182 protein-coding genes, 4 tRNA genes, 1 pseudogene and 1 riboswitch (1 of these 188 only partly in view) are annotated in these 221,798 nt (G+C 39.0%); of the genes and pseudogenes, 128 read left to right on the top strand and 59 right to left on the bottom strand.

The window, feature by feature from the left end; all coding sequences use genetic code 11:
- From Q4489_RS00515 to Q4489_RS00565, 11 genes and pseudogenes are all read right to left on the bottom strand, one after another.
- Nucleotides 1–421 carry the 5' portion of an HD domain-containing protein gene (locus Q4489_RS00515; RefSeq protein WP_303475652.1) on the bottom strand. It extends 203 nt beyond the left edge of the window, so only the first 421 of its 624 coding nucleotides appear in the window; its start codon is at nucleotides 419–421; its stop codon lies beyond the left edge, outside the window.
- A 6-nt stretch (nucleotides 422–427) separates the two neighbouring features.
- Nucleotides 428–1,828 (bottom strand): FAD-dependent oxidoreductase, encoded by a 1,401-nt coding sequence (locus Q4489_RS00520; protein WP_303475654.1) that lies wholly within the window; start codon nucleotides 1,826–1,828, stop codon nucleotides 428–430.
- 26 nt (nucleotides 1,829–1,854) lie between these two features.
- Nucleotides 1,855–2,664, bottom strand: coding sequence for a phosphonoacetaldehyde hydrolase (gene phnX / locus Q4489_RS00525; RefSeq protein ID WP_303475657.1), 810 nt, complete (start codon nucleotides 2,662–2,664; stop codon nucleotides 1,855–1,857).
- 27 nt (nucleotides 2,665–2,691) lie between these two features.
- A complete protein-coding gene (locus Q4489_RS00530; RefSeq protein WP_303475660.1) occupies nucleotides 2,692–4,035 on the bottom strand; it encodes a DUF5690 family protein in 1,344 nt (447 codons plus the stop codon).
- A 91-nt stretch (nucleotides 4,036–4,126) separates the two neighbouring features.
- Nucleotides 4,127–6,964 (bottom strand): TonB-dependent receptor, encoded by a 2,838-nt coding sequence (locus Q4489_RS00535; RefSeq protein WP_303475662.1) that lies wholly within the window; start codon nucleotides 6,962–6,964, stop codon nucleotides 4,127–4,129.
- A gap of 397 nt (nucleotides 6,965–7,361) precedes the next feature.
- Nucleotides 7,362–9,280, bottom strand: a pseudogene (locus tag Q4489_RS00540) (acyltransferase family protein).
- Between the two features lie 78 nt (nucleotides 9,281–9,358).
- Complete coding sequence (locus Q4489_RS00545) at nucleotides 9,359–10,393, bottom strand: XrtA/PEP-CTERM system-associated ATPase (protein WP_303475666.1); 1,035 nt, start codon at nucleotides 10,391–10,393, stop codon at nucleotides 9,359–9,361.
- Nucleotides 10,394–10,398: 5 nt separating this feature from the next.
- The gene (locus tag Q4489_RS00550) at nucleotides 10,399–11,991 is read right to left on the bottom strand and encodes a TIGR03016 family PEP-CTERM system-associated outer membrane protein (RefSeq protein WP_303475668.1); all 1,593 of its coding nucleotides are present in this window, start codon (nucleotides 11,989–11,991) and stop codon (nucleotides 10,399–10,401) included.
- Nucleotides 11,954–12,826, bottom strand: coding sequence for an XrtA-associated tyrosine autokinase (locus tag Q4489_RS00555; RefSeq protein WP_303475670.1), 873 nt, complete (start codon nucleotides 12,824–12,826; stop codon nucleotides 11,954–11,956). Before Q4489_RS00555 ends, Q4489_RS00550 begins: the two co-directional genes overlap by 38 nt.
- A gap of 1 nt (nucleotide 12,827) precedes the next feature.
- Nucleotides 12,828–14,408, bottom strand: coding sequence for an XrtA system polysaccharide chain length determinant (locus Q4489_RS00560; protein WP_303475672.1), 1,581 nt, complete (start codon nucleotides 14,406–14,408; stop codon nucleotides 12,828–12,830).
- Nucleotides 14,409–14,454: 46 nt separating this feature from the next.
- Nucleotides 14,455–15,090 carry an XrtA/PEP-CTERM system exopolysaccharide export protein gene (locus tag Q4489_RS00565; protein WP_303475674.1) on the bottom strand — a complete coding sequence of 212 codons (636 nt, stop codon included), beginning with the start codon at nucleotides 15,088–15,090 and terminating at the stop codon, nucleotides 14,455–14,457.
- Nucleotides 15,091–15,334: 244 nt separating this feature from the next.
- Between Q4489_RS00565 and Q4489_RS00570 the strand changes: the two genes are divergently transcribed.
- From Q4489_RS00570 to Q4489_RS00670, 21 genes are read left to right on the top strand one after another with little or no spacing between them, the layout of a single operon-like run.
- Entirely contained in the window at nucleotides 15,335–16,741 is a 1,407-nt protein-coding gene (locus Q4489_RS00570) for a TIGR03013 family XrtA/PEP-CTERM system glycosyltransferase (RefSeq protein WP_303475677.1), read from the top strand.
- A 2-nt stretch (nucleotides 16,742–16,743) separates the two neighbouring features.
- Nucleotides 16,744–17,595, top strand: a complete 852-nt coding sequence (locus Q4489_RS00575; protein ID WP_303475679.1) for an XrtA system polysaccharide deacetylase — start codon at nucleotides 16,744–16,746, stop codon at nucleotides 17,593–17,595.
- 13 nt (nucleotides 17,596–17,608) lie between these two features.
- Entirely contained in the window at nucleotides 17,609–18,643 is a 1,035-nt protein-coding gene (locus tag Q4489_RS00580; protein ID WP_303475682.1) for a FemAB family XrtA/PEP-CTERM system-associated protein, read from the top strand.
- Nucleotides 18,644–18,649: 6 nt separating this feature from the next.
- Nucleotides 18,650–19,849, top strand: a complete 1,200-nt coding sequence (locus tag Q4489_RS00585) for a TIGR03087 family PEP-CTERM/XrtA system glycosyltransferase (RefSeq protein WP_303475685.1) — start codon at nucleotides 18,650–18,652, stop codon at nucleotides 19,847–19,849.
- A 14-nt stretch (nucleotides 19,850–19,863) separates the two neighbouring features.
- A complete protein-coding gene (gene xrtA, locus Q4489_RS00590) occupies nucleotides 19,864–21,291 on the top strand; it encodes an exosortase A (RefSeq protein WP_303475689.1) in 1,428 nt (475 codons plus the stop codon).
- Nucleotides 21,288–22,385 (top strand): glycosyltransferase, encoded by a 1,098-nt coding sequence (locus Q4489_RS00595; protein ID WP_303475693.1) that lies wholly within the window; start codon nucleotides 21,288–21,290, stop codon nucleotides 22,383–22,385. The genes xrtA and Q4489_RS00595 overlap by 4 nt, the downstream gene beginning before the upstream one ends.
- Before the next feature lie 16 nt (nucleotides 22,386–22,401).
- Nucleotides 22,402–24,291: an XrtA/PEP-CTERM system amidotransferase gene (locus Q4489_RS00600; RefSeq protein WP_303475696.1), complete on the top strand. Its 1,890-nt coding sequence runs from the start codon at nucleotides 22,402–22,404 to the stop codon at nucleotides 24,289–24,291.
- Nucleotides 24,292–24,295: 4 nt separating this feature from the next.
- On the top strand, nucleotides 24,296–25,510 hold the full coding sequence (locus Q4489_RS00605; RefSeq protein WP_303475699.1) for a TIGR04063 family PEP-CTERM/XrtA system glycosyltransferase: 1,215 nt from the start codon (nucleotides 24,296–24,298) through the stop codon (nucleotides 25,508–25,510).
- Entirely contained in the window at nucleotides 25,507–26,592 is a 1,086-nt protein-coding gene (locus Q4489_RS00610; protein ID WP_303475701.1) for a glycosyltransferase family 4 protein, read from the top strand. The genes Q4489_RS00605 and Q4489_RS00610 overlap by 4 nt, the downstream gene beginning before the upstream one ends.
- 10 nt (nucleotides 26,593–26,602) lie before the next feature.
- Nucleotides 26,603–27,949 carry a phenylacetate--CoA ligase family protein gene (locus Q4489_RS00615; RefSeq protein WP_303475703.1) on the top strand — a complete coding sequence of 449 codons (1,347 nt, stop codon included), beginning with the start codon at nucleotides 26,603–26,605 and terminating at the stop codon, nucleotides 27,947–27,949.
- Between the two features lies 1 nt (nucleotide 27,950).
- Nucleotides 27,951–28,073, top strand: a complete 123-nt coding sequence (locus tag Q4489_RS00620) for a hypothetical protein (protein ID WP_303475711.1) — start codon at nucleotides 27,951–27,953, stop codon at nucleotides 28,071–28,073.
- Complete coding sequence (locus tag Q4489_RS00625) at nucleotides 28,070–29,389, top strand: putative O-glycosylation ligase, exosortase A system-associated (protein WP_303475714.1); 1,320 nt, start codon at nucleotides 28,070–28,072, stop codon at nucleotides 29,387–29,389. The genes Q4489_RS00620 and Q4489_RS00625 overlap by 4 nt, the downstream gene beginning before the upstream one ends.
- Nucleotides 29,390–30,343, top strand: coding sequence for a polysaccharide deacetylase family protein (locus tag Q4489_RS00630; RefSeq protein WP_303475716.1), 954 nt, complete (start codon nucleotides 29,390–29,392; stop codon nucleotides 30,341–30,343). It begins immediately after the preceding gene.
- A gap of 7 nt (nucleotides 30,344–30,350) precedes the next feature.
- The gene (locus Q4489_RS00635) at nucleotides 30,351–32,606 is read left to right on the top strand and encodes a heparinase II/III family protein (protein ID WP_303475718.1); all 2,256 of its coding nucleotides are present in this window, start codon (nucleotides 30,351–30,353) and stop codon (nucleotides 32,604–32,606) included.
- Nucleotides 32,599–34,095 carry a chondroitinase-B domain-containing protein gene (locus tag Q4489_RS00640; protein WP_303475720.1) on the top strand — a complete coding sequence of 499 codons (1,497 nt, stop codon included), beginning with the start codon at nucleotides 32,599–32,601 and terminating at the stop codon, nucleotides 34,093–34,095. The genes Q4489_RS00635 and Q4489_RS00640 overlap by 8 nt, the downstream gene beginning before the upstream one ends.
- Nucleotides 34,096–34,099: 4 nt before the next feature.
- On the top strand, nucleotides 34,100–35,305 hold the full coding sequence (locus Q4489_RS00645; RefSeq protein WP_303475722.1) for a glycosyltransferase: 1,206 nt from the start codon (nucleotides 34,100–34,102) through the stop codon (nucleotides 35,303–35,305).
- A complete protein-coding gene (locus Q4489_RS00650; RefSeq protein ID WP_303475725.1) occupies nucleotides 35,305–36,807 on the top strand; it encodes a lipopolysaccharide biosynthesis protein in 1,503 nt (500 codons plus the stop codon). The genes Q4489_RS00645 and Q4489_RS00650 overlap by 1 nt, the downstream gene beginning before the upstream one ends.
- 25 nt (nucleotides 36,808–36,832) lie before the next feature.
- On the top strand, nucleotides 36,833–37,969 hold the full coding sequence (locus tag Q4489_RS00655; protein ID WP_303475728.1) for a hypothetical protein: 1,137 nt from the start codon (nucleotides 36,833–36,835) through the stop codon (nucleotides 37,967–37,969).
- On the top strand, nucleotides 37,969–39,156 hold the full coding sequence (locus Q4489_RS00660; RefSeq protein ID WP_303475730.1) for an aminotransferase class V-fold PLP-dependent enzyme: 1,188 nt from the start codon (nucleotides 37,969–37,971) through the stop codon (nucleotides 39,154–39,156). The genes Q4489_RS00655 and Q4489_RS00660 overlap by 1 nt, the downstream gene beginning before the upstream one ends.
- Nucleotides 39,143–40,615, top strand: a complete 1,473-nt coding sequence (locus tag Q4489_RS00665; RefSeq protein ID WP_303475733.1) for a lipopolysaccharide biosynthesis protein — start codon at nucleotides 39,143–39,145, stop codon at nucleotides 40,613–40,615. The genes Q4489_RS00660 and Q4489_RS00665 overlap by 14 nt, the downstream gene beginning before the upstream one ends.
- An 11-nt stretch (nucleotides 40,616–40,626) precedes the next feature.
- A complete protein-coding gene (locus tag Q4489_RS00670) occupies nucleotides 40,627–41,526 on the top strand; it encodes a glycosyltransferase family A protein (RefSeq protein ID WP_303475738.1) in 900 nt (299 codons plus the stop codon).
- A 111-nt stretch (nucleotides 41,527–41,637) separates the two neighbouring features.
- Here the strand turns inward: Q4489_RS00670 and Q4489_RS00675 are convergent, their stop codons facing one another.
- The 5 genes from Q4489_RS00675 to Q4489_RS00695 are packed head-to-tail and all read right to left on the bottom strand — an operon-like array spanning nucleotide 41,638 to nucleotide 49,296.
- On the bottom strand, nucleotides 41,638–42,711 hold the full coding sequence (locus tag Q4489_RS00675) for a hypothetical protein (protein WP_303475740.1): 1,074 nt from the start codon (nucleotides 42,709–42,711) through the stop codon (nucleotides 41,638–41,640).
- A gap of 22 nt (nucleotides 42,712–42,733) precedes the next feature.
- Complete coding sequence (locus tag Q4489_RS00680; protein WP_303475743.1) at nucleotides 42,734–43,507, bottom strand: sulfotransferase family 2 domain-containing protein; 774 nt, start codon at nucleotides 43,505–43,507, stop codon at nucleotides 42,734–42,736.
- 32 nt (nucleotides 43,508–43,539) lie between these two features.
- Entirely contained in the window at nucleotides 43,540–46,491 is a 2,952-nt protein-coding gene (locus Q4489_RS00685) for a hypothetical protein (RefSeq protein WP_303475746.1), read from the bottom strand.
- Nucleotides 46,492–46,543: 52 nt separating this feature from the next.
- Nucleotides 46,544–47,725, bottom strand: coding sequence for a hypothetical protein (locus Q4489_RS00690; protein ID WP_303475749.1), 1,182 nt, complete (start codon nucleotides 47,723–47,725; stop codon nucleotides 46,544–46,546).
- A gap of 2 nt (nucleotides 47,726–47,727) precedes the next feature.
- A complete protein-coding gene (locus tag Q4489_RS00695; protein ID WP_303475752.1) occupies nucleotides 47,728–49,296 on the bottom strand; it encodes an MBOAT family protein in 1,569 nt (522 codons plus the stop codon).
- Nucleotides 49,297–49,445: 149 nt separating this feature from the next.
- Between Q4489_RS00695 and Q4489_RS00700 the strand changes: the two genes are divergently transcribed.
- The 15 genes from Q4489_RS00700 to Q4489_RS00770 all read left to right on the top strand — a co-directional run bounded on the left by Q4489_RS00700 (nucleotide 49,446) and on the right by Q4489_RS00770 (nucleotide 69,995).
- Nucleotides 49,446–50,861: a mannose-1-phosphate guanylyltransferase/mannose-6-phosphate isomerase gene (locus Q4489_RS00700; protein WP_303475755.1), complete on the top strand. Its 1,416-nt coding sequence runs from the start codon at nucleotides 49,446–49,448 to the stop codon at nucleotides 50,859–50,861.
- A 16-nt stretch (nucleotides 50,862–50,877) separates the two neighbouring features.
- The gene (locus tag Q4489_RS00705) at nucleotides 50,878–52,251 is read left to right on the top strand and encodes a phosphomannomutase CpsG (RefSeq protein WP_303475758.1); all 1,374 of its coding nucleotides are present in this window, start codon (nucleotides 50,878–50,880) and stop codon (nucleotides 52,249–52,251) included.
- Between the two features lie 5 nt (nucleotides 52,252–52,256).
- Entirely contained in the window at nucleotides 52,257–53,291 is a 1,035-nt protein-coding gene (locus Q4489_RS00710; protein ID WP_303475761.1) for a GNAT family N-acetyltransferase, read from the top strand.
- Nucleotides 53,278–53,529 (top strand): phosphopantetheine-binding protein, encoded by a 252-nt coding sequence (locus Q4489_RS00715; protein WP_303475764.1) that lies wholly within the window; start codon nucleotides 53,278–53,280, stop codon nucleotides 53,527–53,529. Before Q4489_RS00710 ends, Q4489_RS00715 begins: the two co-directional genes overlap by 14 nt.
- The gene (locus Q4489_RS00720) at nucleotides 53,529–54,290 is read left to right on the top strand and encodes a hypothetical protein (RefSeq protein ID WP_303475767.1); all 762 of its coding nucleotides are present in this window, start codon (nucleotides 53,529–53,531) and stop codon (nucleotides 54,288–54,290) included. The genes Q4489_RS00715 and Q4489_RS00720 overlap by 1 nt, the downstream gene beginning before the upstream one ends.
- Entirely contained in the window at nucleotides 54,280–55,098 is an 819-nt protein-coding gene (locus Q4489_RS00725) for a hydrolase 1, exosortase A system-associated (RefSeq protein WP_303475770.1), read from the top strand. Before Q4489_RS00720 ends, Q4489_RS00725 begins: the two co-directional genes overlap by 11 nt.
- 127 nt (nucleotides 55,099–55,225) lie before the next feature.
- Nucleotides 55,226–56,503: a Vi polysaccharide biosynthesis UDP-N-acetylglucosamine C-6 dehydrogenase TviB gene (gene tviB / locus Q4489_RS00730; RefSeq protein WP_303475773.1), complete on the top strand. Its 1,278-nt coding sequence runs from the start codon at nucleotides 55,226–55,228 to the stop codon at nucleotides 56,501–56,503.
- A 19-nt stretch (nucleotides 56,504–56,522) separates the two neighbouring features.
- Nucleotides 56,523–57,545, top strand: a complete 1,023-nt coding sequence (locus Q4489_RS00735; RefSeq protein ID WP_303475777.1) for an NAD-dependent epimerase/dehydratase family protein — start codon at nucleotides 56,523–56,525, stop codon at nucleotides 57,543–57,545.
- Between the two features lie 42 nt (nucleotides 57,546–57,587).
- Entirely contained in the window at nucleotides 57,588–59,852 is a 2,265-nt protein-coding gene (wecB, locus tag Q4489_RS00740; RefSeq protein ID WP_303475778.1) for a non-hydrolyzing UDP-N-acetylglucosamine 2-epimerase, read from the top strand.
- A gap of 192 nt (nucleotides 59,853–60,044) precedes the next feature.
- Nucleotides 60,045–62,792, top strand: coding sequence for an XrtA/PEP-CTERM system TPR-repeat protein PrsT (gene prsT, locus Q4489_RS00745; RefSeq protein ID WP_303475780.1), 2,748 nt, complete (start codon nucleotides 60,045–60,047; stop codon nucleotides 62,790–62,792).
- A 16-nt stretch (nucleotides 62,793–62,808) separates the two neighbouring features.
- Nucleotides 62,809–65,559, top strand: a complete 2,751-nt coding sequence (gene prsT / locus Q4489_RS00750; RefSeq protein WP_303475783.1) for an XrtA/PEP-CTERM system TPR-repeat protein PrsT — start codon at nucleotides 62,809–62,811, stop codon at nucleotides 65,557–65,559.
- Nucleotides 65,560–65,878: 319 nt separating this feature from the next.
- Nucleotides 65,879–65,983, top strand: a riboswitch (TPP riboswitch).
- Nucleotides 65,984–66,047: 64 nt separating this feature from the next.
- Nucleotides 66,048–68,144, top strand: a complete 2,097-nt coding sequence (locus tag Q4489_RS00755) for a TonB-dependent receptor (protein WP_303475785.1) — start codon at nucleotides 66,048–66,050, stop codon at nucleotides 68,142–68,144.
- 26 nt (nucleotides 68,145–68,170) lie between these two features.
- A complete protein-coding gene (locus Q4489_RS00760) occupies nucleotides 68,171–68,437 on the top strand; it encodes a hypothetical protein (protein ID WP_303475787.1) in 267 nt (88 codons plus the stop codon).
- Nucleotides 68,437–69,069, top strand: coding sequence for a nicotinamide riboside transporter PnuC (pnuC, locus tag Q4489_RS00765; RefSeq protein WP_303475790.1), 633 nt, complete (start codon nucleotides 68,437–68,439; stop codon nucleotides 69,067–69,069). Before Q4489_RS00760 ends, pnuC begins: the two co-directional genes overlap by 1 nt.
- Nucleotides 69,069–69,995, top strand: coding sequence for a phosphotransferase (locus tag Q4489_RS00770; RefSeq protein ID WP_303475792.1), 927 nt, complete (start codon nucleotides 69,069–69,071; stop codon nucleotides 69,993–69,995). Before pnuC ends, Q4489_RS00770 begins: the two co-directional genes overlap by 1 nt.
- On the opposite strand, the gene Q4489_RS00775 is transcribed toward Q4489_RS00770, so the two are convergent.
- From Q4489_RS00775 to Q4489_RS00785, 3 genes are all read right to left on the bottom strand, one after another.
- Nucleotides 69,975–73,049 carry an efflux RND transporter permease subunit gene (locus Q4489_RS00775; RefSeq protein WP_303475795.1) on the bottom strand — a complete coding sequence of 1,025 codons (3,075 nt, stop codon included), beginning with the start codon at nucleotides 73,047–73,049 and terminating at the stop codon, nucleotides 69,975–69,977. The genes Q4489_RS00770 and Q4489_RS00775 overlap by 21 nt on opposite strands.
- A gap of 2 nt (nucleotides 73,050–73,051) precedes the next feature.
- Nucleotides 73,052–74,149 (bottom strand): efflux RND transporter periplasmic adaptor subunit, encoded by a 1,098-nt coding sequence (locus tag Q4489_RS00780; RefSeq protein WP_303475798.1) that lies wholly within the window; start codon nucleotides 74,147–74,149, stop codon nucleotides 73,052–73,054.
- A gap of 202 nt (nucleotides 74,150–74,351) precedes the next feature.
- Nucleotides 74,352–75,422 carry a M28 family metallopeptidase gene (locus Q4489_RS00785; protein WP_303475801.1) on the bottom strand — a complete coding sequence of 357 codons (1,071 nt, stop codon included), beginning with the start codon at nucleotides 75,420–75,422 and terminating at the stop codon, nucleotides 74,352–74,354.
- Nucleotides 75,423–75,584: 162 nt separating this feature from the next.
- On the opposite strand from Q4489_RS00785, the gene Q4489_RS00790 reads away from it, so the two are divergent.
- Nucleotides 75,585–76,145 carry a glutathione peroxidase gene (locus Q4489_RS00790; RefSeq protein ID WP_303475804.1) on the top strand — a complete coding sequence of 187 codons (561 nt, stop codon included), beginning with the start codon at nucleotides 75,585–75,587 and terminating at the stop codon, nucleotides 76,143–76,145.
- 117 nt (nucleotides 76,146–76,262) lie between these two features.
- The gene (locus tag Q4489_RS00795) at nucleotides 76,263–77,312 is read left to right on the top strand and encodes an MltA domain-containing protein (RefSeq protein ID WP_303475807.1); all 1,050 of its coding nucleotides are present in this window, start codon (nucleotides 76,263–76,265) and stop codon (nucleotides 77,310–77,312) included.
- Nucleotides 77,313–77,401: 89 nt separating this feature from the next.
- Here Q4489_RS00795 and Q4489_RS00800 read toward each other — a convergent pair whose 3' ends face one another.
- The 4 genes from Q4489_RS00800 to Q4489_RS00815 all read right to left on the bottom strand — a co-directional run bounded on the left by Q4489_RS00800 (nucleotide 77,402) and on the right by Q4489_RS00815 (nucleotide 81,880).
- Nucleotides 77,402–79,363, bottom strand: a complete 1,962-nt coding sequence (locus Q4489_RS00800; protein ID WP_303475810.1) for a nucleoside-diphosphate sugar epimerase/dehydratase — start codon at nucleotides 79,361–79,363, stop codon at nucleotides 77,402–77,404.
- 107 nt (nucleotides 79,364–79,470) lie between these two features.
- Nucleotides 79,471–80,649 carry a DegT/DnrJ/EryC1/StrS aminotransferase family protein gene (locus Q4489_RS00805; RefSeq protein ID WP_303475813.1) on the bottom strand — a complete coding sequence of 393 codons (1,179 nt, stop codon included), beginning with the start codon at nucleotides 80,647–80,649 and terminating at the stop codon, nucleotides 79,471–79,473.
- A gap of 9 nt (nucleotides 80,650–80,658) precedes the next feature.
- Nucleotides 80,659–81,288: an acetyltransferase gene (locus Q4489_RS00810; protein WP_303475816.1), complete on the bottom strand. Its 630-nt coding sequence runs from the start codon at nucleotides 81,286–81,288 to the stop codon at nucleotides 80,659–80,661.
- Entirely contained in the window at nucleotides 81,281–81,880 is a 600-nt protein-coding gene (locus Q4489_RS00815; protein WP_303475821.1) for a sugar transferase, read from the bottom strand. The genes Q4489_RS00810 and Q4489_RS00815 overlap by 8 nt, the downstream gene beginning before the upstream one ends.
- 213 nt (nucleotides 81,881–82,093) lie before the next feature.
- Here Q4489_RS00815 and Q4489_RS00820 point away from each other — a divergent pair, with 213 nt between their 5' ends.
- The 6 genes from Q4489_RS00820 to Q4489_RS00845 are packed head-to-tail and all read left to right on the top strand — an operon-like array spanning nucleotide 82,094 to nucleotide 88,570.
- Nucleotides 82,094–82,420 (top strand): serine O-acetyltransferase, encoded by a 327-nt coding sequence (locus Q4489_RS00820; protein WP_303475824.1) that lies wholly within the window; start codon nucleotides 82,094–82,096, stop codon nucleotides 82,418–82,420.
- Nucleotides 82,413–83,528 carry a glycosyltransferase gene (locus tag Q4489_RS00825; RefSeq protein WP_303475827.1) on the top strand — a complete coding sequence of 372 codons (1,116 nt, stop codon included), beginning with the start codon at nucleotides 82,413–82,415 and terminating at the stop codon, nucleotides 83,526–83,528. The genes Q4489_RS00820 and Q4489_RS00825 overlap by 8 nt, the downstream gene beginning before the upstream one ends.
- The gene (locus Q4489_RS00830; protein WP_303475830.1) at nucleotides 83,525–84,601 is read left to right on the top strand and encodes a glycosyltransferase; all 1,077 of its coding nucleotides are present in this window, start codon (nucleotides 83,525–83,527) and stop codon (nucleotides 84,599–84,601) included. Before Q4489_RS00825 ends, Q4489_RS00830 begins: the two co-directional genes overlap by 4 nt.
- Nucleotides 84,602–84,608: 7 nt before the next feature.
- A complete protein-coding gene (locus Q4489_RS00835) occupies nucleotides 84,609–85,928 on the top strand; it encodes an O-antigen ligase family protein (RefSeq protein ID WP_303475832.1) in 1,320 nt (439 codons plus the stop codon).
- A gap of 2 nt (nucleotides 85,929–85,930) precedes the next feature.
- Complete coding sequence (locus tag Q4489_RS00840) at nucleotides 85,931–87,451, top strand: oligosaccharide flippase family protein (RefSeq protein ID WP_303475835.1); 1,521 nt, start codon at nucleotides 85,931–85,933, stop codon at nucleotides 87,449–87,451.
- Between the two features lie 6 nt (nucleotides 87,452–87,457).
- Nucleotides 87,458–88,570: a glycosyltransferase family 4 protein gene (locus tag Q4489_RS00845; RefSeq protein WP_303475837.1), complete on the top strand. Its 1,113-nt coding sequence runs from the start codon at nucleotides 87,458–87,460 to the stop codon at nucleotides 88,568–88,570.
- 67 nt (nucleotides 88,571–88,637) lie between these two features.
- Here the strand turns inward: Q4489_RS00845 and Q4489_RS00850 are convergent, their stop codons facing one another.
- Nucleotides 88,638–89,513 (bottom strand): AraC family transcriptional regulator, encoded by an 876-nt coding sequence (locus tag Q4489_RS00850; protein WP_303475839.1) that lies wholly within the window; start codon nucleotides 89,511–89,513, stop codon nucleotides 88,638–88,640.
- A gap of 332 nt (nucleotides 89,514–89,845) precedes the next feature.
- Here Q4489_RS00850 and Q4489_RS00855 point away from each other — a divergent pair, with 332 nt between their 5' ends.
- The 4 genes from Q4489_RS00855 (at nucleotide 89,846) to Q4489_RS00870 (ending at nucleotide 96,080) form a co-directional block, all read left to right on the top strand.
- Nucleotides 89,846–90,922, top strand: a complete 1,077-nt coding sequence (locus Q4489_RS00855; protein ID WP_303475841.1) for an acyltransferase family protein — start codon at nucleotides 89,846–89,848, stop codon at nucleotides 90,920–90,922.
- Between the two features lie 233 nt (nucleotides 90,923–91,155).
- Complete coding sequence (locus Q4489_RS00860) at nucleotides 91,156–92,424, top strand: MFS transporter (RefSeq protein ID WP_303475843.1); 1,269 nt, start codon at nucleotides 91,156–91,158, stop codon at nucleotides 92,422–92,424.
- A 74-nt stretch (nucleotides 92,425–92,498) separates the two neighbouring features.
- A complete protein-coding gene (locus tag Q4489_RS00865; RefSeq protein ID WP_303475846.1) occupies nucleotides 92,499–95,159 on the top strand; it encodes a family 20 glycosylhydrolase in 2,661 nt (886 codons plus the stop codon).
- Between the two features lie 69 nt (nucleotides 95,160–95,228).
- On the top strand, nucleotides 95,229–96,080 hold the full coding sequence (locus Q4489_RS00870; RefSeq protein ID WP_303475848.1) for an ROK family protein: 852 nt from the start codon (nucleotides 95,229–95,231) through the stop codon (nucleotides 96,078–96,080).
- Here the strand turns inward: Q4489_RS00870 and Q4489_RS00875 are convergent.
- Entirely contained in the window at nucleotides 96,060–96,410 is a 351-nt protein-coding gene (locus tag Q4489_RS00875) for an STAS domain-containing protein (RefSeq protein WP_303475849.1), read from the bottom strand. The genes Q4489_RS00870 and Q4489_RS00875 overlap by 21 nt on opposite strands.
- A 265-nt stretch (nucleotides 96,411–96,675) precedes the next feature.
- Between Q4489_RS00875 and Q4489_RS00880 the strand changes: the two genes are divergently transcribed.
- The 15 genes from Q4489_RS00880 (at nucleotide 96,676) to Q4489_RS00950 (ending at nucleotide 113,560) form a co-directional block, all read left to right on the top strand.
- Complete coding sequence (locus Q4489_RS00880) at nucleotides 96,676–98,151, top strand: 2-hydroxymuconic semialdehyde dehydrogenase (RefSeq protein WP_303475852.1); 1,476 nt, start codon at nucleotides 96,676–96,678, stop codon at nucleotides 98,149–98,151.
- Nucleotides 98,148–98,579, top strand: coding sequence for a RidA family protein (locus Q4489_RS00885; RefSeq protein ID WP_303475854.1), 432 nt, complete (start codon nucleotides 98,148–98,150; stop codon nucleotides 98,577–98,579). The genes Q4489_RS00880 and Q4489_RS00885 overlap by 4 nt, the downstream gene beginning before the upstream one ends.
- 2 nt (nucleotides 98,580–98,581) lie before the next feature.
- Nucleotides 98,582–99,139 carry a 3-hydroxyanthranilate 3,4-dioxygenase gene (locus tag Q4489_RS00890; RefSeq protein WP_303475856.1) on the top strand — a complete coding sequence of 186 codons (558 nt, stop codon included), beginning with the start codon at nucleotides 98,582–98,584 and terminating at the stop codon, nucleotides 99,137–99,139.
- Nucleotides 99,139–100,161, top strand: a complete 1,023-nt coding sequence (locus Q4489_RS00895) for an amidohydrolase family protein (RefSeq protein ID WP_303475858.1) — start codon at nucleotides 99,139–99,141, stop codon at nucleotides 100,159–100,161. The genes Q4489_RS00890 and Q4489_RS00895 overlap by 1 nt, the downstream gene beginning before the upstream one ends.
- Before the next feature lie 11 nt (nucleotides 100,162–100,172).
- Nucleotides 100,173–101,465 carry a kynureninase gene (kynU, locus tag Q4489_RS00900; RefSeq protein WP_303475860.1) on the top strand — a complete coding sequence of 431 codons (1,293 nt, stop codon included), beginning with the start codon at nucleotides 100,173–100,175 and terminating at the stop codon, nucleotides 101,463–101,465.
- Nucleotides 101,455–102,837, top strand: a complete 1,383-nt coding sequence (locus tag Q4489_RS00905; RefSeq protein WP_303475862.1) for an NAD(P)/FAD-dependent oxidoreductase — start codon at nucleotides 101,455–101,457, stop codon at nucleotides 102,835–102,837. The genes kynU and Q4489_RS00905 overlap by 11 nt, the downstream gene beginning before the upstream one ends.
- Before the next feature lies 1 nt (nucleotide 102,838).
- Nucleotides 102,839–103,711, top strand: coding sequence for a tryptophan 2,3-dioxygenase (gene kynA / locus Q4489_RS00910; protein ID WP_303475864.1), 873 nt, complete (start codon nucleotides 102,839–102,841; stop codon nucleotides 103,709–103,711).
- Nucleotides 103,712–103,773: 62 nt separating this feature from the next.
- A complete protein-coding gene (locus Q4489_RS00915; protein ID WP_303475866.1) occupies nucleotides 103,774–104,694 on the top strand; it encodes a LysR family transcriptional regulator in 921 nt (306 codons plus the stop codon).
- A gap of 109 nt (nucleotides 104,695–104,803) precedes the next feature.
- Nucleotides 104,804–106,045 carry an amino acid deaminase gene (locus Q4489_RS00920; RefSeq protein ID WP_303475868.1) on the top strand — a complete coding sequence of 414 codons (1,242 nt, stop codon included), beginning with the start codon at nucleotides 104,804–104,806 and terminating at the stop codon, nucleotides 106,043–106,045.
- Nucleotides 106,046–106,897: a MurR/RpiR family transcriptional regulator gene (locus tag Q4489_RS00925; RefSeq protein WP_303475870.1), complete on the top strand. Its 852-nt coding sequence runs from the start codon at nucleotides 106,046–106,048 to the stop codon at nucleotides 106,895–106,897. It abuts the gene before it with no gap.
- Nucleotides 106,898–106,910: 13 nt separating this feature from the next.
- Complete coding sequence (locus Q4489_RS00930; protein WP_303475873.1) at nucleotides 106,911–108,374, top strand: amidohydrolase family protein; 1,464 nt, start codon at nucleotides 106,911–106,913, stop codon at nucleotides 108,372–108,374.
- Nucleotides 108,371–108,757 carry a RidA family protein gene (locus Q4489_RS00935; RefSeq protein WP_303475876.1) on the top strand — a complete coding sequence of 129 codons (387 nt, stop codon included), beginning with the start codon at nucleotides 108,371–108,373 and terminating at the stop codon, nucleotides 108,755–108,757. The genes Q4489_RS00930 and Q4489_RS00935 overlap by 4 nt, the downstream gene beginning before the upstream one ends.
- 19 nt (nucleotides 108,758–108,776) lie before the next feature.
- Nucleotides 108,777–110,219: a sodium:solute symporter family protein gene (locus tag Q4489_RS00940; protein ID WP_303475879.1), complete on the top strand. Its 1,443-nt coding sequence runs from the start codon at nucleotides 108,777–108,779 to the stop codon at nucleotides 110,217–110,219.
- A 33-nt stretch (nucleotides 110,220–110,252) separates the two neighbouring features.
- Nucleotides 110,253–111,158 carry a sugar kinase gene (locus Q4489_RS00945; RefSeq protein WP_303475881.1) on the top strand — a complete coding sequence of 302 codons (906 nt, stop codon included), beginning with the start codon at nucleotides 110,253–110,255 and terminating at the stop codon, nucleotides 111,156–111,158.
- Nucleotides 111,158–113,560: a beta-N-acetylhexosaminidase gene (locus Q4489_RS00950; RefSeq protein ID WP_303475883.1), complete on the top strand. Its 2,403-nt coding sequence runs from the start codon at nucleotides 111,158–111,160 to the stop codon at nucleotides 113,558–113,560. The genes Q4489_RS00945 and Q4489_RS00950 overlap by 1 nt, the downstream gene beginning before the upstream one ends.
- 2 nt (nucleotides 113,561–113,562) lie before the next feature.
- Here Q4489_RS00950 and Q4489_RS00955 read toward each other — a convergent pair whose 3' ends face one another.
- A complete protein-coding gene (locus Q4489_RS00955; RefSeq protein ID WP_303475885.1) occupies nucleotides 113,563–114,477 on the bottom strand; it encodes an alpha/beta hydrolase in 915 nt (304 codons plus the stop codon).
- 303 nt (nucleotides 114,478–114,780) lie between these two features.
- Here Q4489_RS00955 and pepN point away from each other — a divergent pair, with 303 nt between their 5' ends.
- Nucleotides 114,781–117,462: an aminopeptidase N gene (pepN, locus tag Q4489_RS00960; RefSeq protein WP_303475887.1), complete on the top strand. Its 2,682-nt coding sequence runs from the start codon at nucleotides 114,781–114,783 to the stop codon at nucleotides 117,460–117,462.
- Between the two features lie 222 nt (nucleotides 117,463–117,684).
- On the top strand, nucleotides 117,685–118,572 hold the full coding sequence (locus tag Q4489_RS00965; RefSeq protein WP_303475889.1) for a transporter substrate-binding domain-containing protein: 888 nt from the start codon (nucleotides 117,685–117,687) through the stop codon (nucleotides 118,570–118,572).
- Nucleotides 118,573–118,576: 4 nt separating this feature from the next.
- On the opposite strand, the gene Q4489_RS00970 is transcribed toward Q4489_RS00965, so the two are convergent.
- The gene (locus tag Q4489_RS00970) at nucleotides 118,577–119,044 is read right to left on the bottom strand and encodes a TlpA disulfide reductase family protein (protein ID WP_303475891.1); all 468 of its coding nucleotides are present in this window, start codon (nucleotides 119,042–119,044) and stop codon (nucleotides 118,577–118,579) included.
- Nucleotides 119,045–119,400: 356 nt separating this feature from the next.
- Here Q4489_RS00970 and Q4489_RS00975 point away from each other — a divergent pair, with 356 nt between their 5' ends.
- Both Q4489_RS00975 and Q4489_RS00980 read left to right on the top strand, forming a co-directional pair.
- Nucleotides 119,401–119,862: a (2Fe-2S)-binding protein gene (locus Q4489_RS00975; protein ID WP_303475894.1), complete on the top strand. Its 462-nt coding sequence runs from the start codon at nucleotides 119,401–119,403 to the stop codon at nucleotides 119,860–119,862.
- Nucleotides 119,862–122,042 carry a molybdopterin cofactor-binding domain-containing protein gene (locus Q4489_RS00980; RefSeq protein WP_303475897.1) on the top strand — a complete coding sequence of 727 codons (2,181 nt, stop codon included), beginning with the start codon at nucleotides 119,862–119,864 and terminating at the stop codon, nucleotides 122,040–122,042. The genes Q4489_RS00975 and Q4489_RS00980 overlap by 1 nt, the downstream gene beginning before the upstream one ends.
- 75 nt (nucleotides 122,043–122,117) lie before the next feature.
- Here Q4489_RS00980 and Q4489_RS00985 read toward each other — a convergent pair whose 3' ends face one another.
- The 3 genes from Q4489_RS00985 to Q4489_RS00995 form a co-directional block, all read right to left on the bottom strand.
- Nucleotides 122,118–122,588, bottom strand: coding sequence for a Dps family protein (locus Q4489_RS00985; RefSeq protein WP_303475900.1), 471 nt, complete (start codon nucleotides 122,586–122,588; stop codon nucleotides 122,118–122,120).
- 240 nt (nucleotides 122,589–122,828) lie between these two features.
- On the bottom strand, nucleotides 122,829–124,196 hold the full coding sequence (gene nhaA, locus Q4489_RS00990) for a Na+/H+ antiporter NhaA (RefSeq protein ID WP_303475903.1): 1,368 nt from the start codon (nucleotides 124,194–124,196) through the stop codon (nucleotides 122,829–122,831).
- 99 nt (nucleotides 124,197–124,295) lie between these two features.
- Nucleotides 124,296–124,778 carry a hypothetical protein gene (locus Q4489_RS00995; RefSeq protein ID WP_303475906.1) on the bottom strand — a complete coding sequence of 161 codons (483 nt, stop codon included), beginning with the start codon at nucleotides 124,776–124,778 and terminating at the stop codon, nucleotides 124,296–124,298.
- A 177-nt stretch (nucleotides 124,779–124,955) separates the two neighbouring features.
- On the opposite strand from Q4489_RS00995, the gene Q4489_RS01000 reads away from it, so the two are divergent.
- On the top strand, nucleotides 124,956–126,284 hold the full coding sequence (locus Q4489_RS01000; RefSeq protein WP_303475908.1) for a sigma-54-dependent Fis family transcriptional regulator: 1,329 nt from the start codon (nucleotides 124,956–124,958) through the stop codon (nucleotides 126,282–126,284).
- Nucleotides 126,285–126,297: 13 nt separating this feature from the next.
- On the opposite strand, the gene Q4489_RS01005 is transcribed toward Q4489_RS01000, so the two are convergent.
- Together Q4489_RS01005 and Q4489_RS01010 are read right to left on the bottom strand one after the other, a co-directional pair.
- The gene (locus Q4489_RS01005) at nucleotides 126,298–127,896 is read right to left on the bottom strand and encodes a diacylglycerol kinase family protein (protein WP_303475911.1); all 1,599 of its coding nucleotides are present in this window, start codon (nucleotides 127,894–127,896) and stop codon (nucleotides 126,298–126,300) included.
- A 191-nt stretch (nucleotides 127,897–128,087) separates the two neighbouring features.
- On the bottom strand, nucleotides 128,088–128,660 hold the full coding sequence (locus tag Q4489_RS01010; RefSeq protein ID WP_303475914.1) for a BON domain-containing protein: 573 nt from the start codon (nucleotides 128,658–128,660) through the stop codon (nucleotides 128,088–128,090).
- 384 nt (nucleotides 128,661–129,044) lie between these two features.
- Between Q4489_RS01010 and Q4489_RS01015 the strand changes: the two genes are divergently transcribed.
- On the top strand, nucleotides 129,045–129,515 hold the full coding sequence (locus tag Q4489_RS01015; protein WP_303475918.1) for a hypothetical protein: 471 nt from the start codon (nucleotides 129,045–129,047) through the stop codon (nucleotides 129,513–129,515).
- Here the strand turns inward: Q4489_RS01015 and Q4489_RS01020 are convergent.
- Nucleotides 129,484–129,867 (bottom strand): hypothetical protein, encoded by a 384-nt coding sequence (locus Q4489_RS01020; protein ID WP_303475921.1) that lies wholly within the window; start codon nucleotides 129,865–129,867, stop codon nucleotides 129,484–129,486. The two genes, Q4489_RS01015 and Q4489_RS01020, sit on opposite strands and share 32 nt — an antisense overlap.
- A gap of 510 nt (nucleotides 129,868–130,377) precedes the next feature.
- On the opposite strand from Q4489_RS01020, the gene ompR reads away from it, so the two are divergent.
- Both ompR and envZ read left to right on the top strand, forming a co-directional pair.
- A complete protein-coding gene (ompR, locus tag Q4489_RS01025) occupies nucleotides 130,378–131,103 on the top strand; it encodes a two-component system response regulator OmpR (protein ID WP_286271055.1) in 726 nt (241 codons plus the stop codon).
- 6 nt (nucleotides 131,104–131,109) lie between these two features.
- On the top strand, nucleotides 131,110–132,408 hold the full coding sequence (gene envZ / locus Q4489_RS01030) for a two-component system sensor histidine kinase EnvZ (RefSeq protein ID WP_303475927.1): 1,299 nt from the start codon (nucleotides 131,110–131,112) through the stop codon (nucleotides 132,406–132,408).
- A 39-nt stretch (nucleotides 132,409–132,447) separates the two neighbouring features.
- Here the strand turns inward: envZ and pckA are convergent, their stop codons facing one another.
- Nucleotides 132,448–134,058, bottom strand: a complete 1,611-nt coding sequence (gene pckA / locus Q4489_RS01035) for a phosphoenolpyruvate carboxykinase (ATP) (protein ID WP_303475930.1) — start codon at nucleotides 134,056–134,058, stop codon at nucleotides 132,448–132,450.
- Between the two features lie 341 nt (nucleotides 134,059–134,399).
- On the bottom strand, nucleotides 134,400–136,973 hold the full coding sequence (locus Q4489_RS01040) for a penicillin-binding protein 1A (protein WP_303475932.1): 2,574 nt from the start codon (nucleotides 136,971–136,973) through the stop codon (nucleotides 134,400–134,402).
- A gap of 131 nt (nucleotides 136,974–137,104) precedes the next feature.
- Between Q4489_RS01040 and Q4489_RS01045 the strand changes: the two genes are divergently transcribed.
- From Q4489_RS01045 to Q4489_RS01085, 9 genes are all read left to right on the top strand, one after another.
- On the top strand, nucleotides 137,105–138,184 hold the full coding sequence (locus Q4489_RS01045; RefSeq protein ID WP_303475934.1) for a pilus assembly protein PilM: 1,080 nt from the start codon (nucleotides 137,105–137,107) through the stop codon (nucleotides 138,182–138,184).
- Entirely contained in the window at nucleotides 138,172–138,753 is a 582-nt protein-coding gene (locus tag Q4489_RS01050) for a PilN domain-containing protein (protein WP_303475939.1), read from the top strand. Before Q4489_RS01045 ends, Q4489_RS01050 begins: the two co-directional genes overlap by 13 nt.
- Entirely contained in the window at nucleotides 138,753–139,346 is a 594-nt protein-coding gene (locus Q4489_RS01055; protein WP_303475941.1) for a type 4a pilus biogenesis protein PilO, read from the top strand. Before Q4489_RS01050 ends, Q4489_RS01055 begins: the two co-directional genes overlap by 1 nt.
- Nucleotides 139,343–139,882 (top strand): pilus assembly protein PilP, encoded by a 540-nt coding sequence (locus tag Q4489_RS01060; protein WP_303475944.1) that lies wholly within the window; start codon nucleotides 139,343–139,345, stop codon nucleotides 139,880–139,882. The genes Q4489_RS01055 and Q4489_RS01060 overlap by 4 nt, the downstream gene beginning before the upstream one ends.
- 2 nt (nucleotides 139,883–139,884) lie before the next feature.
- Nucleotides 139,885–141,933, top strand: a complete 2,049-nt coding sequence (locus Q4489_RS01065) for a type IV pilus secretin PilQ (RefSeq protein WP_303476133.1) — start codon at nucleotides 139,885–139,887, stop codon at nucleotides 141,931–141,933.
- 148 nt (nucleotides 141,934–142,081) lie between these two features.
- Complete coding sequence (gene aroK / locus Q4489_RS01070) at nucleotides 142,082–142,600, top strand: shikimate kinase AroK (protein WP_074497838.1); 519 nt, start codon at nucleotides 142,082–142,084, stop codon at nucleotides 142,598–142,600.
- A 1-nt stretch (nucleotide 142,601) separates the two neighbouring features.
- Nucleotides 142,602–143,666, top strand: a complete 1,065-nt coding sequence (gene aroB / locus Q4489_RS01075) for a 3-dehydroquinate synthase (RefSeq protein WP_303475950.1) — start codon at nucleotides 142,602–142,604, stop codon at nucleotides 143,664–143,666.
- Nucleotides 143,667–143,686: 20 nt separating this feature from the next.
- Nucleotides 143,687–145,069, top strand: a complete 1,383-nt coding sequence (locus tag Q4489_RS01080; protein ID WP_303475953.1) for a hypothetical protein — start codon at nucleotides 143,687–143,689, stop codon at nucleotides 145,067–145,069.
- 72 nt (nucleotides 145,070–145,141) lie between these two features.
- Nucleotides 145,142–145,960, top strand: coding sequence for a Dam family site-specific DNA-(adenine-N6)-methyltransferase (locus Q4489_RS01085; RefSeq protein WP_303475954.1), 819 nt, complete (start codon nucleotides 145,142–145,144; stop codon nucleotides 145,958–145,960).
- A gap of 15 nt (nucleotides 145,961–145,975) precedes the next feature.
- On the opposite strand, the gene Q4489_RS01090 is transcribed toward Q4489_RS01085, so the two are convergent.
- Nucleotides 145,976–146,167, bottom strand: coding sequence for a DUF2970 domain-containing protein (locus Q4489_RS01090; RefSeq protein ID WP_074497846.1), 192 nt, complete (start codon nucleotides 146,165–146,167; stop codon nucleotides 145,976–145,978).
- A 449-nt stretch (nucleotides 146,168–146,616) separates the two neighbouring features.
- Nucleotides 146,617–147,285, bottom strand: coding sequence for a TorF family putative porin (locus tag Q4489_RS01095; RefSeq protein WP_303475956.1), 669 nt, complete (start codon nucleotides 147,283–147,285; stop codon nucleotides 146,617–146,619).
- 277 nt (nucleotides 147,286–147,562) lie between these two features.
- Between Q4489_RS01095 and rpe the strand changes: the two genes are divergently transcribed.
- Both rpe and trpS read left to right on the top strand, forming a co-directional pair.
- Nucleotides 147,563–148,231 (top strand): ribulose-phosphate 3-epimerase, encoded by a 669-nt coding sequence (gene rpe, locus Q4489_RS01100; RefSeq protein ID WP_303475959.1) that lies wholly within the window; start codon nucleotides 147,563–147,565, stop codon nucleotides 148,229–148,231.
- Nucleotides 148,232–148,251: 20 nt separating this feature from the next.
- Entirely contained in the window at nucleotides 148,252–149,256 is a 1,005-nt protein-coding gene (gene trpS / locus Q4489_RS01105) for a tryptophan--tRNA ligase (RefSeq protein ID WP_303475962.1), read from the top strand.
- Between the two features lie 88 nt (nucleotides 149,257–149,344).
- Here the strand turns inward: trpS and Q4489_RS01110 are convergent, their stop codons facing one another.
- From Q4489_RS01110 to Q4489_RS01135, 6 genes are all read right to left on the bottom strand, one after another.
- Nucleotides 149,345–150,394 carry a hypothetical protein gene (locus Q4489_RS01110; protein ID WP_303475965.1) on the bottom strand — a complete coding sequence of 350 codons (1,050 nt, stop codon included), beginning with the start codon at nucleotides 150,392–150,394 and terminating at the stop codon, nucleotides 149,345–149,347.
- Nucleotides 150,395–150,431: 37 nt separating this feature from the next.
- Complete coding sequence (locus Q4489_RS01115; RefSeq protein ID WP_303475968.1) at nucleotides 150,432–151,292, bottom strand: ThiF family adenylyltransferase; 861 nt, start codon at nucleotides 151,290–151,292, stop codon at nucleotides 150,432–150,434.
- Between the two features lie 9 nt (nucleotides 151,293–151,301).
- Entirely contained in the window at nucleotides 151,302–152,105 is an 804-nt protein-coding gene (locus Q4489_RS01120; protein ID WP_303475971.1) for a PEP-CTERM/exosortase system-associated acyltransferase, read from the bottom strand.
- An 88-nt stretch (nucleotides 152,106–152,193) separates the two neighbouring features.
- Nucleotides 152,194–153,423 carry a pyridoxal-dependent decarboxylase, exosortase A system-associated gene (locus Q4489_RS01125; protein ID WP_303475974.1) on the bottom strand — a complete coding sequence of 410 codons (1,230 nt, stop codon included), beginning with the start codon at nucleotides 153,421–153,423 and terminating at the stop codon, nucleotides 152,194–152,196.
- Complete coding sequence (locus tag Q4489_RS01130) at nucleotides 153,420–155,015, bottom strand: acyl-CoA ligase (AMP-forming), exosortase A system-associated (protein WP_303475977.1); 1,596 nt, start codon at nucleotides 155,013–155,015, stop codon at nucleotides 153,420–153,422. Before Q4489_RS01130 ends, Q4489_RS01125 begins: the two co-directional genes overlap by 4 nt.
- Nucleotides 155,016–155,125: 110 nt before the next feature.
- Nucleotides 155,126–155,980 carry a patatin-like phospholipase family protein gene (locus Q4489_RS01135; RefSeq protein WP_303475980.1) on the bottom strand — a complete coding sequence of 285 codons (855 nt, stop codon included), beginning with the start codon at nucleotides 155,978–155,980 and terminating at the stop codon, nucleotides 155,126–155,128.
- Nucleotides 155,981–156,145: 165 nt separating this feature from the next.
- Here Q4489_RS01135 and Q4489_RS01140 point away from each other — a divergent pair, with 165 nt between their 5' ends.
- Nucleotides 156,146–156,907, top strand: coding sequence for a serine protease (locus Q4489_RS01140; protein ID WP_303475982.1), 762 nt, complete (start codon nucleotides 156,146–156,148; stop codon nucleotides 156,905–156,907).
- A 40-nt stretch (nucleotides 156,908–156,947) separates the two neighbouring features.
- Here Q4489_RS01140 and Q4489_RS01145 read toward each other — a convergent pair whose 3' ends face one another.
- The 3 genes from Q4489_RS01145 to gpmM form a co-directional block, all read right to left on the bottom strand.
- Entirely contained in the window at nucleotides 156,948–157,700 is a 753-nt protein-coding gene (locus tag Q4489_RS01145; protein ID WP_303475984.1) for a divergent polysaccharide deacetylase family protein, read from the bottom strand.
- A 75-nt stretch (nucleotides 157,701–157,775) separates the two neighbouring features.
- A complete protein-coding gene (locus tag Q4489_RS01150) occupies nucleotides 157,776–158,936 on the bottom strand; it encodes a murein hydrolase activator EnvC (RefSeq protein WP_303475986.1) in 1,161 nt (386 codons plus the stop codon).
- Nucleotides 158,937–158,974: 38 nt separating this feature from the next.
- The gene (gene gpmM / locus Q4489_RS01155) at nucleotides 158,975–160,519 is read right to left on the bottom strand and encodes a 2,3-bisphosphoglycerate-independent phosphoglycerate mutase (RefSeq protein ID WP_303475989.1); all 1,545 of its coding nucleotides are present in this window, start codon (nucleotides 160,517–160,519) and stop codon (nucleotides 158,975–158,977) included.
- Nucleotides 160,520–160,808: 289 nt separating this feature from the next.
- Between gpmM and Q4489_RS01160 the strand changes: the two genes are divergently transcribed.
- The 4 genes from Q4489_RS01160 to gpsA all read left to right on the top strand — a co-directional run bounded on the left by Q4489_RS01160 (nucleotide 160,809) and on the right by gpsA (nucleotide 163,104).
- Nucleotides 160,809–161,234, top strand: coding sequence for a rhodanese-like domain-containing protein (locus Q4489_RS01160; protein ID WP_303475992.1), 426 nt, complete (start codon nucleotides 160,809–160,811; stop codon nucleotides 161,232–161,234).
- A 22-nt stretch (nucleotides 161,235–161,256) separates the two neighbouring features.
- A complete protein-coding gene (gene grxC, locus Q4489_RS01165; protein WP_303475996.1) occupies nucleotides 161,257–161,505 on the top strand; it encodes a glutaredoxin 3 in 249 nt (82 codons plus the stop codon).
- An 88-nt stretch (nucleotides 161,506–161,593) separates the two neighbouring features.
- Entirely contained in the window at nucleotides 161,594–162,094 is a 501-nt protein-coding gene (gene secB / locus Q4489_RS01170) for a protein-export chaperone SecB (protein ID WP_074497874.1), read from the top strand.
- Nucleotides 162,094–163,104 carry an NAD(P)H-dependent glycerol-3-phosphate dehydrogenase gene (gpsA, locus tag Q4489_RS01175; RefSeq protein ID WP_303476000.1) on the top strand — a complete coding sequence of 337 codons (1,011 nt, stop codon included), beginning with the start codon at nucleotides 162,094–162,096 and terminating at the stop codon, nucleotides 163,102–163,104. Before secB ends, gpsA begins: the two co-directional genes overlap by 1 nt.
- Nucleotides 163,105–163,107: 3 nt before the next feature.
- Here gpsA and trmL read toward each other — a convergent pair whose 3' ends face one another.
- The gene (gene trmL / locus Q4489_RS01180) at nucleotides 163,108–163,572 is read right to left on the bottom strand and encodes a tRNA (uridine(34)/cytosine(34)/5-carboxymethylaminomethyluridine(34)-2'-O)-methyltransferase TrmL (protein WP_303476002.1); all 465 of its coding nucleotides are present in this window, start codon (nucleotides 163,570–163,572) and stop codon (nucleotides 163,108–163,110) included.
- A gap of 133 nt (nucleotides 163,573–163,705) precedes the next feature.
- Between trmL and Q4489_RS01185 the strand changes: the two genes are divergently transcribed.
- Entirely contained in the window at nucleotides 163,706–164,596 is an 891-nt protein-coding gene (locus Q4489_RS01185) for a cation diffusion facilitator family transporter (protein ID WP_303476004.1), read from the top strand.
- On the opposite strand, the gene Q4489_RS01190 is transcribed toward Q4489_RS01185, so the two are convergent.
- The 3 genes from Q4489_RS01190 to Q4489_RS01200 are packed head-to-tail and all read right to left on the bottom strand — an operon-like array spanning nucleotide 164,563 to nucleotide 167,686.
- The gene (locus Q4489_RS01190; RefSeq protein ID WP_303476009.1) at nucleotides 164,563–165,546 is read right to left on the bottom strand and encodes an alpha/beta fold hydrolase; all 984 of its coding nucleotides are present in this window, start codon (nucleotides 165,544–165,546) and stop codon (nucleotides 164,563–164,565) included. The genes Q4489_RS01185 and Q4489_RS01190 overlap by 34 nt on opposite strands.
- Before the next feature lie 49 nt (nucleotides 165,547–165,595).
- Complete coding sequence (locus Q4489_RS01195) at nucleotides 165,596–166,978, bottom strand: ATP-binding protein (protein WP_303476013.1); 1,383 nt, start codon at nucleotides 166,976–166,978, stop codon at nucleotides 165,596–165,598.
- Nucleotides 166,979–166,984: 6 nt separating this feature from the next.
- Nucleotides 166,985–167,686, bottom strand: coding sequence for a response regulator (locus Q4489_RS01200; RefSeq protein ID WP_303476016.1), 702 nt, complete (start codon nucleotides 167,684–167,686; stop codon nucleotides 166,985–166,987).
- Between the two features lie 148 nt (nucleotides 167,687–167,834).
- Here Q4489_RS01200 and Q4489_RS01205 point away from each other — a divergent pair, with 148 nt between their 5' ends.
- Nucleotides 167,835–168,344 (top strand): Spy/CpxP family protein refolding chaperone, encoded by a 510-nt coding sequence (locus Q4489_RS01205; protein WP_303476019.1) that lies wholly within the window; start codon nucleotides 167,835–167,837, stop codon nucleotides 168,342–168,344.
- Nucleotides 168,345–168,483: 139 nt separating this feature from the next.
- Here the strand turns inward: Q4489_RS01205 and Q4489_RS01210 are convergent, their stop codons facing one another.
- The 6 genes from Q4489_RS01210 to rsgA form a co-directional block, all read right to left on the bottom strand.
- Nucleotides 168,484–169,878 carry a diguanylate cyclase gene (locus tag Q4489_RS01210; RefSeq protein ID WP_303476022.1) on the bottom strand — a complete coding sequence of 465 codons (1,395 nt, stop codon included), beginning with the start codon at nucleotides 169,876–169,878 and terminating at the stop codon, nucleotides 168,484–168,486.
- A gap of 251 nt (nucleotides 169,879–170,129) precedes the next feature.
- Nucleotides 170,130–172,034, bottom strand: coding sequence for a M56 family metallopeptidase (locus Q4489_RS01215; protein ID WP_303476026.1), 1,905 nt, complete (start codon nucleotides 172,032–172,034; stop codon nucleotides 170,130–170,132).
- A 26-nt stretch (nucleotides 172,035–172,060) separates the two neighbouring features.
- Complete coding sequence (locus Q4489_RS01220) at nucleotides 172,061–172,447, bottom strand: BlaI/MecI/CopY family transcriptional regulator (RefSeq protein ID WP_074497895.1); 387 nt, start codon at nucleotides 172,445–172,447, stop codon at nucleotides 172,061–172,063.
- Between the two features lie 151 nt (nucleotides 172,448–172,598).
- Complete coding sequence (locus Q4489_RS01225) at nucleotides 172,599–173,345, bottom strand: glycerophosphodiester phosphodiesterase (RefSeq protein ID WP_303476031.1); 747 nt, start codon at nucleotides 173,343–173,345, stop codon at nucleotides 172,599–172,601.
- Nucleotides 173,345–174,229: an archaetidylserine decarboxylase gene (gene asd / locus Q4489_RS01230; RefSeq protein WP_303476034.1), complete on the bottom strand. Its 885-nt coding sequence runs from the start codon at nucleotides 174,227–174,229 to the stop codon at nucleotides 173,345–173,347. Before asd ends, Q4489_RS01225 begins: the two co-directional genes overlap by 1 nt.
- A 25-nt stretch (nucleotides 174,230–174,254) precedes the next feature.
- Nucleotides 174,255–175,292: a small ribosomal subunit biogenesis GTPase RsgA gene (gene rsgA, locus Q4489_RS01235; RefSeq protein WP_303476038.1), complete on the bottom strand. Its 1,038-nt coding sequence runs from the start codon at nucleotides 175,290–175,292 to the stop codon at nucleotides 174,255–174,257.
- A 158-nt stretch (nucleotides 175,293–175,450) separates the two neighbouring features.
- Here rsgA and orn point away from each other — a divergent pair, with 158 nt between their 5' ends.
- From orn to Q4489_RS01260, 5 genes are all read left to right on the top strand, one after another.
- Nucleotides 175,451–175,996, top strand: coding sequence for an oligoribonuclease (gene orn, locus Q4489_RS01240; RefSeq protein ID WP_303476040.1), 546 nt, complete (start codon nucleotides 175,451–175,453; stop codon nucleotides 175,994–175,996).
- Nucleotides 175,997–176,075: 79 nt separating this feature from the next.
- Nucleotides 176,076–176,585 (top strand): DUF4442 domain-containing protein, encoded by a 510-nt coding sequence (locus Q4489_RS01245; protein WP_303476042.1) that lies wholly within the window; start codon nucleotides 176,076–176,078, stop codon nucleotides 176,583–176,585.
- Between the two features lie 158 nt (nucleotides 176,586–176,743).
- Nucleotides 176,744–180,256, top strand: a complete 3,513-nt coding sequence (locus Q4489_RS01250; RefSeq protein WP_303476044.1) for a hypothetical protein — start codon at nucleotides 176,744–176,746, stop codon at nucleotides 180,254–180,256.
- A 5-nt stretch (nucleotides 180,257–180,261) separates the two neighbouring features.
- Entirely contained in the window at nucleotides 180,262–180,459 is a 198-nt protein-coding gene (locus Q4489_RS01255; protein WP_303476136.1) for a DUF1289 domain-containing protein, read from the top strand.
- A gap of 8 nt (nucleotides 180,460–180,467) precedes the next feature.
- On the top strand, nucleotides 180,468–182,153 hold the full coding sequence (locus Q4489_RS01260; RefSeq protein ID WP_303476047.1) for a response regulator: 1,686 nt from the start codon (nucleotides 180,468–180,470) through the stop codon (nucleotides 182,151–182,153).
- Nucleotides 182,154–182,160: 7 nt separating this feature from the next.
- On the opposite strand, the gene queG is transcribed toward Q4489_RS01260, so the two are convergent.
- Nucleotides 182,161–183,318, bottom strand: coding sequence for a tRNA epoxyqueuosine(34) reductase QueG (queG, locus tag Q4489_RS01265; RefSeq protein WP_303476049.1), 1,158 nt, complete (start codon nucleotides 183,316–183,318; stop codon nucleotides 182,161–182,163).
- Nucleotides 183,319–183,335: 17 nt separating this feature from the next.
- Here queG and Q4489_RS01270 point away from each other — a divergent pair, with 17 nt between their 5' ends.
- The 13 genes from Q4489_RS01270 (at nucleotide 183,336) to Q4489_RS01330 (ending at nucleotide 197,470) form a co-directional block, all read left to right on the top strand.
- Nucleotides 183,336–184,853, top strand: a complete 1,518-nt coding sequence (locus Q4489_RS01270; RefSeq protein WP_303476052.1) for an NAD(P)H-hydrate dehydratase — start codon at nucleotides 183,336–183,338, stop codon at nucleotides 184,851–184,853.
- A gap of 7 nt (nucleotides 184,854–184,860) precedes the next feature.
- Nucleotides 184,861–185,343, top strand: a complete 483-nt coding sequence (tsaE, locus tag Q4489_RS01275; RefSeq protein ID WP_303476055.1) for a tRNA (adenosine(37)-N6)-threonylcarbamoyltransferase complex ATPase subunit type 1 TsaE — start codon at nucleotides 184,861–184,863, stop codon at nucleotides 185,341–185,343.
- A gap of 16 nt (nucleotides 185,344–185,359) precedes the next feature.
- The gene (locus Q4489_RS01280) at nucleotides 185,360–186,679 is read left to right on the top strand and encodes an N-acetylmuramoyl-L-alanine amidase (protein WP_303476057.1); all 1,320 of its coding nucleotides are present in this window, start codon (nucleotides 185,360–185,362) and stop codon (nucleotides 186,677–186,679) included.
- Between the two features lie 3 nt (nucleotides 186,680–186,682).
- A complete protein-coding gene (gene mutL, locus Q4489_RS01285) occupies nucleotides 186,683–188,485 on the top strand; it encodes a DNA mismatch repair endonuclease MutL (protein WP_303476059.1) in 1,803 nt (600 codons plus the stop codon).
- Between the two features lie 7 nt (nucleotides 188,486–188,492).
- Complete coding sequence (miaA, locus tag Q4489_RS01290; RefSeq protein ID WP_303476061.1) at nucleotides 188,493–189,431, top strand: tRNA (adenosine(37)-N6)-dimethylallyltransferase MiaA; 939 nt, start codon at nucleotides 188,493–188,495, stop codon at nucleotides 189,429–189,431.
- A 128-nt stretch (nucleotides 189,432–189,559) separates the two neighbouring features.
- Nucleotides 189,560–189,823: an RNA chaperone Hfq gene (gene hfq, locus Q4489_RS01295; RefSeq protein ID WP_074497932.1), complete on the top strand. Its 264-nt coding sequence runs from the start codon at nucleotides 189,560–189,562 to the stop codon at nucleotides 189,821–189,823.
- 33 nt (nucleotides 189,824–189,856) lie between these two features.
- Nucleotides 189,857–191,143 carry a ribosome rescue GTPase HflX gene (hflX, locus tag Q4489_RS01300; protein ID WP_303476063.1) on the top strand — a complete coding sequence of 429 codons (1,287 nt, stop codon included), beginning with the start codon at nucleotides 189,857–189,859 and terminating at the stop codon, nucleotides 191,141–191,143.
- A gap of 75 nt (nucleotides 191,144–191,218) precedes the next feature.
- Entirely contained in the window at nucleotides 191,219–192,364 is a 1,146-nt protein-coding gene (hflK, locus tag Q4489_RS01305; protein ID WP_303476067.1) for an FtsH protease activity modulator HflK, read from the top strand.
- A gap of 3 nt (nucleotides 192,365–192,367) precedes the next feature.
- Nucleotides 192,368–193,249: a protease modulator HflC gene (gene hflC / locus Q4489_RS01310; RefSeq protein ID WP_303476069.1), complete on the top strand. Its 882-nt coding sequence runs from the start codon at nucleotides 192,368–192,370 to the stop codon at nucleotides 193,247–193,249.
- A 70-nt stretch (nucleotides 193,250–193,319) separates the two neighbouring features.
- Nucleotides 193,320–193,508, top strand: a complete 189-nt coding sequence (locus tag Q4489_RS01315) for a DUF2065 domain-containing protein (RefSeq protein WP_303476072.1) — start codon at nucleotides 193,320–193,322, stop codon at nucleotides 193,506–193,508.
- 137 nt (nucleotides 193,509–193,645) lie between these two features.
- Nucleotides 193,646–194,941, top strand: coding sequence for an adenylosuccinate synthase (locus Q4489_RS01320; RefSeq protein ID WP_303476076.1), 1,296 nt, complete (start codon nucleotides 193,646–193,648; stop codon nucleotides 194,939–194,941).
- A 144-nt stretch (nucleotides 194,942–195,085) separates the two neighbouring features.
- Complete coding sequence (locus tag Q4489_RS01325; RefSeq protein ID WP_303476078.1) at nucleotides 195,086–195,835, top strand: hypothetical protein; 750 nt, start codon at nucleotides 195,086–195,088, stop codon at nucleotides 195,833–195,835.
- A 393-nt stretch (nucleotides 195,836–196,228) separates the two neighbouring features.
- Nucleotides 196,229–197,470 (top strand): malic enzyme-like NAD(P)-binding protein, encoded by a 1,242-nt coding sequence (locus tag Q4489_RS01330; protein ID WP_303476080.1) that lies wholly within the window; start codon nucleotides 196,229–196,231, stop codon nucleotides 197,468–197,470.
- 90 nt (nucleotides 197,471–197,560) lie between these two features.
- Here Q4489_RS01330 and metJ read toward each other — a convergent pair whose 3' ends face one another.
- Nucleotides 197,561–197,890, bottom strand: a complete 330-nt coding sequence (gene metJ / locus Q4489_RS01335) for a met regulon transcriptional regulator MetJ (protein WP_286271125.1) — start codon at nucleotides 197,888–197,890, stop codon at nucleotides 197,561–197,563.
- 184 nt (nucleotides 197,891–198,074) lie between these two features.
- Between metJ and metB the strand changes: the two genes are divergently transcribed.
- The 4 genes from metB (at nucleotide 198,075) to Q4489_RS01355 (ending at nucleotide 204,611) form a co-directional block, all read left to right on the top strand.
- Nucleotides 198,075–199,235: a cystathionine gamma-synthase gene (metB, locus tag Q4489_RS01340; RefSeq protein ID WP_303476085.1), complete on the top strand. Its 1,161-nt coding sequence runs from the start codon at nucleotides 198,075–198,077 to the stop codon at nucleotides 199,233–199,235.
- 24 nt (nucleotides 199,236–199,259) lie between these two features.
- On the top strand, nucleotides 199,260–201,725 hold the full coding sequence (gene metL, locus Q4489_RS01345; protein WP_303476088.1) for a bifunctional aspartate kinase/homoserine dehydrogenase II: 2,466 nt from the start codon (nucleotides 199,260–199,262) through the stop codon (nucleotides 201,723–201,725).
- Between the two features lie 236 nt (nucleotides 201,726–201,961).
- A complete protein-coding gene (locus tag Q4489_RS01350) occupies nucleotides 201,962–203,419 on the top strand; it encodes a hypothetical protein (protein ID WP_303476090.1) in 1,458 nt (485 codons plus the stop codon).
- 61 nt (nucleotides 203,420–203,480) lie between these two features.
- The gene (locus tag Q4489_RS01355) at nucleotides 203,481–204,611 is read left to right on the top strand and encodes a GGDEF domain-containing protein (protein ID WP_303476091.1); all 1,131 of its coding nucleotides are present in this window, start codon (nucleotides 203,481–203,483) and stop codon (nucleotides 204,609–204,611) included.
- Here Q4489_RS01355 and argE read toward each other — a convergent pair.
- Nucleotides 204,608–205,756 (bottom strand): acetylornithine deacetylase, encoded by a 1,149-nt coding sequence (argE, locus tag Q4489_RS01360; RefSeq protein ID WP_303476094.1) that lies wholly within the window; start codon nucleotides 205,754–205,756, stop codon nucleotides 204,608–204,610. The two genes, Q4489_RS01355 and argE, sit on opposite strands and share 4 nt — an antisense overlap.
- A 281-nt stretch (nucleotides 205,757–206,037) precedes the next feature.
- Here argE and argC point away from each other — a divergent pair, with 281 nt between their 5' ends.
- The 17 genes from argC to Q4489_RS01445 all read left to right on the top strand — a co-directional run.
- Nucleotides 206,038–207,063 (top strand): N-acetyl-gamma-glutamyl-phosphate reductase, encoded by a 1,026-nt coding sequence (argC, locus tag Q4489_RS01365; protein ID WP_303476095.1) that lies wholly within the window; start codon nucleotides 206,038–206,040, stop codon nucleotides 207,061–207,063.
- Complete coding sequence (argB, locus tag Q4489_RS01370; RefSeq protein WP_303476097.1) at nucleotides 207,063–207,842, top strand: acetylglutamate kinase; 780 nt, start codon at nucleotides 207,063–207,065, stop codon at nucleotides 207,840–207,842. Before argC ends, argB begins: the two co-directional genes overlap by 1 nt.
- 39 nt (nucleotides 207,843–207,881) lie before the next feature.
- Nucleotides 207,882–208,802, top strand: a complete 921-nt coding sequence (locus Q4489_RS01375; protein ID WP_303476139.1) for an ornithine carbamoyltransferase — start codon at nucleotides 207,882–207,884, stop codon at nucleotides 208,800–208,802.
- A 34-nt stretch (nucleotides 208,803–208,836) separates the two neighbouring features.
- Nucleotides 208,837–210,066 (top strand): argininosuccinate synthase, encoded by a 1,230-nt coding sequence (locus Q4489_RS01380; RefSeq protein ID WP_303476098.1) that lies wholly within the window; start codon nucleotides 208,837–208,839, stop codon nucleotides 210,064–210,066.
- Between the two features lie 18 nt (nucleotides 210,067–210,084).
- Nucleotides 210,085–212,022: an argininosuccinate lyase gene (gene argH, locus Q4489_RS01385; protein ID WP_303476100.1), complete on the top strand. Its 1,938-nt coding sequence runs from the start codon at nucleotides 210,085–210,087 to the stop codon at nucleotides 212,020–212,022.
- A gap of 38 nt (nucleotides 212,023–212,060) precedes the next feature.
- Entirely contained in the window at nucleotides 212,061–213,371 is a 1,311-nt protein-coding gene (gene argA / locus Q4489_RS01390) for an amino-acid N-acetyltransferase (protein WP_303476102.1), read from the top strand.
- A gap of 438 nt (nucleotides 213,372–213,809) precedes the next feature.
- Complete coding sequence (locus Q4489_RS01395; protein WP_303476105.1) at nucleotides 213,810–214,991, top strand: outer membrane beta-barrel protein; 1,182 nt, start codon at nucleotides 213,810–213,812, stop codon at nucleotides 214,989–214,991.
- A gap of 14 nt (nucleotides 214,992–215,005) precedes the next feature.
- A complete protein-coding gene (locus tag Q4489_RS01400; protein WP_303476107.1) occupies nucleotides 215,006–215,515 on the top strand; it encodes a polysaccharide biosynthesis/export family protein in 510 nt (169 codons plus the stop codon).
- Nucleotides 215,515–217,671 (top strand): polysaccharide biosynthesis tyrosine autokinase, encoded by a 2,157-nt coding sequence (locus Q4489_RS01405; protein WP_303476109.1) that lies wholly within the window; start codon nucleotides 215,515–215,517, stop codon nucleotides 217,669–217,671. Before Q4489_RS01400 ends, Q4489_RS01405 begins: the two co-directional genes overlap by 1 nt.
- Before the next feature lie 88 nt (nucleotides 217,672–217,759).
- Complete coding sequence (murB, locus tag Q4489_RS01410; protein WP_303476111.1) at nucleotides 217,760–218,788, top strand: UDP-N-acetylmuramate dehydrogenase; 1,029 nt, start codon at nucleotides 217,760–217,762, stop codon at nucleotides 218,786–218,788.
- Complete coding sequence (gene birA, locus Q4489_RS01415) at nucleotides 218,788–219,765, top strand: bifunctional biotin--[acetyl-CoA-carboxylase] ligase/biotin operon repressor BirA (RefSeq protein WP_303476114.1); 978 nt, start codon at nucleotides 218,788–218,790, stop codon at nucleotides 219,763–219,765. Before murB ends, birA begins: the two co-directional genes overlap by 1 nt.
- Nucleotides 219,762–220,481 carry a type III pantothenate kinase gene (locus Q4489_RS01420; RefSeq protein ID WP_303476116.1) on the top strand — a complete coding sequence of 240 codons (720 nt, stop codon included), beginning with the start codon at nucleotides 219,762–219,764 and terminating at the stop codon, nucleotides 220,479–220,481. Before birA ends, Q4489_RS01420 begins: the two co-directional genes overlap by 4 nt.
- Nucleotides 220,482–220,608: 127 nt before the next feature.
- Nucleotides 220,609–220,684: transfer RNA gene (locus Q4489_RS01425), tRNA-Thr, on the top strand.
- Nucleotides 220,685–220,712: 28 nt separating this feature from the next.
- Nucleotides 220,713–220,797 (top strand) — tRNA-Tyr (locus tag Q4489_RS01430).
- 234 nt (nucleotides 220,798–221,031) lie between these two features.
- A tRNA-Gly gene (locus Q4489_RS01435) sits at nucleotides 221,032–221,106 on the top strand.
- Nucleotides 221,107–221,124: 18 nt separating this feature from the next.
- Nucleotides 221,125–221,200, top strand: a tRNA-Thr gene (locus Q4489_RS01440).
- Between the two features lie 73 nt (nucleotides 221,201–221,273).
- Nucleotides 221,274–221,798, top strand: a 525-nt coding sequence (locus tag Q4489_RS01445; protein WP_303476119.1) for a GTP-binding protein, incomplete at its 3' end; no start/stop codon positions are given.

A 221,798-nucleotide genomic window follows, 5' to 3' on the forward strand; every position in this document is an offset into this window, starting at 1 on the left:
TTTTACCACCTTGTTGCTGCAATGTGTGTTGACTTGCTAAAGACAAGTGAGCGTTTTTTTCGTTTTGGTCAAATAACGTCACTAAATAGCGTTTCGCTTGAACATGATAACGAATTGGTTGATAAACGCTAGCAGGAAAACCGCGATCTTTAAGCCAGTTTGCCCCGATGCTGGCATGTTCTTTATGACCGAAGTCATCAACACCCTTAAATTGCTGCTTATCTGCGATAAAATGACCAATGTCATGCAGTAGTGCTGCGATGATTAAAGTGATACTGGCATTATCTTGCTGTGCATGCCATGCACAACTTATCGCATGGATAAGTTGACTACATTGTTCCCCATAATGTAAATGCCCATATTCAATGAATAATTGTTCAATGTCGCGAATAGTCGACATTATTTTAAGCTCGTTCATCATTTGCCCCTATTTATCAGCTTTGCCTGCAGCTGCAGCGAACTTAGCTAATTGAATATCAAACCACTTAGGCTGATGTTCTTGCGCTTCTGCTTGCTCTTTACGCATGATCGAGCGCTTGACTAATTGTGCTCCAAGGTAACGGATGGGTTCTGGTGGAAATTTAGAAATAGGACCTTTAGCCATCGGTGAGCGGGTCCATTCATTATCGATGCCCAATACCATAGAAGATAAAATATTGCCGCCAAGGTAACTTTGCACAACGCCATTACCTGAATACCCTAAACCATAATAAACATTTTCTTGACCAGCCAGTCTGCCAAAAAAAGGTAACCCTGTGGTTGATCGATCAGATGCGCCAGCCCAACTTGTGGTGAAATCACAAGGCAAGCTAGGGAAAAACTGTTTAAATGCATTCGTTAATTGTTGTTGGTAACAGCTTGGTTGATCAAACGCCGGCAACATTCGGTTGTTAAATGCAAAGAGGTTCCCTCCTTTACCTAACATTAAACGGCCATCTGGCGTGCTTCGGTAATAATGAACAAAAATACGTGAATCTGCGATCGCTTTACCATGGTCTAGTCCCACGTTTGCTAATAATTTAGGCATGGGTTTGGTGATCACCATATCAGAAGATACTAAGGTGTAGTAACGATTAAAGTCTTTAAATAATTGTCCCATCCAAGCATTAACAGCAAACACTAATTTTTCAGATTTTATTTCCCCTTGAGCCGTTTCCACGTGAATGTTCTGATCTATTGCTTTATGCGATAGATAAGGGCTTTGTTGATATATGGTAATACCCATCGATAAGGCATGTTTAACAAGCCCTAATACAAGTTTCCCCGGATGAAGGCTACCTGCAGCAGGCGATTCAATGCCACTAATGGCATGTTTTGATCCTGTTACTTGGGATAAGTAGTCTTTTGTTTTCTGTTGCCATCGGTTTATATTATGGGCTTTTAGTAGAGGAATTGGTTGTGTCACTATTGATTGTTGTGCTGAATTTGTTGCAGTATAAATGGCACCATCAGTTCGTATATCTGCATAAATATGGTGCTGTTTACAAAAATCTGCAATATCAAACACTGCTTGTTCTGAAGCTTGAACCAAGCGCTTTGCTTCATTAATACCAAATAATTGTATTAATGAAGCAAATTTAGTTGAAAAAGTCAGCATACAACCACCATTTCGGCCAGATGCACCTTGTCCGCATATCCCTTTTTCAACAATAACAACCTTTAGAGTAGGGTTTTGCTGTTTGATTTTTATAGCTGTCCACAACCCCGTATAGCCACCACCTATAATACATACATTAGCTGTAATTTTTCCTTGTAAAATAGGTATATTAGGTATTTTACATGATGATAATGCATCATTAAACCAAAATGCTTGGTGTTGATTGCTCACGCTTTCCGCCTATTAATTTTGCTATGTTAAGGGCGTAAATGCCTAACTCTTGCTGCAGTAATTTTTTGAATAACTGGAATGGCGTCAGCTAAAGAATCGACCACATAATGTGCGCCAGCTTGATACAACGTATCATAAGCTTTTTGCTTTAAAGCAGCTTGTTCTGAAATTGATAATGTTTGCCACTCTGATTCTGTAAGACCTACGGCATTGCCTGTTAACGCAAGTCCTACAGTCCACATACCTGCGGTTAGTCCTTCTGTAATACCTGGCGCAGAATCATCGAACTTAATACAGTTTGCTACATCTGTTACGCCTAGCTCAATAACATTCTGTAATGCCATCCATGGGCCAGGTCGAGAGCCTGCGGGTAGATCGTCACTTGCTACCCATGCATCAGGTTGATAGCCATAATCGGCTGCTACGGGTACTAATATTTCCATTACTTCACGTGGGTAACCAGAGCAAGAACCCACTTTGATATCGTGCGCTTTTAACCATTCAATTGTGCGTAAAGCGCCAGCGATAGGTTGTGCATGATCAGCTACTTTTGCTTTTTGTAGGGGCATAAATGTTTGATAAATGTCATCAACAACGGTATCTGTCATTGATTGACCGAATTGCTTTTTCCATCGCGCATCTACACTGGAAAGTTGGCCTAAGGCTTTAATATGATCCCATTTCCCCATGCCCATCGGCACACGAGCTTCGTCAAGTGACACCTCAAAATTAAACGCTTGTTTAAAGGCTTCAACAAATATGGTTGTTGGTGCAACTGAACCATAATCAACTACGGTGCCAGCCCAATCTAATACTACGGCTTCTATCTTAGACATTTTTTGTTCCTCTTTTTAAATGTGTATTTACGCATTTGAGTTGACTGAGTAATGGTTTGCATTGCTCTGTATGACAACATCCACTGTTTTTTTGGCGTTGTGTTTGCGTAAACGAAATGAAAAATAGATTAATGAAGTGATAACTAACAATGCACCTGCACAGGCAACGAAGTAACACAAAAAAATAAAAAATTGTAACCAACTTATTTCTGGCGTTGCAAAGGTGCGGTAAAGCAACATGCCAACACTGCCAACGTATCCGGCAGAGTCTGCTAAATAAATCAGAAACCCTGCATTGGCAGTAGAACCCACTGCAGAAATCATGCGGTCGAATAGAAAACAATTATAGGGAATATAGGCAATATATAAGCCTGCGCCTAACCATACCATCCAACTTTTTCCATCGATCCACTGCTGTTGAAAAGCAAAAGTAGTGGCGCCTAGTAACAAGCAACCAAAGCAAATAAAGCCATGATTGGTGAGAAAAGCCTTGCGATTGTCTTTCACTAATACCATGGTAGCTAACACCACTAAGACTACTCCTGCAATTCGTATACCTGCGTAAGTAAATATGGCAGGCTCTTCTCCATACCCAAGCGCATACCAAATTTCAGCAGAAAAATTATCGCGAAAATCTCGTAGTCCAGTGAATAATAAAAAGCTGAAAATTAGTAGTAAAATACCAGGGGCGTATTGTGTAAAAAACTGCCAACGCTGTTTTCCTGTCATTGGCTGCCTGGCTTGACGAGCGAGTTTATCACTTGCCGAAGGTGCCGGTGTTTGTGCAAGAAAATACACTGAGATAAATAAAGGAATTATAAATAACGCACCTGTAGCTGCTGGCATCCAGTATTCAGTTACTTGTAAATCCGTTAATAACCATTGTCCAACCGTTCGAACTAAACCCGATGCAACAATGAAGGTAACACTGAGAAAGGCGCCGAGTATTTCAGAGGTTTTTCGTCCTTCTAAAAAGCTAAAAACAATCCCCCAAATCATGCCCAGTGGTATACCATTTGCAAACATCATTAAGGGCTTCCAAGGTTCTGGTACCACCGCAAATAAAATGAGCGCACATTGTGCTAGCATCACTAAGCTCAATAACATATAGGCACGTCGCGCGGCTGGCAGTTCGGATATCACTTTTATGCCAATGAATTTAGATAACATATACCCTAGTACTTGCGCTAGAACGATCGCGACTTTGAAATCTAATTCGCCAAAAATATCGCCGCTTTCTTGGTAGGTAGCAACTGAAAAAGGCTTACGAAAGGCATACATGCAAAAGTAAGTCATGAATGCTGCTGAAGAAGCATAAATTACGAATAACAGAGTATGGCAGCGTTGAAGATAATTATGTACAGCAGACATTGATCACTTACCTGTAATATTGAATAGAACCACCTGAGGTGTTCAGGTGGCACATTAATGTGGAGAGTACTCTCCACAGGTGACAATCACATTAAAAGAAGTCGTACTTAATGCCGATTTGGCCACGAATACCGTAGTACTCAATTTGATTTGGTCGCTGCTCTGAACCGGTAAAATATTGTAACGGTTCATCGGTTAAGTTATTGAGTTCTAGATAAATCATGGCATTGTCTGAAATGTTGTATGAGGCAGTAGCATCAACACTGGTGTAATCACCGTAGTATGTGTCTAAGCTGGTATTACTGCCATGGTCTTCTATGTATTCGCCTTTATGGTTCACTGCTACACGTGCGGCAAAATCTCCATTATCGTAATAAACTGCAAGGTTATACAGCATATCTGCTTGTCGTGATATTTTAACGTTATCTTCACGACCGGGGATCTCCATTTCAGAATCCATCAGGGTAAAGTTGAATGAAAGGCCAAAATTATCAAGTGAATCATCAATGAAACCTAAGCTTGAATTTGTGGCAAATTCAATACCATGTAACCATGCATCATCACCATTTAGTGGACTTTTAACGGTCACTGATTGACCACGATATGTTCCTTGATAACTTTGTGAAAACACAGGGTCAATAATTTGTTTATAGAAATAACCCAAGGTAATCACACCAGCATCATCAAAATAATATTCATACATTAAATCTAAGTTGTTCGCATAGGTTGGATCTAAGTCAGGGTTACCAGACTTGAGCTGATTTTCCATTTCCAGATAGGTTGCTCCTGGCGAAAGTTGGCCAAAATCAGGACGTGAAAAACTACGTGTTAATGCTAATCGAATATTGCTTAAGTCACTTTGATGATAAGTAATGTGTAGAGATGGCAATACCGACCAATAATCTTTCCCCCCTTTTTCTTGCTCGACTGAAGTGCCGTCATCATTTTGAACCGCAACATAACCGTTAACATCGGTTTTAGTTTGCGTTGCTCTTATCCCACCTAAGACTGTCCATTGATTTGAAGGCTTATATGTAGCCATACCATAGAAAGAAGTGTGGGTTTCTTCCAGATCAAAATTTCGGCTTAAACCACCACCATTTTCAACAATTTCAGAATCGCCTGATAAAAATGTAAGTTTGTGCTTGTTATCAACCCACCAACGTTTAAGGTCTTTTACAGGAATCACCTGCGAAAAGTGCTGTTGATAATCAATGTTAAAATTATTTAAATAATCAGAGCGACCAGGCTGGTTAGTAAGGCTTACCCCTAGTTCATCGGCGACTTCTGCTAGTGTTGGCGTTGCACCATATTCTGCTTCATTCCAACCATAAAACTTGTCATAAAAGTTCGCGTTACGTTCTTTACTTCGGTATTTCGCCCCAGCTTTGATTTCGAGTTGTTCACTGGCCTGATGATAAATATCAAATTGAGCAACAATTTTATCTCGTTCTTTGATGTCAATGCCGTAAAGCTCTACATCTGCCAACACGGCTTGTGTTGGATCCATTACCCAATCACTAGGTAAATGCATACCAATGTCTAAAGCAGGATCAGTACCGCCATCTATCTCGTTATAAATTAATCCGCTGCCTGTATCAACACCATTCCTGACGCCTACATCACCATCAAAATCTACGTTTTGTTTAAATTTAACAACGTAGTAAGCGTTATCTTCGGCGTTTGGTATATCACCGTATTCAAATTTATTTTCGTAGGTGCTTAATTTCCATTCGAGACGTGTGTCGATATTAAAATCATGCTCACCACCTACTTCAAATCCTCGCATTTCGGTAATAAGTTCATCGTAAATATGTTGAAGTTCAACACGATTTTTGTTGTAACGGACACGGTGTTTATAGTGGGTTTCTTCATCAGATAAAGTGCCGTACATTGCTTTAGCATAAACAAGGCCGCTATCTAACAGGTATTCGCCGGCTAAATTCAAACCGTACGTTGCACGAGTACCGGTATAATCTCTAAGCTCTAATCGGTGAATACCGGCCACACCATCTTCATCTATTTCACGTCTAGGTTCGTAATTGTCTGTCGCCCAATCTCGTTCCCAGGCCGTAGCATTGACTAAAAAGCCAAATTTTCCGTCATCTGAACGATCACCATAAAGTACATTGAACGAGTGGCTACCACCTTCGGCTTTTTCTGAATCACCAACCCCAATGTTTACTGAAAGTAGCTGTTCATCAGGAGCACGACGCGTAGTGAAATTAATATTGCCGCCTATAGCATCGCCTTCCATATCCGGTGTTATGGCTTTTGATACTTCTACCAGTTCAATCATGTCAGTGGGGAAAAAATCAAATGCTACTGCACGACTTGTTGTTTCCTCTTCTGCTGTCGGCAAGCGATCACCGTTAATAGATGTTGAGTTCCATTGAGCAGGAAGGCCACGAACGGCAACAAAACGCCCTTCACCTTGGTCACGTTCAATCGATACGCCGGGCATACGCTGTACCGCTTCAGCTGCATTTCGGTCAGGTAATTTTCCAATACCATCAGCAGACATTACGTTTTTAATGTTGTCTGACTCTTTTTGCATGTTCATTGCTTTCATTTGGCCACGGCGCATGTAGCCAACGGCAACTACTTCTTCGAGTGTGTTTTTATCGACATTTAAAGTCAAGTTACCTAATTGAGTTAACTTATCATCAATCACATGGATACCGAATTCAGCAGAAGGGTAACCTAAGTAGTCAACACGAATTTTATGCTCACCAGCGGGTAAACGGTTTAAGGTAAATTGCCCCTGATTGTTAGTTGCTGCTTTGCCATCCCCGCCAATTAATGTAATTTTAGCACCTGATAAAGTACCTGTTTTATCCATGACAGTTCCAGAAACAGAACCATCGGCAAAAGCACTTAAACTAAAGCAGGCAAGTAAACTAGCTGCAATTGGTGTAAGTTTTGTCATGTTAATCCCTAAAGTTTTTATGATATGTATTCACTAAACCTATTCTGGTCTAGACCAATTATTTGATGCACATTTTATTAGGAGTTTGTGACAGTAATATTTCAGTTAATTGAAACAATCGTGACGGTAATATATTGATAAGTTGGGTAGAGTTTATAAAGAAACGTGTTTAGCTATTAAAAGGCTTAATTAGATAAAGCAAAGGTCTTTAGAGCGCTGAATGTTATTACTTTTGGTGGAAATGAGAAATTTTTATTAAAAACAAACTTTAATCATGAGTTGGATCAGAGTGGTTCAAATGAGCCGCTGCAATGATTTAAATTTTTGAATTTATTAAAGCTATAAGTATCTAGGTAAATATATACAGATTCCCTGAGTCTAGATGGAACTTTAACATTTATTGGTAGGTACTAATGTCTATATTCTTTAATAAGAGGATTGAACCATCTACCGATAGGTGGCCAGCGTCACGATATAAAAATGTTCCGTTGTTATCTACGCGACATGTTTTACCTTCACATAAATAATCTTTTAGCCAAATAACGGTAGATTGACTTTCAATAGTCTGGAGTACTTCATTAACTAGTTTTTGATGGGATGAATATTCATTAAAGTCGATTTCGCATGAATCTCGTAATAAAAGAGCTCCACCATACTTTCTTTCTAAACATTCACCAATATCAAACCCTGATTTGGGGGGGGGGAGATAATTACAGTTGTTTTTCCATGAGCCTGTAATGTACGAAGGGTAGTATTGAAGCTTTTAAGAAAAAGTGTTAAATCAGCTGTAATAGCGCCATCAATGGTTTGATAATGGCCGTTCTCAAAATCTAAATAAGTAATCAAAGTTGAGCTAAGCACAACATGCGAAATATCCTTATTATTAAGTATGTTGTTAAGCGCTTGCTCATTAAAATAAAGACATTCTTTTGCCCAAATAGAATCATAGTTACCTTTAATTGGCGCTATTCCTGATATTGGACCGCACATGCTTTTTGTTAGCTGTACAAAGTTTTTATTATTTACAGCAAGTCCAGGCACCAGATGCATAGCGTAACTGTCACCCCAAATAGCCATGGTTGGTTTACCTGATATACATGTGTCTTTTAAGGTACCATCTTGTTCAAAAGAACCATTGCATGATTGAGATAGACCGTAATTATTGCGCTTTATATGTGCGTATTCGTCAATCGTTGTAGAGCTAACTACGCCAGCGAGTAAAGGAATAGTTAACAAAAATGCCGTTGTTATTGACGTCATTTTCCAAGTAGTAAAATTATTTTTAAAGCGACCTAATCGAAATGGTGTTTCTATGAATAAAAACTGAGCATAACCTAGGATTAACGATATAAAAATAAGTAATATTTTCGTCGATAATGGAACATGACCAACATAACTTAGGTACGCAAATGCAAATAACGGCCAATGAACGAGATAGATTGAGTATGACCAATCCCCAATTTTTTCAATAGATTTAAAAACCTTAAGGTTTGGCAACCATTCTTTATCACCGAGTAAAATCAATGACGTTGCTATGACAATAATGAATGATTCTAGACTTGGGTGTTCATTGTTTATATTGATTGTGCAAATGATAAAAATTATAAGCAAGCATGCAAACTTCACTATAGCGTGCGGGCGTATAGTTGATTTATTGAGTACAAACCATGCACATAAAGAACCTGCTAATAATTCCCAGGCTCTAGTAAAAAGGAGATAAAACGCCCATTCAGATTTAGACGTGTCGGCTAACCGCCATAGTATAGGAGTTGCTCCATCCCCTTTATAAACCCAAGTTAGACACCAATAAAGGCTACCGATAAAGAGTGCAAACAAGCCGAATAACCGCAATTTTTTGGGTATTAGAAATAGAGTTATGGGTAGTAGGAAGTAATATTGTTCCTCTAAAGATAATGACCAAATATGTAATAAAGGTTTACCTTCTGAGGTACTTTCAAAATATCCTGTTTGGGTCGGTAAAACCATATTTGCACTGAAAGTTAGAGCGCCAACTAACTGCTGAAGGAAATCGAGCCACTGTTGATGTGTTAATATGGCTAACGCTAATAAAGACGTGAAAAGTAGCGTGCTATATAGTGCAGGTAATAGTCTTTTTGCCCGCCTTAAATAGAATGTTGAAAATGAAAATTCTTCTTTCTCTAACTGTTTTAAAATTAATGACGTGATTAAAAAGCCAGAAAGTACGAAAAATATATCAACACCAAGGTAACCTTGACTTAAAATACCAATATTGCTGTGATAAAGGACCACGAAAAGAACAGCAATGCCCCGTAAAAACTGTATATCTCTTCTCAATGTAGTTTTGCCTTAATGTGGATTAAAAAAAGCAGTATTAAAATAGTTAAAAATCTACAACTGCTTATTTTATATTAATTACTTCTCTTCAGAGGTATTTGTTTCAGCATATTGTTTGCTTTTATGCTTTAACAGTTTATCGACATAACGGGCCATTTTTACTTTTTGCTTGATTGAAGACTCTAAAATTTCTTCAACATCTCTAAGCACTTCTTTTATGTTTTCAACATTTTCTGTTGAATTTACTACAACCTGTTTATTTGGCTCTTGGCTGGTAAGGGTTTTATTGTTTAGTGAACCTGTGAGCTCTACGTCCATTTCTTCTGCGACCGCTAAAATAGCTGCAGAGTTGATAATCTCAAGTTCTTCTAGGAAGCCAAATAATAATAACCGATCAACAAAAATGTTTATTTTACGGGGAACACCAAGGGTTTTTTCATGGATAAGTTCAAAGGCATCATCAGAGAAAACATCATCTCGTTCACAGCCTGCTTGGTGAATACGATGGTTAATATATTCTTTAACTTCTTCTACGGATAATGGTCTTAAATGTGCAGAAGCGATGATGCGTTGCCTAAATTGCTCCATATTAGGCGCTTGAATAATAGGTTTTAATTCCTCTTGGCCCAATAAAAAACTTTGAATTAGGGGTTTATTATCTAATTGAAAATTAGATAACATTCGTAGTTCTTCAACAGTTTCTGAGGGCAAATTTTGTGCTTCATCAACTATTAGTAGTGCGCGTTTACCTTGTTTATTCAATGAAATAAGAAATTCTTCAATTGCTTGTATTAAATCTGCTTTAGTATCGCCTTTTGCTTTAATCTGAAATTCAGATACCACAAGGGCAAGTAATTCGTGAGGATCTAATTTTGTCGTCACTAACTGCGCAGCAACAATACTTTCATCACCAAGCTGATTTAATAAGTTTCGAGCAATAGTCGTTTTTCCAGTGCCAATGGGACCAGTGATCACAATAAAGCCCTCACCTTGATCTAAGCCATATTGTAAATATGACAATGCGCGCTGATGATGATTTGAAGCAAAGAAAAAACGCGGATCAGGGCTTAACTGAAAGGGCTTTTCCGTAAACCCATAATGACTTTCGTACATGGTTGTTAAAAATCCTTGGTGATTTTTAAGGTCACTCGACCTTCTTCATAATTAAACTGGGATGTAGAGCTACGATTTAAATGTCGTAAGTCCACCGATAAATTTAACGTTTTATTGAGTGACTTATTATACCCTAGGGTGATTGTTCTGTATCTATCTTCACGCTCGTTATCAGTATTTACTTGGAATTTACGCTCAGTATAAGAAGCCACAAACTTTACTGTAGAACGTCCACCAATTTTTCTAGATACTTCAAAAGATGTCGACAACATTTCGTCAATGTCGCTTGTTTCTAAATTTTCTCTCTCATTTGCACGTAATGAAAAATTAAAAGTGGTTCGCGGCAATGCTAATGTTGACTGCCAACTTCCACCTTTATTTAAGGAAAAAACGTTATCTTCAATTAATTCGTAATCAGATACATTAACGAGTTGATAGTCATCGAAAGAAATATCACCACTTCCTGGTAAGTAACAATTAGCTATCTCGGTGTTATCGCCTTCTGGGCACCAAAAAAAGCCTAAGTTAATAAGATTATAGTTATCACGAGTGAAACTTTGTAATTGTTCTTGGTAACTTATTGTGTTGGTTAATCGACGGTTGCTATGGGTTAAATTAAGCCCGTAACTATCACCATAAAAGCGTTGTGAATAATTGGCTGATAATTGTGTTCTAATGCTCGGCTGCCAATTAATGTTAGCATCTACATATTCTTCTTGTTCGTTACCATCAATATCGAGGTCATCACCAATGGGGGTATTATATGAAAGGTCGATGTTTAATCTTGGGGTCGCTTCCCAACGAAAACCTGCACCAATTGAATTTGATTCGTTAGTTCTACCTTGGTTTAAACTTCCTTTATTATCTTCGTCGTAATAGCGAATAAAAGGGTTGAACTTCCAGCCGGTAATATAACCAATCTTTATCTCGGTTTGGTAAATACGGCTAGTAAGGTCATTATTTTCTTGCTCTTGATAGCTGCCATTAGCATTCCAAAAAATATGACGTGCAGAAGAACCATTCGACGTAATGATATTGCCAGAAAAACCATCCCTTTCACCTATGCGATCTTCTGTTTCGCTCGTATTAGCTGCAAGAGAGCTACTTAATGAAAAGTCGCTATTATTGACGTCGTAATTAATACCTGCACTATAGCGCTCAACTTGAACAACATCACCAGAAACAATGTCTGCTAAGGAGTTTCTCGCGCCATTTTGTGCTTGATTTTTGATGCTTGCACTACCAAAAACGCTAAAACCACTTGCTCCCAATCTTAGGTTTACATTTGAACTAAGTGAATGAAAGTCGTCATCTAAGTCATGATCATGGCTATACCAAACATTTGTACTAGTTGATTGAAAATCAAAATTCAATAATCGCGTTTTATACGTTGAATTTAGAGACACCGCAGCTTGGCTAACTAAACTCGATATTTCATTTGTTTGGTTAAGCTCTACATTGTCTGAGTATGTTTCATCAAGCGATAATGTTGGCGTAAACTGCCAATCACCTGCAACACTAGGAAGTGCAGCAAGGCAAAGGGTTATCGCAACGGCGAGCTTATTCTTTTTCACCGTATCCGTAGCCATAATAGCCATACAAATCCTTATGAGATCTTATTGCTTTATTGAGTACTAGACCTACCGCTAAATCTTCATTAAGCGATTCAGTTGCTTCTTTAATGTTAGCAATGCTAGTTTTAGATTCTTCTACAACAATTAATGCTTGCCCCATGAGATTAGCAAGTACTAAGGTTTCAGTAACACCAACAAGTGGTGGGCAATCAAAAATAACGACTCGATCAGGGTAGCGATTTGCTAATTCATTCGCTAATGCTGCCATTTTTTCACTGGCAAGTAATTCATTTGATAAATGATGTGGATTACCTGCAGGAATGATTTTTAGCTTGTCGATATTAGTATTAAAAATTACTTCACTAACGTCTTTATCAGGGTCTAATAAAAACTCTATTAGTCCTTCTGTTTGTTCTACACCTAACTCTCTATTGATACTTGGGCGTAGTACGTCTGCATCTACAAGTAATACAGTTTTATCTTGTTCTAATGCTATGCTTAACGCTAAATTAATGGCGACAAAAGTTTTACCTTCATTCGGTTTAGCACTACTAATCATAACCAGATTAGGGTGATTCAGCATTTTAGAAGCTACACCAAAAGCATTGTTTAATAGCTTACGTTTTATCTGACGAAACTCATCTTTAATACTTTTACGTGCGCCAGTATCAATTAAATAACCTTTGGTCGTAAGACCGCTTTTATCTATATTTAATATGTTGGTCGTTGATAAGTTCTTCGGTGCTGCTTTATCAACTGGTTTTTTTTCAGCTTCAACCTGCTCATTGGCAATATCTTGAGTGTTATTATCAAGTGCTTTGTCTTTTTTCTTCGCAAGTGCTTTTTCTATGGTACTCATGTTATAGCATTCCTTTTAACGGAGCCTGAATTTGCTCAGGAAACATCGCATATAAGATGAAAAGTATTAATAAACAAACCAATACTGAGTTAGAAGCAATAAAAATTAATGTTTTCTTCTTATTCCATTTTTGTAAGCCTAAGTTTTCTGTTGCAGAAACAATACCGAAAACAGGAATGCCTGTTTCACGGGTTACTTGATTACGTGAAGTGACTACAGGGTTTATTTGACTGACTAATAAAGATAGTCCTAAACCAACACCAAAGGCTAAAATTGTACTACCAATTAAAAACAGAATGCGAGGTGGCCCACTAGGATCTTTTGGAGCTCTTGGCTGGTCAATCACACGAAAGTTTATTTTACTGGTGGTTTCATCAGCTTGTTTAGCTAACTGTGCCGTTTCTTTCCGTTTTAATAACTCTTCGTACTTAGTTTTAGTGATTTCATAGCCACGATTTAAACCCGTTAGTTGAGCTTCAATCTCAGGAAGAATATGTATTTTATTTTCTAAATCTTTTACTTCTTGTGCGTAATTATCACGGCGCACTTTAATTGAAGCAATTTGATTTTCTAACTGATTAATCTGTATTTGCAGATTTTGAATAACGGGGTTTTGCGATAATGACAGCGAAGAAGAGTCACTACGTGCCGTTAAATATTCATCTATTTCTTTTTTGCGTTGCTTGTTTAAATGAGCTAGACGATTTTGCACTTCTTTAACGTCTGGATGTTGCTCAGTATATTTGAGTAACAATGAATCTAACATAGACTCAAGTTCAACTATACGGTCATCATAGCTTGTGTTTACGGTATTCGAATCAACAACTGCGTTAGAACGATCAGTAGAGTCAGCCTTATTACTACCTAGCTGAGCTACTGCGTTTTTAAGCTGAGATTGAGTTTCAGAAAGAATGAGCTCAATCGATTTAAGGCTTTCCTTAGCGTTATTCAATTTACTGTAATACCCGCCAAATTGGTTGGGTAACACTTCACTATATTTTTGTTTGAACTCTGTCAGTTTAGCTTCATCGGCTAACAATCGATTTTCATATTCTTTTATTTGGGTATCTAAGAACTTTTGTGCGGTATCAGATTCGCTTCGATTCTCACCTAGGGTATTTTCAATAAAAACCGTTAACGCTGATTGCACAACACTTTTTGCCATCTCTGGGTCTTTATCTTGATACGAGATAGTAAAATAGTTTTCACGTCCGGCTTTTCTGATTTCTATACCATTTTTTAATGTGTTTATAAGTGCTTCATATTCATCAGAAGTTTGTACTTGCACATCTAAATCAGTCATACGTGTGATACGCTCGAGGTTTTCTCGAGAAAGCAAGGTTCTTACCATGTAAGATATTTGCTTATCTGGATCAGTTTGTACGGTTAATCCACGTAAAAGTGGTCCTAAAATAGATTGTGTATCTGCATAGACTTTTGCCTCAGATTCGTAAACATCATCCATTTGAGAGATAACTACCCATGCGACAGGGCATATCATCCAAGTCGCTACAATAATATAACGACGCTTTAGCCAAATTCCTTTTAAGTAATCTAAGGCTTGTTCTATAATTTCTTGCATTCCTGACCTCTGTACAACAGGTAACTAATTATCAAAAACGGTTCAGTTAAAACCAGGTTTCAGGGATGACAATAATATCGCCGGGCAATACATCAACATTCGCTGATATTTCACCATTCTTAATTAAGTCTTCAATTTGAATTCGATACTGTTTTTGTTGACCGCTTTCAATGCGTACTAGTTTTGCATCGTTTCCGTCTGCAAACTCAGTTAAACCGCCCACTTGAATCATGACATCAAGTAAGGTCATATTCTTTTTATAGTTAACCGATTGCGGCTGCGTTGCTTCACCAATGACACGAATTTGTTCGCTAAATGGTCCAACAAAATTGTTTACAGTGACAGTAACAACGGGATCTCTCAAATAAGTTGAAAGAATTTCTTCGATAGAACGGGCCAGTTCAGTTGGCGTTTTACCCGATACTGGAATGTCTTCCACTAACGATGTCGTGATCATACCGTCTGGTCTTACTACAAATGATCCTGAAACTTCAGGGTTACGCCAAACAAAAATGTTTAGAACATCACCTGAACCTATAAGATATTTATAAGAGGCTACATCTCTTGTTTCAGATTGATGTAATGTTGCAGGAGGGAGCGAAGTAGAGCTACATCCATTTAAAATATACATCGCACTTAATACTAATATTGCTTTTATTTTCACGAAGGTTTTGTTTTCCATGGCTTCAACCTTGAGTTAGGGTTAGTCGTTACTTAAGTTAATTGATAAGCTAACAGATTTTTTACACTTTTTACAGACTGTAAATTTAATTTTAACATCTGTCATAAAATAATGAATTTTGGTATATTCTCGTCTTCTATTGTATTTGTTGATTTTAATGCAAAAGAAATTACATTGTGAATAACAAAAAACACAGATATTTTTAGCTATTTAAAGCGCTTTTTTCAGGGATTGTTTTTACTTTATGTCTAATAGTAATTTTCGTAATTTATCAACGGGAAGTAAATCATTAGTTATTATTGAACTAATACTTTTTGCTGGTGCTTTTCTCAGTGCTTATACGCTAAACCAGTATTTTTCTATCGTTAGTCACTATACGTTAGAAAGTAATGTCATGTTTATTTATGCCATTGTGTATGCATTAGTTATCCAACTTTCCTTTCTCGCATTAGGGCTTTATAACACCAAATTACGGGAAAGCTTTCGTGGTTTAGTTAGACGCATATTAATGTCAGTCGCCATTGGCTTTTTTGTTGTTACCTTGCTTAACCCTTTTTATCCTAATGGCGGTATAGCCACTGAACTATTAGCAATAGCTTCTATTATTAGTTTTATTTTTAGCTGTATTTTCCGTTATTACACTTTAAAGATAGACTTTTTTGGTCTAAATAAGCGCAAAGTGTTAGTACTTGGTGCAGGTGAAAGAGCCTCTATTATTGAAAAGCGTATGCGCCGTGATGTAGACAGGCAAGGTTTTTCTATGCATGGCTTTTTGGTCATGAATGGTGATGCTGATGTAAACGGTATCGTGAATGAAAATCGTATCGAACTCGATGGTGCGTTAGTCACCTATGCTATAGAGCATGAAATTGATGAAATAGTGGTTGCTAGTGATGAGCGCCGCGATAACCTGCCCGTTGATGAACTTTTTGCCTGTAAAATTCGCGGTATTGAAGTCACAGAAATTTTAGATTTTATTGAACGTGAAACTGGGCAAATAGCGGTAAATTTAATTTATCCAAGTTGGGTGATATATTCCAATGGCTTTGCTAGCAGCAACCATTTACGGAATACGTTAGATTGGGTGTTTAATGCCAGTATCGCATTTGTTCTCTTTTTGATCACTTGGCCCGTTATGTTGATCACAACATTGTTAATCAAACTTGATGAAGGGTTCAAAGCACCTGTATTTTATTTTCAAGAGCGAGTCGGTTTAGATGGGCAAGCATTCAAAATTTACAAATTTAGAAGCATGCGTATAGATGCTGAAAAAAATGGTGCCCAAATGGCATCAGAAAATGACGATAGAACCACACGAATAGGTAAGTTTATACGCAAATATCGTATTGATGAATTACCACAAATATATAATGTAATGCGTGGTGATATGGGTTTTGTTGGTCCTCGTCCTGAGCGTCCAGAGTTTGTACAGCAGCTGATTAAAACCATTCCTTACTATAACGAGCGTCATAACGTAAAGCCAGGGTTAACGGGTTGGGCACAATTAAAGTACCCTTATGGCTCTACCGAAGAAGATTCGTTAGAAAAGCTGAAATACGATCTTTACTACATCAAGCACCGTAGCTTCATGTTAGATTTATTAATTTTGATCCGCACTGTTGAAATAGTGTTGTTTGGAAAAGGCCGTTAATTTTGATTCAATATAACAAAGTAAATGCCATGACGGTTGATGTAGAAGACTATTTTCATGTCTCTGCTTTTGAAAACATCATTACAAAAGATAACTGGTCGCAATATGAAATGCGGGTTGAAGAAAACACCTTTAAATTGCTTGAATTATTTGCCAAGTACGATGCGAAATCTACCTTTTTTACCTTAGGTTGGGTGGCAGAACAGTGCCCCAACCTTATTAAAGAAATTGTTGCACAAGGCCACGAACTAGCAAGTCACGGATATGCGCATAAACGTGCATTAGAAATGACAAAAGAAGAATTCTTTCAAGACGTTGATCGTTCAAAAAAAGCCTTAGAAGATATCTCAGGTACTGCCATTAAAGGCTATCGTGCGCCAAGCTTTTCTGTGAAAGACCAAAACACCTGGGTTTACGATATATTAGTAGAACTTGGCTTTGAATATAGTTCAAGCACTTATCCAATAGAACATGATTTGTATGGGGTACCTGATTGGCCAAGGTTTATCTATCAGCGACCGGAAGGTATAACTGAAATTCCTATTCCGACTATTCGACATAATGGTACCAATACAGGTATTGGTGGCGGTGGTTATTTTAGGCTCTATCCATATTGGATGTCGAAAAAACGCATTGAAAAGTATTTATCGATAGAACAACAACCTTATAGTTTTTATTTTCACCCTTGGGAAATAGATGCACAGCAGCCTAAAGTGGCAGGAGCATCGTTAAAGTCGAAAATAAGGCATTACATCAATTTGTCACGTATGGCAGGTAAAGTTGAGCGCCTTTTACAAGACTACCAGTGGGACACCATGGAAAATGTTTATTTAAAAGGAAATCGCACTCAATAACGAGGATTGAAAATTGGTTGCACGCGTAATAACAATAACAGAACAAGATTTTACCCGTTGGGATAACTACGTAAGAACTCATAAACAAGGCTCTTTTTTTCATTTGTCTGGCTGGATGTCGGTCATTTCAAAAAGTTTTGGTCATTCGTGCTATTACATAATGGCAGAAGATGGTGATCAAGTTTTAGGGGTATTACCATTAGTAGAGGTGAAAAGTGCGTTGTTTGGTCATGCGCTTATTTCAACGCCATTCTGTGTTTATGGCGGTGCTATAGCTGATAACGATGATGTAGTTCGAGAATTAGAATCACACGCTAAAACGTTAAGTGAATCGCTCGAGGTTGATTACCTCGAATTACGTTACCGACATGCTCAAAATAATGGTTTACTGCTTAAACAAGTGCACAGCACTTTTGGTTGTGAATTAGCAGAAGATAGCGAACAAATACTTGCTAAAGTAAAGAAAAAGCAACGTGCTGTTATTAGACACTCGTTAAAAAATGAGCTAAAGCATCAAGTTACGCATGATGTTGAACAATTTTATCAATTACTCTCAGAAAGCTATCGTAATTTAGGTACGCCGATTTTCAGTAAACAGTATTTTGAAAATTTAATGAATGAATTTTCTCAAAATGCCGACATACTTGTGGTGAATGATGCTGAAGGTAATCCTTCAAACGCTGTCATGAACTTTTACTTTAACGATCAAGTGCTGCCTTACTACGGTGGTGGCAATAGTGCTTCCCGTGCAATAAAAAGCGCTGATTACATGTATTATCAGGTAATGTGTCATGCTAAAGAAGAAAAGGGGAGTCAATGGTATGACTTTGGCCGTAGCAAACATGACAGTGGCCCATATAAATATAAGAAAAACTGGGGTATGGAGCCAGAGCCACTTCATTATTATTACCACTTAGTTAATGCCAAAGAATTACCTAATTTAAGCCCTAATAATCCTAAATATAAATTGTTTATTAACCTTTGGCAGAAGTTGCCGTTAAAGGTCAGCCAATTTTTAGGACCATTTCTTTCAAAATACTTAGGATAAGCATATATGAACAAGGAACCGTTACTTTATCTTTGCCATCGTATTCCTTATCCGCCGAATAAAGGCGATAAAATACGCTCATTTAATATTTTGAAAAAGTTAAGTGAACACTACGATGTCTATTTAGGCTGTTTCATTGATGACCCTTTTGATAAGCAATATGTATCAGCACTGAATAAATATTGTGTTGATGTCTGTGCGATTGATCAACACAAAACCTTGTCAAAAATAAAAGGTTTAAAAGCCTTTATTACCGGCCAAGCTATTACGTTACCTTATTATGCTGATACCAAAATGAAGCATTGGGTGAACCGTACCTTTCACCAGCAAAACATTAAGAATATTTTTGTCTATTCGTCATCTATGGCGCAATACTGCCAAGACGATGAATTTTCCGTAGCAACACGAGTGATTGACTTTGTTGACGTAGACTCTGATAAGTGGCGTCAATATGCGGAGAAAAAATCAGGAATTGCTAAGTGGGTTTTTCAGCGTGAGTATGAAAAGCTTGCTCAATATGAAGCACAGATCACTGAAAAATTTACCCATAGCTTATTTGTTTCGCCAGACGAAGCTGCACTTTTTAGAAGCTTACAGCCAGAGCAGGTGCAACATAAAATCCATGGGGTATTAAATGGCGTAGATGTATCGTTTTTTGATCCAGAAGCTAAAATGGCTGATGAATCAATTCCTGAACACCCTTTTATTGCTTTTACAGGGGCGATGGATTATTGGGCTAACGTTGATTCAGTGCTGTGGTTTGCTGAACATGTTTGGCCGAATATTAAGCAACAAGCTCCTGACTGTTTATTCTACATTGTGGGTGGAAATCCATCAGCAGAAGTTGAAAAACTTGCGGAACGACCTGGAATCGTTGTAACGGGGCGCGTGCATGATATTCGTCCGTTTATTGCCCAATCAGCATGTGTAGTTGCACCAATGCAAATTGCTCGGGGAATTCAAAATAAAGTATTAGAGGCGATGTCGTTAAATAAACCTATTGTTACTACCACGATGGGTATGGAAGGCATTAACGCGCCAAGTAATGAACATTTAGTGATTTCAGATGATCCTGTTGAGTTTACTAATGCATGTGTAAATTTCTTAGCGGATAAAACCCAACCGGCGAATAGACGGTGGGTAATTGATAACTTTACATGGCAAGCAACACTGGCAAACTTGCCAGACTATTTTAGTGGTAAGTAATTAGGACGAGAGAAATGCAAAGTAGAAATGCGAAGGTTTTGCTTGGTTTTAGTCTACTGATTTTATGTTGGGGCTGGCTATTTTCTGATGCCTTAATAGGTATGGAAGCTATATGGCGCCGCTCTGATACATTTGCACACGGGTACTTTATTTTACCTATTGCCATGTGGTTAGTATGGCGTAATAGAACGCCTTTATTAACCGTGCCGTTAAGTACGAGTTGGCAAGCACTCGTGGTATTATTAGGCGCTGTAGGGTTAGGATTAATTGCAGCGGTTGCTGATGTCAATGTTGTGAGTCAACTAGCTGCAGTTATCGCCTTAATGGCTATTTTCTGGTTAGTGATTGGTAACAAGCTAGCGCGCATTTATAAATTTCCGCTAATCTATTTATTGTTCCTAGTGCCAATGGGAGAAAATTTGATCCCGTGGCTGCAAGATGTCACCGCATGGTTTACGGTATTTTTCTTGCAGTTAACAGGGGTGCCTGTTTTTCGCGATGGATTATATATTCAAACACCGTCAGGCCTTTTTGAAGTTGCCGTAGCATGCTCAGGTATTCGCTATTTAATCGCATCTGCAGCCGTAGGTGCTTTATTTGCCTACTTAAACTATACCAAGCTTAAAAAACAAATCATTTTCTTCTTATTTGCCTTAATTTTACCTATTTTGGCGAATGGTATTCGTGCTTACCTAATCGTTGCTATTGCCCATTATTCTGATATGAAATATGCAACGGGAGCAGATCATTTAGTGTACGGTTGGCTGTTTTTTGGTTTTGTTATCATGATGATGTTTTGGGTGGGTGGTAAGTTTATTGATGAAGAGCAAAAACCTAACGCTGAACTACCCACACAAACAGGGAATTATCGGGTTACCAGTATCATCAGTGCAAGTGTGGTAATGATCACTGCGGCGCTTCTTTTAAAACAAATTCCGGTGGTTGAAACACCAAGTAATCCTCAGCCGATGTTAAACGGTGCGCTTGTCAAGCAATCAAACTGGGGGATCACGTTTTCAAAACCGATTGCACATTCTTTTATCACTGACGGAAACTTTGAAGTATTTGTCGCAAAATATGCAAATAAACAAACCGAAGGTGAATTGATTTCATTTACTAATAAATTGCATGATGCAGAACGCTGGACTGTCATTGAACAGCAAGAAGTAGAGAATGAACTTGGGCAACTGCAATTTGTTCTATTACGTAACACATCGGGCAAAACACGCAGTTATGTTTATCAATATGTTATTGGTCAATATTCAAGCGTGTCTTCAATGTGGACCAAGTTGTATCAGGTAATATCGTCGTTAACTGGCGGGGCACACGTCAGTTATGTTATCGCAGTATCATTAGCACCAAGTAATGAGCCAAGCCAAGAAAAGTCGTTACTTATTGAAAAACTGTCAGCGGTGAAAAATAAGATGGAACCGCATTTGTGAGTACGAGAAAAACGATAGCGCATTTAATTTTGCAGCTGGACATTGGCGGGCTTGAACGGGTAATGCTTAATTGTATTCGGCAAATGCAGCAACAAAGCGATGTTAAGCATGTCATTATTTCACTGACAACAGCGAATAACTTCTCTCAAAGCGATCTTAATGAGCAAGTCCCTGTCTATTGCTTGCATAAAAAAGCTGGGAATGATTGGAAGTTACACTTTCGCTTATTTCAGCTATTAAGAGAAATTAAGCCTGATATCTTACATAGTTATAATTTATCAACGATTGAATATCATCCTATTGCGATGTTAGCGGGCGTGAAAGGCAGAATACATGCAGAGCACGGACGAGATATAAATGATCCACAAGGTTTAAACAAAAAACATAACGTTTTGCGAAAGCTTATGTCTTTATTCATTCATCGATATATAGCCGTTAGCCAGGAGTTGTTTCAATGGTTAAATACCACCGTGGGTATTTCAACAAAGAAAACGCAGTTGATTGCCAACGGTATTAATACCGAGTTGTTCAATTTACCGAAACAGCATAGCCAACATATACGTTTTGCTAATATTGCTCGTTTATCTCCGATTAAAGATCACAAGAATTTGCTACGAGCTTGCCAATTACTGCAACAAGATCACGGTGAACAAGCATGGTCAATGACCATCATCGGTGATGGCCCACTTCGTCAAGAACTCGAGTTATTAACCCAAGAATATCAGCTCAATGAACGGGTACACTTTCTTGGTGCGCGAGACGATATTGCGCAGTTATTAACACAGGTTGATGTGTTTGTTTTATCATCAATTGCTGAAGGTATTCCAATGACCATTTTAGAAGCAATGTCGGCATCAACCGCAATAATCGCAACCGAAGTAGGTGGTATTCCACAAGTCATTGAACAGCATAAAGAAGGGATTCTAGTAGAAAAACAAAACTCAGTTGAGCTTGAAAAAGCGATGGCGTTTTATCTAGATAATGTTGAAAAAACAACAGAACACGGTGAACAAGCCCGTGAAAAAGTATTGAATTCATACAACGAACAACGCATGGTGAAAGACTATTTAGCATGCTACGACCAGCTGCTATAGAAAGGGTAAACGAAGAATGTGTGGTATTACGGGTTATTTAAAATTAGATAAAGATGCAGAGGTTGATGGCACATTACTGGCTAAAATGAACCAAGCGCAGTTTCATCGCGGGCCAGATGAAGGCGATCAATATGTTGATCAATATGTTGGCTTGGCACATCGACGTTTATCCATCATAGACCTATCATCGGGTCAACAACCGATGAGTAGTAATTGTGGTGACTATATTATTGTTTTTAATGGTGAAGTGTACAATTTCCTTGAAATAAGAGCTCAACTCATCTCGCTTGGTTATACCTTTAATACCCATTCCGATACCGAAGTAATTTTAAATGCTTACATAGAATGGGGGCCACAAAGCGTTGAACGACTCAACGGTATGTTTTCTTATGTGATTTGGCAAAAGTCTACCAATGCCTTTTTTATCACCCGTGATCGTCTTGGCATTAAACCGCTTTTTTATACGGTGATTGATCGAGTTTTTTATTTTGCATCAGAGCTTAAAAGTTTAAAATTAATACCTAACCTTGATAAAAAAGTTGATGTAAAAGCGCTAGAGCAATATTTTGCATTTGGTTACGTTGCTGAACCAAATACCATTTATCAATCTGTGCATAAATTAAGTCCAGGCCATACCATTTACTTTGAAACACCCCAAAGCCCAATGAAGATTCATCAATATTGGGATGTGAGTTATGCCAAACAAACCGATCTATCTGAACAAGAATATATCGACCAAGCGGTTGCACAGTTAAAGAAATCTGTTGATAGTCATATGATGGCAGAAGTGCCTCTAGGTTCGTTTTTATCAGGTGGGGTTGACTCAAGTGCTGTGGTGGCAATGATGTCACAAGTGAGTGAGCAAAAAGTAAAAACTTGTTCAATTGGTTTTGATGTAAAAGATTATAATGAAACTGATTTTGCTCGTATGGTAGCGAAGCGCTACAACACAGATCATCTAGAAAACATCGTAAAAAGCGATGACTTTGATCTGCTCGATATGTTGGCTGAACTTTACGATGAACCCTACGCTGATAGTTCAGCAATGCCAACGTATCGTGTTTGTGAACTAGCACGTAAAAAAGTAACTGTTTGTATGTCAGGTGATGGTGCGGATGAGCTTTTAGCTGGTTATCGTCGCTATGCATTAATGATGAATGAACAAAAAGTACGAGATAAAATACCAGCAGCAGTGCGTAAGGCTATTTTTAAACCGTTAGGGAAACTATACCCTAAGCTTGATTGGGCCCCACGTTTTCTTCGCGCTAAAACCACTTTTCAATCGCTAGCCATGGATATTGTCGAAGGTTACTTTCATGGTGTTTCAATCATGAATGATGAACAACGTAAGGCATTGTTTTCTCCAGAGGTTCATGAGCAACTTGCGGGTTATCATGCACTTGATGTGTTTAGACATCACGAAGCGAACTTTGATGGCGATGACCCACTTTCCTTAATTCAATATTTAGATATTAAAACCTACTTAGTGGGTGATATCTTAACCAAAGTAGATCGCGCAAGTATGGCACACAGTTTAGAAGTGCGTGTACCCTTTCTAGATCATGAATTTGTCGAGTGGTCTGCCCAAGTTCCACCACGGATGCGATTAAAAGCAGGGCAAGGGAAATATGTTTTGAAAAAAGCCATGGAAGAGCACTTGCCGCACGATGTACTGTATCGCAGCAAAATGGGCTTTAGAGTACCACTAGCTGACTGGTTTAGAGGCCCACTAAAACAAAAGCTAAAAGATGCATTACTCAGTCAAGAAATGCACGAATCAGGGTTATTCAATATGAATACTATTCGTCAATGGATAGATGATCACCAGTCAGGCAGAAAAGAATACAGTGCTCCATTATGGACTTTACTGATGTTTGCCTCTTTTTATCGTCAAGCAACGAGTTAATTGCATGAAAGCATTACACGTATTAGACCACTCAATACCTTTACATAGCGGGTATACCTTCCGTACACGTTCGATCTTGAAAAAACAACACCAGTTAGGGATTGAAACCTGTCATGTCACTAGTCCTAAACATGGTAATAGCGTAAAAGAAACAGAAACGGTCGATGACCTAGTGTTTTATCGTAGTGCGCCACCAAGTGGCGTGTTGTCAAAATTGCCTGTTTTGAATCAGTTAGCCTTTATCGAACCTATGGTGGAACGGATTCTAGAAGTAATAGCGATAGAAAAACCAGATGTAATACATGCACACTCACCGGCTTTAAATGGCCTAGCAGCTCTTAAAGCCGGTAAGAAGTCGGGCTTACCTGTGGTGTATGAAATTCGTGCCTTCTGGGAAGATGCCGCCGTTGACCATGGTACCTGTAAAGAAGGGGATTTACGTTATAAATTAACGCGTGCCATGGAAACACATGTTGTTAAACATGCTGATGCGGTGACAACAATTTGCCAAGGTTTGAGAAAAGACTTAATCGGTAGAGGGTTCAACGAAGAAAAGTTTACTGTGATTGCCAATGCGGTAAATGTTGAGCAATTTGATGTTATTACTGAGAAAAATCAAACTTTAGAACAAGAGTTATCATTAGCGAATAAAACAGTGCTTGGCTTTTTAGGATCTTTTTACGCCTACGAAGGACTAGATTTAGCCATTAATGCATTAGCGGAAGTGGTAAAACAACGGCAAGATATACATTTATTGTTGGTCGGTGGTGGTCCACAAGAAGACAACTTAAAGGCGCAAGTGGCAGCATTAGGGTTAACTGATTATGTAACTTTTACTGGCCGAGTACCACACAGTGAAGTAGGGCGTTATTACAGCTTGGTTGATTTATTAGTTTACCCTCGAAAATCGATGCGTTTAACTGAACTTGTTACTCCATTAAAACCATTAGAGGCGATGGCTCAAGGTAAACTGTTATTAGCGTCTGATGTCGGTGGTCATCATGAATTGATCACAGATCACAGCAATGGTTATTTGTTCAAAGCGGATAATGTCGATAACTTGGTTGAAAAAATACAACAAATATTAACGGAGAAAGCCCATTGGCAGGACGTTATTGCCGAAGGTAGGCGCTATGTAGAGCAAGTCAGAAACTGGCAGAATAGCGTGGAAAACTATATCGAAATTTATCAAAAAATAACAGGAAAGTTAGTTAAGTGAGTACTTTAAAGCGCGTCGCGATTGTTGGCCCTTTACCGCCTCCTGCTGGCGGAATGGCGAACCAAACAAGAAAGCTTGGTGAGTTTTTAACAGAAGAAGGGCTTGACGTGGATATCGTTCAAGTGAATCCTGCTTACTTCCCTGCATTTATTGGTAAAATACCTATTATTCGCGCGGGTTTTCGCTTAGTTCAGTATCTTGTTTCACTAAAGCGGCAACTCAAGCACGTAGATGTGGTACACATAATGGCGAATTCTGGTTGGTCTTGGCATTTGTTTGCAGCCCCCGCAATTTGGGTTGCCCATGGCTTAAATAAACCAGTAGTGTTGAATTACCGTGGTGGCTATGCACAAACGTTTTTCGAAAAATCATGGTTTTGGGTCAAACCTAGTCTTCGTAAATGTCAGCAAATATTAGTGCCGTCCGCTTTTTTACAACAAGTATTTCATCAATTCGAACTGCAAGCTGAGGTAGTGCCGAATGTATTGGATCAAACGAAATTTTATCCAGCAGAGCAAAAAACGGTTAATGAACAACCTCATATTATTGTTACTCGAAATTTAGAAGAGATTTATGACGTTGCTACCGCTATTAAAGGCTTTGCGCTTGTACATCAACAGTTTCCACAGGCACGATTATCAGTAGCAGGTACAGGACCAGAGTTAACTAATTTACAAGCGTTAGTGAAACGATTAGCTATTGAAAGCCAGGTTAGTTTTGTTGGGCGATTATCCCCAGATGAAATCGCTGATCTATACCGCTCAGCCGATGTTATGGTCAATACCAGTATTGTTGATAATTCGCCCAATTCGATAATTGAATCGTTAGCGTGTGGCACACCAGTGGTTTCAACGAATGTAGGTGGTATACCAACGTTAGTAACAGATCAGCACGATGCAATTCTGGTAAACATAGAAAATGAACAAGCCATTGCTGATGGTGTAATTAAGCTCTTGCAAGATGATGCATTTCGCGTGACACTGATTGAAAATGGTCAAAAAACTATCAGTAAGTTTTTTTGGAAAAATGTCTGGAGTAACTTACAACAGCATTATGTAAAGGCCATTGCGGAAAAAGGATAAACGCTTCGTTATGTATACTAAAATTGTTTCGTCATTGTTGTTTCCACTGCATGAAAAATTAAAAAAACATGATACTGTGGCGATTAAAAAAGCCTTAGAAGAGTCGCAATGGCAAAGCAAAGCGGCAATTTTAGCGCAACAGGAAAAGCGCTTACATAGCTTCATAAGTACCGTTGTTAAGCATGTGCCTTACTATCGTCAATTATTTAAAAAATTAGGCCTTTCAGCACAAGATATTAACAGCAAAGCAGATCTCACCAAGTTACCTTTTTTAGATAAACCCGTTATACGTGAGCACTTTGAACAACTAAAGGCCGATAATGCTGGGCCAGTCAGCCCTTTCACTACGGGTGGCTCTAGCGGTACGCCGTTAACGTTTTTGCTAAGTAATGAACGCGTCAGCCATGATGTTGCTGAAAAGTGGCGTGCAACCCGTTGGTGGGGTGTCGATATAGGTGATAAAGAAATTGTTGCATGGGGCTCGCCAATTGAATTGGGCGCTCAAGATAAAGTCAGATTGTTTCGCGACAAATTATTCCGTTCCACCTTAGTGCCAGCTTTTGATATGAATGACACTAAGCTGTTGAATTTCATTGAAACGATAAAAGCTGAAAAACCCAAAATGCTATTTGGTTATCCGTCAGTGTTTAGTTTGATCGCTAAAACAGCACAAAAACACAATATTCGTGTAGATAATCTTGGCATTGAAGTGGTGTTCGTAACATCTGAGCGTTTATATCCCTATCAAAGAGACATCATTGAAACAACGTTTGGTGCACCTGTAGCCAACGGTTATGGTGGTAGAGATGCAGGGTTTATTGCGCATCAATGCCCTGACGGTAAAATGCATTTAAGTGCCGAAGATATTGTCGTTGAAATCATCGATCGTGAGGGTAACCCAGTGCCTGATGGTGAAAAGGGTGAAATAGTGATAACTCATATGGCGACATCTGACTTCCCGTTTATTCGTTATCGTACAGGCGACGTGGCGGCGATTGACCCTGAGCCATGTTCATGTGGTCGAGGGCTACCTTGCTTGATGGATATCGAAGGAAGAACCACTGATTTTATCGTCGCTTACGATGGCACAATTATGCACGGACTTGCATTAATTTATGTGTTAAGAGAGCTTGAAGGCGTTGGTGAATTTAAAATAATTCAAGAAACGACATCATTAACGAAAGTACAAATAGTGACTGAGACCGGTGATTTAAGCGAAGAATTATCGTCTAAAATCATCACTGACTTTAAAAAGCGCTTAGGTGAACAAGTCACTATTGAAATAGAATTAGTAACGAAAATTGATGCTGAAAAGTCAGGTAAATTTCGTTACGTAATCAGTAAAGTAGAGGCATAACGTGGAAAGCTTTCTATGGGCGTGTAACCTTGCTGCTGTTGTCTACCTTTGCTTTTGGGCAATAAAAGAAGATAACAAAACAGCAGAGGCTGACGAAGAAGACAAGAAGGATACTCGTCGATGAGAGATCTATTAATGGTTTGCGTGATGCTTGCCATTTTCATTGCTGTGTTACGTAAGCCTTTTATCGGAGCTGCAATGTGGCTTTGGGTCGCCATGTTTTTCCCTAAGGGTTGGGTATACGGCTTTGCTGGCTCATTCAGATATAATTTGATCGTCGTTATTTTGGCATTTGTCTCTTATATTGTTAGCAAAGAAAAAAAGGATAAATTGCCGTCTGACGGTTTAACCATTCTAGTATTCATGTTCCTACTTTGGACACTCATCACCAGTATATTTACTATTTCCATATCGGCTGTTGTTTGGACTGAATGGGTTGAATTTCTAAAAATAACCTTACTGTTTTATTTTTGTATTTTAGTGATCAAAAAAGAGCTTCATATCAACGTTATGATATGGGCACTGATGCTCTCAATTGGCTTTTATGGAGCGCTTGAAGGCCTTAAATACATTTCTTCAGGTGGTGGACACCGAATACATGGCTTTATTGGTCATGTGTTAGGTGATCGAAATGAATTGGCTTTAGCATTTAATATGTTGCTGCCATTAATGTTTTATTTAGTGAAAATAAGTAAATCCAAACTTTTTAAGTTTGGTATTAATTGCGTGATAGTACTTTGTGTCGTGGCTATTATTGGAACGCATTCACGAGGCGGTCTTTTGGCTTTAATAGTGGTTGGCGGATATTTTTGGTGGCAAAGTAATCGTAAAATACTCTATGCATTATTGTTGACTGTATCGCTTGGTTTAGGCAGTAAATATATTCCAGACGACTGGATGAATCGTATGAATACGATTGAAACGGCAACAGAGGATAATTCATTTTTAGGCCGGGTTTTAGCTTGGAAAACGGCTGTGCTTATTGCCAATGATAATTTTATCACTGGTGGCGGCTTTAAATCTGGGCAATATTCAATAGTGTGGGATGGTTACGAAGGTTATGCTTATTTCAATAATATTGTCGATACGTCTCATTTGTCACATGTTCGGTTTAAAGCTGCACATAGTATTTATTTTCAGGTATTAGGTGATCATGGCTATATTGGCTTTTTTATCTTTATGTTGTTGATTTTTGTTGCCTATAGGAAGGCATCGAAAATTGTAAAACACTTAAAGAAAACAAAAGAAAATGAAGAAATGCAGTTATTGTGTCGCATGATAAAAGTATCTCTTATAGCTTACTGTGCCGGTGGTGCCGCCGTGAGTTTGGCATATTTTGATATGCTCTACGCCATACTTGCGATATTGTTTGCTATAGAACATAGAATTATTAAAAAAGAAAAAAAGAGAACATTCACACTCGATGGACGGAGGGTTTAAGTGTTGAATTGGCTGCTAAAAACAATAATAAAACATTACAGCAAAGGACGTCACGGTAATAAATTAAATATTTTGACTTATCACCGTGTAGATGAATTTGAAGATCCACTTAATCCAACGGTATTATCCGTTAAAGATTTCCACAATCAATTAAGGTGGTTAAAAAAACACTTCGTTGTTTTGTCTATCGACGAAGCACTTAGCTTAATGGAAGCTGGTAAATTGCCATTTGGTGCCGTGTGTTTAACCATAGACGATGGTTACAATGATAGTTACCACCATATTTTCAGGTTACTAAAGGAAGAAGGGCTTGTTGCTAACTTCTTTATTGCTACAGGCGGTATAGAAAGTGGAGCCTTGTGGGATGAATTCATTCGTCATGCTTTTGCCAAAGCACCGGTATCGCTGACTGAACTCAGCCTAAATAATCAAATATTTGATATTTCTACGTTTAATCAACGATTGAAAAGTAGAGATATCATTATTGAAAAAATTAAGTACATGACCCTAGAAGAGCGTGAGGTGATGATTGACGCACTATACAAGCAAACAGGTGCAACGAAACCACAACACAGCTTTTTGTCTAAAGAGCAAATTAAAGAAATGCACGACAATGGCATGATTATCGGTGGTCACACACATAATCATCCAATATTAGCGGTGGAAAATAAAGACGTTGTCGATCAACAGATAATGGAATGTCATGGTATTTTAGAAAGTATTATTGGGGAGAAAGTGAAATATTTTGCTTTTCCTAATGGCAAGCTAGGTATTGACTTTCGTGAAGAGCATAGCCAATTATTAAAAAACATCGGCATTAAAGCTGCACTTTCCACTGATTGGGGAACATTAGAAAACCTGACTGAAGACCGCTATAGAATTAAACGGTTTACCCCATGGGATGATACCAAGTGGCGGTTCTGTATTCGACTAGCGTTTAATTATAGGAATTGATCCTATTATGAGGCTCAAACACGCCTATTTTGTCAGTTCTGGGATCATTGCGCATATTAGCATCGTGATCTTCATTATTTTGGTGGCTAAGTTTTATGATTTGTCGCCAAGGCAGTTTGTGTTTAAGTTATTTGAACGGTCAGGTGCGCAGAGTCAACTTGTTGATGATATGTTGTTAAATAAAGATTTTATTGAGCAGCATTTAACAGCATTTGACATACCTGAACTTAAATCACCGCGAACATATCTACCGCAAATCGCTCAATTACAAGCGAATGAGTTAGCGGTTAGTCGTTTAAAAACACCTCAATTTAAACATTATGACCCCTGTTTATTTTCTGGCATGTTTTGGAACGTTGCCTGCTATTTAACAACCAAAGATCAATCATTGTCTCCGTTAGTGGTCAATAGTTTACAGCAGTTTACCCTTACCACGCCTAACGCATCGGGCCATTATGGCAATGGCTGGCAATTAGCGTTTATATATAGCTCAGTAAAAAACACGTTAAATATAAACGCTGAACAGCGACGTATCATTAATGAAAAATTACGGGTTGCGATAAATCATTATTTGTTATTGCTTAATGATAAAAGTGCATCGATGTGGCACGGGCGTGCAAGTTTAATTGCTGAGATGTGGCTTTGTGTTCTAGCTTTAGATAAACCTACAACGACAGAGTTAAGCAACACTGCTCCACATTTGTATGCTTTAGTGAGTGCAATGGAATTAACACAAGCATGGCCGGAAGGGTTTAACTACTGGATAAATTCGAGAGCGTATCCAATAACATTAGCACTATCAGGTTATTTACAGGGCACTCAGCCGGATAAATGGCATCACAGAATTCAAGCGATTATGAATAAAGTTGGCCTTTGGCATATCTATGCGACACGTCCAGATAATCGCGTTGAACCGCTTGGTGATGAAGGCCCTCGATTAGATCTAAAAGACGAAACACGTCGCGTTATCGATATTATTGCACAAACGACGAACAATCCTGTATTTCATGAGTATTCGTTGCAACTTGAAGGGGTACATGGGCGAGAAAGCTATTATCGAGGTTATCGTTGGGGGTTTAGTTTATTTAATCAATGGCATGTACCTGCTTATCAAAACAATCAAATTGCTCATTTACCTAAAGCTGAGGTGTTTGGGCTACCTTACTTTGGCCAAGCGTATATTCGTCAACATTGGCAGTCTGACGCAAGTTTTATGTCTTATCGTAGTGGTAGTAGTTTTACCCATCATGGTCATTATGACAGTGGTCATATAACGTTATTCAAAGGCGCCCCGTTATTGGTTAATAGTAGCCAGTACCAAGGCTTTCAAAAAGCAAATCGACTTGATTACTCCATCCGAACTATTGCCAAAAATTCGATCGTTATTTCTGGTGATAATCTGACGGAAATTGATGGTGGTCAGCGCGTTGTTTTACCAACGGGGAGTGCCATTTTTAGCCCTAAACATTGGCTTAATAATCGTAATAAAGGCCAATATCTCATTGGTGGAGAAATAAAACAATTTTTTAATGCGACAACTTATACCTATATTAATTCTGATTTAACGAAGGCTTATCATAGTGCATGGTTACCTAATACAAGCACAAATGATCTTATAAATAGTATCAAGCGAGAGGTTTTATACTTACGTAAACTTGATGTACTTATTGTTAGAGATCAAATACAAACGGGGAACAATGAACAGCAAGCTAAGCTTTTGTATCATACCGTTAATAAGCCGATGGTAGATCATCAAGTTTTAGTCAAAGGCGAGTTAAACAATGGCATCATAAGCACCGATAATAACGAGTTGTTCATAGAAAATGGCAAGGGAAAATTGGTGACTGAAGTGATGGGCGATGTTGAACATATTCAATTAGTCGGCGGCAAAGATTTTCAGTTTTACTTAGCAAGTGTTGATGAAAATAAAGATGAAGGCCTTTCTGTTAGTACGATATCTTCGGCGCCAAAATGGCGCTTTGAAATTATCCTGCCAAAAAGTAATACCAAACAAGAGGTCTTTACTATTCACCGACCTTCACTAGAAACGTTCAGTAATAAGCGCACTACGTTACATACTTTAGATAGTGGTAGGCGTTGGTTACAAGTAGAGAATACCGCTGTGTTTTACGGTGATATTGAAGCTAACATGGTTAATAATCTCGATAAATCAATCACAACCATTTATCAATGTGATATTGCGACTGAAAACACTGAGCAGGGTTGTGCTGTTCTTGATAGACAAGAGCACTTTTATGAATAACGTTATTCATTTAATCAAGCGTGCAGTAATACGCTATCTCTATATTGTTGGCATATTGTTTAATATAGGTTTAGTACTTGCAGTTGTAGTAAGCGTATTTTTTAGTCTCTATGTTTACCGTTCATACCAACTTCCTGCTTATGTTTTTTTTGAAAAAGCAGAACAAAGCTTAGCGAATAATCAGTCGCCGTTATTAAACAAATTAGCGTTACCAGCGGGCATATTATCAAAATGGTTATCTCCGATAAGCGATAACAAGCGTTTATCAGTGAGTGGTCATGAGCAAATTATCGGCGCTCATGAATTACATTCTCATGTACCCGATTATCGCGGCAAAGAAGAACGACTATACCCACACTATCAGCAGCTAGCAGCTAGCAGCTATTCTCGCACTGTTCATGTAAATTCTACTAAAGCTTTATTAAAAGCAATAAAAACCGCGCAACCAGGTGATGATATTGTTATTGCCAGAGGCGATTATTTTATTAAGCAACCTCGTATTTACCTCACCGTAAATGGTGAGAAATACCAACCGATTCGCATACGAGCAGAGCGTTTTGGGGATGTGACCATCGGCTTGTCATCTTATGAAGGCTTTGTGATGCAAGGTAATTATTGGTCGATTGAAAATTTAAAAATTAATGGCGAATGTAAAAAGCACCTCTCATGTGAACACGCCATACATATTGTTGGCGGCCAAAATATTATCGTTCGCAATAATGAAATCACTAATTTTAATTCAATTATTAAAGCGAATGGTAGTGGTAAGTCGACTCAACGCTTATACCCTGATGATATTTTAATTGAGCAAAACAGTTTTTATAACACCAGTAGACGAAATACCCATACCGCAGTGACCTTGATTGATGTGGTTGCGGGTGATAACTGGTTAGTACGTAAAAATATCATCGCTGGAAATAGTAAAAATGGTAGTGATCGCACTAGTTACGCGGCTTTTCTTAAAGGCAATTCTTCAAATGGCTTATTTGAACGAAATATAGTTGATTGTGATAAAAACCTAGAGCAAGACGGTTCTACTCGTATAGGTTTGTCTTTCGGTGGCGGCGGCACCGGTACCGCTTATTGTCGTGATGCAAATTGCGCAGCAGAACATCGAAACGGTGTTATGCGCAATAATTTAATCCTTAATTGCCAACGAGATGTTGGGGTGTATCTAAACAAAGCCAATAACAGCCAATTAATACATAATACCATCATTAATAACCTTGGCGTTGATGTACGCTTTAGCGCTAGTGATGTTGTAAGTCGAGCAAACTTGACCACATCAGCAATTAGAGAGCGTGATGGCGGGCAGTTAATCAGCCACGAAGATGTTGTTATTAAAGAAATTAATGTTGAAAATATTCCATTGACGAACAGTGAAGCATCTGATGATTTATGCGGCGATAGTCGTGGTAAGTTCAGTGCAGTTGGCGCGATGAATCGGCAGTGTTTAGGTAAAATAAGAATTATTAAGGAGAATAATTAATTCCATGAAAAGAATTTTAATGGTGGCCTTAGACTTTCCTCCTTGTAAGAGTGCCGGCGTACAACGTACGCTGAAATTTGCCGAGTACTTACTCGACTTTGGTTGGGAGCCTATCGTATTAACGGTAGAAGAAAGTGCACATGAACAAATAGATACAAGCCAAATCGTTTCTGAAAAAATAAAACACGTTTACAGAAGTTTTAGTTATAACGCTTCGCGTGATTTTTCTTTTCGAGGTAAGTATTTAAGCGTCATGAAAGAACCCGATCGCTGGTGGACTTGGCGCTTTACGGCCGTTCCATTAGGCAAAAAACTAATAGAGCAATATCAACCAGACGTGATTTGGTCTACTTACCCCGTTTCAACCGCTCACAATATTGCCTATTCTTTAGCAAAACATAGCGGTTTGCCGTGGGTTGCTGATTACCGTGATCCTGTTCAGAGTCGTTACGATGACACCATTAAACCTGTATTGAATATTTCCCGCGCGATTGAAGAAAAAACCATTAATAATGCCTCAGCGGTTGTGTTTACTACTGATAGAGCGTCAATACTTTATCAATCGTTATATCCTGATTTACCTCTTAAAAAGTTTCATGTGATTGAAAATGGCTATGATGAAGGAAACTTTCAATTAGAGGAAGTTAAATCAGGTGGTGAAAACAAAACATCAAAATTAACCTTGCTGCACAGCGGTGCTGTTTATGTTAATGGCCGAGATCCAGATGAAATATTTAAAGCCATCGCAACCTTAAAGCAAACAAATGAAATATCTTCCGACAATTTTGAGTTGGTCTTTCGAGGTATTGATGGCGCAAGTTACCAGTCAAGAATTACTGAGTTAAATATAACGGATTTGATTGTATTTAAACCTTCTATTAGTTACATGGAGTCGTTGAAAGAAATGATGGCTGCAGATGCATTGTTGGTAATTCAGGGGCCACTTTTTAGAAATCAAATACCAGGTAAATTATTTGAGTATATTCGCTCTACTTTACCTATTTTAGCGTTAACGTCTAAAACAGGTGCAACGGCTGATTTATTGCAAGACGTAGATATGGCTTACTCGGGTGAGTTTTCAAACGAGCTGGTTGATGGTATTAGAAATATTCAACAAGTAGGCACTAAAGTAAGAGAAAATTATCAAACATATTCTCGTTACGAGAAAACACGTCAATTAGTCACATTACTGAATGAATTAAATAGCTAATGTCTGAACTAAAACGAAAGACGATTAGTGGTGTCGCATTTTTGTCGCTAGGCAAAGGTGCCGGCAAGTTGATTTCATTCGTTAACACATTGATCTTGGCTAGAATTTTAGCACCTGAAGATTATGGATTACTTGCCATGGCGATGGTATTCATTGGTATTTTGGGCTTTTTCAGCGATATGGGCCTCGGTATGGCCATTATCCAAAAAAGTGGTGTTACCAAAAAGCAGACGACTGCCGTTTTTTATTTAGCCATTGTAAACAGTGTGCTGCTAGCGACCTTATTGTTTTTAATGTCTGGGTATATTGCATCATGGATGGAAAGTGAAGCGCTAGCACCTATTCTTGCTACGATGGCATGGCTAATGATCACTAATGCCATGTTTGTAGTGCCTGAATCACTGTTAGCTAAAGAGATGCAGTTTAAACTGATTTCATTTGTTGAATTCATTACGATTATATTGCAATGCGCGATTACCTTAATGTTGGCTATTTATGACTATCAAGTATGGGCGTTAGTTATTGGCACGATGGCGGCAAGTGTGATTAAACTGCTGTTGTTTTTTATGTTGTCAAAGTGGCGACCATGCGGGTTTGAGGGAATAAGTGCCGCTTTTTCGTTATTGAGATATGGCGCATCGGTCACTTACTCGCGAGTAACGTGGTTTGTGTACACTAATATTTCAATTTTGATTTTAGGCAAAATGAATGGAGAAAAACAAACGGGGATTTTTTCGATGTCGCAATCTTTGGCAAATCTTCCGACCGAACATTGTACTAACCTCGTTGTACAAGTGGCTTCGCCACTATTTTCAAAGGTACAGACAGAGCTCACTTCACTGACCAATGCGTTATGTCGATTAACAGCAGGCATCGCATTTTTAACCTTTCCAATGCTTGCTGGCGTTATTGTAACTGCGCCAGAACTCGTTATCGTTTTATTAGGTGATAAATGGGCAAGTGCCGTTATACCCTTGCAATTTCTTTGCGTAATGGGCTTTTGTAAAGCAATTGACCCCCTTATCACGCAAGCCTTAATTTCTTCAGGTCGAGCAAATGTTGCTGCACACTATACGTCAATATGTGCTGTTGTTATTCCAATTGCGATCTTTATTGGTAGTTACTTCTATCAAATTAATGGTGCTGCATTTGCATTAAGTGCGACCTATCTTTTGCTATTTAGTTATTTGTTGATCTGCGCGAAGCGTCATTTAGGTTTGTCGATATCGCAATATTTATTCCTGCTTAAAACGCCTGTATCAGGTGCTATTGTTATGGCGATTGTATTAATTTTAACGAAAACGATGGTATTATCTCTCTGGCCATTGTTGGAGATAACTTCACTTATCATACAAGTGATGTTAGGTGCATTGAGTTACTTTGTTTGGATTGTGTTCTTTAGGCGTAAAGATCTGTATTACTTACGGGATTTATTATCAAGCGCAGGCATAGCGAACCGTTTGCTTAATCGCTGGCCGTTTGTGGCAAAAAATTCGCCTTAATGATGTGTAAAATGGAAATTTAATAATGACAGTAGAAGTAGTAGTGGTAGGCTCGGGTTTAAATGCCTTAGGTGTTATGCGTTCATTAGGTCATGATGTCGAATCAATATTAGTGACGCAGGAAAATGTTGCGGCGCGTTATACTAAATTTGGTAAGAAGCATTTTGTAGCATCAACAACCGATAACAAAATTATCAGTGAGCTTCAGCAGTTAGGGGCCCAAATAGATGGTCGTCCAGTGTTGCTGTTAACCGAAGAGAAAACAGTCGCCCTTGTTAGTGAGAATCGAGCAATACTCGCAGAATATTTTCAATTTCTATTGCCAACGCATACACAGCTACTTGGATTGCAATCAAAGTCAGATTTTCAATTAATGGCAGAAAAATCAGGTAGCTTGATCCCAAAAGCGTTAATTATGTCGGAAGCGACCGATATTGAAGCCGAAGCATTAACGTTTCCCTGCGTATTCAAACCTCTGTATCAAGATAAAGCATATAGTCAGCGCTTCAAAAAAGCATACAAAATGCATAACTGGGCTGATGTAAAAGCATTATATGCTGAGATTTCACCGATCATGCCGGATATGATTCTACAAGAGTGGATTGAGGGTGAAGACAGCGATATATATTTCAATTTAATGTATGTTGCCGAAAATGGTGACGTTGTGACGAGCTTTTCCGGCAGAAAAGTTCGCTCTTGGCCGCTCAATGTTGGCGGAACGGCAAGCTGTACCTCTACAAAAGAACATCATCACACCCTACATCAACAGACGAAAACATTTGTTGAAAGTATAGGTTATGTCGGCTTAATAGGTATGGAATATAAATTTGATGTCAACCGAAAAGGTTTTTACATGATAGAACCTACGGTTGGTCGCACAGATTATCAACATGAGATAGCTGCTTTATCGGGTTGCAATATATTGAAAGCAATTGTTGATTTTCACCTGGGCGGTAGCATCAAAGATCTTGTAAGCCCATCAAGTTATAACGAAGTGCTTTGGTTCGACGAAATCTCCGACGCTAATGCATTAGCCCATGGTGGGATAAAAATGGCTGATGAACCTAGTAAAAAATTTGGCGCACTTTTTCGTTTTTCTGACCTAGGTCCTTACTTTTTTGCTTTTAAACAAAAAGTAAAAAGACGGCTGAATATATCCTAATGATAAAAGTACGTGTATGCCAGTGGGGTTTCAAAGAATGGTGGATATTGTTCACCGCTTTAGTGTCATCTCATAAAAAAGCTCCCGAGCGCTTGAAAGATCGTCTTGCTCGTTATTTTCACCGAGAAATAGTGTTATTTAATTCTGGTCGAGCGGCAATAGCACTATGCTTACAGTTTGTACGTCAGACAAAAAAAGGTAAAACGGAAGTTATTATTCCTCGGTATATATGCACAAGTGTGATTGAAACTATCGAAAAGTGCGGCTTTCAGGCGATACATGCTCCAGTTAACGATGAGTTAAATCTAGATATAACGGCTTTACCTGCGTTTATTTCTGACCGCACCGCGGCGATTATTGCGCCGCATATGTATAGTTGTAGTGCAGATATTGAAGCAATAGCTTCACTTTCACGAGAGAAAAATATTTTTTTGATAGATGATGCTGCACAGGTCTTTGGTGTAAAGCATGCAGGCAGTCTATTAGGTACATTTGGTAATGCAGGTGTCTTAAGTTTTGCTCAAGCAAAATCAATCGTGACAGGCATTAAAGGCTCAGGTGGTGCATTGCTTATATCTGACCCAGAATTAAAAAGGTTTGTTGACGATAACGTGGCATCTTATGAACGTAATCGTGTCAGCTTTTCACGTATTGTTGAGTTTCTATGTGTCTATAAATGGCGTGGCATATTTGAAACCGCACATTATTACCTCGATAGAATTAAAACGTTATTGCAGGTGAATAAACCAACTGATGACTATGAACCTCGAAAAATAGCTTATTTGGATGCAGCCATTGCGTTGAGACAAGTTGACACTTTTAATCAGCGTTATAGCCAAACTTTGCAACGTTTAGCTATCTATCAACGAGAACTCTCCCAGCTGCCTTTTCTGTCTTTACCGCAAATAGCTAATGAAACGCGATATGTATCTCGTTTTATTGTCAGGCTTGCGTCAGAATCGCCGAAAGCGTTTCGTCAGTACCTTAAAGAACATGGTGTTGCATCAAAGCTGACTTACTTAAATGGTTCGAAGTTGTATGATGGTACCGCTGATTCTGGGCTGCTTGAATTGCCTTTACAGGATATCTCTACTGCAGATGTACAAAAAGTATGTAATGTATGTCAACAATACTCCAAGCACTTAACTGATCAAGAAGTAGTGGAAAACAATAATGTCACAAGATAGTCAAAAGCTTATTAGCAGCGCCGTATGGATGTTAGTCACTAGAATGATTATAAAGTCGCTAGGTATTGTGAGTTCTGTGGTGCTTGCCAGGTTACTTGTGCCTGAAGATTTTGGTTTAGTAGCAGTGGTCATGGCGATATATGCTTTTTTTAATATCTTTAGTGCCGCAGGTTTTAATTCTGCATTGATTCAACGTAAAGAGTTTGATCCTCAAGCCTATAGTACGGTTTGGACGACAAGTGTGCTGTTTGCAGTGTCGGCATTTATACTTTTTATCGTATCGGCTGACTTTGTTGCGGCTTATTATGAAGATGCTCGCCTGGAAAATATAATGTACGCGGTTGCAGCTTCATTTTTATTACAAGGTTTTTATAATACCGGCGTTGTTCACTTTCAACAAAGTCAAAACTTTAGACAAGAATTTTATTTTCAAGTGTTACCTAAGCTAATATCTTTTTTTATAACCCTTGGATTAGCGTTCACGCTTCGATCATATTGGGCGCTAGTCATAGGCATGTTATTTCATCAAATGTTAACCTTGATCACCAGTTACGTGATGCATAAATTTCGCCCTTATTTTACCTTGAAAGGCTTTAGGCGGTTATTTACTTTTTCAAAGTGGATCATACTGAACCAACTGCTTTACTTTTTTAATAATTTTTCAATTTCTCTTATTGTAGGTAAAACAATATCTTCAAGAGCAGCAGGTTTAATGGGGCTTAGTGTTGAAATGGCATCTTTCCCGGTGACAGAAATGGTTGCCCCCATCAATAAAGCTGCCTATCCAGCCTACGCTCGAGCAGCAGAAAATATAGCGCGTTTGACAAAGTTATATTTGGAATCATTAAACATGGTTTCATTGATTGTTTTACCAGCGGTAATGGGTATTTATTTAACAGCACCGTTATTAGTGCCTGTATTGTTGGGCGATAAATGGTTAGAAACTATCCCATTAATTCAGGCTATTTCAATTGCGAGTTTGTTTCTCGGGTTACAATCTACTAATGGTTATTTAATGATGGCATTAGGAAAACCACAGATATCAACACTGGTAGGGTTTATTCGCGCTGCTTGTATGTTGGGGGCTGTCATTACCCTAAGCCAGCTTCATGGGGTGATTGGAGCGGCAGCAGGGCTGTTAATTGCATCTGTTGTAGGTTTTTTGTTTTCGTATATATTTGTTTGGGTTTATTTAAAACTAAGTATTGTTGCGATGATCCGCAGTGTGTTAAATCCACTTGTTTCTGTTGTGGTAATGTTCGCTACAGTCACACTTGCTCATATACAATTATCGGGAATTAACCAGACCTTGTTATTGGCGATATTGGTGATAACAGGTGGTATTACTTATCTTGGCATGATTGCACTCCTATGGCGGTTAAATGGTTGCCCTGACGGAATAGAAAAAAAATTCTTGAACATTGTGCGAGTTCGCCTATTCAAATTAGAAGTGATTTAAAGAGAGTAAACGTGAAGCAGGATATAACGGTAAGTATAGCGACAACCGCGGAAGGAAAGCGTAAACATCAACTTGAAAGGGCAATAGAGAGTGTGTTGTCTCAGGAAGGGTGTTCATTTAAATTACACATCATTATAAACGGTGATCGATTCGATAAAGCGTTTCGAGCACAATTAGAGCAAGATCAACGGTTCACCTGTTTTTATCGTGAAGAAGGGCACTTACCAAAAGCCTTAGTTTACGCTAGGCAAGTGATTGATACTGAATATTTTTGCTTTCTTGATGATGATGATGAACTGTTATCTAACTCTTTATCACACCGGCTAAATGGTTTCGACACCACGCTTGATGTGGTTGTTGGTAATGGTGTTAGGTGTGATACACAAACAAAAGAAGAAGTGGTTTCACACCCGTCTTTTGATCAGTACCATCAAGATGCCATGCTGGCATTGTTTGGAAAAAGCGGCACTTGGTTATCAAGTTGCGCTGGTCTATTTAGAACGTCTGCGATTCCTACTGAGTATTTTTCAGATTATATTAAATATGCTGAATGGAGTTATTTAGCCTTCAAAATTGCGCTAAATCATCAAGTAGGGTTTGTTAATAAGCCTTGTCATCGCGTTAATATTCAACCAGGTTCACTGTCTAGTCATAGTGCGTATTTAGAAGGGCAAATGGCTTTGCTTCAGGCATTAAAGAATATGCAATTACCCGCTCGAGTGATGTCTTTATTTAATGATAAATTGATTGATACATGCCATGTTCTGTCGGTTCATTATCTGAGTGAGGGTGAAACGTCTAAAAGCTGGAAAGCACATTTTGCCTCGATGAAAACATGGAAAGGCTTTTGTCAGTATGTGTTATACACCCGACATGTGATTTTAGGTAGTGTTAAGTCACTCAATAAGTAGCCGTTACCTAAGTAAAATAACGGCGATAACGTTGATTAGTTTTCAGCGACACCTTTATTTTTCGTTAGCTATCAGGCCAACGTTTTTAAAACAATGGTGGCCGCTGAAGAGTTAATGTTTCTCTAGGGTAAAAAGTTTTCCACTAAAATGCGCTGTATTTGTTGTTGTAAATAAAAACTGGTTATCAGGTACAGTACCAATGGGTTGGTAAACATACGCATACTTAGAGCCATTAATTTCAGGTGATGCTTGATAGGGAAAAGCTTTTACTTTACGCCAATTTTTTCCGTCGGCGCTGAACCAAATGGCAGCTTCTTCAGCGATTGCTTGTTGGCAGCCCGGTTCGTAATTAACCCCGAGATAATAACCGCCAGACTGTGTTTTTGTGCAGTGATATGCTGGAGCGTCAATCTTGGCGACTTGCTCTAATTCATTCGTGTGCAAATCAAATCGATAAATATAATTAATGTCGTCTGCAGAAGCGTCTTTTCCTGCATCCATCCCCCAAACTAGCGCATCGTTAAAAAACATCAGTGAAACTGCGCGCCAAGTTTGACTGCCGCCATTAAATTTTTCTATTGTTGTAAAGTTATCATCGGTATAGAAAAACCATGATTGTTGGTCGGAATCACCGGTGGTTATCCAAATTTTCTCACGAAAGTCATCCCAATAAACTCCATGAATATGCTTTATTTCTTCGCCGGTAAATGTATGTTGTATTTGGAGAGTAGTGCCATTATTAACAATACCAATAATATTAATTTCTCTGCCTTTTTGATTAGCATATTCGCCAAAATATACGTTTCCATCGGGTGTAATTGCGATACCGTTTCTAAGCGGAGGTAAAATATTACTCGTGGTAAATTCGAAAATAGTAGTAGCGACATTTTTATCGTTAGCAGGGTCAAACCGATACACTTTGTCATAAATCACCAACACGACTTTTGATGGCAGCTCAATGACATGACCTAGCCCCATTCCTTTATTTAGTTTTCGTACCAATGCACTTCTGGCGATTTTATCTTTAATTTTTGCTACAAACCCTTCACCGTTTGGTGGAATTTGAAAAAAACGCTCAAATTTTTCAGTGTTATAGATATATTTGTAAACAATGTGATCATTAACAACTAAACAATAATCTTCTGTGGAAAAATGAGGGTAATAATCATTTTTTAATTTTTTCATTTTTTAAAACAAGCTTTTGAAGTTAATTTAAGAGTGACGCTCTATTTTTTACCTGTTCACTTATAGAACTATTGTCGAAGTTGTAGCCTAATGTTTTTATGTCTTGTTCGTAGACCTGCTCAACTATCTTTTTTGTTTTATCTGTGTAATAAGTCATATAATTATTATGTTGGCTTTTATTCTGAATAGAGATTTCCGCATCGATGTTGAGTTTATTTGATATGAATTGAAAGTCATCATCCATATTTTCTAAGAAACCAATAAAATCTAATGCCACCTTTTCGTGCCTATCAAGAATGTAATGTGTTTGAGGACGAAAGTGGTGCCATTTTTGAATATTCTCTTTATTTACCCATTCAGTTACAAATTGATCAAAGCTAGAAAACATAGATAACTCTTTTTCAAACCATGTTTTGTCTTTTTCGCCAAAACCACCTTTTTGAAGAAAAAAGTAGGCAGAAACCAATCTATCCCAAGGGTTTCTAACAAAAGTAAACTTATAATAGTTTTTAATATTTTTTGGCTCAAATATCACTAAGTACTCATTTATTGATGTATGTCCTCCAGCTAGGTTTCCAAATAACTTTTTACAGACAGAAACACCCGCGCATTTTGGAATGTGAACAAATATTGCCTTATTATCATCAAAAGGTTTGTAAGAATAACCGTCACTTGTTTCAATTTTTCTCTTTGTTTGCAACGCGTCGAATATTTTTGGGTTGTGTTTTTTATAAGCGAAACGCAACAATCTAAGGTAAATATTATCAGGTATAATACTTACTAGCTTTTTTTTCATATTATCTTCCATAATTAAAGTTTCAAACTTATTTATCTTGGCGTTAAAGCCCATTTAGGATTTGAATGATAGCTTTCTTTATTCGCAATATTGCTTTGGATAAAGCGCCATAACGGTGTGCCATTCTCTTGTTCTTTAACATATGAAGCAGCACTCATCGCGATTGAGTAATAACCGTGCTCAGTATCTTGTCCAGCGGCCACGTTTGTTACCAGTTGCTCTACATATGACGTTTGGTAATTACCAAAAACGTTTTGCCAATTATCAAACCAGTTTGTCTGATTGTCGTGTGTAGGTAACACGTAAGCAAATAATAGGTTAGGTTCAATGTCGTATGAAAAAATGCCTCTTATCGGACGGGATGAATATTCTAGTAATTTATCCGTCGGCCAACCTAACTCTGCAGCACGTCCCATTGCACTGACCACAAAGTTTTGCATCCAAGGTGCAGTTGCGCGTGATACATTCTCAGTCTTAACAAATTTATCATTAACATATGAGGCACTGGTGATCCCAGAACCCCAATAGCCGAGTTCAGAAGGCTCACCGTTACCCACAAATGCGGTTGATATGTTGTCATAAGAAAAATCATATAAATCTTGTAATGCTGGTTGGCTATTACCTACGCGGTATTTACCTTCCCAAAGAGCGATGCCGTTTGAGATTAATTGACCAAAATATGTTTTTTCGTGAAAACCATCTGGAATAATGTCGTATGTATGTACACGTGTGCGTAAATGCCAAGCTTGAGCGCGCACTTCGCCAGAATACATCGCACCTTCACTGCCTGTTGGGCCCCGACCATAACTGCGTTTATAGGCTTTTGCATTACTATCACCACTAACAAATGCAGCAGAAAATAGCATTTGCTCTAAGTAATAATATTCGCCGGATAATAAATATTGTAATGAAGAAATATCAGGGTGATGTGCGGTATCAGGTCGCCAAGGTGTCGAGTCGACTTCACCTACATAAGGTATTTTATCGTTTTCATCGATTTCATGCCAATTTGGTCTGTATGTCCAGTGTGTTGGGCGAGCACCAGGTGCCATCGATACTATTCGTCCTAAACCTGATACTTCCTTTTCAAAGTCAAAGGTTCTTTCGTCATCACCTTCACGGTAGTGCATTGGCCAATTTCCAGAGAGGTCTGCCTGGGTAAACGCAATGTCGGCTAAACGCCAATCACCTGTATATAACCATTTTACTGTCCAAGAAGGGTACAAGCCAATATCTGGTCTTCCCCCAGCAGTTGCCATAGCAGGTTGCCAAAACCCTTTTTGATAAATATCGGTACTTCTTGATTGCCATTCATTCCAATAGGCAGTTATTTTATCTGCAGGAATCACTTTGGTGGTATCGAAGTTAGGTACTGAAGGCGTTTGTACAAGATAAGCTAGGTTATGATCAACAGTAATGGGTGAATCATCATATGTTGAGAATTTTTTTGTCCATCTTGTTCTTGCTTGATGGTTGATATCATCTTTTTGGTAAACTAAAGCCTGTTCAGTACCTAAATGTAACGTTACATCGTAAAGCTGATCTTGTAACGTTGTGGTATTGATATTCTCACTGACAAAACGAACTGAATATTCACCTAAACTTTTCCAATAGGTAACATAAAATAACGGCCGAATAGATTTATATTCATCGCTACCAACATCATAGCTTCTTTGTGATGAATGATCTGCCATTAACAATGTTGTCGCAACAGGGCCATCTTGCCATAAGGTAAAATGATTGTTAGTTAATAAATTACGTGCAGATACGGTGCGTTCAGTGCCGTCAAAATTATAGGTAATCGTTGCATCAAAACCAATTTCGCTAGCAAGTAGTTGGTTTTTATTAAAAGGTGTAAAGCTTTCAGGCGTTTCATTAACGACATTAGCAATAACGGTACTATTTTCCTCTAACGAACCTAAGACAAAGCTAAGTATTGCATGCTTGACCGAGCCGTCATCATAACGTTGTTTAACCGTCGCTTGAGCTGCAACATTTTGACCATTTATACGAATGGTTGGGCTATGGGTAATTTCTCCTTTAATAAAAGGTCGTGCAATTTGTATGGGTAAATTTGTTCTTTCTTTATCAACAGGTTCTTTGATTGTTATGGTATTGGTGGTGGGCTCGATAGGTTCTTCTTCAAAAAATGCAGAAATGTTCAGTGTTTCAGAAATATTAAGGGTACAAGTTGTTGCTGATACAGGGCAGTTTTCCCATGATAGAAAATCAAAACCGCTGCTACCGATACTTTCAAATGTTAATTGTGTATTTTTATCGACAGAGTATTGGCAGTAATTGGTACAGGTTTCATCTAATTGTTCAATATGCACACTACCATTACCCGTTACATTAAGGTTTACATTAACTTTATTCTGCCCTGATTGCTCAAAATTAGCATGTACACTGGAATAGCCATTAACGATTATATCGCAAGTCGGTTTTGTTGTTGGGCAGTTATCACTCCAGCCTGTAAATTCGGCACCAGACTCAGGTTGTGCGACTAAGGTAACTACGGTATTTGCAGTAAGATGGTATTCACACTCAACATCACAGGTTTTATCTAGTTGCGGAATTGAAACGGTACCATTGCCTTTTGCTTGCACTAATAATACCGCAACGTCTTTTGGCGTAAACTCTGCTTTTACGCTTTTATTGCTGTTTAACGTGATTTTACACTCTTGTTCTTGCTGACAACCTTCCCAGCCGTTAAATTGGAATGCATCAGTGTTTGTCGTAGCGACTAAAGTTACGGTTGAATGGGCTTTAGCATTGATTGTGCAATCTTGAGAGCAGCTTTGATTTAGCTCAACAAGATCTACTTTGCCCTCACCATCACCCGTAAACTGAATATTGATAGAATAATCATCAATAGGTGTAATAATTGCTTTTGAGTCACTGTCGCCACCACCGCCACAAGACGCGAGTGTACAGGTAATGAAAATAGATAATATTCGAGCCAGTTGCTGTCGAAAATGAAGCATATAAACTTAATCCTATTGCGCTGAAAAATGTACGTCACTGTATGGTTATTAATTATAGTTGCTCAAGCAATTGATGCCAATGATGAGATGAGTTTTTTAATGCTTGAATTTCACTTTCGAAATTAGGCGTGAGGGCTTTATTGTCAAGGCGTTGACCAAAATCAGAAGTATCTCCAGAAAAGATACTCTTTATCAACACATTACCAAGCAATACATTGTAATGGGCAGGCTCCCAATACCATTGCATTTTTTGATGTTGAAGCATTAATTTTTCAGGCTCTAAAGTATATTGATTAAAGCCGCTAAAATCCCACAAGCTTATCTGTTGTGATTTATGGTCACGTACAACATCGGCCAATGTTTTTTTCCATTGTAAGTAAAGGTCAAAGTAACCCTGTTGATCAATGGCGTGTAAATAACTGTAATGATAAGGGTTTATGAAAAGGTGTAATGTGATATTTTTGCTTTCTGCCACCCTTATTAATTCAAGCAGCTTTTCAAACTTGGGGCTAATGGGGGTACCTTCGTTACTGGTTAATTGCCATGGCTTTTGACTTAACTTTTCTTTTACAAAATTTAATTTTTGTTTAAAAAGAGGTTTTTTCCCTTCTGATTCAAGAATTTTAACATATGCTTGAGCACTATTTAGACCGAAAGGCCCGATGCTATCTACCATTGAATATTGTTGGCTCATCGTAAAAAGTGATGATATAAGTGCATCGACTGAATAGACTAAAGCTAAACGCTCCGTGTAACGTTTCTTTGCGTGTTGAAAACCTTTGGCCGAGAATACACGGTGGCCATAACTCGTTTTTGTGGCATTGGTTTCATTGCCTGTAGGCGTTACTAAAAAATCAAAAAAATCTAAACCAAACACAATGGTTTCAAGGTTTGGGCTAGTTTGAATAGCGTGGTAAATGTGATCAATCTGAGAATGTAAAGTAGCGCCAGCTAAACCAAGGTTATAAACTTTTTTGCCTTTAAATGCGGGGTGATAAGGAGATAAGCCCATTTCTACACGAGAATTGCCCATCAATAACACATCAGGTTTAATTTGCTCAACGCGATAGGGTTTACTTATCCGCACTCGGTTGCTTGCTTCGGGTTTAATTTTGTTGATATTACTGATTGTCGGTGACCAATACATGCCGAAAGGGTCAACAAACCAGTTAAGTCCACCAATAATAATTAGTAATAAAGCAATGATGAGGCTAAATTTCTTTAAATAAGTCATAGTTAAAATTGAAAATATAAAAATTCACTGACCTGGTTAAGCGTAAGTAACCCTAAAACAAACGCTAGCGCAGAAAGAAAAGCAAATTTAGTTGAGTATGAAAATTGCAGCTGTTGTGCCATTTTTTTTGCGGGCCAAATGGCATTAGTCGTATCAAAGTGGAGTGTGCTTAGCGTCGCTTTATGCTTGGCAAACATATCTTGTATATTAGGTAATACTAATACCGCTACCGTTAAGGTTAAGACCCACAGCCAGGTTTTTACAAAAACAGCACCGCCGCCGAGTGTTGGAGTAACGGCTAAAGCGTCTAATATTTGTTGCAGTGGAGATAAGCTAACATAAATAGCATTAGGTATAGATATGCCGTTTAGTCCCGCCATACCTGATAGCATATTGAACGCACCATCTAATGTAACGGCTCTAAAAAATACCCAGCCAATAATCACGGCAATAATGGTAATAAACCAAGCTAAGTATCGGTACAACACACTATTTACAAAAGAAATTTTACTTGTTTGTATTATGTGCTGCCAACTATGGTTTATGATCAAATATGAACCGTGTAAGCCGCCCCAAATAACAAAATTCCAACCGGCGCCATGCCATAGGCCACCAAGTAACATGGTGATCATTAAATTTGTATAGCGAGAAACTTGGCCTTTTCTGTTCCCCCCAAGGGCAATATAAACATAATCGCGTAAAAACTTAGATAATGTCATATGCCAACGTCGCCAAAACTCTGAAATATTGGCTGCTTTATAAGGAGAATAAAAGTTAAGTGGTAACACAATGCCAAATATTCTTGCTAGCCCAACTGCCATATCTGAGTAACCAGAGAAATCAAAGTATAGCTGGAAAGTATAAGCAAGTGCGCCTCCCCAAGCGGTGAAAAAATCAACCTCTTGGCCGGCATCAGCTAATGAAAATATTGGTGTGGCGTAAACGGCAACGCCATCGGCAATCACTGTTTTTTTGAATAAACCAATGGCAAAAATAGATAGGCCTATGGCTACGTCGTTTGCGTTTAATTGAAAGGGTTTGTTGCGGTTAAATTGCGGCAACATATCTTTATGATGAACAATAGGTCCTGCAATAAGTTGCGGGAAAAACGACACAAATAAAGCATAATGCAAAAAGCTATATTCTTTGGTGATACCTTTGTAAGAATCGACTAAATAAGCGATTTGTTGAAAGGTAAAAAATGAAATCGCCAGTGGTAAAATAATATTACCGATAGAATAATCAGCATCTAGCACGCTATTTATGTTGTTAAGAATAAAACCGGCGTATTTAAAATAAGCAATGGCGAATAAATTTACTGCGATGCCAAAAATGAGTAGTCCTTTATGTTTCGAACGACCACCTAGCATTCCGCCCAATAAGTAATTGAATCCCATTGAAGCGAGTAACAAAATGAGATAGAGCGGATTCCACCAACCGTAAAAAAATAAAGAACATGCCACCAAAACTGCTATGGCGGGTTCATTACCGTAGCGCTTTGCTATTTGTAAAAATAACAAAATCGTTAAAGGTAGAAAAAAGAAAAGAAATTCAACCGAATTAAATAACACCTGACTTCCTTGCGTATCGTATTATGTTTCGTTATTGCAATTTAACTATCTGCTTATGATCCATAATACATTTAGCAAATGTACTTTCGAAGCATTAATAAATCACTTATGATGACATTATAATTAAATTCATCGTTTATGGAAGACAAATGGATCAACCTATCATAACTCCAGTTGTGTTGTGTGGTGGAAGTGGTACTCGACTTTGGCCATTATCACGCACTTATACCCCGAAACAATTTTTACCGTTAACTTCTTCTTATTCAATGTTGCAAGAAACGGTGCTGCGATTACCTAAAACGATTAATCAAGGTATCTTCATTTGTAATGAAGAGCATCGCTTTATGCTTGCTGAGCAATTGAGGCAAATTGATGCCAATAACAGCACTATTTTACTTGAGCCTGAAGGCAGAAACACTGCACCCGCGGTAGCTTTAGCTGCTTTGCAGGCAATGAAAGATAATCCGCATGCGATGTTATTAGTGTTAGCAGCAGATCATGTAATCTCTGATCATGGCGCATTTCATCAAGCGATTGAACATGCCACCGCAGCGGCCATGCAAGATAAGTTAACCACTTTTGGCATTGTGCCTGATAAGCCTGAAACAGGGTATGGTTACATTCAACATGGCAACGATGGCGAACAATTTCATTCGGTAAAACAGTTTGTTGAAAAGCCAGCGCTTGATGTCGCTAAACAATACGTTGCTTCTGGTGATTATCTGTGGAATAGCGGTATGTTTTTGTTCAAAGCGTCATGCTTTATTGATGAATTAGAGAAATACTGCCCAGAAATACTCATAGCGTGTCAGCAAGCATTCAGTGGCGCAGAACAAGACTTAGATTTTATTAGACCAGAAAAGTCAGCATTTTTAACTTGTATCAGTGAATCTATCGATTATGCCGTCATGGAAAAAACATCAAATGCCGCAGTAGTGCCTCTAGATGCGGGTTGGAGTGATGTGGGTTCTTACGGCGCGTTAGCGGATGTACTCGATAAAAGTGATGATAAAGACAATGTTTTTATTGGCGACGTATTAACTCATGAAACCTCGCAATGTTATATCAACAGTCAAGATAAACTGGTAGCGGCAGTCGGGGTTGAAAACCTTGTGATTGTTGACACGCCAGATGCGGTATTAGTGGCTAATAAAGATAAAGCACAAGATGTTAAAGCAATTGTTGAACAATTAAAGCAACAAGGCAGAAGCGAAGTGTCATTTCAGCGAGAAGTGTACCGTCCTTGGGGTAAATATGACTCTATCGACATGGGTGAGCGTTTCCAAGTAAAACGCATTACGGTAAAACCGGGGGCAAAACTTTCAGTACAAATGCATCACCATAGAGCTGAACATTGGATTGTTGTCTCAGGTACGGCAAAAGTTACTATTGGCGAAACAACGTCGCTTTTGAGTGAAAATATGTCTACTTACATCCCGATTGGTGAAGTTCACGCATTAGAGAACCCAGGAAAACTCCCCCTAGAAATGATTGAAGTACAATCAGGTAGTTACCTTGGCGAAGACGATATTGTAAGATTCGAAGACAGATACGGCCGTAGTTAATAGTAGAATAATTATCATGACAAAAGAAAAGTTAACCTGTTTTAAAGCTTACGATATTCGTGGCAAATTGGGCGAAGAGCTAAACACTGATATTGCTTATCGCATTGGTCGTGCTTTTGCTCAGCACACGAAAGCTAAAACAGTTGTGGTTGGCGGCGACGTTCGCTTAACTAGCGAAGAATTAAAACTGGCATTAGCCAATGGTTTGATGGATGGCGGCACAGATGTCATTGATCTAGGTCTTAGCGGTACTGAACATATTTATTTCGCCACAAGCCATTTAAAATGTGATGGTGGTATTGTAGTGACAGCGAGTCATAACCCGATAGACTACAACGGAATGAAGTTAGTTAGAGAGCATTCTAAACCGATTTCTGGTGATACTGGCCTGTTTGATATTCAAGCCTTAGCAGAAAACGCTAATTTTGTTACGCCAACGCTAAAGGGAAAAAGTACTTGTCATGATATTTCCAGTGCATATACCGAGCATTTATTAAGCTATATTGAATTGGACAATATTAAACCGCTAAAAGTTGTTGTTAATGCCGGCAATGGTACCGCAGGGCCAGCGTTAGACTGCATTGAACAAGCATTTAAAGCGCGTAATGTTCCAATTGAATTTATCAAAGTAAATCACCAGCCTGACGGCACGTTTCCAAACGGTATTCCGAACCCTTTATTACACGAGAACCAACCTGTAACAGCGAATGCTGTGAAAGTACATCAAGCTGATATGGGGATTGCGTGGGACGGTGACTTTGATCGCTGCTTTCTATTTGATGAAAACGGCAGCTTTATTGAAGGCTACTACATTGTTGGGTTACTCGCAGAAAACTTTCTCGCTAAGCAGCCGGGCGGAAAAATTATTCATGATCCACGTTTAACGTGGAATACCATCGATATTGTTGAACAAAGTGGCGGTCAAGCAATACAGAGTAAAACCGGGCATGCTTTCATCAAAGAACGTATGCGTGAAGAAGATGCGATTTACGGCGGCGAAATGAGCGCTCATCATTATTTTCGAGATTTTGCCTATTGCGATAGCGGTATGATCCCTTGGTTATTAGTGGCAGAACTACTGTGTATTAAAAACCAACCCCTCTCAGCCTTAGTACAAGACAGAATCGCGAAATATCCTTCACCTGGTGAGATTAACAGTACGATAGCTGACCCTAAAAAGGCCATTGCGCGTGTACTAGAATATTACCAATCGCAAGCGGTTGAGATTGAGTATGTTGACGGTATAAGTGTTTCATTTGACAACTGGCGCTTTAATCTACGCTCTAGTAATACTGAACCGGTGGTCAGGTTAAATGTTGAAACCAAGGGTGATGTCACCTTGATGCAAACAAAAACTGATGAAGTACTGCAATTATTGCGACAACAGTAATGAACATGGAATATCGTATTCTAACGCTAAGCGACTTAAGCGAAGAATACTGGCAACAGCGCTTTTCACCGCAACTGTTTGAACACTCGTTGTTTTGGCTACAAGCTACCGAGCAATATGTAACGAAACAACGCTGTAAGTTGCATACCTTATGGTGTGATGAACAACTAGTTGCGGCGCTACCGCTTTATCAAGAGCGGGGCTTTTTAGGCGCAAAAGTGTTAAAAAACTTAATAAGCTTTTATTCAACAGAAGTGAGCTTTTTAGTCAATAAAGATTACCCACAAAGTGGGCAACTACTATATGACCACATTATTAACGCTAATCGTTGGCACTTGATTGAACTTGGTCCCATTGTTAGCGAACGTCTCAGCTTTCATTATTTAAATACAGTGGTTGCACAGCAAACCAATTGGTTTATTCACGATATTGACTCAGAAGATACCTACTTTTCCACAAGACCGAGCCGATTGAAAAATACGTTAAAACGTAAAAATAAGCAGTTAGTCAAACATAATTTTCGTTTTCAAATTGCAGATGATCCAACAAGCGTTAAGCAGATGTTTACTGACTATCAAGCGATTTATCAACAAAGTTGGAAAGGCCAAGAATACAGCGACGATTTTATACTGGCTGCCTGCTTAAACGCACAAGCAGAACAAAAGCTATGTTTTGCGACGCTATATATTGATGAAATTCCAGCAGCGTCTCAAATATGGTTTACTCAAGAAAATCAGGTCTCTATTTTTAAGTTAGCCTATGACCCGCAGTTTTCCTCGCTGTCAGTAGGGAGTTTATTATCTGAATACATGACAAAACATGTGTTAAACCACTATGGTATGCGCCATATTGAATTTGGTATGGGTAATGAGCGTTATAAGCAAGATTGGATGAACGAAAAGCAGCACCGTTATTGTTATTTGGTGTTTAATACCAAGTCGATTATTGGCATACTGGCGTGGTTAAGATATAGCGTATTGGCTAGCTTTAAAAAAACTTTAACAGGATGGTTAGGAAAAAACTCGGATGACTCAACGTGATATTAAACAACAACTAATAGAAATTTTATCTGGCTTAATGCCGAGTTATAACCAACAATATTGGCAAAGCAACCCTGAACTCATTGGCGTGGTGCCTGAATTTGACTCCATGACCATCGTAAATCTGATTGGTGAATTAGAAGATCAGTTTGATTTAACCTTAGACGATGACGACGTAACGGCGGAAAACTTTGAATCTGTCGATACCATCGTTGCGCTTGTGAATAGCGAACGTTAATGCTTCAAACTGGCGCACATTTTTATTCAATACGTTCAACCGCATTATATCGCTTTGTTCGTTTACCTACGTTGTTTGAACGATTAGTGGTGTTTTGTCCGCCGTTGTTTGAAGACGCGAACAATACCCGCCACGCTTATAGTAAGTTTGCACAACAACTTGAAGTACAGCAAATAGCGTCTGTTATTTTTGATTATACAGGCACGGGAGATAGTGCTGGAGAGCTAACTGATGCGTCAATTGCTACTTGGCGCTTAGAGCTTACTGAACAAATTTCTGATATTAAACAACAGTTTCCTAACGTGAGAATTACCTTACTCGCCTGCTGTTCCGCTGCGCTGGTGTTAAACGAAACGCTGTTTGAGTGTGCTCATGATATTGTTTTTTGGCATCCAGAACTTAATGGTAAAAAATACCTTAACCAATTAAAGCGTATGGCAAAGTTGCAACCTAATGATGACCAATACATTGGTGAAGCATCGACATCGCTTATTGCAGGGTATGAATTATCAGCAGGGTTATTAGATGAACTAGCAGCAATCAACACAAGCTTACCCATTAATAAAAAAATCTTCTGGGGCGAGTTTTCAATGCAAATGCCTGTACCAGTAGCACGTAATCGCTTATATCAATCTGTATCGCAAAGTGCTCACTTTTCCCTCGAAGTTTTTCAACAAGCAAAATTTTGGCAGGCGTCAGAGTTAACCCTACCGATACCTTTACTTAAGCAAACAATGCAGTGGCTTGACGATGCAACATAATCAAGAAATTCCTGTTAGTTTCAAATCGGGCGAAGCTCACTTGCATGGCATTTTACATCAGGTTGAACATGCTAAACAGGGCGTGATCATGGTTGTTGGCGGCCCACAAACGCGGGTTGGTAGCCATCGAATGTTTGTTCAAATTGCACGATATTTAGCTAGCCAAGGAGTTAGCGTTTTACGGTTTGATTATCGAGGCGCTGGTGATAGCGACGGTGAGATACAATCGTTTCAACATACCGTTGGTGATATTTCAGCGGCAGTAAGGTTTTTTAATAGACAATACCCTAAAACAAACATCGCCTTGTGGGGGTTGTGTGACGCAGCATCTGCTATCGCTTTGTTTTTAAAAACAGAACAAGTAACTTCGATTAATCATGTGGTGTTACTAAACCCTTGGGTAAAACAACCAGCGACTGAAGCCCAAGCGTATTTATCACATTATTATTGGCATCGACTGCGCGACATAAGTTTTTGGAAAAAGCTTATCACGGGTAAGTTAAACATTTTTCGAAGTGCACAAGGTATTGCAGAACAAAAAACATTAGCCAAACAACAACAGGAAGGCTCATTTGTTGATGGCATGTTAGCGGGGTTGCAACAGTATACGGGTCAATCTCATCTAATTTTGGCAGAGCAAGACCTAACGGCACAAGAATTTTGCCAGCTCAGAACACACAATGCTCCTTGGAAAAAATTAAATTTTAGTAGTGAAATCATCATTGCTGGTGCTAATCACACCTTTGCGTCACCCCGTTGGAAACAACAAGTAGCAGAACAAACCTTTAATGCGATTATATCTAGTTAATTTTAATCATTATCGCTACAATGGTGAAGGTGTTAATATTTTGTAGCAACTTATTAACGTAAGTAAACAGCGGTTTTGTTTCGGAAAGATAAAACAAAAAAGAATCACATTTTGCTTGGTAAAGAATATGGAATCAGTTTTTCAGCCTAAAATTGCAATTATTGGCTTAGGATATGTAGGTTTACCCTTAGCGGTCGAGTTTGGTAAAAAGTTTCAAACTATTGGTTTTGATATCAATGGTCCTCGTGTTCAAGAACTCAACCAAGGTATTGACCGTACACTTGAAGTAAATCGTGAAGAGCTAAATGAAGCAACACAACTTACTTGCTCATCTAACACTCAAGATATTATTGGTTGCGATTATTATATCGTTACCGTTCCAACCCCGATTGATCAACACAAGCAACCTGATTTAACTCCGCTGATTAAAGCGTCTGAAATGCTCGGTGGTGTTATCGCAAAAGATGCGACAGTGATCTATGAATCAACGGTTTATCCTGGTGCAACAGAAGAAGATTGCGTACCAATTTTAGAGCAAGTATCAGGTTTAACGTTTAACCAAGATTTTTTCGTCGGTTACTCCCCAGAGCGGATAAATCCAGGTGATAAAACACACCGTTTACCCTCTATTTTAAAAGTTACTTCCGGTTCTACACCTGAAGTTGCTGAAAAAGTAGATGCCTTATACCGCAGTATTATTACGGCTGGTACATACAAAGCATCATCTATTCGCGTGGCAGAAGCGGCGAAAGTCATTGAAAATACCCAACGTGATGTCAATATCGCACTTATTAATGAGCTATCGATAATTTTTAATCGCTTAGGTATTGATACATTAGAGGTGCTTGAAGCTGCGGGCACAAAATGGAACTTCTTACCATTTCGTCCTGGTTTGGTTGGTGGCCACTGTATTGGTGTTGATCCTTACTACCTTACGCATAAAGCGCAAGCAGTGGGGTATCACCCTGAAATGATTCTCGCTGGCCGACGCCTTAACGATGGCATGGGTCAATACGTTGTTTCTCAATTAGTAAAAGGTATGCTGCAAAAGCGTATTCAGGTTGATCAATCAAATGTATTAGTAATGGGCTTAACGTTTAAAGAAAATTGCCCTGATTTACGTAATACTAAGATAATCGACATTATCCATGAGCTAAAAGAATACAACATTAACGTTGATGTTGTAGATCCGCTATGTGAGAGTGAAGAAGCTCAAAAAGAATACGGTATTTCGCTAACCAAAACGCCTGAAAAAGGTAAATACGACGGTGTTATTCTTGCGGTCGCACATAGCGAATTTAAAGCCATGGATATTAGTGAAATTAAAGCACTTGGCCGAGAAAACCATGTGTTGTATGACTTAAAGTGTGTGTTGGATAAATCACACGTAGATATGCGTCTATAAACGTACAAAGGATTAAACAGTGTCATCATTTGAAACAGTAAAAGCGCAATTATTAACCAGTCCTAAAACCTGGTTAGTTACCGGCGTTGCAGGGTTTATTGGCTCTAATTTATTAGAAGCGTTATTAACGCTGAATCAGAAGGTTGTTGGGTTAGATAACTTTGCTACCGGATATCAGAAAAACCTAGACGAAGTACAACAAAGCGTTAGCAGTGAGCAATGGCAAAATTTTCGCTTTATTGAGGGTGATATTCGAGATTTTGAAACCTGCCAAAATGCTGCAAATAGCGTGGACTACGTATTACATCAAGCTGCATTAGGTTCAGTGCCACGGTCAATTGCTGATCCAATTACCACTAACGCCGCCAATATTACCGGCTTTTTAAATATGCTTGAAGCCGCGAAACAGCAATCGGTCAGCAGTTTTGTCTATGCAGCTAGTAGTTCAACATATGGCGATCATCCGGCATTACCAAAGATTGAAGAAAATATCGGTAATCCATTGTCTCCTTATGCTGTGACCAAGTATGTTAACGAGCTATACGCAAGTGTGTATGCCAGAACCTATGATTTTAACTGTATCGGTTTGCGTTACTTTAATGTGTTTGGAAAGCGTCAAGACCCAGATGGTGCTTATGCAGCTGTGATCCCTAAGTGGACAGCCGCGATGATTAAAAACGAGCAGGTATTTATCAATGGCGACGGCTTAACCAGTCGTGATTTTTGTTACATTGAAAATACGGTGCAAATGAATATTTTAGCGGCTACAGCTGCTAAAGATGCGAAAAATGAAGTGTATAATGTTGCTGTAGGTGACCGTACTACACTAAATGATTTATTCGCATCAATTAAAACAGCGTTAATTGATAACGGTGTGAATGTAGAGCAAGCCCCAGAATATCGAGATTTTCGTGCTGGTGATGTAAGACATTCGCAAGCTGATATATCAAAAGCCGCAACGAAACTGGGCTATGCTCCAGGTTATAAAATACAACAGGGTATCTTAGAAGCGATGCCTTGGTATCTAAACAATGTTAAATAACATCATTAAGTCAAAGATAAGCTTATTAGTAAGGATTGAAGCATGAAAGTAGGGATTGTTGTTGGGACACGCCCAGAAATTATCAAAATGGCACCAGTAATTCGCGAGTGCCAAAAGCGTGGCGTGGCTTACTTTATTATTCATTCAAATCAACATTATTCAGAAGAGATGGACAGCATCTTTTTCAAAGAATTGAATCTACCTCAACCAAATTACAATTTAGGCGTGGGTTCTGGTTTGCATAGTAATCAAACCGGTAACATTTTGATCAAAATGGAACCTATCTTACTTGACGAAAAGCCTGATGTTGTATTGGTACAAGGTGATACTAATACGGTGCTTGCCGGTGCATTAGCTGCATCAAAATTAGGTATTAAAGTAGGTCACATTGAAGCAGGTTTACGTAGTTATGACCGTACCATGCCTGAAGAAACCAACCGAATTATGACCGATCATATCAGCGATTATTTATTTGCAGTTGGGCCTAATCAACATAAAATATTGTCGAAAGAGGGCATTAATGCTGACAATATTTTCACTGTGGGTAACACGGTTTCAGATTCATTATTTCAACATTTAGAGATTTCAGCTGAAAAAAGTAAAATTTTAGCTGATCTTGGTGTTACCGATAAAAACTATTTTTTAGTAACCGCGCATCGTGCATCTAATGTTGATACGCCAGCAAGTTTACAAGCGCTGTTAGCTTTGTTTGATAAACTACACGCTAAATACAGCCAACCTATTGTATGGCCTATTCACCCTAGAACGCAGGCAAAGTTAAAAGAATTTAGTATTGAAGTACCAAGTTACTTAAAACTATTACCGCCTATTGGTTATTTAGATTTTATTCAATTACAAAAACACGCACTATTAATTCTTACCGACTCAGGCGGCATACAAGAAGAAGCCTGTTTATTAGGTGTGCCATGTATTACCTTACGTGAAAATACAGAACGGCCAGAGTCTATCGAAGTAGGCGCGAATGTATTAGTGGGTTTAGATGGCGATAAAGCATTAGCTGCAGCTGAAAAGTGGTTAGCAAAAGGTGATTTTTCTTGGGAAAACCCTTTTGGCGACGGCCATGTAGCTGAAACGATTCTAGATATTATTACGGGTACTGAACAAGTCGACTTGCAAGAGAAGATTGTTGCTAAAAATGAAACACTTGCCGTTGTTGGTATGGGCTATATGGGCTTGCCAATTGCAAGTTTAATCGCTCAAGCTGGTTATTCAGTCACGGGTATTGATTTAAGCCAAGAAAAAGTAGACTCAATCAATCGTGGCGAATGCCCGTTTGATGAAGTAGGTATGCCTGAATTAATCAAAAAAGTGGTAGAGCAAGGCTTCTTAAAGGCTTCAACGTCTATACCTTCTTCTGATACTTACCTCGTTGCTGTACCTACACCGCACAAAGATAACGCTTGCGATCGAAGCTATGTTTTCAGTGCCGCAGATGCTATTGCTAAAGTGGCGAAAAATGGCCAAACAGTAATTGTTGAATCAACCATTTCTCCGCAAACCAGTTTAGCGGTTGAACAACGATTTGCTGATGCGGGCTTACAAATTGATGTAGTGCATTGCCCTGAACGCGCAATACCAGGCCAAACCTTACACGAACTAGTGAACAACGATCGTATCATTGGCGCATCAAGCAGCGAAGCACAACAAAAAGTAAAACGTATCTACCAAAGCTTTGTAAATGGTGAAGTGTTCTTAACGGATTTAACAACAGCAGAGTGCGTTAAATTAGTTGAAAACACCTCAAGAGATGTAGGTATTGCTTTTGCAAATGAGCTTGCACAAATTGCCGAAGAGCTAGACGTAAACGTGTACGAAGTAATAAAGCTGGCTAATCGTCATCCACGGGTGAATGTATTAACACCAGGACCTGGAGTAGGTGGTCACTGTATACCGATTGACCCATGGTTCTTAGTTGAAAATACTAAATCGGGTGATTTTGTCCGATTAGCACGTAAAATCAATGATGAAAGACCTTACGTGATCGGTGAAAAAGCATTAGAAATGCTTTCTGCCGTTAAAGGTAAACGTATTGGTATCTTGGGCGTCGCGTATAAGGCGAATGTTGATGACTGTAGAGAAACACCCGCTGACGCTATTTTAGATTGCTTCAATAAAGCCGGTGTTGAAGTTTGTTACCATGACCCGTTTGTTCCTAAATGGGATTGCCCTAGAAAAGATAGCATTGCTGATATTGAAGCATGGGCTGACGTACTCATTTTAGTAACAGACCATACTTGTTACAGTAATTTAGCAGTCAATATTCCACTGCTTAATACTCGCGGTTAACCATAAAAAGCTCACGTAATGTGAGCTTTTCTATAAGTTGTGTAATAACAATAAAGCAAAATTAAAACAGGTTTAGACTAGCAGTTTTACGGTAATTGCTATACAAATAGAGTAAATTATCAACAGACTACATTCGCTGTTAGACGCCAAGTAGACAATATAAAAATAAATAGAACGAAAGAGGGAATTCTCATGTTAAATAAAAAAGCAGCAATATCATTAGCCGTTATGGTCGCATTGGCTGGCTGTGGTGAAACCCTTACTGTTGAAGATCATCTCGCGCAAGCAAAACAATACCAATCAGAAAACAAATTAAAAGAAACTGAAATAGCGCTGAAAAATGCCATTCAATTAGACATGAAAAACCCACAAGCAAGGTTTAGCTTAGGTAAACTTTACTTGTCGCAAGGTGAAAGTGCTGGCGCAATAAAAGAATTAGAAAAAGCACAATCTTTAAAATTTACTGGGCGAGACTTAGTACCTTCGTTAGCCAGAGCATACCTTATTGCTGATGATAACGAAGGAGTGATTAACTTATCAGAAGCATCAACATCACTTCCAGATGAACAGCAAGTTGAATATTTGTCATATAAAACTTTAGCGTTAATCAAAACACAACAGCCTGATTTAGCGAAACAAGCGGCAAAAGAGGCTGATAAACGTTTACCTGCTAACCCTTACGCTATTTTATCTAATGCGTATATCGCAATGTTAGATGAAGAACTCGACAGAGCTTCTGCATTGGTGAATAAAAGTCTAAATTTAACAGCTGACATTCCAGAAGCGGTGATGTTGCAAGGGCAAATCGCTATAGCAAAAGCTGATTATGAAACCGCTGCCCAACATTTTGAGCAATATTTAGCATTACAGCCACAGTCAAAATTAGTTTACTTATTATTGGCCGACACGTTAGTTAAAACAGATAGATACCTAGAAGCAGAAAAATATGCAGATCTCATTTTATCTGCGATGTCTCAACAGCCTGTAGCCAACTATGTTAAATCACTGGTTCGCTTTGCTGAAAAAGATTATGAAGAAGCATTAAAATATGCCGAGGTTGGCCTCAATAGCCAATACATGAAGCCTCATTTACGCTTAGTTGCTGGCGCAAGTGCATTCTATTTAGCAAAATATGAGCAAGCAAATTTACATCTAGGCGCTATCGTTCATCAATTAACCCCAGAGCACTCTGCGCGAAAAATGTATGCAGTTAGTCAATTTCACTTAGGTGCTATTGAAAATATAACCGATGCTTTACAAGGTTACACACCCGTTTCTGAACAAGATCAGGAATTTCTTTCATCGCTGAGCTTTAGTTTGTTCAGTATGGGGGCAAAAGAAGAAGCTAAAATTATTGCTCAGCGAGTAGCGGATTCTGAACTTTCTTCTGCGAAGTCGTCTGGGCGTAAAGGTTTGTTAAAACTATTAATGGACGACTTCTCCGGAATTGATGATTTAAAAACCGCACTTGAGAAAAACCCTGATTTAATTGGTGCTGAGTTAGCACTTGCTTACGTTGCTTTAGATCGTGAAAACTATGAAGAAGCTAGAAATATTGCAAGTGAATGGCAAGAAAAAAATCCTGAAAAAGCTGATGGTTATAACATGTTAGCAGCTGTTCATATCCGCCAAAATGAATTTGAACAAGCACATGACATGCTGAAAAAAAGTTTAGACGTTGTGCCAAATAATGCATTTGCACTAACAGAATTGACTTCAGTGTTAATGAAGCTTGATAAAAAATCTGACGCAGAAAAAATTGCACAACAAGCTATTCAAGAACACCCAAATAACCTGAAAGCCTTACATAATAATTATGCATTAAAGCGAAATGCAGAAGCGTTGGACGCAATAAAAGTGGCATTTGAAGCAGCTGATAATAAAAATACCTATGCACCCTTATATATGCAAGCGTTGCTAGATGCCGATGAAATACAAGCCCTTTTAAAAGTTGCAGATACGCTAACGCTTGACTTTAAAACACCGAAAAAAGTGTGGCAATTACAAATTTTTGCTTATCATAAATTACAAAAAGGTAGGCAGATTAAAGCAACCCTTGAGAAGTGGCTAACGGCAAACCCTTATCACGTTGAACCGGTTTTTTTATTAGCTGATTATTATGTGAAAGCAAAAGATGCTGATCGTGCATTAACGGTTATCAATAATGCATTGGCTGGCCCACATGAAAAAAACACGAATGTTCAATTAGTAAAAATGCAATTATTATTGGATGGTCGTGATACAGCGCTGGCGAAAAGACTATTAAATGAAATAGATACTGACGCATTAAATGAAAACTTGCTTGCCGGTATTCACGGACGTATTGCACTGCTTGAAAATAAATTACCTGAGGCAGTAAAAGGATTAACAAAGTACTATCAAGATTATCCAAGTAGTCAAAATGCGGTATTACTTGCTATTGCTCGAAGTCGCTCTGGTGATCAAGAAGAAGCGATTGCTGGATTAGAAAAACACGTAGAAGCTCATGAAAATGATTTACCCGCACGTAACCTGCTTGCCAATTATTACGTTAAGCAGGATAGCTCAAAAGCTATAGCTCAATATGAGCAGTTAGTGAGTAAGCAACCTTTAAATGTTGTCGCGTTAAATAACCTGGCGTGGTTGTCATTAGAAAATAATAAGCTGGATAAAGCAGAAACCTATGCGAAGAAAGCTTATGAACTTGCACCAAACGTGCCTAATATTGCTGACACTTATGCAAAAGTATTGTGGGCATCAGGTGATAAGCGTGAAGCGCTAAATAAATCGAAAGAAGCTTATGATTTATCGAAAGGACAAGACGTAGACATTACGTTAAATTACGTTGAACACTTACTTGAAAATAGCCGTAACAATGAAGCGAAATCTGTACTATTAAAAGTAAAACCAGCAACAGAAGCACAGAAAACGAAAACCTCTGAGTTGTTAAATAAAATCTAGTATTGAAGGAACGATCATGAATAATAATAAAAAAATAACACTTTCTATTGCGATAGCCGTTGCACTAGGTTTATCAGCATGCGGTGATAAATCTTCGCAAGAATACATCCAGATGGGTGAAAAATCGATTGAGAACGCAAATACTGCTGAAGCTATTGTACAATTTAAAAACGCGGTAAGGATCGAGCCTAAAAGTGTTGCGGCCAGAACGCACTTGGGGCTAGCCTATGTTAAACAGGGTGCATACGCTAATGCTGAAAAGGAATTAGAAAGAGCACTCGAACTCGGCGCAAGTGACGACAGTGTTGTGGTGAACTTAGCACTTGCCAGAGGTAAGCTTGAAGATCATACCGGGTTGCAATTACTTATCGACAATAACAGCAACATGAGTGATGAAACCTATCAAGGGGTGCTTTATTATGCGGGCACTGCGGCTTTAGATGAAAAAGATTTAGCCACAGGTCAAGACCTACTTGGCCAAGCAATCTCTATCGCACCAGAAAGTCGTTTTGGTCAGCTATCAAAGGCATACCTATCTTATGTAGAAAAGTCATATGCTGAAAGCGAACAAATAACCAAAGCACTATTAGAAAAGTCTCCAGAAGATGCAGAAGCACTGGTTATATTGGGTCATAATTACTTTGCTCAGAAAAACTTTTCAGCGGCAAACGACACGTTTGCAAAACATGTAAAAATGGTTCCTGAAGATTACCCCGTTTTACTTTTTCAAATTAACTCATTATTACAAGCTGAAAAATTTACAGAAGCTGAACCATTATTAGATAAAGTGATGTCACGCTTTAAAAACTTATCGTTGGCACATCAATATAAATCGCAAATTGAATACCATAAGCAAAACTATCGTGATGCTTTATTTCATGCCGAAGAAGCGAACAAAGGCAGCTTAGAGTTTTCTGTTGCACGTATGATTGCAGGTGTGAGTGCTTATCAATTAAATGAAATTGAGCAGTCATATGCCAACTTAAAAATGGTCGAAGATGTATTGCCATTAACGCATCCAGTACAAAAGTTATTAGCCATCGTACGTGTGAAGTTAGGGTATACCGATGAAGCGGCCGAAACCTTTAATTTAATGGAAGGTTTAACGGAAGCTGATGTTGCTTTTTTACAAGAAACAAGTGCAGCTTTGGTTGATTCTAATGATTTTAATACCGCTAAAGACTTATTAGAAAAAGCACAACAATTAGATCCTGAAAATGCGAATGTGGCAGCGCAGAAAGGGGCAATGTTGCTATCTCAGCAAGATGTTTCAGGGTTAAGCTCTTTAGAGCAGGCTTTAAACATAGATCCATCATTAGCAGATGTTGAATTTTCATTAGCCTTACAGTATTTGCGGTTTGATCAAGTTGAAAAAGCACAATCTATCGCAACAGAATGGATCGAAACTACAGATAAAAAATCTACGGGTCACCTGCTGCAAGGTATTATTAATACTAAAAAAGGCGCGACTAATGACGCTAAAGAAGACTTCGAAACAGTATTAACGTTAGAACCTGAAAATATTTCAGCGTTATACAACCTTGCAATGTTAAATGAAAAAGACGATGTTTCTAAAGCAAAAGCGTTATACGAAAAGTTACTCGTATTGTCTCCTAGTCATTTAGGAGGGCTCAATCGCTATAGTTTGTTGCAACAAGAACAAAACAAATCTGCTGAATCGATCACTTTTTTAGAAAAGCTATTAGCCGAAGATAAAGACAATACCAATTTGATGCTAGGATTAGCTCAAAATTATCGGTTAAATAATGATTTACCAAAGGCGATTGACGTATTAACAAATATTGAAAATCGAGATAATTTACCCGACGCTTATTGGACTATTTTAGGCGATAGTTACCTACAAAATAAAAACGTGACGTTAGCTAAAACGACCTTTTATAAGGCGATTGAACAGTTTCCGAAAAATTATATTTTACATTTACGCTATATTGGTGTGTTAGAAATTGAACAAGCGTTTGATTTAGCATTACAAGCCGCAGAACAAGCCTATAAGGTGTTTCCTGACAATACCAGAATAGAAATGTTAATTGCTTATTATGAGGCACGTAACCAAAATATACGGGGAAGTAAAACATATTTAACTAAATTAGCTGATAAAGGTGTTGAACATCCGTTTATTAATGCTATTGCAGGGCAAGTAGCAGTGCTTGAGAAAGATTACGAAGCGGCGGTTGAACATTTTTCTGAAGCTTATTCGTTAGAAAGTAGTGCACAAAATGCTATTTATCTGGCCAGAGCATTGCGTTTTACCGGTAAGCAAAAAGAAGCAGAAGCCGTGCTTGAAAAACATTTAGCAACAGAGCCAAATGTGAAAATGCGTATGTTATTGGCAAGTTTATATACCGATAACAGCGCAGAGAAGAAAATTGCTCAATATGAACTCGCTTTGCAAGAATCACCAGATAATTTGATTATCTTAAATAATTTGGCGTGGGCGCATTATACGCAAAATAATTTAGCTAAAGCTAAGCAATATATCTCAAAAGCGTATGACGTTAAGTCTGATTACTTACCTGTTTTGGAAACATATGGGGTTATTCTTCATGCGCTAAATGATGAGCAAAGTGCTGATATATTAAAGCAAGCAATGAATGCTGGCAGTACTGACATTAAAACCCAGTTATCGTATGCCGAGGTATTAATACAACAAGGTGATAATGATAAAGCTAGAGATGTGTTAGATAACATCGCAGTGAAAAATGCAGATGTACAACGTGAAATTTCAAAATTACGTAGTCAAATCTAATACCGGCTAAGGCGCACTACATTTTATTATGTGCGCCTTAACAATTCATTGAAACTTAGAACTTATAAATTGACTATCTTTAATAATGCATTCATCGATCATAAAGCCTCAAGCCGGTGAATGCGCTAATATCTAAGATTTATCCATGAATCCTACCTGACTGTACTTTGTATACGAATTAGCAATTTTATCGAGATAAAAATTACAAGTTAACACGATGAAATAAAACTAAGTTGCTGTTTTTATTGAGTTAGAATTTTCTTATATAAACTCATCGTTATTTAATACTGTACATTTGATTATAACTTGGTAGTATCGCCGCCAAGCCAAGGGGTGCAATGCTTTATCGAGTATTTGCTGAGAGAATTTACCCTTATTACCTGATGCGGATAATGCCGATGTAGGGATGGTTAATTGAATGACATTATGCATTTTGCCGTATATTTCATCTCAATTACTTCTTCCTTTCCGGCTAAGTCGAGAGTTGAATGAAGTTATCACAAATATCTATTGCTATTACCTCCTTAATTTTTGCCCATAGCGTTATTGCTGACGAGCAAAAAACTGAAAATCAATTTCCAGAAAGCCAAGTTACAGATGTTGAAGTGGTTACTGTACATGGTGATTATCGCGCGACTAATTTACAAAAAGCACCAGCATCGTTATCTATTTTGACGACACAAGATATTGCCAACCGTCACGCACAAAATTTAGAAGATATTATTGGTGCCGTCGCAAATGTTAATTTTGCGAGTGGCTCGCAACGGGCACGTTATTATCAAATTCGTGGTATTGGAGAGCGTAGTCAGTTTAAAGAGCCCATTAACCAATCAGTTGGTGTGTTAGTTGATGATATCGATTTGGCTGGTATTGCCAGTATTTCTTCAACATTCGATATGGAACAAATTGAATTTTTCCGTGGTCCACAGGGGACTAGATTTGGTGCTAATGCACTTGCTGGCCTTATTTATATGACATCTAAGGCGCCGAGTGAGGATTTTGAAGGTGCTGTACGTGCTAGTGTTGGCAATTATGGAAGCTACGGTACTGCGTTAATGCTTTCAGGGCCTGCATCAGACTCGGTTAATTATCGATTTGTCGCTGAAAAGAATGTCAGCGATGGCTTCATGGAAAACCAATATTTAATTGTTGATGACACAAACAATCGTGACGAATTAACGTTACGCGGCAAAGTAGCGATTGCTGCAACAGAGGATCTTAATATTGATTTGACCCTACTTTATGCTGATTTTGACAATGGCTATGATGCGTTTTCATTAGATAATAATCGCACAACCTTGTCTGACGAGCCGGGTTTTGATCAACAAAAAACGCGAGCCTTAAGCAGTAAATTTACCTATAGCGGTTTCAATAACATGGATATGTTAGCGATTGTTTCTCATGCTAATTCTGATTTGGCATATGGTTACGATGAAGATTGGACTTATGCTGATATTCATCCTTGGTCATATGTTTCTACGGATTATTACTTTCGTGAACGAGAAAATACTACTGCTGAAGTTCGTTTTATGTCAAAAGCGAATGCGCAACTATTTGGGCATACAGATTGGATATTTGGTTTATATGCTAAAAATGATCAAGAAGCATTAACACGCGAATATACCTATCTTTCAGGTGATTTCACTTCAAATTTTGATGCTGATAATTACGCGATTTATGCTCAATTCGATAGTCAATTAACCGCTAATTGGTCACTTACTACTGGCTTACGTTTTGAGCAACGTAAAACACAATACAAAAACAGTGATGGTGTCGCTTTCTCACCTGATGACTCAAAACTTGGCGGTAAGTTGGTGCTTGCTTATCAAATAGACTCGGCATCAATGGCTTATGCGTCAATAAATCGAGGATTTAAAGCGGGCAGTGTAAACAGTGTAGGCAGTTTGCCAGAGCACTTACGTAGCTTTGAGCCGGAATTTTTATGGAATTATGAACTCGGCTATAAAACATCTTTCTTAAACGATAACGCTTTTTTACGTACCGCCGTTTTTTACATGGATCGTGATGATATACAAATCAGTAGTTACCATCTCGATGAACGTAGTGACGGTAGTGCTGAGTTTATAAGTTACTGGACAAACGCTGCTAGCGGCAAAAATTATGGTGTAGAAGCTGAGTTTTCATGGGATGTATCAGATACTGTTAATCTTTATGGTAGCGCTGGTTTACTTGAAACCGAGTATAAAGGTTTTTCATATGAAGATGGCAGCGTTGAAACCGGTAGAGAACAAGCTCATGCGCCAAACTATCAGTTTAGCGTAGGCGTTAATTATTACCCGAGTGAACAATGGCATGTAAACGTTAGTGTTGATGGTAAAGACAGTTATTACTTTTCTGATAGCCATGATGAAAAGTCGCAAAATATTGCGTTATTGCATGGTTCAATTCGCTATGTGCAGCCAAATTGGCAGGCAAAGCTTTGGGTGCGCAATTTATTTGATAAAACCTACGAAACTCGTGGCTTTTATTTCCCAAATGACCCGCGAGATGGTTACACGCCAAAAGCGTATTATCAACTGGGTGAACCTGCCGTATTTGGTGTAACCTTAGATTACCAATTTTAATCGCGTTAAAAGTCAAAGGAGACTTTATGGATATTTCAATTGAAATTAGTCTTTATCCACTAGCACAAGAAAAATTTAAACCAGAAATTTGGGCTTTTATTCATAAATTAAGAGCCGTTGATGGTTTAAACGTGGTGACCAATGGAATGAGCACTCAGGTGTTTGGTGAATATGATTTAGCAGTACAAACGGTAATGGCTGAAATAAAACACGTGCATCAAACGGTAGATGCTGCGGTGTTTGTCTGTAAGTTTATCGGTGGTGATCGATCACAAGTAGAAGCGGAAAGTTAATGCAAGCCATTGTTGAGTATTACACCACATTACCTTTTTGGGAACTTATTGCCGTGTTTACCGCGTTGCTGTACGTGGTATTAGCGGCTAAAGAGAGCATTTGGTGTTGGCCAGCAGCATTAATAAGTACCGTTATTTACACCGCGATATTTTATGACGTGTATTTATGGATGGACGGCCTGTTACAGGTGTATTACTTTGCGATGGCTATCTACGGTTGGTATTGTTGGCAAAGCTTGGCAGGTAAGAAAGCCCTTGCTATCCAACAATGGCCAGTAAGTTGGCATATTAAAGCGATCGTCTTATTAAGTGTATTATCACTGTTGGTTGGCTGGTTTATGGCAAATTATACGCCTGCGCACTTTCCGTATATTGATGCCGCTACAACCGTGTTTGCTGTTTTTGCGACGTATTTAGTTGCGAAAAAAGTATTGGAGAATTGGATTTATTGGATCGCCATCGATGCGGTATCAATATATTTATACATCGAAAAGCAATTAATGCCAACGGCAGTACTTTTTGTATTGTATGTCTTTATGGCTATTTATGGTTACATTCAATGGTCTAAACGTATGACCATGAATGATAACGCTCTTGAACATGAGCGTGACTCTGTGCCTTCTTCACGTTAATGATGAATAGTGTTGATATTGATAGAAAAGAAGTTGTCAATAACACAAGGCAACTGACTTGCTTTGCGTCGTTACCCTGTAGCATTGACTTTATTAATCAAGGTTTAAGTCATAACAATGTAAAAGTGACCACCTTTGACCGTCATCAACAGGTCAGTGCTCAGTATTTTGTAAAATGGTTCAACAGTGATGCGCAAACTGCATTGCATGAAATTGCCAGTGCGAAGTTAGCGATGCAACATGGCCTTGCCCCAAAGATTGTTTATTCATCGGATGAATGTTTTGTTACTGAGTTTATTCAGGGTGAAAGTTTGCAAAGCCTTTTATCAAAACAGCCATCACAACTTTCATCAGCGATAAGGCAGACGGCTGTGTTGCTCGCACAATTACACCAAATACCTGCTAATAACAGCTGTAAGCCTTTTGACATTCATGCATTATTAACAACATTAACCGCAGATTGTAACGTTACTGCATCGCAAGCTAATGAAATTAGCCAGCTCATTGCGCAATTCCCCCGCCTTGAACACAGCAATGCGCCAGTAATATGCCATGGTGATGCTAATTTTAGTAACGTATTAGTGGATATTACCGAGCGGTATTGGCTCATTGACTACGAGTGTAGTATTTTTACCGATGCTGAATTTGATATCGCCATGTGCATCGCGATTAATCAGCTAGACGATCATGCGATTTCTATCATGCAACACGTATATCAACAACATTCCGGGTGCCAACTGTCATTATCGCTTGTGAACACTTACCAACCATACTGCGCATTAATTAATGCGCTCTGGTTTATTGCAAAAGCAAAAAAATCGCCCCAAGAGACGATCTTATTGAAACATGCCGAACAGCAATTAACACGGATAGAAGCTTACACAACGCCGTGTTTATTAGAGCAGCTATTTACTCACAGCACTTAGTTCTGGCGCTATTTGAGTTTCCTTCGCTTTACCCATTTGTAATAAACTTGGTAAGAAAATAAGCGTAAATACTGTACTCACACACATTCCACCAACTATCACGGCGGCGATACCACGATACAGTTCTGCACCCGCGCCAGGGATCATCAGCAACGGCAACATGCCACAAATACTTGTGAGTGTGCTCATTAATATTGGTCGTAAACGTAATCTAACGGCCTGTTGAACCGCATCATGCCGAGACAACCCTTCTCCTTCGCCTATACGTGTTTGATAGACTAATAAAATTGCGTTGTTTACGACTAGGCCAAGCAAAATAACAAAGCCAATCATGGTTAATAAATCTAATGGTTGAAAGATAAACAGGTTCGTTATTTGTAACAATGCTATGCCGCCAACCGTGGCAAGAGGGATGGTAAGCACCACTAATAAGCTGTCTTTAAACGACCTGAACAGCGCTGACATCAATAAGTATAGAATGGCCAGTGCCAACAAAAAGCTTTGACTCATGCTTGATAACGCTTCGGTAAGTGCTTCTGCTGAACCACGGTAGCTAACGGCACCATCTTGTGAAAGTTGCGCCATAATCGCAGGTTCAGCGTTTGTTTTTATCATCGCAATAGCTTCTTCTAAGCTAATGTTATCTGGCGGCGTTACTTGTAAAGTAATGGTGCGTCTACGATCAACACGGCGAATTGAACTTGGACCAGCCGTTCGTACTATTTCAACTAATTCGCCCACAGGCTGAATACCAGCTTCTGGTGTGTATAACGGAATGGCTGCGAGCTCTTCAGGAGAATCCCAGTCAGTAGAGCGTAGGAAAACATCAAGCCGTTTTTGACCATTAAAGTAATCACCAACATACATACCCGTACCTAATGCCCGTGAAATAGAAGCAACCTGCTGGCGTGTCCAACCCGCTTCTGCCACCCTTCGCTCATTGGGTAACATACGAAGTTCAGGCTCTGCCAATGACAAGCCAGGAGTTGGTTGAATCTGAGCACCCGGAAGTGCTTGACTGACCGCACCAAAGCCAATACGAGCAGCGTTGAGTAATTCATCCACTTCATTGCCTTGAATATCAATATCAATACGGCGACCACCACCTAGGTTGCCAAATAACTCTTCTTGGGAAGCAAAGGCTATGGTATCTGGAAAGCCGGCAAGTACTTCACCGTTAATGACATTAATAATGTCTTTGATGCTATCAGATTCAGCAGCACGTCCACCCATAAAGCCAAAGTTACCAAAAAAACCAAGCCACGAATGTTCAATTTTGGGAGTTTTCTCTCCGGTTAAATAAGGCATTAATCGACGGTTTATTTCATCACTCATTTCTTCACGAGCAGCGGGGTAACTTTGCCCCGGTGGAGGTAGTAAAAAGGCATTGAAAGAATTCTGGTTACCTTTGGGTAAGTAATCCACTTTCGGGAAAAGTAAGTAACTGCCAGCAAATGAAAATAACATTAAGCCAAACACCCAAGCATAGCGCTTTTGCGGTGTTGAGGTGATGTTCATGATCGTTTGGGTAATGTTTTGCCACCAGCGTTCGTGAGGATCATCAGCATTCACTTCTTTTAACAAACGACGTGCTGCAGTAGGTAAGACCGTCACAGCAATGAGTAGTGAGGCGACGATAGCAACAGCAATGGTGATGGCTAGGTCGGCAAAGAGTTGACCGGAGACTTCTTCTAAAAACACAATGGGTAAAAATATTGCCACGGTGGTTGCTGTAGACGACATTAATGCTCCCCACACTTGTGTGGTGCCTTTAAAGGAAGCTTGGTGAGCATCTTCGCCTTTTTCACGTAGGCGTACGATATTTTCCAGTACGACAATGGCGGCATCAAGCACCATACCTACAGCAAACGCCAAACCTGCCATCGAAATAATGTTCAATGTGCGGCCTGCGCTATACATCACCACGAGAGTAACAATTAACGAGATAGGAATAGCAATAGCAACGATCAATGTTGCTCTGAACTTACGTAAGAACCACCACAATACGATAACAGCAAGGAAAATTCCGAGCAGTAAATTGTTTTTTACCAGACTCATTGAACGACCAATGTAGATGGTTTCATCATACATTTGGATTAATTCTAAGTTTGCGCGTTTGAGTGGCCCTTCGTTAAGTTCTTTCATGGCAGCTTGTAGGCCTTCCATGACTTGGATCACGTTGACACCTTGCTCAACTTGCGCATTCATAGCAATTGCTGGTTCGCCATCAAGCGTAAGAATACCGGTGCGATCTGATAGTGTTAATGCCACATCAGCAACATCTTTTAATAAGATAGGCTGACCATCGCGCCAATCTAACACCATGTTTTGTAATTGATCTACGCCGTATTTACCTGAAAAACGTAGGGTGTATTTACGTCGACCAATTTCATTAAAACCGCCAGATGTATCACTGTTGTTTGTCAGCGTTGAAGCAATCTCAGGCACATTAAGCCCTAAATTTGCAGCTTTATACGGATCAAAGGTGATACGTAACTCTGTAGGCAAGCCGCCAAAGGCATTCGTTTGAGAAATACCTTCCACACGTTCTAAACGTGTTTGTATGATTTCTTCGACATAATCTTGATACGAGACGATATCGCGGGTGTTACCTTCGGTAGGTTTTACTGCAAACCAAGCAATGGCTTCGAACGTACTTGCACCACCTACCGCAATAGTCGGTTCATTCGCATCAGGAGGATAGAAGGGCACTTGATTAAGCGCATTCATGACATCAATTAACGCACGTTCTAAATTGATACCCGTTTTGTAACGCAGGGTAATACTACCTTGACCTTGATTTGAGCTTGATTCAAGCAATTCTAACCCTTGCAAGCCCTTTAATACGTCTTCTTGGCGCTCAATGATCTCAGCTTCTATTTCTTCTGGCGCAGCTGCTCGCCAGCTGGTAGAAATAACAATTTGTGGCTGACTAATTTCTGGTGTTAGTTGTATCGGTAATTTGAATAAACTGATCGCGCCAAATAAAGCTATCAGTAACACAGCGACAACAACCGCTGTTGGGTTTCTAAGTGATGCGGACGTTAAGGTCATGATTATTTCTCCGCAGCGGCAGTGCCTGAAACAAGTGCATGATTGTTATCTTTTATGTTGACAGCTTGACCTGGCTGTAAACGCTCGGCGCCACGAATGATCACTAAATCACCTGCTTTAACATCACCAACTACTTCTAATAATTCGTTTTGACTGATACCAATAGTGACCGGTACTTGTCGAGCCGTGTTATTATCATCAACAATAAAAATAGAGGTTTGATTGCGTCTTAATACTAATGCATCTCTTGGTACGGCAAGGGTTTCTTTGCTTTCGCCTGTTGCAACAGCGGCTTTTATATCTAGTCCTATTGGCCAATCTAAGTGGGTCATATCTAAGCGAACTTCCATCAAGTGAGAGCGAGAGTCAGCAACAGGAATAAGTGATTTGATCGCTGCTTGACCTTCACCTAAAGGCGACTTGATTGCCAGCGTGTTACTTTGTTTTAAAAAGCGATATGCGGTTAAAGGGGCAAATAACGAAGCTTCAACATTGGCGGTTTCAACAAGTTGTATAATGGCATTACCGTTATTAACAAACTCACCTTGGTTACTTAAACGTTTGGCAACAATTCCATCGAAAGGTGCGCGTAATTTTGTATAGGCAAGGTCTTGTTCTATTTGCGATAATCTCGCTTTTGCTGCCGCTAAACGAGCTTTAGCTTGGCTGAAACTAGCAGCGGTTTCTTCTAAAGATTGCTGCGCGATTAATTTTTGTTTTACAAGAGACTCTTTTCGGGTACTTTCCGACCGTTGAAATTCAAGCGTTGCTTTTGCATCTGCTACGTTCGCTTTGGCTTCTTGTCGCTGTAGCTTGAGTGGTTTGTCGTCAAGTTGTGCAATGACATCACCTTGTTTTACCTCAGCACCTAAGTCGGCAAGCTGTAATAATCGACCTGATACATTGGCGGCAATATTGGAGTTATTCCTACTTACCACAGAGCCTGATACCCAAGCCACAGGTGATAATGTTGTGCTTTTTACTTCTATTACGTTGACATTGGCAGCGCGCCCTTGAAAAGCTTGAGATGAAACAGAAAGAAAAAATAATGGTAGTAAAAGCCCACCAGTGAGTACTTTAGAAAAGTGAAGTAAATTCATTGTTAATGACAACTTATTTGTTATTGTTAGCGCTATGAAGGAAAGCTAACATCGTTAAAATTATGTCCCTATCGATGAAATTAGTTCAAATGTTTACTTGGCCAATAAGCAGTCGAAATAATTTCATCTTAACCGTGCGATGCCAAATATGTTGGTTATCAAGCGTATTTGGCATTTAAGAACTTATGGTTTAGCACGCAACTTATCGCGTTAAGTATAGCTCAGGTTTACTGAGAACTTCAGTTAAAACCGTAACATTTTGTGATAACTGTTGAGCGAGTCTACCTGGAAATAAGCGGTTGATGGTATCAAGTTGGTCAAATTTTGTGTGCCACATTTTACCCCACTGTTTTTCATCATCTCGCTGACAGGCGGTTTTAGTTGATTGTTCAAAACAATCCCAAGTTTCGCTATGTGTGGTTTGAGAATAGCCATCAAAACCAGCTTCACCGTTTATGGTGAAATTTGTCGACTCAACGTAAGCGATGGGAATACCAGCACAAGCAAAGGGTGCATGATCAGACCATTCGCCTGTTACGCCTTCAGGGTAGCCAGGGTAAGCAGGATGAATTGTATATTTATGCTGCTCACCTAGTTTTTTTTCTGAAGCTGTTAATAATGCATCTCGAATGGTGGTTTCACTGTTAAAGGGTATATCATCGGTAGCGCATTTATAAGGTGAGGTATGCGCACTGTGAACATAAGTAATATCACCACCGGCAATAGTGTCAAAATTGATCATTCCGATCACTTGTGACAGTGCTTCTGGTTGCTGTGTTAGTTGTTTGACATAATGCTTTGAGCCTTTTAAGCCGTTTTCTTCTGCACCAAAAGCAATAAATCGAATATTAATTTTTGGTTGGTTGCTAAGCTCGGCAATATTTTTAGCAATCGCTAACATAGCAGCGACACCCGCACCGTTATCAATTGCGCCTAATGAGCCTTTACTTGCCGCAGTAGAGTCGTAATGCGCAGCTAATATGATGGTTTTTTCTGCGTTAGGTGCGCTATCAACAATGACATTGGCTGAATCTTGCAATAAGCCGAAGGTGAAGGTTTGTTTTACGGGTTGATAACCCATGGAGCGGAAAGTATTAACAATAAAATCAGCGGTTTTTTTCTCTTCGGCGGTGCCTGCCTCTCTTGCACCAATACCTTTTGTGCCAGATATTAATTCAAGATACTGATAGACTTCACTTTTATTTTCGTTGTTTGCAATCGTCGATAGCGATACCGTCATTAATGCAGCTGCTAACAAATGTTTAGATCCCACAATGATTTTCCATAAATGATTGAAGATAAAATGATTGTACTTGATTTCCATACAAAAAAGCATGGTAATTTAGATAAAATGATTGTGCCTGTTTAGCAGTGTGCTACTGTTTAATTTCAGTGTAGAGTTTGGCAGCTTATAGTTAAGGCAGGGAGTTGTGTGATGAAAAAGTTAATTGTTGGGTTGTTATTGTGTTTTGGCGTTCATGTAAGTGCCGCTGAAGAAGAGTTCGCGTCAACGAGTTGTCCTGATTACCTTAAAACGACTAAACAAAAATTATATTCATCGAAATCAGTCAATCTTTGCGAGCTAACGCAAGGCAAGCCTGTGCTAATTGTGAATACGGCGAGTAATTGTGGTTATACACCTCATTTTAAAAAACTTGAAGCCATTCATCAGAAGTATCAAGATCAAGGGTTGGTTGTGATTGGTTTTCCTTCCGACGATTTTTTCCAAGAAGAAGATGATGAAAAAGACACAGCTAAGGTATGTTACGTTAACTATGGCGTTACCTTTACTATGCTATCGACAAGTTCAGTAAGAGGAAGCGATGCTAACGATGTGTTTCAATATTTATCAGAACACGCTACCTCGCCGAAGTGGAATTTTTATAAATATCTTGTTGATGCTAATGGGGAAACAGTGAAAGCGTTTAGCCCAAAAGTTGCGCCTGACAGCCAAGAGTTTATTACTGCGCTTGAAGCAACGTTATCTACAGAGTAATGTTATCAGTATTAACCACCGACATTGTTCGTGATAATTGAACATTGTCGGCTACCATCATGTCATTCCGTTTTAATAAGTGAAGTAAAATTGAAATACCTTTTCATCTTGCTATGTATGTCTCTATCTGCACATGCACAATTTATACTAGACAAGCAACCAAAGCTTTCCGGAGAGTTCTCTGTATCTGCTAACGCGCTGTGCCAAGTTGCTACGAATACTTTGACGTATATGAAGCAGCAGCCAGATGATGCATTCGCCGTTCACGCGGGTAAACATGTTTTACCGCAAGCGAATTTATCACGGGTTAAAGAGACGTTAGCGTTTGTTTGCCAGCTAAAAAATAAGCCTCTTAATGCTCAGTTTTTAAAGCATCATTTTGACTTTTACCAATGGATCCCGGATAAAAAAACCGCAAACATTTTAGCGGATAAAAGTACAAATGCGGTTAAAACACGGTTGTTAACGAATATCCCTAAAGATCAAATTTTGTTGACTAAGTATTACACGAAATTGCTTGATGCTAGCCAAAATGCCACAAGCAAATACAATCAAGCGTTATATGCTTTACCTTATGACGAGCAAGGCTTAACTGAAGAACAAGCATTACAAAAACGCGATTCATTGACCCGTTTCCGTTATACACGACAAGATGTGATTGCTGGCGTTCTACGTGAGAAAAATCTCGCAAAGCCACTGGTGTGGTTAACAGAGGAAGCATTACATGATGTGTTGTTACAAGGCACTGGTGTAGTAGATGTTGATGGAAAACGCCGTTACTTTAATGTTCATCGAAACAATGGTATTAGCTATGATTATACCTTAGGTAAACGAGAACAAGCACGTTACTGGTATTTTGCTGAAGTACCGAGTGTTTTGGGTTATGGCACCACGATTAAGAATAAAATTGTTATCGATAAAAATGTAGCTTTTGCTGGTAACGTTAAGCAATTAGGTTTAGGAAAATTGTTTTTAATTCAAGTGGATAATGATAATAATCCGCAGTTACAGCTGGGTGTTTTAGCCGATCAGGGTGGTGCTTTCGATGATAATTTATTTCAATTAGATTGGTTAAAAGGTAGTTATTATGGTTGGCAAGACTACTACCAAGAAAATAAAGTTTATGCTGATTATGCTCACGCTTGGATATTACTTAAAAAGCAGTAATATTCATTAAAATCTTTAGTGCTATTGACGTATTTGAACTGTAAAAACAACGGTCAAATACGCATTATTAATGGCAAGTTGGGGGTTGGTTACATAGCTACCGAGTGTTGCTTAGTATCTGCTGTTAGTGGCTCAGATGCATTATTATTTTGTTGGTTAAACTTGGCATTGCCTGAACTTCCTTGGTGTTGCGCTGTTTTTAGTTCAGGGGTGTAATCTAACGGTGCGGCAAGTAAAATTTCACGAAGTTTAGCGGTGTCTTCAGCGCGCATAGCATCATTAATATCATTTAATATTCGGTTGACATCTGGCCAACAAATTGAGCGCTCATTTGCCGTTAGTATACGTTGATGCTTTGTCGGTTTTGCGTGGTCATCAATAAGCAATTCTTCATAAAGTTTTTCGCCTGGTCTTAAGCCACTATATTGAATGGTGATATCGCCGTGCGGATTTTGTTCATCTTTAATCGTTAAGCCCATCAAATGAGTGATGTTGTACGCTAAATCGACAATTTTTACGGGCTCACCCATATCTAATACAAAAACATCACCACCGGCCCCCATCGCACCTGCTTGGATCACTAACTGGGCGGCTTCCGGTATGGTCATAAAGTAACGAATAATATCAGGGTGTGTAATGGTAATTGGCCCGCCTGCACGTATTTGTTTTTTAAATAAAGGCACTACAGAGCCTGATGAGCCTAATACATTGCCAAAACGTACCATGACAAACCGCGTGTTGTGATCCCGTGGCGCGAGAGATTGCAAAATTAATTCTGCTAATCGCTTTGTCGCTCCCATAACATTGGTGGGTCTAACGGCTTTATCTGTTGATATTAAAACGAAGGTTTCAACGTCGCAGTAAATTGCAGCTTGCGCGATTTCATAAGTGCCTAATACATTATTTGAAATGCCCGCCATAACATTATGCTCAACTAGCGGCACATGTTTGTATGCTGCGGCATGATAAATAGTTTGTACTTTTTCACTGTGAAAAATACTGCTCATTAACATGCCATTTTGTACATTGCCTATAAGGGGAATTAATGGGATGTCGCTGCTAATCTCTTGTAAATAGACGCTGAGTTCTTGGTTTATCTCATATAAAAAGGCTTCGCTGACATCAAGTAAAATTAATTTTTTGGGTTTCTGATGAATAATTTGTCTACACAGTTCTTTACCGATTGAACCACCTGCACCTGAAACCATCACCACTTTATTGTAAATATTGGCGCTAAGTAATTCAGGGATAGGCTCTACTGGCTCTCTGCCCAATAATTCAGTAATGGATACTTCGCGAAGTTGATCTATTTTTCGTTTACCAGAAACAATATCAGCCATTGCAGGAATTGCTAACAGTTCTAAGGCGTGAGGCTCAATCGCACCAACAATTTCTTGCATACGTGCTTGCCCTACATTAGAAATGGCAATTAACACTTTAAACTGCCCGTATTGCTTAATAAGTTTCTCAATATGGGTTAGTGAATAAATGTTTAACCCGACAACTTCTCTGCCATGGTAACGGCTTTTTTCGTCTATAAAGGCGACGGGTTGATATTGGTGACCGGCTAGTAAAGTATTGGCAAGTTGTCTGCCTGTGCTGCCTGCACCGTAAATTACCACGGCTTCGCGTTCATCAAACAACTTGTGATTGGTGATCACTCCAATCACGGCTCGGGCGCCAGCGATAAAACTTGCAGCAAGTACGAAAAATACAATCGGCACAGATCTTGGTACAAAAGCACCATAAAATAAGCCAGATAAGTAAAATAGCAGGGTTGAGAAACCAAGAATACCGATCACTTTTAACGTTGAACGAGCATTGAAATAACGGACTACTGAGCGATAAACCCCCATAAAATAAAAGGCTAACATAGTGCCAATGCCCACTTGAATGAACACCGCCCACTCTGGCCAATCGAAGGAAATATTAGACGCGCCTAAACGTAGCAAATAAGCAAGAAAAAATGCTACCCCTAGGGCGGTTATATCGTAAGCAAGCGCAAGTAAAAGTTTTGCTGAACTTGGAATTAAATCTATTTTTCTTATCATCGGGTCAAACCCTGTGTGCTGTATAAAATCAAATTTACACTTTTGTGCAATATAACTGGGTTATACACGCTTAAATGTTAACTTTTTGTTATATTAACAGGATATTCTCAACTGTCTGCAATTTTGTTGCAAATTTGTTCAATAACCTGGCACGTCTTATTGATTTCTTCAATGGTTAGTGTCGGATGCACTAAAAACATTAAACTAGTAGCGCCAAGTTGTTGGGCGTTCTTTAACGGTTTTTCGGGCCTGTATGGCTTATTATCAAAGGCTTTTTCTAAATATACTTCAGAACAACTCCCTGAAAAGCAAGGTACTTCTTGCTCATTAATCGCGGAAATGATTTGTTCTCTTTCCCACGGTTTAGGTAATAATTCAGGTTTAATGAATACGTAACATTTATAAAAAGCGTGTTCAATATATGGGGGAATTTCAGGAACATGTAAAAATGGAAATTGCTGACAAGTGGCGAATATTTTCTCAGCATTTCGAGTTCGTAACTGTTGCCATTCAGGCATTTTTGTTAACTGGATGCGACCGATGGTTGATTGCATTTCAGTTAAACGCCAATTAGTCCCAAAAGATTCATGTAACCAACGATAGCCAGGTGGATGTGATTTTTCATAGACCGCAGCATACGATTTACCATGATCTTTAAACGCCCAAGCAGTACGCCAAAGAGTTTCATTATTGGTGGTTAACATGCCGCCTTCGCCACCAGTGGTCATGATTTTATCTTGGCAAAAAGACCAAGCGCCAACATCACCAATACTACCAACGCTTTTACCTTTGTATTTAGTGCCATGTGCTTGTGCGCAATCTTCTATCACATAAAGCTGATGCTTTTTAGCCAATGACATAATGGGATCCATATCACATGGCCACCCAGCTAAGTGTACACAGATGATTGCTTTTGTACGCTGAGATAACACAGCTTGAATAGTGTTAGCCGTAATGTTTTGTGAATCTAAATCTATATCAGCAAAAACAGGTGTTGCTCCCGCGTTAATAATACAACTTATCGAAGCAATAAAGGTTCTTGAAGTAACGATCACCTCATCACCTTGGCCAATTGCTAAACTCCGAAGCGCTAAGTCAATTGCGAGTGTACCATTTGCAACGGCTACGGCGTATTTACTATCAGAAAATTGTGCGAATTCTTTTTCAAACAGTCGGCCTTCATTACCTGTCCAATAGTTTACTTTATTTGATAACAAGACCTTTGAAACGGCATCGGCTTCTTCTTGACTGAAACTTGGCCACGGTGACATAGCGGTATTTAACACATGATTTCCTTATTCAATATCTTTAATACGTTTAGCTGGTACACCAACATAAAGGCCATTCGCTTCGGTAGATTGAGTGACGGCAGCACCAGCACCGACTTGGGTGTTTTCAGCGATATCAACACATTGTACTGAGCAACTGCCAACGCCGAACCAAGTAAGCTCACCAACATGTACCGTACCGGCTAAGTGAGCGCCTGGGGATATATGCACCGCATCAGCGAGATTGCAGTCATGATCAATGGTTGCAGCAGTATTAATAATACAAGCATTACCCAATTGAGTGCCGGGGTTAATAACCGCATTGGCGAAAATAACATTACCCGCGCCTAAGCTAACGTGTTTACTCACTACCGCTTGCGGATGAATAATATTGGGTAATCGGGCGCTCGAACTGGATAACGCACGATACATAGCAAGGCGAGCTTTATTATTGCCCATCGCTAGCGCAAAATCATATTCATCTTGGTAGCACTTCCACTGCGAAGATTTATCAATGATGGGCCAATTAAGGTTAGCGCCTCTTTCTGGAAAGGTATCATCTAAAAAAGCAATGTCAGAGTATTGGCTGCTTGCTTCAGCGCAATCTGCAATAACTCTACCGTGCCCACCAGCACCGATGATTAATAATTTACTCATGTTGACTCCCCTTGAATTTACTCATGGTGGCTTCTCCGTCGGCATGTATATCCGCTTTAGAAAAAACCTTCTTTATTGTTAACAATAAGATTTTTATATCTAACCATAATGATTGATGATCAACGTACCAAACATCAAGTGAAAATTTTTCTTCCCAACTGATAGCATTGCGCCCATTTATTTGTGCCCAACCGGTAATGCCGGGTTTTACATGGTGTCTTCGTGCTTGTTCAGAAGAATAAAGTGGTAAATATTCAACTAAAAGTGGCCTTGGCCCAACTAGACTCATGTGGCCGATAAATACATTCCATAAACCTGGCAGCTCATCTAAGCTGCTCGCCCGTAGTTTTTTACCAAAGGGTGTTAAACGTGCATCGTCGGGTAATTCATTGCCGTTAGCATCAGTTGCATCACGCATCGATCTAAATTTAAGCATATTAAACACCTTGCCATTTAGCCCAGGTCTTGGTTGTTTGAACAACACGGGTTTACCCAAGTTTTTCGATACTCGCCAAGCAATATACCCCATCAGTGGCGATAAAAATATGAGTGCGATCCCAGAGAGTAGGATGTCTAAAAGGCGTTTAATCATAGGAGTAACGGTTAGTTAGGGTGCAGTATTATGCTTTATTTTTCTATATAACCAGAGTAAATTGGTTAATACAATCATCATTTACATAAAAATTAAAACAATATGCATGCAGTTGTAAGGCTATATTACCTTTCTAGGCGACTTTATCTCAAAGGTGTTCCCCTTTTACCAAAGCTTATTTATATAATAATTCGCGTTATTTTCGCGTGCGACGTGAAGTACACCGCAAAAATTGGTAAAAATGTTGGTTTTTTTCATAATGGTTTGGGCGTGGTTATACACAAAAATGCTGAAATTGGTGAAGGGACTTGCTTATATCAAAATGTCACAATCGGTGGCAATGGAAAGGAATCAAGCGAAAATGGTGTTCCAACTATTGGTAAACATGTTTTTATCGGCGCAGGTGCTGTTATTTTAGGCCCTGTTCGGGTGGGGAATTATGCAAAAATTGGAGCTAATTCTGTCGTACTGGATGACATACCAGCACATGCAACTGCTGTAGGTTCGCCAGCTCGCGTCATCAGTCGTGCTTATGAATAACAATAAAGTTCGCGTCTTACATATTTTTGCCAATTTAAATTTAGGCGGCGCCGAAAGTAGGATAATGGATCTGTTTAGGTCGCAGTCTGCTTCAGATGTGCAAAACGACTTTTTAATAATGACAGATGAAGAGTGCTATTACAGCACTGAAGTCGCACAACTCGGCGGAATTATACATACCGTGCACAGCCCTAGAGAAGGGTTGTTTAAAAATATGGTACAGGTCTATCGTTTATTTAAAAAAACGCCGAAATATGATGCGATACATGCACATACGTCCTATTATTCGGGCTTCCTCGCTTTTATTGCTTGGCTTGCAGGAATTAAATTTCGGGTTACACATGCGAGAAACAAATTAAAAGGGCGTAACTCAATAGCCTCATCAGTGTTTTTTTTCATTGGACGAACTTTATGTAATATATTTTCAACTCAACGGCTCGCTATTTCACCAGATGCTGGTCAATTTTTATATGGAAAAAAAGCGAACTTTACTGTTGTCCCCAATGCTTTTGATTATGGTCGAATACTACATAAATCTGCATTGAGCCGAGAACAAGACAGAGCGCACTATAAATTATCGTCAAAGGCCATTCATATTGTTTGTGTCGCGAGGTTTTACGCCGTTAAGAATCATCAATTTCTGCTTGATATTGCTAAGGAAATGCAAAATAAACACATAAACGCAGTGTTTCATTTAATCGGGGATGGTGAGCTTCGCGATCAAGTTACGAACTCGATTAAATTACGAGGTCTTGAAGAGTACTTTGTCTTCTGGGGAATTAGACAAGATGTTTTTCAATTGCTGTACTTATTTGATTTAGCGATAATGCCATCTTTTAGTGAAGGGTTAGGGGTTGCAGCGTTAGAGGCTCAGGCTGCTGGTTTACCTTGCGTATTATCTACAGGTATACCCAAAAGTGCTGATATTGGCTTAGACCTTTGTCATTTTAAATCGTTAGAACATGGTGCAGCTTGCTGGTTAAAATCTATTCTAGCATTTGTTCAACAACCTGTAGTTGAGAAGTGTATTATTGACGAACAATTTGCAGGAGAAGGCTATAACATAGAAGTGGTACGAGATAAGTATCGACAGGCTTATATATCATGACAACTAAAATGCGAGTTTTACAGGTCATTCCAACTTTATCTGTAGGGGGAATTTCATCAGTTGTAAAAAACTGGCAACAAGCGGTTTTTTCAACAAATATTCAATTTGACTATCTAGCCTTTAATGATGGTATCTTAAAATCAACATTTGAAGCAGCCGGCTGCCATGTTGACGTTATCCCTACATTTCGGCAGCGTCCTTTGCATTACATTATTGTGATTTATAAGCTATTAAAACAAAGACAGTACGACGCCGTGCATGTGCATAATAGTTTTAAAAATGTCGTTTTACTTATACTCGCTCGATTTTTAGATGTACCAGTACGGGTATGTCACTCTCATACATCAGGTCTAGAAAACAAAAGATTACAATTGATTTTTTTAGGCTTGCGATGGTTAACGAAACGAATGTCTACGCATTATGTTGCTTGTGGCAAAGCTGCAGGTGAGTTTTTATTTGGTGAAGACCAATTTACGCTGCTTAATAATGCAATAATAGTTGAGCAATTTTCACAGCAAACAGATCTCACAACTACTGACTTCATTTTACCTGAAAATAAAAAGCTCTTCTTACATGTTGGACGGTTTTCTCAAGTAAAGAATCACGCTTTTATTCTAGAAATAGCCCAACAGCAACAACTGAATAGTAGTATTTGCTTTTTATTAGTCGGAGATGGACCGCTTAAAGCAATGGTTGAAGACAAAGTTAAGGTGCTAGGCTTAAAGGAGAACGTAAAGGTTTTTTCGAGTAGCAACCAGATCCCACAATTATTGCAGCAAGTAGATGGATTTATATTACCGTCGTTATTTGAAGGGGTTTCTGTGGCGTTGCTTGAAGCCCAAGCAGCATCTTTGCCTTGTTTAGTTAGTGATTCAGTTAGTAAAGAATGTGATGTTGGTTTAGGCTTAGTGTCTTTTCTGTCTCTTAATCATATGAATGATTGGGTTGAAGCGTTGAATCACGTATCTTCACCAAAACTTAATGTTGAGCATATATCTGAGGCGTTTGATGAGTCTGGATTTTCGAACTCTCAGAATATTAATAAGCTCATGAGAATTTATCGCGGGCTATAGCATTAATATGACACAAACGTTAACAAAGGTGCCATATGAATTACTATTTACGGGGGGGGTGATTCTCGCTTTCGCTGTTTTTAATGTGCCCATTCTGTTATTAAGTGTCGTGGTATTAGGTATCGCCAGCGCACTTGTTTTACCTTTCAATCGAATACTTTCTTTTACTATTTTTCTTTTACCCTGCTTTGAAGTCTTTACTAGAACAAGTTACCTCCCTATTTCATTGGTTACATTGATTTATATTGCTTTTTTCGGACGGTATTTATTAACACAAATAACTCAAACAACGTTTTTCTTACCAGGGGTAATGGTCTTGCTTATGGTTGTTACATTTGAGCTTTTACATGTGATTTATAACCCTGTTATGTATTCTGCAAAAACACTTAGATGGGTGATGTTATTTTTGTTTGTTGCTTTGCTTATATTCGATAAAAATAAATATGCAAGCTTCTATGAATTGCGCCGAGCGCTGTTGTACGGGGTCATTGTTTCTGCGACTTATGGACTGATGTTCCATTATTTTCACCCCGTTGATTATATGAACATTGATAAAATAAAACGGTTTTCAGGCGGGGCAGGTGATCCTAATAATTTTGGATTATATTGTTTATTGACGCTGTTCTTTTATCTACCAACAATGCCTAAGGAAAGTATTTCTTATAAGGGCTTTAGCATCATGTTAGTGATGATACTTTTAGGTTCACTTACGGTGTCTCGAAGTTTCTTTTTAATATCTGCGGTTAGTTTATTTTTATATTTTGTTTTCTATTTTCGTTCATCGATAAATGAAGTGATTTTTAGGTTGTTACTCGCATTTAATATCGTGGCGGTTTTGGTTGCGGTAGCTTATTTATCGGGGATAAGCATGCCGACAAACCTAGACATTGTAAAAAGGTTTAGTAGTAATGATTTATCAGCATTGACGGGGGCACGAAGTGTCATATTTCAAGAATATGTCGCGGTGTTAATAAACTTACCGGTAATCTTTCTTATTTTTGGTGCTGGAATAAATGGCTACTTGGGGTACTTTAATCATAAGTTTGAGCAACTAGGTCTGTTTTCTGAGGTCGTTGGCCCACATAATACATTTTTAGAGCTTATTGTCAGTTTTGGACTGATTGGTTGTATTTTGTTTTTTGCGTTTCTTCATTTTGCTTTTTATGCAGAAAAAATTCGCGCTACTCCAACAAAAGTTTACCGTCTTGCATATCTGCCTTTGATTGTCTTAGCCATGTACAGTATTAGTTTACAAAACCTTGGTAAATACGGCAGTTATTTTATTTTAATGTTAGTGATTTATCATACCTATAACAGAAGGAGTTGATAGTGTCTCAGGACAGTAAAGAGCGCAAATTAGGTGTTTTACTAGGCTATCTATCAGTTGCCTTTAGAAATATTGCATCTTTGTTGTTAATTCCTTTTATTATCAGTCAGATAGGTGTTTCTCATTATGGGTTGTATGGTCTAATAACTGCGATAACAGGCTATCTTGTAATCATTGAATTTGGTTTAGCAAATACCACAATTCGTTTTATTTCCAAATACCGTGTTGCGAAAGATAAAAGTGCCGAGCAACGAGTGGTTGGCAATATTCTGTGGTTGTACATGATAATTGTTTTAATCGTCTTAGGTGCAGGTTTTTTCATTTGGCACGCAATTCCTTTTTGGTTTGTTGAAGCACTAACAACAAGAGAAATTGCACTTTTTCAAACACTGCTTGTTATTTCATTGTTGAATATTGTTGTTACTCTAATCAGCAATTCATTTACCGGCATTATTTCTGCGTACGAAAAATTTGTATTTTTGAAGTCACTTGAAGTGGTTACTTTTTTATTGCGCGTATGTTTAGTGTTATTTTTACTGTCTTTAGGATTTGGTGTTATTGCGATTGTTGTGATTGATACTGTTGCAAATTTAATTGCTAGCGCTTGTAAAGTCGGTTTTGTTATTCGTGTAATGAAAATAAAAGTGATTATTGAAAAACCAAGTAAAGAGTCATTGTATGTGATCGGTAGTTACACCTTTTTTATTGCACTAAACGTCATTATCAACCAAGTAAACTGGCGTGCTGATAGTTTTATTTTAGGCATATTTACAGATAGCCATACGTTGGGTGTCTATAATGTTGGAAGCCAATTTGTCTTGGCATTTATTGCGGTGGCAAGCACGATGACTTCTATCTTTATGCCGCAATTTATGAGACTAGTAAATCAGCAAAAAAGTATGCATTTGATTACGAATCATTTGATCATTATTGGTCGTTATCAATTTATTGTTTTAGGATTAGCTTTTATTTGCTTTATGTCTTTTGGGCAGCTATTCGTTGAGCTTTTTGTGGGTAAAGGGTTTGAAAATGCTTATTGGATAACGTTAATCTCACTGGTGCCTCTTATATTTGTATTATCTCAGTCGTCATCAAATGCTATTCTTCAAGCGATGAATAAACACAAAGTTCGCAGCATTTTGTTATTATCTACAGCGATATTAAATATTATGTTATCCGTCTTTTTAGTGCAAAAAATAGGTATGATAGGTGCTGCAATAGGTACTGCTATTACATTGATCATTGGTGAAGTTATACTGGTGAATATTTACCTTATTTGGTCAGTTAAGCTTGATATGGTGCGTTTTTACAAGACAATCTTTATTCGTGTAATACCTGTTATTGTAATCAGTTTACTTATCACGATGGTTGTTCGCGACTACATCCCTGCAACTTGGCTAGGTTTAATCTTGGGCTGTAGCTTTAGTGCGTTTATTTATATGATTTTAGCGGTGGTTATTAGTTTAACTGTTGAAGAAAGAGGGCAGTTAGTGGCATATATAAAAGTAAAAAAGAGTGGATAGTTTGCTTTGCATATTCTAATCATTGGTGCTTATCCAAAATCAATATTGTCTTTTCGTGGCCCTTTAATTCAATCGTTTTTAAACAGTGGTCATCAAGTTACTATTATGACTGCCGATGCTCCGCAATCAATCAAAAGTAACTTGAATCAAATGGGGGTTAACTTCATTCCATTTGACATATCGAGAAACGGATTAAACCCTTTTTCTGATATTAAAACCTGTTGGCAACTTACGAAAGCCATCAGTAAGATGCGTCCAGATAAAATATTGGCGTATACCATTAAGCCAGTTATATGGGGTGGTATCGCTGCTCGTTTAAACAAGATAAATTCGTTTTATGCCATGATTACTGGCTTAGGCTTTGCTTTTGAAAAAAGTAACCTTGTTCGTTCAATTATCAACAGGCTTGTTAAAACACTATATAAGTTCAGTTTGCAAAAAAGTGCAGGTGTTATTTTCCAAAATGAAGATAATCGTCAGCTTTTTATCGACCAAGGAATAGTGCCTCAATCGCTAACGCATCGAGTCTACGGCTCTGGTATTGATTTAGACGTCTTTGACTTTCATCCGTTACCACAAGGAAAAACGACGTTTCTATTAATCGCGAGGTTACTCGGGGACAAAGGTATCAGAGAATATGTGGCAGCGGCGAAATACGTAAAACAATGTTACGCTGATGTTTGCATTCAGCTTTTGGGGCCGTTTGATCCTTCACCCGATGGCATATCACCTAGTGAGCTAGCACAGTGGCAGGATGATGGCTTGATATCGTATTTAGGTGAACAAAAGGATGTTAAGCCTTATCTACAAAACTGTCATGTTTATGTTCTGCCCTCATATCATGAAGGATTACCTAGGACCGTTTTAGAAGCCATGGCAACTGGACGTCCCATTTTGACAACCAATGTTTGTGGCTGTAAAGATACTGTCATTGACAATAAAAATGGTGTGATTGTTCCTGCCAAGAATGTTCAACAATTAGCGGAAGCTATGTTGTGGTTTGTTGAAAACCCCAATGAATGGCTTCAAATGGGTAAAGCGAGTCGTGAATTTGCCGAAAAATACTTTGATGTTCGTAGTGTTAATACAGCAATAATAAACATTATGTTTAAATCATAGGATATCAATTAAAACATAAAAAGTGATTAATTATAAGTCATTGTATGATTTGTATAGAAACAGTAAGTTAAGCAAACGCCCTATTTTTTCCTGCATAAATACTACGGAATTCACTTGGCTTCATTGCCTTAAACTGCAAAAAACGACGGTTGAAATTGGAAATGTTGTTAAAGCCACATATATCACTAATGGTGTAAATTGGTTTTTGACTATTGATCAGTAACGAACATGCTTTACTAATGCGTAATTGGTTAACAAACTCAGTGAATGTTTGCTCTGTTCGGTGTTTAAAGAAACGGTGAAAGTGGTTCGTGCTCATATGCACTAATTCAGCAAGGTGTTCAGCTCGAATAGACTCTGTGTAGTGCTCATGAATATAGCGAATAACTTTATCCAATTTATCGGTTGAAGGGTCAGAAGTGATATCCACACTATAGCCGCTGCTTGATAAAGGCTGTTTATCTGGATCATTCGCCATAATGTCTAATATGTTAAGTAAGCCGATTAGTCGAGTACTGGCGTCAGCATTGTGCATAGATGAAAATATCTTAGCGGCATCAATAACGGCCTGTTTACCAAAAGTTACCCCTCTTTTTGACAGCAATAACAGCGCTTTGAGTTTTTCTAGATCAGGCATCCCAAATACCAGACCTTCTAGCCAGCTAATAGGGAGTTGCGCAACATAGACTTGCTGTTTTTTTCCTTTCACTGCAGCAGAAGAACACCAAGTATGGGGCAAATGAGGACCTATAAATGCCATGTCGAATTCATCGTAATCATCTATGTTATCACCTACATAGCGTTGGCCTTTGCTATTTAGTGTTAGGGCGATTTCGTATTCGGGGTGATAATGCCAATGAAAACCAATATGTTCCTGCTCGTATAACCAATAGCGCCATGAGGAGTTTTCAGAAGGAATAATTTTTTCGAAAACAAGCTTCATTATCGTAAACCTGTTGTAAGTGATAATAGAAAAATATCATTAAGTGATAGAAAAGTATATCAATAGCGCTTTAATACCCAGCACACTAGTCTTTAACAACATTTTTATTGATCGTTTTACCTTCATACACTGAATGTATTAAATATCGTTAAAAAATAATTTGCTGTGAACAGGTTTTTCGGCCATTTATATTATGGTTGAAAGCATGCATGTTCAAAACGGATTTAATGGTTAACACTGGATGAGGCAAGGATTGTAAGGTGGCTTCCAGAGTATGTGTATATCTCACCTCGTAGGTCACAAGTACTTAACTGTTAAATTTGGAGAAAGTAGTGCAACGTTATATCGCTCTTGATGCCTTTCGTGGGCTCACCATTGCTTTGATGATTCTGGTGAATACACCAGGGTCTTGGTCGCATGTATATGCGCCGTTATTACATGCAAAGTGGCATGGTTTAACCCCCACTGATCTTGTCTTCCCGTTTTTTATGTTTATTGTTGGTTCAGCTATGTTTTTTGCTTTTAAAAAGCAAAATTTTCAATTAGATGCACCTCTAGCTTTTAAAGTGATAAAGCGCGGATTTTTAATTTTCTTAATTGGTTTTTTATTAAATATTTACCCATTCACTGCAGATCCAGACACATGGCGAGTGATGGGGGTATTACAACGAATTGGTATTGCCTACATCTTTGCAGCGTTTATTGTCTTGTTGTTTAAACAGCGTGGTGTTCTTGTTACTTCTGTGGTTATTTTGATTGGGTATCATTTTTTATTGATGACGGTTGGCGAGGGTGCATATGCGTTAGAAACTAACTTGGTGCGTCAAGTTGATGTTGCTTTATTAGGGGCTAATCATATTTATGGCGGTTTTGGTGTACCGTTTGATCCTGAAGGGCTTGTTAGCACGATACCGGCTATTGTTAGTGCATTATTTGGTTTTGAGGTCACCCGTATTATCAGTCAAGTAACAGATAAGCGAGAGTCAATGATTAAACTTATCCAATTAGGGGCGATTGGCGTTCTTGCCGGTTTAGCCTTGGACTTTATTATTCCGATTAATAAAGCATTATGGACAAGTTCATATGTTATTTATACCGCAGGATATGCCTGTTTAACCTTGGCAATTTTTGTCTACCTGATTGATATCAAAAAATTAGAAAAGCCGATGAAGCCCTTATTAGTATATGGTACGAATCCGCTGTTTATTTATGTGCTTTCATGGGTTTGGGTCGCGAGCTATGTTTTTTTCCCTGTTGGCGAGGGTAATGTTCATCACTTTATGTTTAACAGTTTATCCGCTATTTTTCCGGCAAAATTTGCCTCATTTTTATTCGCCTTTTTACATGTTGTATTTTTTTGGTGGTGTTCAAAATGGCTATATGAACGCAAAATTTTTATCAAAATCTAGAAAATATAGCTTTCAAGGCTATGTTAAGCCGCTTTGAAAGCCAATGTTTATAGCGTGTGAGTATTTACAGCTAAAATGTCGGTAAGCATGAAAACTTTTCTACTGGTGAACAAGTCAGTAATGCCGTAAAACTAGATGCATAAAAGCTTAGCTGTATTCATTACGGTTTTTACATGGTTAAGGCAATCAACAGTTTACACACGGAATATTAATTACAACAAAAGGACACTTTTATGAAAACAAACTACACAGGGGTAGCGTTAGTACTGATTACTTTTTTTGCTATCTCTTTTATCACAAATATTTTAGGGCCGTTATTCCCATCATTGGTTCAAGACTTTGATATTAGTCTTGCCGTGGCGGGCTTTTTACCGTTTTCTTTCTTTGCGGCTTATGGCGTTATGTCGATTCCTTCAGGCATTTTAGTGGATAAATACGGTGAAAAATTTGTCATGTTAGCTGCCTTTGTAATGGCGGCAACAGGGTCTTTTCTTTTTGCGTTAAACCCTAGCTTTTTCATGGCGATGGGGTCGTTATTTTTAGTGGGTACTGGCATGGCAATGTTACAAGTTGCGATTAATCCATTGTTACGGGTATCTGGCGGCCAAGAACATTTTGCGTTTTATTCGGTGTTAGCCCAATTGCTTTTTGGTGGCGCTGCAACATTAAGCCCAATTGTGTATAGCAATGTTGTACAGTCAATGGCAACAGGTGAAACGTCTGGCATTATTGGTTTTTTCAATAGTAATGTTCCTGCGAATATGAGCTGGCTTTCAATGTATTGGATTTTTGCGGCTGTATCTGTCGCAATGCTGATCTTAATTGCGCTCATTAAATTGCCAAAAGTTGAATTAAAAGAAGACGAAGCTGTTGGTGCGATCGGTATTTATAAGCAATTGTTGAAAAACAAATCAGTGATATTATTTTTTATCGGTATTGCTGCATACGTAGGAACAGAGCAGGGTGTTGCTAACGCTATTTCAATTTTCTTAGAACGCTACCACGGGTTAAATCCAGTAACCGTTGGGGCAGAAACCGTGAGTGAATTTTGGTTGATGTTGACCATTGGCTGTCTGTTAGGTTTAGTGCTTGTTAAATTATTAGATAGCCGTTTAGTCTTGAAGCTTTTTTCTGGAGGTGCAATGATAGCGCTGTCATTTGCGTTATTTGGTAGCGCAGAGGTATCAGTTATTGCCTTTCCGTTAGTGGGTTTTTTCTTATCGGTAATGTGGTCAGTGATATTCTCATTGGCGCTAAACTCAGTGGCAGAGCACCACGGATCGTTTGCGGGCATATTATGTACTGGCATTGTCGGTGGCGGCTTAGCATCACCGTTGATAGGTGTAATAGCTGATTTAACTGATGACTTACGTATTGGTATGGTCGTGGTGTATATCACCTTAGCGTATATTTTTGCTATTGGCTTTTGGGCTAAACCTCTGGTGGTAAATAAAACCATTAAGTTGTTTAACAAGCCAACTGCTGATTCAACGGCTACGTAATATGAATAAGTAAAAAGAGAAGTTTTTTAAATGGCTGCTCATGTTGGGCAGCTAAACAATAAGGTAATCTAAACATGAAATTATCACGAGTATTCCTGGCATGCAGTGCAATGGCACTTAGTATTGCTGGGTGTAGCCAGGAAAAAAACGTCAATTCAGCCGAGGGCTTGGTATCACCAACACTGACAAGCATAGATCAAGCGTCGTTAGATACGCTAGCCACTACGCTTGATGTAAAATATCAAGTATTAAGTAACATCGAGACTGACTGCCCTGATCGTGATGGTAAAGAAATCAAGCATTGTTTCAGCGCCCATATTAAGTTTACTTCACCAGAAGATATAGCGGTGAAGGATTGGCATATTTATTATTCACAGGTTTATCCAATTTATGCCGGAAAATCAGATACGCTAGACATAGAATTTTATAACGGTGATATACATCAAATTTCACCAACAGAGAAGTTTTCTGGTTTTAAAGCGGGCGAAACACAATCTATTCAAGTGTATATGGCAGCAACTGCGGTTACACATTCGCAATTAATGCCAAATTATTGGATCGCGGGGAATAGTTTAACTCCCGCCGTCATTGATAGTACAAGAACTACAATTAACCCAGAAACAAAGTTAGAACTTACCCCTTGGATCGAACCTTACACGGATATTCCGAAACAAATTAAATCAACGCCTGAAGACATTAACCAATATGCCAATGCTGAATGGTTATATGAGCACAATGCTGATATTGAGGTAGATGATAGCCAGTTGGCGACTACTGTTATCCCTACACCTCGTGAACTGACAGTAACTGATGCTGATAAACAGCTTGATGTCTCACAAGGTTTAAAAGTGAGCTACCTTGGTTTAGAGGCTTCAGATGTCAGCGCGGCATTCGAGCGATTAGCTAAACTAGGTGTTGAGCAATCAGAAAATGGCACTGCGGTTAATATCAAAATTGACAAGGCGTTACACACCGCTGAAAGCTATGAATTAACAACTTCAGATGAAGGTATTAACGTTGCCGCCGCTGATTTAGCAGGGGCATTTTATGGAGTACAAACGCTCGCAAGCTTAGTGGATGTTGATACACTTGCTTTACCTTATGTCACAATAAACGATGCGCCTAAATATGCATATCGTGGTCAGCATATGGATGTAGCACGTAACTTTCATGATAAAGCGATGATCTTTCGTTTAATTGAACAAATGGGCGCATATAAATTAAATAAATTGCACATGCATTTAGCCGAAGATGAAGGCTGGCGTATTGAGTTACCCAGCTTTCCTGAACTGACAGAAATAGGAGCTAAGCGTTGTTTAGACTTGTCTGACAAACACTGTATGCAACCGCAATTAGGTGGTGGTGATGCTAGCGAACGTGATGGTTATTACAGTGTACAAGATTACCTTGAAATTCTTAACTACGCGAGTCGTCACCATGTACAAGTGATCCCCTCGTTAGACATGCCGGGACACTCTAGAGTTGCAGTGAAAGCGATGGAATCAAGATATCATCGCTTTATGGCAGAAGAAAACGAAGTTGAAGCGACAAAATATTTATTGTCAGATTTTGAAGATAAAACAGAATACCGCTCTATTCAAAACTATAACGATAATACCATTAACGTTTGTTTAGAATCGTCATATGCGTTTGTTGATCAAGTTTTAGAAGACTTAATAGCACTTCATAAACAAGCAAAACACCCACTAAATATGTATCACATCGGTGCTGATGAAACGGCAGGTGCCTGGATTGAATCACCAGCATGTAAGGCATTAGTCGCTGATACAAGTAATGATGTCTCTGATATTAAACATTTAGGCGCGCATTTTATAGAACGTGTTTCTAACATGATTGTCAGTAAAGGTATTTCTGTTGGTGGTTGGAGTGATGGTTTAGGCGAAACTCACGCTGAAAACATGCCAAAAGATGTTTATTCGTATATTTGGGGCTCTTTACCCGGTGGCGCACATAAAATGGTCAGTGAACAAGCGCACCGCGGTTGGAACGTTGTGTTATCAGTACCTGATGTTTTCTACTTTGACTTCCCATATGAAGTAGATCCTAAAGAACGTGGCTATAATTGGGCTTCACGCCGTATAGATAGCCGTAACGTATTTAATTTTATTCCTGATAATTTACCTATTAATGCAGAGTTTCGTTTAACAACGCTAGGTAAACCGTTTGAAATTGATGACACAATACAAAAAGATGAAGCGGGTAAAGTGGTTCATCAACCACTACCACAAGGCTTTACCGTTGCGGGTGTTCAGGGGCAAATATGGAGTGAAACGATTCGCAGTGAAGAGCAAGCCGAATATATGCTTTATCCGCGTTTATTGTCGTTAGCAGAGCGCGCATGGCATGAAGCTGACTGGTCAGTATCGTATAACTATAACGGTGCTAAATACAATCAAGATACCGGTGTGCTTACTGATGAATTAAAAGCACAGCGTAACAAAAAGTGGCAAACGTTTGGTAATGCTATTGCGCAGAAAGAACTTATTAAACTTGATAAGCTAGGTGTGTTTTACCGCGTGCCAACCGTTGGCGCAAAAGTAATTGATGGCCAATTACATATCAATAGTTCATTGCCGGGGCTACCACTTGAGTACCGCGTAAAGGGCGGCGAATGGCAGGCTTACACAGCACCTGTAGCTGTTTCTGGTAAAGTTGACGTTCGAGCAAGAAATGCTGCTGGTGACCGTGCTGGTAGAAGTTTTAGCGTTCAGTAAATATTAACAAGTCACTTGCCGAGCGACTGCGAGCGCTCGGCATCTTTCCATCTGTATATAGGTTTTTCAATGCATCCCACCTCACTTGTTACTTTAGATATCGGTGGTACTAAAGTAAATTTTGGTCGATTTCGCAATGGTATTATTGAGCATAATCAAGAAGTGCCTTTTTGTGCGCATGGTAGTTCAGCACAGATACGTCAGTTTTTAATTGATGGCATTGCTGCAATGATCGCAACAGATACGACTGCTATCTGTATCGGTGTACCGTGTATTGTTGATGTTGAGCATGGCATCGTTTTCGATGCGGTTAACATTCCTGCATGGCAAAAGTATCCGCTAAAAGATGAGTTGAGTGAACATTTCGATTTACCCGTATACATTAATAATGATGTAAATTGTTTTGTTGCAGGAGAAGCAAATTTTGGTGATGTTGCCCGTTTTGAGAAAAATGTTGTTGGAATTTGTTTAGGTACTGGTTTTGGTACAGGGTTTTATTTAAACGATCAATTGTATGCTGGCCATAACTGTTGCGCGGGTGAGCTCGGCGGCATTCCGTATTTAAATGGCACACTTGATGATTATTGTTCAGGTTCTTTTTTTACAAAAATGCATCATGTTAATGGTGCCGAATTGGCAGAAAGAGCACGCGCGGGTGATGTTGCAGCACAAGCTATTTTCCATGAATTTGCTCAGCATTTAGCAAAAGGCATCAGCTACTTAATGTTTACGGTTGACCCAAAAGTGATTGTTGTTGGTGGTTCTGTCGCCAAATCGTTTGATTTGTATATTGATTCGCTTTGGCAGTCATTAGATAGTTTTCCTTATAAAAAAGTACGAACTAACTTAAACATCGTAAAAAGTGAACTTAAAAATGCCGCATTACTTGGCGCTGCAGCGCTATATATAGGCAGTTGTTAATGCAGGGTCTACCCGACTAGGCATCATATTTTCAATGGATGGTAATAAACCAATCATCGTTAACATGTCAGCTGTATTACCGCGTGTTGCGTTAAAAATACGTAATATTATTTGATTTTTACGACAGAAGTTTTTCAAGATCAACAACATGCCTAAACCAGCTGAATCGATATAAAGTGTGTTTTTAAAATCAATATCGATGTGAGTAGTCTGTTGGCGACATAATCTTTTCAGCGCGCAAACAGTTTGATGGTGAGCGTAGGTAAAGGTTTTATTTACTTCTAATAAAACAATGAAGTTTTGGTAACTAACTTTGGGTGCTGCGTTCATTAAAAAACCTTGTAACGAACGTCCGTGTTGACAGTGAATGACCTAGAAAAACGAGACAGAATTATACGTATAAACTCATCCGACCACAAATATTTCTCATCCATATAAAGTAAGTATTCAGCAAATTTTTTTGAAAATTTATTGACGTTTAACCAAGGTTTTACTCTTTTTATATCAATAAAATTTATCTTTTAGCTAAAAATAACTAAATATATTTATCTTTTAGTTGGCGATACAGTCAGTTGATGACGCACGCGACAATCTGATGAATATGCTAAATGCACTACATTGCTATATTGATGGGAAGTTTCAACCAAGTGAATCTTACTTTGATAATATTAGTCCGATAAACGGTGAAAAAATTGCGGATATTGCTGAGGCAAGTCCTCAGCAAATTGATTCCGCTGTTCATGCTGCAAAACAGGCGCTTAAAGGCGACTGGGGGCAAATGAGTGTTCAGCAGCGAAGCTTGTTACTACACAAAGTCGCTGATCGTATTGAAGCAAGGTTATCTGAATTTATCGACGCTGAAATTGCCGACACAGGTAAATCTTTGCATCAAGTTGAAACCATCGATATTCCCCGTGCTGCGGCAAACTTTCGCACTTTCGCAGATTTGGCAAAATTTCATACCGGGGAAACCTTTGTCACTGATACGCTTAGTGGTGAACAAGCGCTTAATTATTCAATTAATAAACCACTAGGCGTCGTTGCGATTATTTCACCTTGGAATCTACCTTTACTGTTGGCAACCTGGAAAATAGCGCCAGCATTAGCGTGTGGTAACTGCGTGATTTTAAAGCCTTCCGAAGAAACATCATCGACAGCCTTTTTATTAGCCCAAGTTATGGATGAAGTAGGTATTCCTAATGGAGTGTTCAATCTGATTCTAGGGCGCGGTAACAAAGTTGGTGACCTACTTACCGAGCACAGTAAAGTAGACGCGATCACATTTACGGGGTCGTCCTCTACAGGGCAACATATCATGAAAAAGGTAGCCTCAGGAGTTAAACCGATTTCCTTTGAGCTTGGGGGTAAAAATGCTGCTATCGTTTTTCAAGATGCAGATATTGATAAAGCCGTTGCCGGCGTAGCTCGCTCTTCTTTTACTAATTGTGGTCAGGTATGCCTATGTACTGAGCGCGTCTATGTACACCGTGAAATATATCAAGATTTTGTCGAGCGCTTAGTAAAAGCAGCCAAAGCAATAAAAATAGGTTATCCGAAAGAGCCAAAGGTGCTTATCGGGCCATTAATTTCAAAACAACATCAACAAAAAGTATTGTCCTACTACCAACAAGCAAAAAAATCAGGGGCAAAGGTTCTTACCGGGGGAGGTGTGCCTAACTTTGGTGATGAACGTGATAATGGTTGTTTCATTGAGCCAACTATTATCACGGGGTTGTCGGATCAGGATCCGATCAATCAAGAGGAAATTTTTGGCCCGATATGTCACGTTGCAATGTTTGATAGTGAACAAGAGGTAATAAGTCGAGCCAATAACACAATTTATGGTCTTGCCGCTGCTATTTGGACTGAAAACTTATCAAGAGCGCATCGAGTAGCTCCGAAAATGGATGTTGGTCTTGTGTGGGTCAACACTTGGTTTTTACGTGATCTTCGCACACCTTTTGGTGGCGTTAAATTATCTGGCATCGGTCGAGAAGGGGGCGCGCATTCTATGGCATTTTATAGCGAAGCTACCAATATTTGTATCAACATTGATAAGAGCGAAAAATGACGATGGAAAGTAAAGTACTAGCAGAAAAAGCCGTACCGCGAGGAAAATTTCCACATGTAAAACGTGCAGGTGATTTTATCTACATTTCAGGTACGAGCTCAAGACGGCCAGATAACAGCTTTGCTGGCGTGGAAGTGGATGAGTTCGGTGCAACGACCTTAGATATTCGTGCTCAAACAACAGCGGTGATTGAAAACATTCGTGATATTTTACAATCCGTTGATGCAGAGCTATCAGATTTGGTCGAGATCAGTACGTTTTTGGTCAATATGAATGACTTTAAAGGGTATAACGAAACCTACAGCGAATTTTTCGACATTGATGGGCCGACAAGAACAACCGTTGCCGTGCATCAACTTCCGCATCCTCATCTATTAATAGAGTGTAAAGCAATCGCATATAAGCCATTAGCAAAGAGCGAGAAATAGCTATGAAAGCAAAGTTAGCGGCGTTTAACTTCATGCAATGGATTGAAGATCACAAAGACCTTTTACAACCACCCGTGGGGAATGTTCAAGTTTGGCAGAATACCGACATGATGGTCACAGTAGTAGGAGGGCCTAATCAACGAACTGATTTTCATGATGATCCTGTTGAAGAGTTTTTCTATCAACTGAAAGGCGATATGGTGCTAAAAGTGATTGAAGAGGGCAAGTGTAAAGACGTTTTTATTCGTGAAGGAGACGTTTTTTTCTTGCCAAAACACGTACGACATTCCCCGCAGCGCCCAATGGCTGGCAGTATTGGTTTAGTGATAGAGCCTAAACGACCAAACGGCGTGAAAGATGCGTTTGAATGGTATTGTTTTGATTGCGGCGCATTAGTGCATCGAACCGAAGTGCTGTTAACGTCAATTGTTGACGACCTTCCTCCAGTGTATCAGGCTTTTTATCAAGATACTCAAGCGAGAACCTGCCCCCGCTGTCAAGCGGTACACCCTGGCAAAGAACCGCCGAAAGGTTGGGTTACACTAGAGGAGCGAAACTAATGCAAGTAGTCGATATACATTCACATTTTTTCCCAAAAGAATGGCCTAGCCTTCAAGAAAAGTTTGGTGGTAACGATTGGCCTTGGTTACAGCACTTACCGAATGAAAAAAATGAAAGTGGTTTTGCAAAAGCCATGTTAATGAAAGGTGATAAAGCATTTCGACCCATCTATGCCGCTTGTTGGGATCCTGAAATAAGATTGGCAGAAATGGATGCACAAGGTGTTTCACAGCAAATTATTTCTGCCACGCCGATCTTATTTGCTTATGAAAAGCCCCTTGAACAAGCGTTGTACTGCGCACAATTATTTAACGATGCTGCACTGGATATTTGCCAACAAGGTAAAGGGCGACTATTCGCTATGGCTCAAGTGCCATTACAAAATGCAGATGCCGCTTGCATAGAAGCGAGTCGAGCAATAAAGGCAGGTCATGTTGGTGTGCAAATCGGTAACCATGTTGGTGAAAAAAACATGGATGATGAAGGTGTATTAACCTTTCTTCAACATTGTGCGGCAGAAAATATACCGGTGTTTGTTCATCCTTGGGACATGATGGCAGCAAGTCGCACTAAAGATTACATGATGGGTTGGACAGTTGGTATGCCCGCTGAAACACAGCTTTCTATTGTTTCGATGATCTTAGGGGGAGGTTTTGACCGTATTAGCCGTGATTTAAAAATGTGTTTTGCCCACGGCGGTGGCGCTTTTACCTTTTTGTTAGGGCGTTTAGAAAATGCATGGCGATATCGTGATATTGCGCGTGGTAAATCGGAACATCCACCAAGCTATTACCTTGACCGATTTTATTTAGATACCGCCGTGTTTGACCATGATGCGCTTGCATTATTGGTTAAAAAAATGACCACCGATCGTTTACTGTTCGGCACTGATTACCCTTTCCCGTTAGGTGAGCAAAAAATGGGTGAGTTAATTAAAACAGCGCCAGATCTAACGGATGCCGAAAAGCAACAAATGCTCGCCACAAATGCACAACAGTTTTTTTCCTTGCCGACTTGTTAATTGAGAATGTTATGACCTTTGAAAATACCTTAGCTTATGCACAAAAACTTGATAATGACGACCCGCTCGCGGGCTATCGAGATAAATTCTTTCACCCAGTCATAGAAGGTAAGCAAGTATTATATTTCACCGGTAATTCATTAGGGCTACAACCGAAAACGGCAAAAGATTACTTACAAGTAGAGCTTGATGATTGGGCGGCATGGGGTGTAGAAGGACACTTTCACGGACGTAACCCTTGGGTGAGTTATCATGAGATGTTAACGCCAGCAAGTGCAGAGCTTGTTGGTGCAAAAGCATCAGAAGTCGTGTGCATGAATTCGCTGACAACCAACTTACATTTATTGTTTGTTAGTTTTTATCGTCCAACAAAACAACGCTTTAAAATTATCAGTGAAGCTAAAATGTTTCCATCTGACCGTTACTTACTGGAAACGCAAGTAAAACACCACGGTTTTGAACCTGATGAAGCCATTATTGAAATTTCACCGCGAGCGGGTGAATTTACCATCAGAGAAAGCGATATTTTAGCAGCGATTGAAGAGCATCGTGATGAGCTTGCTTTAGTGTTTTTTGGTGGGGTTAATTATTTTACCGGTCAGCTATTTGATATGAAAAAACTGACTGCAGCGGCACATAATGTTGGTGCATTAGCAGGGTTTGATTTAGCGCATGCTGTTGGAAATGTGCCGTTGAAGCTTCATGAATGGCAGGTAGATTTTGCCGCGTGGTGTACTTATAAATATCTCAATGGCAGTGCCGGTAATGTCGGGGGGATTTTTGTGCATGATAAGCATGGACAAGATACCGAAATACCAAGGTTTGGAGGTTGGTGGGGGCATAATAAAGAACGCCGCTTTTTAATGGAAAATACCTTCGAGCCCATGCCCGGCGCTGAAGGTTGGCAATTGAGTAATGTGCCGATAATGGGCATGGCTGTTTTAAAATCTTCGTTGGATATTTTTCAGCAAGCGGGCATTGAGGCATTACGTAAAAAAAGCCTCAAGTTAACTGCTTTTTTGCAGTACGTGTTTGATGATGTTGTTAACAAGTTTACAAATATTGAATTGCAAATTATTACTCCTACAGCACCAGAGCAACGTGGTTGCCAACTATCAGTAAAACTAATTGGTACAGACAAAGGTTTTTTTAATCAATTAACCCATGCTGGTGTGATCACTGATTTTAGAGAACCCGATGTGATTAGGCTTGCACCCGTGCCGCTGTATAATTCATTTGTAGATATCTATCAATTCGGGCAAAAATTAAATGCCCTGCTTGAGGAAATAACCAATGATCGCTAACCCAGCTATCACGATCAACGGTGCTGGACCTGTCGGCGCATTGCTAGCGTTGATGTTGGCAAAGCGTGGTTATGCTATTGATCTATTCGAATCTCGACCAGATTCACGAAAAACAAATATATACCAAGGGAAGTCAATTAATTTAGCGCTTTCCGATCGCGGTTGGAAAGCCTTAAATGCAGTGGGAATTGATGAGGAAATTCGCCAACAAGCAATTCCCATGTACTGTCGCGTAATGCACGATACTGAGGGCAATCTTACTAAACAACATTATGGTAACAACAACCAAGCCATTTGGTCTGTTTCTCGTGCAGGGATTAATGAACAATTAATGACATTAGCAGAGCAGCAAAATAACGTGTCATTATATTTTTCACATCGGCTTACCCAGCATGACTTTGAAACGAACACTGCGTTATATGTTGATGGGAAAAATCACGTTAAGCAACATCAAACCGATTTGCTTTTTGGTGCTGATGGTGCTTTCTCAAAAGTTAGACGATTAATGCAAGAACTGCCACGGCAGCGAATTAGCTATAGTTTAGAATACATGCCGCAAAGCTACATTGAATTAACCATTCCCGCGGGTGAAAATGGCGAACATTTGATGGAAAAAAATGCGCTACATATCTGGCCACGTAAAGACTTTATGTTGATCGCATTACCGAATGCTGATGGTTCGTTTACTTGCACCTTGTTTATGGATCATCAAGGCGAGAATTCGTTTTCTGCATTAACGGAACATGAAACAGTCGCCGCGTTTTTCCAGCAGCACTTTGCCGATGCGCTACCGCTGCTAGATAATCCGATTGAAGAATTTCTTGCAAAGGCACCTTCACCGCTATGTTTGGTGCATGTTTACCCTTGGTTGGTAAACGATCAAGTAGCCCTTATTGGTGATGCTGCACATGCAATGGTGCCATTTTATGGTCAAGGGATGAATTGTGGTTTTGAAGATTGTCGTGTGTTGTGTGAATTACTTGATAGTTTTCAAGGAGATTGGCAGCAAACATTAATGGCCTACCAACAAGAGAGAAAAGAAAATGGCGACGCGATTATTGAATTAGCAAAGCGTAACTTTATCGAAATGAGTGATTTTGCCGGCGATGAACGCTTCCTGTTACGTAAAAAAATAGAAGCTCGCTTTCATCAGCGCTATCCCGATTTATGGATCCCACTTTATTCAATGGTGACATTCTCGCCAAATATTCCCTACAAAACAGCACTGGAAATAGGTGACATTCAAGCCAAAATTATGGATGAAATTATGCACATAGAGAATATTGAGCAATGTTGGCAAGACGAATCTGTAATGACGACCTTATATGATATGAGTCGTGACAGAATACCGCTGATCAAGCAAGAGGTATAACATGAGCTGTCCGTACCAAGCATCAAATTCTGATAAGGAAAAATCAAACTACCGCGATATGGAAGAAGGCATTCATACCGACTTTGAAGATGACATGTCTTATGGCGATTATTTATGCCTTGAGCAAATATTAACAGCTCAAAAACCCGTTTCTGACCAACATGATGAAATGCTCTTTATTACTATTCATCAAACCAGTGAGTTATGGTTAAAACTTGCCGGCCATGAATTAACCGCAGCAATAACCAATATACAACATGCAGATTTTGGCCATGCATTTAAAGTTATTTCTCGTGTAAAACAGATACTTAACCAACTAACGCAATCTTGGCACATTCTGTCAACGTTGACGCCTGTTGATTACTTGAAGTTTCGTGACGCCTTAGGACACTCCTCTGGGTTTCAGTCGTATGGTTACCGTAAACTTGAATTCTTATTAGGTAATAAAAATTCACACCTATTGGCGGTTCATAAAAATCAACCGGAAAGCTATCAATCATTAAATGCTGTGCTCCATGCACCAAGCTTATATGATGAAGTACTTCGAGCATTAGCAAAAAATGGCCTAGCGATTGATAAGCAAGTACTTGAAAGAGATTTTACCCAGCCCTATCAACAAGATGAATCTGTGCTACAAGCATGGTTAAACGTTTATCAACATGCTGATGAACATTTCCAGATGTATGAGCTTGCTGAAAAATTGATTGATATTGAAGACGCCTTTCAGCAGTGGCGTTTTAAACATATGTATACGGTGCAGCGTATCATCGGTCATAAAGCAGGAACAGGTGGTTCGTCTGGGGTAAGTTTTTTAAAGAAAGCATTAGATATTAGCTTTTTTCCTGAACTGTTTGCTTTACGTACCCATTTATAATTGTGAAATTTTTTTTATCGTTATAGCATGATATATCAGTAATGTTGATATGTTGAAATTCAGTGGATATTAGCAAAAGCCAATTAACGATTAGTCATTTAAAAATGATTTGTCAGTTAGCGGAAAGTGAAACGGTAAAAGAGGCGGCTCAAGCATTATTTATTAGTCAGCCGGCATTAACCAACCGTATTCGCGAGGCTGAAAAACGTTTAAATAGTCAATTGTTCTACCGTCGTGGTCGTCGAATTTATATGTCGAATGCGGGTAAACGTTTGCTAGTCTCTGCCAAGAAAATTTTACAAGAATTAGCGCGCGTTGAACATGATATTTCTCGCTTAACTCATGGTGTTGAGCAGGTGCTACGCATCAGTATGCCGCACTATGCAAATTTTTCATGGCTACCTGATGTACTAAAGGGGTTTTCGTTAAGCTACCCACAAATAGAGCTTGAAATTACCTCGCAATCTCCAGTCAAACCGCTTCAAGCCTTGCATAATCACGACGTAGATGTGGCTCTTATTTCTAGCGCTAAAGCTGAGTTAGAGATAGATGCTGAGCAATATGTCGCTAAAGTGATCACCAAAGATGAGTTAGTAGCTTGTTTATCTAAGCAGCATCAAAAATCAGATCAGCCGTTTTTAATGCCGGAAGATTTCGCCGATCAAACCTATGTAACAAATTCAACTGAAGCGGAAACTGAACGTGAATATGAGTTGTTTTTTAAACCGGCAGGGGTTATCCCGCCTAAAGTGTTACAAGTCGGTTTTAATGATGCTATTCTCGCTTTAGTTAAAGCCAATATAGGCGTGTCTATATTTTCTCAACGTCAATTAATCCGGTATCTGCCCGATGCTTCCTTAACAACATGCCGATTAGGTGAAACAGGATTACCCGTGTTTTGGCATGTCGTTTATCGCAAACATGATCATATTATTGCACCGGCAGAAAAATTATTTTCTCTTTTATCTCAACATTATAACTAAACACTATAGTGATATAAGTAAATTTATTTCTTTTGATGTTACTTAGTAACTATTAATTTGATATATTGTTGTTATATTTTAACATTGATGTCTGTTGAAAGGCAATAATATGACAACAAGCAAACAGCAACTGCATGTAAATAAAGGCTTTGGCGATGTAACAGCGTTAGAGAGCTCTGGTTGGAATATTCTTAATGAAGAGGTTGGCTTACCCGTAGCGGTGCTTGATGAGGCATCTTTACAGAGTAATGCGCAGTGGATGCAATCGTTTAGTGAGCAAGCAGGCGTTAAGTTAGCTCCGCATGGTAAAACAACCATGTCTCCAGAACTTTTTAAGCAACAGTTGTCACAAGGATGCTGGGGTATAAGCTTGGCAACTATCCCGCAAGTGGTAAGTGCTTACAAACAGGGGGTTAAACGCTTTATCCTTGCCAATCAATTAATCGGTAAATTTCACTGTCAGCAATTAGTTGAGATTTTACAGGAACCCGATGTTGAGTTTTATTGTTTCGTTGAATCTGTGGCTAATGTTGTGTTTTTAGGTGAATTTTTTCAACAGCAAAAAGCAACGTTAAACGTGTTGATAGAAATAGGTGTGCCAGGTGGTCGTTGTGGTTGGCGCGATGTTGACAACATTAGACCACTGGTTGATGCAATTTCAGCACAACCTGCGTTGCAGTTATCCGGTATTAGCTTTTATGAAGGCGTGATCCACGGTGAAGATGCACAAGCAAAGATAGTGCATTTTATTGAGCGTATTAAACAATTGTTTATTCAATTACAGCAACAAGGCCGATTTAACGGTGAAAATGTGATCATTACTGGCGCTGGTTCCGCTTGGTATGATGTCGTCGCTAACGCATTATCTCAGGAACAATCGTTAAACTTTACCGCCATTATTAGGCCCGGCTGTTACTTGATACATGATACCGGTATCTATCAAGATGCGCAGCAAACGATTATGCAACGCAGCCAATTGGCATGTGATATTGGTGGCGATCTTATTTCTAGCCTTTACGTGTGGGCGTATGTGTATGCTACGCCTGAACCAGGGTTAGTCATTGTCGGTTTAGGAAAACGGGATGCAGCATTTGACGCAGGGTTACCTACCCCTACCTTGTATTATCGTCCTGGTAACGACAAACCACAGCAAGTACCTGATAGTTGGGAGTCGGTAAAAATAATGGACCAACACTTGATGCTCAAGGTTGACGAAAATGCCGATTTACAACCTGGCGATATGATGTGTTTTTCAACGTCGCACCCGTGTTTAACGTTTGATAAATGGCGCTTTATTGGCATAAGTAATGACCAACATGTGATCACAAAACAAGTGGCGACTTACTTCTAAATGGATATTTTAACCCGAATAAGTCAGCGTTATGACCACATGCGCCCGGCGGAACAAAAAGTAGCAGATTTGATCCGCAAAGATCTAAGGTTTGCCAGTCGTTGTGCCATTCAACAATTGGCGAAAAAAGCTGGGGTTAGTCACGCAAGTATTACTCGATTAGCGAAAACCTTAGCTTGTGATGATGTACGTGATTTAAAGCTGCAATTAGCTCAGGTTGCCGCCGTGGGAGAGCGTTTTCATGATGAACAGCATATCGAACAACAAGATATGCCAGAAGTTTATCAGTCTATTCAAGATATTTTGCAGGTAAATCGAGGTTTAATCACTAAAGATAAATGTATCACTGCAGCCGAATTAATTTTAGCTGCAAACCATTGTTTAATTTTTGGTGTAGGTGGTGGTAGTACGATATTTGCGCAAGAATGCCAACATCGATTATTCCGCTTAGATGTCAAAAGTAATGCTTATTCTGATCCCATGTTAATGCGGATGACAGCAGCAAGCATTGATGCGAATGATTTACTGATTTGTTTATCGTTAAGCGGTAAAAGTCCTGATGTTTTAGAAGCTGCAAACATCGCGAAAGAGTATGGCGGAAAAATAGTTGCTATTTGTCCTGAAGGGGAGTTATCAGCGTTGGCTGATGTTCACTTGCCGATCACCACGCAAGAAATGGATTTTATTTATATGCCGAGCGCATCACGGTACGTGTTATTGGCAGCGATTGACATGTTAGCAAGTGGAGTAGCGATTAAGAATCAGCGAAAGTCGCGTGAAAAATTACGCCGAATTAAATTACAACTTGATGAGCATCGTGGTTGTGCAAGTCGAACACCATTAGGCGATTAAAAGGAAGCATGATTTGTACGATTTGATCATTAAAAATGCACAAGTGATAGATGGCAGCGGAGCTCCGGCTCAGCAAGTTGATGTTGCTATTTGTGGAGATAAAATTGCAACTGTAGGTGAATCACAGGCATTTAGTAAGCATGTTATTGATGCAAAAGGTTTAGTGCTTTCGCCAGGGTTTATAGATGTTCATACCCATGACGATCTAGAGGTTGTGCGTAATCCTGATATGCTTGCCAAAGTGAGCCAGGGTGTTTCTACGGTTGTCGTTGGAAATTGCGGCATCAGTGCTAGCCCATATCAACTTGGCGTTGAACCACCAGACCCTATTAATTTGTTGGGCAAGCAGGGTGAGTTTAACTTTGCTTGTTTGTCTGAATATATTGATTACTTATCATCAGCACCGCCTAACGTGAATGTCGTCGCATTGGTGGGGCATACGGCTTTACGCGCGCAGGTAATGGATGATTTATCTCGAGGTGCTACCGATGATGAAATTGCGCAAATGCAACAATTACTTCGCCGCGCACTTGAACAGGGTGCAAAGGGGTTAAGTACAGGGTTAGCATATAAAAATGCTAAAGCGTCAACTGAGCACGAAACCCAAGCACTTGCCAGTGTATTGCATGATTTTGATGCATTATATACCACGCATTTACGCACAGAGTTCGACGGGATTATTGACGCGTTGGATGAGGCGTTTACTTTAGGAAAAAAAGTGCAATCACCGGTGGTTATCTCTCATTTAAAATGTGCTGGTAAGCAAAATTGGGGTAGATCAAAAGAGATCATTGCGCATGTTGAGCAAGCCGCGCAACAACAGCCGATTGCCTGCGATTGTTATCCGTATCACGCCAGTTCTAGCACCTTAGACTTAAACCAAGTAACTGATGATTTTGAAATTTTTATTACCTGGTCAGATACAGAGCCAACAATGGCCGGTCAGAGCTTAGCGGCTATTGCGAAGACGTGGAAAGTGAGCTTACATGATGCAGCAAAACGTTTAATGCCGGCAGGTGCTGTTTACCATGGTATGAACGAACAAGATGTTGAAGCATTTTTAAAATATGACAGAAGCATGATTGGTTCAGATGGCTTGCCTTGTGATCCACATCCACATCCCAGATTGTGGGGAGCATTTCCTCGCGTACTTGGGCGTTACAGCCGGGAGAAGTCATTATTTCCGTTAGCAACGGCAATTCATAAAATGACAGGAAAATCGGCGGAAAATTTCAATTTACACAATCGAGGACTGATTAAATCAGGGTATTACGCTGATTTAGTGTTATTTGATCCAAAAAGCATTATTGACAATGCTGACTTTACTGCACCTTTTGCTGTTTCTTCAGGCATCAAAAAACTGTGGGTCAATGGTCGATTAACGTATCAACAAGGTGAAGGAGTATGCCCAGTAGCGCAATCTCCTCGCACCGGACAATTTTTAAAACATACATATATCAAGAGGAATAAATCATGACAATTACTCGTTTTGGCGCTGATGGCGGCGTAGGTACAGGCGGTCAACATTTACCGTTTTCAAGTGCAGTAGAAGCTGGAGGTTGGCTTTATGTTTCTGGTCAAACACCGATGACCGATGGTGAAGTTGTAGAAGGTGGTGTTGTTGAACAGTCACGCTTGGCAATTGATAACTGCATTAAAATTATGACGGATGCGGGTTACGGCTTAGCAGATGTGGTACATGTGAAAGTGATCTTAACCGATGCACGCTATTTTCAATCGTTTAATAAAGTATTTAAAGAATACTTCGGTGAACATCCACCAGCGCGTATTTGTGCGGTTGCTGACTTAGTGGTTGATGTAAAAGTTGAAGTTGACGTTACGTGTTATAAAGCACCGTAAATAAAGAGGGAGTGAGCTAATGGAAGGTGTTTTCTTCGTTGCATTCGCGCTATATGTGTTAGGTATGATCGGACTGAGTTGGTGGGTATCTCGCCGACAAACGTCGGGTGAAGATTTTCTACTGGGTGGCCGCAGTTTACCGTTACTACTGACTTTGGGTACTACCGTAGCGACTATGGTTGGTACTGGCTCTTCGATGGGAGCGGTAGGTTTTGCTTATCACAACGGCTGGGCAGGTATGCTTTACGGCATAGGCGGCGCCATTGGTATCTTGCTATTAGCGTGGATATTTGCCCCCATGCGTAGATATCAATTTATGACCATGAGTGAAGAAATAGCTTTTTATGTGGGTGCTCACCCTTTAATCAAAAACTTATTGGCGATTGTAATATATATCGCCAGTATTGGTTGGCTAGGCGCGCATATCATTGGTGGTGGCATGTATCTTTCTTGGCTGACAGGCTTAGATATCAACACCGCTAAAATGATTATTGCGATTAGCTTTGCCATTTATGTCATTATTGGCGGCTATACTGCTGTGGTTTGGACAGATTCAATTCAGGCACTGATCTTATTTGTTGGCTTTATTTTAATGGCATATTTTTCAGTGGACTATGTTGGTGGCTGGCAAGCTATGCTAGATGCTCAACCAACAGCGAACACCTCTTGGTTTGCAATAGATAAAGTGGGTCTCCTACATGCAATATCGTTAAGTTTAGCGATATTAGTTGGTATTTTGGCAACACCGTCATTTAGACAACGGATATATTCGGGTAAAAGTGTTAGCTCAATTCGGCGCTCATTTATTTATTCAGGTGTGCTGTATCTGGGTTTTTCAATTGTGCCTGCAATCATTGGTATGTCAGCGTATGCCATTAACCAAGATTTAGACAATGCTTCGTTTGCCTTCCCCCATCTTGCATTGAATGTAATGCCACTTGCGTTAGGGGTGTTAATTATTATTGCGGGTATATCTGCGACATTATCAAGTGCAAGTTCAGATGCCATCGCAGCAGTGAGTGTCGCTATGCGCGATTTATATCGCTTAGTTACCGGTAAAATGCCAAAGCCTGATCGCGTGATTTGGCTGTCACGTTTTAGCCTGTTTTTTACCATCAGTATAGCGCTTGGTTTTGCACTACTGTCGGATGATATTATTTCCTATATTACCAAGATGATCGCTATATTAATGTCTGGTATGTGTGTTGCTGGTTTACTGGGTCGTTTCTGGCCAAGGTATAACTGGCAAGGCGCGTTACTTACCTTATTGTGTTCAACAGCTTGTGCGTTAGCGGTTAGTTTAATTCCACAATGGGAAAATTACTGGGGTAACCCCGTTATTCCTGCGCTAATTGCCGGTACAATATCGGGTATTATTGGCAGTTTAGTGACACCAGCGTCAGAATTAGACGAACAACATGCACTTGATGTTTTAGCGAAAGAACGGAAGCAAATGGAGTAAGCCTTGAATAATATTGTATTTTTAGGGGAATGTATGATTGAGGATCACCCAGACGGATTGTTCCGTTTCGGTGGTGATACGCTCAATACTGCGTTGTATTTAGCTAGACTTACTGAAAATGTGCCGATAAATGTTGCGTTTGCGACGTCAATTGGTATTGATTTAGACAGTAATTTATTACTCGCTGCGTGGAAAAAAGAAGGTATTGATACCCGGTTCGTCACTCAGCTTGTCGATAAATTCCCGGGTCGTTATCGTATTAAAACGGATAAACAAGGTGAGCGAAGCTTTAAATATCAACGAAGTAATAGTGCTGCTCGATATTATTTAACCTCATCACCAGGCGCTTTAACCCGATTTATTGCTGGTCGAACGGGTGACTATTTATATTTTAGTGGGATTAGCCTAGCGATTATTTCTCCTGAAGATAGAACGTGGCTATTTGATGCATTAGCAAGTTTTAAAGCGAATGGTGGCAAAGTTATTTTTGACAATAATTATCGACCGATACTGTGGAATAATAAAGAAGTTCTACCCACTTATCAGAGTGCAATGGCGTTAGCCGACATTGCCTTTTTAACCGATGAAGATGAATTTGAAATTTATCAAGATAATTCATTGGATGGTATTATTTCTCGTGCAAAACAATACAATACAACCGAAACCATTATCAAACGGGGCAGTGAACCTTGTATTATTATCAATAACCAAGGTGAGCAACAAACGGTAAGTGCTGAACCGGTTGCTAATATTGTTGATACCTGTGCAGCGGGTGATGCGTTTGCGGCAGGTTATCTTTCACAACGGCTGCAGCATGCCAATGTGGAAGATTGCGCGCAATTTGCCCATCGGGTAGCAGGTAAAGTTATTCAGTACTCAGGTGCCATTGTTGACCGCAAGGTAATGGTCGATCTTTTTGACGTAAAAGGTAAAATTTAATGTTTAATCGAATGTTCTTTATTGCTCTTGTTTTGTTGTGCCTAAACGTCACTACCGTGTCGTGGGCTAACGACTTGTCACTCAACGTAATGCCTTACCCTAAAACAGTTACTATTAATGAGCAGGAAATTACCATTAGCGATGGCTTCTCGATTTCGGTAGAAGGTGGGAGCAAACAACGTTCCGCTCAATTGAAGAATACCTTACAGTCACAAATCAACAGTTTTGGCTGGCAAACTTCTACAGCGAATGATAAAGCAATACCGATTGTTATTCGTATTAACCAAGGGGAGTTGTTGGATTATCAATTTCCGGCGTTACATCAAGATGAGAGTTATCAACTCACGGTAGATAATCAGCAAGTTTTGGTCGAAGCAAAATCTGATTTCGGCGCATTGCACGGCGTGGCAACACTGACGCAATTGCTCTATCAAGCAAAAAGTAACCAGTCGCTGACTCAGCTTACCATTAACGATCTTCCTAGGTTTCCATGGCGTGGCTTTATGCTAGACAGTGTTCGCCACTTTATTTCTATTGAAGCGATAAAGCGCCAATTACGTGGTATGGCTGCGGCAAAGTTAAATGTGTTCCATTGGCACCTTACCGATGATCAAGGATGGCGTATTGCTCTGGATAGTTACCCTGAATTGCATCAAAAAGCGGCGGATGGAAAATATTATACCAAAGCACAAATTCGTGAAATTGTTGATTATGCAAGCTTGCTAGGTATCCGCGTAGTGCCCGAGTTTGATGTACCAGGCCACGCGTCTGCTATTGCTGTTGCCTACCCTCATTTAATGAGCGAGCAGAAAGATTATCAAATGGAAGATGGTTGGGGAGTATTTGAACCGTTATTAGATCCAAGTAATCCTAAAGTTTACCAATTTATTGATGGTGTTATTGCAGAGTTAACGACGCTATTTCCTGATCAATATTTACATATTGGCGGTGATGAAGTAGATCCAACGCAATGGAATAACAGTACTGAAATTCAAGCATTCATGAAAGAAAATAGCTTACAAGATGCACATGCATTACAAGCATTTTTTAATCAAAAAGTGGCTGCGATATTGGCTAAACATCAACGTAAAATGATGGGGTGGGACGAAATATTCCATCCAGATTTGCCACAAAATATAATGGTGCAATCGTGGCGAGGCATGGAAAGCTTATCTAAGATCGCCGTCAGTGGTTATCAAGGCTTGCTATCCACAGGTTTTTATATCGATCAGCCGCAAAGTAGCGCTTATCATTATCGAAACGAGCTACTTCAGCAGCGTGCTAGATCGGCAGTTCAGCCAAAAGAAGGACAGCAAGTCGTTGCTTATCAGTTTGAGATGCCCCGTTTAAAAGGCAGCGCTGTTAAGGGTACGTTAGCCATGGTGATGCATAATGATTACGTGTTACACGCTTATGTGAAGCTTAACAATAATCACTTTAAAAAGGCGAACGTTGATAGGCATTTAGTGCTTAGCAAAGGGGAAGTCAATGTTTCTATCGATAGCTGGATGGGGCCAACACGTGGTGAGTTTTTATTAACTGATGAGCAATCAACAGGGCGTATGTTAATTGGTAATACGTATTATCCGGTAACAATTGCACCGATTGAAAACTTTGATTATAGCCAGGTTACATTGCTACCTAATATTTCACCTATTGCTGCGCGAAATATTTTAGGTGGCGAAGCAACCTTATGGAGTGAACTGGTAACAGAGCAAAACCTCGATTTACGTGCTTGGCCACGTTTATTCGTTATAGCTGAACGATTTTGGTCACCTAAATCACTGAAAAATATTGATAACATGTTTTCTCGTTTGATGGTGCTAGATAAGTTTTCACAGCAGATAGGGTTGCATCATAAACAGCAATATCATGCGGGTTTACAATCACTTGTTTTTGCTAAAACCAACATCACACCTCTAACGGTATTGGCTGAACAATTAGAACCAGCAAATTATTACACGCGTCATCATATTAAATTTCAGCAAGATAAATATCACCAAAATGCATCATTGAATCGTTTTGCTGATTTCTTACCTGTTGAAAGTATGGCATTAATTGAAATGCATCAACAACTGAAAGCCTTTCAACAAGGGGATAAAAACGCATTGCAAGGTATTATTGATCGATTACGCGTTTGGCACTTCAATTTTGACAAGGTGGTATCACTAGTGAAAATTGCGCCAAAGCTTGAAGATTTACCAACTGTTATCGATCAAGCAAGAGATATTAATACCTTGGCACTAACCATTGCACAAAGTTGTTATAACGGTGTAAAGATTCGCCATGATGAAGCAAAGCGCATTAAAAATACGCTACACCGTTTACATAAAGAAGGTAAAGAGATCATTGTTTCCAGCAATTTATTTACAGAGCGACTATTAGCCGCTTGTAAGGCTTAACTTTACGCTTCCATTTGCTCAAGCACACTATTGAATAGTGTGCTTTTTTTATCTGACAAGGTTGTGATCACATCAAAGTGGTTTTTATTTTCAATATTCGCTAATAATATTTTGTTGCAGCCTAAACAATTTAATTGATAAAAATCATTTGATTGGCGTTTAAACTCGTCTGTTTCATGCTCACCATAAGCAACGATAAAGCGTGTTTCACAACAATGTGTTAATTTATTGGCTGCAAGTAAGGGGCTAAAGCGGGTAATTTCATCTTGAGTTAACGCTAATGCTTCATTGATATAGGTAAATTGAAGTGGCGTTAAATCATAAATACCGCTAACCGCACAAACCCCTTTGACGGGGTTAACAGGGAGAGCAAACGTTGTTTGCCAGTCAGTCATTGCAGCCATAACAGCTAACTGTGCGCCTGCTGAACTTCCAGACAAATAAATTTGCTCTTTATCATAACCGTACTGGTCTGCATGACGATAGAGCCAGGCAATGGCATTTCTAACTTGGTTTACAATTTTTGTTAATGAGGCTTTTGGTGCTAGCGTATAGTTTATAATGGCAACGTGATAACCATGTTGTTGAAAATTGTTCGCGGCAAAGCAACTTTCTTCTTTGCTAAGTTCCTGCCAATAACCACCATGAATAAAGACTTGTAGCTTTCTTTTTATTGAAATTGTCGAACGTTGCGAATTGTGGTGATGAGGAAGAAATAAGTCGAGGGTTTCATCAGGGCTTTCACCATAACGTAAATTTTCTTTTAACGAACCATGATGAGAGGCAAGTTGCTTTACTTGTTGGCTTTGCTCTGCGTACTGCTGTAGATAAATATCTAAATCGGCAACACAACTGCTAGGTGAGTATTCCCTTGCTAACGCTTGTAATGAAAAATTTCGATAAACGGTTTCTGTCATATAATTAGCTACTTGTTTAACCTAAAGTCCTTGCGAAGCGAAAATTGATAATAGTCACTATAGCGGATTTGTAACCATTTAATTAGTGTCTGTTTATTCGATAATTGTTTCAATTAGCTTAATGTTATAAGTATAAAATATAGTTGCTCCAGTCTAAATGTAACTAAATATTAATATCTTTCAGAAATAACATCTTTTCGTGCCGTTATGAATAAGCATATGATATAACCAAATGTATACAAAATATCTTCATTTTTTGTGCTTGCGCTAAATTAAATATATAACAAAAATATTGAGTTCCTCATGAAATTAACAAAAATAAATAAAGCCATTACTGTTGCTTTAACAGTAAGTGTTGTTGCATTAACAGGGTGTGAAAAGAATTCTTCCGCTCCTGAGCAAGTAACTACTCAAAAAACACAAACCTCAATGATTCGCCAACAGAGTGAATCATTATTTGAAGACTACGCTAAAATGCGTGCTCAACAAGTTAGCAACGTTAATTATCACCTTCAAGTTAATCTGGATAATACTTCTGAAAGTTTTTCTGGTGTTACCGACATTGTGTTCGACTTAACCGCTGATAATCAAAATGATTTAACCATCGACTTTGATGAGGGTACGGTATCATCTGTCAAAGTGAATGGTAAAGAAGCCACATTTAACTATGAGAAATGGTTTATTACCATTCCAAAAAGTGAGTTGTCTGCCGGAAAAAATACTGTCACGGTTGCTTATGAGCGTCCATATTCTACCGACGGTTCTGGCCTACATCGTTTTGTAGACCCTGAAAATGGTGAAGTTTACCTCTATACCGATTTTGAACCCTATGATGCGAATCGTTTATTTCCTCACTTTGATCAGCCAGATTTAAAAGCAACGTACACCATGAAAGTGACGGCGCCTGATCATTGGAAAGTGATCACATCAGTAAGAGAAAATAATATTGAAGAAAGTGGCGATAACAACGTATGGCATTTCCCTGAATCTGCTAAGTTTTCATCGTATATTTTCTCATTACATGCTGGTAACTATGCCGTGTGGGAAGATCAATTTGAAGATATTCCATTGCGTTTATTTGCGCGTCAGAGTTTAGCTGAATATGTTAATACCGATGAGTGGTTCACCCCGACTAAACAAAGCTTTAAATTTTTTAATGATTACTTTGGTGTTCGCTATCCATTCATTAAATACGACCAAATAGTGGCGCCAGATTTTAATGCCGGCGCCATGGAAAATGTTGCTGCGGTAACTTTCAATGAAGGCTATATATCACGTGGTGAAAAATCAACCCGAGCCAAAATGAGCTTAGCAAATGTAATTGCTCATGAAATGGCGCATATGTGGTTTGGTAATTTGGTGACCATGCGTTGGTGGAATGGCTTATGGCTGAATGAGAGTTTTGCAACGTATATGGCAAATTTAGAAGTGGCAGAGGCCAGTGACTTTGAAAATAATTGGGATGTCTTTTATTCAGGTACAAAACAATGGGCATATCGTAGTGATGACTCTGTCAATACCCATGCTATTGAATTACCCGTACCTTCAACAGGCGATGCATTAACAAACTTTGATGGCATTACATATGGTAAAGGCGCTTCAGTGCTAAAACAGCTACCGTATTACCTAGGTGAAGAAAACTTCCGTGTTGGAGTTAGTAATTACTTGAAAAAGTTTTCTTATAAAAACACGGAATTAGAAGACTTTATCGGCGAGCTTGGTAAAGCCGCTGATATGGATATGGAACAATGGACTCAAGACTGGTTATACAATGCAGGCCTTAATACCATCAAAGTAAATTATCAGTGTGATGCAGATAAAATTACTGAGATGAACATTGTGCAAATTGCTCCTGCAGATTATCCAACACTGCGCGAGCAACGTGTTCAAGTTGGTTTATATCAACTAGAAGGCGATAATATGGCATTAGCGAAAGCAATACCGGTTTTGTATAAAGGTGAAAGCACTAAGGTAAGCGATGCCATTGGTCAAGCCTGTCCTGACTTGGTGTATCCTAATGAAGGCGACTGGGGTTTTGTTAAGGTCGATCTTGATGAAAAGTCACTTGCGGCTATTGAGCAACACATTAATGCTGTTGAAAGTGCAACAATGCGACTAATGCTATGGCAAAGTCTTTCAGATAGTGTCAGAGATGCAAACCTTGCTGCCGATAAATTTGTCAATTTTGCGATAGCCAATATTGAAGGTGAGCAAGATTATAATGTGATCCGTAAAATATCAGCGAGTTTAACCACTGCTATGGGTTACTTAAACACAGCTACTCGCCTTGAAAAGCACGACTATTCTGCTTTATATCAAGATGTTGAAGATCTTTACTTACGCTTGTTAGAGAAAGCACCAGCGGGCTCTGATCTGCAAAAAATGTGGTATGGTCGTTATGTATCATTTAGTAAATCAGATAAACACCTGAAAAACTTACTTGCTATCTTACAAGGTGAGCGTAGCTACGAAGGATTAACTATTGACCAAGATAAACGTTGGGGGATTCTTGCACAATTAAATCGCTATCAATACGGTAATTATCTTGCGTTATTAGATAGTGAAAAAGAACAAGATAATTCTGATACTGGAGTTAAAAATGCGATCTATGCTGAAGTTGTTCGCCCAGAAGCCGACGTGAAGAAAAAATGGTTTGATGTGGTGATCAATAATCCTGACAATCTCAAGTTATCGACACTACGTTATATCATGTGGGGACTTTTCCCAACAGAACAATCTTCGTTAGAAACCCCTTACAAAGAAAGAATTCTTGCACATATTCCTAAGTTAAACGAAGGTAGTGATTTAGGCTTATTAGGTGCATTTGCTAGTAGTATGATCCCAAGTGAATGTACTGCTGAAAGTGAGGCTGAGCTTGCGAAATTGATTGAAGAGTATAAATCAATGAAACCTCAAGTGTTGAAAACGGTTAAAGCACGTCACCAAAATGTTGGTCGTTGTATTAAAGCGTTGAAGCTTCTCTAAATAAATAATAGAACAAGCATTGATAAAAACGCTCCATTTTTGGAGCGTTTTTTTATGGTATTTATTCGCCAACGTTAACTTTGCGTATTAAGCCTAATGCGGTATAAGTAGCTTCTATTTTTGTATTTATGTACAAAACATTATCTTGACGCGTGACATATTCAACTATTTAGGATAAAACCTTAAATAATCATAACCAACTGGGGCTAAAAGAATATACGAGTGCGAGTTTTTATTCATTATTTATCATACTGCTTAGTATTGTTTTTAGCATTTTCTGCACAGGTAAGTGCGAACGATGAACGTATTGCCATCATTGATACGCCTTATGAAGAAAATGCTAATCATCGATACTTCGTTGATTTAGTAAATTTCCTTCTCGATATTTCACGTGAAAAATATGGTGAAGCAACGATCGAATTATATTATGTAGAAAACAACACACATGAAAAAACCTTAAACCTAATTAGTACTGGCTTATTAGATTTGTCTTGGGCAGGCACTACTAAAAATTTAGAAAGAAAGTTGTTACCTATTCGAATCCCATTGTTGGGAGGCTTACTTGGCTACCGAGTTTCTATCATTAGAAAAGATGATCATCAAAAATTTTCTCAAGCATCTGTTGAGCAATTAAAATCAATGATTGCTTGCCAAGGGCAAGTTTGGGGAGATTCAGATATTTTGGAAGATAATGGCTATCAGGTAATGCGTATTAGCCGTTTTGATTTAATGTTTAAAATGTTAGCTCATGGACGTTGTGATTATTTTCCTCGAGCAATCTTTGAAGGGTACAATGAATTAAACGCTATCATTAAAAAGTATCCTAACTTAATGATGTTTGATGATAAAATTCTACACTATCAATTTCCTTTGTACTTCTTTGTCGAGCCACAGAACAAAGCGCTAGCAAAACGATTACGTTTCGCCTTAAATAAAGCCATTGACGATGGAAGTTTTAAATCGTTTATGGAACAACACCCGCTAACAGAAGCAATATTTCCGATTGAAAAATGGGCAAATAAAAGCATTATTCAATTGCATAATCGTTTTTTACCGGCAGAGACACCGATAACAGAGTCAAAGTATTGGATCCAACTCAGTGAGCATTAGCGCATTAATTATCGTTTGGGTTATTCAATAACAGTTGTATTATTTCTTGTTGATATTGTTCTTTTTTTTGTTCATTAAAACCAATATGCCGGCTAACGACACTACCATCGCGATTAAGTAATATACTACTTGGCATGCCTTTGAGCTTAAATGCTTTAGCTACCTTTCCTTTGGGATCATAAAGTACGGGGAAGCTTGCAGGGTACTGTTGTAAAAACTCTGTCGCGTTCTGTTTTCTGGCATCAAGGTTAACACTCAACACTGTAAACCCTTCATGTTGGTATGTTGTTTGTAATTCGTTAAGCCAAGGAAACGAATCTTTACAAGGAATACACCAAGATGCCCAAAAATCAATGAGTACTACATCGCCTTTTAATTGATTAACTTCTTGTTTAAATTTTTCTAGGCTATTGCTAGCCTGACTGAAAGAGACGTTACTTAATAGCAGTAGAAGAAAGAATATTTTTTTCATTATTGTGGTGTCTATTGCATGATTGCCTTGATGATATCAAGCTTTCATAAAAAGGTTAACTACAGACTATACTTGTTTATTCCTCGCTTAATACTGTTTGCATTGCAATTAAAAGTTGATAGCACTATAACTAACCATGTCGATCTTGATTGCTTATCGTTTATTTTCGGCAAATGAAATGAGGAAATGATTGCACTTTAAAGCATAAAGTACTTACTTAATCGCCTGTAACAAATTGTGTGTATCGGGTTGTTAAACGTAAAAAGTGAACAACTGGTCGTAAGGGGACTCTGTTTTCAAATATTATTCTTTATGCTCATATTACAACCAAAAGAGAGTTGGCTATTATGGAAAAAATGATAATTATAAATGGTGAAAAGTATCAGATTGATGTTGATAGCAATATGCCATTGCTGTGGTTTCTACGGGATAGATTAGAGATAACCGGGACTAAATTTGGCTGTGGTGCTGGGTTATGCGGCGCCTGCACAGTGCATGTTGATGGCGTTGCAACAAGAGCGTGCGTAACACCTGTTGGTGCATTAGCAGATAAAAAGGTCACGACAATTGAGGGACTTTCTGTTGACGGAGATCATCCTCTGCAAAAGGCGTGGGTGGAAAACAACGTGCCGCAGTGTGGATACTGTCAAGCCGGACAAATTATGAATGCAGCCAGCTTTTTACAACAAAATCCAACCCCTTCCTCTGACGAAATTGATAACGCAATGCAAGGAAATATTTGCCGATGCGGTACTTATCAACGGATCAAAAAAGCGATTGCAGATGCCGCTGATGAATTGGCCAAGGAGGTTTCATAATGTCGATTGCAAACGAAAGTCGAAGAAAGTTCCTTAAAGCATCAACGTTAGCAACGGGTGGTTTAGCGATCAGCATTCATTTACCCGCACATGCAATTGCTTTTAGCGATAACGCTCAAGAATCAACGTTTTCTCCCAATGCCTTTATTCATATACAAGACAACGGCGATGTGTTGATTTATTGTGGTCGGTGTGAAATGGGCCAGGGTATTAATACCGCCTTACCCGCTGCGGTTGCCGATGAAATGGACGCTGATTGGCAAAAAGTTACTGTAAAACAAGCTGATGGTAATGAAGAAAAGTACGGGCCACAAGCAACGGGTGGTTCAGCGAGTATACGTGTGATGTTAACGCCGATGCGTGAAGCAGGCGCTAGCGCAAAAGTAATGCTCATAGCGGCGGCGGCTAAGGTATGGAATGTTGAACCAAGCACCTGTCATGCACAAAAACATGCTGTTTATCATCAAGCAAGTGGCAAAAAACTGTCTTATGGAGAACTAGCAAGTTTAGCGGCAAAGCAAACGGTTCCAGAAACAGTTACGTTAAAAGCTAAGAAAGACTTTAACTATATTGGTAAATTCATCCCTAACCAAAACATTGAGCAAATTATTAAAGGGCAACTTACTTACGGTGTCGATACAAAGTTACCTGGATTAAAATATGCGGCTATTGTTCATTGCCCTGTATTGGGCGGCAAACTGAAATCATTAAATGATAAAGATGCGCGTGCCATCAAAGGTGTTATTGATGTAGTGGTTATTGACCGATTAGCCATTCCTTATGGTTCTATTGGCGGTGTTGCTGTTGTTGCTGACAATAGCTGGACGGCTCAACAAGCAGTTAAGAAGCTAAATATTGATTGGGACCTTGGCGAAAATGCACACTACGATACCAAAAAATACAAAGCGCAGTTGGTTAAAAACGTAGAAGCGCCAGCTCAGCTCGTGACTGAGCGTGGTAATTTAACTGAAGGTTTAACCAATGCAGCGAAAACATTAAAAGCGACTTATACCGGTGGCCATTTAGTACATGCTCCGATGGAACCCAATGCTAGCGTGGTTTGGGTGAAAGATGATAGTTGCGAAGTGTGGGCTGCAACGCAAAGCCCAGCGGATATTCAAAAAGTGTTAGCGCAGTTTTTAGGGCGCGAAGCAAAAGATATTGAAGTACACGTTACCATGTCAGGCGGTGCTTTTGGTCGTAAATTCAAATGTGATTACGTGCATGAAGCGGCGGCAATCTCACAAAAAATTAACGCGCCGGTACAATTAACGTGGACACGCGAAGAAGACACTAAAACTGGGTATTATCATTCAATTAACGCGCAGCATATTGAAGCGGGAATAGATGAACAAGGTAATATCAAAGGTTGGTTACATAGAGTAGCATTTCCCTCAATAGGTACCTTATTTAACCCAGCCCAAATACGCCCAAGTGATGGTGATTTCTCTGCCGTGGACAATTACCCCTATGGCATTGAAAATTTTCGCAGTGAGAGTGGTGAAGCAAAAGCCCATACTCGTATTGGTTGGTATCGTGCAGTGTATGCAATTTTTTATGGCTTTTCTTTTAGCAGTTTTACTGATGAATTAGCTTACTTAGCGGGTAAAGATCCGCTTACTTATTTAAACCAACTGTACGATAATAACACTAACCCCGATCAGCAAGAACAAGCGGCTCGCTCAAAGCATGTGGTTAATTTGGCAGCGAAGAAAGCGGGTTGGTTTGAGCGAGATAAACTACCTAAGAATCAAGCCATTGGTCTTGCTGTTCATTATAGCTTTCAAAGTTATGTTGCGATGGCGGTAAGAGTGGAAGTTAATGATGAAGACATAAAAGTCCTACAGGTTGATTCAGCCATTGATTGTGGTCAAGTACTAAATGTAAATGGCGCAACGGCACAAATGGAAGGGGCTGTGGTAATGGGTATGGGGTTAGCACTTCGTACGGAAGTAACCTTTAGAGAGGGCGCAGTGGTTAATACTAATTTTCATAACTACCCTGTTATGAGGATAAATGAAATGCCGCAAGTTAATGTGCATATTGTTGATTCTGAGCATCCCTCTACAGGGTTAGGTGAGCCAGGTGTTGCACCTTTTGCTCCGGCATTAAGCAATGCCGTATTCGCAGCTTCTGGGAAGCGTTATCGCGATATCCCTTTTAAGCCAATGTCAGTGTAAAGAGTTTCGTTTGATATAAAAAAGGCCAGTCAATAATGTTGACTGGCCTTTTTAAATTTATCACTGTATTAATTGCTATTTTTGCGTCATTGCACGTAGCATCCAAGCGGTTTTTTCGTGAACTCGCATACGATCCGAAATCAGCGCTAACGATGATTCGTCGTCTGCTTGTTGCGCTTCTTTTAAGGCAGAACGACAAGTTTTTACTAAGGTTTCGTGGTTCTCTAAAAGTGTTTCTAACATACCGTGAGCATCTGGTGTTTCTTTAGGTTCTTTTAACGAAGTTAATGACGCAAAGGCTTGATATGTACCAGGAGCAGGGAAACCTAAGGTGCGTATACGCTCTGCAATTTCGTCAACGGCTTCAGCCAATTCGACGTAATGTTCCTCAAACATTAAATGTAACTCACGAAACAAGGGACCCGTTACATTCCAATGGAAATTATGACTTTGTAAATACAAGGTATAAGTATCGGCTAACAGTGAATTTAATTGATTGGCAACTTGTTGACGAGCTTGATGTGCAATACCAATATCAATTGACATAAAGATTACTCCTTGTGAAATTATTTAATTCACACTGATAATTGCAGAAGCTATGCCAATAATTAAATTTCAAATAAAAACAATAATTTACTGTTTTTAGGTGAGCTATTTTACTTGTGACACTCTAAGAGAAGGGTAAATATTTTCACTGGTATGGTAAAAATTACCGAATCAGTGATATAAGCGAAGAGTGGGGGCAATCCGTATAAATACGTGAGCATGTATTTATACGGACTACGATTACTTCAACTGACTTTTACTTTTGCTTAAGAATAAGCAGAAACCAAGTACCGCCGATAAAAGTGAGCCGGCTAATATCCCAAGTTTTGCATGTGCTAATGAATCAGCTGACCCAGAAAATGCTAAGTTAGCGATAAATAATGACATGGTAAAACCTATGCCAGCAAAACAACCTAGCGCGATAACATCACGCCAAATCATATCTTTCGGTTTTTGAGCAAAACCAAGTTTTATTGCGAAGTAAGCAAAGAAAAATATGCCTAATGGTTTACCAACCAGTAAGCCGAGCATGGTCGCCCAAAAAACCGTTGCAGAACCCATTGATGCGCTGTTATCTGGCATTACCACACCAGCATTCAATAAAGCAAAAAGCGGCAATACCAACAAGCTTATCGGCTTGCTTAGTTTGCTTTGCCAGCGCTGCACAGGGGTTGTTGCTGTTATTGCAATATCTTCGGCTGCTTCGGCTAAGTCATGTTGTTGCTGTTGCTCGAGTATGGTTGTGTCGTTGTTATCCATGCGCTTAAAGCGACTGACTAAACGTTCCATATTCCGTGCAAACCAGTGAGTATCAGCGTAAGGTTTTGCTGGTACAGTTAAGGCTGCTAAAATACCTGCTGTCGTTGCGTGCACGCCAGAGTGAGAAATAAACCACCATAACACTAGTCCGGCAAACAGGTAAAACCAAGCCCACCGTATCCCTAAAAAGTTGGCCAACACCATCAATGATAATGTGATTGCTCCATAACCTAGCTGCATCAAAGAAACGCTATCAGTGTAAAAAAAGCTAATAATCAACACCGCACCCATATCATCAACGATTGCAAGTGCTGTGATAAGTACCAATACAGAGGTGGGGACTCTTCGACCGAGTAACACTAATAATCCGATGGCAAAAGCAGTATCGGTTGCCATGGGGATCCCCCAGCCTTGCCAGCTATCGCCTGCCATCAAGGTCATAATGGCTAGGTAGGTAAGTGCTGGAATAACCATCCCGCCTACAGCCATAAAAATTGCCAACATCGAACTTTTGGTGTCTTGCAACTCACCGGCAAGCACTTGATATTTTATTTCTAAGCCTAGTAAAAAGAAAAATAGAACAATTAGGCCTTCGTTTACCCACTCTACCGCTGAGTGAATGATATAGCCCTCTCCCCAAATAAAGCCAACGTGATACTCTGTTAACCATATATAAGCTTCTTGCCATTGAGAGTTTGCCATATATAAAGCAATAAACGTGGCGATCAATAACAACATACCAGCTGAAGATTGACTTTGTAGGAAACTTTGCAGTGGAGAAATAATGCGATCGAAATTACGCTCTAAGGGCATTCGCTCACGTTCTTGTTCTTCAATATCTATTTTCATTTAATAAGGCCTAAAAAATAATACAGGTAATGCTTGGTTAAAGTAGCGAAAAATACAATGTTGCAGCTACTCATGGTAAAAGTGTTATATGTTGATAGCTCAAGATTTTATTGTCCCTTCTGTTTGGCTTATTAATATATCGTGCATCGCTTTTGTACGATGATAAGAAAGAGATAACTGCTCACTGATCAAATCGAAATTTTTCTTAATGAGGGTATCTTTAGTATAGCGTTGAATATTGTTTAGCAAATCGATAGTTTGCTGGGTATGCTTTAATAATTGCTTAAGCACAAGTAATTGCTCAGCAGTGTTAGCGTCTACCGATGTACATGTTGAAAGCGACTTTGTTAGCCCAAACTCTTGTTGAATAAGCGGGCTTTGTTTAATCATTAAGTGATTTAAGCTTGAAACGGCCTCTAGTCTTATATCAATTGGATTGGTTAAATCGATTGTCATTTGCTTATTGGCTAATTGGCATTGAACAGAGAGAAAGTTTTCAGTTTCTTCATAGCACGCTTGTAACGCTTGTTGAATAAGCGCTAAATCACCAAACCTATGGGCTGTTTCTACGTTATTGGCCACGTTACTTCACCTTTTCAATGTAGTTAACATGACAACAACCAATTTATGTGCCAATCTAGTTAGTCATGATATAAAGCCTTATGCCACCGTATTAGGGAATACGTTCATTTATAATCCGGTATTTTTTACAGGGTTAACTTGTAACTTTGACAACTTAAACATACATGGAATTTACGCATGTCTTATCCTTCGGCGTTAGTTTGTGTTAATCAAGCTCAATATATGCAGCTTATTTCCTCTTTATCGTTGACGAAAAACTTTACTGTTATTGAACCGCATCATCATGATTGGCTCAGTGGTTTAAGTGATGCGCCAGATGTCGCTATTATTGAAGTAAATACGTTTGAGCAATCACATTACGATGCACTGCAAGCACTAAATTTTTGTCCTGAAACAGATATTATTTTTTTAAGTGAAGGCATTCCCAATCCACTGTTAGATAAAGCTGTTGTTAGATGCGCTGCGTATCATTATCGAACCCCGATTAAAAGAAACAATCTCGCAGAAGTTATAGAAGAGTTGACCGCTGAATATCAACAACGTCCACGTAAAACAAAAAGTATCGAATCAAGTGAGTTAGATCAGTTTGGTTTATTATTTGGCTCCTCCCGTGCGATGAAAAAACTGTATAGAAGTTTACGTAAGGTAGCTATGTACGACACCAGTATTTTGATTGTTGGTGAAAGTGGGGTTGGTAAAGAGCTTGTCGCTAATACTATTCATAATGCCAGCGAACGTGCGGAATCGCCCTTTGTAGCAGTAAATTGCGGAGCGTTATCTAAAGATTTAGCTACCAGTGATTTGTTCGGTCATGTTAAAGGTGCGTTTACTGGCGCAGTTGGCGAACGTCAAGGTTTTTTTACCGAAGCAAAAGGCGGCACGTTATTTCTTGACGAAGTTACGGAAATGCCAGAAGAATTACAAGTTCAGCTGTTACGTGTATTAGAAACTGGAGATTATAGCCCTGTTGGTAGTAACAAAGTGTTAAATTCTAATGTACGGATCATTGCAGCTACTAACAGAGACTTAGCGCAATCAGTTAACCTGGGAGTGTTCAGAGAAGATCTCTATTTTCGTTTAGCGCAATTTTTATTACATGTACCACCTTTAAGAAGTAGAGGCGGTGACGTTGAAGGTTTAGCAAAGCACTTTTTGGCCTATAAAAATGCCAGTGCAGGATTTGGTAAAAAAATTTCTGAGGCGGCAATGGCAAAAATAAGCGATTATCATTGGCCTGGCAATGTTCGAGAGTTAAAGCACGCCATTGAACGTGCTTATATTATGTCAATCGATGTGATTGATAGTGAACATATTTTACTTGAAGACCCATTAAATGATGAGGTAAGTGATCAATCTGTACCTACAGGAATTCCACTTGCTGAAGTGGAAAAACAAGCCATTTTAAATACATTAGAAGAGCAACACGGGAATAAAAGCGATACCGCAAAGTTATTAGATATTAGTGTGAAAACCTTGTACAACAAGCTTGAAAAATATGATGAATAGCAAGTATTTATTGCTATTCATCAGCACACATTAAAATGGAAAGAGCCTGCGGTTTAATATAAATATCAAGCGCCGAGGCTTGCCGAGTTTCACCATCAATAATATAGTCGATAGGTTCATCAGCGGTAATGATGACTTGTTTACCTTGGCTGTGTTGCACATTATCTCCAATGTGAGTAGCAGTAATAGTCGACTGTGCTAAATCTGCTAAACTTGCCAGTGGTATTGTGTTATCTGGCAGGGCGTTTATCCACGTTAAATCAAGCTTTCCGTCAGCAAAATTTGGCTCGCCATTACCCTGAGCTAACATAGTCGTAAATGGTGCAGCATTTGCTACAACAAGGCTTGCTATTGATACTGTTTTTGCCGGTTGTTCATCTATTGTTACGGTTAAGCCCTTTGCTTGATGATCGATAACGGACTCAGTAAATCCTTGTAAATAAGCGAGTGCACCGCTGTCATTCTTTTTATTTCTATCTGCCGCGGAAACCATTTGATGTTCGATACCTAAACCACATAATAATAAAAAGGTTTCATTGTTACATTTACCTGTGTCAATTGGGGTATCAACACCTTCAATAATATGTTTACAGGCGTTTGAAATCGGTGTTAACTTAGCGACGCTACCTTGAAGGGCATGAACTAGTGAGTTTGCCGTACCTAAAGGCATTAACGCTATACTGGTATTATGCTCTATAGCAATTGTAGCAACCTCTTTAATGGTACCATCACCGCCGCCGGCAATCAGTAAATCTACTGATTCTTCTATAGCCTGCTTTGCTATTGATTCGGCGCTTATTTCTTCTGTTGTTTCATGTATATGCAAGTCAAAAAAAGGCGATAATTGTTCGACGATATCTGGCTTAACTTCTGGCCAATTTCCTCGTCCTGCTACAGGATTAGCAATAAGCCAAGCTGTTTTTTTTAAGGCGAGCCTGTTGTGTTTCGATAGTTGATCAAGCCACTGTTGCTGTTGTTCAGTTAAGCTCAATGATGGAGATTTTTTTTTGAACTGTTTCATTGCGAGCGCAGAAAATTTAACTTCATTTGTTGCTAAAAAGTATGCAGACAGCACTACTGATGCGCTGTTGTCATCACAATAGATAAGACAGTTTTTCTGTTGAGTAATTTGCTGGTGTAGCCATCGTAAAGATCTGAGCAAATCATTTTGATTAAAGTTGGAAAAAGCGATTGATAAATAATTAATGTTGTCATCTTTATTAAACCAAGATACGACATTTAAAGGGTTGGAAAGATCTAGCATTGCACCAATGTTGTGTTTTTCCATTGCTTCTTTAGTCATATGAATCGTTGGAGATACAAAAAGGTTAGGTGCAACTTTTATTGGTTCTTTTTGATTGTTATTACGTGTACGTATATATGTCTCGCCTTTTTGCCATGCGTAATAAGGAAAGAATAGCGAACGAAACCACCATGGCACCTTATTGGTTTCTTTTTTGAGCCAGAATGCAGTATACCGCGCGGAGTCGTTTAGTGTCGCTAAACCAATAGACATAGCACACCAGATTAATAGCACTGATATAATAGGCTTATCTAACCATAAACCTATAACGACTAACACGGGTAGCCAAATATAATTTAATTGTCGCATGAAACTTCCTCAAAAAAAGGCCTGGCGAACGTTGCCAGGCCAATACATTTACAGCGAGTAATAAAGGGTTGTAAACTTCAGTAAGCGAGCGAAAGAAGCAGATGATGACATTTACCTATTTCTCTAAAATGTAATCAAAACAATTGCTTCTTTGCTACTATCTTCGCTAAAAGCTAAATTTTGATAAAGTATTATGAAGCTGTAATAATCGTAAGATCATCTGATACTTCAACTACATCATCAATATTTTTAGCCATCTGAATGGCTAATTGTTTTTCAGATGTTGAGTCAACTTCACCTGATAAAGATACATGACCGTTTTCAACGTCTACATTGATGTCAGTACCATCGATATCTGAGTCTAGTAAATAACGAGATTTCAATACCACTGCGATTTTGGTATCAACCATCGCACCTACTTCGTTATCATTTTGATTCGAATCATTTCTACCGTCTCTATCAGACTTCATTACGGTAAGTTCGTTGTTGACTGCTTTTACACCATCAACACCGTGAACAAGCTCTTCAGCAAGTTTACGCTCAACGTCTGATTCAACTTCACCAGTTAAAGTAACTTCACCTTTTTTAACGGTGGTGTTGATATCGAATGAATCTAAATTGCCATTGAATAAAAGTACAGCTTCAGTTTTACCATCAATCCATGCATCTTTTGCTTCTTTACTCCAATCATTTTCATTCGCTGCAGCAGATGTCATTGTTAATGTCGTTGCAACTAATATAGCACTTGATAAATATTTCATCATTTCTCCTTGATTTCATTTAACATGTTCGAATGTAGATTAGCGAACACTGTGCCAATTTTTAACTTGTTGTTTTAACATTGAAAATTAATTTTTGTTTGAGGGCGTTGTGAAATAATTACAGGGTAAAGTGAAAAAAATAGTCATACAAAGTCAGTGAGATTTTGATATTTTTCACCTGTAACCTATATATGTCGAGGAGCAATGTTTCAATCACTAGCCCTGAATTAAAGTAGGTTTAATTCGTACAAAATTTGTACGTTAAAGTTCAACACGTTTTAACAATTTAATAACATTTCTTTACGGAAAATGTCGATAAAGCACTAAGATTACGCTGTGAATTAAGGTACACTTAATAAAAATAAACAGTTAACTAGAGATCTTGACTTGAACTTAAACACATTAAGCTTTTTCTCGCTATGCTGCGTTGTTTCATTTACGAGTGTAGCGCAAGAAGCGGCGATAGATTACGATAAATGGTTAAAAGATAAATTTCAGCAACAGCATGAAGAACTGTTACCCGTTGTTGCTGTGGCCGATATGTTTTTTGGCTGTAATAAAGCGCGTAATGTTGATGCTAGCCAGCCCAGTGTTAAACAGTTGATTACGAAAATGGGTCGAGACGAGCTTGCATTAAAGTTATCGGATTGTTTAGCTGGTGAGTTACCCAATTCAGATACCGCTCTTAATTTTGGTTTAATTGGTTGTTTTGATGAGCAATTAAAAGGTATGCCAGAAAAAGATAAGAAGGTTAAACAAAAATTAGTAAAGCAGGCAATTGCGAAGTTATCAAAATCTGACCGACAAAAATCGTTTACTCATTGTGTTACTGATCAAGCGATTTCTTATCTGAAATAATAGTATGTTGTTCGTTAAACGAACTGGGAAGAATATCAACACCAAGCCACTTTCCTAATTTTATCACAATAGGAATAGTAATTGGCGCAAACGGTAAAACGGCAACAACGCCTATACCTAAGCCTTTTAAAACATCAAGAAATTGCTTATTGGCAATTTTCATTTCGTCAGAAGATGCTTGACGCAAGGTGTAACGTTTATACGTAAACAGCATTTCTTTTGTTTCTTTTTTCTCTTGTTCTAAGGCGAGTTTAATCATCACCAATTGTCGTTTCAATAGTGAGGTGTGTCTACGTCGCTTGATGGAAACAACACGACGTGGGGCTTTAAAAACATGACGCCAAACTTTCATGGTTTATATTCTACCTTGTTTTTCGTAGATTAAACATCTACAAAAGCAATACAAGTCAAACTAATGATATAACTATTTGACCTTTTAAAGTTACATTAGCGTGTTAATGCCTCCTAAAGTATATGCATTACTGACAAATCAATTCAGTGCTAACAATGTATTGTCGTTACACCTTTTAGTTCTCGTAAAAGGTGTCAATATTTATTTCATTTAGTATAAACCGTATTGTTGATATAAACGGTTAAAAAAGAAAGAAAATAGTCACATTATTTAAACTTTTCAATATGTTAAATTATTGTTATTAACTTGTATTATGTGTTGAGTGATATTTCTATTGTTTTGATATTTAATCAACTAATAACATTTTGTAATAACTCTTTGGCTTACTTGATAAAAAAAGTTTAATAATTTGTAACAAATCGAGGAAAATTGACACATACTTCCTTTATCATATTTACAATGAATAGCTTATAGTAGCTGTAATTAAAAAATTATAAGAATGGTGAGGGTATGGGACAAGAAACACCGAAGGTTTTAGTCGTCGACGACGACATGCGTTTACGCGCATTATTAGAGCGTTACTTAGTGGAACAAAGCTTTGTAGTGCGCAGTGCAGCTAACGCAGAACAAATGGATCGCTTGTTAGAGCGAGAAAACTTTCATTTATTGGTACTTGATTTAATGCTACCAGGTGAAGATGGTTTATCAATTTGTCGTCGTTTAAGACAAATGAATAATGATATTCCTATTGTGATGTTAACAGCGAAAGGTGATGAAGTTGATCGCATTATTGGCCTTGAATTAGGTGCTGATGATTATATGCCTAAGCCTTTTAATCCTCGAGAATTATTGGCGCGAATAAAAGCGGTATTGAGAAGAAGAGTGACTGAAGCACCAGGCGCGCCATCGCAAGAAGAAAACGTTGTCGAGTTTGGTGAGTATTCGCTCAACCTTGCCACACGAGAAATGTGTAAAGGCGATATCAATATGCCATTAACTAGCGGTGAATTTGCCGTGTTAAAAGCGTTGATTACCCACCCGCGTGAACCTTTATCTCGTGATAAATTAATGAATCTAGCCCGCGGTAGAGATTACTCTGCATTAGAGCGCAGTATTGATGTACAAGTTTCACGATTGCGTCGTATGCTTGAAGAAGATCCGGCTAAACCAAGGTATATTCAAACTGTGTGGGGCTTAGGGTATGTCTTTGTGCCCGAAGGTAAGGCGGTTGCTTAACCATTTATGAGAATTTTGCCACGTAGTGCTTTTGGGCAAACCATATTATTAATTGGTATTTTATTATTGATTAATCAAGCAATCACGCTTGGTTCAATTATGGTCTATATTTTACAGCCGAACTCGGATCAAATAGAGCAATTATTAGCTAAACAAATTCGTGTGATTTTTATTGAAGTTGACGAACCAGTACTCAGTGCGAGTATGGTGAAGGCATTTCAACAAGAAACCGGTATCAATGTATACACTGAACAAGACGCCATGGAACAAGGTCTACGTGGCGCTATCTACAAAGAAATAGCTTCCCGTAATATGTCTAACTTATTAGGGGGACCAGCCGAAGTAAGGTTTACCCAAGAAGATGACTTTCTTTATTGGGTTCGCCCACCGCAAGCACCTGAATACTGGGTGAAAATTCCATTAAATAGTTTAGAAGAAGCAAACTACACCCCCCTCGTTATTGTATTAATGATTTTAGGAGGATTAAGTGTCATTGGTGGTTGGCTTGTTGTTAGACAATTGAATAGACCTTTAAAAGCGCTACAATCGGCAGCTCATCAGGTAGGACGTGGCGCATTTCCAGAACCGCTTAATGAGCATGGCACCACGGAAATTGTAGCGGTAACGCAAGCTTTTAATCATATGTCTAAAGGTATCAAACAGTTAGAGGAAGATAGAAATTTATTAATGGCAGGTATTTCTCATGACTTACGCACGCCATTAACCCGAATAAGACTGGCAACAGAAATGATGTCAAAAGAAGATGAGTTCTTAAAAGAAGGCATCGAAGGCGATATTGATGACATGAACACCATCATAGATCAATTTATTGATTATATTCGCCATGATAGTAAAGACACAATGGAGCTGATAGATCTTAACGTTTTGATCGGTGAAGTGGTTCAGGCTGAGTCAAATATTGATAGAATCATTACATTTGAGGCCGGAAATATCCCTAAAGTACCGGTAAGGTATGTGGCGATCAAAAGGGTAGTGTCGAATTTAATCCAAAATGCCTTACGTTATAGTGATGAGGATATTACGCTTACATCGGGTATTGATACGGCAAGCCAAAGCGTTTACTTTGCTGTTTGTGATTCAGGGCCTGGTATTCCTGAAACCGATATAGACCGTCTATTCCAACCATTTACTCAAGGTGATAAAGCTCGAGGCACTGAAGGGAGCGGCTTAGGGTTGGCGATTATTAAACGGATTGTAGATACCCATAGCGGTAAAATAGTATTATCGAACCGCGAACAAGGTGGGTTGTCTGCGAAAGTTTCACTACCACTACAACAGCCATAAAAAAAGCCGGAATAACCGGCTCTTCTATGTTGTGTATTTTTACACCAGTGGTCCTGCTTTTACTAAGGACTTACCGTTATCTGTATCGGTAAATTTAGTAAAGTTTTCAATAAATCTATTGGCTAAACCTACGGCTTTTTCATGCCATTCGTTGGCATCTTGGTACGTTGCTCTTGGATCAAGAATATTATCATCAACTCCTGCAATACCCTTAGGCACCGCTAAATTAAATAATGGTAATACTTCTGTTTCTGCATGATCAATAGAACCATCTAGAATTGAATCTATAATAGCGCGGGTTGCTTTAATTGAAATACGCTTACCTGTGCCATTCCAACCGGTATTCACTAAATATGCTTCGGCGCCAACATTTTGCATTCTATTACGTAATACTTCAGCGTACTTCGTTGGGTGTAAACTTAAGAATGCTGCACCGAAACAACTTGAGAACGTTGGCGTTGGTTCTGTTATACCGCGTTCAGTACCGGCTAATTTTGCAGTAAATCCAGAAAGAAAATAATACTCTGTTTGTTCTGGTGTTAATTTTGCCACTGGTGGTAAAACACCAAAGGCATCAGCGGTTAAAAAAATAACTTTTTTTGCATGCCCAGCGCGTGATATTGGCTTAACGATGTTTTCTATGTGATGAATAGGATATGACACTCGAGTGTTTTCTGTTTTAGCGTTATCATCGTAGTCAATTTTTCCATTATTATCGACAGAAACATTTTCTAATAAAGCATCACGACGAATCGCATTGAAAATGTCAGGTTCATTTTCTTCGCTTAAGTTAATGGTTTTTGCATAACAACCGCCTTCAAAATTGAACACGCCATTATCATCCCAACCATGTTCGTCGTCACCGATAAGTTCACGCTTCGGATCCGTTGACAGTGTTGTTTTACCCGTACCAGAAAGACCAAAGAATATGGCTACATCACCTTCTTTTCCAACGTTAGCACTACAGTGCATTGATGCAATCCCTTTAAGCGGTAGCAAGTAGTTCATCATGGAAAACATGCCTTTTTTCATTTCGCCGCCGTACCAAGTGCCGCCGATAAGCTGCATTTTTTCGGTTAAGTTAAACGCAACAAAATTTTCTGAGTTAAGGCCCTGCTCTTGCCACTTATCATTGGTGGTTTTAGCACCATTCATTACGACGAAATCAGGTTGGTAATCTTTTAACTCTTCTTCGGAAGGCCTAATAAACATGTTCTTAACGAAATGTGCTTGCCACGCAACTTCGGTGATAAAGCGTACTTTTAAGCGAGTATCTTCGTTAGCACCACAATAAGTATCGACAATGAATAGTCGTTTTCCAGAGAGACGACTGGTAACCAAGCCTTTTAAATGCTCCCATGTTTCTTGCGTCATGGGTTTGTTATCATTCTTACCTTGATCTGACCACCACACGGTGTCTTTTGTTACGTCATCACGAACGATGTATTTATCTTTAGGGGAGCGACCCGTAAAAATGCCCGTATCAACCGCGACAGCTCCTGATTCTGTCACTGTACCTTTATCAAAACCACTGAGTTCTGCTTTGGTTTCTTCTGCAAATAACACTTCATACGACGGGTTATAAACCACTTCTGATATATCGGTTATGCCGTATTGAGATAAGTTTAAGTTTTGTAACAAAGCAGTCATAGCGTGTCAGCTCCTAAAGGTATGACGTTCGGGTTAAGAATGTTTCAATCTGTCTTGAGGCGCAATTTTAGGCGATCATAAAATAAAACGAAAGGTTTTTTTGTTTCGAAGTGAAAGTTTTCAGTGTAACTTTCAAAAATGTTGGTTGAAAACTAACAGTGATATAAATAATCGATAGATATTTTTATTGATATTCAATGTTCAAAAGGGGTAGAGCGTAAGTGAGGTTAAACGGAAAAATGTAGGAATTGAAACAAAAAAAGTGAAACTCAATGGCTGAATTTCACTTTTTAAAGCCTAAAAGCTATCGAAACGAAAGAATATTCCACCAAATGGATTGGCTAAAAAATCTCACTTTCTGCACTTTTATTGGAATCAAAAATTTCATGGCTATTATCATGGGTAACATACTCGTTTGGTGCAGTGCCAAAAATAAAATATTCAAAGGTGCTACTTCGATCAGTTTTATCCGTTAATTTTCCAGTGGCTTTATCGATACGAACAGAAATAATATTTTCAGGTTGAACAAATGGTTCTGGAGGAAGTGTTTGCAAAGCTTTATCCATAAAGTCGATCCAAGCAGGTTGAGCAGACTTAGCGCCAAACTCTCTTCCAGTGATCTGATTTTTATCTAAGTTGTTATTATACGAAGTACTACCTAGGTTCCGAGACGGATCATCGAATCCTATCCAAGCTGTGGTGACGATGCGTCGACTAAAACCAGAAAACCAAGCATCTTTTGCTTCGTTAGTTGTTCCCGTTTTTCCTGCTATATCTCTTCTTTTTAGACTTCTTGCACGAAATCCAGTGCCTTGCCAACCTGGTGAAACTGACCAGTCAGCCCCCCATATAGCTTCATTTAGCGCTTGCGTTATTAAAAATGCATTTTGCTTGCTGATTACCCGCGTTGCTCGTTCATATTGGGGAGTGCTTTCTTCAATTGGTGAATCAGTTATTTCTGGTGCAAGTGGATCTGCAGAAATTGCTATGTTCTCTTTTTCTTCATCGCCTTGTTGATTAACCAACTCACTGCAATCGTCACAAGCGAATTTTGGACTTGCTTGAAAGATAATATTACCGTTGGCATCTTCTATCCTGTCGATAATATAAGGTTCTATTAAATAGCCTCCATTGGCAAAGGTTGCAAAACCTGTTGCAACTTCTAAAGGCGTTAATGAGGCAGAGCCGAGCGCTAAAGATTCATCGCGAGGCAGTTCGTCAGGAGCAAAACCAAAAGAAGCTAAATGTGGGATCATTTTATCTAAACCAACAGCGCGAAATAGCCTAACTGCAACGACGTTTTTAGACTGTGCCAAGGCCCTTTTTACACGAATTTCACCACTGTATTGTTCCGGTGAATTTTTTGGTCGCCAAACAACACCGGTACGTTGATCCCATTGGTTAATAGGTACATCATTGACTAATGAGGCTAAGGTAAAATTGTTTTCTAATGCTGCAGAATAAACGAAGGGTTTAATGTTTGAACCGACTTGACGCTTAGCTTGAGTAACACGGTTGAATTGTGATTGTGCATAATTAAATCCACCAATAACTGCTTTGATTGAACCATCATCAGGTGAAAGCGAGACTAAGGCAGAACTTGCGGAAGGTAATTGGCTTAACCTAAGCTGTCCTTGTTCTTTGGTCACGTAAATAACGTCCCCATAACGTAGAATTTCAGCAGCTTCTTTTGGGGCAGGCCCTTGTTTATTATCGTTGAAAAATTCTCGAGCCCAAGATAAGCCTTGCCAATTAATATTATCTGTAGAGAGATCAGCAAACATAATTTGTACTGAACGTTCGTTTACCTGTGAAACAACCGCAGGTATTAAAGGCTCATAGGGCGGTATTTGTGATAAAGCTTCTTGTATTTCTTTATCGGAAAGGGGTGAAACAGGCTGTTCAGCTTCGATATTTTCTTGTTCGTCTTCCTCTTTAGGTTCTCGCAAATGCATAATCGGGCCACGATAGCCATGCCGCTGATCATAAGCCATTAAGTTGTTAATCACTGCTTTTTTTGCTGCATTTTGTAGGGAAGTAGATACCGTGGTGAAAACTTTATAACCACCAGTATAAGCTTGTTCTTTGCCAAAGCGCTCAATCATTTCTTGGTGGGCCATTTCGGCAGCATAAGGTGCGTTAAGAGCAATTTCAGCGCCATGCTTTTGCGCGGTTATCGGTGCATTGAGTGCTAATTGATATTCTTGTTCTGTTATATAGTTAGTCACCAACATTCTATGTAACACAACAGCTCTACGCGCCTTTGCACGCTCAGGATTACTGATCGGGTTTATTGTAGATGGTGCTTTTGGTAAACCAGCTAATACCGCCATTTGGGCTAGGGTAAGATCTTGTACATTTTTATTATAGTAAACTTGAGCCGCGGCACCGAAGCCAAATGAACGATGTCCAAGTGGAATTTTGTTCATGTATAAAGCCAAAATTTCATCTTTCGTTAGCAACATTTCAATATGGAACGCTGTAAATATTTCTCGAATTTTGCGAATGTAGGTTTGCTCGCGAGTGAGAAAGAAATTACGCGCGACTTGCATGGTGATGGTACTTGCACCACCTTTATTTTGTCCCATTATTTGGCCAATGATTGCACGGGTCATGCCGATTGGATCCACGCCGAAATGCAGATAAAAGCGATCATCTTCGGTTGCAAGTACTGCATTAATAAGCTGCTGTGGCATTTCATCAATGGATAAAGGAATGCGCTTTTTCTCGCCAAATTGGTTCATTAAATTGCCATCAGCACTATAAATGGTCATTGGCGTTTGCCACTTAACACTTTTTAAAGAGGTTACGCTTGGCAGATCATCACGCATATATAAGTATAAAGCGCTCAGCGCAAAAACACCCGCACAGCCGATGTAAAATAGGACTTTGATCGTTTTTCTGAAAGATTTCAAATTAAACTGCTCGACAAAAATTTACAAAAATTGACTATAACTACTAGTATATCCTTTAAAACCATGTAATAAATGTATTTATATGGAAAATATATCTATATTATTATAATAAAATGATTTAGTAGGAAGTTATGCTTAGTAATCTATTGGGAAAGAAAGCTTCTCTCATTGCCGGAATCGACATTGGTTCACACTCTGCAAAAGCTGTTTTGCTTAGTCAAACTGGCGATTCCTATAAATTAGAATCGATTGCTACAGAATCAATGCCAAGAGGTGCCTTGATCGATAGAGAGATCCAAGACATCGAGGCTGTTGGCAAAGTGATTGCAAAATTACGCACACAAATCGCCTCTTCTGCTACATATGCTGCTGCCGCTGTTTCTGGACAAACCGTTATTACCAAAGTTATTTATATGGATGTTTCATTGAATGAGCAAGAACTTGCCAGTCAAATTGAAATAGAAGCCGACAGTTTGATCCCATATCCTCTCGACGAAGTGAGCTTAGACTTTGAACCTCTTGAGGTAAATGAATCTGACCCTACTAAAATCAACGTATTACTCAGCGCAGCCCGTACAGAATCTGTTGAAGCACGCGTTTCTGCTTTAGACACTGGAGGCTTTACGACTAAAGTCATCGACGTAGAATCATACGCGATAAGTCGTTCATATGACTTAATTTTATCGCAATTACCTGATGATGCTAATGACAAAGTTGTTGCGATGGTAGATGTGGGTGCCATGATGACACTTTTTTCAGTGACACAAAATGGCGAACATCTTTATAGTCGCGATCAAATGTTTGGCGGTGAACAATATACCCGTTCAATCGTCTCTTATTATAACCAATCATTTGAAGAAGCTGAGCTGGCAAAAGTTACACATAAACTTCCACCGAATTATACGTTTGAGGTGTTAGCACCTTTTCATACCATTTTTGTACAGCAAGTGCGTCGCGCGATTCAAATGTTTTTAACTTCTAGTGGTAAAGAAAAAATTGATTATCTTGTTGTTTCAGGTGGTTGCGCACAAGTTGAAGGTTTAGAAAAGCTATTGAATGAAGAGCTTGGTATACATACCATCATTGCGGACCCATTCACTGGGATGGAAATTTCAGCTGATATCGATAAAACTGAACTCTCGCAATCAGCAAGTCAATACATGGTAGCAGCAGGGTTAGCGCTAAGGAGTTTTTCTACATGGCATATATAAACTTACTCCCATGGCGTGAAGAAGCTGAAAAAGCCAAACAGCGACAATACTTTACGTTATTAACCGCCGTTGCTTTAGTTGCGTTTGCGGTTGTTTTTTTGGTTGGGCAATTTTATCAATTACGCATTGATGGCCAACTAGAAAGAAACCGCTTTTTACAAACTGAAATAGCCATTTTAGATAAACGTATCAGTGAAATAAAAACCTTAAATGAGAAAAAACAAGAGTTAGAAAAACGTATCTCAGTCGTTGAACAATTACAGCGTAGTCGAAATGTAGGTACGCAAGTACTTGATGAAATCTCTAAAATTGTGCCTTCAGGCGTTTATTTAACTAAGATGGAAAAACAAGGCAATACTATTCAATTGCTAGGTAAAAGTGAGTCAAACAATCATTTAGCTAATATGATCCGTAACATTGAAGGCTCAGACTTATTAACGGATGCCGTGCTTGAATCTATTACCTCTAATGATGCAACAAGTAAATTATTAAGTGACTTTAAAATGCGTGTTCGTATTAAAGGCTTATTAAACGCTGACGAGCAAACAGCAACCCAAGGGGCGAGTTAATGAAAATAGACTTCTCGCAATTTGACAACTTAGAACTCGACAATATCGGTAATTGGCCACCGTTAGCAAAGGGAGTGTTTGCAACGTTCCTCGCTATTGTTGTGATAGCGTTGGGCTATTTTCTTATTGTCTCAGATAAGATCAAGCAACTCGATAGGGTTGTCGCTGAAGAAGCAACGTTAAAACAACAGTATCAAAGTAAATATTATGTTGCAGCCAATCTAGAACTCTTTCAACAACAGATGGTTGAAGCGGAAACACTCTTTGCAGAGCAATTAAAAAGTTTACCTGAAAGCCATGAAACTCCTGGTTTATTAGATGATATTACTTTTGTTGGTACGACTAGCGGCTTAGATTTTGTGAAGTTAAATTGGCAGCCAGAGATAACCCAAGAGATCTATATCGAGTTACCTATCGATATAGAAGTGGTTGGTTCTTATCATGAGTTTGGAAATTTTGTTAGTAAAATTGCAGGGTTACCGCGTATTGTTACTTTGCATGACTTTGATATCAACATGGTAGCCGATACAAGCGGTCAGCTAAATTTAAAGTTACAGGCTAAAACCTATCGGTATAGGGAGACAGCACAATGATAAAACAACGATGCTTACCTCTTTTACTAGTATTTTTAGGTGGTTGTTTTAATGATAAGGCTGATTTACACGCACACATTGAGCAGGTGAAATCAACAACACCAAGTACTATCGAGCCAATGCCTGAAGTGCCAGTGTTTAATCATGTCGAATATGGCGCATCGACTTTACGAAGTCCATTTGATGCACCAAAACCTGAAGCGATCCAAGAAAAAATCCAACAAATGTCAGGTTGTTTAAGTCCTGATCCACGAAGGCGCAAGCAACCGTTAGAAAAGTTCGCAATCAGTGATTTATCAATGCGTGGTACGCTAGGTGAGTTAGGTATCACATGGGCATTGGTTCAGGCATCTGATTCCACACTTCATCGTGTTGCAGTCGGAAGCTATCTAGGGCTTTATAATGGTCGAATTACAGAAGTCAGCCAAGATAAAGTGAAAGTGGTAGAATTAATCCCAGATGGTGCTGGCTGTTGGGTTGAGCGTGAAACGACTGTTGCTATGGTTGAAGCTGATAGTCAAGGGCAAAGGAACTAATGATGTTGCAAATAAATAAAATGAAAATGAAAAATGTTAAGTGGCAACACAAGCTTGTTGTATTGGTTCTTTTGTCTGTATCTTCGATATTTTCAATGGCCGCTGAGGTAACTTCCTTACGTTATAACACGCTGCAAAATGATGAAATCGAGTTAGTGTTTTCATTATCTGAGCCCATTGCTGAATTACCAAAAGTTGAAACGTCAATGACGCCAGCGCATATTGATATTACTTTTGAAGCAGACAGTTTTAATCAAGCATTGCTTGAAACAAGCATTAAACACGCAGGCGTTGAAACGGTAACCATGCAAAAAATTGCTGGTAATATTGTTGCTCGGGTTTCGTTAGATAAATTAGCCATTTTTGATGTTAGTGCCCAAGGTAATGAATTTTCATTGCTATTAAATAAAGATGTTGCACCAAAAGCGATTAACAACTTATCGCCAGTAGGTGGGCAGTTTATTAACAAAATATCGAATATTGACTTTCGTCGTAATAAAGACGATCAAGCACAAATTATTGTCAGTCTTGATGATAGTATGGTCGCTGTAGATGTTAGTGACCGTCTAGGTAAACTCTTTATTGAATTTCATAATACAGAAATTACCGAAGATCTCTTATATCAATTAGATGTGACCGATTTTGGTACTAAAGTGACGACCATTGAAACCTTCAAAGAAGGAAAGAATGCACGCTTAGTCGTGGATATTGATGGTAGTTTTACTTTTGAACATAAACAGCAACAAAATGTGTTCTCGTTAACAGTAACAGAAGATGTGAAAGCGCCTGGTTATTTAGCGGATTCAGAAGACTTTAGCGGGCGCGCAATCTCTCTTAATTTTCAAGATATTCCGGTCAGAACAGTGCTGCAAATTATTGCAGATTTAAACGGTTTTAATTTGGTTACAAGTGATACTGTTTCGGGCAATATTACGCTAAGGCTTGATGGTGTCCCATGGGATCAAGCGTTAGATATTATTCTTAAAGTTAAAGGCCTAGATAAACGCATGGAAGGTAACATTTTAATGGTTGCCCCAGGAGATGAACTTGCCGCTAGAGAAGCTCAAGAATTACAAGCACAACAACAAGTGGCTGAACTTGCCCCGCTTTATTCTGAGTACATTCAAGTAAACTATGCAAAAGCGATTGAATTTGCTGCTCTGGTTAAGAATGAAGAAAACAGTATTTTATCACCTAGAGGTAGTGTGAGTGTTGATGAAAGAACGAACACCTTATTGATCCGAGATACTGCACAAAGTATTGAAGATGTTAAACGAATGGTGAGCGTTTTAGACATTCCAGTACGACAGGTAGTGATTGAATCTCGTATGGTAACGGTTAAAGACAATATTAATGAAGAGCTTGGTATACGCTGGGGAGTTACTGATACTGATGGCGAGTATGCCTCTTCGGGATCTATAGGAGGCACTAATTCTGCTAATAACGGTTCAGTACCTTCTTTACAAGATAGGCTTAATGTTAATTTACCGGCTTCTTCTGCTGCTGGCAGCATCGCTTTTCAGGTGGCTCGCTTGGCTGATGGTACGATTTTAGACTTAGAATTAAGCGCGCTTGAAAATGAGAATAAAGGCGAAATTATTGCTAGTCCTCGTATTACTACCGCAAACCAAAAAGAAGCTTATATAGAGCAAGGTGTTGAAATTCCATATCAAGAAGCAGCTTCAAGTGGCGCAACATCAACCCAGTTTAAAAAAGCGGTATTGAGTTTGAAAGTTACCCCACAGATAACCCCGGATAATCGTATAATTTTAGACTTAATTGTGACACAAGATACCGTTTCTGAAGTGACCAATGGCAGTGCACCTGCGATAGATACTCAAAGAATAGGTACACAAGTGTTGGTTAATAATGGTGAGACTATCGTCTTAGGTGGTATTTATCAGCAATCAGTGATCAATAGCATCTCAAAAGTGCCAGTTTTAGGTGATATTCCATACTTCGGTTGGATGTTCCGCAACACAAATAACTTCAATGAGAAAAAAGAACTGCTTATTTTCGTCACGCCGCGTATTGTAACTGAAAGATTTTAAAGACTTTTTGCAAGTAAACTGTGTTTTTGTCCATTGCTTACTTGCAATCTAGGGTTAACAATTGCGATAATTACGCCCTTAAAATTTTCGAGGGAGGTTCCCTCTTACCCATAAACGCAAATTAATTAACGAGTATTAAGTTAGTCTCATGGCAGAAAAACGTAACATTTTCTTGGTGGGCCCAATGGGCGCAGGCAAAAGCACCATAGGTAGAGAGTTAGCTGATAAACTACATTTAGAGTTTTATGATTCAGATCAGGAAATCGAGCGTCGCACTGGTGCGGATATCTCTTGGGTTTTCGATTTGGAAGGTGAAGAAGGTTTCCGTATCAGAGAAGAGCAGGTTATTGATGATTTAAGCCAATTACAGGGTATCGTGTTAGCGACCGGTGGTGGCTCGGTGATCAGTGATCATGTGAGAAATCGTTTATCTGCACGTGGTATTGTTGTCTATTTAGAAACAACCATTGATAAGCAAGTAGCGCGTACACAGCGCGATCGTCGTCGTCCTTTATTGCAAACGTCAGAAGAGCCACGTTCAGTGCTTGAAAAACTAGCAGTAGAGCGCAACCCTTTATACGAAGAAGTTGCCGATGTGATAGTACAAACTGACGATCAAAGTGCAAAAATTGTCGCGAATAAAATTGTTGATCGCCTAGATTTCTAATATGGCCACTTTACAGCTTGATTTAGCTGAGCGCAGTTACCCAATTTATATCGATAGTCACCTTTTAAAAGCAGGAGAACTGCTTACAAAGCATATTCGTGCTAAGCGAGTTTGTGTGGTGACTAACGATGTTGTATCTCAATTGTATTTGTCATCTGTAAAAGAATTATTGAGTGACTTTCAGGTAGATGAAATTATTTTACCTGATGGAGAAGCAGAAAAAAGCTTACATAATTTCGAAAAAATCATGTCACATTTGCTTGCCAATACCCATGGTAGAGACACAACATTGATCGCTTTAGGTGGTGGTGTTATTGGTGATATAACTGGCTTTGCAGCTGCTTGCTATCAACGTGGCATCGATTTTATTCAAATTCCTACCACATTACTTTCCCAAGTTGATTCATCAGTAGGCGGTAAAACAGCGGTCAATCATCCCTTAGGGAAAAACATGATCGGTGCTTTTTACCAACCTAAAGCGGTGCTAATCGATATTAACAGTTTAGCTACGCTGCCAGCACGTGAGTTTTCTGCGGGCATGGCTGAAGTCATTAAGTATGGCATTTTAGGTGATCGTGAATTTTTCTATTGGCTTGAACAACACACAGATGCAATAAAAGCATCAGAGTCTAGTGTGTTAATCGAAATGATAGAACGCTGTTGTCAGTGCAAAGCTGATATTGTTTCTCAAGATGAAACAGAAGCTGGATGTCGAGCGCTGTTGAACCTTGGCCATACGTTCGGTCATGCGATCGAAGCAGAACAAGGTTATGGTAACTGGCTACACGGCGAAGCAGTAGCTACTGGCATGGTACTTGCTGCTAAGCTATCAGTAGCATTGAATTTGCTAGAAGCGTCAGAACTTCGTCGAATTGAGTCTTTACTTGCTGCGTTTGATTTACCCTTGGAAGCTCCTGAAACAATGGATTTTCATTCATTTATCAAACACATGCGAAGAGACAAAAAGAACATCGGTGGGAAACTTCGCCTTATTATACCCAACACGATTGGCCAAGCGGTTATGCGTGATGATATTAGTGAGGATATGCTTCAGCAAATTCTGTAGAAAGTACAGAAAGGTGAAACATGTCAGCACTGGCGCACAACAACGAAACTCAACAGTCTCATACAAACGCGGTTACCTCAATTAGCGCTGTCGCGAGAGTTGATTATATTCTACGTTTTTCAAAACATGCTGTTGTCGTTATTGACGAAGACACCATGCGTTATTCTTCATTGGGTAGTCAGTATCTTGCAAATTTATCTAATGATTTTAATGCTGCTTATTTAACTATGTCGCCAAGGCTTGATGATTTGCAGGTTCGTTGTCGTATCATAGAGCAGTTGTTTGGTAGTGTGTTATTTGATCCTGAGCAATCAGTAGCCGTCAGTTTAATCAACCTGATAAAGCAACACAAACAACCAGTAAGCATTGTGGTAGAGCATGCACATCATCTTTCTTTTCAATTATTGCATGAATTAACTCAATTGGCCGAAATAGCTAAAAAAGCCAATTTAGCGATACAGGTGGTGATGTTAGCTATGACATCAGTTGGACAAAAATTAACTGAACACGCAATGCTGTTTGATAAAAAGCTCTCTATTGTAGATGCTTACAGCGGTCAATTGATCCCCCTTAATGACAAACGTTTTAACGCTGGCAATCAGTGGCAAACATTATCACAGTTTAAGAAGTATCTTATCGGCATGTTAGGATTGTCTGTTATAGGCGCATTGATTGTTTATCAACTGTATCAAGTAGACACGTTTAATTTTAGTAAGCTTAAGCCAGTAGCTGAACCTGTACATATGCCAGTGGTAAAGCAAACGAGTGAACAAGCTAACCTTGAAGATAAAACAGGCAGCATTCCTCAAGAGACAGAAAGTCGTGGCAGTGAAAGTGCTGCTAGCGCTTTGATCAATACCTCTATAGCCAGTGCAGAAGAAATCTCTAACAGATTATTAGGTAAAGAGCCGTTATCTCAAGGTACAGAACAAAAAGTGGTTGAAAAGGCATCTGTGTTAGATATTGCCACTGCACTTACCGTAGAACAAGCAATTGTTGAACAAACAGTAAAAAAAGCGCCATTAGATGAGAAAATCAAAGCAGTAGAAGCTATCGAAAATAATGATGCGTTAAAAGTACAATCATCCACAACACTTGAGCCTGTGCCGTTAAATTATTATGCAAACAAAACAGGGTTTGTTTTACAATTCGCGGTTATTGAACAAGAGAAGTCGAAACAAGCATTCATTGATAGCGTATCAGAAATTGAAGTGCACCAATACCAACGAAATGTGACGCAAGGAACCGTTACGGTATTAACCTCTAAAACCTTTGAATCGAGAATATTAGCGGCAGATTGGTTGGCTAACGCACCAGAAATTATCAAGAGCAGACAACCTTTCATTCGATCAGTAAAGAGCATAAATGCTGAAATTGATGATTATCAACGCTCCCAATCTTAATCAAATCAAGTTACAATTCACCCGTTGAGTAATGAAGTGGCTTGGTTGCCATATTAGGGTTTTTAAAGCTAAATGGTAAAAAAGCAACGAGCATTTCTAAAATGGGCTGGTGGAAAATACAGCCTTACGGAAAAAATAAATACGTTATTGCCCAGTGGCAAACGTTTAATTGAACCTTTTGTTGGCGCGGGTTCGGTATTTCTTAACAGTGACTTTGAACACTATTTACTTAACGATATTAATAAAGATTTAATCAATCTTTACCAAGCTATTCAGCAAGATCCCGTTAATTTTATTGACGATGCAAAACGCTTTTTCGTTAGTGAAAATAATATTCCAGAGGCGTATTACCATCTGCGTAGCGAATTCAACGCTACGATTGATAAACACTATCGTTCGTTGCTTTTCTTGTATATGAACCGTCATGGTTACAATGGTTTATGTCGATATAACAAGTCAGGTGGTTACAATGTTCCATTTGGTAAATATAAAAAGCCTTACTTTCCGCAAGCTGAGTTAGAGTTTTTTGCGGAAAAAGCAAAGAAAGCCATTTTTATTTGCGAAAGCTATAGGCAAACCTTTGCTCGTGCTAATGATGGTGACGTTATTTATTGTGATCCACCTTACGTACCACTGAGCAAAACAGCAAGCTTTACCAGTTATGCTGGTAACGGTTTTGGTTTAGATGAACAAGCCGATTTAGCAAACGCTGCGGAAGAAGTCACGAGCGAAAAAAAGGTCAGCGTGTTGATCAGTAATCACGATACCATTTGGACACGTAAAATATACCAAGGCGCGAAAACACGAAAGTCGATCAAAGTGTCACGAACGATTAGTCAGAAAGGCACTGCGCGTAAGAAAGTTGCAGAATTGATGGTGCTTTATAAATAGTGCAGTGTGTTATGTTTATTTTACGACTAACGAAACTACAGTAAATAAACCAAGTACAAACAAAATTACAGCAATTAAGCCAACTATCACGAAGTGGCTAAATTTACCTTGAGAGAAATCTCGTTCCCTATTTTTATTACTTTGTACACCTAAAAAGGCGGCTGCAACGCTTTTTACGGTTTCTTTTAATGGCTGTGCGTTTTTCATTGTGCGTTTCTTTAAGAATAAATAAAACGATGAAAACCACTTTAGCATTAAAACCAAGTCAGATCATTATTTAACCTAAGCTATAAATAACCTGAGCTTGGGAAAACAACTTACTTTCTAGCAGTTGTTTTTCCTTATTACAGCGTTAAATTTTTTTGCAATAGACAAGTTATTGACGCACAAATTTGCCTTGCACTAAGAAAAAACTCCGTGCTAAAACAGTGTGATAAATAAAATGCTACCGTTTCAGTTGATTAGCTAACTTTTTATCCCGAGTTCAGGTTATATATGAAGTAAAGTTAAGCGTTTATTTTTAAATAATCTAACACTATTTTTTATACAAATTTGAGGTTATTGAATTAATGAAGCTGTTAATGAAAAAGACCTGATAATTGAATGTTTCCATCGTTTGAAACCGTTCAGTATCAGGCCTTTTTGAGAATTTTGACTTATAGGTCGAAATCTATCGCATATGCTAAATATACTTTAAGATCACCGGCACCACCGTCTAAGTCTGTTTGAGAGGCACCTAAAGTAAAGCCACTTTTACTGATACTAACGCCATAATCAATTGAATCTTCGGCTAACCAATCACCAGAATAAGAGCCTAAGTGTAGACCAACTTCTGCTTCATTAGTTAATGCAAAACTATAATCTGCTGAGGCGTAAATGGTATCGCCAGCGTCAGCTCCTTCACCGTCAGTTAAAACAGCAACACCTAGAGTTAAACCACTGAAACTGACGTTCGCATAAACCTCTGAAAAGTCAGCATCACCAGATGTTTCATCAGGGTAGGCGTAATAAATGAATCCGACATCATAGGAAACAGTTTCATTGATATCACCACCAAAACCGGCATAAAAATCAAGTTCATAAGTCATGCCGTCAGCCCAATCAGCATTTGATACCCAAGTGCCAGCGTAAAAGCCTGAATCACCGGCGTAATCAATGCCGCCTGAAACAGCAGCTTTACCACCAGTTTGTTCTAAGCCACGCCATAAATAATTGCTTGTCACCGCGGCATTAGCAGACCATTCACTTGCAATAGCAGGGTTCGCTAAAGTTGATGAAGCTAAGATTGTTGAAACGAGTGCGACTTTCATTAAGTTATTTTTCATATTTTTCTCATAAAGTTATTGTTGTGTATGTTTTTAACTATGGGTTTTGCAAAAGCAGTGCCTACGGTAAATAAAAAATAAAAAAGTCATAAAGTGATATAAATACAATTAGTTATGAGCAGGGGTGATTTGTGTGTTCAATTTTATATTATCGTGGTTGATCAATACTGGTGCAGGAGGTAGGCGAAATGAGCAAAAAAAGTGCAATTGAGATTGGTCGATTATTATTGAAATTTAGTATAAAGTAGCGCAGATTTTTCAAAGGGGTGTTGGGTTTATGTCTTCTTATATTATTGCGCCATCAATTTTATCTGCTGATTTCGCTCGTCTTGGTCAAGAGGTAGAGAATGTGATCAGCGCAGGTGCTGATGTGATTCATTTTGATGTGATGGATAATCATTACGTACCAAACTTATCTTTTGGGCCTATGGTGTGTCAGTCATTGCGTGATTATGGCATTACAGCTCCAATTGATGTTCACCTAATGGTTAAACCGGTTGATTCATTGATTCCTGCATTTGCAAAAGCAGGTGCCAATATTATTACTTTTCATCCAGAGGCGAGTGAGCATGTTGATCGCACCTTGCAGTTGATTAAAGAGCAAGGTTGCCAGGCCGGCGTAGTGTTAAACCCTGCCACGCCTTTGCATATTTTAGATTTTGTGATGGAAAAAATAGACGTGGTGTTATTGATGTCTGTGAATCCCGGGTTTGGTGGACAATCGTTTATTCCAACAACACTAGAAAAAATTAAATTAGTAAGAGAAAAAATTCGCCAAAGTGGCCGAGATATTCGCTTAGAGGTAGATGGAGGTGTGAAAGCCGATAATATCGCTGATATCGCTAAAGCGGGTGCTGACATGTTTGTCGCTGGATCTGCAATTTTTTCTCAACCAGATTATAAAGAAGCGATTGATGAGATGCGTCGAGCGCTTGCAACTGTTTGATAAATTTTAGGTAAAAGAAAATGACAAAACCAGTAGTATTAAGTGGCTGTCAGCCGTCGGGCGAATTAACCATTGGTAATTATTTAGGCGCATTAAAGCAATGGGTAAATATGCAACAAAGCCATGATTGTTATTATATGTTGGTGAATCAACATGCGATAACGGTTCGACCTGAAGCAGATGCTCTTAGAAAAGCAACGCTAGATGGTCTCGCACTGTATTTAGCCTGTGGCATTGATCCTGAGCAAAGCACTATTTTTATTCAGTCACATGTACCTGAGCATGCCCAATTAAGTTGGGTGTTAAATTGTTATACGCAAATGGGTGAGCTTAATCGCATGACCCAATATAAAGATAAGTCTCAAAAGTCAGAAGCAAACATGAACGCAGGCTTATTCACTTACCCGGTGTTAATGGCGGCAGATATTTTGTTATACGGTGCCAATGAAGTGCCAGTTGGTGACGATCAAAAGCAACACTTAGAACTAGCTCGTGATATAGCGACACGTTTTAATAATTTATACGGTGATATTTTTACCGTACCTGAGCCTCATATACCAGAATTTGGCGCGCGTATAATGAGTTTGCAAGATCCCACTAAAAAAATGTCTAAATCAGATACTAACCCAGGTAACTTTATTGGCTTGTTAGAAGATCCTAAAAAAATCAGTAAAAAAATAAAACGGGCAATTACTGACTCGGATGAGCAAGCGCGTATTTATTTTGATGTGGCAGAAAAGCCAGGCGTATCAAACTTATTAACATTATTGTCATGTTCGACAGGACAATCAGTAACGGAATTAGTGCCGCAATACGAAGATAAAATGTATGGGCATTTAAAAGGTGATGTAGCAGATGCTGTTGTGGCAATGTTAGAGCCAATTCAAACACGCTTCAATGAATATCGTAATGATGAAGCTTTTATGAATAGCGTGATGCAAAAAGGCGCAGAGAAAGCTTCTGAGCGCGCAGAACATATATTGAAAGCCGTTTATAACGCGGTAGGTTTTATTGCTAAGCCGTAATTGAGCTTTTTCAAACCATGGTGACAAACTCGTGTAGCTTGTCACCATTTAGTATTCTTTAGTTATCTGTTGAATGCACTCTATAGTGCTATGTTTGGCGTTGATAAGACGTCATTTCGCGTCTAAATGTACGATGTTTTACAGGTTTTGCTGTATAACCTAGTCGCAAAAACATTAAGCCGTAGTATCCATCAGGGGAGACTTTCTCCATATCTTGTTTTATTTGCTCAATGTTAGGCATGAATTCTGGTTCAATGTTTAACCCTCTTAATGAGTAAATAGGGGCAGCAGCATAAGGTTGAACGGATAACTCTTCCATAGCAGCTTGTAACCAGAAGCGTTGTAATGCTTGGCCTCCTTTTATCACTTCTGAACGCGTATTGTCCGCGATAGAAATCAAGGCGAGTACCGGAGAAAAGCTAATAGGTACCTGAACGGATCGAAAGCCGAGTATTTTTGATACCCCAAGCTTATTGAAAAAGCTAATTGTTTTCCAATTCGACATCATTTTAAAAAAGGGCCTGGCTGGTGGTTCAATTTCAAGCGTTGATAAAGGCATACCTTCTTGTGGCTTCGGATCATCAAAAATAACCGAAGAAAATAGTTCTTGATGAAGTATTTTACTTTCAAAGCGCAAACTCTCAGCGTGTCGCATTACCGGCAAAACTGATTTTTTTGCTGATTTATCAGTAAAAAAAGTAACTTTAGCATCATGGAACTCTGCGGCTTGTGCTAGCCGAGTTAATACTTCATCTTTAACTGGTCCTTTGAAAGGAAATCGTCTATCTGTACAGCGCTTAGCGATTACATCTGCAAGGTTATGAGTTGCTGAATGGGTTTTCGTAAAGCTAAGGTCAGCAACATGACGTGGAGCACTTTCTGGTAATGGTAAAAGATTTACTTGAGCTGTGTAGCCGAGTTGTTCTGCTTGAATTACTGTATTTTCGATGACTGCTCCAAGCGATATATCCGATAAAATAAAATCTTCATCTGTTGCTTTTCCAGAACGTGCTTCATCAATGTAAAAACTGAGAACCCCGTTTTTATGGTACTCGTATTTAAATGGTGAGCTATTATCAGCTGAAGGCGCAAATATCGCGGCTTTAATGATGGTTTCTAAATCGGATAGATTGAGCACAAAACGTACCTTTGTAGCAGTAAATGAAACAGTTGGCTTAAATCGCCATTTTCTTTTTGGCTATGATATAAGCTAACTTTTGAATAGGGTTATTATTACCACCTGGTCGCCATGTTTTTTTATATTGATTTGTATAAGCGTCGAAATGTAGCCCCCAAGGGACATTGAGCACTTTGCCGCGATTTAGAAAAATTTTCATCACTTGTGATGCTGCAACGCCTGCGGCTAGTTGGCAACCAATAAAGGTAGAAGGGCCTTTTTTATTGGCTAAATCAAGTCTTGATGGATCCACTAAATACGCACTTTGTAGCGCGGCAGGGGTTAAGCCAAGAAAAAATTTTAAGTATTGCTCATTTTCAGTATGGCCTTCTAATCGAAAATACTGTTCGAATGTCATCTCACCTGGAAGAAAATTTAGACAAGCTGTTCCCATACCAATAGGTGCAGCAGTCGTGGCAGGTATTTGTTTTTTTGAACATTGATCAAACACTAAACGGCGAGCATCCATCACGAAAAAATCAAGTGAATCTACGTAGCAATCCACACCAGTTAAGAATTCATGGATATTGTTAGCATTGATACCTTCATCAAAGGTTTTTATTTCAAGCTCAGGGTTAATTTCTAAAGCCATTTTAACCATAGTGTCTAACTTTTTAGCACCATAACTATTGATGTTAGCTCCTACTTGGCGATTAGTATTTTCACAACCAAACTCATCGAAGTCAGAGACATGAAATTTTCCAATGCCTAACCGTACGAGTGTCAGAAAATGATCACCACCAACGCCACCTAAGCCTGCAATTGCTACACATTTGTTGCGTAGTGTCTGTTGTTCTTCTTCTGTAAACCAGCCAATATTACGAGAAAAAGCTAAATCGTAATCAAATTGTTGTGACATTGTTTTTGCCTATGTAATGGGGGCTCTATAAATTTCGGGGATCCCAAATTTTCCGTCACTTCCATATGGTTTTAATTTAATTTGAGTTGATAATTCTTGATAAACGATCTCATACAACTCTTGCATTTGTTCGTTTAGATCAACGTAGAAACTTTTTTCTTCTAAGAAAAACATAGCGCGACGACCATGATAATTCATTTCTTCGCCAACCTGTTTAAAAGGAAGGCCAAAGCGCTGTAGTCGTCGATTTAGTCTTGGTTCCATCATTACCATGATGCCAACATGATGACACATACTAGCTAACGCTAAACCACCTAAATAAAGGCCAATAGCAATATTTGGAAAGTTGCGTCGCTCCTCTGCTGAATACATGGTGTCTGGATCAACATTAGTTAATACGTAAGGTTTATTTTTTTCTTGTTCACGACGTCTAAACGATGCTAAAACGGCGAGTCGAGATATTTCACCAAAGCCTCCTCGTGGTAGACTTTGTGTATCTAATACCTCATTTTTAGCGCTATCTAGACAATGCTTTTCGAAAGGTAACTGATAAGACGGGTTTTCGGCAGGGGGAATAATCAACCGAATACAACCTGCGTAAGTTCCTGTACGTCGATGCTCCAATAAGCAATGGTAAGAGAAGTCATCGCAGTCGTCACTTTCCATTCGCTCTTCGTTACTAGGCTCCCAGCCTAGCTCTTCGCTATAGACTCCGTACCTGATTTTGTAGGCTTCTTGTTGAAGTTCCTTGGTGTTAGCAAACCTGATCTTAAAAAATTGATCAAAGTTCTTTGCTATAGAATATCCGCTCATATAATCAGAAAACGCCTTTTATCACTTAAGTTTAAATATAACAGTATCTGGTAAAAATACCTTACTAATTTTATGCTAATTTTTTTCTTCATAGTAAAATTTCAGCTACTCTTCCCTGACTTAGAAAGTCTTGCGGGCTAGCGGTAGGGCCATAAGCACCAGATTGATAAATAATAGCAAAATCACCAATACTTGCTTTGGGTAGCTCAATTTTATTTGCTAAAACATCAAGCGGTGTGCACAACGGGCCTACAAGTGTGACACATTCCGTATCGTTATTTTCAGGTGACATTTTATTACCTAACGACACAGGATAATTTTTTCTTATCACTTGTCCGAAGTTACCCGAGTTGGCAAGGTGATGATGTAAACCACCATTGCAAACAAGAAACTTTTGCTCTCGAGATGTTTTAATATCAACTACTTTACTGGCGTAAACACCACATTCACCCACTAGATATCGGCCAAGCTCCATGATAATTTCTACTTGTGAAAGCGTTACATACTGTGTGAACAAACGCTCTAAATTTTCCATAATAGGCGCGGTATTTAATCGTTTATCCCCAGGGAAATATGGAATACCAAAGCCACCACCTATATTAATATAGTAGATCTTATTCTTTGTGATCAGCATGAGCCTTTCTGCTAGTGCAAAGGTATTATTATGCATGTCGATGATGGCATCTGCTTGCAAGTTTTGGGAGCCTGAGTAAATATGAAAACCCCTAAAATTTACCGCATCATAATCCAGTGTTGTTAGCACTTCAGGTAATAGCTCTTCATCTATACCGAAGGGTTTAGCTCCCCCAGACATTCGCATACCAGAGGCTTTCAGTTCAAATGCTGGGTTTACGCGTATTGCTACATTTGGTGTGGTATTCAGTTGTTTACCAAGCTCAATAATGCTCGCTAATTCGTTTGTTGATTCAACGTGTAGGGTAATACCTGCAACTATAGCTGCTGTGATATCTTCTTGGGTTTTTCCTGGGCCTGCAAAACTAATATTCGTTGGTGACATGCCTGTTTGTAATGCTAGCAATAACTCTTTTTTTGAAGCAACATCAAAGCCTTTGACTAACGGTTTAATAAAATTGACCAGTGGCAGATAAGGATTCGCTTTAACGGCATAATGCAAACTTACTTGTGGTGGTAAGGCGGCTTTGAGTGTCGTAATCGTATTTTTAACGATATTTGCATCATACGCATAAAAGGGAGTTTGTCCGACGAGCATTTCAATTTGTGCTAACGTTTTGTCACCAATCAATAGCTGTTGTTGATCAATGTGAAACTGTGACATAGGGGCATGTAATTTACTCATGATACTTTATCCGAAAAGTAAGATTGGTACGTTGATGTTAGTAAACTACGATCAAGCTTACCATTTGCGTTATGTGGTAGCTCAGACAAAACAATGATTGTTTCTGGTACCATGTAAGCGGGCAGAGCTGCTTTACAATGTAACAATAGTTCGTCTTGTAATGTTTGTTCGTCTTGCGTACTCGAGACAAGTGCAATAATACCTTGCCCTAGCATTAAATGCTCTATACCGATTACCACACACTCTAAAACATTTGCATGTTGGTATAACACTTCTTCAATTTCAGAGGGACTGACTCGATAACCTGATGTTTTGATCATTTCATCGTTTCTAGCAACAAAATATAAATAACCCTCTTTATCTTTTTTCACGGTATCGCCTGAATACACAGCTATTTCAGGTAACTTTATTCCTTGTGGTGAACAAGGGGATGGTTTAAAACGTTTTTGCGTTGCTTGTTGGGCATTCCAATATCCTAAGGAAACTAACGGTCCGGTATGCACAAGCTCACCAGGTTCATTCTCCGTGCATTCTTTTCCTTGGTCATTAATCACAAAGATTTCTGCATTTGGAATGGCTTTGCCTATTGAGTTGGGTTTACAATCAATTTTTTCTGGTGGTAAATAGGTTGAACGAAAAGCTTCTGTCAGCCCATACATCATATAAGGCAGCGCATCAGGCACTGCTGCTCTTAAAGTTGATAAAATATTTTCAGGTAGTGCACCGCCTGAATTAGTGAAATACCGCAAACTTGTGGTGTTATACTTTTGCCAATTAAGCTTTGCTAATTGACCCCATAACGGCGGTACGCCAGCAAGACCAGTGACGCTATGTTGCTCTACTGCTCTGAGCAAATCTTGTGGTAATAAGTAATCAATCAAAACTGAATGCGCACCCGCGAGGAAACTTGTAGTAAGTTGGCTAAACCCGTAATCAAAGCTAATGGGTAATGCAGCAAGAATCACATCGTGTTCGTTGTTATGTAGATAGCTGCTAACAGATTGTGCGCCGATAACAATATTCTGATGGGATAGTACCACGCCTTTGGGCTTTCCTGTGCTGCCAGAGGTGTAAAAAATAGCCGCCATTTCGGTTGATTTTATCGGCCGAGAAGGTGGTGCAGTGAGTTTATTTTCACGAAAAAATCCCCACGATATGACACTTATGTGCTCGATGGTTTCGTGAGTCACTTCTTGTTCATCAACGAGTAAAATATAGCGTAACGACGTGAGATTATTTAGTTGATTTTTGAGGGTATGAAACCTTGCTTTATTGGTCACTAATAACGTTGTTTGGCAATCTTCTAATATATGTTCAACTTGTGCTGTTTTTAATAATGGATTAATCGGAACAAAAACAGCGCCTATTTTACTACATGCAAATAAAGCGGTGACTGCTGTTATATTTTTCGGTAGTAAAACTGCGATACGATCGAAACGTGTGATCGATAATGCGCTATAACCATTAGCATTAGTGGTGATTTCGTGTTGCAACTGTTGATATGTAAGGCTGGTCGACTTACAGGTTAAAGCAGTTTTATCGGCATATTTGCTGGCTGAACTTGAAATGAGTTCATGAACAAAGCTGGTCATGGCTAATGCCTACGAGAAGCGTAAATATAAAATGTTGATGTTATGTTAATACAAATTGTGTACTGATGCTATGCCTTTGCTTTTCAAGTTAAATTACTTTGAAATAACAATTAAAGCTTTACTGTTTTGTTGACATCAATTGATAGCGCTTTTACTTTGATCGGTAATATTTTCGTGGCAGTATGATAGCCCTTGTAATATAGGGCTTCTTTTTGTGCTAATGTCATTCCAAAGTCAACTGCTGAAGAAATACCCGTATTGACGACTACTGTATTATGCCAGAATGCTTCATTAATATATTCTCGAGATATGGTGGTCATAAAAGTACGTATTAATAAGCTGACATATTGCACGATTGGGAACATGCCTTTTATTTTGATATCGTCATATTCATAATCGCCTTTCAAGCGAAAGCAAACCACAGGAGTGCCATCATTTGCCCAATCACGATGTAAGGCATCTTCTGATAAAATGCTGCCATCAACCATTAAATGTTTATCAAAGGTTTTAAAGCTAAAAACCAATGGAATTGACATCGAGAAGCGTACCGCAAGCGACACTTTTAAATCAGGTGTATTTTCTTTGTTAAAGATCACGGGTTTACCGCGAGCTACGTCAGTTGCAACAATGTGTAAGTTAAAGGGCATTTCTTTGAATGTTTTGCCATGAAGTAGGCGATCGATCCAACGTTCAAATACATCACCTGAACTAAGGCCGCCATTACGTAATAATTTAATTAAAGAATAACCACGAAACTTTGTATAATCGGTATTTAGAGCGACATGTTTAATTTCAGCAATGGATAAGCCTGAAGCATATAGACTGCTAATAATACTACCACCGGAAACTCCAACAATATGATCAAAATCGAGATCATATTCATGAAGTGCTTGTAAAATGCCAACGTGGGCAGGAAGGCGTGTTCCGCCGCCAGCAAGAATAGGGACAATTTTTTGAGTATTCATAGCTTTCACTTTAAAACTAACTTATTGTTATCAATATAATTATGGTCAAAAACCATAATATTGCATAATAATTTATAAAAGTTCATGTAAAAGTGTTTTTTACGACTGAGGCTTTTTGATAAATTTAATCTCAGAATAACAACGTATAAGGTGCGAAGTAAGTCGATGATAAAATGGATTATGTGGTGTTATTTTGCTCTTTGTGGGGCATTACACGCGAGTGAGTTGGCTGATACCCTCGAAAAAATTAAACCCTCTGTTGTTGGAATTGGCGTTTATACGCCAACTGGTCGGCCTAAGAATCAATTACATGGCACAGGCTTTGTCATAGGCAACGGAAAATTTGTTGTTACAAATCATCATGTAGTACCAGAATCGTTAAACGTTGCATTAAAACAACAACTCGCGGTATTCGTTGGCTCAGGGCGGCAAGCAGTTGTGCGCAAAGCACGTTTGATTGATTCATCAGCGAAGTATGATTTAGCTGTACTTGCCATTGAGGGTGACCCTTTACCCGCCATGACGCTATCAAATAGTGATTTTATCAGAGAAGGTAGTTATGTTGCGTTTACTGGTTTTCCTATTGGTGCAGTGTTAGGGCTTTATCCGGTAACACACAGAGGTATTGTTGCGAGTATCACGCCAACTATTACGCCTGTTGCTGATGCTAAAAAAATTAACATCGCAATGTTAAAACGTTTACGTGATCCTTACTTAGTGTATCAATTAGATGCAACCGCTTATCCTGGTAACAGTGGTAGTGCCTTATATGAAGTTTCTACTGGCAAGGTGGTTGGTGTGATTAATAAAGTATTTGTGCAAAAAACCAAAGAAGGGGTGATCACAAACCCTAGTGGGATAACTTATGCTATTCCTATTAAATATGTAATTGAATTGCTAGAAAAAAACAAAATTACGTTCAAGTAACAGGCTGAGTGATATTTTAGCGGATTTAACAAATTTGCCTTTAGTCTTCTGCGGCCACTTTTGAAAGCACAGAGGGTTTTGTTGGAAGTAAGGCTGAAATATTGACTAAGTCGATATTGTGCTTGGCTAATTCAGGAATGAGTGTTTGCAGTGCTTGCATGGTTTCAGGGTGAGGGTGTGCAATAGCTACTACGCGTTTATTTTTTTTAGCATAATAGATAAGCTCATTAAATTGTTGACGAATATAGTGCTGGTCTAATTGATTATCGAGAAAAACTCGACGACTTAAATTTGGTACATCAAATTGCTTGGCTAAGCTTCTAGCTTTCGACCCTCGAGTGGTAACACTGTCAATAAAGATAAGTTCTTTCTCTTTTAAAAAACGCATGGTCCATGCCATGGGTGAATATAATGTAGTGAGCTTACTACCCATATGATTATTAATACCAACAGCAAAGGGTATTTCTTCTAATGCGAGCGTCAGAGTATGGCGAATTTCTGTTTCATCCATTTGCGCAGTTAATGCGCCAGGTCCTAATGCTTTACCTGAGGTTGATTCCATCGGTACATGAATAATCACATCTTTGTTTGATTGATGGGCTTGTTCAGCGATTACTTTACCAAACGGTGTATGAGGCAATACAGCAAAGGTGATATTACCGGGTAATGCTAAGGTTTCGCTATCTGTTTTTCGGTACCCAATATCATCAATAATAATGGCAACCTGTGCATTTTGGGCAATGCATTGGCAAGCAAAAAAAACGAAGAATGCTAAGAGCGAATATTTAGTCATGCGATAGGTATTATTTTATTATTCTCATGAGTCTATCAAGTAACCTGCTGAGTTTCGAGATTAACTAACAATTAATTAACGACACCATAGTTTAGGGTTTACCGCCTTGCCATTATGACGTATTTCAAAATACAGTGCTGATTGGTTTTGACCACCACTTTGCCCAACAAGAGCGATGGGCTCACCCGTTTCTACTCTATCGCCAACAGATTTTAATAGCGCTTGGTTATGGCCATATAAGCTCATGTAACCGTCTCCGTGATCAATAACGGTCACCAATCCATAACCTTTCAACCAATCTGAAAATAGCACCACGCCATGGTGAATAGTTGATATTGTTTTACCTGAGGGCGCAGCTAATAAAACGCCTTTCCATTTTAAATAGCCTTGCTTTCTTGAACCAAAACTGCGATTTATTCTGCCATTTACCGGCCAATTAAGCTTACCGCGTAGTGATGATAGCCCGCTGAGTGAAAAATCTTGTTTACTTAAACGTGCGATTCTGGCTAATGCTGCAACTAAACTTTCTTCTTCAGCCTCTAATTTTTCTAACTGCTGCTTTGCTGACATTAGTTGATTATTTAAAGCGTTAACCGTTTTTTCTCTACGTTGTTTGCCTGCTTCTAGTGCTTGCTTGTCTTCTTGTTGTTTCTTTTTTAATTGAGCAAGTTGTTGTTGTTGTAAGAGTTGTTGCTGTTCAACTTCATTTAATTGGGTAATTGTTGATTGAAAGGCTTCTATTTCTTTTATGCGAGCGGTATTTAAATATTGATAGTAACTAACAGTACGTTGGACTTTGCCTGGGTTTTCTTGGTTTAAAATTAATTTTAGATAATCATGATGCCCAGTACTGTATGCGGCTCTAAGCTGTTTTGCTAGCAGGGCTTCTTGTTGCTGTTTTTTATTGGTTAACTGTTGTTTTTCTTTCGTCAGACGATGCAGCGTTTGTTGCGTGTTGTCTAGTTTTTTGTCTGTATTTCGTAGCGATTTAGTCTGCTGAGATATGGCGAGCTCATCGGATTGAAGTTGTTTAAGTAAACGTTCGCGTTCCTGATCAACTTCTTTAATAGTGGATTTTTCTTTTTTGATCGCTTTTTTTACTTGATCGAGCTGTTCATCAGTCGCTGTTTCTTGTGCATATAGTACTGGTGAGAACAACAGAACCACAACAGATAAAAAGCGAGTAAGTACTCGCTTTTTATCCCGCCATACTTGCAAAAGGCTATGTGTTGTCATACTAAAGAATAAACTCGCTGAAAAAGTATCATGCGATATTATGAAGTAAGCTCCATCAGATTTGAACCTGTCATTTCTTTTGGTTGTGGTAGTGCCATCAAATTTAAAATAGTAGGAGCAATATCGCTAAGTGCACCTGTCGATGCAGGCGTTGCGTCACGACCAACAAAAATTAGTGGAACGGGTTCACAAGTATGTGCGGTATGTGCTTGACCTGTTTGGTTATCTGCCATCTGTTCTGCGTTACCATGGTCAGCTGTAATTAAGCATTCACCGCCAACACTTTCTAGCGCAGTAACTACGCGTCCGATACAATTATCTACAGCTTCACAAGCTTTAACCGCGGCATCAAACTTTCCGGTATGACCCACCATATCGCCATTGGGATAATTACACACAATAAAATCATACGATTGAGATTCAATGGCTGCAACTAATTTATCAGTTAATAAAGGGGCGTTCATTTCTGGTTGAAGATCATAGGTAGCGACTTGTGGGGAAGGAATTAACACTCGCTCTTCGCCAATAAAGGTATCTTCTCTACCCCCACTAAAAAAGAAGGTTACATGCGCGTATTTTTCAGTTTCAGAAATACGTAGTTGCGTTTTGTCATGCTTTTCTAACCATTCCCCTAGAACGTTATTGAGCTCTTCTGGCGGAAATGCACTTGGCGCATTAATATCGGCGGCATATTCTGTTAACATCACAAAATCTGCTAACGCAGGCGCTTTCTTCTTAGTAAACCCATCAAAATCTTGTTCGACAAAAGCGCGTGTAAATTGTCTAGCTCTATCAGCTCGAAAGTTCATGAATATAATAGCATCACCGTCATCAACGGTTATTGCTTGACCGCTTGTATTAGGAATTGCTGTTGCTTTGACGAATTCGTCATTTTCATCACGTTGATAGGCGGCTTGTAATCCTGAAACAGCATCTGTTGCTTGATATTCTGCTTCACCGAGTACCATTAAATTGTAGGCTGCTTCAACACGCTCCCAGCGTTGATCTCTATCCATCGCGTAATAGCGGCCAATAATAGAAGCGACTTGACCGCAACCTAATTGGGCAAATTTTTCTTGTGCTTTTATTAATGAATTTTCAGCACTCCGTGGTGGCGTGTCACGACCATCGAGAAACGCATGTAAATATATCTCTTTTGCGCCCCGAGCGTGTGCTAGCTCAATCATGGCAAGAATGTGATCTTCATGGCTGTGTACACCACCTGGTGACATTAAGCCACATAAGTGAACAGCTTTATTGTTAGCAACCGCTTTATCTACAGCAGAAACAAGCGCGGGTACTTGGTCAAATTCATCGTCTGCAATCGCTTTAGTAATACGAGTAAAGTCTTGATAAACAATGCGTCCAGCACCTAAATTTACGTGTCCTACTTCAGAGTTACCCATTTGGCCATCTGGTAGTCCTACTGCCATTCCAGATGTTTGAATAAGCATTTTAGGCTTGGTGGCCCATAAGTTATCTAATACCGGAGTTTTTGCGTGTTGAATTGCATTTGATTCTTGGTTTTCTCGATAGCCCCAGCCATCTAAAATAATTAATACGGTTGGTTTTTTATTAGCCATGCCAGTTCCTAACATATATTTTTCAGCGAACGTAAACTGCTGCCAAGTATATCAATTACGATAATAAATTGCTGCTATTGAACTAGACAAAATCGTTCTAACAAAAACCATAGCGTTGATTGCAATGCGGTAATTTTTTGAACAATGAAGAATAGCGTAATAGTGAGTTTTTTATTGATAAACGATTTTTTGCATAAAAGACGGTATGAATGATTGAATAAATCTGTAAAAAAACGTAGTAATCTGTATACTGTCGGCAAAATTTTCGAACTTAAATACGATTAAACAAATGGAACAATTTATTGCGTTTTTAGGGAATCACCCTATGTTAACCGCTGCTTGGGTTGGTATATTTTTGGCGATTGTAGTCATAAGTGTTCGCATAAAGCTTTCTCCGATCAAACAGTTATCTCCTCAAGAACTGACTTTTCTCGTAAATAGAGAAGAGGGTGTTGTGGTAGATATACGCTCAGAAAAAGAGTTTAAAACGGCTAGAATTTTAGACGCTAAACACTTACCAAGCGAAAAAGCGAATAAAGATGACTTTGCTACGCTTGAAAAATCGAAAGATAAACCCATTATTCTTGTATGCGCTGCTGGTGTATCAGCTTCAAATGTTGCCAATAAAATGCTTAAAGCAGGCTTTAGCCGTGTCAGTGTTTTGAAAGGTGGCATGAATGCTTGGTCTGGTGCAGGGTTACCAGTAGCAAAATAATTTGATTAATTGAGAATTTGTCATGGCTGTTGAAATTTATACCAAAGTTACATGTGGCTTTTGTATGCGAGCAAAAATGCTGTTAGATCAAAAGAACGTAGATTATCGTGAAATTAAAATTGACGGTGATGCTAAGTTACGTGAAGACATGATCAAGCGGGCTAATGGTGCCTATACGGTACCGCAAATTTTTATTCATGATCATCATGTGGGTGGTTGTGATGAGTTATTTGCATTGCACGCTCGTAATCAGCTTGATGACTTATTGTAGAAAAGATAAACATAGATCACCGATCTCTCATTATTTAATAAATAGAACCGCTGTTTAATCTACAGCAACTCACTAAGGAATATATATTATGGCTGACGAAAACCAAAGCAGCACAGAAGGCGCAGAACAGGCGCCACAATTTGCCATTCAACGCGTTTACACAAAAGATATTTCTTTTGAAACGCCTAACTCTCCTGCTATTTTTCAAAAAGAATGGAAGCCAGAGTTGAAGTTAGATTTAGACACACGTTCTAAAAAACTTGCTGATGATACCTATGAAGTTTGTTTAGCACTTACTGTAACAGCAACAGTTGAAGGACAAACAGCCTTTTTAGCCGAAGTTCAACAAGCAGGTATTTTTACCATTGGTAACTTACCAGAAGCTCAGCTTGCGCATACTATTGGTGCATTTTGCCCAGCAACACTTTTCCCGTATGCGCGTGAAGCGGTATTTAGTTTAGTTAACCGAGGTTCTTTCCCTCAAATTAACTTAGCGCCTGTTAATTTTGATGCACTATTTGCTTCTTATGTTCAACAGCGTTCAGCTGAGCAAGGTGCAGAAGCGCCTGCGAGTACAGAAACCCACTAATGACACACCAGTCATCAATGGATATTACCATATTAGGGGCGGGGTCTTACGGCACCGCCCTTGCTATTTGTTTTGCTCGTAACGGCCATAACACTTTGTTATGGGGACGTGATGTTAAACATGTTTCAGCCATGGAAAAAGCGCGGTCAAATGAACGTTATTTACCTGGTGCTAAATTTCCCGAAACATTAACGGTAACCAATGACTTATCATCGGCGGTATCGGCAAGCGATAATGTATTAGTTGTGGTGCCAAGTCATGCTTTTGCCGATTTACTTAAAAGCATTAAATCTGATTTAACCGCTAATGCACGTATCGCATGGGCAACTAAAGGTTTAGACCCTGATACAGGGTGTTTATTGCAAGATGTTGCTCGTCAAATTTTAGGTAATGAAATTGCATTGGCTGTATTGTCTGGCCCAACTTTTGCGAAAGAAATGGCCGCAGGTTTACCTACCGCAATTTCAGTGTCATCTACAGAGCAGTCTTTTGTTGATGAACTTTCTCGTTTATTACATTGTGAAAAAACCTTTCGTGTTTATTCAAATAATGACTTTATTGGTGTGCAACTCGGTGGCGCAGTAAAAAATGTTATTGCGATTGGCGCTGGAATGGCTGATGGTATTGGCTTTGGGGCTAATGCCAGAACAGCATTAATTACACGCGGTTTGGTGGAAATGTCACGTTTAGGTGCTGCCTTGCATGCCGAACCTACTACCTTTATGGGCATGGCGGGCTTAGGTGATTTGGTACTCACTTGTACGGATAATCAATCACGTAATCGCCGTTTTGGTTTAGCGTTAGGCCGAGGTACCAATGTTGAACAAGCGATGCAAGATATTGGTCAAGTGGTTGAAGGTTACCGAAATACCAAAGAAGTACATATGTTAGCGCAACGCCTTAATGTTGAAATGCCTATTGTTGAGCAGGTGTATCAAGTGTTGTATTGTGGTAAAGACGCTAAATTAGCAGCGTCTGATTTATTGTCACGCGAACGTAAATTCGAATAATATTTATATCGAGTTTTCAAACCCTAACTGACGCCACGCCTCGTAAATGATCACAGAGGTGGCGTTAGATAAATTCATACTTCTACTACCTGCAATCATCGGGATACGTATTTTATCTTTGTCTGGTATTTGCTGTCGTACTTCTTCCGTTAAACCTGCTGTTTCTGAGCCAAATAGTAAATAATCACCCTTTGAAAATGAAACATCGCCGTAATAATTTGTCGCTTTAGTGGTGATGGCTAAGATACGTTGAGGTTGTTCAGAATTCACGAAGTTGGCAAAATTTTTATGGCGCTTTATTGCTGCAAACTCATGGTAATCAAGCCCTGCGCGTTTTAACTTTTTATCATCTAAATCAAAGCCCAGTGGCTCAATGAGGTGCAAATTAAATCCTGTATTGGCGCACAACCGAATGATGTTACCGGTATTGGGCGGAATTTGCGGTTGAAACAATACCACGTCTAACATAATGAATTCTCGCGATCGAAATAAAACGGTATTATACCGTTTAGCATCTCGAAGAGAACAGCATTGGTTAGAAAGTTTAGTGCATGTTAGGTACACTACAATGGTTCTTATGTATCCATAGCGTTGTAAAGCAATGACAAAAAAACAGGCTAGTTATCAACGGTTAGTAAAAATCGCCGCGTTTTGTGCGGTTCTGTTTGCGGTTGTGCAAATTTCCATAAAGTTATATGCATGGTTTATTACTGGCGCAAGTGCAATGTTAGCCTCTTCTACAGATTCACTATTAGATCTTGCTGCTTCGTTTATCAACCTTATCATGTTAACTATTGCCTTGAGACCAGCCGATCACAACCATAAGTTTGGTCATGGCAAAGCGGAAAGCTTAACTGGGTTGTTTCAATCTGCTTTTATTTTAGCGTCGGCAATATTCCTTATTATTCATGGTATTGAACATACCTCAAACCCCGTTATTATTCAGCAATCACACGTAGGTATTTGGGTAACTATTGTTGCTTTTGCACTTACTTTATTGTTAGTTGTTATTCAAAAATGGGTGCTTAAACAAACAAATTCTTTGGCCATAGAAGCTGACAGTTTACATTATCAATCTGATTTACTGTTGAATGCTGGGGTGTTGTGTTCATTAATACTGAGCGATTATTTATGGCCAAAAGCGGACGGTATTTTTACTGTAATTGTTGGTGTTTTTCTCATTGTTGGAGCATTTAAAATATTAAAACAAAGTGTTGATCAACTGATGGATCATGAACTAACGGATGAAGAGATAAAGATAGTTCAAGACGTGGTAACAAAACACAAACTAGCTATTGGAGTGCATGATATTCGTAGCCGGCAAGCAGGTGAAAAACGGTTTATACAATGTCATTTAGAGCTTGACGATGACTTGCCTTTATATCAAGCACACGAAATAGGCGAAGAAATTAGGTTAGCGGTAGAAGCGCAACTGGCGCCTTGTGAAGTGTTCATTCATCATGACCCTGTTTCCGTTGTGGTAAGGCATTGATGAATATATGTAAGTACCTCTTCACGTATGTACTCTTGTTCAAATAATAATTCATGCCTCGCTTCATCAAACACTTTGGGGTTGTGTGCGCACAACTGTGGATAGAGATGATGTAACCGTTGGCAGAACGTATTTTGTGCTCGGTTATCTACGATAACATCATTAGCCGCTTGTAATATAAAAAGCGGTGTTTTGATCTGCGATAATTGTCGAAAAATATTCTTATTTGCTTGCAAAGCTTGCGCTAACCAATGAAACGTGACACCACCCAACTGTAATGTAGACTCTTGTTGGTATAAGTTAATAAAGCGTTCAAATCGAGCACTACATCCCATTAATGGGTTATCAGTAAATAGGGCTGGTTGGTAATTTTTATGACCAGGAAAGTACCAGGGTTCTACTGTTGCCATGCGATTGATACAGTTGCCTAATTGAATAATCGTTTTGGCTAACCAGTAAGGCGTTTTGCCAAAATTGATTGCGATCATCGGTGACGCTAGAATAGCTGATGTTATTGATACTGAATGACGTTGTAACATCCGTAATGCGATTGCGCTGCCCATAGAGTGGGCAAGAATGGATAGGCTTTTATTCGAGATAATAGGCTGTACTTCGTTAGTAATAAAGGTGGCTAAGTCATCGGCATAATAATCAAAATGTTCAACATACCCTTTATGCGTGTTCCCTAGTATTCGTTGAGATATGCCTTGGCCACGATGATCGGGTATAAAAATGTTAAAACCCATCGCCGATAAATCATAAGCAAGTTCTTGATACTTTAAATAACTTTCGCTACGCCCGCTAGAGATCACAAGGGTTGGTAATTCCGGATCTTTAATAATATAAACATAAGCGATACGTAGATTACCTATACCGATGAAACTCGCTGTTTTGGCTTGTTGCCAAAAACTTGCTATTGCACCCAATTTTTTCTTATTCAATTCACTCATGACGTTTCAGCTTTAGCTACTGCTTCACCTTAGTACGAATAGCATTGAATTATAAACTATATGGCAAGGTAATAGTGACAATGAGTCCACCTGATGGATTATGCGTGGCCATAATACTTCCTTGATGTTTATCTATCGCTTGTTTGGCAATGGCCAGGCCTAAACCCGTACCACCACTGTCTCTGTCTCTGGCATCAGATACCCGGTAAAAAGGATCAAACAGTTTGGATAAGTGGTGGTCTTGAACGCCTTTGCCGTGATCAGTGACACAAATTTCAACGATGTCTTGATATTGGCGTAGTGTCACTTCAATAACTTGATGTTCATGGCTATATTTAATGGCATTAGATATCACGTTATTAACCGCACTACTAAGAAGAGGCGCGTTTAATTTCAATGCAATATTTTCTTCGGAATTTAGCTTAATGTTGATGTTTTTTTCATTGGCAATCAGTTGCGCATCTTCAACTATCGTTGACATTAATTGTGAGAGATCACAAAGCGTCATTTGTATGGGTTCTAAGGTGTTTTCATGACGAGAGAGCGTTAATACATTACTGATCATGTCATCAAGTTGCATTACTTCTTTTTCGCAACGGGATAATAAATTATTTTTCTTTTCATCATCTGGCAGCGTTTTATCTAGTAAGCCCAAAGTGATTTGTAATCGTGTTAACGGCGACCTTAATTCATGTGATACGTCAGCTAATAGTCGTTGATGAGCAGAAATATTATTCTCAAGCTTATCGGCCATTAAGTTAAAGCTTTTTGCCAGTTGACCTAATTCATCTTGACGATTTTCATTATTTTCAACACGGGCTTTAAAGTCACCATTACCAATTACTAACGCTGCTTTTTCCATGGCACGTACTGGTTTGGTTAAATATTTTGCGAAAATCCAACAAAAGCACAGGCTTAATAATATAGGAACGAAAATTCGTACCCAATGTGGCATCAGCAGGATTGTTTCACTAACATCACTACTTTTTACACGAGATGCGATAAATAATTGATATTCAGCACCTTGGATTTCTAACGTAGTAGGTCCGCTAATTCGAGCATAATGGAATAATACACTTGTTTTATGCGTGATTTCATTTTTTCTTAGGTATTTGGCTAGAGGTTTCGCAAAACGTTTATTATGGTAATAAATGTGATTTGTTTGTGGATCTTTTATAAATAACGTTTGTTTTAAGAATCGGTCGCTACGCTCAATTGCTTGGATTGGCGTTTTAAAGTTTTGTTGTTCAATTCGGCTCGTAATGCGGCTTAATTTAACCATGTCCTTTGCATTAGATGGCAAAATAACATTTTCTTGATCTAGCTGATTAGTGAGAAAGTGAGTCATCGCAATAGACAATATTGTGGTGATCCAGAAAACTAGAAAAAGTTTAACGCCAATTGAGCTAAAAAATTGTTTAAGTTTCAACATGCGTTATTACTCGTTACCCGATAAAAAAATATAGCCAGCACCGCGAATAGTTTTAATTTTGTCATCTTGTGCATACGCTGAAAATTTTCTTCGGATATTGCTTACATGCATGTCGATACTGCGATCAAAAGGGCTGAGTTTACGTTGCATGACTTGCTGTGATATGAGTTCTTTACTAACAATTGAACCTGAATTCTCCATGAGTAACGTGAGTAATTGATATTCTGTGCCAGTTAACTCAATGAGTTGATCATGACAATGTACTTCATGGGTAGCGGGGTTCATCTGAACATGGTTAATATGGTAATTTACATTGTGATTTTGCTGTTGTTGAACAATATCAATTCTGCGTAAAATGGCGTTGATGCGGGCTAATAACTCACGATGTTGGAAAGGTTTAGCGAGGTAATCATCAGCGCCAAGCTCTAACCCTAATACTTTATCGGTTTCATCGCCTTTTGCGGTTAGCATTAAAATGGGCGTTGCATGTTTACCACCTAACGCTTTTAATAATTCAAAACCGTTAAGCCCTGGCATCATAACATCAAGCAAAATTAAACTATATTTACTGTCTTTTGCTGCGGCTAAGCCTGAAATACCATCATGCCGAGCTTCCAGTTGAAAACCTTCGTATGACAAATATTCACATAACAGATCAGTTAACGTTTTATCGTCATCAATCATTAATATTGTACGTGTATCTGTCATCGTTTATTTCCCTGTCGTTGGTATTTGCATTGTTATATTAACCGAGCAAAGGGGGAGACATGAAGTCTTTACATAACTTTTACATTCCTTTGCGTTTCTTTGCATTGAGTTCGTTATGATAATTGTGAATCTTTTAGAGGAGAGTACTATGAACAAATTATCATTGAAGTCTTGTATTGTTGCAATCAGTTTAGCTTTACCATTAGCGCTACCTGCTCAAGCAATCATGTTAGATCAATCAACAGATACAGCCCAAAAAGAAATGCGTCACCATAAAGGTAAATCAATGGCGAAGCATCAGTTAAAAAGAATGGCGCGATTCTTACAGTTAGATGATGCTCAGAAAGCGCAGATTAAAACGATTTATCAAGATGCAAAAATCGTTAAAGAACAAAATAAAGCAAGCAGAAAAGCATTTCGTGATGAAATGAAAGCGTTAGTGCAAAGTGAAAATTTTACTGAGCAAGCTTTCTTAACGCTACACCAGCAAAATCAAGATCAACTAACAGAATCAGCGTTTCAACGAGCAAAAACTAAAAATGCTATCTATATGGTATTGAACGATGAACAGCGTGAAAAATTTGCCAAATTCCAAGATAAAAGAAAAGGAAAGAAAAAAGCAAAACGTAAAGGAAAACGTAAGCAACACGACTCGTAACGTGATATAGGTCATAAAGGTTAATACTATAACCGCTGCGATGATACAACAGCGTTGCTTGCAAGTAGAACTAAAGGAGTCTTTGTGAAAAAGACTTCTTTGGTTCTTTTTTATTAGAAAAGCTTTGAATTAACACATTTTATCTTGTTGATATATTAACTTTTACACAATTACGACCACTGCTTTTCGCCTGATAAAGAGCGGTATCAGCGTTATTTAACTCTTTTGTTAACGTTGTTTTTTCATCAACATGCGCCACACTAGCGCCAATACTCACCGTGATGGATAATTGGGTTTCATCTTCAAGACTAATAGTAGATAGGGCGATTTTTTTGCTCAAGCGTTCACATATATCATACGCTTGATCTTCATCAGTAATTAAAATACAAAAGGCAAACTCCTCACCACCGTAGCGCCCAAATACATCTTCTTGCCTAAAGAATGCATAGAGTGTTTTTGCAACCGCTATTAATACTTGATCACCAACAGCATGACCATAATTATCATTAAATTTTTTGAATAGGTCTATATCAATTAAACCTAGCAAAATTACAGCTTGATCACGTTTTGCTCTGCTAAGTTGCTTATTTGCTTGCTCAGTAAAGCTTCGTCGATTAGGGATCTCAGTTAAGGCATCGTAATAAGCGTGATGGTATAGCTTTTTATTTGCATCATAAAGCTCTTGAGTTTTTTCATGAATAATCTTTTCAAGGTTTTCTTTTATATTCTTTAAACTGAGGTTTTTAGACTCAAGTTGTTCAGCATAGTACTTTTCACTTGTAACATCACGTTCTAACGCGGCAAAGTGAGTAACATCACCATATTTGTTCTTAAGGGGAAATATGCTCATACTGAGCCAATATGGGTGACCAGTTTTTGAATAATTAAGAATAGTTGTTGTAATGGCTTGTTTGTTTAACAGTGCTTGCTTGATTTTAGCTAATTCATGTTTGTCGGTATCTTTGCCTTGTAAAATACGCGGGGTGTCTCCAATCACTTCATCTTGTGTATACCCGGTTAGTCGTTCAAACGCTTTATTAACATACACAATGCTAGGACCTAGCGGCATATCTATATTTGCAGATTCAGTCACGATGATGACATCTTGTGCATTATCAACAATCGATCTAAATGAGAAAAGGTGCTTTTGTTCCGAGATGTCATTAAAGGTTACTACAATAAAGCTATCTTCAATTTTGTGTGCTAATTCAGGGTACGCGTTGACCATGAACCAAGAAGGCTTCAATTGGTTACTATCAATCACGCCTAATACTTCATTATTCAGTGGAGCTTTAAACCTTTTCACCATTGAAACTGGATAATTTTCATGCTGAACTGGACGATTACCTTCATCGATGAAACGCCACTGAGGGTCTAAGGCATCTCTTCCGATAATTTGCTCGTGCGTAAGCCTAAGTAGTTTGAGTGCGACAGGGTTGGCATATACAACAGTTGTATCCCAACTATGTACAACAATGCCAATATTTGCATTTTCAAGCAGTGTTTGAAGCGTTACACCGTTTAACTTCGTCATTGTTCACCTAAAATAAACTGTAGTTACATCATCTATGAAGGTATTGTCCAATCCTTGTTGAGCTAAATTAAGGTTAGCACAACTATTTAATCTGAAACGTAAATTACTGCAATTAATCGTTGGTTGATTTGAGGGTAAGTTTATATTTTACCAATTGTGCCAAGAGATTGTTAACCAAAACTCATCACGATTAGTTTGTTAAGCTGAATATACAACTAGGAGAGCACACTTTTTGTATTAACGTAGAGTTGTTATTTCATTAAGCTAAACGAAAATATTTTTGTCATTTTACTTTCGATAGGTTTGTTATTGACTTTTGCAGGTTGAAAACGCCATTTGGCCATTGCGTTTCTGATCGCACTTTTAAAATAACTCACTCTACTTTTCTTTTCGAACTCAATGTTTTTCACTCGACCTAAGGTATCGATGGTAAAGTTTACGGCTACGTCGATTTCTAAGCCTTTACGCTTTGCTGATGAGGGGTATCTCGGATCAGGAGACGTTAGCAATAACGCTTTAGAGCGAACCGGCGGGGGTGCTATATTCACAGGTGTTGTTTCTTTTGGCTGAGTAAAGGCCACTAATCGAGAGTGTGGTATTGGCAGCGGAACTGTTCGTTTTACTTGATCCTGATTTTTTTCAATCTCTGGTTCATGATTTAACGCGGCAACTTGTTGAGAATAAGGGTTTTCAAGTCGTGAAGCTTTATTTGATGAACTTGTACGCTCAAAGGCGAGTTCTGAAGATGACTTTTCCGTTACTGGTAATATTGTTTCAATGGCACTTTTAGGTGCTTGCTCGATGTTTAGGGATTCACTTGCAACTGTTTCATTGGATAATGCCGGCTTTTTTTCTAAAGGAGCAATGATGTTTTTCTTCAGCTTTTGTTCCTGTTTTTCAATAGATTGATTGACCTCTTGATCGATAGAGGTTTCATTTGAAGCGAGTGTTGGCGCTGTAGTACTAATCACTTCATGAGAAGTGTTTGTATTATTGTCTTTTGGTACTTTATCTTGATTGATCAATAAATTAGCAATCGAAGCTTGTGAAAGTTGAGCTTCATTTTCTGAAAAAGAACGAGGAGCATCTGTTGCTGAACTTGCAAAAGAGATATAGCCGGAAGATAAATCGACAATTGGCATTTTTATATAAGGTTTTAAAGCCACAGCAAGGATAGAAACGATAATCAACACTGATGCTAAAAACTTTCCTGATTCATCTGTTTTAGCGCAGTGATGTTGATCAACTAAACGAAGTACACGTTTTTTTAAGTCACCGCCAGAAGCTGCCATTGCCATCGTTGGTATTGCGTGATGTCGATGGTGATGGCATAAGCTTGCCGTATCGGTAAGCGTGTGTGCATATGCCAAGGCATCGCCTGATAGTGCAACGGCGATATCATCACTACAATATTCGCGCTCGTTACGCATTTGCTTAGAGATCCAGCGTACAGCAGGGTGGAAAAATAAAAGTGTTTCAATCAACGTTTGCAGTAAATTAACCAAATAATCATAACGTTTGATATGCGCTAATTCATGTAACATTAACATGGATAATTGGGCTGGTGTTAATCCGGTTATCATTGCCGCAGGTATTAATACAACGGGCTTTAACCAACCAATCGCCATAGGCACATCACAATGTAGCGCAATAAGTAATTTCGGCTTTCGTGTTAATTTGATTTTCTCAACTAAGGCTTCAAAGGTGTTATTTAACGGCTTAGAAGGCAACTTAACGCCATGTTTTGGTAATTGAACCACGTGATAAAGTTCAATGATTAACTTCATGGCAAGAATACTGACTGTCGCTAACCAAAGAATGGATAAAATTGGTAATGAACCAAGGACGTCTTGTTGCCAAGTTTGAGGGTTCGTTACCAAGAATAACTCGTCTGTATCAGATGCTGGTAAAGCATTTTGTAAAATTAAAGATGGGCTGATGTCAGGCTGATAAATAAGGAAAAATGTTACAATGGGCACAATCAAGCACATTGCCATTGCTGTGGTTGATAATAGGTATCGGATATTTGTGTGTTTAAAAGAAGTTAATACTAAAGAAAATTTTAATGTGAGCGCGATTAAACCACCCTGCCACAAAAAGTGAATCAAGGTAAGTGCGAGATAATATAATATTGCGCTATTTTCTATGCTATCCATTCTGTTTTTTTACACGAATGTGTGTGTTATTCCTGCTTTTCTAAATCATTTAATAACTTACGAATATCTGCTATGTCTTCTTTACTTGTGCTTTCATTGAGTGCTCGCATCACTAACTTTGACGTTGAGCCGCCGAATGCTCGAGTGATCAGATCACGAATTAACGATGATTGTGTTTGCATTTCGCTATTAGCCGCGGCATAAACATGTGCGCGATTACTTTCATCGCGAATCACCAACGACTTTTCATGCATTATTTGTAATATTTTAAGTACGGTTGTATAGCCTGTTCTTTGTGTTTGGCTTACCGTTTCATGAACCTGACGTACTGTTGCAGGACCAATTTGCCATAAAATATTTAATAAAGTCAGCTCGGCTTCTGTAGGCTTAACACCATTATTATCATGAGCCATTGAAGTTCCTTAATGCTTTGTGTGGTTAACACTGTTTCCACGTTGTTACAATTATATTACGAACATAATCGTATCTCGTGTTGAATAAATGAGCAACTAAAATTTACATTAAATTAATATTAGGTTAACTTGTTGTTATTTATGTTAAATTTTAATTGTTTATTTGTCTAGCATGAAATTCGTTAATAACTTTTCGAGAGTGTTTGGGGAAATTAGTAAAAATGCCATCAACGTTTAATGCTAAACAACGTAAAATATCTTCTTCACGATCAACAGTATACACCCATATCTTTATGTCCGCTTCAGATAAATGTGTGATTAAGTCAGCAGATAAGCAATCTATTGCTGGGTTGACAGCATAGATATTTAATGAAATTAGCGACTCGCCCATATCAACAGGGTTATGAGCAATCAGTGCAGCAACGGCATATTGTGGCATAAACCGTTGGCACGCAATCATTAGTTGGTGATCAAAGCTAGACAATAATATTTGCTTCGGTGAAAAATTAAACTGTTGTTGGGCTTGCGTTAATTGAGCTTGTAATGAGGTTAACAACGCGTTTAGTTCTGTTGTGCTTTGGGGGACTGTTTTGATTTCAAGATTTACTAAAACACGACCATTAATATAGTGCAGTGCTTGAGCAAGGGTGGGAATATGCTGCGCACATCCAATAGTCAGCGCGGTTAGTGCTGTTAAACTAAAGTGATTAATGTCTCCGTTTTTTTGGGTAACATTATCAACAAAATGATCGTGAATAACGACAAAACAGTTGCTTGGTGCATGAAAATGAACATCAAGTTCAATTGCATCAGCACCTTGCACGATTGCTTGCTCAAAGGCGAGTAGTGAATTTTCGGGATATTCGCCACTCGCGCCTCGATGAGCAATAATTTTCATTACGCTAACGTTGACTCTTCGGTGCTAATGGTCGCGAAAGTTTCCCCTAAACGGGTGATTGTTTCAGGGCCAGCTTCAGGCTCAAAATCAACCATATTGGGTGAGAACGTAGCGACGACGGTAGAGCCCAATTTAAAGCGGCCCATTTCTTCACCTTTTTGTAAATGAATCGCGCCAGTGCCAGATTTTGGATATTGCCATCGAAAAACGTCTTTCCCTGCTGGTGGCGTAATGGTACCCGCCCAAGTAGTTTCAATACTGGCAACAATAGTTGCACCAACTAATACCATTGCTAAGCTACCATGTTCTGTATCAAAAATTGTGACAACACGTTCATTTCGAGCAAATAAATCGGGAACATTTTGCGCAGTGAGTGGGTTTACTGAAAATAACTCACCAGGCACATAGATCATCTCTCTAAGTGTGCCGCTCATTGGCATATGTATGCGGTGGTAATCTTTCGGTGCGAGATAAATACAGGAAAATTTGCCATTTTCAAAGGGTTCTGCGGTTTTGTTATCGCCACCGAGTAAGCTTTTTAGGCTATAATTAAATCCTTTTGCTTGAATTAATTGCCCATCTACGATGTCTCCTTGCTGGCTTATAGCACCGTCTACGGGGTAACAAACTTCGTGTTGGTCGGGGTTTATAGGTCGAACGCCTTCTGCTAATTCACGAGTGAAAAATTCGTTAAAAGTAGAAAAATCTTCGGCATTCTTAAATTTCGCTTCTTCCATATTGATATTGTAAGCCTTTATAAACCATCGTATAGCTTTGGTTGTTAACCAACCTGCTTCTGCTGCGGCAAACTTACCAATAAGTCGTGAAATACCGTGTTTTGGCATTAAATATTGTAAAGCGATTTTTATGTTATCTACGGACACGTATGGTTCCTTTAATTATCTTATGTTAGTCATTAAATCTAGACGTTAGCGTATTTGTACTTAGGCTGGATAAAATACGCTGAAAACTTGCTAAACGATCAGGATGAATAGCACCAGCTTCACAAGCGGCTACCAATGCACAGCCGGGATCTGTTTGGTGTTTGCAGTCTCGAAATTTACAGGTGCCAAGGTAGTCTGCAAATTCAATAAAGCCTTGGTAAACTTGTTCAGGCGTTAAATGCCATAAGCCAAATTCACGAATGCCTGGAGAATCAATTAAATCACCACCATCAAGAAAATGGTAAAGCCTTGCCACCGTTGTTGTATGCTGCCCTAACCCTGAGTTTTCAGACACTTCTTTGGTTAATAGGCCAAGTTCAGGCATTAACGAATTAGTTAATGTTGACTTACCAACACCTGATTGTCCGACAAATATACTGGTATTATCTGTTAATTGTGCTTTAAGCGTAGCGATACCTTCTTGAGTTTTATTGGAAACTGCCAATATTTTATAACCAATATCTTGGTATATTTGTAATTGCTCATCGATAATCTCAGTGAGCTCTTCATCAAGTAAGTCTATTTTATTGAGCAGAATAATTGGTGGTATATCGGTTTGCTCTGCAGCAACGAGATAACGATCAATAATATCAGCATTAAAAGCAGGTAATACCGAAGTCACAATTATAATCTGACTAATATTGGCGGCAATGGGTTTAACGCCGTCATAAACATCAGGACGAGAAAGCACAGAATCACGTTCATGCACAGCTTCAATAACACCTGAAATACTGTGCTGTGTTTCTTTTCCTTGTCGCCAAAGTACTTTATCACCACAAACTAAAGAGCCAACAGAGCGACGTAAATTACAGCGAATAATCTCGCCCGATGTGCTTTCAACGTCAGCATGTTGTCCAAATCGGCTGATCACCACACCTTGTTGTGATTCTCCTAATTCGTCATCTTGCCATTCGATAGATGCAGATTTTCGCGCTAACTTCTTCGCTTGGTTGGCGTTAATTCGTCTGAGTTGACCTTTTGTCAGTTTTTTAGCTTTTGCCACAGAATTTTTTCATTTTAATCGTCGTTAATATATAGTTTGATTTAAACAAAGTGTTTTAATCAATATGCGTTGTCACGTATTATACGGATAAATTTATCTTACAGCTATTACTTGTCAACGTTTCGTAATGTTCAAGTGCAAGTCATTAAGGGAAACATATGTCTTTAAGCGACACCAACTTAATTTGGTTAGATTTAGAAATGACAGGTCTTGAGCCTGAGCATGATGTGATTTTAGAAATTGCTAGCATTGTAACTGATAGTCAATTGAACTTGCTTGCTGAAGGCCCCGTCTTTGCTATTCACCAATCTGACGAAGTGCTAAACAATATGAATCAGTGGTGCATCGATACTCATGGTGCATCGGGGTTAACGCAACGTTGTCGAGAAAGTAATACTTCCTTGTTAGATGCAGAAAAGGCAACAATAGCTTTTTTAGAAAAGTATGTACCAGCGGGCGCATCACCGATGTGTGGAAACAGTATTGGGCAAGATAGACGTTTTATTAATAAATATATGCCTAATTTTGAACAGTATTTTCATTACCGAAATCTAGATGTTAGTACGATTAAAGAGCTTGCACGACGCTGGAAACCAGAAGTTTTAGCTAAAGTAGAAAAAAAAGGCGTGCATTTAGCGTTGGATGATATTCGAGAATCGATAGCAGAGCTTAAAGTGTATCGCGAACATTTATTTAATTGTTAATAGCAATACAGTTAGAAAAGCACGACAAGTGCTTTTTTCTTTGCTAAGGTTTAATGGTCAGACCAGTAAAGAGAAAATTATGCGTAATAAACTCGCCAAGACCATTAATAAATTAAATGTATTGCCTGCTGGCATAAAAGGCTTTTTAATAACCCGAATTTTTTGCTCAAAAGTGAAATATGCAGGCACTACTGGAATTATTATTGAACAATTAACCGACGCAAAAGCGGTCGTGCGGTTAACAAATCGAAAAAAAGTTCAAAACCACATTGGCTCTATACATGCTGTGGCCGCTGCAGTATTAGCAGAGTCTACAACGGGTATGGTTTTTGGTATGAATGTACCAGACACTTGCATTCCATTATTAAAGTCGATGCGTATTGACTATCAACGACGAATGCAAGGAAACTTAAAAGCAATTGCATTGTTAAATCAAGATCAACGCGACAGTATTATTAATACTGAAAAGGGTGAGTTAGTCGTACCTGTGAAGATATTTGATGAAACTGACCAACAACCCATAGTTTGCACATTGGAATGGGCATGGGTGCCGAAACGAAAAACTGAAGCTGATAAAGAAAGCCGTTGATTATTAGTCATAATTCCATAAACTGTAAAGATTGCATGTTGAATATGTACCGCTGATTACACGAATAGTAATAAAGGGTAATCACTAAGATTCTTCAAGCTGAAGCAGTAACGCTACGATAGCGTACTGATCTATTTTTGCAGGTAGTTGATAAACGCATGGATTCAAAAACGTCACTTCATAAGCAGTTAGCACCACATTTCACCAAGATATCGTTGGTGTTTTTGTTTTCGGTATTTTTTCTACTCTACCTTATTTACGCGCGGGAGACAGAGCTCGATGCCGTAAATAGTTCTGCTGTGCCGGCTTTGCAAAAACAAGCTGCACTGCATCATTTAACCTGGCAAAGTATGGTGTTGTTTCAACAGCTCACTGAAAGTACTGAAGCAACACAGCTAACAGATAAACACCAGCAATTACTATCACTGCTTGCGCAATTAAGACAACTAACGCCGGTGGGGAAAAGACAGTTTTCACTTATCGTAGATCGTTTTGAAAAGCTCAGTGTCCATGCAAGAACAATCACTAATCATGCTGAAATAAACGAATTACTTCATAAAACGGTATTGATTCAACTGCAGCTCGTACATGATCAACTAAATCAAGAAATTACCAGTAAACAACTTGCTATGGATAAACTTGCACAGCAAATTACTGAAGATAAAGTCTCTGATTCTGTCACGGTATCTCGGGCGAAAGCACACCTAAATCTGACGAATGAGATGACATTATTAACGAAAACACTCAATAGTGTTGTTGAATTACAAGTGATGTTTCAGCGACTATCTATCCGCAGTGTTCAAGTTGATTTTAATTACCTAACTAACCGATTTACTGAAATATTAACGTATTGGCAGCCTGCGTTAACAGAGTATTCGAAGACGGCCGATAGCAACAATAAATTACTTCTTGTTCTTCAAGAGTTGCAGCTATTGATGTTTGGCGAGCAAAATGTCGTTGCTAAATGGCGGGGTCATATACGTATTGCTCAACAATACATAGAACAGGTTAGGTTAGAACGTCAAAATACACTGGAAATATTACAACGAGTAAGACTGCCTTCAATTACTCAACCTGAGTTTCCTGGGTACTTGGCAGTATTGTTAGCACCTTATGCCAAATATAACTATCGCAATTTTTTATTGGCGATACTTATTGTTGTTAGTGTTCTTTATTTGCTCTTAATTGTGCAAATACGCCGTAGTAAACGACAACTTAAACAGTATGAAAGTAACTTATTATCTGTTGTAGAGCGAAGTAGCTCTGGTGGTGAGGTTATTAAAGAGCAGATAACCACAAAATCACTGGCAACAGTGTGTGAAGAAATTACCCAGCTGAAAAAACCTTTACACAATGAATCTGATTACCAACAGTTGCAAGCATCGTTTCAAGAGCAACAAGCATTCTATCTTGAGCACTTAGGAGCTTTTTATACTCAGGAAGCTTCTGAAATGCCTGACATACTCAGTGAAGTATTGTCGAAAGGTAGTAATACACAACATAATATATGGCGAGCATTATTTTCGAATCAACAGATCAAGGTATTATTAAAAACAGCTAAACAAAGCAAAAAGCAACAAACGGTATCAAGGTGTATTGTTGAAAACAAATGGGGAGCAAGTTTTAGCTTTACTATGCTCTATCTTAAAGACCAGTGGCGGGTTTTGGTACAAGATAGACAGGTCTACATCAACTTACAACATGCTTTAGAACAACAACTTAATGATGCCAAAACTGAGATACACTCGTTACAACATCAACATCAAACACAACTATCAGAGTTGCAATTAACAATCACACGCGCCTTATTAAGCACGCAAAATACAGCTAAAAGTTATGAAGATCATTACCAGCAGCTATATCGACGTCTCCAAGAAACGATTACTTGGTGTCATCAGGCGTTATTTTTAGGTGCCAGCAGTAAACGAATTCCTGAATATACAGCAGAGGTTAATTTCAGCAACTTTACGCACTCTGTTATCAATAACATTGCGCTTGAGCAAAAATCTAAAACCAATCGTGTGTTTTTATCCCTAAACGATCAAATTGCAGAACAAGCGACTATAAGCCAGCCTTATGCCAATGATTTCTTACTCACTATTGGCAAACTTGTTCTGCAAGAGCAAATATCAGCTGTGTTGTTATTGTCGATAAACGTAAAAGACGTAAACCCTGGTCAACAAGTGTTAACTGTTGATTACCAGGTTAAACATCATACAAATCAGCTTTCAATTCCGACGATTGTTGCTTTACTTAACGACGATAAGGTGACGGCTAATACGCCAATTGTTATACCTTATCTGCAGGCGCTTTGCCGTAAATTACACATTAAAGACATTCGAATTTCGCAACTTGAACATGGATTCAAGTTAAGTTTTGATTTACCTCTTGCAGTAGCGAGTCATCGTGAAAAACCTGCTAAAGAAGTATATCTTAAACAGCAGCAACTATATTTATTATCAACTGATCCATACTTAACGTCATTTATTAACAATACTGTCATAGACAATCAAGGGAAAGTTGAAGTGTTTTCAAAAGCATCACAAGTACGTGATACGCTTCATGTAAACCATCTGAAAAAGCATGCTGACGCTGTGTTAATAATAACATCAGAGTTAAGCCAGAAAGATCTTGAACTGGTTACTAATCACTTTAATGGCTTACCTGACAAAATTGCGCCCAAATTACAGCTTATACAAGGGTTTTCAGGGAGTTATTTAACGCGAACTGGGCTTTGCTCGTTAAGTGATAACGCTATATCAAATGTACAATTGCTGACGAGTTTGTCTGGATTATTGCATCGCTCGGATATGCATAACCAACTTCTTTCTAGGAAAGTCTTTAATCACTATCATTATCGAGCATCGAAAGTTCAAGTGTTGTTAGCAAGTGCTCGCATAGCGTATCTAGCACCGTTGATAACACTGTTGCAATGGGCTGGTGTAAAAGTAACGACCGTTTGTGAAACACATCAGGCTATCAATTATTGGCAGACGGGACGATTTACCTTGTTATTGACAGACTTTACTCAATCGCCTTTTGTCGAACTATCAGCAGGACGAAAACTAAACAGGGGAGTTTTTCATCTTGACTCAACAACACTGAATATTGACAGGCCTGAAGATTTTTTACATTGGCAAGTAGGAACGCTAGCACCTATTGATAAATTAGAGGAATTACTAGCGCAGTTAGCGCCGTGGCTATCGCCTTTACCGCCACTTGAGCTTATTGAACCTAAGCATAAGCAAGTAGATAAGTTAGTATTAAGTAAAAAGAAAGAGATAAGTAAACCGGAAAAACCTATTCGAACGACTGAAATTGAGCCAACTCGTCATTTAGCACATCAAACACCATTTGATTTGAGCAAGTATGCTGAAAATCAAGGTTCGCCAGAGTTAGCTGTATTTATGCTAGAGGATTATTTGCAAGACATCTCTGAAGCTATATTGACGATAAGTTCAGCATTGAAAAATAATAATATCACCTCACTAAATGAACCGTTATCAATCTTGATCAATAGCAGCAAAATAGTAGCCGCAGAACAGTTATACAGTAGTGCTAACACATTAGCTCAAGCAGTTGCTGTTGGCCATAGCGCCGAAATTCACGAGGCTTTGCAAACAGTGATAACACAACATCAAGCATTGCATGACTTTTGCCAAGCGATTTAAATACCATGAAAATTGATAGTAAAACCTTAAGCCCTTGCATTCGAAACTGCTGTCTAGACAATCATGATGTTTGTATCGGGTGTGGCCGACATGTTGATGAAATTGTCGGCTGGCGAAACTTTTCTGATGCACAGAAATACCAAATTTTGGACAGATGTGTTGAAAGGGTGCATAGTAATAAGAGTAAAGACACCAATAAGTGACACAATTAATGGAAACTGCCGAAAAAGACTTTTTTGTAGGTTATGAAGAACTTAAGGTATTAATTATCGATGATAACACTTTAATTCACGATACATTAAAAAAAACCTTATATGGACTTGGCATTCGTGAAGTTAGGTGTGCACAAAATGCTTATTATGGCATGCGACTTTGCAACGAAATGCAATTTCAAATTGTGGTTTGCGCCTTTAATGTAAATAGTGACAAAGACGGTTTTCATTTATTAGAAGAATTAAAGTTCAAAGGTCATGTCACTAAACGAACAGTGCTAATTTTTTTAAGTACAGAGACCAGCGAAAGTTTAGTCAATTCAATTATTGAACTGCAACCAGATGACTTTTGGGTTAAGCCCTTAATTCCAAAAGTTGTTAAAGAGCGCTTATCAAATACATTAAAAACTAAAAGTAAGTTATTTAACCTATATCAAGCGATTGATAGACGTGAATTTTCAAAAGTGATTTATTTTGCTGATCAGCACTTGAAGAATAAATCATTACGACACCTTCATCCCAATATCCTACGCATGCGTGGTGAAGCTTTGTTAAGCTTATTGGAGTTTCATGAGGCAGAGATCTTTTTTAAAGGATTATTAACGAAATATAAATTTGGCTGGGTATATTTAGGTTACGTTAAGTCTTTATTAAAACAAGGTCGTATTGATGAAATTCATGAACTGATAAGTTCTTTAACCGACAAACCAGAAACACGTTTTGCAATGCATGATTTGTTAGCTCAATATCATATCGAACAAGAAATGTATGCTACGGCTTACGAGGAAATCAAAAAAGCCACATTATTATCGCCACGAAACATAGAGCGAAATAAAAAATCATGGGATCTTGCACGGCTGAATCATGATCATATCGGCCAATTTCAAGCGACAAAAAGTATTGTGGCCAATGCGAAAAACTCTATCCATGATTCGCCTGAGCTATTATTAAATGTGATCAGAGCAGGTATTGATTTAGCAATAACGATAACAGACGGTAGTGCAGATAAACTGTTAAATCAGATTGAAAGATATATTCAACAAGTTCAAGAAGATTATAAAGAAGCAAGTGACTTTAAAGAACAAATAGCGGTCGCGCAAGCTCGCTTATTTAAAGCACAAAACGAAGAGAAACGTGCAGAACGCATTGTTGAACATAAAATATCCCTTAGGCCAACGCCAGAAATTGAAGATAACCTAGATAAGGTGAAAGTTTTTCACGAATTAGGCATGCGTGAAGAAGCTATGATTTTGTTAGAGGCGATTAAAAATCAAATATCTGGTGAGTCACTAACGAGCCAAGTGGTTAACCGGTATATCGAACAAGAAACCAAAGAACGTGCTGATATCCATTTCACTCCTAAACAATTACATGATATGGCGGTTGAGCATTACCAGAAAAAAAGGTTTACGCCCGCATTAGAATCAGTGTTGCAGGCGATACAATTAGCACCTAACAGTGTGAAATTTTCCACGAGCTTACTAAAAATCATGATAGCGATGAAGGAAACTGGAGAATTAAAAGAGGAAGATTACCCTTTTGCAGATAAAGCCATCAAACTTTTTGACAATACTAAATTAGAAGGGAAAAATGCTGAAGTAGTGGCAGAAGTGAAAGAAAACTGGCTGCGTTTCTTTAGAAACCCCAATGCTCAAGAAGATGTTAACATCGAAGAAGCGGGTTAAAAAATCGTTAAGCGTCCCTTGGTAGCCCTTTTTCTATTGAGCGGACTAACCGAGCATGTAAGCGATGTTGTTTGTTTTGCTTAACTGAAATCGTTATTTCTGATTGTTTAGTTTGTTGCTGTTCGATTGCCCAATCAATATGCTCGGCAACCATAGCCGTTGCCTGTGATCTTTTCGCGCGTAGTGCTGAGATAACGTTAGATGAGAAATCACTATTGCCTAAGGCCACCGCAATATTTCGCTGCCAACATTCAAAGCCTATGCGTCTTATTGGAGAGCCTTGCAATGTTGATAAAAAAGTTTCTTCATCCCATGCAAATAATTCAAGCAAGGTTGCAGTATCTAACCCTTGTCTTGCTTGAAAATCTGTTTCTTGAGACAGTTGTGCAAACTTATTCCAAGGGCAAATCAGTTGGCAATCATCACAGCCATAAATTCGATTACCAATGAGGGGTCTAAATTCAACGGGAATGGTGTCTCGTAATTCAATAGTTAAATATGAAATACACCTTCTAGCATCCACTTCGTAAGGCGCTACAATAGCTTGAGTCGGGCAAATTTTAATGCACGCAACACATGAGCCACATGAATTTTCTTTTTTTTCACTAATTGGTAGCGGAATATTGACTAATAACTCGCCGAGAAAAAACCATGAACCGGCATGTTTATTAATCAGCAGAGTATGTTTGCCTACCCAGCCTAACCCTGCCTTTTCAGCTAATGGGCGTTCTAATAAAGGTGCTGAATCAACAAAGGGGCGGTAATCGAGCTTATGGCAATAGTGCTTTATTTTTTCACCTAAGGCTTTTAATCGTTTGCGCATCAACTTGTGGTAATCTCTACCGAGCGCATAACGGCTAACGTAAGCGTGTTCTTTTTTTTTCAATGTGCGGGCAAAGTTTGCATTTTCGGGAAGATAGTCCATTCGAACACTGATGACACGAATAGTGCCAGGGTGAAGTTTATCGGGATGCGCTCGCATATCGCCATGATTGGCCATGTAGCTCATATCACCATGGTACTGATTATCTAACCACTGTTCAAAATGATGATGATATTCAGATAGATCAATATCACTAAAACCGACATCGGCAAAGCCAAGTTCTTTACCCCAATACTTGATTTTTTCGGCTAATTCTAGATAGTTGATAGTTGAGTTATCCATTTACTGAGTGTTAATCAATGCCCATATTAAACTTGCTAAGAAGTTTACCACAAAGCGCCTACTGCGCGACACAAGTGTTAGCGAATGAACAATGTGTTGCCGAGAATCAAGGAGTTGAATTATATGCCTTGATGGAAAAAGCCGGACAAGCTGTTTTCTCGCGCATCCAAGAACAATACTCAGAAAACACACAGTTATTTATTTTAGCTGGTAAGGGTAACAATGGTGGTGATGGTTTTGTGCTTGCAAGGCTAGCAGCAGAAGCCGGTTACAAAGTGACTGTTTATTTATGCGCAGAAGCTGAACAGCTTAAAGGCTGCGCGCTAACAGCTTTTAATTTTTTACAAAATACAACTGTTACGGTTCTTTATCAAAGTGAGCTAGCGCTTTCGTCCAACTTCTTTAAAGAAAATCAATATGATCTGATTATTGATGCGCTATTTGGTATTGGTTATCAAGGAGCATTGAAGTCTGAACTTGCGGAAGTCATTAACCTTATCAATGGAACAAATATTACAATCGTTAGTATTGATGTACCTTCTGGGTTAAATGCCACCACTGGATACGTCGCAACCACTGCAATACGTGCAAGTGAAACCGTTACCTTTATTGTTGCTAAACAAGGATTGATGACCGGCCAAGCTGCTCACTTTGTTGGCCAACTTTATCTTGCAACCCTTTCGCTCAATGAGTGCTTTCAACAAAATGTTGATTCGCAAATATGTCTTCAAGGGCAAAATGCTATTCCCAGTTGTCCTGTACGTAATGACGCTAGTCACAAAGGTCATGTGGGGTTACTGCTTTGTATTGGTGGTTCTGTTGGTATGCCGGGCGCTATCCGGTTAGCAAGTGAAGCCGCGTTACGCACAGGTGCGTCGCTCGTTGCTGTGTGTTGCGATTTCAAAAATCATCAATTTGTAGTAAATGGTCGGCCAGAACTTATGCTTGCTCCAGGTGATGCTGAATCATTAATAAAAAGCCATTTTTTTGAAAAAGCAAAAGCAATGTTAATTGGACCGGGCTTAGGGCAAAATGAATGGTCGTCAGCATTATTTCAGGTGATACTTGAAGAAAAACGACCTTTGGTGGTTGATGCAGATGCATTACAACTATTAGCAAAGTCACCCTGTTACCGAGATAATTGGGTATTAACACCGCATCCAGGTGAAGCCGCTAAGTTATTGAATTGCACTATCAGCCAAATAGAAGAAAATCGCTTTGATGCGGTAAAAGCAATTGCTAAGAAATTTGGTGGTATTTGTGTGTTAAAAGGTGCAGGCTCTTTGATCTCAGATGGTGAGAGAATTTGGATAAATACATCGGGTAATTCAGGGATGGCCTCTGGTGGCATGGGCGATGTTTTATCCGGTATAATAGCGGCATTATTAATGCAAATATCAAATCCAATTGAAGCAACGCGGTTAGCGGTGTACCTACATGGTAAAGCGGCAGATGATATTGCAAAAAAGCAGGGTAAAATAGGTATGTTAGCGAGCGATCTTTTTCTACCTATTCAGCAGTTACTTAATCAGTGAATATTTTATGGCAGTTAACAGTTTACATTTACGCTTGATAGATGAACAAGCAACGGTTGCACTAGGCAACACATTCGCAGAAGCGGTGATGAACCAATTAAAATGTGGTTTTGTCGCTTATCTCTATGGTGACCTTGGTGCAGGAAAAACAACACTAACCCGTGGTTTTGTGCAGGGGTTAGGTCATTCAGGTAAGGTTAAGAGCCCAACATATACTTTAGTTGAGCCCTATGAAATAGGGAAATGGCATGCGTACCATTTTGATTTATATCGTCTTTCAGATCCTGAAGAGTTAGAATTTATGGGTATTCGTGATTACTTTGATGAGAAAGCTTGCTGTTTTGTTGAGTGGCCTGATCGTGGTAAGGGAGTGTTACCTAACGCTGATATTAGTATTTCCTTACAATATTGTGATGAACAAAGAGAAGTAGAATTAACCGCTCATACTTCCAAAGGGCGAACACTTTTGGCAGTATTAGGTGAGCGCTAAGAAAGAGGTAATAAAAATGTTGCAACGAAGTGTTGCTATAGTGTGGTTTATAGCAAGTATTTTCACCCTGTTTTATGCAAGTGAATCAGTTGCAAAAAATAACATTGATAGTGTACGGGTGTGGCCCGCACCAGAAAACACGCGTGTGGTATTCGATTTATCATCCACGCCAGATTATAGCTATTTTTCGTTAAAAAATCCGCAACGTTTAGTGATTGATTTTAATGATACGCGAAACATTGCGAACTTGGTTAATGTATTAAATAACGATAAGCGAATTCGGAAAATTCGCACATCAACGCCAAAAAATAAACACTCAACTCGCTTAGTATTAGAATTAAGCGAAGCATTTAAGCTTGATATCTTTGCCTTGCCGCCAGCGGGTCAATATGGCGATCGCTTAGTCGTTGACTTGTTTGATCAAAATCGAGTGGTACAGCAAGCAAACCCTATTTCTCAAGGGAACCGTGATATTGTGATCGCGATCGTCGCAGGACACGGTGGCGAAGATCCTGGTTCAATCGGTGCTAAAGGCACATATGAAAAACATGTAACACTTAACATATCAAAAAAGCTCGCCGCATTACTAAATCGACAAAAAGGCTTGTCTGCTGTGATGGTAAGAACAGGCGATTATTATGTGAACCACAACCGTAAAACGGTAATCGCACGAGAAAATAAAGCTGATTTATTAGTGTCTATTCATGCTGACGCATTCACATCGCCACAGCCTCATGGTGCATCGGTACTTGTCCAGTCAAGCCGAAGAGCTAACTCTGAATTTACTCGCTGGATTGCTAATCGCCAGAAAGAGTCTGAATTATTAGGTGGTGCAGGCGATACGATTAAAAAAACGAAAGATCACAACCTTGCACTTACGCTCGCTGATATGAAAAAAGAATACACAATGGCAAGTAGCTATGCTTTTGCAGAATATGTATTACGAGAGTTAGGTAAAATCACCAAATTACATAAAAAGAGACCAGAAGGGTTAAGCTTAGCAGTATTAAAGTCTTCTGATATCCCAAGCGTACTAATTGAAACCGGTTTTATTTCCAACCATGCAGAAGAAAAACGATTACGCTCTACTCAGCACCAACAAAAACTTGCCCAGGCAATTTATACTTCAATAGATAATTATTTTGCTGCTAACGCGCCAGATGGTACGTATTACGCTTCAATCGGCCATCGTAAACACAAAATCGCAAGGGGAGAATCGTTATCAGTAGTGGCACACAAATATAATGTGTCAGTTAAAAAACTAAAATCAGTGAATAAGCTTACGTCAAATGTTGTTCGTATTGGACAAACCTTAAAAATTCCTCGCGCAGATTAATGTATGACAATTGAAATATTACCCGCTCAACTTGCTAACCAAATAGCAGCGGGTGAAGTGGTTGAACGCCCTGCATCAGTGGTTAAAGAGTTGGTTGAAAACAGTTTAGATGCCGGTGCAACAGCAATAAAAATAGACATTGAAAAAGGTGGAGCAAAACGCATCCGTATTTCTGATAACGGCTGTGGCATTGCTAAACAAGAACTTACCTTAGCATTAAGTCGTCATGCGACGAGTAAAATCAAAGCATTAACCGACCTAGAAGGTATCGCTTCATTGGGTTTTAGAGGTGAAGCGTTAGCCAGTATAAGTTCTGTTGCGCGGTTATCATTAACATCAAAGCCCGCTGAACAACCAGAAGCATGGCAAGCACATGCTGAAGGTCGAGACATGGAAGTGACAGTGCAGCCGGCAGCTCATGGTAACGGCACAACTATTGATGTAGTCGATTTATTTTTTAATACCCCAGCACGACGAAAATTTCTTCGGACAGAAAAAACAGAATTTAGCCATATTGAAGAAGTGGTAAAAAGAATTGCGCTTGCACGTTTCGATGTCGCAATAACGTTGACCCATAACCATAAAGTGATTAAACAATATCGCCTTGCTGACACCGACACAAAGCGAAGTAAACGTGTTGCACAAGTGTGTGGACAAGCATTTATTGACCATGCGCTTGAAATTAACTGTCAGCATAGTGGAGTGTCGTTAACGGGGTGGCTAACCAAACCTAGCTTTCATCGCAATCAAAATGACTTATGCTATAGCTATGTTAATGGCCGCATGATGCGTGATAAATTAATTAATCATGCGATAAGGCAGGCCTATCAAGAGTTGTTACCTGCGGAAACATATCCAGCCTTTGTGTTATTTCTTAGGTTAAATGTACGAGAAGTGGATGTAAATGTGCACCCTGCAAAGCATGAAGTGAGGTTTCATCAAGGTCGCTATATTCACGATTTTATTTACGCAGCTTGCCATCAAGCACTTACTGAACAGACAGAACTGATAGAACAGCCCTCTGAAGCAATGTCGTCATATCAAAACATAGAACAGCCTACCGCTATCAGAGAAGCTGCAGAAAAGAGTCAGGATTATATCGCTCCCTTGAGGTCCTCAGGCTCGATATCTAGCCACAGAGCAACCAGCCAAAAGCCGTTTTCGTCGCAAGTGCCTTTAAATGCAGCTGAAAATTATCAACAACTAATGACGCCAGTGACTGAGCAACCCCAGCAACTTTTAGAAGCGACGACAAAAAATTGGTTATTTGTCGCACCGCACTATGGACTGTTTGTTGATGATCAGCAACAAGTTCAATTCTGCTGTCTAAAACAGCTAGCTAAGAAAATTCTGCAAGAAAAAGTGTCGTCACAATGGCCAAAAGGTATCACGAGTCAACCTTTGCTATTACCCGTGAAGGTGAACGCTGATGAGACACATAGAAGCATTGTGAACAACCATCAAGAAAAACTTGAGCAGTTAGGCATAGTGGTTGAGCTTATTGGCGATAAGGCGGTAAAAATAAGGCAGTTTCCGGCAATGTTACGACATGTAGACGTTAGCTATTGTTACTTGGCGTTAATAGAAACTCTTAGTGCGAGTGAACTTGATTTAACGAGTGAAATATTCTGGCAACAAGCATTTGCAGAAGTTGCAATACCATCAAGCTTTCAAGCAGCAGACATTAACAAGTTGCTGCAAGAGTTCGAACACTATTTTCCGGAAAAAAATAAACAACAGCAAGTCTTGAAAACACTACCGATAGACCTTACATCAGCTATACAGCAATTACAGCAGGCCAATTAGTTCTTATATGTCATCTACGTTTAATGAGCTGCCGCCAGTTATTTGTTTAATGGGGCCGACGGCTTCAGGAAAAACAGCATTAGCATTTGAACTTTATGATGCATTACCTTGTGACATCATCAGTGTAGATTCTGCGCTAGTATACAAGGATATGGACATTGGAACGGCAAAGCCAACATTAGCTGAGCAAGCGAGTTATCCGCATCGATTAATCGATATTAAAGATGCGAGTGAAAGTTACTCTGCTGCTGAGTTTTGCCAAGACGCGTTAACAGAAATTGCTGAAATACGCGCCAAAGGTCGTATACCAATTTTGGTTGGCGGTACTATGATGTACTTTAAAAGCTTAATTGATGGTATTTCGCCATTACCTGAAGCAAATGCCAAAATTAGAGCTGAGATTGAAAAACAAGCAGATGTTATAGGTTGGCAAGGGTTACATGATGAATTAGCAAAGGTTGATCCGCAATCTGCGCAGCGTATTCATCCGAACGATCCGCAACGCTTAACAAGAGCATTAGAAGTATTTCGCATTACCGGTAACACTTTGACACAATTAACCGCAATAAAAGGTGAGAGACTAACCGGTAATGTTTTACAATTTGCGATTGCACCGAAAGAACGTAAAGATTTACACGCTCGAATTGAACTGAGGTTTGAGCAAATGATTGCTCAAGGTTTTGAGCAAGAGGTCGTTAAATTAAAGGAACGTGGCGATTTACATGAAAACCTGCCTTCTATTCGTTGTGTTGGTTATCGTCAAATGTGGCAATATTTACAGGGTGAATGTAGTCATGAAGAAATGGTTTTTAAAGGTATATGTGCCACTAGGCAATTAGCAAAACGTCAGTTAACATGGTTACGTAACTGGCCAACACTTACTTGGTTAGCGATGGAGAATAAAAACAATCTTCAAGAAATTTTAAACGCAGTAAGCAAAGTGTAAACATTGATGTATAATTAGTTTTGCAGATAGTATTGATTAAATTACTCTTTTGACTATCTGCTTAAATATTAAATTTTGAGTGAGTATTACTCGTTGATTTTGACAACAATAACAAAAGGGGCCAAATAATGGCAAAGGGGCAATCTTTACAAGACCCATTTTTAAATGCGTTACGTCGTGATCGCATTCCAGTAGCAATATACTTAGTGAATGGCATCAAACTACAAGGACAAGTAGAATCATTTGATCAATTTGTTATTTTATTAAAAAACACCGTAAGTCAAATGGTCTATAAACATGCCATTTCTACGGTTGTACCAGCTCGTGCAGTAAATACCGCACCACAAGCTAGTCAAACTGGTTTTAATCAATCAGTGGAAAACGAAGATTAATGGCAGTAACTCGTATTGTTCGGAGTTGTTCATTTGTTTGATCGTTATCAAGCAGGTGAACAAGCGATACTTGTTCATGTAGATTTTCCAGACGAAAATGCCCGCGAAGACTTACAAGAGTTTGAAATGCTTGTAGGCTCCGCTGGCATAGAATCGCTTGCTGTTGTAACAGGTAAGCGCGTTACACCGCACCCAAAATTCTTTGTAGGGAGTGGTAAAGCGGAAGAAATCGCTGAAGCAGTGACATGTTATCAAGCAAATGTCGTACTCTTTAATCACAGTTTATCCCCATCTCAAGAAAAGAATGTTGAAGCATTATGTAAGTGTCGTGTAGTTGATCGTACAACCTTAATACTCGATATTTTTGCCCAACGTGCTCGTACGCATGAAGGTAAGTTGCAAGTTGAGCTTGCTCAGCTTAAACATATAAGTACGCGACTAATCAGAGGGTGGACGCATTTAGAGCGTCAAAAAGGGGGAATTGGTCTTCGAGGACCTGGTGAAACTCAATTAGAAACTGATAGACGCTTGCTTCGAGAAAGAATGACAAACATTCGTAAGCGTTTAGAAAAAGTTGAAAAACAACGCCAGCAAGGTAGAAGGGCTCGGAATAGAGCGGAAATTCCAACGGTGTCGTTAGTTGGATATACCAATGCAGGTAAGTCAACCTTGTTTAATCGCATTACCCAAGCGGGAGTTTATGCTGCCGATCAACTGTTCGCGACTTTAGATCCAACGTTACGAAAAATTGAGGTAGAAGATGTTGGCCGGGTTATATTAGCAGACACGGTTGGCTTTATTCGCCATTTACCTCACGACTTAGTGGCTGCATTTAAAGCGACATTAACTGAAACACGTGAGGCTGAAATACTGCTTCATGTTATTGATATTGCAGATGAACGACGTTCAGAAAATATTGAACAGGTACAAGCTGTTCTTGATGAAATAGACGCTGGTGATGTACCTCAGCTGTTAATTTGCAACAAAATTGATATGCTCGAAGATGGTGAGCCTAGAATAGATCGTGATGAATCAGGGTTACCAATTCGTGTTTGGTTATCTGCGCAAGCGGGTATTGGCATTGATTTATTATTCATGGCATTAAGCGAGCGTATGGCTCGTAAAATCGTTAAATTTAGTTTAAAAATACCACCAGCATACGGTAAATTACGCGGTGAATTATATGATTTAAACTGCATTGAACGAGAGTCATATGATGAACAAGGTAATTGTTTAATAGAGGTAAAATTACCGGAACAAGAGTGGAATAAATTAAGAAAACAAGATGAAGTGCACATAGAACGCTTTATCGAAAGTTAACAGACTGATATATTAGAGCAATTCTTGACTTAATATGTCATTTATAGGCATAGAGTATTAATAGCGGAGAGCGTTATGGCTTGGAACGAACCAGGGAAAGATGATAAAGACCCCTGGAAAAATAAAGGTGGTAAAAACCAAGGACCACCGGATCTAGATGATTTAATCAAAGATTTAGGTAATAAGTTTGGTGGTGTATTTGGCGGCAAGTCTTCTGGTGGTAGCGGTAAAAGCTTCTCATCAATCGGCTTAGCGCTGGCCATCATTGTTTCAGTACTTGTGTACGCGTTTAGTGGTTTTTATACCATCAAAGAAGCTGAAAAAGGTATCGTACTAAGATTTGGTCAGTATGCTGGCACAGTAGAGCCAGGCTTACGTTGGAAGTGGACATTCGTTGAACGAGTGATCCCTGTTGATATTCAAACAACACGAGATCTTCCAGCGTCAGGGTTTATGCTAACGCAAGATGAAAACGTAGTACGTGTTGAAATGCAAATTCAATACCGTGTTGTTGACCCACGTAACTATGTATTTAGCGTAACCAATGCTGATGATAGCTTAAGCCAATCATTAGATAGTGCATTACGCTATGTTGTTGGTCATTCAATCATGGATGATGTGCTAACAAGTGGGCGTGAAATTGTGCGTCAAGCGGTTTGGACAGAATTAGAAAAAGTGATTGAACCCTACAATTTAGGTATTTTAATTGTTGATGTTAACTTTAAAGATGCTCGTCCTCCAGAAGAAGTAAAAGATGCATTTGATGATGCTATTGCAGCTCAAGAAGATGAGGTTAGGTTTTTACGAGAAGCTGAAGCATATGCTCGTGGTATAGAGCCACGTGCTCGTGGCCGTGTTAAGAGAATGGAACAAGAAGCGTTAGCCTATAAGGAGCAAACCGTATTAGATGCTGAAGGTTCGGTTGCTCGTTTTTCAAAATTGTTGCCTGAATATAAAGCCGCACCAGAAGTTACGCGTCAACGCTTATATTTAACTACGATGGAAAAGGTTTACAGCAATACCAGTAAGGTTATGGTCGACGTTGATGGTGGTAATAACATGATGTACTTGCCGCTCGATAAAATTATTCAACAGCAATCAGCGAATTCACCAAGAGTGAATAATCAGTCGAGTCAACCTGTGACAACACCACATTCCTCTAAGAACTCAGCGCCGTCTACTTCAGGTCGTGCTGATCGCTTCAACAATGGGAGAAATTAAGCAATGAAAAACTTTATTATTGCCCTTATTGCCGCCCTGTTGGTGCTAGCAGTTTCTGCTGTCTTTGTTGTATTCGAAGGTCAGCGTGGCATTGTGTTTCAATTTTCAAAAATTAAACGTGACGATGCCGGCCAAATGATGGTTTATGAGCCAGGGTTACATTTTAAAATACCGTTTATTGAATCTGTTCGTAAGATGGATGCGCGTATCCAAACGTTAGATGAAGAACCTGATCGCTTTGTTACATCAGAGAAAAAAGATTTAATGGTTGATTCATACGCGAAGTGGCGCATTGTTGATTTCTCAACGTATTACTTACGTACTTCAGGCTCTATAGAAAATGCTAGAGCATTACTGAAACAGAAAATTAATAATGGCTTACGTACTGAATTTGGTTCCCGCACCATTAAAGAAATAGTTTCTGGCGATCGTGACACTATCATGAAAAAAGCGCTAGAAAGCGCTGAAAGTAGTCGTGAAGACTTAGGTATTGATGTTATTGATGTGCGAGTTAAAGCCATTAACTTGCCGACAGAAGTAAGTAATTCAATTTACGATCGAATGCGTGCTGAACGTACCGCAGTAGCAAAAGAACATCGTTCAAAAGGTCAAGAGCAGGCAGAGATTATTCGAGCCACAATTGATGCAAAAGTAACGGTTATGTTAGCTAACGCGCAAAAAGAAGCGTTTGAAATTCGTGGTGAAGGTGACGCATTAGCGGCAAAAGTGTATGCGGATGCTTTTAAAGAAGATGCCGAATTTTATAGCTTTGTAAGAAGTTTAGAAGCATATGAAAACAGCTTTAATAGTAAAAACGATATCATGGTTGTGAAACCTGATAGTGACTTCTTCCGTTATTTGAAGAATACAGCTAAATCAAAGTAATTTGTTAACGTTAAAGTTGTAAGGCCATGCTCAGTTTAATGATCATGGCCTTTTTATTATAAGGAATATAATGACTGTTGAATTATTGCTAACGGCGTTTGGCCTTGCATTAATAATTGAGGGGCTGATACCAGCCTTGTTCCCAAATAAGTGGCGGAATTATGTGTTGAAAATAACACAAGAAAGTCCCACGAACATCCGTACGATGGGAATAATTGTCGCTTTAATCGGTTGTTTTGTCTTATGGTTGTTTTATTAAAATAAAAGAATCTTGCTGATAAGTAACTCTGATTCTTTTAAATTTTAAAATCGTATTAAAAACCACCAAATAATTCCTTGGCCTCAATTAGGGTTTTTGGTAGAATCCCCGCCTAATTTTCTTTCCAATATGTGAATATGGGTAAAAACGTCGTTGTTCTCGGCACTCAATGGGGTGACGAAGGTAAAGGTAAGGTTGTAGATTTACTTACTGATAAAGCTAAATATGTGGTGCGCTATCAAGGTGGGCACAATGCAGGTCACACTTTGGTGATTAACGGTGAAAAAACCGTACTTCATCTTATCCCTTCTGGTGTTCTACGTGAAAATGTAAAGTGTTTGATTGGTAATGGTGTTGTGCTTTGTCCAAAAGCCTTAATGACAGAAATGAACATGTTAGAAGAACGCGGCGTACCTGTACGCGAACGTCTTTTAATTAGTGATGCTTGTCCACTTATTCTTCCTTACCACAATGCATTAGATGCTGCGCGAGAAAAAGCACGTGGTAACAAAGCTATTGGTACTACTGGTCGTGGTATTGGCCCCGCTTATGAAGATAAAGTTGCGCGTCGCGGTTTACGTGTAGGCGACTTATTAAACGCTGAAACTTTCGCAGCTAAGCTTAAAGAAATTGTTGAATACCATAATTTCTCTTTAGTTCATTATTACAAAGTAGAGCCTGTTGACTTTGAACAAGTGCTAGCAGACGCACTTGAAGTTGGTGAGGTGATCAAGGGTATGATTGCAGATATACCAGAATTACTTGATCAAGCACGTAAAAATGGTGATTCAATCATGTTTGAAGGTGCCCAAGGCACGTTACTTGATATCGATCATGGTACTTACCCTTACGTAACTTCGTCAAATACTACCGTTGGTGGTGTTGCTACAGGTTGTGGTTTTGGACCACGTTATCTTGATTATGTTCTTGGTATTACCAAAGCCTATACAACACGTGTAGGTTCAGGCCCATTCCCAACAGAACTAGCTGACGAAATAGGTCATCATTTAGGTACGGTTGGTCATGAGTTTGGAGCAACTACAGGGCGTGAGCGCCGTTGTGGTTGGTTTGATGCTGTTGCTATGCATCGTGCAGTACAAATAAACTCAATAAGTGGTTTTTGTTTGACCAAATTAGACGTGTTAGACGGCTTAAAAACGTTAAAAATATGTACTGGTTATCAGCTTGAGAACGGCGAAGTGATCACTGTATCACCTACGGCAGCTGAAGGTTACGAAAACGTTACGCCAATATATGAAGAAATGCCGGGTTGGGATGATTCTACCGTTGGGGTAACTAGCTATGATGCGTTACCCGCAAATGCAAAGGCTTACATTAAGCGCATTGAAGATATAACAGGTGTTCCAGTAGATATAATCTCAACAGGACCTGATCGTGTTGAAACTATTATAAAAGTGAATCCGTTCAAATAAACGAATGCGTTTTATCATTTTAAAAACCACCATTTTGGTGGTTTTTTTATATGGTGTTTATCATGATTGTTCACTTTATAAATTGCCTTCACGCACATTCAATTGTTTTTGTTCTATACTAGATCTAAGAGGTGAGGGTAGTGAATGAAAGCGATATCGATAATATTTTTTTTAATGCTGTTATTACCTTTAACGGCGAAAGAGTTTACGGTTGGGGTTCAAAACACTTCTTTCTACCCTTTGTATGACTTTCCTAACCCCAGCCATACTAAAGATCTTCTTGATGCGTTTGCAAAGTCTAAAGGTTATACCTTTACCTATATAGCCCTGCCAGTTAAGCGCACGAACTTCTGGTATAAAGAAAATGCGATTGATTTTAAATACCCAGACAATAGACGTTGGACAAGCGGCCGAAGTTATTATCCGCTTTTAAAATTTAGTTTACCTACTGTTGAACTGTTAGCTGCAGCGATAGTGCCAGTAGAGAAATTAGGCCGTAAACGTGAAGAAATTAAACAATTAGGCACCATATTTGGCTTTCATCCAACCTTGTGGTTAGATTTAATCGAAAAGGGTAATACTGAAGTTGTTGAAAGCCCATCTACGTTAAATATTGTTAAACAAGCTGCGCATGGTTATGTAGATGCGTTGAACATAGAACCTGCGGTGGTTAAGCATCATTTACGTTTGTTAAATAAAGAAGGAGCACTAGTGATTGATGAGAGTCTGCCTCACGAAGTATATAGTTATCACCTGTCTACAATTCATTATCCTGAAGTATTAAAAGAGTTTGATCAATTCCTCTTGAATAATCAGGCTTTGTTAGAAAAGCTCAAGAAAAAGTATCATATCGATGATATTAGCGCATATAAAAAAAATGAGCAGAACAAATAGCCTAGCCATTCAACTTTCTTATATTCTTTTCCTTTTTAATATAGCGAGAATAAAGCATACCCACGTAAAAACAACTGTGATACTACCGAATGTAAATGTTAAAAAATTACGAGTTTAAATTGGTTAACGAACCTTAAATGACAATTTTACCCCGTTTAAATTCATTTTTTTGATTTTTGAACGAAAAATAACAACATTATTCAACGTTAAGATATTGAGCATTAACGATTGTTATGTGTATTAGGTAAGAAAAGTGACTATGATTTAATTCAATGCGCTTTATCGGCCGACTGGTCGGCCTTGCTAAGAGCTAAGAAGATCTTTTACTATAGCTCGAAAGAATAAAAACAATAACTTTACTTTAATTTTTAATATAACGCACAAGGACACCCCATGACGGACTTTCGCCAAAAAGCTCTCGATTATCATCAGTTTCCTAAACCAGGGAAAATCGGCATTGAATTAACAACACCAGCAGAAACTAGCCATGATTTAGCATTAGCATATAGCCCTGGTGTTGCAGAACCAGTGCGAGAGATTGCCGAAAACCCAGAGGCTGTTTATCAATATACAGCTAAAGGAAATACCGTTGCTGTAATTACCAATGGTACGGCAATTTTAGGCTTGGGTAATTTAGGTGGTATGGCTGCAAAACCTGTGATGGAAGGTAAATCTTTACTCTTTAAACGCTTTGCAAATATTGATTCGATTGATTTAGAAGTAAAACATAAAACAGTTGAAGAATTTGTTACTACAGTTGCCAATATCGCAGACAGCTTTGGTGGGATCAATCTTGAAGATATAAAAGCACCTGAATGCTTTGAAATTGAAAAGGCCTTAATAGAACGTTGTAAAGTTCCTGTGTTTCATGATGATCAACATGGAACCGCCATTGTGACTGCTGCGGGTATGATCAACGCGCTTGAAATTCAAGGGAAAGAGTTACGTCATGCAAATATTGTATGTATGGGGGCGGGCGCAGCTGCTATTGCTTGCATGGAATTATTGATTAATTGCGGTGCTCAGCGTGAAAGAATTTATATGTTAGATACGAAAGGAGTTATTCATCCTCGCCGTAATGATCTAAATGAATATAAAAAACTTTTTGCCAACAACACGGATAAAAGAACCCTTGATGATGTCATTGATGGTGCAGATGTTTTTGTTGGCGTATCAGGTCCAAATGTATTGTCAGCGGAACAGGTAAAATTAATGGCAAAAAACCCTGTTATATTTGCCTGTTCAAACCCTGACCCTGAAATAAAGCCTGAAATTGCATTGGCCGCAAGAGACGATGTGATTATTGCCACGGGCCGTTCTGACTACCCTAACCAAGTGAATAATGTGTTATGTTTCCCCTTTATTTTTCGAGGTGCACTTGATGTACGTGCGCGTACCATCAACGATGAAATGAAGGTGGCTTGTGTACACGCTATTCGTGAAATAGCAAGAGAACCAGTACCTGATGAAGTATTATCAGCAAGTGGTGATAAGCAACTATCATTTGGCAAAGATTATATTATTCCTAAGCCTATGGATCCAAGGTTATGTCATCGGGTAGCTAAAGCGGTGGCACAAGCTGCGGTTGAGTCTGGCGTTGCTGCATTATCATTACCAGAAAAATATCAAGACTAGCGACTAATGCATCGTTACTTAATGCGTTAAGTAACGATGCAAATATTATGACTGAGTTTGATAATGCAAACGCTGAATAAAGATTTATTTTTAATCTTCATCATCTTCAAAGACGCTAAAATCAGTAATGCCTTGCTCAGCTAAAGCATCGCGAATACTTTTAGGTAACCTGTGCTCATTGTCTTTGGCAAGGTCTTCGTCGCTGGGTAATGGTTGGCCAGTGAAAGCGTGCAGAAATGCTTCACATAGTAATTCACTATTTGTTGCATGACGTAAATTATTAATCTGGCGACGTGTTCGTTCGTCGGTTAACACTTTTAACACACGAATTGGAATCGACACGGTGATTTTTTTTACTTGCTCACTTTTTTTACCGTGTTCAGCATACGGGTTGATATATTCGCCATTCCATTCAGCCATGAAAGACCTCTAGTTACCTATAATACATAATTACGTTGATTTTACTGTTTGTAGCATCTTAGTCAATATGAATGTGTAGAAGTTTAGATGTCTAAAGTGCTTGATCCGATGCTTTATAACGTATAGACTTTTGGACGTCCAAACATCTATTTGATTGGTAACTGTAGCAAAAAGGTGAAGAAATATGAAAAATAGCAAATTAGCAACCACTGCGGTAAGAGCTGGTATTAATACAGATCAACATCATGGTGCTGTGATCCCTGCCATACATCTTTCAAGCACTTATGCATTGAAAGGCTTTAATGATAAACGCCAATTTGACTATTCTCGTACGGGAAACCCAACGCGCGCTACATTTGCTCAAGCGATTGCCAGTTTAGAAGGCGGCTCGGTAGGTATAGTGACTTCAACGGGCATGTCAGCAGTTCATTTAATTTGTCAATTATTATCAACGGACGATTTAGTGGTAATCCCACATGATTGCTATGGTGGTAGTTATCGATTATTTACCCATTTAGCTAAGCGAGGCCAATTCAAATTACTGGTTGTAGATCAAAATGATCAAACAGCACTCAAAGAGGCCTTGTCACAACAACCTAAATTAGTGCTAGTAGAAACGCCGAGTAACCCGTTAATGCGTATTGTCGATATCGCACAAGTGGTTAAAAAAAGTCACGAGGTCAATGCACTTGTCGCCGTAGACAACACCTTTTTATCTCCAATTTTACAACAGCCTCTCGGGCTAGGAGCTGACATTGTTTTTCACTCTACCACCAAATTTATCAACGGACACAGTGATGTAGTTGGTGGGGTTCTGGTTACAAAAGAGCAAGCACTTGGAGAAGAACTAGCGTGGTGGGCGAACTGTATTGGCATTACAGGCTCTGCATTTGATAGTTTTTTAGCGTTAAGAGGGCTAAAAACTTTACCTATTCGCATGAAGCAACATCAAGAAAATGCCGATGCAGTCGCAAATTTCTTACGTGAGCATGATGCAGTGGAACGGGTATATTATCCTGGTTTTGAAGATCACCCAGGTCATAGTATCGCTTTGCAACAACAAATGGCGCATGGTTCGATGATGAGCTTTGAAGTTAAAGGTGGTGTAGAGGCTGTAAAAATACTGTTCGACAATCTGTCTTTATTTACGCTGGCACAATCGTTAGGCGGAGTTGAAAGTTTAATTAGTCATCCTTCAACAATGACACATGCGGGCATGGAACTATCTGCACAAATTGCCGCAGGTATTAGCCAATCATTGGTGCGTATTTCTGTTGGAATAGAGGATAGTGAAGATATTCTCTCTGATTTAAACCATGGCTTAAACGCAAGCCAAAAAGTCTAGTTACCGAATTAAGTTGAAGAAGTAATGAATCAAACTAACGTAGTTGAACAATTTAGTGCTGATAAAAACCAATTAGCGAAACATGCAACGAATGTCCATAAATTTGGTGGTAGTTCGTTGGCATCAGTACAGTGTATTGAGCGTGTAGTTGACATAATACGCCAACATTGCCAAATAAATGATGTTATTGTTGTGTCTGCCAATGGAGATACGACTGACGCTTTGTTTGAAATTTATCACCAAGCGCTCATCCAAAAAGATTCATTATCGACACAAATATTAGCCTTGCAAGAACAACAAGCAAGTTTGATCAATCAGTTATTAAATGCTGCTAGTGCAGCGCGATTAACCTTGCTACTTGCCGAGGACATTGAACAAATTACACAATGGATGGTGTCAACTCCAGAGCAATATGAAGCAGATTTACTGGCGTACGGAGAGATATGGTCTGCTAGATTATTATCATCAGTGCTCAGCGAAACGGTTTGTCCAAGTTATTACCTTGATGCGCGCGATTTTCTCGTGATAAATAATCAAGTAGATTGCTTTGTTGAGCGAGATGAGAGCTTGCAGCAATTCAAAGAGTGTCTTAAAGCTAATCAGCTAGTGATTGTCACTGGATATATTTGTAAAAATATCGAAGGTAAAAGCTGTACGTTAGGGCGTAATGGTAGTGATTATTCCGCAACAATTTTAGCATCACTAGCTGCGGCAAATAATGTGACTTTATGGACAGATGTTGATGGTATTTATAGTGCAGATCCACGTGTTGTGCCGCAAGCTCGTAAATTACACCGCCTACCTAATGGTGTGGCAAAGGAGTTAGGCCGACTCGGCAACCCTGTGTTACACGCTAAAACATTACAACCTATTACGGCAACTGATACACATTTACATGTAGCAAGTAGCTTTGACCCTAATGTACCTGGTACTGAAATTGGAAAATTCGGGCAAATTGCTAAACAAGAGCTATCTGTTACCTATACCAATGATTTAATTTTGGCGCAATCAGAGAGCTTTGTTGGGGATTCTGGTGTTCAAGCTGAGCGTGTTTTCAATGCACTAGGTGCTGATACCAAAGCAGGCTTTATTGTTATTAAACAAGAACAACAGAAGGGGGTAAGTCAATGGTTAGCTGCCCACGATACAGAAGTGTCTTTTACTCCATGCGCTATTCTTGCCGTTGTTGGTCATAAAGTTGTTGAACAAGGACAAGTAAAGGCCAGATTTAAACGTGCGCTGCGTCACCAATCTTGTTTTTCTGTTGTCAATTCACAAAGTGCACATAGTCTGATTGCCATATTAATCAATCCTTGTACCACTGAATTACTAAATAATGTACACCATGAAATGACAAAAGATGCCCGCCATATCGGTATGGTGGTTGCAGGTTTAGGGAATATTGGTCAACGCTTCCTAGAAATGTTACCAGCACAATTGACATCAATCGCAGTATTAGAAAATGTGCATTTAGTTGGGTTAATTTCATCTCGTAAAGCATTAGTAAATACTGACGGTATTGAAGTAAATCAAGCATTAGATTTGTTTGCTGAACAAGCGCAGAGTTATGATAACGAGTTGTTGTTCTCATGGTTAAGTAACCATCCGTATGACGAATTAATTGTTATCGACATCACACCAAGCGAATCGTTTAGCCAGTTATATTTGCCTTTCTTCCAACGAGGTATTCATATTATTGGTGCAAACAAGTGGGCTGCTTCTTCACCTACTGAAGAATATCAGTGTTTAGTTGATACATCGCGAGAAAATAAAAGCATTTGGCTAGGTAATACCACGGTTGGTGCAGGATTACCGGTAAATTATGCGATTGAAGACCTTAATCGAAGTGGTGACAAAATCACCCAAATATCGGGCATATTTTCAGGCACGTTATCATGGTTATTTCAAACTTATGATGGCAGTGTACCTTTTTCTACCTTACTGCTTGATGCACTCGCGCAAGGGATCACTGAACCTGACCCACGCGAAGACTTATCTGGCAGAGACGTTCAACGAAAGCTGCTTATTCTTGCTAGAGCCGCTGGTTTTAATTTATCGTTATCAGATATTTCTCGACAAGACTTAGTACCAGATACATTACAGTCGTTATCGACTCAAGAGTTTCTAGCGTCAGCTGAGCAGTTAGATACGTTTTTTGCACAAGCGTTAACCGATGCTAATAATAAAAATTCGTGTATTCGATATATTGCGAATTTTTCGGCTGATCAACACGGAAAACTTCATGCCGAAGTAAAATTAGCGGTATTACCGAATACACATGCGTTTGCAAATTTAACACCGTGCGATAATATTTTTCAAATTAAAAGTGGGTGGTATCAAGACAATCCGCTTATTATCAGAGGTCCTGGTGCTGGTAGAGATGTCACTGCTGGTGGATTGCATTCTGATCTTGTGGCGATGTGTCAACAACTTGTGAATCGTAGATCTGTTGTTAAACTTAAGGGCATCGAAGAAAATAACGATGTATAATGGTGTTGGCTTATTATACGAAACGATAACGTGTAGTAAGTTACTTAACAATCACGATGAAACTGTTGTGCCTGTTCATATTATTTTTTAGCATGTTTATTATCTAAACTGTGTTTCATCGTACCATATAGTTAGCAAATAGAAGCGAAATATCCGTATGATTGAAGGCGTTGGTCTAATAGGTAAAAGTAAAGTTTTAGGGGATATAGTGACTCTACAGACACAAAGTATTATATATGGCTAACAAAATAGACACCAAATTTACATTACAAGTCAAAGCGTTATTAAATAAACTGTATGGCCGCAGTGTATTGAAAGATTCATTGCTTGAACAAGCAATAGAGTTTTATGAAAAACAGCCGTTTTATCAACACAAGCTTGATAACTTAACTCAGCAAATCAATGACTTGAATACTCAAAATGGAGATGCCAGCGCGAAGCGGCAGCTTGATAAACTCGAACGTGAATATCGTGATATCAAGCAAGAATTTAAGTTTGAAAGCAATGACAGATACAAATACCTTTATAATATATGTAAGGAAATCCTATCCTTAACAGAAGGTGCTACTTTTGCTGAAACCATTCGAAAATCTGCACAAATGCTCGGTACTATTCAATTACTATGTCCCACGGCAGGAAAACGTGTTGCTGAAGTAAATGAGCGTAGTAAGCCTTTATATAAATCAGTGTTGACTTTACGCTTGCTCGATCAACTTTGTATTGATCAAGTCATGGTAGCCAATGATGGACATGTAAAATCAGTGCTAGGTGCTTTATCAGGTGATGCGTTTAAAACGATGCAAGAACATGATAAAGACATCCATGAAACATTTATTGAAAACGTTAAAATCCCCGTGATTATGGCTTCCCTACTGCAAGATATTGGGCACTTTCACCCTGAAGCACAGCGAATTGTAAAGGGCGCAGATGGAAGCTTAGATCCACATCGCACTTTACCTGTAGAAGAACGAAAAGCATTGTTGCAAATTAACTACCGAGAAACGGTTAAATTTCTAATTGATGGTATTGGAGCTCCTATTTATGTTGGTAATTCTAAGGCCGATAGAGATAAGTTTAATGTCGCTGAACATAAAAAGTTAATATTCATTAAGCATTTATTAAAAAGTGCAATAGCACCTAAATTAGGCGTTGGTAACTTAATCAAAGTACCACAAATTTATACATCGATTATTTTGTCAACAAAAGACAGCTATAACTATAAATTACTGCCAAAAGTGTATCAGGCGTTAAATCAAAATGCTGAACGGGGTGCCTGTAGCCCTCTAGTTGTTGATACATTACGAAAAATAACAGGGGATTTTCCACAAGGGTTTGGCGTTACGTTTATTCCTAAAGATTCCGACGGAAAAAATGGTGATCATTATGAATACGCTATCGTAAACCAGCTTTATCCTAAAGATCCGAAACACCCATTATGCCGGGCTGCAACCCGAGGATTAACCTTTATTAGTCATGGGCAAGACATTGAAATAGTAGGTGAAATCAGCTTGTACAATACTGATACAGCAAAAAAATTCGCTGCATTAAGTAAAGATCGTCTAAATGAAATTTTAGAAAAATTAGCGTCTAACTATCAAGAAAGAAAACAATTAGATCTGCTACCAAGGTGTTGGCATGCAGGTGAGTTTTTTGGATTACCTAATCACCAAAAACTTTGGAATAAAACCGGCTAATTAGTCATGTATTTAGGAATATTTATGCTAATATAATGTGGTGACGAACAAGGAATGTAGTATGAGCACACATGTAGAGATCGCACTTGCGGTTATTTTAATTTCACTAGTAATGTTTTTTGCGTCTTTGCTTTTTCATGATAAAGCAGGAGACAAACCAGCGCGAATTGCTTTTCGAACTTTTTACTTCTCCGCTATTCTTTTTTTTATTTCTATATCTAATTTTGTTAGTGAACCTGCACCATTTAATGATTTACTGACTGACATCTTTTTCGCCATTTCAAATGCTAGTTTAACGTTAGGTATTTTATGGCGCTGTAAAAGTCGTTTACCTGAAGAAGTAGTATATGGCTTAACGACACTCTATTTATGTATGGACGTTTTTATCAATACATATAGTGTGCAGTTTGCATATAGCTACAATGTTATTTGCTCTTTGATTTGTGCCTATGCATTGTTAAATCGTCAAGATGGTGTCAATACTGGCGACAAAGGCATGGCAGCAATTTTATTTGTACATGCAGTGTTATTAATTATCAACCTTGTTAGCGTAACAGGTGTGGTAGAAGCTGGGTTATACAACAAGTTTATGATGGTGGTATTTGTTTTTGCTCCAGCATACATGGCAGGTTTGACTATCTTTCTTTTTGCCAGTTATATGTTAGACGCACGTAAAGCATTAGAAATTCAAGCTACAACCGATCCATTAACGGGCCTATATAATCGACGTTTCTTTTTTGAACAAGCAAAACTTGCATTATCAACCAGTGAACGTCATGGCGAACCTTTATGCTTAATGATGTGTGATATTGATCACTTTAAAGACATTAATGACTCATTTGGTCATAAGGCTGGTGACAACGCAATTAAAGCTTTTTCAAACGTATTGCAGGCCTCTTTGCGTATAGAAGATGTTTTGGCGCGTTATGGCGGCGAAGAGTTTGTGATTTTATTACCGCAAACAAGCTTAAGTAAGGCACAACATGTTGCAGAAAGAATGCGTAGCGAAACTGAAAATATCGCCTTAACCTCTGAAAAAGGGTGCATTAATATCACCGCTAGCTTTGGTGTTTGCCAAGTACGCGAATTTAATGATATTGAAACGTCTATCAACCACGCTGATAAAGCAATGTATGCTGCTAAATCAGCTGGCAGAAATAACGTAAAAACCTATTCAGCCCTTTTAGCTTAATAACAATAATGTTTTATTAATTGTTGCAGTAGCTGATGTGTTTTTGTAATTTCCGAGAATGCTAAGAATTCATTGGGTTGATGTGCCTGCGCAATTGAACCGGGACCCATCACAATGGTTTGACAACCAAGTTGTTGAATAAAGGGGGCTTCAGTGGCGTAGTTTACAGCACAACATTGATGACCTGATGTTTGCTCTGCAACAGTTACAAGTTCGCTTTCCTTTGCTTGTTCAAAACTTGGTGAACTCGGATGAAGTTCATCAAACGCTACGCGATCAGGGTATTTTTCTGCTAGTGGTGCTAAGCATTCTGCTAATAATTGGATAAGCTCACTATCGGTCATTCCTGGTAATGAACGCATATCTAGATCGAGCTCGCAGTATCCACAAATTCTATTGGCGTTATCACCGCCTTTAATCGCCCCCAAATTTAATGTTGGTGATTGCACGTCAAAGGCAGAGTTTTGAAAATTTAACGACAGTTTTTCTTTAAGCTTTAATAATGCCGCAATGACCTCGTACATTATTTCTATCGCATTTACGCCGAATGCGGGTGTGCTTGAGTGGCCTGATTTACCTTTAATGGTAATTCGATGTGACATATGTCCTTTGTGCATTATAACAGGCACTAAGTTTGTTGGTTCACCGATAATGGCAGCGTCAGGTTTAATGAATTGATTTTCTGAGAAATACCGAGCACCCGCCATTGTGGTTTCTTCGTCAGCTGTTGCTAACACATATAACGGTTTTTTTAATTCATGCTGCTTTATATGTTCACAGGCTTGTAGAATGAAAGCAAAAAAACCTTTCATATCGCAAGTGCCTAAACCATAAAATTTGTCGTCTTTACTTAATACTTTTAAAGGATCCGATTGCCAGCGATTTTCATCGAAAGGTACAGTATCACTGTGGCCGGCCAGAAGTAAACCTCCTTCACCTGAACCAAGTTTGGCTAATAAGTTAAACTTATTTCGTGTTTCCGGGACTGGTTGAATATCCACGGTAAATTGTAGTGTTTCAAACCAAGTTGCCAACAGATTAATAATATCTTTATTGCCCTGATCCCAGCTTTCCTGTGTTGAACTAATGGAAGGACTAGCAATAAGTGATTGTAAAGCTTCAATAAAATTAGGAATTTGACGCATGTGTATATCACCAATAATAATTTAGTGGGTATATATGCTATTTTGTTGCATAACTACCCATTTTAACTTAGAATGCATTTCTAGTGTAATGAACCGGAACAATTCTGGCTATTACTAAATGAAACTTATTTGAAGATTTCGCTAGGCAGTACGATTTTATCTTGTCTTCGGCTAGTATTAGTTGAAGGAATTAGAATAAAAGTAAACCTTATTATCATAAGGTATATTTTCGATACTGTGTTTATTATTAGTGAATAAAATTGCAATTATATTGAGGTAGTATGAAAGTAGCAGTAGTTGGTGCAAGTGGGTATGTTGGCGCTGAATTGGTGGCGTTACTAACACAACATCAAAAAATGTCGATTGAGCATTTACTTGTTTCTGAGAATAGTGAGTCTGCTAACGTTGCTTTTTCAACTTTGCATCCACGCTTTAAAGGTGTGTGTGATACTCCTCTAGTTGCATTTTCTGCGCAATGGATCGAAGCTAATGCAGATGGTTTAGATGCCGTGTTTTTTGCAACGCCTCATGAATTTAGTGCAGATTGGGCGCATGCATTTTTAGCTAAAGGTGTTAAAGTTCTCGACTTATCAGGTGGTTTTCGTTTAAAGAACAGCCAAGATTACCCTCAGTATTATCATTTCGAACACCAAGACTTAACATCACTTTCAAAAGCCGTCTATGGATTAGCAGAGTGGCATGAAGCTGAAATTGCTGTGAGCGACTTAATTGCCGTACCAGGATGTTACCCAACCGCGAGTTTATTAGCGTTAAAACCGATAATAGAAAATAACCTGCAACAAGCAAACAGCTTAGTCGTGGTTAATGGTATTAGTGGCGTTAGTGGCGCAGGCAGAAAAGCAAATCTTGCCACGAGTTTTAATGAAGTGAGTTTAACGCCTTATAATATATTACAACATCGTCACCAACCTGAAATTAGCCAAGAAGCAGGCGTACAAGTCATTTTTAACCCGCATTTAGCGCCGTATAAGCGAGGGTTAATGGTAACAATTACCTTATCACTGAATGTAGGTGTTACTTTGAAACAGGTGAATCAAGCTTATGAAAGTGCATATCAACGTTCACCAATTGTACGTTTAACACCTCAATGGCCAAAAATTGATAACGTTGCTCATTCTCCTTACGCAGATCTTCACTGGTGTGTAGATGAAGAAAAACAAGTGCTTGTGGTAAGTTGTGCGATTGACAATTTATTGAAAGGTGCGGCATCCCAAGCAGTGCAGTGTGCCAATATTATATTAGGCTTACCTAGTCAGTACGGCTTGATCATGGGAGACAATCACTAATGGTGATAACACAAAAACCTTTAGTGATCAAAATAGGCGGAGCTATCCTTGAAAATGACTCTGCGTTACATGCATTGCTTAATGTAATCGCTACTTTGAATAATCAATCTGTCGTACTCGTTCATGGCGGAGGTTGCGTTGTCGATGAAATGTTAACTCAGGCAGGTTTTACAACCGAGAAGAAACACGGGTTACGTGTAACGCCAGCAGCACAAATGCCATTAATTGCAGGTGCATTAGCTGGAACCGTGAATAAAACCATTGTCAGCCAAGCAAACAGCTTAGGATTAACGGGTGTGGGTTTATCGTTGCAAGATGGTAATATGGTGAGCTGTGATTTACACGAGTTAGACTTAGGTCAAGTGGGTGTGCCTAAAGCGGTCAGCAGCACATTGTTAGATAACTTACTAAAGCACTATTTCTTACCGATTATTTCTTCTATTGGTGCGCTATCAAATGGCGATTTAGTCAACGTTAATGCAGATGATGCAGCGGTTGTTATTTGCCAACTATTGAATGCTGAACTGCTTTTATTGACAGACGTTGATGGCGTGAAAGACGCGTCAGGTCAGTATTTAAATTCATTGAATAATACCCGTGCTAAACAATTAGTTGAGCAAGGCGTTATTGCCGGCGGTATGACAGCTAAAGTTAATGCTGCTTTGTATGCAGCGAAACAACTACGACGAAGTATCGCGGTTGCCAGCTGGAAAAAGCCAGAACAAATAGCAAAGCTATTAAATGGCGAACAAATAGGCACCCGCATAGAAGCAAACTAATGTTTTTTCTTTTTGATACTTTAGGATTTTACCATGGCTTTGAACCATTACTTAGCTGACGATCAATTAACCAAAGCGCAGATCCAAGCGTTAATTGCATTGGCGATAGAAATAAAAAAAACACCCTCATCTTTTAATCAGGTGATGAAGGGCAAATCAGCAGCGATGATTTTCGAAAAACCTTCATTGCGAACTCATGTAAGTTTTGACATGGGGATAAATAAACTCGGTGGCCACGCCCTATATTTGGGTCAACAAAACGGAAAGTTAGGCGAACGAGAACGGGTTAGTGACTACGCTAAAAATTTATCTTGTTACGCAGATATTATTGTCGCAAGGGTATTTGAACACCAATCAATACAGGGACTGGCTGAACATGGCTCTGTACCTGTTATTAATGCCTTATGTGATGTGTATCATCCATGCCAATCGTTAGCTGACTTTGTAACGTTAGCGGAACATTTTGATGATTTATCAATGATTAAGCTCGCTTATGTTGGTGATGGTAACAATGTTTCAAACTCGTTAATGTTAATGGCGGCAATACTCGGCGTTGATTTTACCCTGGTCTGCCCAGAAGGTTATGGCCCATCGCAAGAAATGTTAAACAGCACCGAAAAACTTGCAGAGCAAAGTGGCTCTTCATTTATTTTTACTACGGATATTAACAAACTGGGTAAACAAGACGCGATATATACAGATACTTGGGTATCAATGGGCAACGAAGGTGACGAAGATAAAAAAGCGTTACTAGAGAAGTTTCATCCTTATCAAGTAAATCATGCATTGATGGACAAAGCACAAGCAAGTTTAGTGATGCATTGTCAACCGGCGCACCTAGAAGAAGAAATAACCACAGCACTTTTTGATGACCAAGATAAGTCTGTGGTCTTTCAACAAGCAGAAAATAGAATGTGGGCGCAATGCGCCGTACTAACGTCACTGATCAGTGAACAGTAAATAATTTTGTAAAACAGATTTAATAGGTAGAACAATGGCTTTAGCAGCGAAAAAACAAATTAAGAAAGTAGTATTAGCATACTCAGGTGGGTTAGATACATCGGCAATTATTCCATGGTTAAAAGAAAATTATGACGGCTGCGAAGTTGTCGCGTTCTGTGCTGATGTAGGGCAAGGTGAAGAAGAATTAGAAGGCATAAAAGAAAAAGCTATCGCTTCAGGCGCTTCTGAGTGCCATGTTGTTGATTTAAAAGAAGAGTATGTGAAAGACTATATCTATCCGATTTTAAAAACCGGTTCAGTATATGAAGGTCAGTACTTGTTAGGTACATCAATGGCACGTCCAGTTATCGCTAAAGCGCATGTAGAAGTGGCGTTAAAAGTTGGGGCTGATGCGGTATGTCATGGCTGTACAGGTAAAGGAAATGACCAAGTACGGTTTGAATCGTGTTTTGCCGCGCTAGCACCAGAATTAACCGTTATTGCACCATGGCGTGAATGGGATATGGTGTCGCGTGAAGACTTACTTGATTACCTGGCAGAACGTGATATTCCGTGTGCTGCATCACTGACAAAAATTTATAGCCGTGACGCTAACGCTTGGCATATTTCTCATGAAGGCGGTGAGTTAGAAGATCCATGGTGTGAGCCATCAAAAGAAGTATGGACAATGACGGTTGATCCGATGGATGCACCAGATACACCAGAAACCGTGACACTTAGCTTTGAAAAAGGCGAACTTATTGCCGTTGATGATAAAAAGTTATCCGCCTATGAAGCTCTGATGTACCTTAACGATAAAGCCGCAGCACATGGTGTAGGTAGAATTGATATTGTTGAAAATCGTTTAGTCGGGATGAAATCTCGAGGCTGCTATGAAACTCCAGGTGGTACGGTGTTAATGGCTGCGTATAAAGGCTTAGAAAGCTTAATTTTAGACAAAGAATCATTAAAGTTTCGTGAATCAGTTGGCTTAGAGTTTTCACATGTTATCTACGATGGCCGTTGGTTTACGCCATTAGCTAAGGCTCAGTTAGCTGCCGCTGCGTCATTTGCAGAACAAATAACCGGTGATGTAGTGGTTAAAATGTATAAAGGTAATGCAACAGTTACCCAGCGTCGTTCACCAAATAGCTTATACTCTGAAGCATTTGCTACCTTTGGTGCTGATGATGTTTATGACCAAAAACACGCAGAAGGCTTTATTCGTTTATTTAGCTTATCAAGTAGAATAACTGCACTTTCACAGAAAGACGCTAAGTAATCAAAAGGAAATAATATCATGGCATTATGGGGCGGTCGGTTTAAAGAAAAAGCCAGCGTACAATTTAAAAAGTTCAATGATTCATTGCCGGTAGATTATCGTATGGCGGTGCAAGATATTGTTGGTTCAATGGCGTGGGCAGAAGCGATACATGAAGTTGGCGTTTTAAACGACGATGAGTTAACACGCTTAACGGCGGCGCTTGCTGAATTAAAGCAATCTGTTGAAGAAAACCCAAAACAGATCTTAGCCTCAGATGCCGAAGATATACACAGTTGGGTAGAAATTCAACTGATCGAAAAAACCGGAGATCTAGGGAAGAAACTTCATACGGGGCGAAGTCGTAATGATCAAGTTGCCACTGATTTAAAGCTGTGGTGTAAAGAAACTGGCGGTGAGCTTCTTATCGCATTAGTTAATTTACAACAAGCGATGATGAACCTTGCTGAGCGTGAAAAAGGCACGGTATTACCAGGTTATACCCATCTGCAGCGGGCACAACCCGTAACATTTGGTCACTGGTGTTTAGCTTATGTAGAAATGTTTAACCGCGATATTGGTCGGTTAAAAGATGCGATATATCGTTTAGATGTTTCTCCGCTTGGTTCTGGAGCACTGGCAGGCACGGCATATCCTATTGACCGGAATTCACTGGCACATCGCTTAGGGTTTAGAAAGGCTACGATGAACAGCTTAGATGCAGTTTCAGACCGTGATCACGTTATTGAATTACTTTCTTCTGCGAGTATTTCAATGATGCATTTATCCCGTTTTGCTGAAGATCTGATCTTCTACAACTCGGGAGAAGCGGGCTTTGTGGAAATGAGTGATCTTGTTAGTTCAGGTTCCTCTTTAATGCCACAAAAGAAAAACCCAGATGCATGTGAGCTAATTCGCGGTAAAGCTGGGCGTGTTTTTGGCTCGCTTACTGGCATGTTGACCACTATGAAAGCCTTAGCGCTTGCTTATAACAAGGATATGCAAGAAGACAAAGAAGGTCTTTTTGATGCCATGGATACATGGTTAGAATGTATGGAAATGGCAGTGTTAGTTGCCGATGGCTTAAAAGTTAATCGAAGTAGAACATTGGCGGCGGCACAGCAAGGTTATGCTAATGCAACTGAACTTGCAGACTACCTTGTTGGAAAAGATATTCCGTTCCGTGAAGCGCATCATATTGTTGGCGAAGTGGTACTTGCCGCAATTGACAAAGGCGTTCCATTAGAAGATTTAACCCTTACTCAGTTGCAAACATTTAGTGAAAAAATTGAAAATGATGTTTATCAACATCTCTCAATTGAATCAACATTAGATAAACGTGAAGCCCTTGGCGGTACATCGCGTGCGCAAGTAGAAAAAGCATTAGCGACAACGCAGTCAGGTAATGAAGAAATTTTAAATGAACAAGTTGTGGGCGCGCCAGGTAAGCAACAAATAAAAGTGGCATTAAAGCAAGTACAGCAGCGTTTAAATGCGCAACGAGCGGCAGCTATGTCGGTACGTAGAGCACGTATGCCAGATGTTGATGCTATTTTTAAACTGGTAAATTATTGGGCAGAAAAAGGCGAGATATTACCGCGCTCTCGTGACAATATTATCCATGATATTCAAAATTTTGTGGTTGCAGAGCTCGATGGAAATGTTGTGGGGTGTGCGTCACTCTATATTTATCAAACAGGTTTAGCGGAAATTCGCTCTGTTGTGGTTGATAAAGATCAACATAAACGTGGTCAAGGGCAAGCACTTATTCAGTACTTATTAGAGTTTGCGCATCAAATTGAATTAGAAAAAGTGATCGTACTCACCTACATACCCACTTATTTTAATCAACTAGGTTTTGCCTTGATTGATAAAGGCTCGTTAGCGGATAACATTATTGAAGATAGCCAACCAGGCCCAGATAAAGACCCTGCTGATGAAGTGGCGATGGAATATAATGTGGATCCAAGTAAGTAATCCAAGAGCATGTTCTTGGCTGAACAAGTGATATATGCATGAATAATAACGATTTAAGTTACGTGAAATGGTTTAGAAATGCTGCCCCCTACATTAATGCACATCGAGGTAAAACCGTGGTGCTTATGTTTGGTGGCGAGGCTGTAACGCATCCAAATTTTGCTAATATTATCCATGATATTGCTTTGATGCGTAGCCTAGGAATGAGACTAGTGGTGGTACATGGCGCTCGACCACAAATTGAAGATCGCATGGCAAGACGGAATATTGAGCGTATTATTGAGAATAATATTCGTGTTACTGATGCGGAAACATTAGTTGCGGTGAAAGATGCCACGGGTTCAATGCGCTTACATATTGAAGCGTTATTAACCATGGGCTTAGCTAATTCGCCCATGCATGGCTCGCAAATTCGTGTGAGCACAGGCAACTTTGTTATCGCGAAGCCGATGGGAGTGCGTGATGGCATTGATTATAAATACACCGGAAAAGTGAGACGAATAGACGCTGAAGGTATTCAACAGCAACTTGAGTTTGGCTCGATTGTGCTGTTATCACCGATTGGCTATTCACCTACGGGCGAGGTATTCAATCTTGCACTGGAAGATGTTGCCACGCAAACGGCGATAGCGTTGCAGGCAGATAAGCTGATCACCTTTACTGAAGATGAAGGCCTAACAGACGGTGATAATAATTTAATCCGTAGCTGTAGTGTTCGCACTGTCAAAACATTACTCGATGAAAATGATTGTCATGTTCGTCAATTATTACTCAGAGCGATCATCTCTTGTGGCGAAAATGGTGTAGAACGTTGTCATTGTGTTAGCTATCAAAGTGATACTGCATTATTGCAAGAGCTGTTTACTCGTGACGGCGCTGGTACGTTAATCGCAAAAGATCATAAAGAGCAAATATGTACCGCAACCATTGATGATGTAGGTGGTATATTGGAATTAATTGCGCCACTTGAAAAAGAAGGTATTTTAGTTAAGCGTTCTCGCGAGTTATTAGAAGTAGAAATACATCGCTTCACTGTGCTTAAAAAAGAAGATGTTATCATAGCTTGCGCTGCATTATATCCTTACGAAGAAGCGCTGGCAGGAGAGATTGCCTGTGTGGCAATTCATCCCGAATATCGCAGTGGCAACCGTGGCGAACGCTTGATGGGTGAATTAGAATTACGTGCAAAATCCAAAGGATTAACATCACTTTTCGTGTTAACCACGGTAAGCGGTCATTGGTTTATGGAGCAGGGTTTTGTTGAACAACCTTTAGATAAGTTACCTGAAGGCAAAAAACAAATGTATAACTTTCAACGAAAATCACAAGTGTTGATGAAAGAAATTTAGCGTTTGTTGATATTTGTTCAATAATGTCTGCTTAATCATCAGAAAGATTATATATTGACAGTTTAATTGAACATCACATTCTGAAAATACCGCTATTATGGCGGTATTTTTTTATCTCATTTCTAGCTACAAACGCAACTCAGATTGGTATTACATCACGCTACAGTAGCTTTAGTTTATTGGGTAATATCAAGATAAAAATATATATTTCGAACAATTTAAAAGCCCTAGACCCTGTTTTTTAGCAATTTCGATAAAAAAATGGTCAATTGTTGTTGAAATTTTGCTTTATGCTGTTGAACAAGGTAATGTAACAAAATTGTTACTTCTATAAGTAACAAGCTCTAAGTAAAGGGCAATTAGCCGCAAGGATGTTGATTAATAACAACGCTAACGGTAACTGAAATACAGTTAACATAATAATAAGAATTATCGGGTATGATAACTAAACAACAAGCATTTTTTCTTGGCAGCTTTTTGCTAAGTGCTTTTTGCTCAATGGCGCAACAACCGTCTGATTTACCGCAAGGAAATCAATTTGATCTTTCACTAAGTGGTGAATTCGGCACAGTTGACAACTTTTTGTTTGATAACACTAATGAACAACGAACTAATTATTGGTCGCTAAGCCCTGAACTATACCTTCAATTTGTTACTGACAAACAACTCTTTTCTTTTGATGCAAAAACACAATTAAACAAATTTAGTTATTTTGAACAAGACGACCACTCAAATGTATGGCTTGCTCCACGTTATTTGTACCGTTTGGCAGATAATAAAACGTTGTCTATCAAAGCTGGCTATCAACAAACCTATGAATACAGAGGCACGGGTTTATCTTTAGGTAACGCACAAAGTTTACATAAAGGCGACGAAAAACAACAGTCTACGTTCTCGGTTGGATACAGTTATGGTAGTAGCTACTCAACAGCGCAATTAGCAGTAGAACTGGGTGCAATGCAAAGTAAATATCAGACAAGACGACAAGTTACCAATCAACTTGATCAAGCTAAACTTTTTGCAAATGCTACCTTTGATTATCAATTAGCGGGTGGCAGCTTTTTATCAAGTGCACTAGAGATACAGCAGATAGACTTCGAGCATCAACCGATTTACGACAATACAAAATTAACCGCGTTAATAGGGATGAAGTGGCCTAAGTCAGTGGTAAGTCAGTTTTCTTTACTTTTGGGTTATCAAAATGTTCATTTTGATCAGCCGCTCTTTGATGATGACAGCGCTTTTAAGTGGCGTGTTTCTTGGCATTGGTCTCCAGCTGAATCTACCAATGTCACGTTAGCTTCTGAGCGTGATTTTGCAGCAGCTAATAGACTAAATGATAGTTATCGCTTGGTGGATAAACATGTGGTGAAGTTCACACAGCAGTTGAGTGACTATTTCTTGTTATCTGCCAATGTCGGGATAAACCAAGAAGAAGTTGTTTATCCTGATGAACGCAAAAGTGAAAATTATTTACGTGCTGGAATAAGTGTCGATTATTTAATGTCAGATAGGGTCTCGCTAACGTTGAACTATCAATTAAGCGATCTTAATGCCGATGATATGCTTTTTGAATATCAAAGAAATAGCTTTTCTTTGGGAATTAAAATCACAATCTAACGAGTGGATAAACCATGCGCTTTTTTATTGTATTTTTACTGTTGTTTACTAATTTTGCTGCTGCGACGGAGTATCAATTAGGCTCTGGCGACAGTATTGCAATCACGGTATATGATGAGCCTGATTTAACCACAAAGGTAAAAATCAACAAAACAGGGAAAATATCATTTCCTTTTTTGAAAGAAATAGACGTACATGGTTTAACGACTAAGAAACTTGCGGCAGTTATCCAAGAAGGACTACTGGGTGATTATTTAATAAATCCACAAGTCACGGTATCTATTATTGAATACCGACCTTTTTTTATTCATGGCCAAGTGAAACAGCCAGGCGGCTATCCATTTCAAGATGACTTAACGCTTGATAAAGCTATCGCGATAGCCGGAGGCTTAGCTGCTAGAGCCTCAAAAACTAACTGGAAGGTTTCACGTGTTATAAATGGTGAAACGGTTGTTATGTCAGCTAATGTTGCAACAGTCATCTTGCCCGACGATATTATAGAAATTGAGCAAAGTTTCTTTTGATGAACCACGATGTAACGCCTATTAACCCAACGCAAGATGAAGTGGCTCTTAAAGAGGTGCTAAGCCCTCTATGGACGCGTCGTTGGAAAATAGTATTCTTTACATTACTTATTACCTGTATCGTTGCATTTTATTCATCATTATTAAAACCGTCGTTTCAAGCCAGCGCCATTTTACAAATAGGGAGTAATAAGCCGAGTAATACGCTTTCTATTAATGATGCCTTTAATGAATCCAGCGCAAGCCAAGAACAAATTCAAACGCAATATGAATTACTGCGTTCGCGAAAATTTGCCGAACGAGTAATTTCACGATTAAATTTGACAGAGCATGAAGAATTTAACAGCGGAAAATATAATGACAAACTTCCCTTTCTAGCAGAACTTTATCGTAAAGACACTACACCAACGATTGACCAAACCGTACGTGAATTCCATCAACGATTGACCATTAAACCGATAGCAGGTACTGAATTAGTTAACATTACCTTTAAATCGTACTTTCCTGAACTGTCCAAGCAGGTCGCGAATCAAGTTGGGCAAACATATTTACATTATCAAGATGAAATTCATGGAGCGTCAAAAGAAGCAACGTCACAGTGGTTAGTTGATCAACTAGAAGAGCTAGGAAAAAAACTTGAAGCGTCTGAGCGTGCATTGCAAACGTATCGCGAAGAGCAGGGCATTGTTGATATTCGAGGAATTGCAGGGCTAGTGTCTGCTGAATTGACTGAACTAACCTCTGCGGCATTGAAAATGTCTAAAGACACTGACGATCTAAGGGTAACTTACGACTATATTCAAAAACATAAATCGAGTGTTGAGCAATTAGTTGAATTGCAAAAAATCACGAATAAACCTGCATTCAGTCAACTAAGGATCAGTGAAGAGCGGGCTGAGCGAAAATTAAATGAGCTTTCTCAGCGGTATGGTCCTAAACATCCTAAACGAATAACCGCTCAAGCTGATCTTAATGCTATTCGTATTAATATGGCTGAAACCGTTGATGAAATTGTTATGAGTTTAGAAAAAGACTACCTAAATGCATTGGAAAAGGTCAAAGGAATTAATCAGCGATTAGACAAAGCGAAACAACATTATTTACGTTTAACACGATTACAAAATAAGTTTTCACAGCTAGAGCGTGAAGTAGATACCAATAAAGAATTGTACAGTAATTATTTAGTTAGGCTGAAAGAAGCTGACGCCATGGGTAATTATAAAGCAAACTTTTATGTTCGTTTTATTGATAAAGCGATCACACCAAAAAATAAGTCAGCGCCTAACCGTTCACTCATGGTGATCATGAGTTTTATACTAGCTTTTGCTGTTATTTCAATCATTGTTATTATGCGAGAATTGTTGATGGATACCTTGAACTCTCGTCGCAAACTTGAAAACTTTAATGATGCGCCTGTTCTGGCTGTGCTACCTAAATTTAGGCGTAAAAATAAACAAAGTACTGAGTTGGATTATTTCAACGATAATCGCTTTACCGAGGCGGTTCGAACACTAAGAACAGCCATATTATTTAATGCTGAAAAGAAACCACCGAAAGTTATCGCGATAACCTCTTCTGTGCCAAATGAAGGCAAAACAACCGTTGCACTGCAACTGGCGCGTTCATTTAGTGAAATGGAAAAAGTCTTGCTCATTGAAGCTGATATGCGTCACCCAACCGTGTATAAAAATTTAGATTTACCGCCTCATAGACCAGGGCTTTCTAACTTATTAGCGAAAACACACCAAATTAATGAGTGTATCGTTAGAGACAGTCAGGTGAAATTAGATATTTTAACCTCAGGTATTACACCGGCGAATCCTTTGGCTTTCTTATCAATGAAGCGTTTTAATATGCTGATTAAAGTCTTTGGTAATTTTTATGATCGCATTATTATTGAAACACCACCTGTGAATGCCGTCAGTGATGCGGTGATCATTTCTCGGAATGTAGACAGCGTACTTTATGTGGTTCACGGCAGTAAAACTAAGCGTGATCAAATTTCCGCAGGATTAAGATTACTAAAACAAGCTAATGCACCGGTTCAGGGAGTTGTGATCAATCAGAGTGAAAATATCGATACTGATAAATATCACAATAAATATTACAACGATATGGCCAATATCATTAAATTACCCATGAGAAAGCAAGGCTAGTATTTGAATTTTATTTTCAATTGGCATAAACATTCCTTCGCCGATTGTTTTTTATTACACTAGTACAAACCATCCATTTTCAGCGTGTATGCAAATTCAGCAATCATTTAATTTATCTCATCATAACACCTTTAAGGTGCCGGCTGTTTGTCCGCAATATTTTGAACCCAGCACGCTTGAAGAATTAACAGAGGCGTATCAAACCTGTAAAGGCAATTTTTACTTACTTGGTGAAGGTAGTAATACTTTGTTTATTGATAATCAAGCCCCGTTAATTATTCGTCCTAAATTCATGGGTAAATCAATTACCACGATAAAAAATGCTGTGCTTTTAACGGTAAGTTGTGGCGAAAATTGGCATGAGTTGGTGCAATATTGTGTGGAAAATAACTATTATGGCATTGAAAACCTTGCGTTAATCCCTGGTAGTGTCGGCGCAGCACCCGTACAAAATATCGGTGCATATGGTGTTGAATTGTCAGATGTTATTCAATCTGTTTCTTGGTTCGATTTTTCACAGCAACAAGTGATAGAGCTCGATAACAAGGCTTGTGAGTTCGGCTATCGAGACAGTATTTTTAAACAGTCATTACAAGGAAAGGGAGTCATTGTCAGTGTGACTTTAAAACTCGCCAAAGAGTTTCAGCCTAAGCTTTCTTATAAAGGGCTAAACTTTGAACAAGAAAAACTGACAGCAAAAGATGTGATGGAAAGGGTGATAACCATTCGTGAAAGTAAACTTCCAGATCCTAACAAACTCCCAAATGCAGGCAGCTTTTTTAAAAATCCGATGATAAGTAAAGAGGTCTATCACACATTAATTGCAAAACATCCCGACATGCCCGCATTTAAAGTGACTGAGCAAACATTTAAGCTTGCTGCCGGTTGGTTAATAGAGCATGCTGGATTGAAAGGGTACCGTGAAAATGGTGTTGGCGTACATCATAATCAAGCATTAGTATTGGTTAATTATAAGCATGTAAAAGGTCTGCGTATCATTGAGTTAGCGACACTTGTCATGGAAAAAGTGCAAGCCAAATTTGGTATTTTATTGGCTCCTGAAGTACGAATTGTTGATCACCAAGGCCTTACATCCATTCCAGAGATAACGAATTAATGGCTAACCTTATAAAAGAAAAAATACTGATAGCGTTAGCTGATGGACAGTTTGTGTCTGGTGAATCATTGGGTGAACGTTTTGGTATCAGTCGAGCTGCAGTATCAAAACATATTAAAGGCATTGGTGAGTTAGGCATTGATGTTTTTAGAGTTAGCGGTAAAGGGTATCGACTGGCACAGCCAATAAACATGTTAGATAAACGGCTGATTTCAGAATATATTGATCAAGCTTATTCAGACACTGTCATTGAAACTAACGTGATTATCGATTCAACAAATAGCGAATTAATGCGCCGAATTCCTTCTCAATTAACACGTGGTCAAGTTTGTATTGCTGAATGTCAAACTGCAGGCCGGGGAAGAAGAGGCAGGGAGTGGGTATCACCGTTTGGTTCCCACGTTTACATGTCAATGTATTGGTATTTAGAGCAAGGGATGTCTGCCGCCATGGGATTAAGTATGGTGACAGCACTAGCGGTTAGTGATGCGATTAAAAGTTTATATGATATTGATGTTGGGCTTAAATGGCCTAATGATATTTATTTAAAGGGTGTGAAATTAGCCGGTATATTGATTGAATTAGAAGGGCAAGCGTTAGATCCATGTCACTGTGTAATTGGTTTAGGGGTAAATGTTAATATGCCTAATAATGTCACGGATAAAATAGATCAACAATGGACAGACCTTCAATCACATGTAAATAACACCATTGAGAGAAATCAGTTAACGGCGTGTATTATTAATAAGTTACGCAATCGAATATCCCAACATGAAAGGTCAGGCTTAGTCGATATGGTTGAAGATTGGCAAGCAAGGGATCAATTTATTAATCAACCTGTTAAGTTAATAACTGGTGTTAATGAAACCCATGGCATCTGCCGAGGTATAAATAGCCAAGGTGCGTTACTTTTAGAGGTGGACAATAAAGTACAGCCTATCTATGGTGGAGAAGTGAGTTTAAGAGGCCTTGCATGAAATTATTAGTCGATGCAGGAAATACTCGTATAAAGTACGCCACCTTAGATGCGGGTATTTTATCATCCATTCATACAGCTTCAGTTGATGGGTTAACGCAGCAACTCTCTAAAAGTGCAGCGACTAAGACGACGCAGTGCTTCATTGCTAGTGTGAAAAAAAGTACTATCTTGTCAAACGTGATAGCGTGGTGTAAGAACCAGAATATTCCAGTACATCAGTTACATAGCGCTGTTCAATTTAAGGGGTTAGTTAATAGCTACCAAAAACCTGATACCTTAGGTGTTGATCGCTGGCTTGCCATGCTTGGAGCAATGAAGCTATTTCCAAGTACATCGTTAATGGTTGTTGATGCAGGTACTGCTACTACTCTTGATTGTATATCGCAGCAGGGTAAGCATCTTGGTGGTTGGATCATCCCTGGTATAGCATTACAAATGTCGACTTTATTTGATAATGCCGAAAAGATTCATGGCGAGCCTGTAGCTATAAATAATATTGCATTGGGCAACAATACATCGATGGCAGTTAGCCAAGGCGCTTTAATGTCTACCTTAGGGTTAATAGAGCAAGGTATGAAGCTATGTGCTAAACAAGGGTTGACGCCAAATATTATATTAACTGGCGGTAATGCTGATTATGTGAGCCAGCATTTAGCGCTTGAACACTATGTTGAACCAGCCCTAATCTTTCACGGAATGAGCCAATATTGCTGATAAAGTTACCTGATTAAGCGCTGTTCTGGGTAAAAAATCGTCAAACAACAAAAATACGACATTTTTTTGTTTTTAGCTATTGCAAGGGACAAAACATTACTCTAGAATTCGCACCACTTAATGTAGTGCCGACTTAGCTCAGTTGGTAGAGCAACTGACTTGTAATCAGTAGGTCGCCAGTTCGACTCCGGCAGTCGGCACCATTAATTCTCTTTATGAGATTAAGAATTTGGAGGGGTTCCCGAGTGGCCAAAGGGATCAGACTGTAAATCTGACGGCTCCGCCTTCGGTGGTTCGAATCCACCTCCCTCCACCATTTTACATAGTAGCTTGCTACTATGTGGAGAAAGAGTTGGATGAGAACGTAAGTTCGACAAAATTGTCAGGAACAATTTTGAACGTGCAAGCGGCCCTTTAGGGTAAAAGGCAGGAGCCTTTTATAATCCACCTCCCTCCACCATTTTTGCATAGCTTAGGCTATGCGGCGAAGAGCAACTTATAGTTAACGCGCTCTTTCACCAATTTTGCAGGGATATTCTGATTGAATACTGCGGGTGTCGTATAATGGCTATTACCTCAGCCTTCCAAGCTGATGATGCGGGTTCGATTCCCGCCACCCGCTCCAATCTTTGTAATTTCGTGTGCTGATATAGCTCAGTTGGTAGAGCGCACCCTTGGTAAGGGTGAGGTCGGCAGTTCAAATCTGCCTATCAGCACCACTACATTGAATTCTTCATTTATCCCACTTATTAACAATATAGCTTTTATAAAACTGCTTAGAGGTAATTGAAAGTGGCTAAAGAAAAATTTGAACGTTCGAAACCGCACGTTAACGTTGGTACTATCGGTCACGTTGACCACGGTAAAACAACTCTAACTGCTGCTATCTCAGCAGTATTAACAAAAACTCACGGTGGTGATTTACGCGATTTCGCACAAATCGATAACGCACCAGAAGAGCGTGAGCGTGGTATCACGATCAATACGTCTCACATTGAGTATGACACAGCGTCACGTCACTATGCGCACGTAGATTGCCCAGGTCACGCGGATTATGTTAAGAACATGATCACAGGTGCAGCTCAAATGGACGGTGCTATCTTAGTAGTAGCAGCAACAGATGGTCCAATGCCACAAACACGTGAGCACATCCTTCTTTCTCGTCAGGTAGGTGTACCTTACATCATCGTATTCATGAACAAATGTGACATGGTAGACGACGAAGAATTATTAGAATTAGTAGAGATGGAAGTTCGTGAACTTCTTTCAGAATATGACTTCCCAGGTGATGATTTACCAATCATCCAAGGTTCAGCA

It is taken from the genome of Thalassotalea sp. 1_MG-2023 (genome assembly GCF_030546745.1).
Taxonomy (GTDB): domain Bacteria; phylum Pseudomonadota; class Gammaproteobacteria; order Enterobacterales; family Alteromonadaceae; genus Thalassotalea_C.

What these genes read in the sequence shown, in the direction of transcription:
- Q4489_RS00625 (WP_303475714.1), top strand. Translation starts at nt 28,070, where the DNA reads ATGAGAGATCTATTAATGGTTTGCGTGATGCTTGCCATTTTCATTGCT.
- Q4489_RS00885 (WP_303475854.1), top strand. Translation starts at nt 98,148, where the DNA reads ATGACGATGGAAAGTAAAGTACTAGCAGAAAAAGCCGTACCGCGAGGA.
- phnX (WP_303475657.1), bottom strand. Translation starts at nt 2,664, where the DNA reads ATGTCTAAGATAGAAGCCGTAGTATTAGATTGGGCTGGCACCGTAGTT.
- Q4489_RS01255 (WP_303476136.1), top strand. Translation starts at nt 180,262, where the DNA reads ATGAAAATTGATAGTAAAACCTTAAGCCCTTGCATTCGAAACTGCTGT.
- rpe (WP_303475959.1), top strand. Translation starts at nt 147,563, where the DNA reads ATGTCTTCTTATATTATTGCGCCATCAATTTTATCTGCTGATTTCGCT.
- Q4489_RS01020 (WP_303475921.1), bottom strand. Translation starts at nt 129,867, where the DNA reads ATGAAAGTTTGGCGTCATGTTTTTAAAGCCCCACGTCGTGTTGTTTCC.
- Q4489_RS00945 (WP_303475881.1), top strand. Translation starts at nt 110,253, where the DNA reads ATGATTGAGGATCACCCAGACGGATTGTTCCGTTTCGGTGGTGATACG.
- metL (WP_303476088.1), top strand. Translation starts at nt 199,260, where the DNA reads ATGAATCAAACTAACGTAGTTGAACAATTTAGTGCTGATAAAAACCAA.
- Q4489_RS00655 (WP_303475728.1), top strand. Translation starts at nt 36,833, where the DNA reads ATGACAGTAGAAGTAGTAGTGGTAGGCTCGGGTTTAAATGCCTTAGGT.
- Q4489_RS00715 (WP_303475764.1), top strand. Translation starts at nt 53,278, where the DNA reads ATGACTCAACGTGATATTAAACAACAACTAATAGAAATTTTATCTGGC.
- Q4489_RS00790 (WP_303475804.1), top strand. Translation starts at nt 75,585, where the DNA reads ATGAAAAAGTTAATTGTTGGGTTGTTATTGTGTTTTGGCGTTCATGTA.
- kynA (WP_303475864.1), top strand. Translation starts at nt 102,839, where the DNA reads ATGAGCTGTCCGTACCAAGCATCAAATTCTGATAAGGAAAAATCAAAC.
- Q4489_RS01185 (WP_303476004.1), top strand. Translation starts at nt 163,706, where the DNA reads ATGACAAAAAAACAGGCTAGTTATCAACGGTTAGTAAAAATCGCCGCG.
- Q4489_RS00650 (WP_303475725.1), top strand. Translation starts at nt 35,305, where the DNA reads ATGTCTGAACTAAAACGAAAGACGATTAGTGGTGTCGCATTTTTGTCG.
- pepN (WP_303475887.1), top strand. Translation starts at nt 114,781, where the DNA reads ATGAAATTAACAAAAATAAATAAAGCCATTACTGTTGCTTTAACAGTA.
- Q4489_RS01055 (WP_303475941.1), top strand. Translation starts at nt 138,753, where the DNA reads ATGAAAATAGACTTCTCGCAATTTGACAACTTAGAACTCGACAATATC.
- Q4489_RS00710 (WP_303475761.1), top strand. Translation starts at nt 52,257, where the DNA reads ATGGAATATCGTATTCTAACGCTAAGCGACTTAAGCGAAGAATACTGG.
- Q4489_RS01325 (WP_303476078.1), top strand. Translation starts at nt 195,086, where the DNA reads ATGAAAGCGATATCGATAATATTTTTTTTAATGCTGTTATTACCTTTA.
- Q4489_RS00675 (WP_303475740.1), bottom strand. Translation starts at nt 42,711, where the DNA reads ATGAAAAAATTAAAAAATGATTATTACCCTCATTTTTCCACAGAAGAT.
- xrtA (WP_303475689.1), top strand. Translation starts at nt 19,864, where the DNA reads ATGCAAAGTAGAAATGCGAAGGTTTTGCTTGGTTTTAGTCTACTGATT.
- argB (WP_303476097.1), top strand. Translation starts at nt 207,063, where the DNA reads ATGGTGATAACACAAAAACCTTTAGTGATCAAAATAGGCGGAGCTATC.
- queG (WP_303476049.1), bottom strand. Translation starts at nt 183,318, where the DNA reads ATGGATAACTCAACTATCAACTATCTAGAATTAGCCGAAAAAATCAAG.
- Q4489_RS00530 (WP_303475660.1), bottom strand. Translation starts at nt 4,035, where the DNA reads ATGTCTGCTGTACATAATTATCTTCAACGCTGCCATACTCTGTTATTC.
- Q4489_RS00950 (WP_303475883.1), top strand. Translation starts at nt 111,158, where the DNA reads ATGTTTAATCGAATGTTCTTTATTGCTCTTGTTTTGTTGTGCCTAAAC.
- Q4489_RS01000 (WP_303475908.1), top strand. Translation starts at nt 124,956, where the DNA reads ATGTCTTATCCTTCGGCGTTAGTTTGTGTTAATCAAGCTCAATATATG.
- Q4489_RS00970 (WP_303475891.1), bottom strand. Translation starts at nt 119,044, where the DNA reads ATGAAAAAAATATTCTTTCTTCTACTGCTATTAAGTAACGTCTCTTTC.
- Q4489_RS00795 (WP_303475807.1), top strand. Translation starts at nt 76,263, where the DNA reads ATGTCTCTATCTGCACATGCACAATTTATACTAGACAAGCAACCAAAG.
- trmL (WP_303476002.1), bottom strand. Translation starts at nt 163,572, where the DNA reads ATGTTAGACGTGGTATTGTTTCAACCGCAAATTCCGCCCAATACCGGT.
- Q4489_RS01220 (WP_074497895.1), bottom strand. Translation starts at nt 172,447, where the DNA reads ATGGCTCATGATAATAATGGTGTTAAGCCTACAGAAGCCGAGCTGACT.
- Q4489_RS00665 (WP_303475733.1), top strand. Translation starts at nt 39,143, where the DNA reads ATGTCACAAGATAGTCAAAAGCTTATTAGCAGCGCCGTATGGATGTTA.
- Q4489_RS00925 (WP_303475870.1), top strand. Translation starts at nt 106,046, where the DNA reads ATGGATATTTTAACCCGAATAAGTCAGCGTTATGACCACATGCGCCCG.
- Q4489_RS00640 (WP_303475720.1), top strand. Translation starts at nt 32,599, where the DNA reads ATGAATAACGTTATTCATTTAATCAAGCGTGCAGTAATACGCTATCTC.
- Q4489_RS01095 (WP_303475956.1), bottom strand. Translation starts at nt 147,285, where the DNA reads ATGAAAAATAACTTAATGAAAGTCGCACTCGTTTCAACAATCTTAGCT.
- hflK (WP_303476067.1), top strand. Translation starts at nt 191,219, where the DNA reads ATGGCTTGGAACGAACCAGGGAAAGATGATAAAGACCCCTGGAAAAAT.
- Q4489_RS00570 (WP_303475677.1), top strand. Translation starts at nt 15,335, where the DNA reads ATGTCTAATAGTAATTTTCGTAATTTATCAACGGGAAGTAAATCATTA.
- prsT (WP_303475783.1), top strand. Translation starts at nt 62,809, where the DNA reads ATGAATAATAATAAAAAAATAACACTTTCTATTGCGATAGCCGTTGCA.
- Q4489_RS00870 (WP_303475848.1), top strand. Translation starts at nt 95,229, where the DNA reads ATGCATCCCACCTCACTTGTTACTTTAGATATCGGTGGTACTAAAGTA.
- gpmM (WP_303475989.1), bottom strand. Translation starts at nt 160,519, where the DNA reads ATGGCTAATAAAAAACCAACCGTATTAATTATTTTAGATGGCTGGGGC.
- argC (WP_303476095.1), top strand. Translation starts at nt 206,038, where the DNA reads ATGAAAGTAGCAGTAGTTGGTGCAAGTGGGTATGTTGGCGCTGAATTG.
- Q4489_RS00810 (WP_303475816.1), bottom strand. Translation starts at nt 81,288, where the DNA reads ATGAGTAAATTATTAATCATCGGTGCTGGTGGGCACGGTAGAGTTATT.
- Q4489_RS00550 (WP_303475668.1), bottom strand. Translation starts at nt 11,991, where the DNA reads ATGGCTATTATGGCTACGGATACGGTGAAAAAGAATAAGCTCGCCGTT.
- Q4489_RS01135 (WP_303475980.1), bottom strand. Translation starts at nt 155,980, where the DNA reads ATGAATACTCAAAAAATTGTCCCTATTCTTGCTGGCGGCGGAACACGC.
- Q4489_RS01115 (WP_303475968.1), bottom strand. Translation starts at nt 151,292, where the DNA reads ATGTCACAACAATTTGATTACGATTTAGCTTTTTCTCGTAATATTGGC.
- Q4489_RS01280 (WP_303476057.1), top strand. Translation starts at nt 185,360, where the DNA reads ATGTTGCAACGAAGTGTTGCTATAGTGTGGTTTATAGCAAGTATTTTC.
- Q4489_RS00815 (WP_303475821.1), bottom strand. Translation starts at nt 81,880, where the DNA reads ATGATTAAACGCCTTTTAGACATCCTACTCTCTGGGATCGCACTCATA.
- Q4489_RS00700 (WP_303475755.1), top strand. Translation starts at nt 49,446, where the DNA reads ATGGATCAACCTATCATAACTCCAGTTGTGTTGTGTGGTGGAAGTGGT.
- Q4489_RS00685 (WP_303475746.1), bottom strand. Translation starts at nt 46,491, where the DNA reads ATGCTTCATTTTCGACAGCAACTGGCTCGAATATTATCTATTTTCATT.
- Q4489_RS01400 (WP_303476107.1), top strand. Translation starts at nt 215,006, where the DNA reads ATGCGCTTTTTTATTGTATTTTTACTGTTGTTTACTAATTTTGCTGCT.
- Q4489_RS00720 (WP_303475767.1), top strand. Translation starts at nt 53,529, where the DNA reads ATGCTTCAAACTGGCGCACATTTTTATTCAATACGTTCAACCGCATTA.
- Q4489_RS01190 (WP_303476009.1), bottom strand. Translation starts at nt 165,546, where the DNA reads ATGAGTGAATTGAATAAGAAAAAATTGGGTGCAATAGCAAGTTTTTGG.
- Q4489_RS01250 (WP_303476044.1), top strand. Translation starts at nt 176,744, where the DNA reads ATGGATTCAAAAACGTCACTTCATAAGCAGTTAGCACCACATTTCACC.
- Q4489_RS01210 (WP_303476022.1), bottom strand. Translation starts at nt 169,878, where the DNA reads ATGACGAAGTTAAACGGTGTAACGCTTCAAACACTGCTTGAAAATGCA.
- birA (WP_303476114.1), top strand. Translation starts at nt 218,788, where the DNA reads ATGGCTAACCTTATAAAAGAAAAAATACTGATAGCGTTAGCTGATGGA.
- pckA (WP_303475930.1), bottom strand. Translation starts at nt 134,058, where the DNA reads ATGACTGCTTTGTTACAAAACTTAAACTTATCTCAATACGGCATAACC.
- Q4489_RS01045 (WP_303475934.1), top strand. Translation starts at nt 137,105, where the DNA reads ATGCTTAGTAATCTATTGGGAAAGAAAGCTTCTCTCATTGCCGGAATC.
- Q4489_RS00850 (WP_303475839.1), bottom strand. Translation starts at nt 89,513, where the DNA reads ATGAAGCTTGTTTTCGAAAAAATTATTCCTTCTGAAAACTCCTCATGG.
- prsT (WP_303475780.1), top strand. Translation starts at nt 60,045, where the DNA reads ATGTTAAATAAAAAAGCAGCAATATCATTAGCCGTTATGGTCGCATTG.
- wecB (WP_303475778.1), top strand. Translation starts at nt 57,588, where the DNA reads ATGAAAGTAGGGATTGTTGTTGGGACACGCCCAGAAATTATCAAAATG.
- Q4489_RS01125 (WP_303475974.1), bottom strand. Translation starts at nt 153,423, where the DNA reads ATGAGTAAATTACATGCCCCTATGTCACAGTTTCACATTGATCAACAA.
- Q4489_RS00615 (WP_303475703.1), top strand. Translation starts at nt 26,603, where the DNA reads ATGTATACTAAAATTGTTTCGTCATTGTTGTTTCCACTGCATGAAAAA.
- Q4489_RS00565 (WP_303475674.1), bottom strand. Translation starts at nt 15,090, where the DNA reads ATGGAAAACAAAACCTTCGTGAAAATAAAAGCAATATTAGTATTAAGT.
- argA (WP_303476102.1), top strand. Translation starts at nt 212,061, where the DNA reads ATGAATAATAACGATTTAAGTTACGTGAAATGGTTTAGAAATGCTGCC.
- Q4489_RS01150 (WP_303475986.1), bottom strand. Translation starts at nt 158,936, where the DNA reads ATGACAACACATAGCCTTTTGCAAGTATGGCGGGATAAAAAGCGAGTA.
- grxC (WP_303475996.1), top strand. Translation starts at nt 161,257, where the DNA reads ATGGCTGTTGAAATTTATACCAAAGTTACATGTGGCTTTTGTATGCGA.
- Q4489_RS00940 (WP_303475879.1), top strand. Translation starts at nt 108,777, where the DNA reads ATGGAAGGTGTTTTCTTCGTTGCATTCGCGCTATATGTGTTAGGTATG.
- Q4489_RS00555 (WP_303475670.1), bottom strand. Translation starts at nt 12,826, where the DNA reads ATGAGTACCATAGAAAAAGCACTTGCGAAGAAAAAAGACAAAGCACTT.
- Q4489_RS00535 (WP_303475662.1), bottom strand. Translation starts at nt 6,964, where the DNA reads ATGACAAAACTTACACCAATTGCAGCTAGTTTACTTGCCTGCTTTAGT.
- nhaA (WP_303475903.1), bottom strand. Translation starts at nt 124,196, where the DNA reads ATGAAAATAGATATTGAAGAACAAGAACGTGAGCGAATGCCCTTAGAG.
- Q4489_RS01090 (WP_074497846.1), bottom strand. Translation starts at nt 146,167, where the DNA reads ATGAAAAACGCACAGCCATTAAAAGAAACCGTAAAAAGCGTTGCAGCC.
- Q4489_RS01405 (WP_303476109.1), top strand. Translation starts at nt 215,515, where the DNA reads ATGAACCACGATGTAACGCCTATTAACCCAACGCAAGATGAAGTGGCT.
- Q4489_RS00860 (WP_303475843.1), top strand. Translation starts at nt 91,156, where the DNA reads ATGAAAACAAACTACACAGGGGTAGCGTTAGTACTGATTACTTTTTTT.
- miaA (WP_303476061.1), top strand. Translation starts at nt 188,493, where the DNA reads ATGTCATCTACGTTTAATGAGCTGCCGCCAGTTATTTGTTTAATGGGG.
- Q4489_RS00635 (WP_303475718.1), top strand. Translation starts at nt 30,351, where the DNA reads ATGAGGCTCAAACACGCCTATTTTGTCAGTTCTGGGATCATTGCGCAT.
- Q4489_RS00980 (WP_303475897.1), top strand. Translation starts at nt 119,862, where the DNA reads ATGTCGATTGCAAACGAAAGTCGAAGAAAGTTCCTTAAAGCATCAACG.
- Q4489_RS01205 (WP_303476019.1), top strand. Translation starts at nt 167,835, where the DNA reads ATGAACAAATTATCATTGAAGTCTTGTATTGTTGCAATCAGTTTAGCT.
- pnuC (WP_303475790.1), top strand. Translation starts at nt 68,437, where the DNA reads ATGCAAGCCATTGTTGAGTATTACACCACATTACCTTTTTGGGAACTT.
- orn (WP_303476040.1), top strand. Translation starts at nt 175,451, where the DNA reads ATGTCTTTAAGCGACACCAACTTAATTTGGTTAGATTTAGAAATGACA.
- Q4489_RS00895 (WP_303475858.1), top strand. Translation starts at nt 99,139, where the DNA reads ATGCAAGTAGTCGATATACATTCACATTTTTTCCCAAAAGAATGGCCT.
- hfq (WP_074497932.1), top strand. Translation starts at nt 189,560, where the DNA reads ATGGCAAAGGGGCAATCTTTACAAGACCCATTTTTAAATGCGTTACGT.
- Q4489_RS01140 (WP_303475982.1), top strand. Translation starts at nt 156,146, where the DNA reads ATGATAAAATGGATTATGTGGTGTTATTTTGCTCTTTGTGGGGCATTA.
- Q4489_RS01380 (WP_303476098.1), top strand. Translation starts at nt 208,837, where the DNA reads ATGGCTTTAGCAGCGAAAAAACAAATTAAGAAAGTAGTATTAGCATAC.
- secB (WP_074497874.1), top strand. Translation starts at nt 161,594, where the DNA reads ATGGCTGACGAAAACCAAAGCAGCACAGAAGGCGCAGAACAGGCGCCA.
- Q4489_RS00890 (WP_303475856.1), top strand. Translation starts at nt 98,582, where the DNA reads ATGAAAGCAAAGTTAGCGGCGTTTAACTTCATGCAATGGATTGAAGAT.
- Q4489_RS00825 (WP_303475827.1), top strand. Translation starts at nt 82,413, where the DNA reads ATGAATAACAATAAAGTTCGCGTCTTACATATTTTTGCCAATTTAAAT.
- Q4489_RS00780 (WP_303475798.1), bottom strand. Translation starts at nt 74,149, where the DNA reads ATGAATTTACTTCACTTTTCTAAAGTACTCACTGGTGGGCTTTTACTA.
- Q4489_RS00760 (WP_303475787.1), top strand. Translation starts at nt 68,171, where the DNA reads ATGGATATTTCAATTGAAATTAGTCTTTATCCACTAGCACAAGAAAAA.
- Q4489_RS00645 (WP_303475722.1), top strand. Translation starts at nt 34,100, where the DNA reads ATGAAAAGAATTTTAATGGTGGCCTTAGACTTTCCTCCTTGTAAGAGT.
- Q4489_RS00880 (WP_303475852.1), top strand. Translation starts at nt 96,676, where the DNA reads ATGAATATGCTAAATGCACTACATTGCTATATTGATGGGAAGTTTCAA.
- tviB (WP_303475773.1), top strand. Translation starts at nt 55,226, where the DNA reads ATGGAATCAGTTTTTCAGCCTAAAATTGCAATTATTGGCTTAGGATAT.
- Q4489_RS01145 (WP_303475984.1), bottom strand. Translation starts at nt 157,700, where the DNA reads ATGACTAAATATTCGCTCTTAGCATTCTTCGTTTTTTTTGCTTGCCAA.
- Q4489_RS01080 (WP_303475953.1), top strand. Translation starts at nt 143,687, where the DNA reads ATGTCAGCACTGGCGCACAACAACGAAACTCAACAGTCTCATACAAAC.
- gpsA (WP_303476000.1), top strand. Translation starts at nt 162,094, where the DNA reads ATGACACACCAGTCATCAATGGATATTACCATATTAGGGGCGGGGTCT.
- Q4489_RS01355 (WP_303476091.1), top strand. Translation starts at nt 203,481, where the DNA reads ATGAGCACACATGTAGAGATCGCACTTGCGGTTATTTTAATTTCACTA.
- Q4489_RS00605 (WP_303475699.1), top strand. Translation starts at nt 24,296, where the DNA reads ATGAAAGCATTACACGTATTAGACCACTCAATACCTTTACATAGCGGG.
- Q4489_RS01195 (WP_303476013.1), bottom strand. Translation starts at nt 166,978, where the DNA reads ATGTTGAAACTTAAACAATTTTTTAGCTCAATTGGCGTTAAACTTTTT.
- aroK (WP_074497838.1), top strand. Translation starts at nt 142,082, where the DNA reads ATGGCAGAAAAACGTAACATTTTCTTGGTGGGCCCAATGGGCGCAGGC.
- Q4489_RS00775 (WP_303475795.1), bottom strand. Translation starts at nt 73,049, where the DNA reads ATGACCTTAACGTCCGCATCACTTAGAAACCCAACAGCGGTTGTTGTC.
- Q4489_RS01420 (WP_303476116.1), top strand. Translation starts at nt 219,762, where the DNA reads ATGAAATTATTAGTCGATGCAGGAAATACTCGTATAAAGTACGCCACC.
- Q4489_RS00770 (WP_303475792.1), top strand. Translation starts at nt 69,069, where the DNA reads ATGATGAATAGTGTTGATATTGATAGAAAAGAAGTTGTCAATAACACA.
- Q4489_RS01160 (WP_303475992.1), top strand. Translation starts at nt 160,809, where the DNA reads ATGGAACAATTTATTGCGTTTTTAGGGAATCACCCTATGTTAACCGCT.
- Q4489_RS01200 (WP_303476016.1), bottom strand. Translation starts at nt 167,686, where the DNA reads ATGACAGATACACGTACAATATTAATGATTGATGACGATAAAACGTTA.
- Q4489_RS01120 (WP_303475971.1), bottom strand. Translation starts at nt 152,105, where the DNA reads ATGAGCGGATATTCTATAGCAAAGAACTTTGATCAATTTTTTAAGATC.
- Q4489_RS00875 (WP_303475849.1), bottom strand. Translation starts at nt 96,410, where the DNA reads ATGAACGCAGCACCCAAAGTTAGTTACCAAAACTTCATTGTTTTATTA.
- Q4489_RS00830 (WP_303475830.1), top strand. Translation starts at nt 83,525, where the DNA reads ATGACAACTAAAATGCGAGTTTTACAGGTCATTCCAACTTTATCTGTA.
- envZ (WP_303475927.1), top strand. Translation starts at nt 131,110, where the DNA reads ATGAGAATTTTGCCACGTAGTGCTTTTGGGCAAACCATATTATTAATT.
- Q4489_RS00755 (WP_303475785.1), top strand. Translation starts at nt 66,048, where the DNA reads ATGAAGTTATCACAAATATCTATTGCTATTACCTCCTTAATTTTTGCC.
- Q4489_RS00935 (WP_303475876.1), top strand. Translation starts at nt 108,371, where the DNA reads ATGACAATTACTCGTTTTGGCGCTGATGGCGGCGTAGGTACAGGCGGT.
- metJ (WP_286271125.1), bottom strand. Translation starts at nt 197,890, where the DNA reads ATGGCTGAATGGAATGGCGAATATATCAACCCGTATGCTGAACACGGT.
- Q4489_RS00985 (WP_303475900.1), bottom strand. Translation starts at nt 122,588, where the DNA reads ATGTCAATTGATATTGGTATTGCACATCAAGCTCGTCAACAAGTTGCC.
- Q4489_RS01010 (WP_303475914.1), bottom strand. Translation starts at nt 128,660, where the DNA reads ATGATGAAATATTTATCAAGTGCTATATTAGTTGCAACGACATTAACA.
- kynU (WP_303475860.1), top strand. Translation starts at nt 100,173, where the DNA reads ATGACCTTTGAAAATACCTTAGCTTATGCACAAAAACTTGATAATGAC.
- Q4489_RS00705 (WP_303475758.1), top strand. Translation starts at nt 50,878, where the DNA reads ATGACAAAAGAAAAGTTAACCTGTTTTAAAGCTTACGATATTCGTGGC.
- Q4489_RS01395 (WP_303476105.1), top strand. Translation starts at nt 213,810, where the DNA reads ATGATAACTAAACAACAAGCATTTTTTCTTGGCAGCTTTTTGCTAAGT.
- trpS (WP_303475962.1), top strand. Translation starts at nt 148,252, where the DNA reads ATGACAAAACCAGTAGTATTAAGTGGCTGTCAGCCGTCGGGCGAATTA.
- Q4489_RS00600 (WP_303475696.1), top strand. Translation starts at nt 22,402, where the DNA reads ATGTGTGGTATTACGGGTTATTTAAAATTAGATAAAGATGCAGAGGTT.
- Q4489_RS01050 (WP_303475939.1), top strand. Translation starts at nt 138,172, where the DNA reads ATGGCATATATAAACTTACTCCCATGGCGTGAAGAAGCTGAAAAAGCC.
- tsaE (WP_303476055.1), top strand. Translation starts at nt 184,861, where the DNA reads ATGGCAGTTAACAGTTTACATTTACGCTTGATAGATGAACAAGCAACG.
- hflC (WP_303476069.1), top strand. Translation starts at nt 192,368, where the DNA reads ATGAAAAACTTTATTATTGCCCTTATTGCCGCCCTGTTGGTGCTAGCA.
- Q4489_RS00955 (WP_303475885.1), bottom strand. Translation starts at nt 114,477, where the DNA reads ATGACAGAAACCGTTTATCGAAATTTTTCATTACAAGCGTTAGCAAGG.
- Q4489_RS00585 (WP_303475685.1), top strand. Translation starts at nt 18,650, where the DNA reads ATGAACAAGGAACCGTTACTTTATCTTTGCCATCGTATTCCTTATCCG.
- Q4489_RS01130 (WP_303475977.1), bottom strand. Translation starts at nt 155,015, where the DNA reads ATGACCAGCTTTGTTCATGAACTCATTTCAAGTTCAGCCAGCAAATAT.
- Q4489_RS00905 (WP_303475862.1), top strand. Translation starts at nt 101,455, where the DNA reads ATGATCGCTAACCCAGCTATCACGATCAACGGTGCTGGACCTGTCGGC.
- Q4489_RS01270 (WP_303476052.1), top strand. Translation starts at nt 183,336, where the DNA reads ATGCCCATATTAAACTTGCTAAGAAGTTTACCACAAAGCGCCTACTGC.
- ompR (WP_286271055.1), top strand. Translation starts at nt 130,378, where the DNA reads ATGGGACAAGAAACACCGAAGGTTTTAGTCGTCGACGACGACATGCGT.
- aroB (WP_303475950.1), top strand. Translation starts at nt 142,602, where the DNA reads ATGGCCACTTTACAGCTTGATTTAGCTGAGCGCAGTTACCCAATTTAT.
- argE (WP_303476094.1), bottom strand. Translation starts at nt 205,756, where the DNA reads ATGCGTCAAATTCCTAATTTTATTGAAGCTTTACAATCACTTATTGCT.
- Q4489_RS00660 (WP_303475730.1), top strand. Translation starts at nt 37,969, where the DNA reads ATGATAAAAGTACGTGTATGCCAGTGGGGTTTCAAAGAATGGTGGATA.
- Q4489_RS01060 (WP_303475944.1), top strand. Translation starts at nt 139,343, where the DNA reads ATGATAAAACAACGATGCTTACCTCTTTTACTAGTATTTTTAGGTGGT.
- murB (WP_303476111.1), top strand. Translation starts at nt 217,760, where the DNA reads ATGCAAATTCAGCAATCATTTAATTTATCTCATCATAACACCTTTAAG.
- Q4489_RS01085 (WP_303475954.1), top strand. Translation starts at nt 145,142, where the DNA reads ATGGTAAAAAAGCAACGAGCATTTCTAAAATGGGCTGGTGGAAAATAC.
- Q4489_RS01215 (WP_303476026.1), bottom strand. Translation starts at nt 172,034, where the DNA reads ATGGATAGCATAGAAAATAGCGCAATATTATATTATCTCGCACTTACC.
- Q4489_RS00800 (WP_303475810.1), bottom strand. Translation starts at nt 79,363, where the DNA reads ATGATAAGAAAAATAGATTTAATTCCAAGTTCAGCAAAACTTTTACTT.
- mutL (WP_303476059.1), top strand. Translation starts at nt 186,683, where the DNA reads ATGACAATTGAAATATTACCCGCTCAACTTGCTAACCAAATAGCAGCG.
- Q4489_RS00835 (WP_303475832.1), top strand. Translation starts at nt 84,609, where the DNA reads ATGACACAAACGTTAACAAAGGTGCCATATGAATTACTATTTACGGGG.
- Q4489_RS00560 (WP_303475672.1), bottom strand. Translation starts at nt 14,408, where the DNA reads ATGCAAGAAATTATAGAACAAGCCTTAGATTACTTAAAAGGAATTTGG.
- Q4489_RS00690 (WP_303475749.1), bottom strand. Translation starts at nt 47,725, where the DNA reads ATGACTTATTTAAAGAAATTTAGCCTCATCATTGCTTTATTACTAATT.
- Q4489_RS01350 (WP_303476090.1), top strand. Translation starts at nt 201,962, where the DNA reads ATGGCTAACAAAATAGACACCAAATTTACATTACAAGTCAAAGCGTTA.
- Q4489_RS01065 (WP_303476133.1), top strand. Translation starts at nt 139,885, where the DNA reads ATGTTGCAAATAAATAAAATGAAAATGAAAAATGTTAAGTGGCAACAC.
- Q4489_RS01260 (WP_303476047.1), top strand. Translation starts at nt 180,468, where the DNA reads ATGGAAACTGCCGAAAAAGACTTTTTTGTAGGTTATGAAGAACTTAAG.
- Q4489_RS01330 (WP_303476080.1), top strand. Translation starts at nt 196,229, where the DNA reads ATGACGGACTTTCGCCAAAAAGCTCTCGATTATCATCAGTTTCCTAAA.
- Q4489_RS00725 (WP_303475770.1), top strand. Translation starts at nt 54,280, where the DNA reads ATGCAACATAATCAAGAAATTCCTGTTAGTTTCAAATCGGGCGAAGCT.
- Q4489_RS01320 (WP_303476076.1), top strand. Translation starts at nt 193,646, where the DNA reads ATGGGTAAAAACGTCGTTGTTCTCGGCACTCAATGGGGTGACGAAGGT.
- Q4489_RS00920 (WP_303475868.1), top strand. Translation starts at nt 104,804, where the DNA reads ATGACAACAAGCAAACAGCAACTGCATGTAAATAAAGGCTTTGGCGAT.
- Q4489_RS00975 (WP_303475894.1), top strand. Translation starts at nt 119,401, where the DNA reads ATGATAATTATAAATGGTGAAAAGTATCAGATTGATGTTGATAGCAAT.
- Q4489_RS01005 (WP_303475911.1), bottom strand. Translation starts at nt 127,896, where the DNA reads ATGCGACAATTAAATTATATTTGGCTACCCGTGTTAGTCGTTATAGGT.
- Q4489_RS01315 (WP_303476072.1), top strand. Translation starts at nt 193,320, where the DNA reads ATGACTGTTGAATTATTGCTAACGGCGTTTGGCCTTGCATTAATAATT.
- Q4489_RS00545 (WP_303475666.1), bottom strand. Translation starts at nt 10,393, where the DNA reads ATGTACGAAAGTCATTATGGGTTTACGGAAAAGCCCTTTCAGTTAAGC.
- Q4489_RS01245 (WP_303476042.1), top strand. Translation starts at nt 176,076, where the DNA reads ATGCGTAATAAACTCGCCAAGACCATTAATAAATTAAATGTATTGCCT.
- Q4489_RS00865 (WP_303475846.1), top strand. Translation starts at nt 92,499, where the DNA reads ATGAAATTATCACGAGTATTCCTGGCATGCAGTGCAATGGCACTTAGT.
- argH (WP_303476100.1), top strand. Translation starts at nt 210,085, where the DNA reads ATGGCATTATGGGGCGGTCGGTTTAAAGAAAAAGCCAGCGTACAATTT.
- Q4489_RS00680 (WP_303475743.1), bottom strand. Translation starts at nt 43,507, where the DNA reads ATGAAAAAAAAGCTAGTAAGTATTATACCTGATAATATTTACCTTAGA.
- metB (WP_303476085.1), top strand. Translation starts at nt 198,075, where the DNA reads ATGAAAAATAGCAAATTAGCAACCACTGCGGTAAGAGCTGGTATTAAT.
- Q4489_RS01225 (WP_303476031.1), bottom strand. Translation starts at nt 173,345, where the DNA reads ATGAAAATTATTGCTCATCGAGGCGCGAGTGGCGAATATCCCGAAAAT.